General features: G+C 58.6%; 199 protein-coding genes and 1 pseudogene (1 of these 200 running past the window's edge). 116 read left to right on the top strand and 84 right to left on the bottom strand.

Translation table 11 applies throughout. From position 1 onward, the window contains the following. The 3 genes from L0U79_RS03435 to L0U79_RS03425 all read left to right on the top strand — a co-directional run. Nucleotides 1-731, top strand: the final stretch of a protein-coding gene (locus L0U79_RS03435) for a carboxylesterase family protein (protein WP_233840492.1). The gene continues 862 nt to the left of window position 1, outside the view; 731 of the gene's 1,593 nt are visible here — the last part of the coding sequence; the start codon falls outside the window, past its left edge; it ends in the stop codon at nt 729-731. Nucleotides 732-981: 250 nt separating this feature from the next. Further along, nucleotides 982-1,647 (top strand): response regulator transcription factor, encoded by a 666-nt coding sequence (locus L0U79_RS03430; protein WP_233840491.1) that lies wholly within the window; start codon nt 982-984, stop codon nt 1,645-1,647. Nucleotides 1,648-1,649: 2 nt separating this feature from the next. Beyond that, nucleotides 1,650-3,494, top strand: coding sequence for an ATP-binding protein (locus L0U79_RS03425; protein WP_233840490.1), 1,845 nt, complete (start codon nt 1,650-1,652; stop codon nt 3,492-3,494). A gap of 120 nt (nt 3,495-3,614) precedes the next feature. On the opposite strand, the gene L0U79_RS03420 is transcribed toward L0U79_RS03425, so the two are convergent. The 6 genes from L0U79_RS03420 to L0U79_RS03395 all read right to left on the bottom strand — a co-directional run bounded on the left by L0U79_RS03420 (nt 3,615) and on the right by L0U79_RS03395 (nt 14,119). Continuing rightward, the gene (locus tag L0U79_RS03420; protein WP_233840489.1) at nt 3,615-4,439 is read right to left on the bottom strand and encodes an FkbM family methyltransferase; all 825 of its coding nucleotides are present in this window, start codon (nt 4,437-4,439) and stop codon (nt 3,615-3,617) included. Nucleotides 4,440-4,744: 305 nt separating this feature from the next. Continuing rightward, nucleotides 4,745-6,727, bottom strand: coding sequence for a hypothetical protein (locus L0U79_RS03415; RefSeq protein ID WP_233840488.1), 1,983 nt, complete (start codon nt 6,725-6,727; stop codon nt 4,745-4,747). A gap of 678 nt (nt 6,728-7,405) precedes the next feature. Further along, nucleotides 7,406-8,968, bottom strand: a complete 1,563-nt coding sequence (locus tag L0U79_RS03410; protein ID WP_345778412.1) for a sulfotransferase — start codon at nt 8,966-8,968, stop codon at nt 7,406-7,408. Nucleotides 8,969-9,072: 104 nt separating this feature from the next. Then, entirely contained in the window at nt 9,073-12,159 is a 3,087-nt protein-coding gene (locus L0U79_RS03405) for a carboxypeptidase regulatory-like domain-containing protein (protein ID WP_233840487.1), read from the bottom strand. 644 nt (nt 12,160-12,803) lie between these two features. Next, a complete protein-coding gene (locus tag L0U79_RS03400; RefSeq protein ID WP_233840486.1) occupies nt 12,804-13,469 on the bottom strand; it encodes an epimerase in 666 nt (221 codons plus the stop codon). 20 nt (nt 13,470-13,489) lie between these two features. After that, on the bottom strand, nt 13,490-14,119 hold the full coding sequence (locus tag L0U79_RS03395) for a TetR/AcrR family transcriptional regulator (RefSeq protein WP_233840485.1): 630 nt from the start codon (nt 14,117-14,119) through the stop codon (nt 13,490-13,492). Between the two features lie 145 nt (nt 14,120-14,264). On the opposite strand from L0U79_RS03395, the gene L0U79_RS03390 reads away from it, so the two are divergent. Beyond that, a complete protein-coding gene (locus L0U79_RS03390) occupies nt 14,265-15,242 on the top strand; it encodes an SDR family NAD(P)-dependent oxidoreductase (RefSeq protein ID WP_233840484.1) in 978 nt (325 codons plus the stop codon). A gap of 24 nt (nt 15,243-15,266) precedes the next feature. On the opposite strand, the gene L0U79_RS03385 is transcribed toward L0U79_RS03390, so the two are convergent. The 4 genes from L0U79_RS03385 to L0U79_RS03370 all read right to left on the bottom strand — a co-directional run bounded on the left by L0U79_RS03385 (nt 15,267) and on the right by L0U79_RS03370 (nt 24,167). Next, nucleotides 15,267-17,123: a sugar-binding domain-containing protein gene (locus tag L0U79_RS03385; protein ID WP_233840483.1), complete on the bottom strand. Its 1,857-nt coding sequence runs from the start codon at nt 17,121-17,123 to the stop codon at nt 15,267-15,269. A gap of 104 nt (nt 17,124-17,227) precedes the next feature. Then, on the bottom strand, nt 17,228-19,615 hold the full coding sequence (locus tag L0U79_RS03380) for a GH92 family glycosyl hydrolase (protein ID WP_233840482.1): 2,388 nt from the start codon (nt 19,613-19,615) through the stop codon (nt 17,228-17,230). A 75-nt stretch (nt 19,616-19,690) separates the two neighbouring features. Further along, entirely contained in the window at nt 19,691-22,873 is a 3,183-nt protein-coding gene (locus L0U79_RS03375; RefSeq protein ID WP_233840481.1) for a TonB-dependent receptor, read from the bottom strand. A 673-nt stretch (nt 22,874-23,546) separates the two neighbouring features. Then, a complete protein-coding gene (locus L0U79_RS03370) occupies nt 23,547-24,167 on the bottom strand; it encodes a TetR/AcrR family transcriptional regulator (protein WP_233840480.1) in 621 nt (206 codons plus the stop codon). Nucleotides 24,168-24,262: 95 nt separating this feature from the next. Here L0U79_RS03370 and L0U79_RS03365 point away from each other — a divergent pair, with 95 nt between their 5' ends. The 11 genes from L0U79_RS03365 (at nt 24,263) to L0U79_RS03315 (ending at nt 42,527) form a co-directional block, all read left to right on the top strand. Beyond that, nucleotides 24,263-25,348, top strand: a complete 1,086-nt coding sequence (locus L0U79_RS03365; protein ID WP_233840479.1) for an MBL fold metallo-hydrolase — start codon at nt 24,263-24,265, stop codon at nt 25,346-25,348. A gap of 605 nt (nt 25,349-25,953) precedes the next feature. Next, nucleotides 25,954-27,000, top strand: coding sequence for an alpha/beta hydrolase (locus L0U79_RS03360; protein ID WP_233840478.1), 1,047 nt, complete (start codon nt 25,954-25,956; stop codon nt 26,998-27,000). Between the two features lie 219 nt (nt 27,001-27,219). Further along, nucleotides 27,220-28,083 (top strand): DUF3365 domain-containing protein, encoded by an 864-nt coding sequence (locus L0U79_RS03355; RefSeq protein WP_233840477.1) that lies wholly within the window; start codon nt 27,220-27,222, stop codon nt 28,081-28,083. A 3-nt stretch (nt 28,084-28,086) separates the two neighbouring features. Then, a complete protein-coding gene (locus tag L0U79_RS03350) occupies nt 28,087-28,749 on the top strand; it encodes a toll/interleukin-1 receptor domain-containing protein (protein ID WP_233840476.1) in 663 nt (220 codons plus the stop codon). Between the two features lie 171 nt (nt 28,750-28,920). After that, on the top strand, nt 28,921-29,988 hold the full coding sequence (locus tag L0U79_RS03345; protein ID WP_233840475.1) for a sensor domain-containing diguanylate cyclase: 1,068 nt from the start codon (nt 28,921-28,923) through the stop codon (nt 29,986-29,988). 305 nt (nt 29,989-30,293) lie between these two features. Next, nucleotides 30,294-32,051 carry an EAL domain-containing protein gene (locus tag L0U79_RS03340; RefSeq protein WP_233840474.1) on the top strand — a complete coding sequence of 586 codons (1,758 nt, stop codon included), beginning with the start codon at nt 30,294-30,296 and terminating at the stop codon, nt 32,049-32,051. Nucleotides 32,052-32,291: 240 nt separating this feature from the next. Beyond that, complete coding sequence (locus tag L0U79_RS03335; protein WP_233840473.1) at nt 32,292-36,251, top strand: response regulator; 3,960 nt, start codon at nt 32,292-32,294, stop codon at nt 36,249-36,251. A gap of 429 nt (nt 36,252-36,680) precedes the next feature. Next, nucleotides 36,681-37,481: an AIM24 family protein gene (locus L0U79_RS03330; RefSeq protein WP_233840472.1), complete on the top strand. Its 801-nt coding sequence runs from the start codon at nt 36,681-36,683 to the stop codon at nt 37,479-37,481. Nucleotides 37,482-37,767: 286 nt separating this feature from the next. Further along, complete coding sequence (locus L0U79_RS03325) at nt 37,768-38,808, top strand: hypothetical protein (protein WP_233840471.1); 1,041 nt, start codon at nt 37,768-37,770, stop codon at nt 38,806-38,808. Between the two features lie 204 nt (nt 38,809-39,012). Next, the gene (locus L0U79_RS03320; RefSeq protein ID WP_233840470.1) at nt 39,013-41,109 is read left to right on the top strand and encodes a phospholipase C, phosphocholine-specific; all 2,097 of its coding nucleotides are present in this window, start codon (nt 39,013-39,015) and stop codon (nt 41,107-41,109) included. Nucleotides 41,110-41,234: 125 nt separating this feature from the next. Continuing rightward, nucleotides 41,235-42,527 (top strand): DUF5690 family protein, encoded by a 1,293-nt coding sequence (locus L0U79_RS03315; RefSeq protein ID WP_233840469.1) that lies wholly within the window; start codon nt 41,235-41,237, stop codon nt 42,525-42,527. A gap of 202 nt (nt 42,528-42,729) precedes the next feature. Here the strand turns inward: L0U79_RS03315 and phnN are convergent, their stop codons facing one another. The 3 genes from phnN to phnF are packed head-to-tail and all read right to left on the bottom strand — an operon-like array spanning nt 42,730 to nt 44,674. After that, entirely contained in the window at nt 42,730-43,290 is a 561-nt protein-coding gene (gene phnN, locus L0U79_RS03310; protein WP_233840468.1) for a phosphonate metabolism protein/1,5-bisphosphokinase (PRPP-forming) PhnN, read from the bottom strand. Continuing rightward, a complete protein-coding gene (locus tag L0U79_RS03305; protein WP_233840467.1) occupies nt 43,287-43,943 on the bottom strand; it encodes a DUF1045 domain-containing protein in 657 nt (218 codons plus the stop codon). The genes phnN and L0U79_RS03305 overlap by 4 nt, the downstream gene beginning before the upstream one ends. Continuing rightward, nucleotides 43,943-44,674 carry a phosphonate metabolism transcriptional regulator PhnF gene (gene phnF, locus L0U79_RS03300; RefSeq protein ID WP_233840466.1) on the bottom strand — a complete coding sequence of 244 codons (732 nt, stop codon included), beginning with the start codon at nt 44,672-44,674 and terminating at the stop codon, nt 43,943-43,945. The genes L0U79_RS03305 and phnF overlap by 1 nt, the downstream gene beginning before the upstream one ends. 135 nt (nt 44,675-44,809) lie before the next feature. On the opposite strand from phnF, the gene phnG reads away from it, so the two are divergent. The 16 genes from phnG (at nt 44,810) to L0U79_RS03220 (ending at nt 62,628) form a co-directional block, all read left to right on the top strand. After that, nucleotides 44,810-45,256, top strand: coding sequence for a phosphonate C-P lyase system protein PhnG (phnG, locus tag L0U79_RS03295; protein ID WP_233840465.1), 447 nt, complete (start codon nt 44,810-44,812; stop codon nt 45,254-45,256). Beyond that, nucleotides 45,253-45,948 carry a phosphonate C-P lyase system protein PhnH gene (phnH, locus tag L0U79_RS03290; RefSeq protein ID WP_233840464.1) on the top strand — a complete coding sequence of 232 codons (696 nt, stop codon included), beginning with the start codon at nt 45,253-45,255 and terminating at the stop codon, nt 45,946-45,948. Before phnG ends, phnH begins: the two co-directional genes overlap by 4 nt. After that, nucleotides 45,949-47,154, top strand: coding sequence for a carbon-phosphorus lyase complex subunit PhnI (locus tag L0U79_RS03285; RefSeq protein ID WP_304488645.1), 1,206 nt, complete (start codon nt 45,949-45,951; stop codon nt 47,152-47,154). It begins immediately after the preceding gene. Beyond that, nucleotides 47,151-47,984: an alpha-D-ribose 1-methylphosphonate 5-phosphate C-P-lyase PhnJ gene (locus L0U79_RS03280; protein WP_233840463.1), complete on the top strand. Its 834-nt coding sequence runs from the start codon at nt 47,151-47,153 to the stop codon at nt 47,982-47,984. The genes L0U79_RS03285 and L0U79_RS03280 overlap by 4 nt, the downstream gene beginning before the upstream one ends. Beyond that, entirely contained in the window at nt 47,981-48,751 is a 771-nt protein-coding gene (gene phnK, locus L0U79_RS03275) for a phosphonate C-P lyase system protein PhnK (RefSeq protein ID WP_233840462.1), read from the top strand. Before L0U79_RS03280 ends, phnK begins: the two co-directional genes overlap by 4 nt. Then, a complete protein-coding gene (gene phnL / locus L0U79_RS03270) occupies nt 48,748-49,449 on the top strand; it encodes a phosphonate C-P lyase system protein PhnL (protein ID WP_233840461.1) in 702 nt (233 codons plus the stop codon). The genes phnK and phnL overlap by 4 nt, the downstream gene beginning before the upstream one ends. A 37-nt stretch (nt 49,450-49,486) precedes the next feature. Next, nucleotides 49,487-50,629, top strand: coding sequence for an alpha-D-ribose 1-methylphosphonate 5-triphosphate diphosphatase (locus L0U79_RS03265; protein WP_233840460.1), 1,143 nt, complete (start codon nt 49,487-49,489; stop codon nt 50,627-50,629). A 518-nt stretch (nt 50,630-51,147) separates the two neighbouring features. Further along, nucleotides 51,148-53,790, top strand: coding sequence for a TonB-dependent receptor (locus L0U79_RS03260; protein ID WP_233840459.1), 2,643 nt, complete (start codon nt 51,148-51,150; stop codon nt 53,788-53,790). An 87-nt stretch (nt 53,791-53,877) separates the two neighbouring features. Then, nucleotides 53,878-55,896, top strand: a complete 2,019-nt coding sequence (locus L0U79_RS03255; protein ID WP_233840458.1) for a tetratricopeptide repeat-containing sulfotransferase family protein — start codon at nt 53,878-53,880, stop codon at nt 55,894-55,896. Nucleotides 55,897-56,155: 259 nt separating this feature from the next. Further along, a complete protein-coding gene (locus L0U79_RS03250) occupies nt 56,156-56,509 on the top strand; it encodes a DUF1801 domain-containing protein (RefSeq protein ID WP_233843820.1) in 354 nt (117 codons plus the stop codon). Between the two features lie 38 nt (nt 56,510-56,547). Then, nucleotides 56,548-57,048: an STM3941 family protein gene (locus L0U79_RS03245; protein WP_233840457.1), complete on the top strand. Its 501-nt coding sequence runs from the start codon at nt 56,548-56,550 to the stop codon at nt 57,046-57,048. A gap of 44 nt (nt 57,049-57,092) precedes the next feature. Continuing rightward, nucleotides 57,093-57,956 (top strand): type II CAAX endopeptidase family protein, encoded by an 864-nt coding sequence (locus L0U79_RS03240; protein ID WP_233840456.1) that lies wholly within the window; start codon nt 57,093-57,095, stop codon nt 57,954-57,956. A 38-nt stretch (nt 57,957-57,994) separates the two neighbouring features. Beyond that, on the top strand, nt 57,995-59,494 hold the full coding sequence (locus L0U79_RS03235) for a PLP-dependent aminotransferase family protein (protein ID WP_233840455.1): 1,500 nt from the start codon (nt 57,995-57,997) through the stop codon (nt 59,492-59,494). Nucleotides 59,495-59,585: 91 nt separating this feature from the next. Next, nucleotides 59,586-60,137, top strand: a complete 552-nt coding sequence (locus tag L0U79_RS03230; RefSeq protein ID WP_233840454.1) for a hypothetical protein — start codon at nt 59,586-59,588, stop codon at nt 60,135-60,137. Between the two features lie 40 nt (nt 60,138-60,177). Then, a complete protein-coding gene (locus L0U79_RS03225) occupies nt 60,178-60,570 on the top strand; it encodes an SRPBCC family protein (protein ID WP_233840453.1) in 393 nt (130 codons plus the stop codon). A 366-nt stretch (nt 60,571-60,936) separates the two neighbouring features. Continuing rightward, the gene (locus L0U79_RS03220; protein WP_233840452.1) at nt 60,937-62,628 is read left to right on the top strand and encodes a S53 family serine peptidase; all 1,692 of its coding nucleotides are present in this window, start codon (nt 60,937-60,939) and stop codon (nt 62,626-62,628) included. 43 nt (nt 62,629-62,671) lie between these two features. Here the strand turns inward: L0U79_RS03220 and L0U79_RS03215 are convergent, their stop codons facing one another. Then, nucleotides 62,672-63,310, bottom strand: a complete 639-nt coding sequence (locus L0U79_RS03215) for a glutathione S-transferase family protein (RefSeq protein WP_233840451.1) — start codon at nt 63,308-63,310, stop codon at nt 62,672-62,674. Nucleotides 63,311-63,594: 284 nt separating this feature from the next. Here L0U79_RS03215 and L0U79_RS03210 point away from each other — a divergent pair, with 284 nt between their 5' ends. From L0U79_RS03210 to L0U79_RS03195, 4 genes are all read left to right on the top strand, one after another. Continuing rightward, nucleotides 63,595-64,467, top strand: a complete 873-nt coding sequence (locus L0U79_RS03210; protein WP_233840450.1) for an alpha/beta fold hydrolase — start codon at nt 63,595-63,597, stop codon at nt 64,465-64,467. Between the two features lie 685 nt (nt 64,468-65,152). Then, entirely contained in the window at nt 65,153-66,949 is a 1,797-nt protein-coding gene (locus L0U79_RS03205; RefSeq protein WP_233840449.1) for a CHASE3 domain-containing protein, read from the top strand. A gap of 142 nt (nt 66,950-67,091) precedes the next feature. Then, entirely contained in the window at nt 67,092-67,460 is a 369-nt protein-coding gene (locus L0U79_RS03200) for a response regulator (protein WP_233840448.1), read from the top strand. A gap of 170 nt (nt 67,461-67,630) precedes the next feature. Continuing rightward, entirely contained in the window at nt 67,631-68,050 is a 420-nt protein-coding gene (locus L0U79_RS03195) for a GFA family protein (RefSeq protein WP_233840447.1), read from the top strand. Between the two features lie 26 nt (nt 68,051-68,076). Here L0U79_RS03195 and L0U79_RS03190 read toward each other — a convergent pair whose 3' ends face one another. Continuing rightward, complete coding sequence (locus L0U79_RS03190) at nt 68,077-68,835, bottom strand: hypothetical protein (protein ID WP_233840446.1); 759 nt, start codon at nt 68,833-68,835, stop codon at nt 68,077-68,079. Further along, entirely contained in the window at nt 68,832-69,323 is a 492-nt protein-coding gene (locus L0U79_RS03185) for an RNA polymerase sigma factor (protein ID WP_233840445.1), read from the bottom strand. The genes L0U79_RS03190 and L0U79_RS03185 overlap by 4 nt, the downstream gene beginning before the upstream one ends. A 120-nt stretch (nt 69,324-69,443) precedes the next feature. Here L0U79_RS03185 and L0U79_RS03180 point away from each other — a divergent pair, with 120 nt between their 5' ends. The 3 genes from L0U79_RS03180 (at nt 69,444) to L0U79_RS03170 (ending at nt 72,547) form a co-directional block, all read left to right on the top strand. After that, nucleotides 69,444-70,697, top strand: a complete 1,254-nt coding sequence (locus L0U79_RS03180) for a S8 family serine peptidase (protein WP_233840444.1) — start codon at nt 69,444-69,446, stop codon at nt 70,695-70,697. 106 nt (nt 70,698-70,803) lie between these two features. Continuing rightward, nucleotides 70,804-71,571 carry a hypothetical protein gene (locus L0U79_RS03175; RefSeq protein WP_233840443.1) on the top strand — a complete coding sequence of 256 codons (768 nt, stop codon included), beginning with the start codon at nt 70,804-70,806 and terminating at the stop codon, nt 71,569-71,571. A 412-nt stretch (nt 71,572-71,983) separates the two neighbouring features. Next, the gene (locus L0U79_RS03170; RefSeq protein WP_233840442.1) at nt 71,984-72,547 is read left to right on the top strand and encodes a hypothetical protein; all 564 of its coding nucleotides are present in this window, start codon (nt 71,984-71,986) and stop codon (nt 72,545-72,547) included. Nucleotides 72,548-72,700: 153 nt separating this feature from the next. On the opposite strand, the gene L0U79_RS03165 is transcribed toward L0U79_RS03170, so the two are convergent. Further along, nucleotides 72,701-73,195 (bottom strand): hypothetical protein, encoded by a 495-nt coding sequence (locus L0U79_RS03165; RefSeq protein WP_233843819.1) that lies wholly within the window; start codon nt 73,193-73,195, stop codon nt 72,701-72,703. 849 nt (nt 73,196-74,044) lie between these two features. Between L0U79_RS03165 and L0U79_RS03160 the strand changes: the two genes are divergently transcribed. Beyond that, nucleotides 74,045-74,398, top strand: coding sequence for a hypothetical protein (locus L0U79_RS03160; RefSeq protein WP_233840441.1), 354 nt, complete (start codon nt 74,045-74,047; stop codon nt 74,396-74,398). Nucleotides 74,399-74,551: 153 nt separating this feature from the next. Here L0U79_RS03160 and L0U79_RS03155 read toward each other — a convergent pair whose 3' ends face one another. Next, nucleotides 74,552-75,013 carry a GNAT family N-acetyltransferase gene (locus L0U79_RS03155; RefSeq protein ID WP_233840440.1) on the bottom strand — a complete coding sequence of 154 codons (462 nt, stop codon included), beginning with the start codon at nt 75,011-75,013 and terminating at the stop codon, nt 74,552-74,554. A gap of 214 nt (nt 75,014-75,227) precedes the next feature. Here L0U79_RS03155 and L0U79_RS03150 point away from each other — a divergent pair, with 214 nt between their 5' ends. The 9 genes from L0U79_RS03150 to L0U79_RS03110 all read left to right on the top strand — a co-directional run bounded on the left by L0U79_RS03150 (nt 75,228) and on the right by L0U79_RS03110 (nt 81,357). Continuing rightward, nucleotides 75,228-75,635 (top strand): GFA family protein, encoded by a 408-nt coding sequence (locus tag L0U79_RS03150; RefSeq protein WP_233840439.1) that lies wholly within the window; start codon nt 75,228-75,230, stop codon nt 75,633-75,635. A gap of 102 nt (nt 75,636-75,737) precedes the next feature. Next, nucleotides 75,738-76,424, top strand: coding sequence for a DUF4386 domain-containing protein (locus tag L0U79_RS03145; protein ID WP_233840438.1), 687 nt, complete (start codon nt 75,738-75,740; stop codon nt 76,422-76,424). A gap of 42 nt (nt 76,425-76,466) precedes the next feature. Next, a complete protein-coding gene (locus L0U79_RS03140) occupies nt 76,467-77,291 on the top strand; it encodes an oxidoreductase (RefSeq protein ID WP_233840437.1) in 825 nt (274 codons plus the stop codon). 148 nt (nt 77,292-77,439) lie between these two features. Continuing rightward, on the top strand, nt 77,440-77,787 hold the full coding sequence (locus L0U79_RS03135; protein WP_233840436.1) for a hypothetical protein: 348 nt from the start codon (nt 77,440-77,442) through the stop codon (nt 77,785-77,787). A 63-nt stretch (nt 77,788-77,850) separates the two neighbouring features. After that, entirely contained in the window at nt 77,851-78,084 is a 234-nt protein-coding gene (locus L0U79_RS03130; protein WP_233840435.1) for a hypothetical protein, read from the top strand. Between the two features lie 95 nt (nt 78,085-78,179). Next, nucleotides 78,180-78,530: a hypothetical protein gene (locus L0U79_RS03125; protein ID WP_233840434.1), complete on the top strand. Its 351-nt coding sequence runs from the start codon at nt 78,180-78,182 to the stop codon at nt 78,528-78,530. 534 nt (nt 78,531-79,064) lie between these two features. Next, nucleotides 79,065-79,499 carry a hypothetical protein gene (locus tag L0U79_RS03120; protein WP_233840433.1) on the top strand — a complete coding sequence of 145 codons (435 nt, stop codon included), beginning with the start codon at nt 79,065-79,067 and terminating at the stop codon, nt 79,497-79,499. Between the two features lie 106 nt (nt 79,500-79,605). Continuing rightward, nucleotides 79,606-80,517, top strand: a complete 912-nt coding sequence (locus L0U79_RS03115) for a hypothetical protein (protein ID WP_233840432.1) — start codon at nt 79,606-79,608, stop codon at nt 80,515-80,517. Nucleotides 80,518-80,583: 66 nt separating this feature from the next. Further along, complete coding sequence (locus tag L0U79_RS03110; RefSeq protein WP_233840431.1) at nt 80,584-81,357, top strand: hypothetical protein; 774 nt, start codon at nt 80,584-80,586, stop codon at nt 81,355-81,357. Nucleotides 81,358-81,498: 141 nt separating this feature from the next. Here L0U79_RS03110 and L0U79_RS03105 read toward each other — a convergent pair whose 3' ends face one another. Continuing rightward, on the bottom strand, nt 81,499-81,711 hold the full coding sequence (locus L0U79_RS03105; RefSeq protein ID WP_233840430.1) for a cold-shock protein: 213 nt from the start codon (nt 81,709-81,711) through the stop codon (nt 81,499-81,501). Between the two features lie 847 nt (nt 81,712-82,558). On the opposite strand from L0U79_RS03105, the gene L0U79_RS03100 reads away from it, so the two are divergent. The 8 genes from L0U79_RS03100 to L0U79_RS03065 all read left to right on the top strand — a co-directional run bounded on the left by L0U79_RS03100 (nt 82,559) and on the right by L0U79_RS03065 (nt 88,341). Beyond that, nucleotides 82,559-82,927 carry a YkgJ family cysteine cluster protein gene (locus tag L0U79_RS03100; RefSeq protein ID WP_233840429.1) on the top strand — a complete coding sequence of 123 codons (369 nt, stop codon included), beginning with the start codon at nt 82,559-82,561 and terminating at the stop codon, nt 82,925-82,927. Between the two features lie 78 nt (nt 82,928-83,005). Then, the gene (locus L0U79_RS03095) at nt 83,006-83,155 is read left to right on the top strand and encodes a hypothetical protein (RefSeq protein WP_233840428.1); all 150 of its coding nucleotides are present in this window, start codon (nt 83,006-83,008) and stop codon (nt 83,153-83,155) included. A gap of 440 nt (nt 83,156-83,595) precedes the next feature. After that, nucleotides 83,596-84,654 (top strand): alpha/beta hydrolase, encoded by a 1,059-nt coding sequence (locus L0U79_RS03090; protein ID WP_233840427.1) that lies wholly within the window; start codon nt 83,596-83,598, stop codon nt 84,652-84,654. Nucleotides 84,655-84,991: 337 nt separating this feature from the next. Continuing rightward, complete coding sequence (locus L0U79_RS03085) at nt 84,992-85,237, top strand: hypothetical protein (RefSeq protein WP_233840426.1); 246 nt, start codon at nt 84,992-84,994, stop codon at nt 85,235-85,237. Between the two features lie 54 nt (nt 85,238-85,291). After that, entirely contained in the window at nt 85,292-85,690 is a 399-nt protein-coding gene (locus tag L0U79_RS03080; RefSeq protein ID WP_233840425.1) for an SseB family protein, read from the top strand. Between the two features lie 254 nt (nt 85,691-85,944). After that, nucleotides 85,945-86,331 carry a hypothetical protein gene (locus tag L0U79_RS03075; protein WP_233840424.1) on the top strand — a complete coding sequence of 129 codons (387 nt, stop codon included), beginning with the start codon at nt 85,945-85,947 and terminating at the stop codon, nt 86,329-86,331. Between the two features lie 333 nt (nt 86,332-86,664). Further along, a complete protein-coding gene (locus L0U79_RS03070; RefSeq protein ID WP_233843818.1) occupies nt 86,665-87,672 on the top strand; it encodes an alpha/beta hydrolase in 1,008 nt (335 codons plus the stop codon). Nucleotides 87,673-87,894: 222 nt separating this feature from the next. Beyond that, nucleotides 87,895-88,341: a hypothetical protein gene (locus L0U79_RS03065; protein WP_233840423.1), complete on the top strand. Its 447-nt coding sequence runs from the start codon at nt 87,895-87,897 to the stop codon at nt 88,339-88,341. Between the two features lie 137 nt (nt 88,342-88,478). On the opposite strand, the gene L0U79_RS03060 is transcribed toward L0U79_RS03065, so the two are convergent. Then, nucleotides 88,479-90,464 carry a hypothetical protein gene (locus L0U79_RS03060; protein ID WP_233840422.1) on the bottom strand — a complete coding sequence of 662 codons (1,986 nt, stop codon included), beginning with the start codon at nt 90,462-90,464 and terminating at the stop codon, nt 88,479-88,481. A 217-nt stretch (nt 90,465-90,681) separates the two neighbouring features. On the opposite strand from L0U79_RS03060, the gene L0U79_RS03055 reads away from it, so the two are divergent. From L0U79_RS03055 to L0U79_RS03020, 8 genes are all read left to right on the top strand, one after another. Continuing rightward, nucleotides 90,682-90,915, top strand: coding sequence for a hypothetical protein (locus tag L0U79_RS03055; protein ID WP_233840421.1), 234 nt, complete (start codon nt 90,682-90,684; stop codon nt 90,913-90,915). A 194-nt stretch (nt 90,916-91,109) separates the two neighbouring features. Then, a complete protein-coding gene (locus tag L0U79_RS03050) occupies nt 91,110-91,745 on the top strand; it encodes a hypothetical protein (RefSeq protein ID WP_233840420.1) in 636 nt (211 codons plus the stop codon). Between the two features lie 216 nt (nt 91,746-91,961). Next, nucleotides 91,962-92,342, top strand: a complete 381-nt coding sequence (locus L0U79_RS03045) for a hypothetical protein (protein WP_233840419.1) — start codon at nt 91,962-91,964, stop codon at nt 92,340-92,342. A gap of 133 nt (nt 92,343-92,475) precedes the next feature. After that, nucleotides 92,476-92,985 carry a hypothetical protein gene (locus tag L0U79_RS03040; protein ID WP_233840418.1) on the top strand — a complete coding sequence of 170 codons (510 nt, stop codon included), beginning with the start codon at nt 92,476-92,478 and terminating at the stop codon, nt 92,983-92,985. A gap of 767 nt (nt 92,986-93,752) precedes the next feature. After that, a complete protein-coding gene (locus L0U79_RS03035; protein WP_233840417.1) occupies nt 93,753-94,109 on the top strand; it encodes a DUF6869 domain-containing protein in 357 nt (118 codons plus the stop codon). A gap of 1,093 nt (nt 94,110-95,202) precedes the next feature. Beyond that, nucleotides 95,203-95,427: a hypothetical protein gene (locus L0U79_RS03030; RefSeq protein WP_233840416.1), complete on the top strand. Its 225-nt coding sequence runs from the start codon at nt 95,203-95,205 to the stop codon at nt 95,425-95,427. 80 nt (nt 95,428-95,507) lie between these two features. Next, nucleotides 95,508-95,900: a hypothetical protein gene (locus L0U79_RS03025; protein ID WP_233840415.1), complete on the top strand. Its 393-nt coding sequence runs from the start codon at nt 95,508-95,510 to the stop codon at nt 95,898-95,900. Nucleotides 95,901-95,971: 71 nt separating this feature from the next. Beyond that, a complete protein-coding gene (locus L0U79_RS03020) occupies nt 95,972-96,469 on the top strand; it encodes a hypothetical protein (RefSeq protein WP_233840414.1) in 498 nt (165 codons plus the stop codon). Between the two features lie 239 nt (nt 96,470-96,708). Here the strand turns inward: L0U79_RS03020 and L0U79_RS03015 are convergent, their stop codons facing one another. Then, the gene (locus L0U79_RS03015) at nt 96,709-98,133 is read right to left on the bottom strand and encodes a PLP-dependent aminotransferase family protein (protein WP_233840413.1); all 1,425 of its coding nucleotides are present in this window, start codon (nt 98,131-98,133) and stop codon (nt 96,709-96,711) included. A 106-nt stretch (nt 98,134-98,239) separates the two neighbouring features. On the opposite strand from L0U79_RS03015, the gene L0U79_RS03010 reads away from it, so the two are divergent. Both L0U79_RS03010 and L0U79_RS03005 read left to right on the top strand, forming a co-directional pair. After that, the gene (locus L0U79_RS03010; protein ID WP_233840412.1) at nt 98,240-99,142 is read left to right on the top strand and encodes a DMT family transporter; all 903 of its coding nucleotides are present in this window, start codon (nt 98,240-98,242) and stop codon (nt 99,140-99,142) included. After that, nucleotides 99,127-99,825, top strand: a complete 699-nt coding sequence (locus L0U79_RS03005; protein ID WP_233840411.1) for a hypothetical protein — start codon at nt 99,127-99,129, stop codon at nt 99,823-99,825. The genes L0U79_RS03010 and L0U79_RS03005 overlap by 16 nt, the downstream gene beginning before the upstream one ends. A gap of 166 nt (nt 99,826-99,991) precedes the next feature. Here the strand turns inward: L0U79_RS03005 and L0U79_RS03000 are convergent, their stop codons facing one another. Next, nucleotides 99,992-100,351: a helix-turn-helix domain-containing protein gene (locus tag L0U79_RS03000; protein ID WP_233840410.1), complete on the bottom strand. Its 360-nt coding sequence runs from the start codon at nt 100,349-100,351 to the stop codon at nt 99,992-99,994. A 91-nt stretch (nt 100,352-100,442) separates the two neighbouring features. Here L0U79_RS03000 and L0U79_RS02995 point away from each other — a divergent pair, with 91 nt between their 5' ends. The 3 genes from L0U79_RS02995 to L0U79_RS02985 all read left to right on the top strand — a co-directional run bounded on the left by L0U79_RS02995 (nt 100,443) and on the right by L0U79_RS02985 (nt 101,902). After that, nucleotides 100,443-100,754 (top strand): antibiotic biosynthesis monooxygenase family protein, encoded by a 312-nt coding sequence (locus L0U79_RS02995; protein ID WP_233840409.1) that lies wholly within the window; start codon nt 100,443-100,445, stop codon nt 100,752-100,754. Next, nucleotides 100,751-101,221 (top strand): group II truncated hemoglobin, encoded by a 471-nt coding sequence (locus L0U79_RS02990; protein WP_233840408.1) that lies wholly within the window; start codon nt 100,751-100,753, stop codon nt 101,219-101,221. The genes L0U79_RS02995 and L0U79_RS02990 overlap by 4 nt, the downstream gene beginning before the upstream one ends. Before the next feature lie 126 nt (nt 101,222-101,347). Further along, nucleotides 101,348-101,902 carry a dihydrofolate reductase family protein gene (locus tag L0U79_RS02985; RefSeq protein ID WP_233840407.1) on the top strand — a complete coding sequence of 185 codons (555 nt, stop codon included), beginning with the start codon at nt 101,348-101,350 and terminating at the stop codon, nt 101,900-101,902. Nucleotides 101,903-101,972: 70 nt separating this feature from the next. On the opposite strand, the gene L0U79_RS19285 is transcribed toward L0U79_RS02985, so the two are convergent. Beyond that, entirely contained in the window at nt 101,973-103,184 is a 1,212-nt protein-coding gene (locus L0U79_RS19285) for a M23 family metallopeptidase (protein ID WP_233840406.1), read from the bottom strand. A gap of 438 nt (nt 103,185-103,622) precedes the next feature. Between L0U79_RS19285 and L0U79_RS02975 the strand changes: the two genes are divergently transcribed. Next, on the top strand, nt 103,623-105,116 hold the full coding sequence (locus L0U79_RS02975; RefSeq protein WP_233840405.1) for an asparagine synthase-related protein: 1,494 nt from the start codon (nt 103,623-103,625) through the stop codon (nt 105,114-105,116). Nucleotides 105,117-105,312: 196 nt separating this feature from the next. On the opposite strand, the gene L0U79_RS02970 is transcribed toward L0U79_RS02975, so the two are convergent. After that, on the bottom strand, nt 105,313-105,978 hold the full coding sequence (locus L0U79_RS02970) for a glutathione S-transferase family protein (RefSeq protein WP_233840404.1): 666 nt from the start codon (nt 105,976-105,978) through the stop codon (nt 105,313-105,315). A 121-nt stretch (nt 105,979-106,099) separates the two neighbouring features. On the opposite strand from L0U79_RS02970, the gene L0U79_RS02965 reads away from it, so the two are divergent. Next, nucleotides 106,100-106,576, top strand: a complete 477-nt coding sequence (locus tag L0U79_RS02965; RefSeq protein ID WP_233840403.1) for an Lrp/AsnC family transcriptional regulator — start codon at nt 106,100-106,102, stop codon at nt 106,574-106,576. A 21-nt stretch (nt 106,577-106,597) separates the two neighbouring features. On the opposite strand, the gene L0U79_RS02960 is transcribed toward L0U79_RS02965, so the two are convergent. Together L0U79_RS02960 and L0U79_RS02955 are read right to left on the bottom strand one after the other, a co-directional pair. Further along, nucleotides 106,598-107,500: a glycosyltransferase family 2 protein gene (locus L0U79_RS02960; protein ID WP_233840402.1), complete on the bottom strand. Its 903-nt coding sequence runs from the start codon at nt 107,498-107,500 to the stop codon at nt 106,598-106,600. A 615-nt stretch (nt 107,501-108,115) separates the two neighbouring features. Next, nucleotides 108,116-108,385 carry a hypothetical protein gene (locus L0U79_RS02955; RefSeq protein ID WP_233840401.1) on the bottom strand — a complete coding sequence of 90 codons (270 nt, stop codon included), beginning with the start codon at nt 108,383-108,385 and terminating at the stop codon, nt 108,116-108,118. 218 nt (nt 108,386-108,603) lie between these two features. On the opposite strand from L0U79_RS02955, the gene L0U79_RS02950 reads away from it, so the two are divergent. The 3 genes from L0U79_RS02950 to L0U79_RS02940 all read left to right on the top strand — a co-directional run bounded on the left by L0U79_RS02950 (nt 108,604) and on the right by L0U79_RS02940 (nt 111,124). Beyond that, nucleotides 108,604-108,966, top strand: a complete 363-nt coding sequence (locus L0U79_RS02950; protein ID WP_233840400.1) for a hypothetical protein — start codon at nt 108,604-108,606, stop codon at nt 108,964-108,966. A 116-nt stretch (nt 108,967-109,082) separates the two neighbouring features. After that, nucleotides 109,083-110,483 (top strand): MFS transporter, encoded by a 1,401-nt coding sequence (locus L0U79_RS02945; protein ID WP_233840399.1) that lies wholly within the window; start codon nt 109,083-109,085, stop codon nt 110,481-110,483. A 296-nt stretch (nt 110,484-110,779) separates the two neighbouring features. Beyond that, a complete protein-coding gene (locus tag L0U79_RS02940; RefSeq protein ID WP_233840398.1) occupies nt 110,780-111,124 on the top strand; it encodes a hypothetical protein in 345 nt (114 codons plus the stop codon). A 27-nt stretch (nt 111,125-111,151) separates the two neighbouring features. Here L0U79_RS02940 and L0U79_RS02935 read toward each other — a convergent pair whose 3' ends face one another. The 6 genes from L0U79_RS02935 to L0U79_RS02910 all read right to left on the bottom strand — a co-directional run bounded on the left by L0U79_RS02935 (nt 111,152) and on the right by L0U79_RS02910 (nt 114,495). Continuing rightward, a complete protein-coding gene (locus L0U79_RS02935; protein ID WP_233840397.1) occupies nt 111,152-111,523 on the bottom strand; it encodes a YciI family protein in 372 nt (123 codons plus the stop codon). 768 nt (nt 111,524-112,291) lie between these two features. Beyond that, nucleotides 112,292-112,606, bottom strand: coding sequence for a hypothetical protein (locus L0U79_RS02930; protein WP_233840396.1), 315 nt, complete (start codon nt 112,604-112,606; stop codon nt 112,292-112,294). 69 nt (nt 112,607-112,675) lie between these two features. Further along, nucleotides 112,676-113,140, bottom strand: a complete 465-nt coding sequence (locus L0U79_RS02925; RefSeq protein WP_233840395.1) for a hypothetical protein — start codon at nt 113,138-113,140, stop codon at nt 112,676-112,678. Between the two features lie 111 nt (nt 113,141-113,251). Beyond that, nucleotides 113,252-113,497, bottom strand: coding sequence for a hypothetical protein (locus tag L0U79_RS02920; protein WP_233840394.1), 246 nt, complete (start codon nt 113,495-113,497; stop codon nt 113,252-113,254). A 70-nt stretch (nt 113,498-113,567) separates the two neighbouring features. After that, the gene (locus tag L0U79_RS02915; protein ID WP_233840393.1) at nt 113,568-113,990 is read right to left on the bottom strand and encodes a hypothetical protein; all 423 of its coding nucleotides are present in this window, start codon (nt 113,988-113,990) and stop codon (nt 113,568-113,570) included. Nucleotides 113,991-114,108: 118 nt separating this feature from the next. Further along, nucleotides 114,109-114,495 carry an immunity protein YezG family protein gene (locus L0U79_RS02910; protein ID WP_233840392.1) on the bottom strand — a complete coding sequence of 129 codons (387 nt, stop codon included), beginning with the start codon at nt 114,493-114,495 and terminating at the stop codon, nt 114,109-114,111. Nucleotides 114,496-114,831: 336 nt separating this feature from the next. On the opposite strand from L0U79_RS02910, the gene L0U79_RS02905 reads away from it, so the two are divergent. Together L0U79_RS02905 and L0U79_RS02900 are read left to right on the top strand one after the other, a co-directional pair. Further along, nucleotides 114,832-116,520 carry a PAS domain-containing sensor histidine kinase gene (locus L0U79_RS02905; RefSeq protein WP_233840391.1) on the top strand — a complete coding sequence of 563 codons (1,689 nt, stop codon included), beginning with the start codon at nt 114,832-114,834 and terminating at the stop codon, nt 116,518-116,520. Between the two features lie 646 nt (nt 116,521-117,166). Next, on the top strand, nt 117,167-117,319 hold the full coding sequence (locus tag L0U79_RS02900) for a DUF3309 family protein (protein WP_233840390.1): 153 nt from the start codon (nt 117,167-117,169) through the stop codon (nt 117,317-117,319). Nucleotides 117,320-117,345: 26 nt separating this feature from the next. Here L0U79_RS02900 and L0U79_RS02895 read toward each other — a convergent pair whose 3' ends face one another. From L0U79_RS02895 to L0U79_RS02865, 7 genes are all read right to left on the bottom strand, one after another. Continuing rightward, on the bottom strand, nt 117,346-118,551 hold the full coding sequence (locus L0U79_RS02895; RefSeq protein WP_255682356.1) for a DUF2252 family protein: 1,206 nt from the start codon (nt 118,549-118,551) through the stop codon (nt 117,346-117,348). A gap of 140 nt (nt 118,552-118,691) precedes the next feature. Then, entirely contained in the window at nt 118,692-118,958 is a 267-nt protein-coding gene (locus L0U79_RS02890; RefSeq protein ID WP_233840388.1) for a hypothetical protein, read from the bottom strand. Beyond that, nucleotides 118,946-119,257 carry a hypothetical protein gene (locus L0U79_RS02885; RefSeq protein ID WP_233840387.1) on the bottom strand — a complete coding sequence of 104 codons (312 nt, stop codon included), beginning with the start codon at nt 119,255-119,257 and terminating at the stop codon, nt 118,946-118,948. The genes L0U79_RS02890 and L0U79_RS02885 overlap by 13 nt, the downstream gene beginning before the upstream one ends. A 104-nt stretch (nt 119,258-119,361) precedes the next feature. Further along, nucleotides 119,362-119,997: a DoxX family protein gene (locus tag L0U79_RS02880; RefSeq protein WP_233840386.1), complete on the bottom strand. Its 636-nt coding sequence runs from the start codon at nt 119,995-119,997 to the stop codon at nt 119,362-119,364. Nucleotides 119,998-120,028: 31 nt separating this feature from the next. Beyond that, nucleotides 120,029-121,021, bottom strand: a complete 993-nt coding sequence (locus L0U79_RS02875) for a hypothetical protein (RefSeq protein WP_233840385.1) — start codon at nt 121,019-121,021, stop codon at nt 120,029-120,031. A gap of 367 nt (nt 121,022-121,388) precedes the next feature. After that, on the bottom strand, nt 121,389-121,763 hold the full coding sequence (locus tag L0U79_RS02870; RefSeq protein ID WP_233840384.1) for a VOC family protein: 375 nt from the start codon (nt 121,761-121,763) through the stop codon (nt 121,389-121,391). A gap of 60 nt (nt 121,764-121,823) precedes the next feature. Next, nucleotides 121,824-122,192 (bottom strand): VOC family protein, encoded by a 369-nt coding sequence (locus L0U79_RS02865; RefSeq protein WP_233840383.1) that lies wholly within the window; start codon nt 122,190-122,192, stop codon nt 121,824-121,826. A gap of 202 nt (nt 122,193-122,394) precedes the next feature. Between L0U79_RS02865 and L0U79_RS02860 the strand changes: the two genes are divergently transcribed. Then, the gene (locus L0U79_RS02860) at nt 122,395-123,981 is read left to right on the top strand and encodes an MFS transporter (RefSeq protein WP_233840382.1); all 1,587 of its coding nucleotides are present in this window, start codon (nt 122,395-122,397) and stop codon (nt 123,979-123,981) included. Nucleotides 123,982-124,191: 210 nt separating this feature from the next. Continuing rightward, nucleotides 124,192-125,262 (top strand): hypothetical protein, encoded by a 1,071-nt coding sequence (locus tag L0U79_RS02855; RefSeq protein WP_233840381.1) that lies wholly within the window; start codon nt 124,192-124,194, stop codon nt 125,260-125,262. Nucleotides 125,263-125,348: 86 nt separating this feature from the next. Here L0U79_RS02855 and L0U79_RS02850 read toward each other — a convergent pair whose 3' ends face one another. The 5 genes from L0U79_RS02850 to L0U79_RS19280 form a co-directional block, all read right to left on the bottom strand. Beyond that, the gene (locus L0U79_RS02850; RefSeq protein ID WP_233840380.1) at nt 125,349-126,494 is read right to left on the bottom strand and encodes a right-handed parallel beta-helix repeat-containing protein; all 1,146 of its coding nucleotides are present in this window, start codon (nt 126,492-126,494) and stop codon (nt 125,349-125,351) included. 418 nt (nt 126,495-126,912) lie between these two features. Continuing rightward, nucleotides 126,913-127,593, bottom strand: a complete 681-nt coding sequence (locus L0U79_RS02845; RefSeq protein WP_233840379.1) for a YceI family protein — start codon at nt 127,591-127,593, stop codon at nt 126,913-126,915. 161 nt (nt 127,594-127,754) lie between these two features. Next, nucleotides 127,755-128,258: a GNAT family N-acetyltransferase gene (locus tag L0U79_RS02840; protein WP_233840378.1), complete on the bottom strand. Its 504-nt coding sequence runs from the start codon at nt 128,256-128,258 to the stop codon at nt 127,755-127,757. A gap of 87 nt (nt 128,259-128,345) precedes the next feature. Next, entirely contained in the window at nt 128,346-129,821 is a 1,476-nt protein-coding gene (locus L0U79_RS02835) for a multicopper oxidase domain-containing protein (protein ID WP_233840377.1), read from the bottom strand. Between the two features lie 68 nt (nt 129,822-129,889). Next, nucleotides 129,890-130,660, bottom strand: a complete 771-nt coding sequence (locus L0U79_RS19280) for a helix-turn-helix transcriptional regulator (RefSeq protein WP_233840376.1) — start codon at nt 130,658-130,660, stop codon at nt 129,890-129,892. 165 nt (nt 130,661-130,825) lie between these two features. On the opposite strand from L0U79_RS19280, the gene L0U79_RS02825 reads away from it, so the two are divergent. Next, a complete protein-coding gene (locus L0U79_RS02825) occupies nt 130,826-131,866 on the top strand; it encodes a twin-arginine translocation signal domain-containing protein (protein WP_233840375.1) in 1,041 nt (346 codons plus the stop codon). 27 nt (nt 131,867-131,893) lie between these two features. On the opposite strand, the gene L0U79_RS02820 is transcribed toward L0U79_RS02825, so the two are convergent. Then, the gene (locus L0U79_RS02820) at nt 131,894-132,655 is read right to left on the bottom strand and encodes an ABC transporter permease (RefSeq protein ID WP_233840374.1); all 762 of its coding nucleotides are present in this window, start codon (nt 132,653-132,655) and stop codon (nt 131,894-131,896) included. Next, nucleotides 132,652-133,599 (bottom strand): ABC transporter ATP-binding protein, encoded by a 948-nt coding sequence (locus tag L0U79_RS02815; RefSeq protein ID WP_233840373.1) that lies wholly within the window; start codon nt 133,597-133,599, stop codon nt 132,652-132,654. The genes L0U79_RS02820 and L0U79_RS02815 overlap by 4 nt, the downstream gene beginning before the upstream one ends. A gap of 240 nt (nt 133,600-133,839) precedes the next feature. Here L0U79_RS02815 and L0U79_RS02810 point away from each other — a divergent pair, with 240 nt between their 5' ends. Together L0U79_RS02810 and L0U79_RS02805 are read left to right on the top strand one after the other, a co-directional pair. Beyond that, a complete protein-coding gene (locus L0U79_RS02810; protein ID WP_233840372.1) occupies nt 133,840-134,775 on the top strand; it encodes a GlxA family transcriptional regulator in 936 nt (311 codons plus the stop codon). Between the two features lie 132 nt (nt 134,776-134,907). Then, entirely contained in the window at nt 134,908-135,891 is a 984-nt protein-coding gene (locus L0U79_RS02805) for a VOC family protein (protein ID WP_233840371.1), read from the top strand. 46 nt (nt 135,892-135,937) lie between these two features. Here L0U79_RS02805 and L0U79_RS02800 read toward each other — a convergent pair whose 3' ends face one another. Further along, on the bottom strand, nt 135,938-136,387 hold the full coding sequence (locus tag L0U79_RS02800; RefSeq protein WP_233840370.1) for a cupin domain-containing protein: 450 nt from the start codon (nt 136,385-136,387) through the stop codon (nt 135,938-135,940). A gap of 149 nt (nt 136,388-136,536) precedes the next feature. Between L0U79_RS02800 and L0U79_RS02795 the strand changes: the two genes are divergently transcribed. The 3 genes from L0U79_RS02795 to L0U79_RS02785 all read left to right on the top strand — a co-directional run bounded on the left by L0U79_RS02795 (nt 136,537) and on the right by L0U79_RS02785 (nt 139,759). Continuing rightward, nucleotides 136,537-137,382 (top strand): SMP-30/gluconolactonase/LRE family protein, encoded by an 846-nt coding sequence (locus L0U79_RS02795; RefSeq protein WP_233840369.1) that lies wholly within the window; start codon nt 136,537-136,539, stop codon nt 137,380-137,382. 154 nt (nt 137,383-137,536) lie between these two features. Next, nucleotides 137,537-138,421: a threonine/homoserine exporter RhtA gene (gene rhtA, locus L0U79_RS02790; protein WP_233840368.1), complete on the top strand. Its 885-nt coding sequence runs from the start codon at nt 137,537-137,539 to the stop codon at nt 138,419-138,421. Between the two features lie 156 nt (nt 138,422-138,577). Beyond that, entirely contained in the window at nt 138,578-139,759 is a 1,182-nt protein-coding gene (locus L0U79_RS02785; RefSeq protein WP_233840367.1) for a heparan-alpha-glucosaminide N-acetyltransferase domain-containing protein, read from the top strand. Between the two features lie 3 nt (nt 139,760-139,762). Here L0U79_RS02785 and L0U79_RS02780 read toward each other — a convergent pair whose 3' ends face one another. The 8 genes from L0U79_RS02780 to L0U79_RS02745 form a co-directional block, all read right to left on the bottom strand. Beyond that, nucleotides 139,763-140,974, bottom strand: coding sequence for an FtsX-like permease family protein (locus L0U79_RS02780; protein ID WP_233843817.1), 1,212 nt, complete (start codon nt 140,972-140,974; stop codon nt 139,763-139,765). Nucleotides 140,975-140,985: 11 nt separating this feature from the next. Next, nucleotides 140,986-142,314 carry an ABC transporter permease gene (locus L0U79_RS02775; RefSeq protein ID WP_233840366.1) on the bottom strand — a complete coding sequence of 443 codons (1,329 nt, stop codon included), beginning with the start codon at nt 142,312-142,314 and terminating at the stop codon, nt 140,986-140,988. Nucleotides 142,315-142,601: 287 nt separating this feature from the next. Then, nucleotides 142,602-142,985 (bottom strand): cupin domain-containing protein, encoded by a 384-nt coding sequence (locus L0U79_RS02770; RefSeq protein WP_233840365.1) that lies wholly within the window; start codon nt 142,983-142,985, stop codon nt 142,602-142,604. Between the two features lie 28 nt (nt 142,986-143,013). Continuing rightward, nucleotides 143,014-143,196, bottom strand: coding sequence for a hypothetical protein (locus L0U79_RS02765; protein ID WP_233840364.1), 183 nt, complete (start codon nt 143,194-143,196; stop codon nt 143,014-143,016). 121 nt (nt 143,197-143,317) lie between these two features. Then, on the bottom strand, nt 143,318-144,727 hold the full coding sequence (locus L0U79_RS02760; RefSeq protein WP_233840363.1) for an efflux transporter outer membrane subunit: 1,410 nt from the start codon (nt 144,725-144,727) through the stop codon (nt 143,318-143,320). Then, the gene (locus L0U79_RS02755) at nt 144,721-145,617 is read right to left on the bottom strand and encodes an efflux RND transporter periplasmic adaptor subunit (protein WP_233840362.1); all 897 of its coding nucleotides are present in this window, start codon (nt 145,615-145,617) and stop codon (nt 144,721-144,723) included. The genes L0U79_RS02760 and L0U79_RS02755 overlap by 7 nt, the downstream gene beginning before the upstream one ends. 4 nt (nt 145,618-145,621) lie before the next feature. After that, nucleotides 145,622-145,837 (bottom strand): DUF1656 domain-containing protein, encoded by a 216-nt coding sequence (locus L0U79_RS02750; RefSeq protein WP_233840361.1) that lies wholly within the window; start codon nt 145,835-145,837, stop codon nt 145,622-145,624. Then, a complete protein-coding gene (locus tag L0U79_RS02745; RefSeq protein WP_233840360.1) occupies nt 145,830-147,899 on the bottom strand; it encodes an FUSC family protein in 2,070 nt (689 codons plus the stop codon). Before L0U79_RS02745 ends, L0U79_RS02750 begins: the two co-directional genes overlap by 8 nt. A 247-nt stretch (nt 147,900-148,146) precedes the next feature. Here L0U79_RS02745 and L0U79_RS02740 point away from each other — a divergent pair, with 247 nt between their 5' ends. Continuing rightward, complete coding sequence (locus tag L0U79_RS02740) at nt 148,147-149,025, top strand: LysR family transcriptional regulator (protein ID WP_233840359.1); 879 nt, start codon at nt 148,147-148,149, stop codon at nt 149,023-149,025. Nucleotides 149,026-149,040: 15 nt separating this feature from the next. Here the strand turns inward: L0U79_RS02740 and L0U79_RS02735 are convergent, their stop codons facing one another. From L0U79_RS02735 to L0U79_RS02725, 3 genes and pseudogenes are all read right to left on the bottom strand, one after another. Continuing rightward, on the bottom strand, nt 149,041-150,183 hold the full coding sequence (locus L0U79_RS02735; protein ID WP_233840358.1) for a hypothetical protein: 1,143 nt from the start codon (nt 150,181-150,183) through the stop codon (nt 149,041-149,043). Between the two features lie 79 nt (nt 150,184-150,262). After that, nucleotides 150,263-151,117 (bottom strand): alpha/beta hydrolase, encoded by an 855-nt coding sequence (locus L0U79_RS02730; RefSeq protein WP_233843816.1) that lies wholly within the window; start codon nt 151,115-151,117, stop codon nt 150,263-150,265. 75 nt (nt 151,118-151,192) lie between these two features. Then, a pseudogene (locus L0U79_RS02725) lies at nt 151,193-151,834 on the bottom strand (alpha/beta hydrolase); the annotation flags it as partial. Between the two features lie 155 nt (nt 151,835-151,989). Here L0U79_RS02725 and L0U79_RS02720 point away from each other — a divergent pair. The 7 genes from L0U79_RS02720 to L0U79_RS02690 all read left to right on the top strand — a co-directional run bounded on the left by L0U79_RS02720 (nt 151,990) and on the right by L0U79_RS02690 (nt 157,743). Further along, complete coding sequence (locus L0U79_RS02720) at nt 151,990-152,622, top strand: ABATE domain-containing protein (RefSeq protein WP_233840357.1); 633 nt, start codon at nt 151,990-151,992, stop codon at nt 152,620-152,622. A gap of 129 nt (nt 152,623-152,751) precedes the next feature. Then, nucleotides 152,752-153,342, top strand: coding sequence for an RNA polymerase sigma factor (locus tag L0U79_RS02715; protein WP_233840356.1), 591 nt, complete (start codon nt 152,752-152,754; stop codon nt 153,340-153,342). After that, nucleotides 153,339-153,962 (top strand): zf-HC2 domain-containing protein, encoded by a 624-nt coding sequence (locus L0U79_RS02710; RefSeq protein WP_233840355.1) that lies wholly within the window; start codon nt 153,339-153,341, stop codon nt 153,960-153,962. The genes L0U79_RS02715 and L0U79_RS02710 overlap by 4 nt, the downstream gene beginning before the upstream one ends. After that, nucleotides 153,959-155,206 (top strand): S8 family serine peptidase, encoded by a 1,248-nt coding sequence (locus L0U79_RS02705; RefSeq protein WP_233840354.1) that lies wholly within the window; start codon nt 153,959-153,961, stop codon nt 155,204-155,206. Before L0U79_RS02710 ends, L0U79_RS02705 begins: the two co-directional genes overlap by 4 nt. Before the next feature lie 24 nt (nt 155,207-155,230). Further along, nucleotides 155,231-155,908 carry a TorF family putative porin gene (locus L0U79_RS02700; RefSeq protein WP_233840353.1) on the top strand — a complete coding sequence of 226 codons (678 nt, stop codon included), beginning with the start codon at nt 155,231-155,233 and terminating at the stop codon, nt 155,906-155,908. A 131-nt stretch (nt 155,909-156,039) separates the two neighbouring features. Further along, on the top strand, nt 156,040-157,131 hold the full coding sequence (locus tag L0U79_RS02695; protein WP_233840352.1) for a hypothetical protein: 1,092 nt from the start codon (nt 156,040-156,042) through the stop codon (nt 157,129-157,131). A 201-nt stretch (nt 157,132-157,332) separates the two neighbouring features. Further along, nucleotides 157,333-157,743, top strand: coding sequence for an RcnB family protein (locus L0U79_RS02690; protein WP_233840351.1), 411 nt, complete (start codon nt 157,333-157,335; stop codon nt 157,741-157,743). A 63-nt stretch (nt 157,744-157,806) separates the two neighbouring features. Here L0U79_RS02690 and asnB read toward each other — a convergent pair whose 3' ends face one another. The 3 genes from asnB to L0U79_RS02675 form a co-directional block, all read right to left on the bottom strand. Then, the gene (asnB, locus tag L0U79_RS02685) at nt 157,807-159,696 is read right to left on the bottom strand and encodes an asparagine synthase (glutamine-hydrolyzing) (RefSeq protein WP_233840349.1); all 1,890 of its coding nucleotides are present in this window, start codon (nt 159,694-159,696) and stop codon (nt 157,807-157,809) included. A gap of 130 nt (nt 159,697-159,826) precedes the next feature. Next, a complete protein-coding gene (locus L0U79_RS02680; RefSeq protein WP_233840348.1) occupies nt 159,827-161,350 on the bottom strand; it encodes a glycosyltransferase family 39 protein in 1,524 nt (507 codons plus the stop codon). Between the two features lie 129 nt (nt 161,351-161,479). Continuing rightward, nucleotides 161,480-162,550: a glycosyltransferase family 9 protein gene (locus tag L0U79_RS02675; protein WP_233840347.1), complete on the bottom strand. Its 1,071-nt coding sequence runs from the start codon at nt 162,548-162,550 to the stop codon at nt 161,480-161,482. A 344-nt stretch (nt 162,551-162,894) separates the two neighbouring features. On the opposite strand from L0U79_RS02675, the gene L0U79_RS02670 reads away from it, so the two are divergent. Both L0U79_RS02670 and L0U79_RS02665 read left to right on the top strand, forming a co-directional pair. Next, the gene (locus tag L0U79_RS02670; protein WP_233840346.1) at nt 162,895-163,551 is read left to right on the top strand and encodes a response regulator transcription factor; all 657 of its coding nucleotides are present in this window, start codon (nt 162,895-162,897) and stop codon (nt 163,549-163,551) included. A gap of 5 nt (nt 163,552-163,556) precedes the next feature. Continuing rightward, nucleotides 163,557-164,981: a histidine kinase dimerization/phospho-acceptor domain-containing protein gene (locus L0U79_RS02665; RefSeq protein WP_233840345.1), complete on the top strand. Its 1,425-nt coding sequence runs from the start codon at nt 163,557-163,559 to the stop codon at nt 164,979-164,981. On the opposite strand, the gene L0U79_RS02660 is transcribed toward L0U79_RS02665, so the two are convergent. After that, nucleotides 164,978-165,607 (bottom strand): phosphatase PAP2 family protein, encoded by a 630-nt coding sequence (locus L0U79_RS02660; protein ID WP_233840344.1) that lies wholly within the window; start codon nt 165,605-165,607, stop codon nt 164,978-164,980. The genes L0U79_RS02665 and L0U79_RS02660 overlap by 4 nt on opposite strands. Before the next feature lie 267 nt (nt 165,608-165,874). On the opposite strand from L0U79_RS02660, the gene L0U79_RS02655 reads away from it, so the two are divergent. After that, nucleotides 165,875-166,495: a class I SAM-dependent methyltransferase gene (locus L0U79_RS02655; RefSeq protein ID WP_233840343.1), complete on the top strand. Its 621-nt coding sequence runs from the start codon at nt 165,875-165,877 to the stop codon at nt 166,493-166,495. Nucleotides 166,496-167,079: 584 nt separating this feature from the next. On the opposite strand, the gene L0U79_RS02650 is transcribed toward L0U79_RS02655, so the two are convergent. The 6 genes from L0U79_RS02650 to L0U79_RS02625 all read right to left on the bottom strand — a co-directional run bounded on the left by L0U79_RS02650 (nt 167,080) and on the right by L0U79_RS02625 (nt 176,500). After that, complete coding sequence (locus L0U79_RS02650) at nt 167,080-169,257, bottom strand: sensor domain-containing diguanylate cyclase (RefSeq protein ID WP_233840342.1); 2,178 nt, start codon at nt 169,255-169,257, stop codon at nt 167,080-167,082. Nucleotides 169,258-169,438: 181 nt separating this feature from the next. Beyond that, a complete protein-coding gene (locus L0U79_RS02645) occupies nt 169,439-170,986 on the bottom strand; it encodes a CehA/McbA family metallohydrolase (RefSeq protein ID WP_233840341.1) in 1,548 nt (515 codons plus the stop codon). Nucleotides 170,987-171,127: 141 nt separating this feature from the next. After that, entirely contained in the window at nt 171,128-173,929 is a 2,802-nt protein-coding gene (locus L0U79_RS02640; RefSeq protein WP_233840340.1) for a TonB-dependent receptor, read from the bottom strand. A 128-nt stretch (nt 173,930-174,057) separates the two neighbouring features. Beyond that, nucleotides 174,058-175,194 carry a FecR domain-containing protein gene (locus L0U79_RS02635; RefSeq protein ID WP_233840339.1) on the bottom strand — a complete coding sequence of 379 codons (1,137 nt, stop codon included), beginning with the start codon at nt 175,192-175,194 and terminating at the stop codon, nt 174,058-174,060. Next, complete coding sequence (locus tag L0U79_RS02630; protein WP_233840338.1) at nt 175,187-175,702, bottom strand: RNA polymerase sigma factor; 516 nt, start codon at nt 175,700-175,702, stop codon at nt 175,187-175,189. Before L0U79_RS02630 ends, L0U79_RS02635 begins: the two co-directional genes overlap by 8 nt. 156 nt (nt 175,703-175,858) lie before the next feature. Next, entirely contained in the window at nt 175,859-176,500 is a 642-nt protein-coding gene (locus L0U79_RS02625) for a TIGR02466 family protein (protein ID WP_233840337.1), read from the bottom strand. 235 nt (nt 176,501-176,735) lie between these two features. On the opposite strand from L0U79_RS02625, the gene L0U79_RS02620 reads away from it, so the two are divergent. The 3 genes from L0U79_RS02620 (at nt 176,736) to L0U79_RS02610 (ending at nt 181,459) form a co-directional block, all read left to right on the top strand. After that, nucleotides 176,736-179,411, top strand: a complete 2,676-nt coding sequence (locus L0U79_RS02620; protein WP_255682354.1) for a glycoside hydrolase family 2 protein — start codon at nt 176,736-176,738, stop codon at nt 179,409-179,411. Nucleotides 179,412-179,564: 153 nt separating this feature from the next. Then, nucleotides 179,565-181,013, top strand: coding sequence for a glycoside hydrolase family 125 protein (locus L0U79_RS02615; protein ID WP_233840336.1), 1,449 nt, complete (start codon nt 179,565-179,567; stop codon nt 181,011-181,013). Between the two features lie 194 nt (nt 181,014-181,207). Beyond that, the gene (locus L0U79_RS02610; protein WP_233840335.1) at nt 181,208-181,459 is read left to right on the top strand and encodes a hypothetical protein; all 252 of its coding nucleotides are present in this window, start codon (nt 181,208-181,210) and stop codon (nt 181,457-181,459) included. A gap of 117 nt (nt 181,460-181,576) precedes the next feature. Here the strand turns inward: L0U79_RS02610 and L0U79_RS02605 are convergent, their stop codons facing one another. Next, a complete protein-coding gene (locus L0U79_RS02605; protein ID WP_233840334.1) occupies nt 181,577-183,586 on the bottom strand; it encodes a CocE/NonD family hydrolase in 2,010 nt (669 codons plus the stop codon). A gap of 106 nt (nt 183,587-183,692) precedes the next feature. Next, nucleotides 183,693-183,992, bottom strand: coding sequence for a hypothetical protein (locus tag L0U79_RS02600; RefSeq protein ID WP_233840333.1), 300 nt, complete (start codon nt 183,990-183,992; stop codon nt 183,693-183,695). A 516-nt stretch (nt 183,993-184,508) separates the two neighbouring features. Between L0U79_RS02600 and L0U79_RS02595 the strand changes: the two genes are divergently transcribed. Beyond that, the gene (locus L0U79_RS02595) at nt 184,509-187,448 is read left to right on the top strand and encodes a GGDEF domain-containing phosphodiesterase (RefSeq protein ID WP_233840332.1); all 2,940 of its coding nucleotides are present in this window, start codon (nt 184,509-184,511) and stop codon (nt 187,446-187,448) included. Nucleotides 187,449-187,796: 348 nt separating this feature from the next. Continuing rightward, nucleotides 187,797-188,711: a helix-turn-helix domain-containing protein gene (locus L0U79_RS02590; protein WP_233840331.1), complete on the top strand. Its 915-nt coding sequence runs from the start codon at nt 187,797-187,799 to the stop codon at nt 188,709-188,711. A gap of 16 nt (nt 188,712-188,727) precedes the next feature. Here the strand turns inward: L0U79_RS02590 and L0U79_RS02585 are convergent, their stop codons facing one another. Together L0U79_RS02585 and L0U79_RS02580 are read right to left on the bottom strand one after the other, a co-directional pair. Beyond that, entirely contained in the window at nt 188,728-188,868 is a 141-nt protein-coding gene (locus tag L0U79_RS02585; protein WP_233840330.1) for a hypothetical protein, read from the bottom strand. 50 nt (nt 188,869-188,918) lie between these two features. Further along, nucleotides 188,919-189,116: a hypothetical protein gene (locus L0U79_RS02580; RefSeq protein ID WP_233840329.1), complete on the bottom strand. Its 198-nt coding sequence runs from the start codon at nt 189,114-189,116 to the stop codon at nt 188,919-188,921. Between the two features lie 74 nt (nt 189,117-189,190). On the opposite strand from L0U79_RS02580, the gene L0U79_RS02575 reads away from it, so the two are divergent. Next, nucleotides 189,191-189,463, top strand: coding sequence for a hypothetical protein (locus L0U79_RS02575; RefSeq protein ID WP_233840328.1), 273 nt, complete (start codon nt 189,191-189,193; stop codon nt 189,461-189,463). A 13-nt stretch (nt 189,464-189,476) separates the two neighbouring features. On the opposite strand, the gene L0U79_RS02570 is transcribed toward L0U79_RS02575, so the two are convergent. Continuing rightward, a complete protein-coding gene (locus tag L0U79_RS02570; protein ID WP_233840327.1) occupies nt 189,477-190,394 on the bottom strand; it encodes a LysR family transcriptional regulator in 918 nt (305 codons plus the stop codon). A gap of 103 nt (nt 190,395-190,497) precedes the next feature. Here L0U79_RS02570 and L0U79_RS02565 point away from each other — a divergent pair, with 103 nt between their 5' ends. Next, the gene (locus L0U79_RS02565; protein ID WP_233840326.1) at nt 190,498-191,247 is read left to right on the top strand and encodes an SDR family oxidoreductase; all 750 of its coding nucleotides are present in this window, start codon (nt 190,498-190,500) and stop codon (nt 191,245-191,247) included. Nucleotides 191,248-191,725: 478 nt separating this feature from the next. Here the strand turns inward: L0U79_RS02565 and L0U79_RS02560 are convergent, their stop codons facing one another. From L0U79_RS02560 to L0U79_RS02540, 5 genes are all read right to left on the bottom strand, one after another. Further along, nucleotides 191,726-193,654 carry an RHS repeat-associated core domain-containing protein gene (locus L0U79_RS02560; protein ID WP_233840325.1) on the bottom strand — a complete coding sequence of 643 codons (1,929 nt, stop codon included), beginning with the start codon at nt 193,652-193,654 and terminating at the stop codon, nt 191,726-191,728. Nucleotides 193,655-193,943: 289 nt separating this feature from the next. Beyond that, nucleotides 193,944-194,297, bottom strand: coding sequence for a ribonuclease E inhibitor RraB (locus L0U79_RS02555; RefSeq protein WP_233840324.1), 354 nt, complete (start codon nt 194,295-194,297; stop codon nt 193,944-193,946). Between the two features lie 55 nt (nt 194,298-194,352). Further along, a complete protein-coding gene (locus L0U79_RS02550; protein WP_233840323.1) occupies nt 194,353-194,649 on the bottom strand; it encodes a hypothetical protein in 297 nt (98 codons plus the stop codon). Next, entirely contained in the window at nt 194,642-196,831 is a 2,190-nt protein-coding gene (locus L0U79_RS02545) for an RHS repeat-associated core domain-containing protein (RefSeq protein WP_233840322.1), read from the bottom strand. Before L0U79_RS02545 ends, L0U79_RS02550 begins: the two co-directional genes overlap by 8 nt. Nucleotides 196,832-196,940: 109 nt before the next feature. Beyond that, nucleotides 196,941-198,071, bottom strand: a complete 1,131-nt coding sequence (locus L0U79_RS02540) for a hypothetical protein (RefSeq protein WP_233840321.1) — start codon at nt 198,069-198,071, stop codon at nt 196,941-196,943. Between the two features lie 2,020 nt (nt 198,072-200,091). Here L0U79_RS02540 and L0U79_RS02535 point away from each other — a divergent pair. After that, nucleotides 200,092-202,548, top strand: coding sequence for a GH92 family glycosyl hydrolase (locus L0U79_RS02535; RefSeq protein ID WP_233840320.1), 2,457 nt, complete (start codon nt 200,092-200,094; stop codon nt 202,546-202,548). A gap of 567 nt (nt 202,549-203,115) precedes the next feature. Here the strand turns inward: L0U79_RS02535 and L0U79_RS02530 are convergent. Further along, the gene (locus L0U79_RS02530; RefSeq protein WP_233840319.1) at nt 203,116-203,385 is read right to left on the bottom strand and encodes a hypothetical protein; all 270 of its coding nucleotides are present in this window, start codon (nt 203,383-203,385) and stop codon (nt 203,116-203,118) included. Nucleotides 203,386-204,173: 788 nt separating this feature from the next. Between L0U79_RS02530 and L0U79_RS02525 the strand changes: the two genes are divergently transcribed. Next, nucleotides 204,174-207,275, top strand: coding sequence for a TonB-dependent receptor (locus L0U79_RS02525; protein WP_233840318.1), 3,102 nt, complete (start codon nt 204,174-204,176; stop codon nt 207,273-207,275). A gap of 246 nt (nt 207,276-207,521) precedes the next feature. Here the strand turns inward: L0U79_RS02525 and L0U79_RS02520 are convergent, their stop codons facing one another. Then, complete coding sequence (locus L0U79_RS02520) at nt 207,522-208,544, bottom strand: AraC family transcriptional regulator (RefSeq protein WP_233840317.1); 1,023 nt, start codon at nt 208,542-208,544, stop codon at nt 207,522-207,524. Nucleotides 208,545-208,783: 239 nt separating this feature from the next. Here L0U79_RS02520 and baeS point away from each other — a divergent pair, with 239 nt between their 5' ends. The 4 genes from baeS to L0U79_RS02500 are packed head-to-tail and all read left to right on the top strand — an operon-like array spanning nt 208,784 to nt 213,167. Next, entirely contained in the window at nt 208,784-210,295 is a 1,512-nt protein-coding gene (gene baeS / locus L0U79_RS02515) for a sensor histidine kinase efflux regulator BaeS (RefSeq protein WP_255682353.1), read from the top strand. Between the two features lies 1 nt (nt 210,296). After that, nucleotides 210,297-210,986, top strand: a complete 690-nt coding sequence (locus tag L0U79_RS02510; protein WP_233840315.1) for a response regulator — start codon at nt 210,297-210,299, stop codon at nt 210,984-210,986. A 46-nt stretch (nt 210,987-211,032) separates the two neighbouring features. Continuing rightward, entirely contained in the window at nt 211,033-212,613 is a 1,581-nt protein-coding gene (locus tag L0U79_RS02505) for an FAD-dependent monooxygenase (RefSeq protein WP_233840314.1), read from the top strand. Nucleotides 212,614-212,627: 14 nt separating this feature from the next. Beyond that, nucleotides 212,628-213,167, top strand: coding sequence for a hypothetical protein (locus tag L0U79_RS02500; protein WP_233840313.1), 540 nt, complete (start codon nt 212,628-212,630; stop codon nt 213,165-213,167). A 7-nt stretch (nt 213,168-213,174) separates the two neighbouring features. Here L0U79_RS02500 and bla read toward each other — a convergent pair whose 3' ends face one another. After that, complete coding sequence (bla, locus tag L0U79_RS02495) at nt 213,175-214,044, bottom strand: class A beta-lactamase (protein ID WP_233840312.1); 870 nt, start codon at nt 214,042-214,044, stop codon at nt 213,175-213,177. A gap of 197 nt (nt 214,045-214,241) precedes the next feature. Here bla and L0U79_RS02490 point away from each other — a divergent pair, with 197 nt between their 5' ends. Continuing rightward, nucleotides 214,242-215,057 (top strand): DoxX family membrane protein, encoded by an 816-nt coding sequence (locus tag L0U79_RS02490; RefSeq protein ID WP_233840311.1) that lies wholly within the window; start codon nt 214,242-214,244, stop codon nt 215,055-215,057. A gap of 56 nt (nt 215,058-215,113) precedes the next feature. On the opposite strand, the gene L0U79_RS02485 is transcribed toward L0U79_RS02490, so the two are convergent. Beyond that, entirely contained in the window at nt 215,114-215,653 is a 540-nt protein-coding gene (locus L0U79_RS02485; protein ID WP_233840310.1) for a DNA starvation/stationary phase protection protein, read from the bottom strand. A 186-nt stretch (nt 215,654-215,839) separates the two neighbouring features. Between L0U79_RS02485 and L0U79_RS02480 the strand changes: the two genes are divergently transcribed. From L0U79_RS02480 to L0U79_RS02460, 5 genes are all read left to right on the top strand, one after another. Beyond that, the gene (locus tag L0U79_RS02480; RefSeq protein WP_233840309.1) at nt 215,840-217,714 is read left to right on the top strand and encodes a KUP/HAK/KT family potassium transporter; all 1,875 of its coding nucleotides are present in this window, start codon (nt 215,840-215,842) and stop codon (nt 217,712-217,714) included. 396 nt (nt 217,715-218,110) lie between these two features. Further along, nucleotides 218,111-219,280, top strand: a complete 1,170-nt coding sequence (locus tag L0U79_RS02475; RefSeq protein ID WP_233840308.1) for a GGDEF domain-containing protein — start codon at nt 218,111-218,113, stop codon at nt 219,278-219,280. A gap of 292 nt (nt 219,281-219,572) precedes the next feature. Further along, complete coding sequence (locus tag L0U79_RS02470; protein ID WP_233840307.1) at nt 219,573-221,348, top strand: GGDEF domain-containing protein; 1,776 nt, start codon at nt 219,573-219,575, stop codon at nt 221,346-221,348. Between the two features lie 350 nt (nt 221,349-221,698). Further along, nucleotides 221,699-223,996: a protease pro-enzyme activation domain-containing protein gene (locus L0U79_RS02465; protein WP_233840306.1), complete on the top strand. Its 2,298-nt coding sequence runs from the start codon at nt 221,699-221,701 to the stop codon at nt 223,994-223,996. A 156-nt stretch (nt 223,997-224,152) separates the two neighbouring features. Beyond that, on the top strand, nt 224,153-225,529 hold the full coding sequence (locus tag L0U79_RS02460; protein ID WP_233840305.1) for an MFS transporter: 1,377 nt from the start codon (nt 224,153-224,155) through the stop codon (nt 225,527-225,529). Here the strand turns inward: L0U79_RS02460 and L0U79_RS02455 are convergent, their stop codons facing one another. Beyond that, nucleotides 225,530-226,240, bottom strand: coding sequence for a DUF899 family protein (locus L0U79_RS02455; RefSeq protein WP_233840304.1), 711 nt, complete (start codon nt 226,238-226,240; stop codon nt 225,530-225,532). It lies immediately after the preceding gene. Between the two features lie 170 nt (nt 226,241-226,410). Between L0U79_RS02455 and L0U79_RS02450 the strand changes: the two genes are divergently transcribed. Together L0U79_RS02450 and L0U79_RS02445 are read left to right on the top strand one after the other, a co-directional pair. Beyond that, entirely contained in the window at nt 226,411-227,073 is a 663-nt protein-coding gene (locus tag L0U79_RS02450; protein ID WP_233840303.1) for a PadR family transcriptional regulator, read from the top strand. A gap of 86 nt (nt 227,074-227,159) precedes the next feature. After that, nucleotides 227,160-227,957 carry a siderophore-interacting protein gene (locus L0U79_RS02445; protein WP_233840302.1) on the top strand — a complete coding sequence of 266 codons (798 nt, stop codon included), beginning with the start codon at nt 227,160-227,162 and terminating at the stop codon, nt 227,955-227,957. Between the two features lie 157 nt (nt 227,958-228,114). On the opposite strand, the gene L0U79_RS02440 is transcribed toward L0U79_RS02445, so the two are convergent. Next, nucleotides 228,115-230,547: a prolyl oligopeptidase family serine peptidase gene (locus L0U79_RS02440; RefSeq protein ID WP_233840301.1), complete on the bottom strand. Its 2,433-nt coding sequence runs from the start codon at nt 230,545-230,547 to the stop codon at nt 228,115-228,117. Between the last annotated feature and the right edge of the window lie 139 nt (nt 230,548-230,686).

Raw genomic sequence — 230,686 nt, 5'->3', positions numbered from 1 at the left:
CACTGCTCGAAGTGGCCGGCGAAAAAGATGTGCCGGAGTTTATGCCGACCATCGACGGCTACTTTTTTCCCAAGCCGCCCAAGGTGATCTATCAAGCCGGCGAGCAGGCGCATATTCCGTTGCTGGTGGGCTCCAATTCGCAAGAAGGCAAATACACCAACTTACTCAACGATAAAGCGCCGACGCCTGCGAACTATCGCGCCGCGTTGGAAAAGAAGCTGGGCGTGAACGCTCCCGAAGCGTTGAAGTTCTATCCCGGTAAGACCGAAGCGGAGGTCAAAACCTCGGGCACGGATTTCGAGGGCGATGATTTCATCGCCTTATCGACCTGGCAATGGATGAATCTGCATCGTAAAACCGGACAAGCGCCGGTGTATTACTACTATTTCACGCAGGCGCGCCCGGCCAAGCGCGATGGCAGCGCGGGTGCGGACGAAGGTGCGGTGCATAGCGGCGAAATCGAATACGCGCTGGGCAATCTGTCCGGCAACCATGTTTATGCATGGCGCCCGGTCGATGAGCAGGTGTCGCAGATCATGCAAGGCTACTGGGCCAACTTCATCAAGACCGGCAATCCCAACGGCGCAGGCTTGCCGAACTGGCCTGCCGCGACAAGCAAGGACGGCGGCCTTTTACGCCAGGTGATCGGCGCGGACACGCACACGATTGTCGACCACCATGCGGCGCGTTACGAATTTCTGGATCGCGTCGAGGCCAACGTGCATCTGTGATGACATCGCGGTGACACCGCAGAACGATGGTCTTTGCGCGGTGCCACGAGACCATCTTTTTTTTCGCGTCTAAATATCTAAATTTGCGGCCACGCAAGCTTTCTCGAAGCCCAGCAACACGTTAGCTACGCTTGCGTTGGCCTTGCGGTTGTAGCGTTCGCGCGCGTACCCGCTTCGTTTGTCGTTCGAGTTGGGTACCATTAGCCCCAAGCAGTCAGGGGTGGCAGGCGTGGTCGTTGCAGGGGAAACGATGGGATTCGAGCGCGTGTTGATCGTCGAGGACGATCCACACACGCAGCAACGTCTTGTTCAATTGCTGCTTGAACTGGTTGGGTCCGTTGACAACATCGCCATGGCAGGCGGCGTCGCCGATGCGAAAATTGTCGCCGCGCAATTCGCACCGCAGCTTGCGCTGATCGATATCGGGCTGCCCGATGGCAGCGGGCTCGAACTGATCGCCTGGATCGCGCAACATCATGCCGACACCATGACGGTTGCGATCTCCGCGTGGGGTCACGAGGAAGTGGTGTTGACGGCGCTACGCAGTGGCGCGGTCGGTTATTTGATGAAAGAACGCGACGACACGGAGCTGCGGGCCTCGCTGCAGGCTATCCGTCGCGGCGGCGCCTTGATCGATCCGCTGATCGCGCGCCGCATTCTCGCGTTTGTTTCGCTCGCGCCCGCCGCATCGCCTTCCGCTGCGCCCGCGGAAAGGAGCGAGAGTCGGTCGCTATCCGATCGCGAATCGGAAATTTTGCAGTTCGTGGCGCGCGGATTCAGCAATCGCGAAATCGCCGAACTCACAGGGCTTTCGCGCTTCACCATCGAAGGCTATACGAAGAGCATCTATCGCAAGCTGGCGGTCAGCTCGCGCACGGCGGCGGTGTTCGAAGCCAAATCGATGGGATTGCTCTAAGCATGCGCAAATGGTTTGCCCTGTGGCTCGTTTGCGCGTGGTTCGCGTGTCCCGCGTCGGCGCAACAGACGTTGGCGTCGAACACCGCAACCATCGACATTCAAACTGCCGATGCCGCGCCAGCCGATTGGCCATCGCAGACGCCTCCTGTGGACGGCTGGACGCCGGTAACACTGATCGATTTCTGGGATACGCGGTGGCCGCATCACAACGGCGTGGTGTGGTATCGCTTGCGCTGGAATCAGGCCAGCGCCGACAAGCCGGTGGGATTGCTGATCGACTACATCAATAGCGCCTACGCGCTGTACCTCAACGGCAGTCTGGTCTATAGCGATACGCATCTCACCGAGCCGCTTTCGCGCAGCTGGAGTCGTCCGCATTATTTTCTGGCGGATCGACCGCTGCTGCGCGCAGGTCAGAACGAATTGCTGGTGCGTGTGTCGGGCTTTTCCTCCTATCAGCCCGGACTCGGCGTGGTTTCGGTCGGAAACCCGGTACTGATCCAGGAGCGCCAGCGTCGCGGCGAATTCCATCGCTACGACACGAAATGGTTCGATCAATCGGTTGGCCTGGTGTTCGGCGGATTGTTTTTCATACTTTGGCTGATGCGCCGGCAGGACAGCTACTACGGGTGGTATGCGCTGAGCAATCTGTTTTCCGCGCTGTACGGCATCAATGATGTCGTTTCCAGCCCGTGGCCCTTCGATAGCACCGATGCGTGGCAGGCGATCATCGCCGCAACATGGGCCGTGTCGGCGGTGACATTTTCGATTTTTCTGCTGCGCTATGCCGGCAAGCGGTGGAAACGCATCGAGCGGTGCATGCTTCTTTTATGTGTCGCGCTTTTGGGTGTCGCGCTGCTGTTTCCGCATCAAGCCGGCCCTTACCGCAATATCGATTTTCTTATCGGGGCGTGCACGTATTACGTGTCGATTCTCGGCTTTATCGGCTACGCCTTGCGACATCGGCGCGCGGACAACGTCGCGCTCGCGGCAAGTCTGTTGATTCCTATCATTGTTTCTGTGCATGACTTGCTGTTGCTTTTCAACATCTTTCACAGCGATATCTATTTATTGTCGGATACGTCCTCGTTGACCATCATCGGCATGGGTGTCGCACTGGCGTATCGTTTTGCGGCAGCCATGCGTCGCGCTGAAAATTACACCGTGGAACTGCAGCACGAAGTCGACGCCGCCACACAGACGCTGTCCGAAACGCTGAAGCGTGAGCACGATCTGGCCATCAACAATGTGCGCATCGGCGAGCGACTCAATCTGGTGCGCGATTTGCACGACGGCTTCGGCGGCAGTCTGCTATCCGCCATCAGTACGCTCGAAGATCCGCGCCGTCCGCCGGAAGCCGGACAAGTCGTCGCCACGTTGAAGGAACTGCGCGACGATTTACGCCTGATCATCGACACCACCACGCACGAGCAAGATAACGATCTGGCCGCGCTGATCGCGCCGCTTCGGCATCGCTGGAGTCAACGTTTCGAAGCCATCGATATTGAAGACCGTTGGGCGATGGAAGGTGTCGACGGCTTGAATCTCGGCACCGCGCGCGCGTTGGAGTTGCTGCGCTTTCTGCAGGAAGCGCTGACCAATGTGTTCAAGCACAGCCGCGCATCGCAGGTGCTGGTGCGTATTCGCCGCGACGGCGACACGCTGAGCGTGGAAGTGCGCGACGATGGGCAAGGTTTCGACGCGAGCTATACGAAAACGCATGGCGCAGGCTTGCCCAGCCTGCGTGCTCGCGCGACACGGCTCGGCGCAACGTTAAGCGTTACTTCGTCGCCGGGAACGGGGGCCTATCTGAGTTTCGCAGCGCCCTTATCCCCGATCGCTTAGAACTGTTTATGCAGCCCGACCTGGATACCTTGGTCGTGCGCGTGCGGCATCAGCAGATATGGACATTCGGTTGGACACCCCGAAACGGGCATGGCGCGGTAAGCATCCCTCTAAAAAGGGCTATTGCGCTGTCGTCTGCATCCAGTCGGGCAGCGCAATGATGAAGCTGTAAAAATCCGGCGCGATGCGGCTGGTCTGGACGATTCTGGTTTGCTCGCCCTGCACGATGCGCTGCAACGGCGTGACGAGGAATTTCAGCGCCGACGGCAACGGCAGCGGATATCGCCTGACGGTGGCGAAGCTTCTATAGCCGAACTCCTTCAGCAACGACAGGATCTGCGATTCGCCGTTCTTGAAGTCTTCGACGTGCTGCTCGAACAAAATGATCGGCTTGTGTTGCTGAATCACGTTTTTGGCGCCTTGCAGCACTTTGTATTCGTGGCCTTCGACATCAATCTTGATCAGCTTGACGTTGTCGAACTCGCGAAATGTATCGAGCGTCGTCAGCATGATATCGACCGATCGCGCATCTCGCAGCTCGCCGATGGTCGAGCGGCCGAAATTGTTCGCCGGACCCGACAAGATCGCGCTGCCCTCTTGATCGGACAGGCCAACGTTGTGGCACGTCAGGTTGTCGACAAGTTCGGCGTTGAGCGACAGCACTTTGAAGATACGCGGATGGGGCTCGAAGCTCACCACGCGTTTGAAGTGACTGGAGAAATACAGGCTGTGATTGCCGATATTGGCGCCGATATCGATCGCCGTGGCGTCTTTTAAATCGACGCCGCTCGACTCAAGCCATTCGAAAAAGGTATCGAGGTCGTCTTTCTCGTAAACGCCGTTGAGATTGATGTTGTGCGCAATAAAGTCGAACGAAAACACCACCAGTTGCTTTCGGTGCTCAGCAATGTGTTTGTTCGATTGCTGCCGAAGCAGCTGAATCATGCCCCATCGATAACATTCTTTCGCAAATGCCAGTCGGCTGTGCCTTTTCTCGAAAACGAGCGTCGCCGCATCGTGTTGCGTCATGGTCGACATCCTTAAATAACCGGACCCTGTGTCGAACGTTGCCGCGGTACGTTAGCTCACATGCTTTCGAAGCGCACCTAAAAAAAGACCAGCGAAGAAGTCTTCGCTGGTTCACCAATGGGTGATTACCGGGACTTTTCATGAACTTCGCAACGACGGCGCACGGGAAATTCAGCAGCATGCGTCGACATGCTTTTCACTTCCCGTGCACCGATGTTTGACTATTGCACCAGCGTCATCGCCGCGATCTGCACGTTGGCGTTGTTCGGTAGCGTGATGCTCTGAACGGTCTTGGCGTTGTTGAGGCTGAGTTTGTAGTTGTAGAGATAGAACGTGCGGCTGTCGCGACCGCCGCTATACGTATCGCGGTACGGCAATTTCGCCGCCTGCAATTCGCCGGCATAACTTTGCGGCGTGAACCAATCGCTGATGCTTTGCGTAAAGGTCGAGCTGGTGCCGTCGGTGTAAGTCACCTTGAAGGTTTGCGACGTCTGGCTTCCGTTCACCGCAGCCGCGAGCAGTTGCAGGCTGGAGAACTGACCAGCCGGCAACGTGATCGTCTGACCCGTCGCACTGACGTCGTTGGCGGCGTTGGCGGCGCCGAAGCGATACAGCACGTCGTTGAATTCCAGCGACGAACCGAACAGCTGCGCCGAATACGCATCGCCGACATTGTCGACGCCGCCGGTTGACGAGAACGTTGCCCCGTCGTTGTAGATGCCGGTTTTGTTGAACGCCGATGCAAGACTGACCGGCGTCGCGTTGATCGACGGATTGCTCAGCGCATACGACACGACGACCACGTTGCGATTGTTCGGCAAAGTGACGCTCTTGACCGTCTTGGTGCTGTCGATCGGGAACGCATAGCCGTACAGATAGAACGTGCGGTTGTCCTTGGTACCGGTGCTGGTGTTGCGATACGCCATCGTGACGGCCTTCGCCTCATCCGGATAACTCGACGGCGTAAACCAATCGCTGATGCTCTGACTGATCACCGTGCTGGTGCCGTCGGTGTAGTTGACTTGGAAGGTTTGCGCCGTCTGACCGCCATTGATGCCGGTCGCCAGCACGCTCAACTCGCTGTACTGGCCTTGCGTCAGATTGAGGGTGCCACCGCTTTCGACATTGACCGTGTTGGCCGCGCCGATGGTGAAGGTAGCGCCGTTCCACGTCTGCGATGTGCCGAGCAGGTTGGAGGAATACGCGTAACCGTTGCCGTCGAGTCCACCGGTGCTGAACGCCGTTCCGTCGCTGTAGATGCCATAGATGCCGGTGGTCGCGGTGTTGCCGCCAACACCGGTATTGATGGCGCTGGCGTACGCGGCCGTTTCGTTGCCGCCGTTATACGTTTTGCCGACGATGTCGTCGTACAACCATAGGAAGCCACCGGTGATCGAGCATTGCGAATGCCAGCTGCTCATCTGGCTTTGCATCTGCGGCGGCGTGTCGTTGCTGTCCCACAACCCGGGATAGACCGGCACACTGCCGAAACTCCAACCCGAGCACGGACTGTTGCCCGCACCACCGGAATACGCTTGCAGATGCACGCCGTCGACCGTGCCGGCGAGCTGGGTGTTGATCTGCGACACCACCGATGTCCAATACGACGCGTTGGTGTACGGCGAAACCGTCACGTGATAACCGAGATTGCCCAGCATTACCGCAAACGCGACGGTTGAGGCGGAGTCGTAACTGTTTTCGTCGTCGAAATCGATCGCATCGACCGACGGCAGCGCGGCTTTCAGCGCTTGGAAATCTTTGTAGAGAATGCTGCTCGGTCCCGTGCCCTGCGAATTGACCAGGGCCTTGATGTCCTGGAAATCGCCGACGTTCGACGAACCGATGCTGAGCGTGATGCGTTTGGGCGTGCCCTGCTTCATCGTCACCAGATCTGCGGCGAACGATGGATACGTGTTATTGCCGACATAAGTGCCGCCGGACGTAAGCGGAAATTCGCCGTTGAGATTCAGATCGCCCGCGGAGCTCACTTCGACGCTCCACACGATCACTTCGGTGAAACCGGAGTTTTCGATCTCCGAAATATTGGCCGCTACGTGCTTGTACAACGGGCCGCCGCCATAGATGCCGGTATAACCCGTTGTCTGCGCATTCGCGCTACCGCACGCGAACGCCAGCGCCGTAACAGAAAGCAGCGCTAACGACGTGCGACGCAACCGCGAACGACGACTCTTCGTATGCTTCATGGACACGCTCCCCAAACATGGATTGGACGAAAACGCGCGGATTGCCAAACAAGCCCGATACATCAGATGCGCGGCCAAAGGCATTCGGCGCTGCTGAGAAATCACATTGCGAACGGTGCTGCGACACGAGGGGTTTGCCGCAACACCATCCGACTTAGGAATCGAAACGCAAACCGTCGAACATCGACATCGCGCTTGCATCGCATGTCGCCTCCCTCTTTGGCGACACGGTTTGAAAGACGCAAAACCTCCCTGAGCCATGGCTGTCGCCATGACCTTTCGGCACTGCTTTCAGAGATACGCAAACCGACCCAATCACCGGCGTGTGCTGCAGGCGACGCCGCCTTGTCACGCCTTTCCCCAGAGTCCTCCGGATACTGATTTTTCAATCGATCCAAATGCCCGTGACAACGTTGGACTAAAATCACGAGCGAGCTAATGAATAAGGCAGTAAAAAGGCAATGTCAACAAGAATTTATATCGATTCAAATTTAGATTTTCTAAATGCATCTTGTTGAAAGATATGAAAGTTTTGTCAAAACGCTGCTGCACAACAGCACGGTCAATTAGATCGATCTAAGCAATTCATGGATTTACTGGATGCTGCGTCCGCATAATCGGTGAATAAATCCGTTTAAATGCGACGACAGCCAAGTAGGCTGGAATGAAAATTCCAGCCTATAAAGGCGGAAGACCGAGCGCTTCGCGCAATGGATTCAATAGCGCGCCGTAGCGCGGCGCGCGCGCCGTGTCGGTGCGCAACGGTTGCCGCACTTGCATGGCGCTCGGCGTACCGACTGAGCGCTCCGTTTCGTTGAAGCGCAAGCACGCTTCTTCGAATGGCAAACCGCAAAATGCCAACAATGCGCGAATGGAATGCTCGGGATCTTTGAGCAAGTCTTCGTACACGTGTTCACGCACATGCGCGCGTTCTTTCTGCGTCCAATAACGTGCCACGGCATCGAGGCTGCGCCAATACGATGCGAGATCCGCAAACGAACGCGTGTAGTCGTTTCCGGGAAAATACTGCCGGTAACACGAGAAACACGTTTCGAGTGCGTCGCGGCGACTGATGACGATGCGCGCGCCCGGCAACATCGCGCGAATCATGCCGATATGCATCCAGTTGTTCGGCAACTTGTCGGTGAAGATCGGACGCTGTTTGCGCCAACGTGCGGTGCGCTCCAGATACCGCTGTCCTAGCGCGAACCAATCCTCCGAGCCCATATCCGGCAGCCAGTGCGGGTAGGCTTTTTTCCGTTTGTTCGACTCCTCCGCAATCAGCATCGGCAAGTCCGTCAATTCGGCGGCGCCTTCGACGCTGGAGTGCGATGCGAGAATTTGTTCGATCAGCGTCGAGCCCGAGCGCGGCATGCCGACGATAAAGATCACTTCCGCACCGAGATCTTGTCCTGCGTGAGTTGTGCAGGCCGTGGCGCGAATTGAATCGATCGTTGCAGCGACGGCCGCAGCGTTCCATGTTCGATGCTGTCGCGCGATATCGTTCGCCGAAACCAGTGCTTGCAGCGATTCGCCATAGCGGCCTTGATCGTCCATCGCCTTGGCCAAAGCGAAACCTAGGGCGATGCGATCACCGTCGTTCGCACGCGGATGCGCGAGCGCGCGCTGCATGGCGTCGCTGTCGCTGCGATCCAAGCGCAGCGTTTTGATTTCCGCCAAACCCCACCACGCCATCCCGGCCCACGGTTGCTCGGCGATCAGCTTGCGGTATTCGGCGATCGCTTCGTCACGGAAGTTGTCCATGCGCAGCAGGTCGGCGAGTTGCGCGCGTGCCGCAGCGTAGTTCGGCGCCACGTCGACGGCGCGTCGCAGCGCGTCGCGTGCTTCGTCGAAGCGCGCGCTGCGCGTCAAAAACAGGCCGAGGTTGTACCAGGCCATGACAAAGCCCGGTTGAAGTTCGCAGGCGCGACGCAGTTCGTCGATGGCTTGATCGATATCGCCCACGTCCGCCAGCAGGATGGCGTATGCGTTGCGATACATCGCGTCGTGCGGGCATTGTTCCAGCGCGCGTTGCATCGCGCGCAAAGCAGCGCCGCGTTCGCCGCGCATGCTGAGCAAACTCGCATGCAGTCGCAGCACTTCCGGATGGTCCGGATGACTACCCAGCACCGGCGCCAAGTGTGCGGCCGCCTGATCGGGACGATTCGATTCCAACGCTTGCGCCGCAGCCATCACGCGATTCGCCGCTTCGGAATCCAGACTTTGCAGTAGCGAATTCAAATCCGTCTCCGGACGCCAGACGTGGCGTGAGCGCAAAACAAAGATGCCTCCATGCAATAGGGACATGGAGGCATCGATGTTACAGCGAGTACAGCGTCAAACGATCAATGGAACTGCCAGCGGAACACCAATTCGCCGGTGCGCGGCTGCTGGAACGTATTGGGCTGCATAAAGTTCGGATTGAACTGCCCGTTGCCGTTGCTCATGTTGGTGACGTACGAGGTAACGGTGTTGGAGTTGAACAGGTTGAGCACCTTCAAATCCAGCGAGAAGGTGTTGTTGGGGATCTCCCAGTCGTAGCCGATATCCAGATCCACCTGCTTGTACGACGGCAGACGACCGTAGCTGCCACGCGTGTAGTTGATGGTGTTGGAAATCGGCGATTGACCGGCCAGCACGTTGGACAACGTGTTGCAGTAATACGCGTTGTTGTTGCCGAGCTGGTTGCTGCCGATCGCCAAGGTGCCGTTTTGCGGATATTGGGACAAGCAATCGACCGGACCGCCCGCGTAATACGTCAGTGCGCCGCCCACACGCAGACCCTTCAGGAAATTGTCCTGATGAGCGAACTTGTAGTAACCGAACGCCTTGAAGGTGGACGGAATATCATCGCCGAGATTGCCGGCTGCGCCTTGCAGGAAGCCCGGTGCGTTCAAGCCGCCGTCGTAGCCGGTCGCACCGGTGTTGTTACCACCGCCCGCGTAGCTGGTGGTGCCGTCGGTATTGCCGAACTCATGACGCCACGTGTACGACGCGCTGAGGTAGTACGGCTCTTCCTCGGAGTACGCGTGATCCATGGTCAGACTGAGCTGATAGATCTTGCGTCGCAGCGAGGAGAAACCGATGTAGCTGTTCGGGAAGTTGACTTGCGTCAACGGACTGTTCGGACCGTTCAACTGCACCGGAATATTGATGTCCTTGCCCGGCGTGATCAGGTACTGGCCGAGGAACACCGCGTTCGGGTAACCCTTGTTGGTGAGGTACGCCTTCAGCTGATCGATATTGTTGTAGATGTTCGGCAGGCCGGTCAGTTCGCTGGTGAAGAACGTTGCGCCTGCGGTCCAGCTGTCACCGATCTTCTGCTGCGCGTAGATCGAGAACTGCTTCAGCTTGGCGTTTTGCGTGGTGCTCGAAATGAACTGGCCGGGCGTCAGGTAATGCAGACCGCTGCCGGAGCTGCCTTGCACGGGACCAACTTGCGTCAAACCGCTCGGCGTACCGTCGGCGTTGACGCCGGTGTAGGTGTACGTGGTGTTGGTGTGGATGTAACCCTGGCCCGGCGTGCCGCCGTACGCGTTGAAGTAAAGCGGAATGCCTTCGGAGTATTCACCCGCGGTGGCGCCGATCTTCAGCGTCGAATCGCCATGGACGTCCCATGCCACGCCGACGCGCGGCAAGAAGTTGCCCTTGCTGTACATCTTGGTGTTGATGTTGTCGGTCATGGCGTAATTGTCGTAACGCCCGCCGACATACGCCGTCCAGTTCGGCGCGAAATGCCAGCTGTCGCCCAGGTAGAAACCGTAGGTGGGCGAGCTGTTGTAGTAGATGCGGGGCGCGTAGTTCAAACTTACGAACTTCGTGCCCGGCGCCACCGACACGCCGTTGATGTTGCAAGGCTCGGTCGGTCCCAAGGACGTGCTGCAGTAGCTGTACGTCCACGAATTCGCGTTCGGGATGTTCGCCTGCGCCATGGTCGGGCTGTAACGCTCGCCGCCGAAGGTGACTTCGTGGTTGTCGGTCACGTTCCAGGTGAAGTCGACGCGCGCGCCCATCATGCGGTACTTCATGTAGTACAGACTGCTGGCGCCGTTGCCGGCCGGCTGCGTCGTCTGCTTCGTGTCCGGGTTGGTGTATTGCAGATACGGAATGTCGATGCCGTACTGGTTATACGAAGAGAAGTACTGCTGCGACGTACCCGCCATCGCCGAGACGGACAACGTGTCGGTGATCTGGCCGTGGTAGTTGGCCACCGCCATGGTGTCGTGCCACGCGTTGCCGCTCCAGTTGTCCAGTCCGGGGGCCGCACTGGAAGGATCGTACGGCGTCGACAGCGCATACTGCGATTGCGTCTGCAGGTTGCTTTGACGATCGATAAAGAGATTCAACGTATGACCGGCGGCGATGTTCCAAGTGAAGTTGCCGAGGAACTGCTTGTTGCGGTTTTCGTTGAGCGTCTTGGTGTTGGAGTTGTAGGTTTCGGTCGGATTGACGCCCTGCACGCCCTGGCCGTAGTTGTTCGGCTCGATTTCGGCGAGCACGTAGTAGAACAACTTGTCCTTGATGATCGAACCCGACGCCCAGTAATCCTGCAACAGGCTCGGCGACCAATGGTTCAACTGGTTGGCGTTGGTCAGCTGGCCGTTGTAGTTATACGTGTTGCGCGGGTTTTCGTTGAGCGTGCCGGTGGCGGGCGTAAACGCCAGATCCACGCCGGCTTTGAAGTCGTTCGAACCTTGCTTGATCGTGCCGGCGATCACGCCGCCCATGGCGCTGCCGTATTTCGCGTCCATGCCGCCATCGATGGTGGAAACGGTCGCGAGCGCTTCGTTCGGAATTTTGTCCGGCACCGAACCCTGCTGCATGTCGGTGACGTTGAACTCGTTGAGGAAGTAACGGTTCTCGGTGCCCGATGCGCCGTTGAACTGCGGCGCGTTGCCGTGCGAGCTGGTGACGGCGGCGACATTCGCCTGCATCGAGGCGACGGTAAGCAGGTCGGGATTGATCACCGGCAGACGGTTGATGTCTTTCGAATCCCAGGTCTGGATCTGCTGGCTCGTCGTCACGTCGATCGCATTGACCGTCGGCTGCGAGGCGGTCACGGTGACCGAGTTCAACTCTTTCACGTTACCCGGCGCCGCCGCTGCGGTGAAAATCGCAGCGCTGTTGGAACCGGCTTGCACCACCACGTTGCGCTGATCGACCACCTGGCCGCCGCGCAACAATTTCACGACGTAGTTGCCGGGCATCAAGCCGGTCACGTTGTAGTGCCCGTTGGCGTCGGCATGCACGGTGGCGTCGTAGCCCGTCGACGGGCTGGTGACTTCTACGTCCGCGCCTGCCGGCGAATTGCCGTACACGCCGCCGGTAATGCTCTGCGCGAATACCGGAGCGCTGACTAATGCGGCAGCCCATAGGCCAATGCGAATGCTGGCCTGCAAGCTGGTCCCCAAACGAAATTGATTCTTGCTCATTTGCCTCCCCTCACCTTTCGAATTGATTGCTGTGGTGCCCGCATTCGCGATGCTTTTTTTGGGCACAAACCGACCCCTGGGCCATGGCGGTCGCCGTGGCCTTCCGTCATACGTGTTCAGTGATGCGTAACCGACCCAACTACTGGCGCCTGCCGAGGCGAGATAACCGCCTAACCGCGCCGTCCCCTGAGTCCTCCGGATACTGATTGTTTCAATCGATCCAAATGCTGTGACAACGTTGTACCCAGTGTCACGAGCGAGCTAATCATTAGGATAGGAAAAGTACGATGTCAACAAGAATTTGTATCGATTCAAATTTAGAATTTCTAAAGATATCTTATTGATGCACAAGTAATTAGTCGGACAATTGATATTGCATGGCAACACGACAATTAGATCGATCCAAGTTTTTCCGCAAGTTATCGCTTGCTGCACCCGCAAAGAGAAATCTCAAAATTCCGGCATCCACGGTCCGCTGCGAGCCGGTTTGGCGCATGAATCGCGTTGAAACGTGCACGGTATCGCGCCCGTCGCCGAACCCCCTTTCACATGGGTTCGATCGGCGAAACGAAATCAGTTGAAGGCGGCGTTGCCGTGATTGTCGGCCGCGCGCGACATCGTTGGACAAATCAACGCATCGCGCTTCAGGGCGCCGCGCCGCGCCGCCCCAGCGCCACGAGATCGGCGCTCTCTAATACACGCTTCGTGTTGTCGTTGCGTGCGGCCAGGATCATCGCGCGTCCCAATTCTTCGGTGGTGATAACGGCGTTCGGCCACAGTTTTTGGAACAGCGGCCACAGCGGCGACAACAACGTCAGTAACACGCCGCCACCCGGCGCCTTCGAACGTTCGCCGTGCATCGGGCGCAATGCGGCCAGACGAATCATGATCGCGCCGGGCAACAGCGCGAGCAGATCGTTCTCCGTGCGGCCTTTGACTTGCGCCCACATCGATTTGCCGCCCGTGCCCATGCCGGACACGTAGAGAAATCGCATCGCAGGATTATCGCGCGCAAGTACGCGCGCCCAACCGAGCGTGAGATCGTAGGTGAGATGCGTATAGTCCGCTTCGCTCATGCCTACCGACGACACGCCCAAGCAAAAGAAACACGCATCGTAGTCGTGAAATTGGCCGGCATGCGCGTCGGCATCGAACATGTCGGGACACACGAGATCGCGCAATTTCGGATCCGAAACACCGGAAGGCTTGCGGCCGATCGAAAGCACCGCCTCGATCTTGGGATCGAGCAGACACTGACGCAGAACGCCCTTTCCCACCATGCCGGTTGCGCCGAAGAGAATCACTTTCATACACGCACTCTCCTGAAGTTTCAGGCCTTACCGCTCGATGTTGTTTTCTTATTTGCAACCGCTGGCGAATCGCTTGCAAGACCCGCGATCAAAATGTCGATCAGCCGATACGCGCGTGGCGCCCAATCATCGGGATCGTTGCTATTGGAAAAACCGAACACCGCATAGAGAAGATCCATCGGTCGAACGTCTTTGCGCACGTCGCCATGCTCGATGGCGCGTGCGATCAGGCGATCGGCAGCTTCTCGTATCTGCGTGGACGAGTAGGCAAACAACGCGGAGTTGTCGCTGGTCGCCGCATTGAGCGCGGGAAGAATGATTTTTTTCGTGCCGAGATAATCGACGAACAAGCGAAGCCACGCGCGCAACGCATCGAGTGGCGGCTTGGTTTTCAGCAGCGCGTCGACCGCGCCGGCGAGCTGTTCCACTTCGTGCCGATAAACCGCCTGAAGCATGGCGTCGCGCGTGGGGAAGTGCCGGTACAAGGTGCCGATACCCACGCCGGCGCGTTTGGCGATTTCATCCAGCGTGACGTCGCCGCCGCGTTCCGCGAACGCTTTTTTCGCCACATCGGTGAGATGCAGCCGGTTGCGTTCGGCGTCGGCACGCGGTTTGCGCGAGGTGGCGGACTTCTTTTTGGCGGTGGCCACGGGTACCCCTTGAAAAGCGGAGGATGCCTCCATATAAAATATCCGGAGCTAACCTCCGGTTTGTCGCCATCATAGCGAACCCTTGCCCCAAAGGGCATCGGCGACGGCCTTTTCCCCACGATTTTTACGGCAGAACGAGGCGATCATGAACAAATCATTCGGCGCAACATCGACGACGGACGAGGTGCTGGACGGCATCGATCTCAACGGCAAACGCATCCTGGTCACCGGCGTTTCGGCCGGCCTGGGCGTGGAAACGGCGCGCGCGCTGGCGGCCCGCGGCACCTTGGTGGTCGGCACAGCGCGCGATCTCGCCAAAGCAGAAAACGCAACGAAAGGCGTGCGCGCGGACGCACGCGGACAAGGCGGTTTGGAACTGATCGAACTGGATCTGGCCTCGCTCGCCAGCGTGCGCCGTTGCGCCGAACGCTTGCTGGAGCGCGACGAACGTTTCGACGCGATCATCGCCAATGCCGGCGTGATGGCGTGCCCGTACGGCCTGACCGAAGACGGATTCGAAACGCAATTCGGCACCAATCATCTGGGCCATTTCGTGCTGATCAATCGCATCGCATCGCTGATCAAGGACGGCGGTCGCTTGGTGAACTTGTCCTCGACCGGCCATCGCTATGCGGATGTGGACCTGGACGATCCCAATTTCGAACGCACCGAGTACGCGGAATTTATCGCCTATGGCCGCTCGAAAACCGCCAACATTTTATTTGCGGTGGAGTTCGACCGTCGCCACAAGCATCGCGGCGTGCGCGCGACGGCCGTGCATCCGGGCGGCATTCGCACAGAACTGGGACGCCATATCTATCCCGACGAGGCGATGCTTCAACAGCGTATCGACGAGATCAACGAACTGCACAAAGCCGCAGGGAAACCGCCGTTCCGCATGAAGTCGGTGCCGCAAGGCGCGGCGACGTCGGTGTGGGCAGCGGTCGTCGCCGATGCGAACGATGTTGGCGGCAGGTACTGCGAAGACTGCCATGTCGGCGCCGTCGTCACCGATTCGAACCTCGACGCGGTGAGCGAAGGCGTTCGTCCTTATGCGCTCGATGCGGATCGCGCCAAGGCGCTTTGGGCGAAGAGCGAAATAATGGTTAGCGAAAGTTTCTAACTCACCGACGCGAACGCGCAGCCGTTACGGCTGCGCGCCTGCACGGATCGTCGCTTCATTGATTGCGCGCACTTTGGCTTCGTCCACTTTTTCGATCTTGCGGTCGTAGGTGTACAGGCCATTGTGCTCGCCTTCGACATCGGTGATCTGCGTGTAGACGCTGCCCGACATGCCCTTTGGAACGCCTTTGTCGCGCAGCACGGCGGTGTTGGCGACATAACCTGCGTTCAACGCGTCGCGATCTTTCACCGCGCCATACGGATTGATCGGCGTGTTGGGCCACACGTGGCCGGGAATGCCGAGCGTCAAACCGCCGTGCTCGCCGTCGATGGCGGCGCGCGCTGCATCCGGACTGGGCAATCCGGGGCCTTGGTATTCGTGCACGTCGTACACATCGCCCGCGTGCGGATCGCCCTTGGTGTCGCAGCAGTTGGCGCCGCTGCGCGCATCGACCAGGCGCGAGGGATCGAGTTGCTTGATCTGCGCGGCGAGTTCGGCGGCGGCGGGAATACTCCACTGGCCCCAGCCTTCGTTGAACGGAATCCAGCCGATGATCGACGTTTCGCCTTTGAGTTGATTGACGATAGCGGTCACGTCCGCGCGGAAATTGGCTTTATCGGCGTCGCTGAGTTTGTCGTTGCTGCCGGTCGGCAGTGCCGGCATGTCCTGCCACACCATCAAACCGATGCGGTCGGTCCAGTAATACCAGCGCGCCGGCTCGACCTTGATGTGTTTGCGGATGGTGTTGAAACCGAGGTCTTTGGTTTTTTGGATGTCGAACTTGAGCGCGGCGTCGGTGGGTGCGGTGTAGATGCCGTCGGGCCAGTAGCCTTGATCCAAGGTCGCGAGCAGAAATGTCGGCTTGCCGTTCAACACGATGCGATTGCGTCCGCCCACTTTCTCGATGGCGATGGTGCGCAAGCCTGCATAACTGGTCACCTCGTCGTGCTGCTCGCCTTGCGTCAGCGTGGCTTTGAAGGTGTACAAGAACGGATCCTGCGGGCTCCACAGATGCGGATGCGCAATTGCCACGTGCAGCGGTTCACTGGCTGATCCGCTTGCTTCGCCCACTTTCTTTCCGTCTGCATACGCGACGACATGCAAGGTTGCGCCGTCGCTGCGACCTTGCAGTTTTGCGGTGACGTCGAAAGCATCCAAACTGCGCGCCGACGTGAACGTCAGTTGCGACAAGCTGGTCGCCGGCACCGGTTCCAGCCATACCGACTGCCAAATGCCCGACGCGGCGGTGTAGAAGATGCCGTCGGGTTTCAATCGCTGCTTGCCGATCATCACGTTCGCGCCATCGACCGGCGCGTGCACGGCCACGACGATTTCCTGCGGAGCGTGCGTGCGTAGCGCCGACGTGATGTCTGCGCTGAACGACGTGTAGCCGCCAGTATGTTGCGCCACCTGCTTGCCGTTGACGTACACGGTGGCGTCGTTATCCACCGCGCCGAAGTTCAATTGCACGTGCTGACCGTGGGCGGTGAAGGCTGCAGGAATATCCACCAGTCGGCGGTAGAACATAAAGTCCGAATGTTTTTGCACACCCGAGAGCACCGACTCGATCGGATACGGCACCAGCACTTTTTCCTTCAACGTCTGACCGAACGGCGGCGCGCTTTGTCCGTCGCTCGGCGCGAACTGCCATAGTCCGTTCAAACTGATCCATTGCGGATGTTCCAACGACGGGCGCGCCAATTGCGGTCGCGGATAATCGGGCAACGCGTTGCTCGGCGATACGTCGGCGGTCCACGGCGTCGCCAAGGGCGCCATCTTGCCGCTCCACACCGTGGCCTGATCCGTCGCCGCCATCGCGACCAACGCGAACCCCAGCGCCATGCTGATGCACGCGCACCGAACGTAGAACTTGCCCATCATTCGCTTTCCCTCATCGACGTCGCTCGAAGCGGTGTCGCGCACCGCGCACCTAAGCATGACCAATTGTCGGACAAATGTCCAAAGTCAGGAGTTTCCCGCACAAATCACGGCCTGCTAGCCGTCATCGAAGGCGGCGCATCCTGAGGATTGGCGCCCCAGGTTTTGTTGGGCTCCGGCCCCATCGTGAGCACCAAGGTCGCGCCGTTCGCGATGTCGCCCTGACGGAACCACGGTTTGGTCCACGGCTTTCCGTCGAGCGTGGCGGATTGGATGTATTTGTTTTGCGCCGAGTTGTTGCGCGCAACGATCTCGAAAATTTTTCCATTGCCCAAATGCAAGCGCACGCGATCAAAAATGGGACTGCCCAGAATGTAATCGGGGCTCGAAGGATCGACCGGATAAAAACCCATCGCGCTCAGCACATACCACGAGGACGTCGAACCTTGATCGTCCATGCCGGGATACGCGTAGCCACTGGCGTCGCTGCCGTAGAGATCGGCGAGAATGCGGCGCGTCAGCGCTTGCGTCTTCCACGGTTCGCCGCTCCATGCGTACAGATAGGCCGCTTGCTGATCCGGCTGATTGCCCTGCACGTATTCGCCGATCATGCCGGTGCAGTCGCGACAAATGCCTTTCGCCCGATACGGCGTGGAGAAAAACGCGTCGAGCTTTGCGTTGAAGGCATCGCGTCCGCCGAGCAAGTCGATCAACCCCTGCATGTCGTGCGGCACCAGCCACAACGTGGACCAGCCCGACGCTTCCTTCATCATAAAGTTGTAGTACGGCTCGCCGGGATCGAACGGCGAGATCCATTTGCCGTCTTCGGTGCGACCGCGAAAGAAGCCGACGGTCGGATCGAACATGTTGCGGTAGTTCGCCGCGCGACGCTGAAACATCTCGGCGTCGTCGGTTTTTCCGAGTCGGCGCGCGACATCCGCCAGCGCGTGATCGTCCCAGGCGTATTCGAGCGTGGTGGCGACGCCCGCTTTGCCGCCCGCGTAGGGCGGGCTGGGATTTCCCGCTGGAACGATGTCGGAAATCCAGCCGTTCTTCATGTATTCGGCGAGATACCCGCGCGGACCGTTGGGATCGGTCGCGTTCTTGCGCAGATACGCGTAAACGCTCGCATAGTCGAACGGAATGCCGCGCTGCCAAGCGCCGTCGTACATAAACACGGCGTGATCGCCGTGGAATGAGGTGTCCATGTAACCGCGTTCGCGCGCGCGATCCAATTCGGAACGCATGATGTTTTGCACCACGTCCGGCTCGATCAGCATCAACAACGCGATTTGATTGCGTCCGGTGTCCCAGAAAGGCACCGGACTGTAGTGATCGTAGTCGGCGACTTGAACGCGGCCGCTTGCATCGGTAAAGCGCGCACCTTTGCGCGCGATCAAACGCGGACTGGCGAACGAGTGATACAACGTCGAATAAAACAGCATGCGTTGCTTGGGCGTGCCGCCTTCGACTTCGACGCGGTCGAACAGCTTTGCCCACGCGGCGCGCGCTTGCGCATGCACGCGGTCGAAGTCCCAGTTTGAATCGTCGGCGTGCAGCCGTTGTTCGGCTTCCTCGGCGCTGTGACCGTGCGCGACGCGCACCAATACCTGTTCGCCATCCTTCGTGTCGAAGGTGACGTATGCGCCCGCGTAATTGCCGGATACCGTGCGCCGTCCGGCCTGCACGTCTTCGCTGCCGAATCCGTGGTCATTGTCGTTGTGGTCTGCGCGGAACGTGCCGAAGCTGGCGAAGGGGCGCGAGAACTCGGCGACGAAATAGGCACCGTCCGTATCGCGTTCTTTGCGCGTCCCTTCGGCGACGCCGCGAATGATGCGATCGCCGACCACTTCCACGTCACCACCGGCGTGACGCAAATTGACGACGACATTGGCGCGATGGCTTGCCGGAAAGGTGAAGCGCATCAGGCTGGTCCACTGCGCCGCCGTCAGTTCGACGCGCGTGCGGAAGGTGGCGAGATCGACAGCGTAATAGCCGGGCGACGCTTTCTCGCTCGCCTTGTCGTAATACGATGGCGTGTAATCGGGCGGCATCGTCCAGTCGCCCACCACCGGCATGATCATCGGCGCGGCGCGCGCGCCATACGTCGAGCCGCCGCCGGTGAAACCGATCATCGTCGGACGGCCGTAGTTGTAGGACGTGGCGACGCCGGTGGGATAGCTGAGATCGGCGTTGACGTTGACGGGCGCCGCTTCGGTCGTGCTTTGCGGCAAGCTCGCGCCGGGCGACGTCATGCCGGAATACAACATCTCACCGGGCGGCGGCGCGTTGCCGATCAGATCCTGCTGATCCAGCGGTGCGGTGCCCACCAACGGGTTGGCTTCATCGACCGCTGTCTGCGATGCAGCGTGATTCTGCGCACGACTGTTGCCGATGCTTCCGAATGCAAAGACCGCTAACGCGACGATCAGCATCGCGTGTCGTTGACGGACTGTGAGAGCGCGACGACGAAGACGCGCGCGAATTGAATTCATAACCTGCTCCACATCAAACATCCGTGCGAGACCGCGGCGAGGTCAGGCTGCGTGCCTGACCTCGCGCGTCGTTTTTCAACCGCCATCTCCGAACTTGTACGTCACGCCCAGATAGTACTGACGTCCCGCGTATTCGAGCTGGTAGAGGCGGTCCGTGGTATCGCTGCCCAAATACTCGCGCGAAGTGGAGCGCGTGAGATTGATGATCGACGCCGTCACCATAAAGTGTTTGGTGAACTCGTAGTCGCCGTTCAGATCGATCTGGTTGTACGGCTGCATGTACAACGGCAAACCGGACGACAGCCCTTCCATGGTGCGGCCGGTCCAATTGCTGGTGGCGCGCAGCAGAAGTCCGTTCTTCTCGTAGAACAACGAAATGTTCGCCGCGTATTTGGCGCTGCCGATCAGTTCGGATTTGCCCACTGCCGTATCGCCCAGCGTCACCGCGGTTTCGTTGGTTTTGTTGAGCGTGTAGTTAGCGATGTAGCCGATGCCGAACGGGAAGGTGTGCTGCGTGTAGATTTCCACGCCGCGCGACGTACCCGAGCGACCGTTGGCGTTGGTGCTGTACGACATAAAGGGCGTCGGCGTGCCGTTGACGTCGACATTCGTGTTGTTGACCGTCACCGGCACCACGAAGTTCTTCACCGTTTTCTGGAACACGTCCACGCCGACCACCGATTCGGGCGCGTAGTACCACTCGCCCGCCACATCGAACTGCGTCGCGGTGAAAGGCTTGAGGTTGATGTTGGCGCCACTGCCGTACCAGCCCGGCAAGGGCGCGCCGAACTGCTTGCGGTCGTTGTAATACGCCTGCGTGTTATCGGTCAGGCTGCCCAACTGCGCCAGATCGGTGTAGTTGGCGCGCGCCAAGGCTTGCGAGCCGGCGGCGCGCAGCACGATGTCATTCGGAAGCGTCCATGAAAAATTGAAGCTCGGAAGCAGTTTGTTGTACCGCTTGCGCAGCGAGGCGTTCGTAAACGTCTCCACGACGGCCTGTTCCTGCGGCAGATATTCGAAATCGCCTGGCGCGCACGGCCCGCCAGCGATGTTCACGCCGGTGGTCGGGCAGATCAGAATGGCCCCCTGCGGCGAGTGGTAGTACACCGCGTTGTTGGTGGTGATCTGGTCGGCGACGGTGAGATTTTGCAGCGTGCTTACAAAGCGCAAGCCGACATTGCCGCGTACCGGCCCCGTGTCGATGTTCGCCTGAACATACGCGGCCCCGATCTGTTCGCCGATGTAGGAACGGTCTTCGGGATGCGGATAAACCGTGCGGTCGTACGTCGCGTTGAGATAGTTGTAGTACGCCGGGAAATTGATCGCCGGAAAAATGTTGTCGTTGAACGCCAACGTGTGTCCGTTGAGCATGGTGGGCAACAGGAAATTGGCCGGCAGATTTCCCGCATTCGGATCGCAGGTTTGGAATTGCTCCGTGGTGCCTGGGCAATACCAGCGAATCTCGTAGTTCTCCTGCTCCGCGTGGTTGTCGCGGTATTTCAGGCCGAACTGCAGCGATTGCATCCAGCTGGAGTCGAACGCGTACGTGAAGTCGACTTGCGCGAAATTCTGCGACGTCTGCGTATCGATGTAGTTGGAGCCCGTCGAGCCGAGATCCACCTGACCTTCGCCCGCCAGCATGTTCTGCAACTGGTTCGGCGACGCGGTGAGCGTCGGCGTACCGTTCAACGTCCACTGGCTGACCTGGCTGCCGTCCACCCACTGTCCGTTGACGAAGTTGCGCGGCTTCGCCGCCATGCCCAGTTCCACCGACGGACCGCCGGTCGCCCACGTGCGACCGACGTTGAACGTAGCGCTGAGGTTGCCGCCACCGTCCCATTCGCCTTCCAGGTTGATGGTTTGCGAGAGCGCTTTTTCGATGGAGTAATTACCCGTGATCCACGGCGTCTGCGACGAACACACATCCACCGCTTGGCGTTGCGCGCCCGTAACGGGATTGGTCAGCGAATTGCAGCCCTGGCCCGGATTGGGAAGGAGATAGCTCGCGCCCGTCACGATGGTGTGCGACGGATCGAAGGTCAGCCCGTTCGGCGCAAGCAAATTGCCTTGCTGATCCGCATAGCTGCCGGTGGGCAAACCCCATTCGGGAATCTCCACCGTGTTTTCGATCTGATCTTGCTGTCGTTGGAAACGAAAGTAGTTGCCCGTCAGCAGAAAATTCGAGGTCGGTTTGAATTGCAGCGTGACCTGCGCACCTTTGGTTTTCAGGTCCAGATTGTTGCGGCTGGTGCTGAACTGCTGCGGCATCCAATAACCCGAATAACTGTTGTTGGCCTGGTCGGTCACGCCGCCGCCGGGCCACAAGTTGATATTGGGCTCCACCGAACTGCCGAACTGCTGACCGTGAACATTCACCGGCGGCTGCGTGCACGTGGTGAAGTCGGTGCAATTGTTGGACCACCAGTGCCAGTTCGACGCATTGGTAAGTTCATCGGTCGATTGGCGCTCCTGATACGAACCGGCGACCAGCACGCCGAACGTCTGCGCTTTGTTACGCCAGGACCACAACGCCGACACCTGCGGCTTGACCTTGCTGCTGTTGTCGGAGCCCGCGCCATTCACCGAAATAAAGCCGTCGTTGGCGGGCATTTCCAGCGGGCGGCGTGTATGCAGATCGACCACGCCGCCGATGCCGCCTTCGTCCAATCGCGCTTCAAGACTTTTGTAGAGCTTGATGTCGGAAAACATATTGGCCGGCATCAAGGTGTAGTTGAACGAGCGCGAGAGCGAGTCCGACGTATCGGCCGACGCGACGTAGTTGCCGTTCAATTCGGTGAGCGTAAGTTCGGGCGCGAGGCCGCGAATGCTCACCGTTTTTCCCTCGCCGGCGTCGCGGCTGATCACCACGCCGGGCACGTGCGCCAGCGCGTCGGCGATATTTTTGGCCGGAAACTGCGAGATGTTTTGCGCGTTGATGATCTCGACGATCGAATTGGCGTCGCGCTTCTCCTGCATGTTCTGGTCGATCGACTGGCGAAAGCTCGTCACGACGATGGTCTGCAGCGTGGTGGGATTATTGGTGTCCCCGGCTACTTTTTTTCCATCGGTCTTCTTGGGCTTTTTGCTATCGAACGCTTGGACCGTGGGCGGCGGCGTCGATGAGCTTGCGGGAGCCGGCGCGGTTTGCGCGGCAAAGGCAATCGCGGGCATTCCCATGCAACCGCCGAATGACAAGATCGCCAGCGCGAGCGCGGCGTACAGCGGCTTGCGTGTAGACACGTGTGGCAGGTTAGTCATTTCTCTAGATTCCCTTTCTGATTAGCGCCTTTTCTTGAGTTGGCGCGGTGATCCCCCTGTTTGATCACGTGCAGCAAAAACGCGATGAATCGTTAAGACGTACTCCCTCCTCCTCGATTTAGATCGATCCAAAATTTCGGCCGCGAACGGGCGCTCGGCGCCTCGGCGCGCGATGCTTCAACGAACGGGATGCGTTACGACGAAGGCTCCGGCGCCGATGGCGCTCAGACGCGTCCTAGTCAGAAACAGCCATCGTTGCGATGGCCGATCAATGGATGGCGCGCAACATACGAACGCAGACGCGCACGCGATTCGCGCGCCTGTCATGCCGGGAATGCTGACGATTTCTGATTGCATGTGTTGGCGTCCCTCTCGCCTCAACCGTTTCGACGGGAAGCAATACCCAGCGGCCGGCGCATGGCGCGCGTCCGTCGTTCTCCCCACCCCAGTTCAAACCATTCGGATCATTCTTAGCCGCTGCAGGGCGTAAAAGTCCGATAATTTGAATCGATCTAAGTCCCCTAAGACGGAATTAACACCCTGACGGTGCGAGCTGTCACGCTGCGGCGCAAAAACACTGCAACGCATTGATGTAATTTCACAAAGTCTTCATCGCCGCGAAGTGGCGAACGTCGTCGAAGGGATTACTTTTTTTGTCGATCGCGCAGATCGATCAGGACGCGTAGTAACCGAGAAACATGTCCACGGCAGTTTCGGCCACGAGTTTCTGCATCGCTGCATTCAACGGCGGCTGCGCCAGTGTGATTTGCGGCCAGAACGCGAAATTTTTGATCAGTCCCTGCAGTTGATGTGACGCAAAAACCGGATCGTCGATCTTTAAGCGGCCGTCTTTTGCAGCGGCGCGTATCCACACGGTCAAACCTTCTTCGCGCTCGCTCATGCGCGTCACCATGTCGCGCGCGCGCTCCGGCGAATGGATGCCGGCGGCGATGGCGACACGTGCGAGCGATACGAATGCCTCGTCGTTGAGCAGACGAAATTTTTGCGCGATCAATTCCAGCAATTGATCGCGCAACGAACGATCGGCGCGATACGCCAACGCTTCGCCACCCGCAATCGCTTCCCACAAGTGATGCAGGATTTCGGCGAACAGCACTTCCTTGCTGGGGAAGTGGTTGTAGACCGTGCGCTTGGACACTTCGGCGCGCGCGGCGATGCGATCCATGCTGGTGGTTTCGAAACCGGCCGTGCGGAATTCGTCGATGGCCGCCTCGATGATCGCCTTGCGCTTGCGATCGGTCAGGCGCTGGGAAGTGTTGGTGGAGCTGGGCATGGGGACATTTTACACCAAGTAGTTTACTTTTTCTCGACCGTAAACTACACTGTGCAGTACATATTCGCGACATACCCCTTTCGCAGGAATCCACCATGCTTTCCCGCCTCGCCCAATCGTTCCGTCCCAAGGCCGATAAATACGCGGCGTCGCCGCAGCGTCGCGATAGCCATTTCCATAATCCGGTTCCGCGCCCGTCGCAGGCGGCGGGCGCAACCTTGCGCATCATCTGGAACGCGCTCTTCAACAAGCCCACCGGAACGCAGCCGGACGCGCCGCTGCCCGTGCGACCGCTCACGCGCATCGAATTGGACGCCGCGCCCGATCGCAGCCTTTATCGCCTGGGCCATTCCACCATGCTGATGAAATTGCGCGGCGGCTATTGGCTCACCGATCCGGTGTTCGCCGAACGCGCGTCGCCGTTTCAGTGGATGGGACCCAAGCGCTTTCATCAACCGCCGATCGCCTTGCACGATCTGCCGCCGATTCGCGGCGTGATTCTTTCGCACGATCACTACGATCATCTGGATCGCAGCACCGTCCAGTATTTGGCCGCCACCACGGACGTGTTTTTGACGCCGCTTGGCGTCGGCGATCGCTTGATCGAATGGGGCGTGGATGCGGCGAAAGTGCATCAGCTCGATTGGTGGGAAAGCATCGAGATCGACGGCCTGCGCATGACCGCCGCGCCGGCGCAGCATTTTTCCGGACGCACGCCGTTCGACGGCAACACCACGTTGTGGGTGTCGTGGGCGATTTTCGACGACGAATTGCGCGTGTTCTTCAGCGGCGACACCGGTTATTTCGACGGCTTCAAAACCATCGGCGAACGCCTTGGCCCCTTCGATATCACCTTGATGGAAACCGGTGCTTACGACGCGCAGTGGCCCTACGTGCATATGCAGCCGGAACAAACGGTGCAAGCGCATCAAGATCTGCGCGGCCGCTGGATGGTGCCGATCCACAACGGTACGTTCGATTTGGCCATGCATCGCTGGCAGGAACCGTTCGAGCGCGTGGTGTTGCTCGCCATCGAACGCGATATTCCGCTGGCGACGCCACGCATGGGCGAACGCATGGATCTGGCCGCGCCGCGCACCGGCGAACGCTGGTGGCGCAACGTCGATGCGGCATCGGATTTCCATTGGGAAAGCGCGACGTCGCTGCGGAAGATGTATTAGCTAGCAGGGTTTCCAAAACCACATTCGCATCGAATCGATGCCAGGCATTTTCTCCAACGAGATTCCCTTGCCACACCGTAATCGCTGCGACATCCCGTGATGACGACCAGTCATCCCTGCTTCGAAACGTACGACGATGCGAGTCCAGAGCGCGTGAGAATTCGTCTACGCGATGATGTCCCGAGTGGATGAACGCGTTCGTATCGATAACTACATCGGGTTACGCAAAGCCTCCGAATAGGAACAACGCGCAATTCAGTTAATGCGTGGCGTAAAACGAATCCGCCGATCTTTTAGAAATGCACACGAGCTAGGCCGCGCAGCAAGTGCGCGAGGATTTCGAATTTGCCGAACGCGTCCGTTTCGACAGCGGCGCGTAACGATGTTCAGCACCTCTACGTGCGCATGATTCGGTTTTGAAAGGTTGCAACGTCGGGCGCCGCATCGCATCGGCCCATGCGTCGGGGCATCGTGCTCCGACGATTCCAACACGAGCAGCGTGCCTTCATTTCCAATCGTTTTGTAACAACCGACACATTGGTACGATGGGTCACCTTTCTTAAGGGCGTCACTCGATGGAACCGAATATCTCAGGACGTCATGGCATGCGCCGCGAAAAGCGTCCGCGTCGTTGGTTGCGCATCCTCGGTCGCATAGGTCTGGGATTGATCGTTTTAGTCATCGTGACCGGCATCACGGGTTTTAGCTGGAACGAACTGGTGACCAGGCACTACCTCAACGCGTATCCGGTACCCGGCAAGTTTTACTCGGTGGATGGCGGCAAGATGCATATTTATTGCACGGGTACGGGTGCGCCTACGCTGATATTGGATGCAGGCGCCGGCGACGACTGGACGGTATGGACCAAGGTTCAATCGGAGCTTTCCAAGACCACGCAAGTATGTTCCTTCGACCGCTCCGGCCTCGGCAGCAGCGATGTTCTGCTTGGCGGACACGACGCCAATTCGCTTGCCGATCAGCTGCATGCACTGGTAGGGCAAGCCGGAATCAAGACGCCGTTCGTGCTGGCCGGTCATTCCATTGCCGGCATCTACATGCGCGCCTATACGGCAAAATTTCCAAGCGATGTGGCGGGACTGATCTTTATCGACAGCAGCCACCCGGATCAGCTCCAACGCTTTCCCAAGGCATTTACCCAGGCGTCGCCGAATCTGTTTGTCATGAGCTGGATGACGCGCCTGGGCATCGCACGCGCCATGGGCCAGTGCACGGATCTCCCGCCTGGCGTCGATGCGGTGAAAGGGTTTGCTTACGCAAACATATGCCGGCCTTCCGTGGTCGATAGCGGTCTGGAAGAGATCAGAGCGTTTCCCCGCTCCACCGACGAAACGCGCCATACCGGGCCGTTCGGCCGACTGCCGATCCTGATCATTTCGGAAGATCCCGAGGTCCAGCGCAAAGACACCTCGCTTCCGCCGGATGTGATGGCGCAGACATCCATTGCGTGGAACCAGATGCAGGAGGATTTAAAACAGCTTTCTCTCAATAGCCGGCGCGTTATCGCCGCGCGAAGCAGCCACTATGTTCAGTTGGATCGCCCGGATGTAATCGATCGAGAGGTGCCGGAATTTATCGAGCATATCCGCCATGGCACCCCCATGACGGAGGTCGGCACGACTCGGGTGGAATGACCCGGCGCGTCCGTGCAGGCCTGAAGCGTCAACCGAGCTCCGATTCCGCGTAATGCCAGCGCGGGGAGACCAGCAAACGAGACGGCGATCACATTTTAGGTATGATGCCCCGGTGACAACGGATGGCCGTCTCAGCGACCCAATGGGGCGTGAGCGAGTGCCATCGAACACAGCCGGAACCAGGTCCATGGACCTGCGCTTCGACAAGGGGGACCGAGCGTGCTGCTGCGGATCAACCTGATATTGCTTGTCGCGTTCGCGCTCGGAATGGTCGCGATCTCTCTGGTCGTGACGTCGACGCTGCAGGAAAACGCGACGCGCGAAGTACTGGCTCAGGCCGGCTTGATGTTAGATAGCGCCTCTGCGATTCGCTCGTACACCGATACCGAAATCGGCCCTCTGCTCAACGACAAGATGGCCACTGCGTTTCGTCCACAGAGCGTGCCGTTCTACGCCGCCACGCAAAACTTTCTCACGCTGCACCAGGCGCATCCTGATTACTCCTACAAGGAAGCCACGCTTAACCCGACCAATCCGCGCGATCGCGCCACGGATTGGGAAGCGGACATCGTGCAGCGCTTCCGCAACGACAACACCGTAAAAGAAGTCAGCGGCATACGCGACACGCCGATGGGCAAGACGCTTTATCTGGCGCGCCCGATACGCGTCGAATCCGGCTGCATGGGTTGTCACAGCCTGCCTTCGGCAGCGCCCACCACGATGCTCGCGCGTTACGGCAGCGACAACGGCTTTGGCTGGCAAGCCAACGAAGTCGTCGGCGCGCAAGTGGTTTCGGTGCCGTTCGCCAGCGCCGAATCGAGCGCGGTGCGTGTTCGGCGCGATGTGCTCGGCGCTATTGCCGCGATGCTTGTCGTCGTATGGCTCATTATCAATCTCTCGCTCTATGCGCTGGTTATTCGACCGGTGCGACGTATCGCGCAAATCGCCGATCAGATCAGCCTCGGCGATCACTCTGCCGCGGAATTTCCGCGCGGCGGCGGGGCCGAGATGGCGGCCTTGTCGGCCGCGTTCAACCGCATGCGCAAGAGCTTGGACAAAGCGCTGCGGATGCTGGGCGGATAAGCGATGGCGCAGCATCTTTTCATCAGTTATTCGCAGCCGGATCGGGACGCGGCGTTCGCCCTGGTGCAACGTCTGGAAGCGCGCGGCATCCGTGTTTGGATCGCGCCGCGCGATATTTCTCCGTCCGCCGATTGGGCAGCTGAAATCATCGATGCGATCTCTAACGCGCGACTGATGGTTCTGATTTTTTCCGGCAGTAGCAACGACTCGAGCCAAGTGCGTCGCGAGGTCGAACGCGCCGTGCATAAGCAGGTGCCGATTCTGCCGTTTCGAATCGAAAACGTGTTGCCGTCGAAGAGTCTTGAATACTTTCTCAGCGCACAACACTGGATGGATGCGTACCCGCCGCCGCTCGAACCGCATATCGATCGCTTGTGCGATTACCTCGATACGGCGCTCGGCGCACAGGCGTCTTCGGTCGAACATCAACCCACGCACGGCGCCGAGACAACGCCTGCGATCAACGTCGACGCCACGCATTTGCGCCTGCTGGAATTGGAACTCGCCAGGCAGATCGGGCCGCTGGCCGGACATCTCGTACGTCGCGCGGCGCAGGGCGGCGGCGATCTGGATGCGCTTGCCAGACGCCTCGCCTCGGAAATCGAGGGCGAACGGGAACAGCGCATATTCCTTGAAGCCTGTCGGCGCATCGGCCACGGCAAATAACGGGCCATTCGGCTTCCCCGGACCCCGCTTTTCACGGCCTTAACTCGCGCAAACCTTCCCAAGGCTGACGTGCTTCACCGTTATGTGAACAGACAATCGCGCACCCTTGACAGGCTCGTCAGATTGGTCAATTTTTCGTCAAGGATTAGGCGACGGTGCCGTTAAACGCGTATGAACACGATCTTGCGATCTTCCGCTTCCCATGTCGATGTCGTCGGCGCCTTGGCGACGACGGTCACGCATGCGCGCACGCTGGAAGAACTTGTGCGACCGCTGCTCGAATTGCTGGAAGTCGTCACCGGCCTGGAGAGCACCTACCTCACGACCATCGACGAACTCGCCGGCGTGCAACACGTGTTGTTTGCGCGCAACAGTCGTTCGCTTTGCATTCCGGAAGGCTTGTCGGTGCCGTGGGAAGGCACGCTATGCAAGCGCGCGCTCGACCAAGGTCAGTTCTACACCGACGATGTGGCCCATTGCTGGGGCGATAGCGAAGCGGCCAAAGCCTTGGGGATCGCCACCTACGCCAGTACGCCGGTGCGCGGCGATCAGGGCGATTTGCTCGGCACGCTTTGCGCGGCGAGCGACCATCGGAAACCGATGCGCGATGGTTCCGCCCATACGCTGACGTTGTTCGCCAAGCTGATCAGTCAGCAAATGGAACGCGAAAAGTTGTTTGTCGACTTGCAGCGATCCAACTATATGCTGGCGGCGAACGCGCTGATCGATCCGGTGACCCACCTACCGAATCGACGCGCGCTGATGGAAGAGATGAAACGCCGTCTCGAAAACAACCGCACGACCACCGCGTTGATCGTCGCGTTTATCGATTTGGATCATTTCAAAGACATCAACGACCAGTACGGCCACGATGTCGGCGATCGTTTTCTCGAAGCGACCGCCCGCCGCTTGCAAAGCGCATTGCGCAACGGCGATATCGCGGCGCGTTTGGGCGGCGACGAATTCGTGGTGTTGGCCAGTGCGCCCAGCGACACCGCGGAAGCTGCGGCCGTATCGCTGGAACATCGATTGACGTCCGCCACTTGCGGTCGTTTTTCGCTGCAAACGACCGATCTGGAATACAACGGCCCGAGTATCGGCGTGGTGGTCGCGCAGCCTGAGTGCGACGATGCGCAGGCGTTGCTAAAACTGGCCGACGAAGCGATGTATGCGATCAAGCGCATCCGCAAGTCCCAGGGCGAAGAACAGCTGCGACCGGTGAATCCGCGACGCGCGTAATGGCTCGCACAAACATCGATTTTCCTCGTCGCAAACCTGGAAACGCTAAGTGCGCCACGGCCTCGGGCGGCTCGGCTCGTTTGGCTCGACCGCAACTGAAAAAACCAGTCGGCCGCGATTTCACGACGGCTTCATAGGCGTCATGCAAGCTGAGCGAAGCAGGCCCACGTTTTTTGACCTTGAGATGCACAAGGATTCGGCATCCACGACCGCAAGTCGAAGTATGCGCGAAGCCTTACGTTCCACCGATAAATCATCTATCGCCAAGGCTTTGCATGACTCAGGACAATCACGATCTCCCTCCCGTGAGTGAGCAGCAGCGGCTCGCCGATCTCCATGCGCTCAATCTTCTGGATACGCCTAAAGAAGAGCAATTCGAGGTCATCACGCAGCTGGCGGCGAAAAGTCTTGATGTGCCGATTTCGTTGATCTCCCTGCTCGACCTCAATCGTCAATGGTTCAAATCGTGTTTCGGCCTGGATGCGACCGAAACGCCGCGCGATATTTCGATGTGCACAGAGGCGATCAAAGAAGACGACATCATGGTCGTCAACGACGCCACCAAAGACCCGCGTTTTGCGCGTAACCCTCATGTAGTTGGCGATCCGTACGTGCGCTTCTACGCGGGCGCTGTGATTCGCAGTCCCGGCGGAAAACCGTTGGGAACGCTTTGCATCATCGACACCAAGCCCAGGAATCTCAGCGATTCCGACCGCCGGCAACTGCTTCGTCTGGCGCGCTTGGTGGAGTCGGAAATCCGCCAGCGCAACCTGGTCGGCAAACTGCTCAGCGAAATCGAACGGGATTTGCACGTCGGCGCCAACGCACCGATTCCAGGACGGAAAGAAGCGTACGAGCATCTCGCTCAGTTGATCAAAAATCAGACGCCGGTCGTCATCGCGCTAGGCAGGGTCAGGCAGTTCGAACTTGCCGCATCGCTGCATATCGAAGAGAAGGCGATCCAGGCCGAACTCGCGGCGCGGCTTCGAACGCTACCCACCGACGTGAAATACGGACTTTGGCGCAACGACCAATTTATCGTTTATCGCGAAGGTTTGTCGCCGGTCACCACGGCCGCCTTGCTTTCGGATATCGAGAAAGCCTTTCAGTCCGCCTTTGAACTGCCGCATTACGGTCTTTACGCAACGATTTGTCTGGGCGTAAGCAGTTCCCCCACCGACGCGAGTTCGGCGCGGCATCTGCTGCAGCTGGCGAACGACGTGCAGCCCCCGCATACGAGCACCGAAAAGCTTCTGAATGTCAGCATCTATTCGTCCGAAGGGAAAACGCCTAAGCAATACAAAGACGACGTGCTTGCACGCCTGAAGGACGGCATTCTGCACAAGCGGTTTCATCTGGTTTATCAGCCCATCGTTGACGTGAGCTCCGGCCTTGTCGTGCGCGCGGAAGCGCTGCTGCGTTGGACCGATCCGGTCTTGGGCCAGGTGTCGCCGGCCGACTTTATTCCCATCGCCGAAGATTCGGGGTTGATTGTACGGATCGGTGCGTTCGTACTCGAAACTGTCGCGCGCGATTTGAACCGGATGAAGGAAAACAATCAGCGCATCGTTCCGATCTCGATCAATATCTCTGGCAAGCAGCTGCGCGATCCGGAGTTTGTTCCCTTTCTGAAAGCGCTGATGGAAAAAACGCAACTCGATCCAGGCGCGTTGGAACTGGAAATTACCGAAAGCAGCTTGATCGAAGACCTGCAGCGCGCCAGCGTTACTTTGAATGAAATCCGAAAGACTGGCGTCTCCTGCGCCATCGACGATTTCGGCGTCGGCTTCTCATCGTTCAATTACCTGCGCCGGTTGCCCGTCGGCACCCTGAAGATCGATCGCGATTTCATCCTCGGCATCGATTCGAGCCCGCGCGACAAAAGCATCGTCGCCGCCATCATCAATCTCGCGCACGCGCTGGGCATGGTTGTCACGGCCGAGGGCGTCGAACAACAAACGCAGCGCGACCAGCTGGGTGGGCTGGGCTGCGATCTGATGCAGGGCTATTTGATCGGTCGGCCGGAGACGTTCGATCAACTAATGAGCGTGGTCGCGAAGTAGTCCTGTACCCGGGTTCGGACTTGGCTTTCCTGCGATCGCCGAATACGTGAAGACTCCGTTTGCATGACGGATTTGGCGTATTCCGCAAAGAGCCGCACGCATGCCCACCGTGTTGGACCCGCATTCACACCCCCGAAACGCCGATATTGCAACGCTTTCACGGGCAAAACCGCCGCTCGCCGGCGGCCCCCGGGGAAACTCCTTCGTTACGAGAAGGACACGCAACATCGGAACTTCGACATGTCTTTGAATCCTGCCAACCAGGTTATGCCTAGCTTCCTTTCCGGTGGCGGAGAAATGGGCGCGCATATGCGCGCGAAGGATTGGTCGAAGACGCCGCTCGGTCCCGTCGAAACCTGGTCGCCCGCGCTGCGGATGATGACCAGTGTCCTGTTGGCCAACCGTTTCCCGCTGTTGCTCTGGTGGGGACCTCAATATCTGTCGCTGTACAACGATGCGTACCGGCCGATTCTCGGCAACAAACACCCTACGTATCTGGGACGTCCCGTCGCGGAATGCTGGTCGGAAATCTGGCATGTGTTGAAGCCGTTGATCGATCAGCCGTTCAAAGGCGGCCCGTCGACCTGGATGGACGACATCGAACTGGAGATCAACCGTTACGGGTTCATCGAAGAGGCGCACTTTACGGTCGCCTACAGCCCGGTGCCCGACGAAACCGCGCCGAACGGCATCGGCGGCGTACTGGCGACCGTCCACGAAATCACCGAGCAGGTGATCGGCGAACGTCGACTGCAGACGCTGCGCGATCTCGGTTTGCGCGTCGCCGAAGGCAAGACCGCGGAAGCCGCGTGCTCCATCGCCGCGGAAACCTTGGCCAATCACGCGAAAGACATCCCTTTTGCCCTCATCTACCTGTTCGATGACGACGGCTCGCAAGCGCGGCTCGCCGGCGCTGCGGGACTGGATATGGAGCCGCCCGCCAGCCCTCTGTTGATCGATTTGGATGCACCGTTGTTCGGCAATAAAGGATGGCCCGTCGCCAAAGCCATGCGCACCGAAGGCATGGTTGTCGTGAAAGATGTGCAGAAGCGATTTCAAAATCTGCCGTCCGGCCCATGGTCGACTGCGCCGCATACGGCCGTAATCGTTCCGATCCATTCCAACAAAGCGCACAGGCTGACCGGCGTACTTGTGGCCGGCGTCAGCGCGATGCTCGAATTGAGCGAGCAGTATCGGAGTTTCTACGAACTGGTCGCAGCGCAAATCTCCACGGCTGTCGCCAACGCGCGTGCGTACGAAGAAGAGCGCAAGCGTGCGCAGGCGCTGGCGGAGATCGATCGCGCCAAGACCGCTTTCTTCTCCAACGTCAGTCACGAGTTCCGCACACCGCTTACCTTGATGTTGGGGCCGCTGGAAAGCCTGTTGAACGACTCGTCGCCGAATGCGCTGTCGCCGACGCAACGCGAACAGCTCGATCTCGCGCATCGCAACAGTCTGCGTTTGCTTCGCCTGGTGAATGCGCTGCTCGATTTTTCGCGCATCGAGGCCGGCAGCGCGCAGGCGAACTATCAACCGAGCGATCTTTCGGCCTTGACCACCGATATCGCCTGCGGATTTCGCTCCGCCATCGAACGCGCGCGCTTGTTCTTGACCATCGACTGCGCGCCGCTGCCCGAGCAGGTCATGGTCGACCGCGACATGTGGGAGACGGTGGTGCTCAATCTGTTGTCGAACGCCTTGAAATACAGCTTTGAAGGCGGCATCACCGTCAAGCTGCGGGCGGTGAACAACAACGCGGTGTTGAGCATCAAGGATACGGGCGTCGGCGTTCCGGAAGAAGCGCTTCCACGTTTGTTCGAACGTTTCTACCGTATCGAAGGTCAACGCGGTCGCAGCTTCGAAGGCAGCGGCATCGGGCTTGCGCTGGTGTATGAAATACTGCAATTGCACGGCGGCGTCATCAAGGCGCTCAGCACGGTAGGCCAAGGCACCGAATTCGTCGTGTCGATTCCCTTTGGAACTGCGCATTTGCCGAGCGACTACGTGCCGACTGCGCAAATGCAAGGCTCACCATCGACGCGCGTCGACGCCTTCGTGGAAGAGGCATTGCGCTGGCTGCCGCGCCCGGATGCAAACGATCGCCATCTCGCATCCACAGCGTCTTCCGAAAGCGCAAATGTGTCGCGCCCCTTTGTGTTGTTGGCCGAAGACAACGCCGATATGCGCGATTACGTCAGCAACCTGCTGGCCGATCGGTATGCGGTGGAAGCCGTCAGCGACGGTCAGTTCGCGCTGGACGCCGCGCGTCGACGTCGACCCGATTTGGTGCTCACCGATGTCATGATGCCGCGCCTGGATGGCTTCGCATTGCTGAGCGCCATTCGCGAAGACCCCGTGCTGCGCGATGTGCCGGTCATCATGCTGTCCGCACGCGCCGGCGAAGAAGCCAGCACCGACGGCCTGGATGCCGGCGCGGACGACTATTTGATCAAGCCCTTCTCCGCGCGCGAATTGATGGCGCGCGTAAGCGCCAATCTCGAATTGGCGCATATGCGCCGCAACGTCACAGACGAATTGCGCGTGCGCACGGCCGAGCTTGAGACCTTGCTGGAAACGGTGCCGACGGCCGTGTGGTTTACCTACACGGCGCAGGCGCGCCGCGTGTTCGGAAATCGCGCTGCCGCGCGCTTGCTTCGCATGCCGCAAAGCGAAAGCGCAACGCCTTCGGCGGTCGAATTCAAATGCGCGAAGCATTTCCGATTGTTCCGCAACAACGTGGAACTCGCGCCGGAAGACGTTGCGCTGCAGCGCGCGGCGCACGGCGACATCGTCCGGGACGAAGAAGTGGACATTCGCTTCGACGACGGGTCGTCACTGACGTTGCTGTTGACGGCGTTGCCGATACGCGATGCGAATGGCGATATCTCCGGCGCCGTTTGCGCGGCGATCGACGTCACGGAACGCAAGCGCAACGACGAAGCGATGCAAGAATGGAACAAACGCCTGGAAGCACGGGTCGCCGATGAAGTGAAAGCGCGCGAAAAGGCGCAGGTCGGTCTGGCGCAGGCGCAACGCATGGATGCGCTGGGTCAGCTCGCCGGCGGCATCGCGCACGACTTCAACAATATTATTCAAGCCGTACAGGGCGCTGCCGGACTGATCGAAATGCGCCCCGCCGATACGGAACGCGTCAACAGCCTGTCGCGCAGAATTATCGAAGCCTCGGATCGCGGCGCCGCCATCACCCGACGCCTGCTTACGTTCTCCAGGCGCGGGGACCTTCGCGCCGAACCTGTGGATGCCGTCGCGCTATTGGCCGGCGTGCAGGAAATTCTCTCGCACACCCTGGGCACGGGGATCGCGGTGCGCGTGCAAACCGAGCCCGATCTGCCGAAGGTGTTGGTCGACAAACGACAGTTGGAAACGGTGCTGGTGAACCTCGCCACCAATGCGCGCGATGCCATGCAAGGCATGGGAACGTTGACCTTCAGCGCCACGGTCTACGTCGAACCGACCGATGTCGCGGCCATCACCACCGCCGCGCTCAACCCGGGCGCCTATGTTTGCTTGTCTACCGCCGACACCGGCCGCGGCATGACGCCGGATGTACTCGCGCGCGCATCGGAACCGTTCTTTACCACCAAGCCCACGGGCCAAGGCACCGGCCTGGGCCTTGCGATGGCGCGCGGCTTCGCCACGCAAAGCGGCGGCGGCATGTCCATCGACAGTGCGCCGGGAAACGGCACCGTCATCAAACTGTGGCTCCCCGTCGTCGAGCGTCTCGCCATCGCTGACACCGACGAGGACATGCACGGCATCGACGCACCCAGTAGCGAAATGCGCGACCGGCTATTGCTGGTCGACGACGACGACATCGTGCGCGAAACATTGACCCAACTGCTGCAAGGCGAAGGCTATGCCGTACTCGCCGCAGCCTCCGGCGCCGACGCGCTCGCAATGCTCGATGCCGGCGAAACTGTCGCCCTCGTCATCTCCGATTTGTCCATGCCGAACATGGACGGTGTCAGCGTCATTCGAGAAGTGCAACGGCGACTGCCGCATCTGCCCGCCATCTTGCTGACCGGGTTTGCCACGAGCACCGCCGGCATCGAATTGGATGCGCTCGAAAGCGGCGCGCTCACCGTGCTGCGCAAACCGCTACAGGGGAAAAAGCTCGCCGAGCATGTGGCGATGCTGCTGGAAGGCGTGGCGGCCGCGGAGCGCACAAAAACGCGGTAAATCGAACATCGCGACGGCGGGCGTAGCGCGATAACCTCTGCAAAACGAGCGCTCACTTAAAATCGCTCGCTTCCGGCACGCAAGGGATGCACTGATCAATTCCACGTAGGCGTCACCGGCTTGTCCGTTTGCAGGCCACAGGACCATCGGCGCACGCGGGGAGCGGCCATGGATGGCCGCTGCTTTGAGGAGCGAGGAAGGCAGACTGGCTGTCTGTCGAGACGATGAGCCGCACGTGGGGAGGGTACATGGATGTACCCGGATTTGAGGAGCGAGGAAGGCATGCAAACGGACAAACCGGCCCGAAGGGTGATGTCCATAAGGCCGCTTACGTGGAATTGATCAGAGCATCCCTGGTTCGGCAAAATGGCGGCGGATCGGGCCACGAGGACGTGGCCGGCGCATACATACACGTAGGGGAACGATGCTATGAAGACGCGGTTGGTAGGAACGACCATGCCAGTGCTGGAAGTGGGCCTGGAGCAAGGTGACCGAATTATTTCAGAGCCGGGCCGGTTTTCCTGGATGACTCGCAACGTGGTGTTGCAAACCACGGCGCGCACGGCCGGCGCATCCAGCTTTCTTGGTGTGATTGGCCGCGCCCTCACCGGCGGCGGCATTTTCATGAACGAATACGAGACCAACGGTTCGCAAGGCATGGTCGCCTTTGCGGCGAAAGTGCCGGGCTCGATCGTCGACGTGCAGGTCAACGCCGGCCAGACGTATTTCATCCATCGCCACGGTTTTCTGTGCGGCACGCAAGGGGTGGAATTGTCGATCGGTTTTCAGCGTTCGCTCGGCGCCGGCATTTTCGGCGGCGAAGGTTTCGTGCTGCAAAAGCTCAGCGGCAATGCGCACGCGTGGGTGGAACTCGGCGGTGAAATCGTCACGTACACGCTCGCTCCCGGTGAAATGCTGCAAGTGCATCCGGGGCATATCGGCATGTTCGAAGGCACGGTGAATTTCGAAATCAACTTGCTGCCGGGTTTGAAGAATAAAATCTTCGGCGGCGATGGTTTGTTCGTCGCCAATCTCACCGGTCCGGGTCAGGTGTGGTTGCAGACGCTCACCATGCCGAACCTGGCGCATTCGCTGGAGCCGTATCTGGCGCGTGGCGAGAACACCACCACGTCGTCGATCATGGGCGACTCGGGCAATTCGATTGGCGGCGCGATTGCCGGTGGCGTGATTGGTTCGGTGCTTGGCGGGTTGTTCGGCAAGGACGATTGATCGTCGGCCCCCGAATTCGCACGAACCTGCGTCGATATAAAAACGAAGGGCTGAGTGATTCCGCGACGCGGACCAGCACTCAGCCCTTTTTTGATGCCCCGATTCGTGGATATTTCGTGACGATTCGACGTGCGTCACGGCAAGCCAGTATTGGCATAACACTGTGATGTAACCCTGCTAGGGGTTCCCTCGAAGCAATAAGAACCGATGCGCACGGTTGTTGAGGGTATTGCATGGCGGCAACGAGGGTTGCCGTCACCACTCACGATCGAATCGAGGAACTACCATGAATAAGGCAATCTACGGATCAGCGCTGCTGGCGCTGGTGGTGGCAAGTGCTGCCCACGCGCAGGGCTGGAACGACGGGGATCTAGTTGTTACGTCGACCAATGCGGCAAGCAACGCGCTGCTTGTGTACAACACCAACGGCGCGCTGGTGGAGCAGATCAAGACAGGCGGTGCGGGCGGCGTCAGCGGCAATGCGGGCGGCATCGCGCAGAATCATGCGCTGCTTGCAGTAGTCAATTTCGGGTCGGGCAATGTGTCGGTCTTCAAGAAGGTCGGAGGCGATACGCCGCTGCAAGGGGGACAAACAGTGCCGGCGATTACCAACCCGGTGAGCGTCGCATTCGGCCACCATCATCTCTATATTCTTACCGCCACGCATATTGAGTCGCATCGTATCGATCGCTACGGCGTGAGCTCCACGGCGGATGGCGAGGCGCAGTTGCTTCATGCCGACGGCAGCGCGGCGCAAGTGGGCGTACTGGAAGGCCAGCTGGTGATCAGCGAAAAGAGCAACGCCATCGAGACGGTGAATTTGACGCCGCAGGGCTCAGTCACCGGCACGGCGCAATTGGTCGCGAATATTCCGTCGAACGTGAATGCGCCGTTCGGTCTGGCGACGCGCGGCAACGATGCTTACGTCACCATCGCGCACGCTAACGAAATCAGCCTGGTGCGCAACGATACCGTGTTGACGATCACCGGATCGGGTACGCAAATGGCGCCGTGCTGGGTGACGTTGGACGGGCCGTTCCTGTTCTCGGCCAATTCGCCCAGCCACTCCGTGTCGCGTTACGCGGTGTACGGGCAGAAGATCATTCAAGACGCGGCCGTGGTCGCCACCTTCAACGGCAATCCGACCGATATCACGTATCGCGATAGTCTTGCGGCGGTCGTGGATGGCAACGGTTCGATCTCGCACGTATCGATTTTCAATGTGGATGGCGATGGCAACTTCGCATTGAAGAGCAGCGTCACGCTCGGCAGCGCCGCCACGAACGGCATCGCGATCGTGCGCAACGACGACGGCTTTGACGATTGATCGTATTTTCAACGGCGCCGGGGAGTGCGATCGCTCCTCGGCGCCGTTACGCGCGAATTTGCGCAAGCTCACACTTATCCGTTCGCTTTCACCATTCGTTGACGAAATAACTTAGACAGGTCGCGAAGTTGGCTAGGCGCACGTCATAAAAGCAGCACACGGCATCCCTATCTTCGCTTGACCGAACATAGGGAAGGTGCCGAGATGATTGAGCTCAGTCGTCGTAAGTTTCTTGCGCTATCGGTTAAAGCGGCCGCGCTTGGCGTTACTGGCGTTACGGTTGGCGGCGTATTCAAACCGGCGAAGGCGGCGACGCTCGCCAGCACGGGCACCATCACGGACGTGAAGCACGTGGTGATCCTGATGCAAGAAAACCGCAGCTTCGATCATTACTTCGGCACGCTGCAGGGTGTGCGCGGTTTCGCGGATCGCGCCGGCATTACGTTGTCGGGCGGCTATTCTGTGTTCGATCAACCCAACGGAACCACGCGGCAATATCCGTGGGCGTTCGACACCACCTCGCCGACGTTTGGACAGACCAGCGAAGTGCTTACGCAATGCGATGGCAGCCTGGATCATTCGTGGTCCACGCAACATGCGGCGTGGAACAGCGGCAAGATGGATGCGTGGGTATCCGCCAAAGGGAGCGTGCGCACGCTCGGCTATCTCACGCGGCAAGACATTCCCTATCACTACGCGCTTGCGGATGCGTACACCATTTGCGATCACTATTTCTGCTCGACCTTAAGCGCCACCGGTCCCAATCGCACCTATCTCTGGGGCGGCATGATCGATCCCGCCGGCAAAAACGGCGGCCCTGCTTACGACGGCGGCGCGGAATCCGGACTGACGTGGGAAACGTACGCGGAAGAGTTGCAGGCGGCGGGCGTGAGCTGGAAGGTTTATCAAAATGCATCCGACAATTTCGGCGATAACGGTTTGGCGTTTTTCAGCCAATTCGCCAATGCGCCGACATCGAGCGTGCTTTACAGGCAAGGCATGGCGTCGGTGCCTAATCTTTCCAACTCCACGCCGAACGATATCGCCACGGCGATTCAGAGCGATGTGCTCAACGGTACACTGCCGCAAGTCAGTTGGATCGTGGCGAGCCAGGATTATTCGGAACATCCGGATGCGCCGCCGGAGAACGCCGCGTATTTCATCAACCTGATTTTGCAAGCGTTGTCCGCGGATATGGACACGTTCAATTCCACGGTGCTGATTCTCAATTACTACGAAAACGACGGCTTTTTCGATCACGTGCCGCCGCCTGTTCCACCCAGCGGCACCGCCGGCGAATTCATTACGGTGAACGGCGTGACGCAACCGATCGGCATGGGTTTTCGCGTGCCGATGGTGGTGTGTTCGCCTTGGACGCGCGGTGGCGTAGTCGATTCGCAGATTTACGATCACACCTCGGTGATCCAGTTTCTGGAAACGTGGACTTCGGCGCTCGGCAAGCCGGCAATCTGTTCGTCGATCAGCGCATGGCGCCGACAAGTGAGCGGCGACCTTACTGGCGCGTTCGACTTCGCCAATCCGGTGCTCGGCTTGCCGACCAATTTGCCGGCCGCGACATCCACCATCAATCGCGCCGGCACCTGCGATCCGCTGCCGAACCCTACCGACAGCAACGCCCCGAACAGTTTGCCGCAGCAGGAAGCGGGCACGCGCGCCGCGCGCGCACTGCCGTATCAGCCGGACGCGAATATTTCTTCGTTCCAATACGGTTCGAACGGACAGATTCTGCTGTGGATCGAGATGCAGAACGTAGGAACGCAAGCGGCGCGCGCCGTGCCGATGTCGATTTATGCGAACGCGCATCGCAGCGGGGGCCCGTGGCAATACACGGTCAATCCGTACAGCAACGGCACGAACGGCTCGGTCACCGATTACTTCAATATCGGCACGGGCTTCGGCAGCGGGCAATACGATTTGACGGTGATCGGTCCGAATCGCTTTCTGCGCCGTTTCGCCGGCAATGTGAACAATGCCGGCAAGAGCTGCAGCGTGACGTCGTCGTATCAAAACGACCCCACGTCGGGCGAAATGGCGATCTATTTTGCGTTGACGAACACCAGCAGCGCGTCGGTTACGTTCACGATTACCGCTAACAATTACACCAACGAAGGCCCGTGGACATACACGGTGGCCGCCGGCGCCACGGCGAATACCTTCTTTGCGGCAGTTGCGCAGACGCAAGGGTGGTACGACTTCACGATCACGATGAGCGGCGATTCCAGCTGGATTCGCCGCTACACCGGTCATTTGGAGAACGGCGGCGCGTCGGTCACGGGATGATGCTGACGCGGTAAGAAATCGCGATTAGACCAACCGGTGGCGGCGGCTACCCACCGCCACGCCACTGTCATCTGCGCCCGTCACCCTTGCGGCACTGCCGTTTCGGCCGGTTTCGGGTGGTTCTCGTGTCGTTTTTATCGGGTATTCGCCGCCATCCCATGGCGATCAACTTGGTGGCCGGCGGCGCCGCGTTTCTTGCGTATGCGTCGATGTATGCGTTTCGCAAGCCGTTTACGGCGGCCGCGTTCGAAGGCATGCACGTGGCCGGCGTGGATTACAAAGTGTGGCTGGTGATCGCGCAGGTGATGGGCTACATGCTCAGCAAAGTGCGCGGCATTACCTGGATCGCAGAGATTCAACGGCAACGTCGCGCTCGCACGCTGGCGGGGTTGATCGGTTTCTCATGGATCGCCTTGCTCGGTTTCGCGCTGATTCCTGCGCCGTGGAATATCCCGTTTCTGTTTCTCAACGGCTTGCCGCTGGGCATGGTGTGGGGCGTGATCTTCGGCTATCTGGAAGGTCGCCGAGGCACGGAGATGATGGGCGCGCTGATGTGCGCCAGCTTTATCGTCGGCTCGGGCGTGGTGAAGACGGTAGGCATGTGGCTGATGATGCATTGGCACGTCAGCGAGTTCTGGATGCCGTTTACCGTTGGCGCCATGTTTATCCTGCCGCTTTATTTGGCGACGTGGGTGCTGGAGCATTTGCCCGCGCCGGACGCCGCCGATATCGCAGCGCGCAGCGTGCGCATTCCCATGGACGCCAAAACGCGACGCGCGTTCTTGGCGCGCTTTCTGCCGGGTATCGCGATGATCGTGATGGCGTATGTGGCGCTGACGGTCACGCGCGATTTCCGCGACAACTTTGCGGCGGAGATCTGGGCCGACCTGGGCCGCGGCGGCGATGCGTCGGTCTTTACGGAAACCGAGGCGCCGATTGCCGTCGCCGTGCTGATCATCACCGCGCTCACCATGGCCGTGCGCGATAACTTAAAAGCGCTGATGCTTAACCACGTGCTGATTTTCGGCGGGTTTGCGGTGGCGGTGTTATCGACGTGGCTGCATAGCCACGGGATGCTCGATCCGTTGAGCTGGATCGGCTTTAGCGGTTTCGGTCTTTATTTGGCCTATGTGCCGTACAACGCCACGTTTTTCGAACGCATGCTGGCGACATTTCGCGTGACCGGCAATGTGGGTTTCATCATGTATATCGCCGATAGCAGCGGCTATATGGGCAGCGTAGCGGTGATCCTGGTGAAGGAATTCGGCGGCATGCATCTGTCGTGGGCGTCGTTTTATGCCGATACGGTGATGACGCTTTCCGGCGTGGGGATGCTGATTACGCTGGTGTCGGCAGTTTATTTTTATGAGAAGGCGCGTCGGGCGAAGGCGCCGGTTGGGGTGCCTGCGGCGGCTTGATGTCTCGTTTTGAAGTGTTGCTTTGTCTTACCCCACCGTCATTCCGGCGAAGGCCGGAATCCAGTACAGATATCTTGTGCGAAGCACTCAAACTAAGAAATGAAGTGTCCTTCGAACGCATATTTAGACTTGATTCCGGCCTTCGCCGGAATGACGGTGAGGTGAGATTGGATTCTGCAGCGAAAGTTGCGACTTGCGCGCGTTAACCCGCGCGACGCAAATGCGCAGCGCGTATCGCCTGCAACAAACTCGCCCCAGCTTCCGCAAGACACCCATCGTTGTGAATCACGACACTGTCCGGCGGAACCGGATACGCACTCAACCGCGCAATCCGCGCAGCAATCTCCGCCTCCGACTCTCGCCCGCGCGCAGCCAACCGTTTGGCGATCACATCCGGACTCGCCGTAATCAACACCGGCCGCAAGCTCGGAAACCGCTCGCATGCCAGCGCGAACGCACCACGCGATCCGTTCACCAATACATCGGCGCCGCGCGCGAGCCAATGCCCTACTTCGTTGCCGATCCCATAGTGCAAGCCATGCGCTTCCCACGTCAGCGCGAACAATCCGCGTTGTTCGCGCGATTGGAATTCCGCATCGCTCAACGCCACATGATTTTCGCTGCCGGCATGCGCGGGCCGCGTAATGTAACGATGCGCGCACAACACGCCGTGCGGCACGCCGTGCTCGCGCACCCACGCAAGCACGCTGTCCTTGCCCACGCCCGACGGACCCATTACGTAATACAAACAACCTGCGCTCATGTCGCCGTTCCTGTGCCGAGCGGAATCCGTTCGATCACTTCGAAAGGTCGATCGGGGGCTTTTTCGTAGCAAAGTGTGAGCGCCTCGATGCGCGCGGCCAAACCCTTTGCCAGGAATGGCGCAAACCACTCGCGTATCGAGCGCTCTTGCCCATCATCCGCCGGCGCTGCGACAGTCATATGAAAACGGAAACGATCCAGCACGTAGGGGTAGCCGAATTGGCGAAAGAGCGCGAGTTCGACGCCATCCAGATGCGGCGCGCGGCGCCGCCATGCGGCTTCGGTGTTGGGCGCGCGCAGTGCGTTCAATTGGCGCACGCAGCGTTCGGCTAACGCCTTGATCGGCTGCTCTTCGACGGACGGTCGCAGCGCAAGAAAGCCGGCGAGCTTATCCAGCTGCAGAGGAACTTCGATTGTGCGACTACGTTGCGCGATGTCGACGACTTCGCGGCGCAGATCGTCGTAGCGGGCGGATTCGGTCAACGCGAACGGCGCGCAAAGGGTGGCGTGCCAGCCGTAGCGGCGCACATTGATCGTCAATGCGCGCAAACGTTCGACTTCGATAGCGGGCAATTGCTCGATAGACAGCCACTCGCGCCCCAACACATCCAGCGCGCTGCCCTCGGCAGGGCAGAAATACACGGCATAACGCATCAGTGATCCGCCATCAGCACAAGTTGCACCCAATCGCCGGAGAAACGCGTAATGCCGTATTGCACCGGCATGCCGCGCGTATCGGCATTGATCGATTGCACGTAGAGCACAGGGCGATTGGCCGGTTGCTTCATCAGGCGCGCGGTATTCGCATCGGGCAAGCGCGCGGAAACGCGCGTGTGCTTGCGTTCGTAATCGGATACGCCGAATTCCGCCAGCGTGCGCGTCACTGAACGCAGCCGGCGATACACGGCGGGAAATTCGGGGAACCGCGCGGCGGGAAAATACGCGGTGCTGTAGTCGACGATATGGCCGTCGGCGCGATCCAGCGTTTCAATGCGATAGACGTATTCGTGGCGATCCAGACCCAGCGCTTGCGCCACTTTCGGCGGCGGAATTTCACGTGCTTCCTCCAGAAATTCCATGTCGGCTTCGACATTGAGGTTGCGCATGTTCTGTGTAAAACGCGTGCGGCGGCTGATGACGTAATCCATCGTCTGCTCTTGCACGAAGGTGCCGCGGCCTTGTTCGGTGCGCACGAGGTTGCGCTCTTCCAGCGCGGCGATGGCGCGGCGCACGGTGTGACGATTGACGTCGAAGCGCTCCGCCAGCTCCTGCGCGGAAGGCAATTGCTCGCCCTGGCGCGGCTGCCCTTTAATGATTTCCGACGCGAGAATGCCGCTGATCTGGCTCCACAGCGCCACGCCCCGTCCGCGTTCGATTTCGCTCATACCACGTCCTCAACCTGTCTATTGCCCGTCATCGCAGCGGCACGCTGGGCTGCTGCAATGATCCTCACGGGGCCTCCTCAAGGCGGCCCAGCCTGTCTAGATAACTAGACATTTGTGACAAGCCTAGGAACACCGATGGACATTTCCCCTCACTTGGCGCGCGCCGACTGGATGTCGCTGCTGGCGCAGGCCGATCCGGCCGAGCTGGCGCAGGCGATGAACGCCTTTGCGCCGCCGGCCGACACCTCCTGGCTGCGCCCTGCGCAGACGGGTCTATACATGTTGCGCGGCCGGGTCGGCGGCGCCGGTCCGCAGTTCAATTTCGGCGAGATCACCGTGACCCGCTGCAGCGTGCAGGCCGGCGGCCATATCGGCCACGCGTGGGTGCGCGGCAGCAATACCCGCCACGCCGAACTGGCCGCGCTCGCCGATGCGATGCTGCAAGACGACGGCTACTCCACGCAGCTGACCCTGCATGTGATCGAGCCGCTGCGCCGTTCGCTGGATCGTCGTCGCGACGATGCCAGCCGCAAGGCGGCGGCGAGCAAGGTGGAATTTTTCACCGTGGTGCGGGGCGAATGATGCTGGCCGCCTTTGCCCATCCCGTGTTCGATAGCCAACGCACCTTCCGTGAGTTGTTGCAGGCGATGGCGCGTCCCGCCGTGCCGCGTGCGCTGCCAATACTGCCGCCCTCGCCTGCGCCGATTTCATCCGCAGCGATGGCGATTGTGCTGACGCTGTGCGATGCGACGACATCTGTATGGCTACAGCAACCTGAAGACGAAGCCGTTCGCCATGTGCGCTTTCACGCCGGTTTGAAGCTGGTGGAAGCGCACAAGCAGGCGGACTTTGCGTTGATCACCGATCCGATGTCGATGCCGCCGCTGGAAACGTTTGCCTTGGGCGATCCGCGTTATCCGGATCGGTCGGCGAGTTTGATTATTCAAGTCGCCGCGATCAGCTCCTCCCCCTGCTTGCAGAGCCTGCCCCGGACTCGATCCGGGGGGGAGGTTGGGAGGGGGTGCTCTGATGCTGCCTTGTCGCAAGACAGCGCAACCCCACCCCAACCCTCCCCTGCACGCAGGGGAGGGAGCACATTCACAGGTCCCGGCATCCGCGACACCGAGACCGTCGCCATCGACGGATTACCCGCCGATTTCTGGCAACAACGTGCCGCACTCGCCGCGCAGCTTCCGCTCGGCATCGATCTGTATTTCGTCGCCGGGCAGCACGTGCTGGCCTTGCCGCGCACGACGCGCCTGCTGGAGGGTTGAATGTACGTAGCCGTAAAAGGCGGTGAACTAGCGATCGCTCGTTCGCTGGAATTGTTGGCCGAAGCGCGCCGCGGCGATCGCGCCGTGCCGGAGCTGGAGCTTGCGCAGATTCGCGAACAGCTGCGCTTGGGCGTGGCGCGCGTGATGCAGGAAGGCTCGCTATACGACGAAGATCTCGCCGCGCTGGCGATTCGCCAAGCCGCCGGCGATATGCTGGAAGCGATTTTTCTGCTGCGCGCGTATCGCACCACGTTGCCGCGCTTCGGTTACACGCAGCCGCTGGATACCACGGCGATGCGTGTGCGTCGCCGCGTGTCGGGCACGTTCAAGGATATTCCTGGCGGCCAGGTGTTAGGCCCCACCTACGATTACACGCAGCGTTTGCTCGAATTCGATGCGGTGCCGGTGACCAATATTGCGCTGGCTGATGCGCCGCTGCCGCCGAATATGCCGCGCGTGCTCGATCTGCTGGACGCTGAAGCCTTGATCGAACGCATTGATCCCGGCAGCGATCCGGAGCCGATCGATCTCACCCGCGAACCGCTCACCTTCCCCGCCGATCGCGCCACGCGTTTGCAAAATCTCTCGCGCGGCGATGAAGGTTTTCTGCTGAGCATGGCGTATTCCACGCAGCGCGGTTACGCGGAGAGCCATCCGTTCGCCGGCGAAATCCGCATGGGCGAAGTTGATGTGCTGGTGTGTCCGGAAGAACTGGGTTTTGCCATCGAGATCGGTTCGATCGTGCTGACGGAATGCCAGATGATCAATCAATTTCACGGCGGCAATAGCCTGCCGCCGCAATTCACACGCGGCTACGGCTTGTGCATGGGTGAAGGCGAGCGCAAGGCGATGTCGATGGCCTTGGTCGATCGCGCGCTGCGTTGCGATGAGTTGGCGGAGCCGAACTATGCGCCCGCGCAGAATCAGGAATTCGTGCTGTCGCATTCGGACAGCGTGGAAGCCTCGGGCTTTGTGCAGCATTTGAAATTGCCGCATTACGTCGATTTTCAAGCGGAGTTGTCGTTGCTGCGCACACTGGCGGCGAAACACATAGGCGACGCAAACAACACCGCTCCTCCCCCCGTGCAACAGGGGGAGGCTGGGAGGGGGTGCTCCGATGCAACGGCATCGCAAGACACCACAACCCCACCCCAACCCTCCCCTGCTTCACAGGGGAGGGAGTCGCTTGAGGTGCAAAACCCATGACATACAACTTCGCCTTCCTCGACGAAGACACCAAACGCATGCTGCGCCGCGCGTTGCTGAAAGCCGTGGCGATTCCCGGTTACCAGGTACCGTTCGGCAGTCGCGAAATGCCTTTGCCGTACGGCTGGGGCACGGGCGGTATTCAAGTGACTGCCGCCTTGCTTGGACCTGACGATGTTTTGAAAGTGATCGATCAAGGCGCGGACGACACCACCAACGCGGTGAATATCCGCCGCTTTTTCGGCCGCGTCGCGGGAGTGGTCACCACGGAACACACCGCCGACGCCACGCTGATCCAAACGCGTCACCGCATTCCTGAAACATCGCTACGCGAAGATCAGATTCTTGTGTTCCAGGTGCCCGAGCCCGAACCGCTGCGCACCCTGGAACCTCGGGAAGCCGAGACGCGAACCTTGCACGCCCTGGCGGATTACGGATTGATGCATGTGAAGTTGTACGAAGACATCGCCCAGTACGGACACATCGCCACCAGCTACGACTATCCGGTGCTGGTGGATGGACGCTTTCTTACATCGCCCTCGCCGATTCCGAAATTCGACAATCCCAAACTCGATCGTTCGCCGGCCTTGATGCTGTTCGGCGCCGGACGCGAGAAGCGTCTTTACGCCATACCGCCGTACACGCATGTGGAGAGCCTGGCGTTCGACGATCATCCGTTCGAGATCCAGCGTTGGGAACACCACTGCGAACTGTGCGGCTCCGGCGAAAGCTATTTGGACGAAGTGGTGGTGGACGATCGCGGTACGCGCATGTTTGTGTGTTCGGACACCGATTTCTGCAGCGGCCGCCGCCTGGAGGCCCAAGCATGAGCGCACTGTTGCAAGTACGCGGATTGAGTCGCCACTACGGTCAGCGCATCGGTTGCGAGGACGTGAGCTTCGAGCTGCATCCGGGCGAATTGCTGTGCATCGTGGGCGAATCCGGCTCCGGCAAGTCGACTTTGCTCAATACAGTGGCGGCCCAACTGTCGCCCACCGCCGGCTCGGTGCGCTATCGCCAACGCAGCGGTCATTGGCTGGAATTGGGTTCGTTGAGCGAAGCGGATCGCCGCCGCCTGGCGCGTGAGGAATGGGGTTTCGTTACGCAGAATCCGCGCGACGGTTTGCGCCTCAATGTCAGCGCCGGCGCAAATGTCGCCGAACGCTTGATGGCGCTGGGTATGCGCAACTACGCGCAGCTTCGCCACATTGCGCGCGGGTGGTTGGAGCGCGTGGAGATCGATCCCTCGCGTATCGACGATGCGCCGACGAGTTTCTCCGGCGGGATGCAGCAACGTCTGCAAATTGCGCGCACGCTGGTGACGCAACCGCGGCTGGTGTTTATGGACGAACCCACCGCCGGTCTCGATGTCTCGGTACAGGCGCGCATTCTGGATCTGTTGCGCCGATTGGTGAACGAACTGGGCCTGGCCGCCGTGATGGTGACGCACGACCTGGCCGTGGCGCGCCTGCTCGCCGCACGCACGATCGTGATGCAAGGCGGGCGCGTGGTCGAAACCGGACTCACCGATCAAATCCTCGACGACCCCCAACATCCGTACACGCAACTGCTGGTTTCTTCGGTGCTGACGACATGACCGCCGCCTTGATGCTCGAACTGCGCGACCTTAGCAAGTCGTTTGAATTGCACCACCAGCACGGCGCGCGCCTGAACGTGCTGCGCGGCCTTGACCTGCGTTTGCATGCGGGCGAATGCGTGGTGCTGTCCGGCCCTTCCGGCGCGGGCAAAAGTACGTTGCTGCGCGTGATCTACGCCAACTATCGCCCGAGCTTCGGCCTCGTGCATGTGCGCCACGACGAGCGCTGGATCGATCTGGCCAAGGCGACGCCGCACGAAGTGCTGGATGTACGCCGTCGCACGCTCGCTTACGTCAGCCAGTTTCTGCGCGTGATTCCGCGCGTGCCGGCGCTGGATATCGTGGCCGAACCGTTGCTGCAGATGGGCGTGGACGGCGACGAAGCGCGCCAACGCGCCAGCGATCTGCTGCGTCGCTTGAACGTGCCGGAACGTCTATGGGCCTTGCCGCCCAGCACGTTCTCTGGCGGCGAACAGCAGCGCGTGAATATCGCGCGCGGCTTGATCGTGCGGCGCCCGATTCTGCTGCTGGACGAACCCACTGCATCGCTGGATGCCGAGAACCGCAACGTCGTCGCGCAGCTGTTGGCTGAAGCACGTGCGGACGGCTCGGCGGTGCTCGGCATCTTCCACGACGAGGACATGCGCGATCGCGTCGCCACGCGGCTGTTCCCGATGGAAGCGCTCGAAGCGGCCTGAATCTTTTTAAATCATTTTACTTTTCGCCGAGATCACCATGAACGATTTAGCTCTGACCAACGCCCGCATCGTGCTCGACGAAGGCGTTATCCACGGCACTTTGATTGCGCGCAACGGCATGATTCGCCTTGTGGACGAAGGCTCGACGCAAGCGCCGAACGCCATCGACTGCGAAGGCGACTACATCGTTCCGGGCTTGATCGAACTGCATACCGATAACCTGGAAAAACATCTGATGCCGCGCGCCGGCGTGCTGTGGCCGTCGATCCCCGCCGTGCTGACGCACGATGCGCAAGTGGTCGCCGCCGGCATCACCACCGTGTTCGATGCGTTGTCGGTGGGCGACGTGGAAGAGGAAAGCGTACGCATCGATACCTTGCGCAGCACCTACGACGCGATTCTCGAAGGCCAGGCTACCGGCGCATTGCGCGCCGATCACTGGATTCACTTGCGTTGCGAACTGGCCTACCCGCGCTTGCTCGAAACGCTGGAACCCTTGATGGATCACGGCAGCGTGCGCCTGATCTCGCTGATGGATCACACGCCCGGCCAACGCCAGTACCGCGATATCGAGCAATACCGCAAGTACTACAGCAAAAACCATATGACCTGGACGGAAGAAGAATTCGCCGAGGTCGTAAAACGCCGCACCGAACAACAGGCGCATTACAGCGCCAAACACGAAAGCGCTGTGCTGACGATGATCCACGGCCGCAATATGGTGCTGGCCAGCCACGACGACACCGACACGCAGCAGGTGGACCATGCGCGCAGCATCGGCGTGACGATTTCGGAATTCCCGACCACGCAGGTAGCTGCCGACGCTGCGCACAAGCACGGCCTCACCACCGTGATGGGCGCGCCAAATGTGGTGCGCGGCGGTTCGCACTCGGGCAATGTCGCGGCGCTGGAACTGGCGCGTACCGATCGCTTGGATATGCTCTCATCCGACTACGTGCCCGCCAGTTTGTTGCATGGCGCGTTTATTCTGCATAAGCAGGCCGGTTGGACGATGCCCAAGGCGATGGCGACGGTGAGTCGCAATCCGGCGAAGGCGCTGGGCTTTGACGATCGCGGGTCGTTGAAGACGGGGATGCGCGCGGATGTGGTGCGCATGCGCGATGTCGATGGGTTGCCGATCGTGCGGAATGTTTGGGTGAATGGGCAGCGGGCGTTCTAGTCCTCCTGCTCATTGCGATGATTGCATTCCCTCAATGCATCACCGTGCCCCACCGTCATTCCGGCGAAGGCCGGAATCCAGTTCAAATACGAAGTGCGAAGCACTCCCTATTAAAAATTAGGTGTCCTTCGGACGCAAATTTAGACTGGATTCCGGCCTTCGCCGGAATGACATGAGGTGAGTTGGGCCTTGCGCGAAAGCCCACTATTTGCGGCTTTTTCTCCCCTAGCGTTTCAATCGCTTTATGCGATCCACCTGTAAACGTTCCCACCCTCCAACACTCTCACGCACCGCAATTTCGTGCGCGCATGTCATCGCCGCTACGCGCAAATTTCATCGCGCTGCCATATGCACGTTCCGCCATAAACAACGCGAAGCGCAACAGGTATAGACAGCTATCCAACTTGGCTATCCCACGTCATAAGCGTTTCATCGCGGTTGTCTAGCCTTTCAAGGGTCGCAATACAGGCATTCATGCCGGCGCCGCCCGGCGACTACAACCTCTTGGGGATAGCATCTTGAAGATCAATCCAATCACCTGCGCGGTGTTGGCCGCGCTCGCGATGAGTCGCGTGTGCTACGCGGACGACGCCACCCAACCCGCACCGGCTACGCAGCCTGCAGCGGCCACGCAACCGGCTACCGCCGCACAACCGGCCAATGCATCCAACGCGGCTACGCTTGGCACGGTTACCGTGACCGCGCAGCACACCGCGCAGGATATGCAGGACGTGCCGATCACGCTGCAGGCCTTTACCGGCAACACGCTGCAGCAATTGAGCATCACGTCGTTCAACGACTTGATCAAATATTTGCCGAACGTAACCTTCGCCGCTAACGGCCCGGGTCAGGGCAATATTTATATGCGCGGTCTGAGCACCGGCTTCCTGGGCAACCAGTCCAGCGCATCCATCGCACCGTTCCCGAACGTGGCCGTCTATCTGGACGACCAGTCGATGCAGTTCCCCGCGCGCAACCTCGACATCTACATGGCCGACATGGAGCGCGTGGAAGTGCTGGAAGGTCCGCAGGGCACGCTCTTCGGCGGTGGCGCCGAAGCGGGTGCAGTGCGTTACATCACCAATAAGCCGAATCTCGAACGCTTCGGCGGCAGCGCGGAAGCCAGCGTGGGCGTGACCGATGGCGGCGCGCCGAACAATTCGGCCAACGCAGTATTGAACTTGCCGATCATTCCGGGCACGTTCGCCGTGCGCGGCGTGATCTTCAACGATCATCAGGGCGGCTACATCGACAACGTGCCGAGCACGTTTACGCGTCAGCCCACCGACGGCGGCGGCGCGATGGCGCCGTACGTCGCTGCGGGCGCGACGCCCGTCGCCAACAACTACAGCGTGGCGCAGAACGACTGGAATCCGGTTGACTATCAAGGCGCGCGTTTGTCGGCGCTGTGGAAGATCAACGACAACTGGAATTTCCTGATCGCCGAGAGCTATCAGAACCTCGACGCGAAAGGTCAGTCCTCCACCTATCCGGTCGGCGCAGACGGCCAGAAGCTCGGTGTCGATCAGATCACCGCCTTCGTGCCCGGTTATAACAACGACCACTACACCAACACCGCGTGGACGTTGAACGGTCAGATCGGCGACTTGTCGCTGGTTTACACCGGCGGCTACACCAACCGCCATATCAGCGAGCAGCAGGATTACACCAACTACTCGCGCAGCGCCGGCGGCATGTACTACAGCTGCACCGGCACGTCGGCCGGCTTGTCCAGCGCCGGCAAGCCGATTTGCTATTCGCCGATCGGTTATTGGAACGACCACGTCAACAGCACGCATGAAAGCCACGAGCTGCGCTTGAACACGCCGGACGATTATCGCTTCCGCGTGGCCGGCGGTTTGTTCTATGAAGATTTCAACATCAACGACCACATGGATTTCGACTACAAGACGATTCCGTCTTGTACGCCGACCAATCTCACCGCGGCGTTGGCTGGCGGTTATCCGTGCGTGGCCAATGCGATGTCCTCGCCGGGCGTGATGCTGCCCGACAACACCGCATTCGGCGAAGTGGAACAGCGCGGTTACAAGCAGGAAGCGGCGTTCGCTTCGCTGTCTTACGACATCATTCCGGATGTGCTGACCGTGACCGGCGGCACGCGTTACTACCATTACTCCGAATGGCAGACCGGCACGGAGTTCTACACGACCTCCGCGCAGGTGAACGTTCCCAACGGCACGTACGTGGGCAACGACACGGTGATGGATTACCACAAGACGTATCACGGCTTTAAGAGCCGCGCGAACATCCTGTGGCACATCACGCCGAATGCGATGGTGTATTACACCTTCTCGCAGGGCTTCCGTCCGGGCGGCTTCAACCGCACCACATCCGGCGTAGCGAAGCTCGACGGCGTGGCGCAGTACAAAAAGCCGATCAGCTACGCGCCCGATACGCTGACCAACAACGAACTGGGCTTCAAGACCACGTTCTTCGACGACCGCTTGATGTTCAACGGCTCGGTCTACGACATGCGTTGGGACAACGTCCAAATGCAGTTCTTCAACCCGTTGGTGTTGGGCAACACCACCTTCGCGGTGAACGGACCGAACTACAAAGTGGACGGTATCGAGCTGCAGTTCCAGGCGCGCGTAACCGATGGCCTGACCATCATGGGCTCCGGTTCGCTCAATCACGCCAAGCAGACCAACTCGCCGTGCTTGTACAACAACATCGCGGGCTCGCCGAACTTCAACAAGTGCATTATCGAAACCGGCGCGGTGGGCGCGGAAACCTCGTTCGCCAATCCGTTCGGCGAAATCGGCAGCACGCCGGCATTCTCGCCCCGCTCGCAGTACAACATGCGCGCGCGCTACGAGTGGACCTTCAACGGGGGCTTTAAGGCCTTTGCACAGCTCGGCTTCAACCGTACCGGCTCGATGTACAACCAGCCGGCCACGTATCCGAGCGGCGCGGGCGTGACCAATGTCACCACGGTTGAGCTGCGTTACCTGCAAGGCGGCTACACCACCGCCGACGCGTCGATCGGCGTGTCCAAGGACAATTGGGACGTGTCGTTGTTCGGCACCAACCTGACCAACAACCACGCCAGCGTGTTTACGTCCTCCGCGCAGTTTATCGAGTCGGAAGTGCCGATTCGCCCGCGCGTGCTGGGCGTCAAGGTTGGCTTCAAGTTCTAAGCTGCAAAGCGATTTTGAAATATAGACGCACCTAGAATGGGGCGGGCGGATAGCCCGCCCTTTTCTGTATTTGACGGTTTCGTATTTATGAATGCCACGGCAATCGATCCAACCCCCTTGTCGCTGGAACGCGATATCGAGCGCGTCCACCGGCTGCATAACGACGGGCAGCATGCGCAAGCGTTGGCGGCCGCACAGGCGTTACTGGCCGAGGCGCCGGATCGCTACGACATTCTCTACCTGATCGCGCGCACCCAACGCTATCTAGGACAGATCGATGTTGCTTTACAGACGCTGGATCGCGTCGAGGCGCTGCGTCCGCAATACAGCCTTCTGCACGAAGAACGCGGTCACTGCTACGTGGTGATGCGCGATGCGCCGCGCGCGATCGACGCGTTGCTGCGCGCGGTGAATATCAACCCCGCATTGCCATCGAGCTGGAATCTGCTTGAAGGTCTGTATCGCATGACCGGCGACGACGCCAACGCCGCGATGGCCGGCGCACATGTCGCCACGCTTAAGCGCCTGGCGATCGATGTGGTGCAGGCGACCAGCCATTTCTCGGATGGCGAACTCGATCCTGCCGAACGCATCATCCGCGCGCACCTGCTCAAGGTCGGCAACGACGTAGAAGGGATGCGCTTGCTGGCACGCATCGGCCTGGCGCGCGATGTGCTCGATGACGCCGAGCTGCTGCTTGAAGCGGTACTGAAAGTTGCGCCGGGCTATCGCTCGGCGCGCTACGACTATGCCTGCGTATTATTCGAGCGGCATCTTTATCAGCGCGCGTGCGAGGAAATCGAAAAGCTGCTCGCGGCGGAACCCCATCATCTGGACTACCGCACGCTATACGCCAGCGCCAGCGTTGGGCTGGGCGAACACGACCGGGCGATCGCGCTCTATCAGAAATTGATATTGGAAGCACCGAACGCAGCCGATCTGCATCTCTCGCTGGCGCATTCGTTGAAAACGCAAGGGCGCCAAGCCGAAGCCATCGATGCGTATCGCGCGGCGACAACGGCGCGCCCCAACTTTGGCGACGCTTATTGGAGCCTCGCCAATCTCAAGACCTATCGCTTCCAGGGTGACGAGATCGCGCGCATGCGCGCCGAAGAGGCGTCGCCTGCGACATCGCTCATCGACCGCTATCACCTGTGTTTTGCGCTTGGCAAAGCGTTCGAGGATCAGGGCGACTACGCGCAGTCGTGGCAATACTACGCGCAAGGCAATGCGCTCAAGCGTTCCGAAAGCCGCTATCGCCCCGAAATCATCGAGACCAATACGCGTCGACAGATCGAGGTTTGCACGCGCGAATTCCTGACGGCACGCGCAAACGTTGGCGAACCTAGCGCAGAACCGATCTTTATCGTCGGCCTGCCGCGCGCCGGCTCCACGCTCATTGAGCAGATTCTCGCCTCGCACTCGCTGGTGGAAGGCACGCAGGAGCTGGCCGATATCCCGCGCATTGTGCTCGACCTGCAGGGCCGCGACCCCGATTTGGACGATCCTCGCTATCCCGGCGTACTGGCCGAGATGCAGCCGGAAGACTTCCGCAAGCTCGGCGAAAAATATTTGCGCGACACACGCATCTATCGCAGCGGCAAGCCGTATTTTATCGACAAGATGCCCAACAACTTCCGGCATCTTGGGCTGATCCACCTGATGCTGCCCAACGCGAAGATCATCGATGCGCGACGCGAACCCATGGCCTGCTGCTTCAGCAACATCAAGCAATTGTTCGCGACTGGCCAGGAGTTTACCTACAGCATCGAGGATATCGCGCGTTACTACTGCACCTATCTCGACCTGATGCAACACTGGGATCAAGCGCTACCCGGTCGCGTGCTGCGCGTCCACCACGAAGACGTGGTCGACGACCTGGAAGGCAATGTGCGACGCATCCTCGATTTCTGCGACCTGCCGTTCGAGCCGGCCTGCTTGGAATTCCACAAAACCGAGCGCAGCGTGCGCACCGCCAGCTCCGAACAGGTGCGCCGCCCGATCTTCCGCGACGGCCTCGATCAGTGGATGAAATTCGACGCGCAGCTGGCGCCGCTGAGGGAAGCGCTCGGCGATGCGCTCGAGCGTTACCGCCCGCAGGCATGATGCGGAACGCAAGTCCGTAGCGTTGGGGGCCGGACTTCCCGTCTCGAACGATGGCCCATTCCTTTGGAGGCTCAAGCGATTAGAATCGGAGCGGCAAGCGCATCCTCTCTGCATCGTCGCGTCACTGCCCAAGGATCTGCAGTTCATGAAAACGAGCGCACCGGCCAAGAAAGCCGCAACTGTGAAGAAGACTGCCACAGCCAAAAAGACCGCAACGCCCAAGAAGGCCGCGGCCGCCAAGGCCGAATCACCCTCCAAACTGATCGACGCGCGGATCAAGGAACTGGGCGACTGGCGCGGCGATATGCTTGCCCAAGTCCGTGCGTTGATCAAACAGGCCGCTCCCGCCGTAGTGGAAGAATGGAAATGGCGCGGCGTGCCTACGTGGTATTGCGACGGCATGATCTGCACGGGCGAGACGTACAAAAACGCCGTCAAGCTGACCTTCGCCAAAGGCGCCGCGTTGAAAGATCCTGCCAAGTTGTTTAACTCCAGTCTGGACGGCAATGTCAGACGCGCCATCGATATTCACGAAGGCGAAACCTTGAACGCCGATGCGTTCAAGAAGCTTATTCGTGCGGCGGTCACATTGAATAAGCCTTCAGGCAAATAGTCGAGCGCAGTATTCCGACAAGGACGACAGGGGGTCCCATGAAGCAGGTTTTCGAGTTGCGCAATTCGTTGTGGCGCAATGCTGTGCTTTTCGCGATATGTATGGCGTTTACGTTGCCTGTATTGGTTCTGCGGGTGTGGGATATCTGGTACTGCGCCGTCCTTTTCGGTCTCGCCAGCATCCTGTTCGGTTATCGCACCTTCGATCGGCGCGTAAAGGTTTTGATCGACGAACGCGGCATCCAGGATTTTCGATCGAAGCGATACGGCCTGATTGCCTGGCAAGACCTTCGGTCGTTCGAGTTCACCCAGCTCAAGGGCAATTACTTTCTTTATTGCATGCCACGCGACGCGGAGAAGTTTCATCATCCTTCCACCAAACTCGGAAAATGGCTGGAGCAAAAGGCCGGTTTCAAGATCATGGTATCGCTGCAAAACATGGCCTTCGACCTCACGAAGCTAAACGTATTTATGCGCACGATGATTGCGGCGCATGCGCCGGCGGCGACAAGCGTCATTGAACATCGCGAACCCGCTTAGCCAATGAAGTAATCAAACACCGATCAACTGGGGAGACCAGCACCATGGCTATCGAGAAACCGCAAAAGCGGATCGGCATTTACTTGTTGCTGGTGTTGGCGCTGAGTTCGGTGTTTTACGCGCTGATTATCGGCTGCGGTCACCTCGCCGGCGCGCAGGGCATGTATGTGATGGGCCTGATGTGGTCGCCCGCCACGGCCGCGCTGTTGACTTGCCGCATCACCGGCAAACCGTATGCCGAACTGGGCTTTGTCTGGCCGCGTATGCGCTGGGCGTTGATGGCGTATTGGCTACCGATTGTGTATGCCGGCGTGGCATATATTGTGGTGTGGACCGCGGGTTGGGGACACTTCGGCAATCCCCAGTTTTTCGCGATGGTGGCTAAAGATTTCGGCTGGACGAACGCACCGATGTGGCTGCTCGGCTTGGGTTCGCTGCTTGTCTACGCCATTGTGGGCACGATTCAAGGCACGGCTTCCGGCCTCGGCGAAGAAATCGGCTGGCGCGGTTTCCTGACGCCGGAAATCACGCGCGCATACGGTTTTACCGGTGGCACTCTCATCACCGGCGTGATCTGGACGAGCTGGCATTTGCCGATACTGTTGTTCGCCGACTACAACGCCGGCACGCCGTGGTGGTTCGGCATGTCGTGCTTTGCGGTGATGGTGATCGGCATCAGCTTTCCGTTCGCGTGGTTGCGCTTGCGCTCGAGCAGCGTGTGGCCCGCGGCGATTCTGCACGGCAGCCACAACGTGATCATTCAATTGTGGCTGACGCCGATCACCGGCAAACAAGGCCAAATTACGCCGTATGCCATCGACGAATTCGGATTTATGTTGGCGCTGGTCGCGGTTGTGGTAGCGATTGTGTACTGGCGCAAGCGTGCGCAATTGCCAGCGACCGCCTGAACACTTTGCGCACGTAAGTCTCGACGGAGGAATTCGCGGTGGCGCGTGATGCGGGTGCGAACCAGCTGTTCGAAATCGCGTTCGAGCAGCCTTCCAAAGGAAGCCGCCGTTCTGCGGATTCCGTTTACGAGCAATTGCGCGCCGCCATACTCGACGGCCGATTGGTTGCCGGGTCCAAGCTTCCTGCGGAACGGCAGTCGGCGCTTTTTTTCGGCGTATCGAGAAATACCGTCGCCCGCGCTTACACCCGACTGGCAACCGAGGGGCTTGTGCAGTCCCGGCAGGGATCGGGAACCTATGTCGCGCCCAAGAAAAAGCGTTCGCTGCGCGAGCGAGCGCCTTCTCGGCAAGCGCTCGATGCGCGCTTGAATGCGCAATGGCTGCGACCTGAGCTCGCGCAGTCGCTCAACTTTTGGCACGACAGTCAGCCTGCAAAAGCTTCGAAGGAAACCGGCTTTCTGGATTTTCGACCCGCGCTGGTCGACTCGCGCCTGTTTCCCTTCGAAATATTTCGTCGCGTCAGCGCCAAACAGCTGCGGCGCATGGAATTAAAACCGCCGGTCTTCAAAAGTCCGCAAGGCAATCGCGGCCACTATCCCTTGAGGGAAGCCATTGCGACGCACATCGGCATCTCGCGCGCGGTGGTATGCGAGCCGGACGATGTGTTGGTGACTGCTGGCGCGCAGCAAGCGTTCGATATTCTCGCGCGCGTCTTGGCAACGCCGGGCGTCACGACGGTTGCGATCGAAGATCCCGGCTACCCGCCGATGCGCGCCGCGTTTCTGGCAGCGGGCGCCAAGGTCGTGCCGATACCGGTGGATGCGGAAGGTCTGATCGTCGATGCGTTGCCGGCGTCGGTGCAGGTTGTTTGCGTGTGTCCCTCGCATCAGTTTCCGCTCGGCGTTTCGATGTCGGCGCAACGACGAAGCGCCTTGCTCAAAGCCGCGCGCAAACACGGGGCCGTCATTATCGAAGACGACTACGACGGCGAATTTCGCTACGACGGCACGCCGCTGCAGGCACTGCGATCCAACGCAACGGTCGACGATGTCTTCTACGTCGGCACGTTCTCTAAATGCATGTTGCCCGCCTTGCGCCTGGGATTCGTGGTCGCGCCACAGTGGGCGATGTCCGCGCTGACCCTGGCGAAAAACTGCCTCGATTGGCATTGCCCGACCCTGACGCAAATGACGGTGGCCCGCTTTATCGCTGATGGATATCTGACGCAGCACGTACGCAAACTTCGTGACGTGTATCGAAAACGACGCGACCTGATCGAAGAAATCCTCCACTCGGATTTCGCGGACGAACTATCGCCGATGCCATCGCACTACGGCATGCACGTGGCGGCGCTGTCGAATACATCGAAGCGCCTTAAACGCGCCAGCTTGCGGTTGCTCGAATCGAACGTGCATTTGCATTCGTTCGAACGTTACTTTTTCGGCGAACCGACATCGGAAGGCCTGGTATTCGGCTATGGCGCCGTCGATCTCAAAGGCATCGAGCAAGGCCTGAAAGCATTGCGTCGCGCGCTTTAAAAGTGGCCCAGGCCAAATTTCGCCAATTGGCCCATTTAGCGCGGCGGCATTTCCTTAAAGTCTACCCATCACAGGGTATTTGGAGACGGCGATGAAGTGGAAACTGTTCTTGCGCAGTGCGATGTTTATCGGCGCGATGACCTGCGCGGCATTGAATGCAAACGCCCAGGCGCCTCGCGATGGTGCGCACGATTTCGATTTCGCACGCGGCGTTTGGCATACCCACGCGACGCAAATACTCGATCCGTTCGACGGCGGCACGCATACGGAAACCCTGGACGGCACCAAGACCGCACGAGCGGTCTGGAACGGTCGCGCCTGGCTCGAAGAAATCGAAGCCGACGGACCAAGCGGCCACTGGGAGGGCGCAACGCTGTTCGTGTACAACCCCAAGGCCGCGCAGTGGAGCCAAACGTATATCGACGGCGATTCGGGTGAGATGGAGGCGCCGACCATCGGCGCATTCAAGGACGGCCGCGGCGAGTTCTTCGGTACGACGAGCTACAAAGGACGCAACGTGTTAGTGCGCGGCGTATGGTCCGATATCACGGCTAATGGGCATCGCTATGAAATCGACTATTCCCGCGACGGCGGCAAGACGTGGGCTGCCGCATTCAAAGCCGTTTTGACGCGCATCAAGTGATAGCCTTCGCCCGGGCGACGCGCGTCATGAGGGACATGGCATGGCTTCGATTTGCAAGGAAATCCTGCTCGATGCGGATCCCGTCGATGTATGGGCTGCGATCAGCGATGTCGGCGCGGAGCAGCGTCTGTTTCAGGGTGTCGTCGTCGATTCAAAACGCGAAGGCGACACACGCACGGTGATGTTCGCCAACGGTTTGGTGGTTCGCGAGCTAATCGTCACGATCGATCACGCAGCGCGGCGCTTTGTGTATGCATCCGTCGGCGGCAGAGCCACGCATCACAACGCATCGTTCCAGGTTTTTCCGGAGGGAGAACGTCGCGCGCGAGTCCTGTGGATCACCGATGTTTTGCCCGACGAACTCGCCGGGCCCGTAGGCCAGAATGTAGAGATGGGCATCGCCGCGATGAAACGTACGCTGGAAAAGTCTTAGGGCCCGTTCGCGCTATTTGCGTAGCTCACCTTCGGTCTTGCGTCACCCCCCAATACCTCCCGAGCACGCATCGCGCCTATTGCCGTACGATGCGGTGGCGGTCATGCAGGCAAGCGCTTAACGTGATTGCCAACACGTTTTTTTGTCAGGTGATGTCGGCCGAGTCGTTTGCCTCGTGACAAACCGCGTCGGGTTCACCGAAATGTGACGAACGCGACCCTACGCTTCCGCAGCCACTCGGCACCCCTGGGGAGGGGAGTTCATCGTTGTTTCCTCGATTCTTCATTGTCATGACTACTTAAGGAGTAGCTTCCAATGGCTATAACAGATTCGAATGGAACAAGGCTCGCAAAGGGATTTTACGGCTTGACGCGCAAGGCATACGGACTGTCGTTTGCCATCGCGCTCGCATTTGGGGCAACAACCGCGGCGCAGGCCGCGCAAGTTTATACGCATCATGTGCGCGACGTGGTAAGCCATCAAACTGCGCAGCTGACGGGCAGTCTTCCCGCCAGTACGCCGATGCAATTGGACGTGGTGCTGCCGTTACGCGACAAAGCCGGGCTGGATGCGTTTATCGCGGACGTCACCAATCCCGCCAGCGCGAATTACCAGCACTACCTGACGCCGCAAGAATTTACCGCACGGTTCGGTCCCACGCAGAACGATTACGACACGGTGGTGCAATACCTCACGCGCTATGGATTCACGGTGACGGGCGGCAGCCGCGACGGCATGGATATTCAAGTCGCCGGTCCGGTGTCTGCCGTGGAAGCCGCGTTCAATATGAAGATGCGCACGTATAAGCATCCCACCGAAAACCGCACGTTCTACAGTCCGGATCGCGAACCCACGACATCGCTCGCGATTCCGCTATGGCATGTGTCGGGCTTGGACAATTACTCCATTCCCAAGCCGTTGTTCGTCAAGAAGGGCGACTACGCGGCGGCCAAAGGCATCAGTCCCGACGCGGTGGTGACGCATGCGACCACCGGTTCGGGCCCGTCGGCATCGTTCCTGGGCAGCGATATGCGTGCGGCCTATTACGGCGGCACGGCACTTACGGGCGCCGGCGAAAACCTGGGGCTGTTCGAGTATGTCGGCACGAATCTCGCCGATCTCATGACGTATTACAAAAATGTCGGCCAAACCAACAACGTGCCGATCACGCTGTTGTCGACCGACGGCACCAGCACCACCTGCACCAAGCGCCGCCATTGCGACGATACCGAGCAAACGCTGGATATGACGCAAGCGCTCGGCATGGCGCCGGGCTTGGCGAGTTTGACGATGTATATCGGCTCCACCGATACCGCCATCATCAGCGCCATGACGACCCACAGCCCCTTGCCGACGACGGTCGGTTGCTCGTGGGGTTGGACCCCGGCCGATCCGTCCACGCTCGATCCGTACTTTGAAAAGATGGCCGCGCAAGGACAGACGTTCTTTGTCGCGTCGGGCGACAATTCGACGTGGACGGCGAGCGGTAACGCCGAAGCATGGCCTGCCGACGATGCGTACATCATCTCGGTCGGCGGCACCGATCTGATTACCAACGGCGCAGCCGGTTCGTGGAAATCGGAAACGACTTGGGTCGACAGCGGAGGCGGCATTTCGCCCGACAAGATCGCCATTCCGTCGTGGCAGCAGATCTCAGGCGTGATCAATGCGAGCAATAAGGGTTCCACGGTGTATCGCAATGGCCCCGATGTCTCGGCCAATGCGAATTTCACGTTCTACGTGTGCGCCGATCAATCCGCGTGCACGGCTAACAGCTACGGCGGCACCAGCTTCGCGGCGCCGATGTGGGCGGGCTTTATCGCGTTAATCAATCAGCAGCGCGTCGCCAGCGGTAAGGCGCGCATCGGCAACTTCAACGCAACCGTGTATCCCGAGAACGAATCCGGCGGTGCGCTCACCAGCACCTACGCCACGGATTTCCACGATGTCACCAGCGGCACGTCCGGCAGCTATTCAGCGACAACGGGCTTCGATCTGGTGACAGGTTGGGGTAGTCCGACGTCCGGTCTGATTACCACGCTGTCCAATTCGCCCTGATCTACGCGCAACGAAAAAAGGGAGGCCTTCGGGCCTCCTTTTTTTAGTCCGCTGCAGCGAAATGCGCGATCTGATCCGCATGCGCTTTGACGAAGGCCGGGCGGGCGGTGGCGCGCGCGACGTAATCGCGACAACCCGGATACGTCGCTAATCCGTCGAACCGATCGACCAGGCGCAACACATCCGCCATCGCGATATCCGCGACGGAGAAACGCCCGGCGAGCCATTCGCGTTCCGCTAAAATCGGCTCCATATGTTTGAGTCGCGCTTTCAAGAAATCATCAAGCAAGGTGCGCCACGGTGTTTCGCTCGCGTCGCCGAGAGATAAAAGTAGGGCCCAAGGCAAGCTCGCCATTTCCACGGAATTGAGCGCCGCGAACAGCCATTCCGTCGCCGCACTGCATCCGTGTGGATCGGTCGGCATCAAAGCTTTGCTGCGATGACCCAAATGCAGCAGGATCGCACCGCTCTCGAACATCGATAGTTCGCCGTCCGTCAGCCACGGTACCTGCCCGAAGGGTTGTCGTAAAAAATGCTCCGCATTGCGCGCATTGAACGGTACGCTCTCGACGCGATAGGGCAGCCTGCCCTCCTCCAGCGCCCAGCGCACGCGAATGTCGCGCACGTATCCGCGCGGCGTTTCCGGAACCCAATCGAAAGTCGTGAGAATCAGCTCGGCCATGGGTGGTCTCCGTGCGTCTTCGCTATCGCCTGAATAATGCGCTCACGCGTTGTGCGAGTCACCGTGCGCGAGGACAAGGTCTAAAGACTAGAGAAGACGATAATAAATGGGTTGAATGCCATGATTGAGCCGAGACCGGGCTTGAGATGGCCCGTATTAGGTCACTGAAACGATTTACGTTGACGGACACCGATGGCGTTGAGGCCGTAAATCGCGCCGCGTAATGGACGGTAATTAGCGTTGTATATATGCCGGAGCGGGTCTACCCACCAAGGATATGGACGATGCGCAAGAAGCGACTCGCAAAATGGTTATTAGTTCTTGCGGTGGTGATATTTCTAGGACTTATCGGCATATGGGTCGCCGGCTCGTATCTCATAAGCCCCGCAAGAAGCGCAGTTGGAGCGCCACCATCGGATCTTCCCGCGCAAGCGATTGCTTTATCCGACAGCCACGGCAAACCGATCCACGGTTGGTTGGTCGCCGGTACGAAAGGGCAAGGTGCAATTTTATTGCTGCACGGCGTACGCGCCGACCGGCGCGCCATGATCGATCGCGCGCGATTCCTGCACGCAGCGGGTTATTCGGTGTTATTGATCGACTTTCAAGCGGCTGGCGAGAGCCCCGGTGACGCGATTTCCTTTGGTTATCGCGAAGCGGACGACGTAAAAGCGTCCCTGCGATATATCCATCAACGGCTACCCGGCGAGCGTGTCGGGATTATTGGCACGTCCATGGGCGGAGCCGCCACGCTTTTCGCAGAGCCCGAAGTCGATGCCGTCGTGTTGGAGCAAGTCTATCCAACGATCCGTCAAGCGACGGAAGACAGATTAGCGATACACCTGGGGCCTCTTGGACCATGGTTGGCTCCTGTGCTGCTGATGACCCTGCATGCGCATCTGGATATTTACGCCGATCAGTTGCGCCCGATCGATCACATCGGACGTCTGGCGATGCCGAAATTATTGATCGTCGGCGACCGTGATCGCGATACAACGATGGCGGAGTCGTATGCGATGTTTCGCGCAGCGAGTAGTCCGAAAGAGCTTTGGGTGGTACACGGCGCCAGACATGTGGACCTCTACAGCTACGTCGGGGCTGACTATCGAACGCGCGTGCTCACCTTTTTCGATACCAACTTGCGCGGAAAAGAGTGAATGCATTCTGCGCTTTCAACGCAAAGCGATCATAATCGTCGATTCGAGCGGCGCGCTGGTTTTGTGGGTGCGCGTCGCGCTTACTTTTTCCGTTCGAATTGAGACAATTTGTCGGGTTTTCTGCCTGCAATCCGTCGAAACGTCTAACGCGACAGATCAATATCTCGCCAATTGCATATCGCCGAGTTCGTTCGCTTGCTGCGCGCATAACGATCTTTTATCGTTGCCCGCGGAACAGGGCGATGGACGTGTAAAGCCGTCGGCGATCACATCATGCAACCTGGCAGATAACGGCGCGTGTCGCTGCTGACTGCGGATGCATGCGCCACGGTTTTACGCTGCCATCTCGGACGCATGGACAAGCGGTCTTAACGGGCTCCATTCCAATTCGCTTGCCATGCGCTTTTTGGTTTGCGCCACGTGTCGATGCGTGGTCGTCGACCGACGGGCGGCGTGTCGATCGGCCTTCGTTTCTCAAGGGTCCATCCTACTCGTGACGTGACGCACGCATGTGTGTCCGCACGACGGTCGCATCTTTCGATAACGACAGCCCTTCAGTACGCCTTGGCTTTGTCGCACGCCGCACTCGCCCACCCGTCATGTGACGGCCCACTTCCGCTAACCGATCAATCAAGACCAAGCGCGCTGAACTATGGCAGGTGGACCAAAAATCTCGATCGTTCGGATGGAAATCGTGGCGGGTTTTCTGCTGCTGTTGATCGCGAGCGGATTGGCGATTGTTGCCGCGTTCAACAGTTCGCATGTGTACGATCTGGCGAGCGAGTCGCTCAAGGCGCGCCATGACATCGACCGGTTGTTCGGCGAAGTCAAAGACGCGGAGACGGGCCAGCGCGGCTATCTGCTGACCGGTAAATCCGATTACCTCGTCCCCTACCACGACGCGAGCAAGCAGCTGGATCAAACCCGCTCGCAACTGCGCACGTCCGCGGCGTGGTCGGATGTGCAGATGCGGCGGATCGGCCAACTTGATGCCCTGATCGGCCAGAAAATGGCGGAGCTGGAGCACACCATCCAGCTCTATGACACCTCAGGTCCCGCGAGCGCGCTGGCCGTCGTCAATGACGATCAGGGTTTGAGCTTGATGAGTCAGATCCGCACGCTGACGCGTCAATTGGACGGCGATCAAAGCAATCAGGAACAGATGCGCCTGCATCAGTTCCGCATCCAGCAGCAGCTGCTGCTGGTCGCCATTATTGTCGCCACGCTGGTCGCGTTTGTGTTGGCCTTGCTCGTGCTTCGGCAAGGAGAACGGCAACAGACCGAGCTTGCCTTGAAGAACGCCGTACTGCGCGAGCAGATGCGCCAGCAGGCGGCGACCGAAACGCAACTGCGTCATGTGCAGAAGATGGACACCATCGGGCAGCTGACGGGCGGCATCGCGCACGACTTCAACAACATGCTAGCCGTCGTCGTTGGTAATCTGGAAATTGCCCAGCTGCGATTGCAACGCGGCATCGACGATGCCGAAAAATTTATCGCCAATGCCCTGCTCGGCGCCGGCAAAGCGAGCGACCTCACCAAGCGCTTGCTCGCGTTTTCACGCCGGCAAGCGCTGCGCCCTGCGCCCATCGACGTCAATACGTGCGTGCACGAGATGTCGACCATCCTTTCGCGCACGCTAGGCGAAAACATCGTTATTCGGCTTAGCCTCGGCGAATCGCTATGGCCGGCGTATGTCGACCGGGCGCAACTCGAAAGCGCCGTGCTCAATCTGGCAGTGAACAGTCGTGACGCCATGGAAGACGGTGGCCAACTCACCATCCTGACCATCAACGCCAATTTCGACGGACAACACGCCGATCAAAACGAAGGCATGCTGTCGGGCGAATACGTAATGGTGGCGGTGTCCGACACCGGCCACGGCATGACGCCCGAAGTGATACAACGCGCGTTCGAACCGTTCTTTACGACCAAGGCGGTGGGTCGCGGCACCGGTTTGGGGTTGAGCCAGATTCACGGCTTTGTATTGCAGTCCAACGGCTACATAAAAATCGACAGCACGCCGGGTCTTGGCACTACGATTCGGCTGTATTTGCCGCGCGCGCCGCTGGTGAATACGCGCGCCGAGCAACAGCCCACACAGTTGTCCGCGCTGCCGCATGTGGTGCTGGTAGTGGAAGACGACCCCGATGTGCGCGAGTTGGCGCAAGGCGCGCTAGAGGAATTGGGCTACACCGCGCTGCAAGCCGACGGCGCGGAAGCCGCCGAAAGCCTGTTGAGAGATCACCCGGAAGTGTCGATCCTGCTGACCGATGTAGTGATGCCCGGCCCCAGCGGCGTCTCGCTCGCCCGAGAAATGCAGAAGCGCTATCCAGAGCTACGCGTGCTGCTGATGAGCGGCTATCCACGCGACATCATCGATCGCGCGCAGCCGGGCGACGAGCAATCACGCCTGTTGGCCAAGCCGTTCTCGATCCGGGAACTGGCCGAAGCGTTACGAGCCACCTTAAACGACGACTAAGAGGCGTCACAGCGACCAAATTGCGCAAATAACCGTTTTTCCCGCCGAATTTCACTCGGATCAAATGATCGTCGTGCCGTAGTGAGCAGCCCGACACGGCTGTCGTCACGATCGCTATCCCTCTTATTAATTTCGGAATCTCGTGACCAACGAACCTACCCCGTCACTGAAAGCCTTTGTCGTCGAAGACCAGCCGATGGTCGCCTCCGCGCTGATGGATGCGCTGCCCCATTTCGGCATCGACGTCGTCGGGCACGTTTACGATATCCCCGCTGCGCTTGGATGGCTCGAACGCGGACAGATCCCCGACGTCGCGCTGATCGACATGATGCTGCCCAGCGGCCCCGCCTATCCCGTCATTGATCGGTTGAGCGAGTTGCCCACCACGATCCTGCTGATCACCGGCATGGATGGCGATTTTATTCCCGCGGCGTATCAGCATTTTCCGCGCCTGGAAAAACCGTTCGGCATACGCGATCTCGTCAGCGCGATTGAAGCGCTGCGCAAGTAACGTAGTTGCGCGCAACCGCCAGGGGACGAAGCACCGCTTCGTCTTCGGGGGTTTAGTCCGCTCTGTACTGTTGGCACTGTGCGTCGGCGCGGGGCTGGCGATACGATTCGATGTGGAGCCTTCGACAATTCCGTCGAACGCTTCCACATCTGAATCCAAGAGGTGCGAGCGTGAGCCTTCAACCAGCGAGCGGCCATCGGATGCTCTCCGGCGAATGCGTGTGCGGCGATGTGCACTATTGCGTAGAAGACAGCTTTCTCTACGCGCTTAACTGTCACTGCTCGCAATGCCGCAAGGCCACCGGCTCCGCGTTCAAGCCATTAGCGGGTATCGAACGAGACAAGTTTAGCGTCGTCAAAGGCGGCGACGCGCTGTTGATATTCGGCGAAGAAAACGGGCATGACGCGCGCTGCAAGCGATGTGGGTCGCATTTGTATTGCGTGGTGCGCGACGGCGAATACGTGCATGTCTCGTTGGGCAGCCTGGTCGATACGCCATCGATACGACCAACGGCCCATATCTTCGTCGGCTCGAAAGCGCCGTGGTACACGATCACTGACGATCTTCCGCAGCATCAGGAACTCCCCTGATTGTTGTCGCGTGAAACGCTCAGCGATTAACGCCAATCGGCAGCGCGCGCTGCGCGCTCCTGTTTTGCATCGAAGACATTCCCGCGCAAGCGTTGGTCCACCGCTGTCTGCACATCGGGCGGCAATGCGCTGGCGGCTTGGCGCAGCTCGCCGTTTTCGGAGGCCTCCGCCGGTCCGAGCACGGGCAACGCCCATCCCGCATCGCTGCGGCAAGCAAGACCCGCGCGCATGGGTGGCGTGCGTACGACGAAGGTCCGACAGATGTTTCCGTCGGCGCCGCGAAAGGTCAGGCCGATGGCGATCGGGGCTTGCGCATCCGGTTCGCTCGCCAGCGCGCGGTCGAGTGAATGGGCGAGCACGCCGGCTGCGTACTGTTCGCCGTTCTGCATGCGCGTGAGGCTTGCGTTGGCATGCCACCACCACGCAGTAACAGCGGCCAGCAGCAACGATGCCGCCAGCGCGACTCCCGGCAACCAGCGACGGCGCGCCGTACGGCTGCGCGTGGCGTGCGCGTCGCCTTTAGTCGCCGATGGAACGAAAGGAGCAACGGTCGCGCTCGCCTTCGATGTCGATGGTTGCAACAACGCAGACAGATGCGCAGGCACAGTTTCTTCCAGCACCGGATCGAACATGTCCTGCAACTGCTTGCGTACCTCGCGCGCCTGCTGCACGCGTCGGGCAAGCGCTTCGTCGTGCGCAAGCGCGGCATCGATGCGCGCTGCGGCGGGCGCGTCGAGTTCGCCGTCCACATAGGCTTGCAACATCGCGTCGTCGATCGGATTCATGCGTCTGTCCTGAGATGGTCCTGCAAGGTGGCGCGGGCGCGCGCGAGTCGGCTGGTGACGGTTCCTACGGGCACCTCCAGCACGTCGGCAGCCTCGCTATACGACATGCCTTCCACCAAAACCAACGCCACTACTTCCCGATGATCCGGCGGAAGCGCCGCCAACGCCATCGCCAGTTCCAACCGCTGCGCAGGCGGCGCGGCGGCGCCATCGGCCACCAAGCTGCCCGCTTCCTCGGGCGCAAACAGGTGTTGCGATCGGTTGCGCGCGCGCAGCTCGTCGCGCCACGCGTTGCGTGCGATCGCGAACACCCATTTGTCCAGCGCGGCATCCGGCCGCCATTGTTCGGCACGCGCCAGGGCGCGCTCCAACACCACTTGCACCAAATCGTCCGCGTCGGCCGCCTGCCCCGCCAAAGCGCGCGCCAGCCGACGCAGGCGCGGCAGCAACGCAATCAGTCCTTCGCGCATCGTGTCGTTCGAAGTCACGCATCACCTAGCATTACGTTTGAAAGGGCGGATTCCTTCCATGGAGCGGTTCGGCGCAGTTCAAAGGCATAAAGCGGGGCCATGCTAGCATCCGGCCCGATTGCTCCGGAGGCCTTGGCAATGCGCTTGCGCGGTATCTCCTGTTTGTCGATGACAGCGTTGACCATCGTGCTGACCCTGATGCGTGCTGCGCCCGTGCATGCGCAAGCACTTGGGGCCGTCCAGCGTTTGCCAGGTTTGCAGCAGCTCCCCATCAATACGGGCTTGCCGAACGCGGTGTCCGGCGTGAATACACAAAACGTCGACGATCTGCTGCAACAACACCTCGCGCTCACCCGGAAGTTGCAAATCGATACGTTGCTTCGCAACGACCGCCGACGCGTCGACGTCGATCCGCAGGGCGCGCCGATCCTGCGCGGTGAATTTCTCGCCATGAACCTGTCGGGCGCTTCGCTCGATGCCGTGTTGGCGCTGGGTTTCACGAAGGAACAGCAATCCTCGATGGAGGCGTTGCCGGAGCTGGATTTTCTGGTATTGCACGATGCGCGCAACCGCCGTACCGCGCAGGCTATGCATGCACTGGAGCAGGCCGCGCCCAACGCAACGTTCACGTATCAGCACATCTATTTGCCTGCCAGTAGCCTCGATGAAAACCCTGCAACGGCGTCTTCCGTATCCGCGGCGTCGACATCGACACGGCGCGTCGGTTTGATCGATAGCGGCGTCGACCCGACGGATTCCGCTTTGACCCACGCGCATATCGAACAGCACGGTTGCAGCGCACCGAAGCCATCTCGACACGGCACCGCGGTCGCGGCGCGCCTTGTCGGCGGCGATGCGGATACGTTGTACGCGGCCGATCTTTGGTGCGGCGATACCGTCGGCGGCGCGACCTCGCAATTGGTGGAGGCGCTCGCATGGATGGCGCACGAGCATGTCGCCGTGATCAATATCAGCTTGGTTGGGCCCGATAACCCGGTACTCGCGCGCGCCGTGCAAGCGATGCTCGCTCAGGGCTATGTACTCATTAGCGCGGTTGGCAACGATGGTCCCGCCGCACCGCCGTTGTTTCCGGCGGCGTATCCGGGCGTGATCGGCGTCGGTGGCGTCGACGCCCACGATCGCGTGCTGCCGGAATCGGCCAGTGGCGATCAAGTCGCCTTCTGCGCATCCGGCGTCGTCGGCAGCGGTCGCGCGATGCTGCGCGGCACATCGTTTGCGGCGCCGATCGTTGCGCGCATGGCGACCCGCGTGCTGGATGCTCCGACGCCGGGCGCTTCTGCGCAGGTGTTGCAACACTTGATCGGCGAAGCGCATCCGCTTGATGCGTCCAGTCATGACGCGCGTTGCGGCCACGGGCTGCTGTCGCCATAACCTGAACGCGCGACAACCATCGCCGATCAGCGGCGGAAGGATCCGCGCATCGCCGTCGTAGGGACTACTGCAAGCCGGGCATTCGCTCCAGGCAGGAGACCCACTCATGCGTAACATCATCCGCAACAACAAGACGCTTTCCATCGCGCTGCGCGCCGGCGCGCTTGCGTTGGTCACCGTGGCAACGGCGAACGCGCAGGTACTTGGCGGCCGCGCCGGCGGCGGACTGGGCGGCGGCGTTCAATCCACGATGGGCCACGTGGGTGGCCAGATTGGCGGTAGCGCGCAGGGCATGGGCCATGTCGGTTTTCCCGATATCAACACGCAAGCCGCGCAACAACGCGCTGACCGCCTGCGCCAGCGCGCGGCAACGACGACAACGTCGGCGACGCATACCGCAGGTAATGCTGCAGACCAGGCACGTTCGGATGCTTCGACGGCAAAACGCGACGGCGAAAGCGCGATCGATCAGGCGCATAACGCCGGCGCTACCGCGGTGGCAAACGGACGCAACGCAGCCGATGCTGGCGTGAGTGCGACCAAGCAAACAGCTGCGGGTTCGGCATCGGCGATTGCTTCCGGTGCGCAGAACGCGAATGCAGCCGGCAGCGTTGCGGGTTCGGGCGCGGCTTCAGGCGGCACGCAGGCGGGTGAGCAGGCATCGCAGTCATTGAGCGGTGCGGCTATCGGTGGCAACGCCCACGGAAGTGCGAATGCTGCGGGATCGGCCTCGAATCGGAGTGCTTCGGCTACCACCAGCGACCAAGCTGACTCCAACGCACACGTCAGCGCAGTAAACGGTTCGTCCCGTGGCAACGTCTCCACGGCGGCGCAAACGAACGGCAATGCAAACGTCGACGCGAAGTCGCATTAACCGTAATCGGCTAACTACGCGTCAGTATTGTCGATACATCTGCAGAGCGCCCGACAGGGCGCCCTGCTTCGCACAGCATGAGAACGAACGACCTATCGCTCACGCAATGCCGCACCATCACGACGACCGCGGCGCTACTTGAACCCTGGGTTTCGCCAACAAAGCGGTCCCTTCTTTGGCAAAAACGATGGCGGCGACGCCGGCCGTTGGTTCCGCGATACGGGCCAGACCCATCGGCCCGCATTATGCGGATAGCGTGGAAACTAACGATCTCCATATTCCCGCCGCTGAAATCGAAGAATAGGCGCTGGCCATATCGGATCGGGGCTTTCATCATGCACGAACGCATTTTGATTCCCCTATGCGAATCGCTGTTTTCCGAGTAGGAAGACCCACGCATTCCGAGGAAATGATGGATATCGATAAACACGTGGCCGCGTCGCTTGGATTTCATACCACCAAATACATGGCGGTCGAGCGCGAGCGTCGATGGCTATGCAACGCGATACCCGAAGGGCTTGAGCTGCGAACGGAGCGCATCACGGATATCTACGTCACCGGCGCGCGTCTTCGACTCCGGCAAGCGCAGCCATTGTCGGGCGCCCCGGCCATTCTCCGACTGACCCGTAAAGCCGATGTGGATGCCTACACGCGACTTATCACGTCGATTTATTTATCCGATGACGAATTTCGCGTGCTTTCCAACGCACTCCCGGGAAACCGCGTGCAAAAGCTTCGGCATCGTTTACCCGAGGAGTCCGGCGTTGTGGTTGCCATCGACGAATTTGAAGGCGAGCTTTCCGGGCTTATTTTGGCGGAAGCCGAATTCGAATCGGCCGATCAACTCGTGGCTTTTCCAATTCCGCATTTTGCGAGCGTTGAAGTCACTGCTGACCTACGATTTACAGGCGTCGCGTTGGCGAGTTCCGGGCTCCCGCTCAACTTTTCCGAGCTTCTTGGGGCGAATACGGGCTAAGCAATAGTGTCTGCTTTCGACCTAAGCGGACATCTTTGATGGCCAGCGAAGAAGTTAAACCCGTGATCTTGAAGAGGAGATGGCGCGCTATGCAAAAGCATAGCGCGCCAAGTGCTCGCGAGCGCCATTGAAGCGCACCGGTGTGCGTATGCCTTATTTCTGATCAGCCCCGAGCTTTTCGCTCACGCCACCGCTGAACGGCGATGCGTCGCTGGTAACCAGGCAATTAAAAGCCTTGCCCTCGTTGAGAACCAGGATCGAGGACTTGGCGCCCTTGAAATCGGTGCCCATCGAGTACAGCACGTAAGTATCCGGCATTGCCGCAGGACGGAACGCGCCGAACGCGTACTGACCCTGAATGCCAAGCGGCGCCAGCTTGATCGTGAGTATTACCGGCTTGGTGGCTTGCGGAGACGGCAGCATCGACGATGCACTCATGATCATCGATTGTGGATCGACCGAATAACGCGTGCTGACCGTAATGCCCAGATAGCGGGAATTCGGCGAGGACACCTGCTTGCGGCAAGCGGCGATATCCTCCGGCTTCTGGTCAGGCTGCCCGGTCTGCAGCGTCGCGAACACGTGCGTCAGCCGGACTTTTGCCGTTCCGGTGACCGGTGCCGCGAAAGCAGCGTCCGTATAAGACATGGCAGCCAGCGACAACGCACTGCACGCCAGCAGGTAACCTAAACGATAATTTTTAAAGCGCATATGGATTCCTTCCTTGTTGAAGTGATACAGCTGATGGCTTTTATTTCGATGACATTCGAGCAATCAAAAGCACAGCACACTGGCTATCTCATTCATCCCATTAACTAAGGTTTGCACCCTGATCGAATCACCGAAGGCGCTTCACCCGTGCGATTCAAAAAAAGCCAATAGGCCATGCGGCAACAAAACGGGTGCGCAACTCACCGTCGATCGAACTACCGTTCGATTGCTGATAAAAAGCACGATGAAACGCACCAGCACGAAGCCAGAGAGTTAGTAAACCAATAGAAACACCAAAGGGACGCCAGAAAGCCCGACGGCCATGATGTGGCGCAGCGAATTGGCCGTTCCTGGCCGACGCAAATGAATTCCTGAATTCCCCGATACTTTTTCGAAACTATCACGCAACAATGTGGAAATGGCGTGAAGACCGATGAACGATGATTGCGCGCCTACGGTCAGCCGAATAGCCGGGAGTAGCGCCGTAGCGCCCCCTCGACATTGGCGCCGCCAATGTCGAGAGACATTCTAAATTGCAATGTCCGGGTAACTCGGACCAAGTGGGCGGCACTCTCAAACCGATACGCGCGATCGCGAAAGTTCACGACCGCACCAAGTCCTTTCCCGAGGAAGTTATAGCCGTTCCCGCGACGTATGTGGAAATACATTTGACGTATAACGTAATGTCCGCTTTTGACCCAAAGCGATCACTTCAGACCAGTCTAAATCCAACCGAACGCGCATGTTCTCAGGGTACAAAGAAACGTCTACACGAGGGATTGCTACATGACGTCGAGCCTTATCGCCATTTTGCCGTGCAATGATCTTGATCGTACCGAGGCGTTTTTCGTCCGGCTTGGCTTCAAGCGCGAGCAAGAAAGTTTCCAGGACTATCGAATGCTGACCGATGAATTCGGGGCTCAAATCCATCTCAATCAAGCTTCGGAAGGGTGGCTGGTGCCGGGAAGCAATCCATTTGGACTCTACCTCTACCGCAAGGATGTCGATGAGCTTGCGGCTGCATTTCGTGGTGAAATCGACAGCGATCCGAGCGACAAGCCGTGGGGCATGTATGAGTTCGCTCTAAATGCTCCTGACGACACGCTGATCAGAGTTGGGTGGCCGACTCGTCTCCGCTAACCGGAACTTAGCGTGTCATTACGAAAGCTCAGGCCATTCGTTATTCATCTCGATGATGCGGGATATGGTTTTAATTGCTAATGCCGCTTCCGACCCAAAGCTGACGTAGCGGGCACTGTCATTAAAGACGTCGGCCGCTTTGAAGGAACCTGATCATCTCGCGCGCTCTGCGACCTTCATCGTCATGATTTGATAATCGGATGGACCAAAGCCGTTTTTCATATACGCACGAATGGCCGCAGAATTGTCCTTATGAACATAGAGCCGGAGCTCAAGCGCATTGGCGTCTGCAGCTACTCGCCGGACCGTTTCGAGCAGCAATTTGATCAGGCCCTTTCCTCGGTGAGCAGGCTCGATGAACATGCTCTGTATCCACCAGTAGTAACCTGCATTCCAATCGCTCCACTCTTTAACGACGGAGACGCTTCCAACGACGACGCCGTCGTCCTCTAAAACCCAGTAGGTTGCATAAGCGTTGTCCTCCAAAGCCGTGAGCACGCCCACTCGGACATTCGCGCCGATTTCGGCGCCTTCCGCATCCCCGGCCTCGGCGATGGTGAACCGCACTAGCGTCTCAGTGTCGCTGACAGTTGCTAGACGAACGGAATAGCTCATCGATTCCTTCTCCTTGACGTTAGTACTCAAGCATTCTATTGGTTGAGTGCCATAACTTATGGCACGCCTCCGTGCCGGATTACTAGCCGGATTTCGGGCGAAATAATCCATAAAAACACATTATTTTTCGCGCCACCCAGCCAGTGCTCGCGAATGTATAACCAGACACGCACGTTCGTCTGTTCGGTCGTTAGGTAGCAAAGGAAGTTTCAATATGACTATTCCATTTACCGGCGGGTGCGCATGCCGGGCGATTCGTTACACATGCTCGCTCAAGCCCGTCGCGATGCTCAATTGCCATTGTCTGGACTGCCAGCGTTCTAGTGGCGCACCATTCGCATCGGGCTTCATTGTCGCCACCTCGGGTATGGCGATTGCGGGCGCGCCTAAAACTTATTCGGTTTGTGCGAGCAGTGGCGCTGTCGCAACACGCAGCTTTTGCCCTCAATGCGGCTCCCCATTGTTCACGAGCGGCGACGCTAACCCGGATTTCATGTCCGTTCGTTTTACTACGCTGGACAATGCTTCGGAGTTTCAGCCGACGCTGGACATTTGGACAGCCAGCGCGCAGTCGTGGGTTTGCCTTAATCAGGCCAATCCACATTATCTTCAGTTACCTTAATTCAGCGTTTGCGGAAACAAGGCTTGGGTATTGCGTCGCCCCATTGAAACCACAACCCAAACCCGACGCTTTATGGATCCGTTGCGTGGGAGGATCGATCCGATGAATGCATTGCAGGCCCGCCGTCTCGCTGCTTTCGCTGGTGTGTTGGTCGCGATTTCGATTTTTGCCGGCGGCTTCGCTGAAGTTTATGTACCTGGCAAATTGCTTGTCGCGACCGATCCGATGGCGACGGCTAAAAATGTCGCCGCGTCGGCCGCGCTTTTTCGACTCAGCTTTTTGGCTTACTTGATCGAAGCGCTCTGCGACATAACGCTTATTTGGATTTTCTACCTGCTTCTGCGACCGATAAGTTCCGCGTTATCGCTGTTGGCGGCATTTTTCGGAATTGTTTCCACCGCGACGTTCGCCACAAGCGAACTTTTTTACTTTATGGCGTCGGTGCCTGTTCTGGATGGCGCGGTGCAAAAGCACTTTACGTTCGACCAAAGCGCTTTGTTTATTTATTCGGCATTGACGTTATACGGTTATGGCGGAACTGTGTTTATGGTTTTCTACGGCGTAGCGACCGCGTTGCGAGGATACCTGTTCTATCGTTCGCCATGTTTTCCAAAATGGATCGGCGCGTTGCTTCTGCTGGCCGGGGCGTGTTTCATTGTCAAAAATGTCTTGGCCGTCGCTTTGCCGCAATACGATTCGGATTTTCTGCTGGCGCCCACATTCGTAACGATGATTGCCTTGGCCGCTTTGCTGTTGTTCAAGAGCGACTACTCTCGATGGCGTGAGTAATCAGAAATGCTGGATGGCAGTCTAGATACGCGGAGTTTATTCATGACGAAGAAAAACTGGTTTGTTACGGGGGTCTCGCGCGGGTTTGGACGCTCACTTTGCGAAGAACTTCTCCGTCGCGGCCACACGGTGGTTGGCACCAGCAGAAACGGCGCCTCCGGCCCGTCGCATCAAAATCTATTTGAATTGCCGCTGGACGTATCGGATGAGAAGCAAACGCACGATGCGATCGCCAAAGCCATCACCAGGGCGGGTCGTATCGATGTCGTCGTCAATAATGCCGGCTTCGGTCTCGTGGGCGCGGTCGAGGAAGTTTCCACCGACGAAGCCAGACACGTGTTCGAAACCAATTTCTTTGGCACGTGGAATGTCATTCGCGCGGTGCTTCCGCACTTTCGCGCCAATCGAAGCGGACATATTGTCAACTTCTCCTCGATTGGAGGCATCACCGGCTCGATGGGAAACGGTCTCTACAATGCCTCGAAGTTCGCGGTCGAGGGTTTGTCAGAAGCGTTGGAGATCGAGCTGAAGCCCTTTGGCATTGGCGTCACCATCGTCGAGCCCGGCTATTTCCGCACGGATTTCCTGTCCTCATCGTCGATCAAACAAGCTGCGAAAATGATCGATGATTACGCGCAAACCGCAGGGGTCATGCGGCACGCGGTCTCTACTCGGAGTGGCACGCAATCGGGTGACCCCGGTAAGGCGGTCGCGGTGATTATCGATGCGATCGAGTCGAATGCCCCGCCACTTCGGCTCCCCCTGGGGCCGGATGCCTTTTCGCGCATCGAAGACAAAATCGCCCGACTAAAGCAAGAAATAAATACTTGGCGGCAGGCGGCATCGGATACGCAATTCGATTCGTGACGAATATCCGGTAGTTGAGAGCCCGCAGCCAGCTTCACGACTCACGTTGAAGCCATAAACCAATACGTAGACGATGATGTACGCTTTCGATGCGGAGCAGATGCGCAGCATGTAAGACCAACGATCTCGATACGGCGAGGGAACCGATATGACACCCGAGAGCTTTGTTTCAAAACTCAACGCTGCTGTCGTGGAGGAGAACAACGCAACCTATCGCGCCATTTTATTGAACACCGACCCCAGTAAGGCATCCGACCCCTATTGGCAGCGCGTACTAACGGTCTTCAGCGACCTGACCTCCGATCAACGCGAAGTGCTTATTGAGCTGACCCGCCAGGTCGCCATCGATACGACCGCCAATGTGTTGGGCGTTATCGATGGAACGTGTGCATTGGAAGGCGCCGACGGTGAATTCCGATTGACTTATGGCGCGCGAAATCTTGCAGGCGAGTTGCAGAGCCTGTTCTTGGAGCGGGCTGAGCACTTATCTCCATGACGTCCGCTCTCGACCCGAAGCGGACAGTTTTTAAAGGGGGCGTGATGGTTGGTCGAGAGGAATATGGAACAAATTAGTGCCAACTTTTTCAGCGGCGATGCCGGCTGGTTCTGGCTTGTATTCGGCGTCATCGCCTTAGCCGGCGGCGTGAAGGGCGTGGTAAAGCGCGAAGTGCGAACCAGAAGCAAGGGCGGACATGTGACGCACTACTCCGGAAGGGACGCAGTGATTTATGGCTGGGTGGGTATTCTGATTGGCGCCGCTGCGCTGATTTTTGTTGTTGTCAAATTGATCTGAACTAACCGCATCTTGGCTAGTTCATCGGCCAGCTCTCGTCCGCTTTCGACCCGAAGCGGACATGCCACCCGAGTCAACGTATTGAGGAAGCGATCATGTTGGGTAGCGAAGAAGAGAACACAGGTAATTCACCCATTCGCACATGGGTGATCAATATCGCACTTATCGCCGGCTTCATCGCTATTTGCTATGACAAAGCACATCCACATTTTTTTGAGCGACTATTAGGTAAGTCGGGGATTGATATGCTTGGAATTGGCTTTTGTGGCTATCTCGTATTCACAGCCATATCGGGAGTCCGCAACGGCGCTATTTCAGGGACCACCGTTACTCAATGGAAGCGGTCGGAGAACGCCCCTGTTTTTTGGATGTGTGTTGCCTTCAATGGTGGGATGGGTAGCATCTTAGGTGTTGGTCTAATTGGCGATCTCCTGGGTTTGTGGTGATTCCGTTTGTCGCATGTTTGTAAGGACATCGGATTCACCTATCGACCGGCTGAATCCGCAACCCAAAGCGGACATTGCAATGATGAGTTGACTGTATTTAATAATGGTGACGTTTATCACTAGCCGGAGGAAGGATGTCCACGGTATTTCCGGACTTTAAGCGAGACGGATTCTTTCTTGATAACGCTGTGAAGCTTGCTGAAATTTATCCGTCAACCTATCTCATCCCATCCCCTGAACGTCGAAATTCTTTGCGGCAGGGGGACATCGTAAAATTGTCCTTTAGGTTCGGTGAACCGAGCGGATCAGGAGAGGACTACGACACCGAAAGGATGTGGGTGGTAGTCGTAGAGCGGGTGGGTGATCATTGGATTGGCGAGCTAGACAATGACCCAAAATACAGTTCAAAAATCTCTTCGGGTCATCGCCTCCACTTTCACCCGGATCACGTCGTTGACATTTGGCTGGGCTGACTGAGTAGCAAGGATGGTCCGCTTTCGACCCGAAGCGGACATGCGACAGGGTATTTCCGTCATGAACAGCGTTTGGCGTTTTGGGATGATTTTCGCAGTCATTTTTAGTTTTTTGTCTTCAGCCGCATCAATGGCAGCTCCGCATTCACACGCCTATAGGCTCTTTTTTCCGCACCTGGCGCTTAATCAGGATGAGCAGATAGAGGGCTTCAAGGTGGTGATACCTTGCGGGCACATCGAATCAATTGTCGGTATTCCACCTGACTGGAATATCGAGGTTACGAGGGCAATTTCCGAAGTGGAGGAACTTCACGCTTCGGCGGGCCATGGGGCTTCTTATGTTCGACAAATGGATGAGTTTAACGGTGTCATACGTGTTGTCTCGACTTCAGACGACTGCTTCACCGTGTCTAGCGAAATAACAGTAGTTTTTGACAATGAGCGAGTCATTAAGCTTTCTCGGAAGGAACTCACGTTGAAGCAATCAGGCACCTAGTGGTTCGAAAACCGTAGACGAACTCGCCGTTACCGAGATCAATGTTTGATGTCGGCTTTCGACCCAAAGCGGACAAAGAAATGGAAATCAATATCGGGCGTACTCGATGGCAAAGCTAAGCATCGCGATTCGTGCATTTCAGAAATCCATGGCCCACTGGGGTGCTATCGAATACCTACTACTGCTCGCAGTTTGGGCTGGTTTGTCGACGCCGTTTTATCTTCATGGATGGGGCGTCCTTTCTGCTCTGAGTCTGCCTATCTTTCTTGCAGTAATTATCGGGCTAACCTACGTCGCCAGTCGTTTCATGGGACGAAGCGCAATTCCGGAACCGGCGCTAAAAAACCGATCCGCGATTCGGCGATTTCCCGCAAACGACAGTATGGGCATTGAGTCGTACTTCGCTGACGTTGATACCGGTAAATATTCCGGTTTGCTTCAATTCGAGTTGAACCTAATCAAACGGGAAAGCGCCGAAGCCCTCACCGGGACATTTTCTTCCCACCCCATCATTCGTTTACTTGATGGGTTTGTGCTCGACGATCCGGAAACAAGCAATCACCATGTCCTGCTATGCCATCATCCATTCGAAGGGCAAGTTCTGAGCTTGTCCCATGACGGAGATTCACGCGTCGTCTTTTCCAGTCTCTCTGAACTACTCGTAGCTGCAAAGGAAACACAAGCACGCCAAATTTCCCTGTCTGAGCTACATCCAGATGTGTCGCCCTGCGCCAGCGATCAAGGCGCTCTCTCGCACCTAATTGATAGCCTCATCGAAGGAACTGCCGAGGACGCCGATGTCGCCCTGGCCCTCATACCCTCCATGGATTTGTCGGATACCAAGCTCCTCGAAAAGCTTGCGACGCATGAAAACTTCTTCTTTGGTGAAGCCGTAGCCATTGAGATTGCCAAGCGTCCATCTACCAAACTAAGGTCGATAGCACTGATCTGCTCAAATCACTCCCATGTCCAGGCTGCCGAGGCGGGGGAGAAAGCACTTGGCATGATCACCGATTGAATCAACGTGTTCGACAAGACGTCTGCTTTCGACCCAAAGCAGACATAGGAACTAAGGATAGGGATCATGCGAAGGGAGCAAATAGCAAAGAGACTATTTGAGGTGATCTTGGCAGCCATCGTTCTCGCCGGAATTTTCCTCGGGGCTTTGTTCTTAGCCCAAAACAGTTTGATTTACCCTGCGCCACCTGCATCAGCCCCTTGGGGCAAGCTCGTTGTTGAGCGGCCCGACATCACACTTCACGGATGGATTGTCCATCCCGAAGCAGACTCTGCATGGGTAGTGTTTGGGGGTAATGCATTAGCGTTGAATCCCGTTGGGGACGAATGGCGTGACTGCACAACCCGCGCGATATATTTGATGCCATATAGAGGTTATGAGGGACAGGAAGGATCTCCCAGTGAAAAAGCCTTGGTCGCTGATGGCATCGCGCTCGTTAGACAAGTCAGGGAAACGCATCGCACCGTAGGCATCATTGGTATCAGTCTAGGTACTGGAGTTGCGACACAGGTTGCGGCGCAGGCGCAGCCGGACCAGTTGTTGCTGGTGACCCCGTATGATCGTTTGGATCTTGTCGCACGCGATCACTTTCCGTACCTGCCCGTGCGACTGCTAATGAAGGATACGTACAATAGTGCTGCTGCGGTTGCGCAACTCCGCGGAGTGTCGGTGGCGGTTTTGCAGGCGGACCAAGATGAAATTATTTCATCTGCACGCACCCGCGCCTTAGTGGCGGCGCTTCCAAGCGGGCCGACTAGGTGGTTACATGTGCCCACGTCACACAATGGGGTGTGGGAGCGACCTGAGCTCTGTAGCTTCGTAAGGCAGGGGGCTAAGTAGAGTGCGAATGAGCCGGTAAGGTCCGCTTTCGACCCGAAGCGGACCAAACTGAAACAGTCAATTTTGTCGGTTTAACGAAGCAATACGCCCGGCACAGAGCCAGGCGTATTGTTCTGGGAAGGGGCGCGGGGGCGCGCCGCTTCAGATCACGTGGACCTGCGAAGCTTGCAGTCCTTTCTGGCCCTGAGTCACGTTGAAAGAGACCTTCTGACCTTCGGCCAGGCTTTTGAAGCCCTGGGACTGGATCTCACGGAAATGCACGAATAGGTCATCACCGCCTTGGTCGCGGCTGATAAAGCCAAAACCCTTGGCGTCGTTGAACCATTTTACAGTGCCGGTTTCTTGCTGAGACATGTTGTTTCCTAGTAACGAGTAAAGCCGCGCTCGGCGGATAGGCTGGTCGCAAGGAGACTGCGAGTGCACGGTGTAGTGAAACCGCTAACTACCGCATCGGCGGGTAATTCAGGGTAACCCTTGAAACTCAGCACGCGCACAATAAAGGCCGTCGACGCAGATGGCAAATTAAGATCTAGTCGCCAATGGATTTGTACGTTGCGTGCTCTCCTCCTTGAGAGACGCTTATCCACGAAAAAGGGATGCTCAAAGAGTGATTATCTGGGCAAATGCCGAATTTGTTGCGTATAGCCGACTTTCTTTGGCGTCATCACGCACCGGGTCACCAACCGCGTTTAGGAAGTTTGTTGGCGACCTTGGGGTCCGACGGCGCTTTCCCAGAGTGTGATGGTTCGCGCGCAAAACGATTCGTTTTCCCGAACTTATGAGGTTGCGCGGAGTCGAGCGTTACTTTTTGGCCGGAGTAAATGGAGTGAATGGCGGCAGCCGTTAGGGGCTTAGTGGAATCGCTCATGTGGGTGTCCGCAGCGTGGGTAAGTGCATGAACTGTACTCTCTATTTATAGGTTGCATACGTCAAATAGCAGTTCGGGCTATTTCTAGATGGTGCGACTTCACAGTCATTCGTGCGGATTGTCCTTATTAATTTCAATTCCGCGTTGTCGATACGAGGCCCTGCTTGGCGTTCATGGTGTACTATGGATGGCGATATCGCTCTTACCATTCTTTCGCTCCGCGCAAGCATTTGCGATGACAATTTTGCCCGTCATCTCGGGCACCAACCACCTCTGCTAGGAGGGCAGTGTTCGGGAGCATTGATGTGACGCCGCTCCCACCATTGCGCAGGCATGACTTCATCTAATGAGTCCACAAAAGGCAAAGCGCAATGCTCGACATGTGACGCGGTGTGCTGTCGCCTGACGGTTTTTCTGGAGCCTGAAGACAATGTTCCAGCTCACTACATGGCACGAGGTTCGCAAGGACACCTAGTCATGGCTCACGGCGCTGACGGGTGGTGCGTTGCCATGGATCGCGCACAGATGCGTTGTGGAATCTATGAGAATCGTCCGGCCGCTTGCCGTCGATTCGCGATGGGTGGGCCGTATTGCAACGCCGTACGCGCCGACTATGAAAAGCGTCGTGGCAAAGTCGAAGTAGCGGAAATAGCTGCGGATGGGAACCCTGTTTTTGACGAGACCAAAGCAACCCTTGAGTAATAAATAGGGGTCGCCATGCGGTAAAAAAGCATCATTGATCGTCGTTCACAACTTTACTGACTAAACGAGACAACGTACTTGGCAAAGCCAAACTATTCATTTGAAAAGCGCCAGCGCGAACTGGCTAAGAAGAAACAACAAGACGCGAAGCAAGCGAAGAAGAAGGGGGCGCGCGACAACGCAAAGCCAACCGACGCCCGACGAGATCCGCCCGAAGGCTATCTGTGATGGGCTCCATCGCGCGCATCAGCGTCCTGGTAGGGAGATGAAGTGCACCTTGATGTAGGGATGTGTCTTCACAGCCCGATGAAGCGGAAATAGCGCGTGCGTTGGCGACGCTTCGAAGCTCTGGGCCGCACTCCTTTGAGAGTGTTGCTTGATTGGGCGCGACTAGGGAAAGATTTGAGTTTGTTTGCGCCATCGTTACAGCAGCAGAAACCAGCTCGGAGCGAGCTAGTTCTTCGGTTCTTGATTGGGGGGAATTTCCCTCGGTTGAATGTGTATTAAGGCCCTCCATCAACCCAGAGCTGACCCTTTCAGAATTCTCGGCAGCGCCGAGTGCGTCGCCGATGGACTTCAGTAACCCGTAGCGGACACCGCGACGCTAAACGTTTTTCGAGTCATACGCATCAAAGCGCCTGTTGACGCCGGACGACAAGGACTTTCGCATGACGCATTTTCGTTTTCTTCTTGCCGCTCTATCGGTTTTTGGCACGTTAATAGGCTTCACGGCACGCGCAGATCCATCAGATTCGCTTCCGGCATCGGCATACACGCATCCGCAAGAACGTGTCGTCGTCGCACCCGGACGGCGACTCAATCTCTACTGTGTCGGAGAAGGGGCGCCGACCGTGCTCTTTGATTCGGGGATGGGTGACGGCACGTTGGGCTGGCGCACGGTGCAAGGGGAGATTGCAAAAACGACGCGCGCATGCACCTATGACCGCGCGAACTATTTTTTCAGCGACGTCGTCGAGCGGCGCGCGACAGCGCAAGCGGCAGTCGACGATTTGTTGGCGCTGATCGATAACGCCAATCTGGGTGATCGCGTGATCCTAGTTGGACATTCTCGCGGTGGATTGAATGTGCGGCTTTTCACCTACGAACACTCAAGTCGCGTTGCAGGTCTGGTCTTGGTAGACCCAACCGTCACAGAGAAGCTCTCACCAAAAACCACAGCGAATTACGTCCACAAGTACGAAAACTATCTCGCGCGAGGACAGCAATTGGAAAATTGCCGACGCGCAGCGCAGCAGCATGTTTTGAAACCGGATGGCGAGGACCTCTTGAAGTGTCTGGATACCATCGACAACCAACAAGATCCAAACGAACGGCTGCTGGCGCAAACCATCCGAAGCATGGAAGCGCACTCGATCTACCAGGCGACCCTTTTCTCGGAACGACAGAACTTGTTTTACCCCATCGATAGTGACGGGGACTCGACGGACGGTCGAAGTATCGCCCTGGCGGAGCACTCGCTCGGCGACCTGCCTCTGGCCGTGATTTCGGCCGACTGGTTCAAGTCGATCACATTCAAGGGCACGCCAACGCCCGAGCAACGATCGTTCCTGTCGTGGAATAGCGAGCAAATGCGCCATATAGCCGAGGAATCGACGCGAGGTCAGTTCATCCAAGTGCCGAGCCGGCACTACGTCCAGAAGGAACGGCCCGACGTGGTGGTTGCCGCTATCGAGCATGTCATCAACCTGTGCCGTGGACCTACCTAAACTGCGCTGAGAAACGGGCGGGTGGTTCAGCTAATCGAATAGGCTTAATGTCTGCTTTCGACTGCGATTTCAACCGGTCAACGCAACACCTCAACGGTAGCGCGTGTAAGGGGCTAGACGCCAAGCGCTTTTCCCGGCTGCCCATGGAATTGTCACCTTGTCGTATCTCACCTTAAATTTAGCCATTTCCAAGCGTCTGGCTACCTCTTGATGAACTCAGATCTAGGTGCCATCACAAAATGCGGCTGTTTTCTCACTCTTTAGGTGTTGCATTGACCCATTGAGACCGCAACCCAAAGCGGACATTGCAAGCTAGTTGAATGGAATGGAGTGTTTCATGTCCGGTTTTACAGTGGATTTTGTAAGCCCGATGGACTTCGAATACTTGGCCGCAGAAATCTCATACGACGCACAAGTGCTCTGTCGTGTGCGAAATGAGCGCTCGGATAGAGTGCTCGAAGTTGAGCTTTTCGTCGACGTTGTGAGAAAAGATAGGCCAACACAGTTGACTGTCCCGTTGCGCGATTTTATGGCACTTCTCGATGATGTCGGGAAAGAGGTTGCAGACTGTCGGGCTGATTAAGGTCCGCTTCCGACCCGAAGCAGTCATTTAAAAATATCAACGAGTAGTGACCTTATGCAGCCACAAGACTACCTAGTCGATACTTTGCAAAAATTGAGGAGCGACCCTTCTCGCGTTGTCGTTTTATATCAGCAGCTAGCTGAAGCTCAGTTTTGGGTTCTGGTTAAAGCAGGAACCGAGCATAATGTGGCAGCAATGCATTTTCTGAGCTACCCAGCAGATAACAAGGTGCATGAACTACCTTTATTCACTCACCGAGAGTTCGTACTGTCGCTAAATGCCCCTCAAGCAACTCTTGCCTTAGTACCAGGTCATCTGCTTTGGCCAAGACTTTTAGATATCATCAAAACTGGCCAATGCGAAGCCGCTGTTAATCCTGGTCAGACTCATGGAATTCGCCTGACGCGGGAAATGATTCTTGGCATGGTGGGCGGTCACATCGTCAAGTCGTAGTCGCTTCATTGCCGCTCGAATGTCCGCATTCGACCCATAGCAGACCTAATCGCGTTTGGAAAATTGACGGCAATCGACTGAAGATTGGCTATGGCGCCGATGAGGGAACGGCACTTATCAGTGCTTCTGCGTCCAGGCTAGTGATGCTTGATAATGACGGTACGGTTTCTACCTACGCAATCATGCGGCCGTAATGTCCACTGCCGATCCGAAGCGGGCGGAATGCAAATAGTCGGTCTCTAAGCGGATGGAGCATGACTGAGACAACCTTGACCATTGGTGCGATCGCCCTGGAGCTTGGCATTCCAGTCGGGTTGCTTATATTCATGGCGCTAAGGCCCCGAGTTCGACCAAGGGCCATCGTCATACTTGGAGCGCTCTTTCCCGCGCTGTGTTTGTACGGCGCGATAGCGGTTAGCTATCTTATTTCAAGGGAAAAGTCAGACATCTTTGCGTTCTATGCAATGTGGGTGATGACTTTCGCGCCCTATCTGGCGGTTGCATTGGGAGGGCTGGCACTCTCTTTTCTTCGAAGCCCCACGAATTATTGGGCCCGTTTCGGGCTGGGCGTGCTAACCACGCCAGCCGCATACATAGCATTCGTGTTGGTTGCCAAGGTCATCCCTTGGCGCGCAGCGTAATGCCCGCTTTCGACCCAAAGCGGAAACTTTTCCGCTAACAACATCAGGGATGTCCATCGGTCGCCTAAAGAGCGGTTAGGAGTTTGGAGAGGGAAGGATGGCTAGAAAATCCGCCTTCACCCTTGCACCGACAATCATGGCAATAGCTACCATGCCCTACGCTGATCCGATATTCGCGTGACTCCGGTTTCGCGTATCCATTTCATGAAATGAACCGCCCCGTTTTGCTCAAGTGACCCGAACGCCCTGAACTTCTTGCGCCGCTTCAAGTCTATGAAGCGGCCTGCCCGGCGCCCTGCTCGGGCCATCGACGGGAGACACACCTTGAACAGGATGTACCTGAAAGCGGGCGGCGCCTTTCTGTTGGCCGTGATAAATGGGCAGGCCACAGCCACCGACGCCACCACGCCGCAGCGCATGCCGGACAGCTATGCGCACGCGGCGAAGCTGATCGACCTTGGCCATGGCCACTACCTCAATCTGCGCTGTTCGGGCAGCGGGCCGCAGACCGTCATGCTGGAGGCTGGCGCGGTCGCCGATTCCTCCACATGGTTCAAGGTGCAGCCACTCATTGCAGCCCACGCGCGCGTCTGCGCGTACGACCGGGCCGGGTTCGGCTTTAGCAGCGAGGGGGCGATGCCGCGAGATCTCGACGCCGACGTGTCGGATCTGCACGCACTGATTCAGCGCGCCGGCCTTACGACGCCGCTGGTGATGGTGGGGCATTCGCTGGGCAGCAACATCGTTCGGCAATACGCGAGCAGCTATCCGGCGGACGTGAGCGCGATGGTCCTGCTTGATCCGCCCGCGCAGAACATCGGCCAGTTTGCCCCCGGCTGGCAGAAGGATGAGGACACCCTCTCGGTACAGCGGTTCGCGTTTCTTCGGCAGTGCGAGGCTGCCGCCGAAAAGCACGAACTGTCGTCCACCCATAAGGAACTGAGCCAGTGCCTCGGTGAGCCTGATCCGCACGCCAGCGCCAAGCTCAACGCGGCGAACCTGGCGCTCATGTCGAAGCCTGCGTACTGGCACACCGTGATATCGGTTCTGCAAAACAATCCCGTGGTGTTCAAGCCACCTGTGTCAAAGCAGGAGACGCACGGCTCGACGCCCCTGATCGTGCTGTCCGCCGCCAACACCTATGCCGATGCGCTGCCGCGTGACCGCAAAGGGCTGGAAGAAGCCCGGGCCCACACGCAGGCGCAGATCGTCGCCACCTCCTCCCGCGGCACGCTGGCGCACGTTCCAGATACCTCGCATGACATCCAGATCGATCAGCCGAATGCGGTGGCCAAGGCGGTTATGCAAGCCCTGGAAATGGCGCAGCAGTCACCGAGGTAGTACTGCCCAATCGAGGCTATGCACCACTGCCCGCAAATCCAGGGCTGAAAACAAGTAGCGTGTATACCGGGACAGTCCAGCACGCTTCTTGTGGCGATGCCCGGCGCGATCCAAAGCAAATAAAGTCAAACAAAGGCTTGCGTGATGGAAAGTAGCCGCCGCTACGGGACGCTTGGCAAAGGGGAGGAGTCCATATACAGACATTTGGGAAAAGGAATTGATATGACCGAAATTTACATTGACATGCGTACTTATCGGCGAGTGGCTTTCGGCGGATGTGCCTTTTCCGCGATAGGCGTAGTGGGCTCATTCACTTCTGGCAGCCATGCGGCAGCGCTATTTTTTTCAGCTCTTGTCTTGGGTTCTTTATATTTGGCCGCGGCTAGTGGTGCATACACAATTAGCGGCGAGTCTCTTTCCTACTCGTCCAAGCTTGGCAAGTGGCAAATTTCTTGGGGCGATATTTCATCCGCAGAATATTCTGCGATGGGTCCGTTATTGCTAATCGGTAATACCAAGCGGTTTGCGCTAGCCCCACCAGCGTGGTGGCCGCGATCATGCCGTGATGAGGCGGTTCGATATGTGGCACAGCAAATGAGTGCTCGAAGCATTGCTAAGAAAATTAGTCCAACCGCAGACTACAAATGGATGAAGAACACTCGTATTTGATTAATATGAAATGTCTGCTTTCGACCCAAAGCGGACACCTCAGAATCGCAACGACCCCATCCCAACCAGACAAATTCATTCGCTTAACCCGTCGGCGATAGTTTGTTGCTTCATTGCACCTAATGAAATGAGCGGAACTAGAACTTAGAAGGCGAATTTGGCGTCAATGGAAATACGCTTGGCAGGCGACCGCACCACGCAGAATACGATTCATCTTCAGGTGGTTTCGCCGAAGCGAGCAAATCACCGAGCTCAGTATTGTTTGGATAGACCGCTGCTAGGAGGGGCAGCAGTCTCGCCGAGTAACGTCCGGCACGAACCAAATCTCGCATCCGCTGGACAGCTGGGCGCTCAAATTCATCGACGATGGGTGATTTCATGCGACGCCCCTTGGCAAGGGCCGTGAAGTACATGAATTGGGCCGGCTCGTTGTCTGGAATTGACACGGCCAGGGTCTGCAGCCAACCGTAGATATTGCGCTCGCCATAAAGGGAATCTCGCGCGTTGGCGGAACAGGCCAAAGTCATAGCTAAGTACTGCCCTAGTGCACTCAGATATTCGTTCGTGCGCGTAGCGGGAAGCGCATAGATGGGGACCCTGGGCTCAATAGACGTTGAAGCAGCAACACCGATTGCTGCCAATACCTCGCCTGACATGATCATCAAGGAATGTCCGATCTCCTCGTCTTTGAAATGTCGCTCCACTCGTTTCAGGGTCGACAAATCACTTAGTTTTCTCAGTCGGCAGACGATTTTAAAACCGTCTTCAGATTGAGAAACTTCACCTTCGACGACGAGATCGAAGTCCCCCGCCATAAGTTCGAGTTGCTCGTCGTCTACTGCACCCCCGAACATCACCAGTCCATGGCCATCCGCGACTGGCAGGTTCAATGCGGCATTCAAATCGCTGCAAAAGATAAGTTGCTCAAGAATAAACAGAGGAAGCGCGCGCGATAATCTGCCTCGCTCGTCTTCCCGTCCGCTGCGAGCAACGTCTCCAGATAACTCATCGACTGCTGCCAATGGAAGTACAGCTACTCGTGGATGGTCGCGACCTCGAGACGGAGCAGCCCATTCCATTCCTTCCATGCCGAGCAACCAAGGCGGCAACTCCATCTGCAGGATGGAAATTTCAGGCGCCCGATTTAGAACTTTCGGCCCCTGCTTGATCATATCGTCGAATGTCTTCGCGAAGTCCTGTAAGTGGTTTGCAAAGGCCGGCTGTCCAAGGGCGAACAACCGCTCCAACAGCGCAGCCCCAGTCGAAGCGTCACCGAGATCCACATACGCTTGCAGCAAGTTATAGCCGACTCGGATGTCATCACGGTGTTCGTCATAGATTGGAGCGACGCGCTGGACCAAATCGTTGAGCAGACCCTGCCGACCGAGTTCACCGCTCACGACCAGCATTACGTCCGCGCCGTGCGGCGCTTGGTTCAATGCTTGATCGAACCAAACCAATCCGTCTTTTTGTTGACCTGCGTTGATAGCGAGTTGCCCCAACAATAGTTGTGGCCTCCAAGCATCGGGGCGTTGAGCTAAGCCACTCAGGAACGCGCGTGCCGCATCTGCTCCTGAGGCTTCAGTAATTTCGGCCACTCGCCAATTAAGGCCATTGTCTTGATTGGGATCAAGCTCGAGGGAATGATCCAATGTGGACATGGCTAACGCATGATTTCCTTCTGCGCTAATGACCTTGGCTTGATTGGTTACGAGAACCCCCGTTTCACCGACCTTCAATATGGCTTGACGGAGAGTTGCTCCCGCATCTCTGGCTCGCCCAAGCCTTAACTGTACGATAGCCCGCGTAACGAAACCTCGTTCGACGACTGGATCAATTTCCATCAGCCTGGCGCTGGCTTGGTCGACATCGAGAGCCAAATCATCCCTAAGAGCTGAGATGACTAAGGAATAGAGCCCTTCGGGCTCGTTCCACTTGGCTTCGAGGTTAGGTTTCAGGACGTCGCGTCGCCATTGTTCGAGCGGTATTTGAAACGAGCGGCCATAGGCATCGACGACATCCACCAAGCGAGGCGTCGTCGTCGGTTCCATCTCATTTGTCGGTTTGAACGTTGGGGAAGGTGTAACGAGCGCCTTCTTGCGCTTCCTGAAAAAATCAAACATCTCTATCGTCCTGTCCGGATGCTTTGTGGCGGCACCCAAGCAATATAAACCCTTTGACGGCGTACTACCTCATGGTCGACTAAATGGAAACTCTGCGCCTATATACTTCATTATGAAACGATATTAGCTAATGTCTGCTTTCGACCCGAAGCGGACCTTAGAGATAATTGGGTGTAGGCGAGTATTGCGGTCGCGAAATCGGCTAGTGAGATGGTGCGTGGAACATCGTAGTGCTCGAAAAGCTCGCTTGCTCGTAAATATTCCTCCTGAACGAGTAGATGGAACCGTGGGGGAAGGCAAGCAGGCCAAGGCTGGCGATATCGTGGAACTCGATCAAGGATTTACCGGCTCAAATGGGGAGCCTATGGGCCTGGTTGTTTGCCGCAATGTGGACGGAAGCATTCGTTGGGCTGGTGACGTGCTCGACTCGGAGATCGAAGTACTGCAATGACCTTTCTGCGATGGCTAACCATTCCTGACGCAGATGTGCGTGCCTACCGAGGCGCGTCCGCTTCCGACCCAAAGCTGACATTGGCCAACCTAGAAGTAGTCGACCATATGGGATATGTGCGAATTTTGTTGGGTGCGTCGAAGATTAGAGTGCTCTGCCCGCGACTGATACAAGGACTATTGGTAGTGCTTCTCATGTCCGGCTTGGGCTGGAGCAACCCATCACGCGCACAAACTACTGCGGCGCAGGTCTTGCCCGCTGAATCCAAGGCAGTTCGGGTGCGGATAGTTAACTACAAGCAATCGAAGGTGTATGAGGCGATAGTGCCGGACGGTCCCGCAAAATTGTTGGAAGCAAATCCTGTTGACGCGCAACGCGATCCAATTGGAGAGTTGGTTGCACATTTAATGGAGAAGCGCGTTGCCCTCCAGCGCGCGGCAGCGACGCTGCCTAGCCAAGGGAGATGGTTAAGATGGGCGTGCTTCAGTCCAGATCACCAATTCGTATTAGCTGGAATGCAAGATCAGGCAACTACTGCTGTTACCGAGGCCGCCGTGTATAAGGTGTCGGACATGTCGGTAATAATGAGCATCGATTCTGGCCGCATTATTCAAGATTTTAAGTGGTCTGAAGATTCGAAATCTCTAGTGGTCCTTGAGTCGTCCGAGCACATGAGCAAATCGCCCTGGGGTTTACTCGCAGCACTCTCCGGTCACCCGATTGAACTTCAAACCTATTTCTTAAGAACTGTGCTTGTCGAATCGAGAGCAAATTCGAGCTTAGAGATTACCGACAACATTGAGAATGGAGAGGCTGAGTTAGCTCGGTAACAAACTAGGGGAAAAATGGGCGCCATTTCGCCATCGAGCGGTTCCTGGTTTTGCTCGATGCCCTGAAGACATTGGAGAAAGATCCATTGACTGCGGGAAGACGTCCGCTTTCGACCCTAGGTGGACGCTAAATGGTTATGCAAAAACTCAAGCCATTGACACGTTGCAATTCGATAAAATGCCCTGTGACTCGTTTTCCAAGGAATAAGGATCAGCATGAAAATCTCGCACCCCACTCGCATCGTCGTTGCTCTAGCCATGGGCATGACTAGTTACCAATACAGTCCTCTCGCGCTTTCGTCCGAAGGTGGCATCTTTAATGTCGGTCAAACCGTCTATGCGAAACGCGCAACCATTGCATGCAATTCAAAGGAAGAACTACAACGGGCGCAAGATATTGCCAAGAATGGCGATAAGGGTTCGTTTTTCGCCTACCTCAACGGGCACTGTGGCGCTTTCGATAAGGTCGAAGCAATGAAAGTCCTTAAAGTCGAAGCAGGTGCCGATGACCCCATCGTCGTGGTCACGGACCTGGATGATCCATCTGCTCCCGCCAAACTTTGGATGGTTAGTTCGTCGCTTTCATTTAATAGATGAGCTTCTGCTGACGACGGCGTGAGCATGACCTTTGACCAGTGTCGAGCACTACGATAGGAGTGCCTACTTTCGACCCAAAGCTGACATATGAGAGGCCCCTGGCAAGGAAGGCTTTTATCTAGTTGGAGGCGACTTGATCCTTCGGAAGATCATTTTTATATGCGTACTCGCTTTGGTGCCGATGACGTGCCTATCGGCTGATGAGCCTCACGCCATCAGCCCTTCATTTCAGATCTGCATTCGAGATCCATCTCAATACAAGTTCACCTTCGTGGTAGGTATCGACGGAATCATGGGAACCATCCGTAGAAGTAGGCATGTGGTGACCTACGAGATCAGTCGCTACCCGGGACCTGATAGGTTTGAAGGTGATTTCAAACAATGGAAGGCTGTTGAAACAAAGGAATTGCCAGCAACGATGTCGCTTGTTGGCGAATACGTCAACCACGCTCCGCGCGAAGAAAGACTCTATGGCTTCACTGCGGGTACCGTCCACGACGCGGTAACGAGCTATGTCGACAGGATCTACATAAAGCTGTGGGCAGATTCGAGGGAGGACGCGGTCGAACTCCTGCCTCGGGTCGGGGCTGCGCTATATCGCTGCGCAAAAGGCTCTCGCCCCATTCGCGAAGGTATTCCGTAGTGTCCCTTTCGACCCAGGGCGGACAGTCTTAGCAGAAGTGATCTTGGTGCAGTCATCTGCTTCATGAGGCATATAGACAGTGAAAAAGTTGCGGCTCGTCATGGAAGGTTTCTTAGTCACAGGAATTGCGTTTGCGACAACTGCGCTTTTATATAGCGATTGGCTTCAGGCCAATATGACCGAAAGCGTAAGGCTGGTCACGGGGTTGCTCACGGCTCCAGCGGTTATCTTGGGGTATGCATTTGGTGGGGTTCACAGCGCTGGTCGAGGTAGTTTTACCGTCGGACTGATCGTTCAACTTTTAGCTATCTGGTCAATGCTGCGCCTTGTTCTGGGGGCTAGAGCTAAAAGTAAGCAAAGAAATTAAGAAAACTTTAGTGCAGCTTTATAGGGCCGCTAGTTCCCATGCGTGCCCGCTTTCGACCCGAAGCGGGCATTGCCGAGACACCAATTCAGGGGACGTATGCGTTCATTGCTTTTGACCGGAATGCTCTTCGCCAGCGGCGTTACCGCAGCTTCACCATGCGACTTGGTTAGGCGTGACTTCTCGGAATCGCAGAGGATCGAATGGGCCAGTGCAATCGCAAGGCAGCTCAACGTACAGTGTGTAACGATTCTCCAAGCCTTCGAGCTAAGCGGCTGGAAGATTGTTTACGTCGATACTCCAAGCGCTGATCCGCCTTCCTATATCTTCCAAGAGAGGGCTTTGTCGAATGAGGTGCTCCCAGTCCGAACTGGTCTCATCGTGGTTGGCCCTCCAATACACAATGCTTGACTCTACCGAACACGAGCAGCTGTTCTGGGCGTTCGAAGAAGTTGATGAGCTTTGCCGTAGCTCTCCAGATGAGGCTTGGGCTTTTATTGTTGCCGCATGGAACATGGACAAGTCGCAGGCTGTTGCTGAGAACCTATCTGCTGGTCCGCTGGAGGATCTGTTGGCGACGCATGGAGAGTACGTCATCGACCGAGTGGAGGCCCATGCTGCCGCCGATCCAAGTTTTGCCTTCTTGTTAGGTGGAGTTTGGCGAAACGTGATGACCGAAGACGTTTGGTCTCGGGTGGAGAGGGTACGCGATCGCCGTGGTTGGGATGGGTTGCCGTTTCCTGCTAGCCAGGGGCTGTAGAGCTATAGTCAACTTTCGACCCTAAGCTGACACCGCCGAGTAGGAAAAACTACGAGAATAAGGAGGCTGTGGATATGCGCAAAGATACGCAATGTTTGTGTTTTCTATTCTTAGCTCTCGGAACGGCGCTAGATTCATCTTCTATGGACCACGGGTTCATTATGTCGCCGGACCAAGCGGAACTGGTTCTTAAACAATGCTCCCGTTCAACGCCTAGGGATGTTGATGGCGCGTGGACGGTTTCGCCGACTTTAGTGGCGCAATTGGAACTTGATCTCAGCAAGCTATCCGAACTGAAATCACAACAATGCTGCGTATCAGGGGTATCGGTACAAAATCCTGGCTCGTACCTCAGACAATATGTCGGAGTGACGATACGAGGTAGAAAATACGTTTATATAAACGCCTTTCGAGATCAGAGATCGCCTCGAAGTAACGAAAATTGGGATGCGTTAATGCACAAGCCAGTTGTCGTGTGTGACGGCGGCGATTCGTTTTGGGGAGCACTTTATGATCCCAAAACCCGGCAATTCTCCGAGGTGGCTCTCAACGGTGTGGGATAAATGGGATGTCCGCTTCCAACTCAAAGCGACCGTTCCGCGCGAGGAAAGAGCGGAAGGATGATTTAATGGAATTAAGGACGGATGTCTGGGAGCGAGTAATGGGGTTCGCATCCCTCCTTGCGGACGAACACCGGGGCGACCGGTATTGGGTGCACTACAACGCGCTAAGAGACTACTGTGAAGCACAGAGCTTAGATGGGTACGACCACCCGTTTCTGTGGGAGAGTCTCGGGGACTTTACAATTGATGATAACGCGGCGATACCGCTGTATCTCCGGGCTCTCGACGCCGCGACGTCTGAGGATGCTCGGGACTACCGCGTATCGGCGCGATTAGCATTGGCTGAGCGTTATAGGAGCAAAGGTCAGGAAGACTTGGCCCGCCAATACGCCATTGCCGCAGATGATGAAGCCCACGGGCTCAGTGACTTGGAACTCCGGCGAGAGATAAGCAAGTTTCTACTTTCACAAGGTTAGGAAGCCCCTTTTGATTCGAAGTGGACAGTTGGAAGATCACACAGTGGGGCCAACATGAAGTTGTTTGGTTACGAAGAAGGGAAAGATCAGCAAGCGCGGCTTATGGAGCTTTCGGAGGTCAGTATCTTGACTGACTCGGCCGAATTAAGAGCTGTTGCGAGGGTTCTTGAGCAGCTGGCGGCCGAGATGGAGAGCGACAACTTCGATCATGTGCATCTTGAAGATCGGCTTAAGTGCCTAAGCGATGGTCCGCATCTGGTCGTAGTTAAGGCTACATAGATGACACTGGAGTGTCCGCTTTCGACGGCGGCCGCCACCCGAAGCGGACATTTGGAATGTAAGCAACAAGGATTGAGCTAATGAATTTGGTCGTGCTTAGGATTGAGGGATCGTCCGGCTATGTCGATGGAATCCACCAGGTGTTAGGCATCGATCCGACCGGATCGTGGCGTACGGGTGAAACATCTTCACGCGGCGGCGCATACACGACATTCGGACATACTTTTGACCTAGCTGACGTCGAAAGCCCGGTGGAAATGATGGAGATGGTCACCGGATTCCTGACTCACTGCGTGGAACGAAGCGCAAATTTCGCCGCTAGTGATGGCTTCGCGGAACTATCGATAGCTTTCACGGTGGGAACGCAGGAGCAGTTTGCAGCCTCCGTGGACCTGCCAGTGGAAACGCTTGCAACACTGGGGAGATTGGGGATAAGTCTGTCGATCAACAGCTATCCGACGACCGACGACTAAGGTCCGCTCCCGACCCAAAGCAGACATTAAGTCAGTCGCCGGATGGAACATTTGCCGCAAGGAGCTTTACGGTGCGACGCATCACCCGGGCATTTCAACCAGCAGCGATCTTCTTTGTTGGTCTACTTTGTATCCACTTGGCGTCCGATTGCTTCGCTCAAGCCAATTCGTCAGAGCAACGGCATCTGCCGAAAGGAACGTGGATACTTAGGTCTATCTACTGGACACCAAACATTCAAGGTCCAACTCTTTCGCAGCAAAATAAACTGCTAAATACCAGTGTTATCTTGAGTGACGATGAAATAAAGGCTTGCGGAGTATCAACGCCGATCAATTCCATAGAGGTCAATCACATCTCTTCGGACGACTTTCTGGCCAATACACGCGTACGGTTCAACTGGGTTGGGATTGATACTCCGATCGTGACTGAAATCGTCATAAACCACGCGAGTTCGGGCAATTGCTTCGGAGCATTTCCGATCCCCGGCCAGGACGTCTACGTCAAAAGCAGAGACGAGTTGCTTATCGACTTCGAAGGTGTCTTTTATCGTGCAGTGAGAGTGAAATAGGGAAGTCAGCGGGTCTGTGTATGCTTCCGACCCAAAGCGGACCTTAGACTAAAGGTGATTCCTACAAAGAAAGGCAACGCTTTCAAGGGGAACAAAAGCCCACTGCGCCTTTGTAATTTCTAAAGCTATCACTTCGTTCGACGGTCGCTTGTCGTCGCTCAACTCCAGCGTCAGGGAACTCTGAAGATTGCCTCTCGGCGTGAGTTATTAAGTGATTTAATGCCGCGAACCTCAAACTTCTACGGACCGGTACCTGTCGACTGGTTGATCTTTCCCGCCAAATTCCCCAGTTCCTTCATGGCCCGGTCCAGTCGCTCATTCCACACTAATCCGCAGCTAAGCCTCACATAATCGACATAATCGCCTCGGCTGGAAAACAGCACACCCGGCGACGTTCTAATACCCTTCGATAACGCCAGCGTGGACAATGCACGGCTATCGCCGCGCGCGGGCAGTTGCACCCATAGCGACAAACCTCCTTGTGGCTCGCATGCGCGTGTATCGGCGGGCCAGTAGCGTGCGATGGATTCAAAGAGGCGTTGCCCATTGTCCGCCAACGTTCGGCGCAGCCGGCGAAGATGCCGCTCTAGATCGTGGCGTTCCAAATAATCCGACATAGCCAGTTGCGTGAGGCTTGTGCCTCCCACCGTGGAGAAAAATTTGGCGCGCACCAATGCATCTGTCCATTGGTTGGCCGCGAGCCAACCAAGGCGCAAACCGGGCGCTAGGATTTTGGAGAACGAACCACAGCTAATCACCATGCCCCGTTTGTCCCACCGTCGAAGTAGCGATGGGCGCTGCCCAGACCACGCCAGTTCACCATAGATATCGTCTTCGATGACGATGACGCCGTGCCGTGTGCAGCTGTCCACCAAGGCTTGCTTGTCGGCATCGCTCGTTAGGCTACCCAGCGGATTGTTGAAATTGGGTACCAAAACGGCCGCGCGCACCGTGTTCTGTTGCAGCAGTTGGTCGAGGCGAACCACGTCGATACCTTTGCCAGGCACGTTCGGAACTTCCAGCACCTTTAGATGCAAAGCGGCGACTGCCTGAAGAATTCCGTGGTAGGTCGGCGTTTCCACCAGCACGGTGTCACCGGGCGAACAAATGGCACGCAACGCCAGGTTGATGGCTTCCATCGCGCCTGCGGTGATGACGATTTCTTCCGGCGACACCGGCGCACCTACTTGGACAAAACGTTGCGCTATGAGACGTCGCAACGCCAAGTGACCTTGTGCCGGAGCGTATTCGAGCACCGCTGAGGGTGTGCGGCGAAGGCAACGCGACACCGATGCCATGAGTGCTGCTTGAGGCAGCAACTCAAGGGCCGGCGTCGCGCTATGCAATGCAAGCAAGTCGCCGCGCGCACGTATTTCCGTGGCATCAAGCAGTGCGGGGTTGTTGACTTCGCTCGGCACACGCCGTCTTGCAGGTGGGGAGACCGGCTGTTGCGGTGTCGATGCACGCACGAAATAGCCCGAACGCGGCCGAGCTACCACAACGCCTTCGCGCTCCAGTTGCAGGTACGTCTGAACGGCAGTGGCCACGCTAACGCCGTGCCCCTCCGCCAAGCGCCGGATCGATGGCAGGCGCTCGCCGGCGCGCAGCGTACCGCGAGCGATTTGCACACGCAGTGCCTCGGCAACACGTTCGTAGAGAAGCATGGAAGGCGATCCATCTGTACTTGTCTACTTTGATTCTATCTGAATCTGTATCTGTCGAAATCCGGGGCTTACGCTGCCCTTCTTCGCCCTGGAAGCCCAATTCACCATGCTCCCCTCATCCCGGCCCAACGGCACGCGCGATGCCGTCTTGCAACTGGTGCTTGCCGAATGCTTGATCGGCTCGGTGGGCGTATTCGTGCATGAAAGCCACCAAGACGTGATTACGGCAGTGTTCTATCGCTGCCTGTTCGGCGGCCTGTTTTTGCTTGGTTGGGGGTTAGCCAAAGGTTACTTGCGAGGACTGTGGCGCGAGCGCGCGTTACTCCGCGGGGCGGTGCTGAGCGGGGTGTTGCTGGTGCTCAATTGGGTGGCCCTTTTTGCAGGCATGGCGCGATCGTCCATCGGCGTTGCCACGTTGGTTTATCAATGCTTCCCGTTCGTGATGCTGATTTTGGCCACGTTCGTGCAAGGCGAACGCACACATCCAGCGGACCTGGCATGGACGGTTCTTGGTTTTGTTGGAGTGATCTGCACCAGCGATCCTGTTCGCTTGTTTTTGCACGCTGAACAGAGCTATCTCATCGGTGTTGGATTGGCGTTCCTCGCCGCACTGCTTTGCGGCGTGTCGATGTTGATGTCACGCCAAATTGGTAAGGAACGCCCATTCGCCCTGGTCATGATTCAGTGCTGGGTTGGTGTCGCCATGCTCGTCGGGTTCAGCAGCAGTAGCGTGTTTCATCCGGGGTTCCATTGGGTGTGGCTACTGGGTCTTGGCGTGATCCACAGCGGCATTGTGTATGTGTTGTTTTATTCCACTTACTCGCGGCTGCCCGTGGTGACCATCGCGGTGGTGTCGTTTATCTATCCCATGGTGGCGCTGCTATTGGATTACCTGCTGTACGGACATCGCCTGGTCCCGGTTCAGATGGCAGGAATTGCGCTCATCGTGCTTGGCACGCTGGGCGTGAATCTGAAGTGGCGACCGAATTTTGTATGGCGAACGACGTAACCGAATCGGCGTTGCGCTGCTTACACGCCAAATTATCAACATCACGCAAGGACTACCGAATGATTCGCTACACACTTGGCCTCGTTGCGGCCGTGACGCTGCTGTCTGCGACAAGTGTCATGGCGAGCACATTTCCACCAGGCATTCCTCAGCTTGATAGAAATGAAGAAATCACCATGGCGCTTAGCGCGGCTCCTCAGGAACTACGAGCTGATGCTGGTATTTACGTGCTCGAGCGCTCCGGTTTCGTTTTGGCTCGTGCAAGTCATAACGGATTTAATTGCCTCGTCGAGCGCGACATTCAAGTGACTGCTCCCGTCTGTTACGACACCGAGGGCTCGCGCACAAGTCTCTTAGCGAGTCTGGAACGAGCACGAATCATGATGCGTGGCGTTGATGGTGCAAGCATTGACCGCATGATCGACGCAGAGTACCAGGCGGGACGTTTGCGAGCGCCCACAAAGCCCGGCATTGCTTACATGCTCTCCCATGACTTTGTGCGACTCGATCCGAAAACGGGAAAAGCAAAGGCCTTATTTCCGCCGCATGTCATGGTCTACGCGCCGTACTTGCGCAACGAAGATATCGGCGTTTCAAAGGAATTGGTTCGGAGCACCACACATGTATGGGTGGAAGCTCCTGGCAAACCCGACGCATGTCTGGTCTTTACAGCCGCGCATTGAGTCCGCTCGGCATAATCTTGCGCGGCCGGTAAAGGTTAGAGCGCGTTTTCAGGACAGTGCGCTCTGATTGCAAGCACGGCCCTCGAGTTCGGTCGGGGTAAGTCACGAGGAAGCGACATCGTGCGCAGGGCGGGTGTTCGCTTTCGGCCCATAGCAAACCTAGCGATCAATCACCTTCGCCAGAACCGCCATACTCCACCCCCAGCGCACGATGATGCGCCTTGCCCCAGTTCGCCAATGCATTGAGCGCCGGCCTCAGGCTGCGGCCGAACTCGGTAAGTTGGTAATCCATGCGCTGCCCGCGCGCATCGAGTGTTACGCGGCGAATCAATCCGTCTATCTCCAGTTGCCGCAATTGTTGGCTGAGCATCTTGTGCGTCACTTTCGGTATGGCGGCCTGAAAATCGCTGAAGCGTTGGCGGCGGGTCGACAGCAGCCACAGAATCATCGGCTTCCACTTGCCGTGGATCAGGCTCAGCGTCACGTCGACGGGACAAACAAAAGTCTTGCGCTGGGAATGGCTCATGGGTCGGTCGGTAACCTTTTGGTGCGTATCAATCCGGACGGGGGCGTGTGCAGAATTGGACGCTATCACAACGTCTCCGAAAGGGCCGCACATGATCGTCGAGTACATCCGCTACACGATTCCGTCGGCACAGGCCGATCGATTTGAACTGGATTACGCCGAAGCCGCGCGCAGTCTGGATGCCTCCACGCACTGCCTCGGCTACGAGCTGACGCGGTGCCTGAATGAGTCGAGTAGCTACATCTTGCGTATCGAATGGACCTCCGAAGAAGGTCACATGCAGGGATTCCGCCGTAGTGTCGAATTTGGCGCGTTCTTCGCCGCGATAAAGCCCTACGTGGACATGATTGAGGAAATGCGTCACTACCAGTTGACGACCGTGCAGCGCAAGAAAACATCATGAGCGAGAACGCAATTCCAAGTCTTTGTGAGTGGGCCGGCGGTTCGTCTGCGTTCGAGCGCCTTACTGAAATCTTCTACCGGCGTGTGTCGGATGATCCACTGCTGGCGCCTCTGTTTGCGCGCATGGATACGCATCATCCCCATTTCGTTGCGCTGTTTCTCGCCGAAGTATTCGGCGGTCCGGCTCACTACAGCGAACAACGTGGCGGTCATCGCGCGATGCTGGCGAAGCATGTGGGGCGACATTTGAGCGAAGCGCAACGTGCACGCTGGATGGCCCTGCTGCTGGAGTGCGCCGACGCCGCAGGTCTACCTGACGACCCGGAATTCCGCTCCGCCTTCGTCGGCTACGTGGAGTGGGGCACGCGGTTGGCTGTGTTGAACTCACAGCTCGAACAATTGCCTGACGAGCACGCGCCCATGCCTCGTTGGGGCTGGGGCGAAACCGGCGGGCCATACCGAGGTTGAAACTGGACGATCGGATCGCGCTCATTCCACGCACTTTGATCGATTGCTACCTGCTCGCAGCGGCCGGAGATAACGGCATGAAACGGTTTAGATGCACGAGGATTATTTCGCCATGGAGCTCAAAGTATGAAGAAGCTGATTGAATCCACACTCGTCTCCCTCGACGGCATCGTTGACGGCCAGGAGAAATGGACCGCCGGATACTTTGATGAGGAGGCCAAAGCTCACGCGTACGAGACGCTGGCCAACGTCGATGTCTTCCTGCTCGGGCGCGGCACGTTCGAGAAGTTCTCCCCGACATGGCCGAACATCCAGGGCGACCGATATTTCGACCGTATCAACAGTCTGAAGAAGTTCGTTGTTTCCTCGACCTTGGACCCCGCTGGCGCCTGGAACGCAACGGCAATTAAAGGCAATGTTGGTGCAGAAATCGCGCGCCTAAAAAACGAGCCGGGGAAGAACATCATGAAGTACGGCACCACCCGCCTCGATCGCACACTCTTCGATCTTGGGCTGGTGGACGAACTTCATCTCTGGTGCTTCCCGGTCGTCGTCGGACACGGGCGTCGTCTGTTCGAAGACGTCGACACCTCGCGCTTGCACTTGGAGCTGACCGATATCCACCGATTCAAGAGCGGTAGCGTCAAGCACACGTATGCAGTGAGGCCAAAGCAGGATTAGGTTCTGCAAACCGAATGCCCAGTATCGCTGCGTTTTTTATGCAGAAGCGAAACGTGGCATATAACCCGAGTTAGTCACGCCCACCATTCTCAAAATCCACCAACATCCCATCGAGTGGGGTTTCGTTACGGCGAACGCCCGGGGAATGCCCTTCCCCTCCGATCACCTTGAAGTGATCGATCACGTAGGGAATGCCTTCGCCGACGAGTAGTGGAATCGCCGTTGTCACCTCGAAGTGCAAATGCGGCTCGCGTGCGTCGCCGGATGCGCCAACGTGCGCGATAACGTCACCGATGTTGACGCGTTGTCCTTTCTTTACCTGTATGGTGCCGGCTTTTAGATGGTAGTAGTGAGCGAATTGTCCGTCGCCAAGATCCAGGACGATGGTGTTGCCGCCGGCATTGTCGAAGGTTACTGGGCGCGCGGGATGAAAATTGGGGAAGTGGCCGGGTGGGTTGTCGGGCAAGCCGTCGCGCACGTAGACAACGGTAGCGGTTGCTACGGCGAGCACCGGTTTGTCGTAGGCGTAGTAGGAGCGGTCGGCGTGAATGTCGCCGTGATACGGCAGGCCTTGTTCCATTTGTTTCCAATCGATGGCGAAACGACGGGAGATGGTCATGTTTCCGTCGACGACGAAAATACCGCGTCGATGATGATTGTCGGCCGCGTTGCTCGGACCGTCGTCGCCGATCCAGTCGGTCCCTACGACAGGCGCGCCAAGCACTTTCAACGTTGAGCTATGCGTGCCTACGGCTGCGCCTTCCACTACTTCGCCATTGGTAAAGGCCACGCGCTGAACCACGCGCTCTGGCATGGCGGCTTTCGACGGCGCGGTCACGGAAAGAAACAGCACGGCGGTGGCGCCAGCGTTGATGTTGATGGGTTTCGCTACGTTGCCCGTATCCGTCACATCGTCCGCGCCGGCCAATCGCACGATGTTGTTCAACAGGTGTCCGGCAAAGCTCGCCAAGGGCGCCGTGTCGGTATGAATCGCATTGAGAATATCCACGTGATCAAGCGTGATCGGCGTGTTTTCGAAATTGGTGACTTGCAGTTCGTACAGCAGATGTTCGCCGTCTTCGCCAGGGAAAGCCGTTGGCGCGAAGGGAACGTTTAACTGGATTTGTGGTGGAAACGGCGATGCATGGGGTGGCGCGGGATGCGTGGCGGCATCCGATGCAGAGGTCATTTGGCATGCAAGCGAAGCGAGCAGCGCGACCATCATGCTCGCTTTAGCGCGCGATGTGATCGAAGTGACGGCGTCAACGGGCGATTTCTTCACAGCCTTGCACTCCCTTACAAAGCAAATGGCTTCGATGACGACGCGATGAATGGTAGAGCTTGGCTTTGGGGTTTACATGACCGCAGCGCTTCGATCTGCATCATTTGTACTGACACATCGCGGTCACCCGCAATGTGTCGGTCGGCATACGTTGCGTCAGGACGCACAAGCAATCCTTCGTAAATCAGCAAGCTACAGCAAGCGCGCCATCGCTGCGTCACCGGACTTTGCTCTCACGTAAACATTGTGTCGGCTACGCTCCTTCGCGTGACCGGGCGTGCTCGTGCTTCACCAACGCCAACTCTCATGAATTGCGCAAAGCAACATAAGCGCGCAGCGGCGTGACCCTCTCATGCACGACTGAATCGAACGCTGCGTGATTGCAACCTGCCGCGCAGCCACGAAGACAAACGAGAACGCGGTCGAGGGTTTCGAGTCATGAGAGAGTCCAACATCGACGAAAGCGCCACGCCGGCAGCGGGATTTCCGCTGCACTCGGGAGCGTCCGCTCCGTCGAATTTTCAGATCAACACCTCGCCTTATCTGCGCGATATCGATTTCTCGCCGCTCGACCGATTGCGCGGCGGTGATCTCCCGATCGATCCGGTGTCGCTCGCCGACTTGATGCGTCTGTCGTTCGTGTATCCACCGCACTCCATTTTTCAGAACGTGAAGCTGGCGGGCACGGGCTTCGATCCGACGCAGGATATGCATAGCGAACCGCTGTATCACTATGAATTTCAGTCCGCGAAAGCGCCTGCCCGTCCGTTGCCAGGATCGATTAGCGACAAACAATTGCTCGATACGTATCACCGCCTGCTGTGCGACGCAATTTCCCGCGCGACGGCAAACATGCGCGCGCCGTGGCTGTTTCAGAGCGGCGGCAAGGATTCCACCGTGTTGGCGATCGCGTTGGCGGAGACGCGTCCCGATACGGCGTGCTTTACCTATCTTGGCGGTCCTGAAGAAAACGAAGTGCCATCGGCGCAGATAGTTGCGAAGAAATTTGGCTTGCGTCACGAGGCGCTGGTCTGCGATCCGGAGCGCGCCTATGACCGCTATCTCGCGCTTGTTCCGCGCATACCTTTGTTAACCGCCGATTTTGCGACGCTTTCTTATGTCGATCTGGCGACGGAAGTTAGGGCGCGACGTGGCGACGGCATTATCGACGGTCTCGGCGCAGACGAATATTTCGGCGCGCCCTTGCACGCCCGGGAGCGCATGCTTGCGCTGTTGGCGCGTGGCATCCGTTTGCCGAAGGCGCTTTTTACGTCGCCGCTAGCGCGCAACAACTTCAAGTTCTGCTTTGTGCTCTCGACGCTGCAGATGAATGCTTTCGAGCGGTTTTTCCCCGGCTCGCGTTTCAGCGACACCGAAGTGGATGCTTTGTTCGGTTGCAAGATTGCAGATCGTTCGCGCGATCGTCTCAAACCATTTCGATCCGATATCGATGCCGCGCGCTCGCAGGAAGGGGAGCGTCGCATTGCGCTCACCATCGTGGAATCGGGCCAGCTCGCCAAATGCATGTATATCGCCAAGGCGATGTCGCTACGGCTTACGTTTCCTTATTGCGACGAACGGTTGCGGGATTGGATTTTTCATCATGTTCCCGATGCCGATTTGATTGGGCCAGGTAGCGTAAACAAAGTGCTGATGCGCAAATATATCGCGCAGCATTTTGAGGGCTTGCCCTATGTGCAGACGAAAGGATGTTTCCGGTTCGATCTGCGCGGCCTGGCCAGCCGGCGCTATGACCAGGTTTATGCCTTTGCCGAACAGGCGCGCGATGTGATGCCCGGCGCGACGTCTTGGCTGGATGCGCATCACAGATATTTGGACAACAAGTTTTTCGCGTCCAAGTTCTATTTGCTTGCGGTTACCCTGCCCTGGTTGCTTAGTCGCACGCACGGCCCTGCGGCAGTTGCCCGGTAACGGATTCGAACTTTGCAACCGAAGCGCTTATTGCGAACGCACCAACCCATCGCCGATGCCAAGGCACAGTCGTAGGGACGTAGCCACGCGCTTCGCGAGAGTATGAGACGCATCGTCTGCGTGGCGTTTGGTTGGAAGCGTTATCGCTTTGCGCCGTGGCCTTGGGTCGATGATGTAGCCGTGCAAGCGCAGCAGATCAACCCACGGCGACCGCATGCGCAGCTCCCGCGTCAATGGAGGTGGGTTGATCGACGGTATTGCCGAAGAGCGGCGTCGCCATCATCGAAGGTCGTGCGCAAAATCGGCGATACCACGCGGAAAGTCGCGGATGCCCCTCGTGGAAATTGTGGGTGTTGCGAAATTCGATCCAGCTGAGCGCGGTAGCGATCGCGATAGTGCCGATGTCTACCGTGTCGTCGTCGACAATCTGCGTTTCCAAGTAATCGCAGGCGGCGACGACTTTCTGCAGATGGCCGTCAAGCAAAGGCTGCCATCGCGTCGCGGCAGGCCGACGTTCGGATTCCCAACGCGCCGCAATGCCGGCGTCGGCCATTCCCATGGCGACGGCTTGATGCAGTAAGGCGCGGTAGCGAAGTGTGGGCGACGAGGGAATAAGTTTGGGGCCATCGTGCAAGCCGTCGAGGAATTCGCAGATCACGCTGGAATCGAACAACACCGTCTGGTCGTCGGTCACCAGCACGGGAACTTTGCCGAGCGGATTGAGCGCAAACACCACCTCGTTGCGTTGTACGGGGCTGGTCTCTTGATGGATGACCTCGATGCGATCGACGAGTGCGGTTTCGTAGGCGAACACGAGCACTTTGCGCGCGTACGGCGAGTGCGACTGATAAAGCAGCTTCATAAATGGGTTGCGCTGGATTGTTTGGGGTGACGGCTATGCTAGAGTCCGCCCACGCGGCCAGCCCGCGTCTTTGTGTGATGTAACGCTGCTTTTTCCTGTCTTGCGGTGATTTCGCGCGCTTATGGCCGAAGAATTGGACAAAACAGATCGGCGTATTCTGGCCATCCTGCAGAAGGATGCGCGCCGTCCTGCCGAGTTGATTGGCGCGGATGTGGGCTTATCCGCCTCGGCGGTGCAGCGACGCATCGTGCGATTACGCGAGGACGGCATCATCCTTGCCGAAGTTGCGATCGTCGATCCCAAGCTGGTTGGACGACCGTTGACGATGATCGTCGATGTGGAAGTGGAACGAGAGCGTCCGGAATTGCTGGCGAGCCTCAAGCAATGGATCGCCGCCGAGCCTTGCATACAGGAAGCGTGGTACGTCACCGGCGCCGGTGATTATGTGTTGATTGTGGTCGCGCGCGATGTCGACGACTTCGAAGCGCTGATGCAGCGCATGGTGGCGGACAACGCAAACGTGCGTCGTTTTCAGACAAGGGTGGCGTTGAGTACGCTCAAGCGCGGCATGTTGGTGCCGCTGGATACCGCGACCTGAGCGACGTTGGCTGGCGCGAATCTATTTCACGCTTGGCTGCGGTGCTGAAGCTCGAAACGCACGCCCGTTCTTCCGTTTGAATCGCCAAATGCGTTTTATGCGAGCGAAGGCGCCGACGGTGCGTGCGAATAGATATTCGACGGGATTGATAAAACCTTCGCGCATCAGGCGACGACGCATCAGGCATCGCGCGCTGTGAATCGCCGTGAAATTGTCGCTGAGTCCGTGTTGACCCGGCGCGCGCGCATTCCAAATCGCTAGTAGCTGATTGAGTTTGGCGCAGCGATGGCCGGAAAAAAGAATCTGCGACCACAACAGGTAATCTTCCGAATACCAAACGTTCTCGTCAAAGCGAAACGGCAGATCGCGGCGCAACACCACCGACGCCGTAGGGAATGGATTGTGGAACAGCATGCGACTTCGTCCGATTGTTCGCGTATGCGTGGACCCTTGCGGCGCGGGAATCGTTTTGCCCCGCGGGCTAATGACCATGCGATGCGAGATCAGCGCGATGGACGGGTCCACTTCCAACGCCGCCATTTGCAATTCGAGCTTGCGTGGCGCCCAGGTGTCGTCCGAATCGAGAAATGCAACGTAAGGTTGCCTGGCGTGTTGCCACGCGATATTGCGTGCGCGCGATGGGCCGCCGTTGTTCGGCAGCGCAATCACCTTGATCCAACCTTCGGGATAGGAAGCGGCTACGCGGTGCAATGCTTCAAGCGTTCCGTCGTTGCTGCCGTCTTCCACCATCAACACTTCGGCGGGCGGCAAGGTTTGCGCGGCGGCGGAGGCGATGGCCTCATCGATGGTCGCCTTGCATCGGTAGCAAGGTACCAGCACGCTTACGGGGGCTTGTTTTACGGGTTTTTTGTTGTGGGCGGTGTTGGTTATCGATGTTGTGTCGGTTTTGGTTTTGTCATACATGCCTTGGGGGTCCTTGGGCCGCGCCGTCGGCATCCTTGCGTGTAATCTCCATGGTTCGGTCGCGTGGTGGCCCTTGCAAAGTGTTACGCGCTCCCCTGCTGCGCTTAGTGGGCCGTGTTGTTTTTCTACATTGACGCCAGTGATACGAAAATGAAGAGCGTCTACATCAAACGCTTTCGATTTGCTTACGTTGCGCGTTAACTCGCGTTAGAGACGCTTGCGAAGCGATGTGCGCGAATAATTCAACATTATTTTTCATAACACGCATTGGAAATTCGCTTGACCACAACGCGCATTTCGCAGGTTTTGCGTGCATCGATTGATAAATCACGATCACATAACTGAGTGGAATATTGCGGCACGCTTACGGTGGTGTCGTGCGAGCTCTACTTTGAATGTGCGATATGCAACAGCGAATTCACGCACATGCGATGCGCTGATCGAAATCTTTCGCATTACCTCACCGTTATTCCAGCGAAAGCTGGACGTAGCGCGCAGCGCGGAGAACGTCCAAGGGACGGCCCCGAAGGGGTGAGCGAAGCGAATCATCCAGCGTCTTTTTGGCTTGAAGTCACTGGATTCCAGCTTTCGCTGAAATGACGGTCAAGAGCATGTTCAGTGCGGCTGCAAGTGATTCGCAATCGGCGCGATGTGCTCCACAACATTCAACACCTCACGAATCTGACAACTCAAATCCGCAAACAAATGTCCCAAAGGCATGCGGCGAATCATCACAAAGGAACCATCATTCGGGTCCGCCGACGTCACGCCCGCAAACTGCGCCATTAAAAACAATCGATCGCGCACTTCGCACAATTGGTTGTAGTCGCCTTGGGACAGCACATAGCCCCCCTCGGAAGGAAGATCGAGCAAAAAGTTTTTCATCGGCTTTAGTCCATACGCGTAGGTCGCGCCATGCATTGCACATGGCGCGAAGAGCTACAGGAAAAATCCTGCCTATGTAGAGGGGTTTTTCTTACTGAGACCTCTGCAAGCGCTCACTTAGTCCCGACGCCGTCCAGTATGAGCGGCGGTGGAGTAGTACAAAACGCGGCGTGGCGGGGGCTCGCGGGTGCGAGCGTGCCGTATGATCGGGGATAACCATGATCAACTCTCTCTTGTTTAAGTTGGTTGTGGCCAGCGGATCGCTTTGGGTGGCTGCCCAGGCGATCCGCGCTACTCCACCCATGTCGGGTGTGCCGGGATCTGTAGCGCAGCGGCACACCCGACTTACGAACCTTCGCACAAAGGCGAATCGGTTATCTGTAAGCGGACGCGGATTTGATGTCAGCGAATTGGCTGATGTGGTGTTGCAACGCTACACCACGTATTCGCTGAAGGCTTCGGACAAGCATGCGGGAGCTTTCTTAGCCGATCACGATCTTTCAAACTACCTTATCGTCGTCCCGGCCGACATGCTTCCAAGTTACCTTGTCGTCGTCCCGGCGAAAGCCGGGACCCAGTGACGTTGCATTTCTGAATGGCGAAAGACACTGGGTCCCGGCTTTCGCCGGGACGACGAGCAAAGAGCTGCCTGCGACTCATCGAATTAATACCTTTGGCCGATTTATTCAAAACCACCATGTCCGAATTCGAATCCAACAAAATCGCCGCTCGCCTTGACAGACTGCCACCATCGCGCACGATTTGGACGATCATCGTTCTGATCTCGCTCGGCGGCGTATTCGAGTTCTACGATTTGTTCTTCGCCGGTTATGTCGCGCCGGGCATGGTCAAGTCGGGTTTGTTCGCACCCGCATCACTGGGTGTGTTCGCGCATCTCGCGGGTATCGACGTCGCCGGGTTCGGCACGTTTGTATTCAGCACCTTCGCCGGGCTTTGGGTAGGCGTGGTGGTGTTTGGGCAGATTGCGGATCGCTTCGGGCGGCGTCCGGTATTTACCTGGTCGCTGGTGTGGTACGTGATCTGCACCGGCATCATGGCGTTTCAACGCACGGGCGAAATGCTTAATTTTTGGCGTTTCGCCGCCGGCGTCGGATTCGCGGTTCAGCTCGTAACCATCGATGCGTATATCTCCGAACTTACGCCAAGCTCCGAACGCGGTCGCGCGTTTTCGGTCAATCAATTCGTCACGTTTTGCGCGGTTCCCGTGGTGGCGTTGCTCGCATGGCTGTTGGTGCCGTTGAAGCCACTCGGATGGGATGGCTGGCGCTGGGTGATCATGATTGGGTCGGTCAGCGCCGTGGCCGTGTGGTTTGTGATACGACGCATCCCTGAAAGCCCGCGCTGGTTGGCGCTGCATGGGCGTATTGCAGAGGCAGACGCCATTACATCCGCCATCGAAAAGAAAGTGGAAGCCGAAATAGGCGCACCGCTGCCGCTGCCGCGCGTGGAAGCGTTGGCGGAAACAGGCACCGGTCGGTTTCAGGAAATTTTCTCGGCACCGTATCGACGCCGGACCATCATGCTTTCGGTCTTCAATGCGGCGCAGGTTATCGGCTTCTACGGATTCGCCGCATGGGTGCCGAGCTTGCTGATTGCGCGCGGTATAACCGTGACGCATAGCTTGGAATATTCCTTCATTATCGCTATCGCCAACCCTTTCGGCCCGTTGCTCGGCACGCTCTTCGCCGATCGCGTGGAACGAAAAACGCAAATCGTGCTCGGTTTGTTCGTTATGGGCGTGTCGATGCTCGCCTTTGCGAATACCACATGGCCGCCGCTGCTTATCGCATTCGGCGTTGTATTTACGCTCTCGGCGAATGTTATGTCGTACGCGTATCACAGCTACCAATCCGAGCTATATCCCACCCGCATCCGCGCCACCGCCATCGGCTTTGTTTACTCGTGGAGCCGCCTCGCCGCCGCCTTCGCCGGCCTCGCCGTTGCTTACTTTCTAAATGCCGGCGGCGTACTCGGCGTGGCGAGTTTTATCGCCGTGGCGATGGTGGTGGGCATGGCAGCGATTGGATTGTTTGGACCGTCGACAAAGGGAAAAGCGTTGGAGCGTATTAGTCATTGAGTTGGCGCAGACATTATCTAAAGCGCTGAGACGAACTGTCGGGCGAGGCGTATAGCTTGCTGGAAATTGCGTAGGCGCCGTGCGTTCGCCGCTTTCCCCAAAGCCTCAGAGCCGCGAATTTCCAACGCCTTCACGCGAATTGAAGTGTCCTTGATCGACACTGCAAAACACGAGCGTAGCGCTTTCGACAATCGCCGCCACAAGCGTGAGCGCGACTGCTCATTGCTATCTGCCGTCGCAAGAGCGCAGCATGCTCAAGTGTGCCGGTCCGCCATTTAGGCCAGGAGGCAGGCCATATGGTTTCTATTGGGTTATTTGTATTTTTCGTGGTCATGGTGACGGCAACCGTCACCGTTTCGGTGTGCAACTATTTCACTGACGCCATCATGTCGTCTTCGGAATCGTTTATATGGAATTTTGTTTGCGCACTTGCAACGGCGGCGATCTTTATCATAGTTCCGCCACTATCCGCTTCCAACGTCGATCTACCGCCGGGATCGCAGCCTGTTTTTCGTAGCGACGATTTCACCATGTTCATGGTCGTCATCGGCTCCATCGCCGGTTTTGCGCTGGCTTGGATCATAGGCGTCTCGTTTAGGCGACTTGGATGGCGCAATTACGGAAAATGGCGACGCGACTGATCCAACGCGCATGCGCGCAGCTGGCCTTCATTGCGCCAAGTAAAAATCCATGGGGATAAGCTCGACCGCCCAGTCGCATTCTTCGCCGATCATGGCGGCCGGGTGCATGGATGCGATGCGCAACGCCTCCTCATGGCTATCCGCCTCGATGATGAACAGGCCGCCCACCACTTCCTTCGACTCGATGTAAGGCCCATCGCTGACCTGCTTCTTGCCGCCGCGCGTACGCAGCGTCCTCCAGTGGTCCAGATCGCCCAGTGACGCGGAGACCAGCACCTTGCCGGTGGCGCGCATCTTCTCGTCCAATTCCGGGCATTGGCTCACCACCTTCTTGCGCTCTTCCGGCGCCAGCGCGGCGAACTTTTCGGGGGTGAAGTAGGCAAGGCCTAGGTATTTCATGGGAGCACCTTTGGGGTTGTGATACCTAGACGACGAAGCTGATGGTCGGAAATCGACAATGCTCTGGGAGAGTTTTTAGCAGGCCTCGGTCGGCCTGGCCGTCTTGGGTTGAACGCGGGCGTTATTTACTAGGATTAGGAGTCGATCATTCATCTCTCCAATCCCCATGCTTGGTAACAATCACGGATCGCGCGTGAAGAGGAAAGGTATACCTTAGGCAAGTTTGTCTGACGGTAGATATCGCTATACCGTCGACGATTTCCCGGCGTAACCATGGTTATGTAATGGACCATGTTCCATTTCAAACTGTCACTACCGCCTTCCAACGCACCCACCCTATTGTTCTCAACGAGCGTACGCCGCAAGTACCGAAACAGACTCGTCGCCATGGGCACATCCAACAAAATGACGCCCGTCGCGCGTCGAAATCTTTGTGGCATGGATGAGGAGTAGTTTCCCTCCATCACCCATTGCTGCCCCTCAATCGCCGCGTCATGCAAAGCCAGAAACTCCGCAGCAGGTCGCGGCTTCCAATCCGAATGCGGAACGTGATGAAGTTGGTCGAGATGGACCACATCAATGCCGAGCTTTCGACCAACGGCAGACGCAAGCGTCGATTTGCCGCTGTTGGATGGGCCTAGAACGCAGATGCGTGTGCCGAGTTCTGATAGTTCCATATTATCTACTGAGCATCGTAAGGGAAGTTTGCTCTATGGAATCTTCCAGTGTGCGCTTTGGGTCGGAAGCGGACGTTTGATACGTATTCCACTAGCCTGGAATCAGCTCAAAAAGCCCGGAGGTCACGAGTGCGTCAATTGCGGCTTTTAGCACCTTCTCATGCTGAGACTTTGGTACAAGATACAGCTCTCCCCATTCGTCCCAGATAATGAAGGTTCCGCGGTCGCAAGTGCATTCCCAGTGCAAATCATCGGGCGGCATCCACGTACGTGTTCCTCTGAATCCCGGCAGATAAAGCTGAAAAACCGATTCGAGCCGCGGTGCATCTTCTTCACGATGAGAATATAGAAACTCCAAAAAATCGCTATTTCCATCCCGGCCTTTGCGTACCGCGAACTGAATCATTTAGCCCCCGAATTTTCGATTCTCGACCGCCAAGAGCGGCGTTTGCTTTGGGTCGGAAGCACACGCCGGTTACTTTGAAATGGATGCTGAGAGCACCGCATACGCCTTTGGCATAAGCGCGTCGAAGCTTTCACCGCCCGTGGCCAGCAAGTTGGACAATCCCTCGCACATGTCGGGTTTCGCTTCTAAACCCGAAGAAATCGCCTGACGACGATCATTTAGCCGAAGCGTGATACGAGTTGAAAGCGCGGGATTGGTGCGAAGGACCGCAACTTCTTTCGCACTCGCCTGCAGCGCTATAGCGTTGTTTTTTCGCCAAATTGCATAGGCGGTTCGGAATCGATTGGACTGGGCAGGATGCAATTGTCCGCAACGTGTCATTGCGGCATCTTTCATCGCCTCATCTTCAGCGACTAACAGCGCAGCCTCGCCAAGATTGCTGGAGTCAGGGACTTTGACTTGGGCAAAAAGCCGACTGCCAACGGAAAGTAGCCCCAAGCAAATCAGGCTCGTCAGCAAAAAGCGGGAACGCATGTTTTTCCTCCCCTAAAGTTTCATTAAGTTACTTTGAAAGTCACGCTAAACATCTCTGTTGGTCGAAAGCGAATGCGCTGGTTGAACCGACCAGTATTCCAATCATGCGATTCACAATAGTGGCTTAGGCAGCAAGTGCTCACTTCCGGGAAACGCCTCAAGGAACTCGTCACGCCACTCGAATTCGAGACGGTCAGCACTGTCTCTGATGTGCTCGTAAAGGCGGACCGATTGCTCTGGACTAAGCGATCGTGCGGCCTCGGCTAGCTCGCCTTGAGCCAGAAAGAAATCGCCATTCTTTGAGATGCTGCAGACAATCGCGTGTAGATCGTTCTCGGGCAATGGCAGGTCGTCCATAATCTTCCTCTCGAAACACGAATTCTCTGTAACTTCCGCTTTGGGTCGGGCGCAGACATTGACGAATCCTCTACTTCCATCCTTCGAGCAAGACCTTTTCGCCGAAAGTAACGTCTTGAAAAACGGTCAAGCCAACTGCTTCGGCAACTTCGATTGGGAGAGCCATAAGCAATATTGGGGAGACAGGGCGCGTCACCAACTCGTAGCCACCTAGTCGCCGAGATGCGATTCGATGTGCATCGGACCAGTCATATGCGAAGAATCCTCGCTGCGCAAAGGAGAAAAAGTCATCCGACCTCTTGTACGCAGCGTCAACTTCAACTCTCGATATTTCCGGCAGAGACAGGATCAGTTCTTCAGATTTGCCGATGTGAATCATGGCCGAGTCTGGGATGTCGCCCTCTCCCGCAGTAGTGAACGCCGCCACTTGACCAAGCCTATCTACGGCAAGCCAGACGACATCGAGGCCACGATACTCTGCTGAATTTTTCATTTAGGCCCTTAGTTCTGCTTTGGTCCGAAAGCAGAATTGCGAACAAGTATGCTCGGTGCGCCGAACGAGCAACGACATGTAACAGGCTGCACCATTTGTTGCCCGTCTCGTTCTGTCGCTAATGGAGAGATGTAACCAAAGGAAAGTTCCAACTTGGGATAAGCAACTCGCCCCAGTTCACAGGTTCATATCCATATGAGGCGTCGAATTTTCCATCCGCACACAGATGCAACTTACACGACGTGAAAGGCTGCTTACCACCTCGTGCCAGTTCAGCCCGCAGCCTCCTAAGCCAAGTGTCCAGATCATCGGAGACCCGGGCCGGCTTCTCACGGACCACGCCGTCTTGAGATACAAGGTAGGAGTTGACGAAACTGCTACGTCCTCCCTCCACGTGGTACAAGATTATCAGCTCGCTCCAATCCGGCTGGGCACCAGAGATAGCCCTAATCGCGATCTCTTGAATAATCTGGAACTGATCCATTCGTTCCACCTCGTTGATCATGTCCGGCAGTATTCCTTGAAATGATTAGGTCCGCTCTGGGTCGAAAGAAGACATTACTCGCGCACGGCCATCCATTGCTCAAACTTTTCCCTGAAAAGGATTTAGGTTGGCTTGTGCGACCGACCCACCTAAAAACATTAATACTCGATCCAAAGCGGACACCCGCCTGTACGCTGAATATCAGCGCAGATGATCTCTCATCACAAGTGTCCGAAGAAACCCGCATCACGGGTTGAAGACGTTGGCAAACGCAAACTGTTGCGGTCGCTGGACTGCGGGTTGTCTGCGCCGTTTGGAGCGCCAACGGCCTTTCTGACCTGCCTCGTCGAGGAGCGGATGACCGCACCGAAATCGATCGAACACCATGTGCTGGACTACCGTCGACTGTTTGAGGCGACGCCAGAACCGTACATCGTTCTGACGCCCGACTTCACGATCGTCGCCGCGAATGACGCACGTTTACGTGTGACGATGACGACGCGCGAGGCGATCATCGGTAGAAATCTGTTCGAGGCGTTTCCCGATAATCCGGACGATATCGGAGCGACCGGAGTGAGCAATCTCCGTGCTTCGCTCATGCGCGTGTTGGCGCGTGCGCAGCAGGATGCGATGCCCATTCAGAAATACGACATTCCGCACCCCGATGGCGGCTTCGAAGAGCGCTACTGGGCGCCGTTGAATGTTCCGGTATTGGATGACGACGGCAAGGTCGCCTTTATCGTGCATTGCGTACATGACGTCACGGATCTGGTCCGGTCCAGGGAATATGTCGGGATCGTCGAGGCGGAACTTGCGGAGCAGGTTCGCGCAGTGGCGGAATCCAATCGGCGCTTAAAGCTTGCGGACTCGGAACTCGAAGCGCGCGTTGCGTCGCGCACTCAGCGCCTTGAAGCGGAGCGCGAACATTTGCGCTCGTTGCTAATGGCCGTGCCTGTGCCGGTTTCGGTGCTGCTGGGGCCGGCGCACCGTTACTTTATGCGCAACGAGGCGCATAAGCAGCTAATGGGCGGCAACGAGGTGGTTGGGCGCGCGTTTATCGAGACGGCGTCCAATGCGAGCGAACATATGCTGCCGATCCTCGACCGCGTGTACCGCACCGGCGAACCGCATCGCATCGTGCGTCAGCGCGTCGCCTGGGGTCTCGATCACACCGGCATGCCAGAAGAGCGCTATTACAACTTTTACGGGCAGCCGCTGCGCGCGCCGGATGGGCTAGTGGAAGGCGTCATTACCGCGACGGAAGACATCACCGAGCAGATTCGCGCCGAAGAAGTGCTGCGTGCGACCCTGGAGGAGCTTGGCCTTCAGCGAGAATTGCGCGAACAGTTTGTGCTGACGCTCACGCACGATCTGCGTACGCCGCTATCGGCGGCAATGATGGCCGCCGATATGATTATGCGTAAGGCCGACGATCGCGCCTTTGTGAGTTGCGTCTTGCCGCGTCTTTCCGACAGCCTCGGTCGTATCGCGCAAATGATCCAAAACTTACTGGACGCCAATCGCGTCGAGGCTGGCGCGCAGTTGCCGCTTTCGGATCTGGGGCCGTGCGATTTGCGCATGACGGTGTCGGATGCGCTCGACGAGTTGTCCACGGTGCACGGTACGCGCTTCCGCTTGCATAGCGAGCGAGCCGTCGAAGGTGTGTGGAGCAGCACGGGGCTGCGACGCATCGTGGAGAATCTGTGTGTCAACGCGGTGAAGTATGGAAGTGCCGAAGCGCCGGTCGACGTGACGCTAAGCTCGCGAGGAGCCAACGTCGATCTGCTCGTGCATAACGAAGGTCCTGCCATCCCGCTCAAGGAACAGGCTGCGCTGTTCGAACCGTTTCACCGCACGCTTTCCGCCGAGGCGGGCATCGAGAAAGGATGGGGTTTGGGACTGACACTGGTGCGCGGTTTAGCGCAGGCGCACGGTGGAAGCGTGCGCGTCGACAGTGCTCCGGGACGCGGCACCACGTTTATCGTGTCGCTGCCGGTGGATTCGACACCGTTCCAGACACGACACGCGCACGTTGGTGTCATCTGATACGACGTCCCGACCGCCAATCGCCGTACACACGACCTTTAGCCGCCCTGCACGTTTTCTGCCTCTCGGTCGTGCGACGGTTGTAGCACCGTCGTACCGGGAGAACGTTCCATGTCCGAAGTCAGCTACCACTGCGGTCATCCTGGTTGCCAATGCATGCTAAGCAAGGGAGACGGCGAGTTTTGCAGTGAGCATTGCAGGAAGGCCGCTCAGCTTCCCGCTACCGAAGAACCGTGCGCATGCGGCCATGCTGCGTGTCAGCCGAAAGTGCATGCGGCGCCGGAATTGCAATCCGACGGTTGATGGCGCATTTGCAAGTAAGTGTAGTTGGATACTGCAATGCAAATCGCAATTATCGTGTATGGCGTATGTGATCGCAGAGTCGAAAGCGCATGCATTTAGGTTGCGCATCGACAGATAACCACGTGAGCATCACTGATCCCGCTCGTCATCATCACGGCTTCCGTAGCAAGCTGTTTTGGCGCCGCTAAATCGGCGCGACGCAACGACCCTGTCAGCAGTGGATGCGCGCCATCTCATGGCTATCGCATTTCGAATGCATTGGCCTTTACATCGGGATTTGAGTTTTTGCAGCCCAATTGCGCGTACCTGTTGGTACATCCAACCCAGTCAAGGAGCCTAAGCGATGTCACTCATACTCCTCATTGTTTTATTGGTTATCGTACTGGGCGCTTTGCCGGCTTGGCCCTATAGCCGTGGCTGGGGATATTATCCTTCGGGCGGTCTGGGACTGATTCTTCTTATTCTGATTATCTTGCTGCTTCTTGGTTATATTTGAGAACCTCGCCAAGCCGAGCGCAATCTCTACGCCGACTCGTTTGCGAACAGGCGGCAATGCTCCAAATAGCCGCCTTCATGCTCTTGCACCAATTGCACAACGCTGCGCCACAACCATGACGGCGTATCGATGTTCTTGGGCCGGTTGCGTCGAAGCTCACCCAGCCACCGCTTGCGTTCGTCGGCATTCATTTGCGCGCCATGCGCGCGACCGACGATATTCCCCAAATAGCCGGCCACTTCCATGGCTTCGCTTTGGTTGAGGTGGTCGATATCGACTTTCAAGTCTTGCGGAAGAAGTTCGCGCAAGAACACCGACTTGCCCTGTATGCGAGCCGCCAGCATGCGCTCGCCGAGATGCGGCGCCAGGTGACGCGCGCCTTCGACAATGCGATGCGCATTGTTTCTCGGTCCGGCGGTGCGTTGGGTTTTCGGCGCGACGGACTTCGCGGCTTCCTTGATGTCGATCAAGCAAAGGCTGCTGTCGATATCCTTGGATTTGCCGACGCGCAGCAGAACGGCGTAGCGAAGCAACCCTAGCGAGCTGCAACCTTTGACCCAATAGGCGGCATCCAGCATCGTCACTTCGTCTTTGTCGTCACGATGGCTCAACGAGGTGGCGAGCGCCCGGACTTCTTCTGTCGCCATCAGCGCAGCGAGTTCGCGTCGCTCAGCGCTGGAAATCGGCCAGTATTTTTTTGACAAAGGAATATTGGGCTCAATGCCCTCGATGCGCTCCGCCGCCAGATGTTTCCACCTGCGGCGCGCGGCGCGACGCACGACTACTCGGATCGAGTCCGGTCGCTTGCGCGCAGATTTTTGATCGCCCTGCTTGCCTGTCAGCGCCTGCGCGTAGCCTTCAATCAATTCTTCCATCATCTTGGCGGTGATCACGCCCGGCAAATCCGAACCACGCGCGGCCATCGCGAGCGAAAGACCAAGACGGACCAGATCATTGGCCGGGTTGCCCATCACCGCCTGATCCAGATCTCGAATTTGAACTTCCACATTGCCATCCGCATCGGCCACCGGCCCGATGTTGCTGACATGGCAATCGCCGCAAATCCAGATCATGGGACCTTGTGGAAGCATCGCATCGCAGCGTTTCAACCATTCGTAGAAACGGCATGTATTGCCTCGTACGTAAGCATGCGCGGAGCGAGCCATTTTGAGTCGGCGTCGTTCCGTAAGTAGAGGGGCGCGCTGCCTTGGCGTTGGCAGAGGTTTCTTCATACGCTTTGTTGCGCGAACAGACCGATATAGGCGCGACTTGCGCGACGCGGGCCGAATGACGGAAAGAAATGTTCTCCGTGCATCAACGTGAACCGATCAAACCGGCGTCGCGATGGAATCGCCATTCCGTATCCAGGCATTTACAACGAATGACTCGCTGCATGTTCCATCAACGAGTAACTCATGACTTCCATCCCTTTTGAGGTGAGCCCGAAGACATTCGATTCATCGCTTTGCAGGAGTCCCTTCTCGATAAGGCCGATCAGCACATTCGCAACGGATTGCACTTCTCCTTCCGATACGACGCTGAGCTGCGAAAAGCGCAGTCGATGATCGGGCGCGCTTTCTTTTGATTGCAGAGCGAACTGCGAGAGGACGTGCTTTTCGACGGGGGTCAGATATGCCACGCGCATCGTTCAATCCCCACGAATCGGAAGTACACCGTACGCGTACTGTCCTGGTTGATAAGGCCCGCACGTGCACCATGGGCATCGCGCGGATCCTGGCTAGCTACAGAAAGAGTGGCAGCGTCAGCTTGATTTTGGCGCACCCAAATTGAAGCCCCCGTGATGAAAAAGGAGGATTGATGAGCTTTAAGGGGAGACGGTCGATCCGTTTTGCGAAAGTGATCATCACGCCGTTCTGTGACGCCATTGATCGGCAGATTGCTGGCATAGCCGACCCCACGATGACGATCGTAGGCCACGATGTTCCATTCATACGACTACGCCGAGAGGCTGGAGACTTTGACAATGGCGAAATCGTGTCCGTCGCGATTGATGCGCGCGCTATCGTTTCGGCGTTATTGGATCACCGAGAGTTGTTTCGCTTCGCGTTAAGCCATCCATCCAATGAGAACGGACCGGCGCCGCCCATGCACAGCGCAAGCAGTCCCGCCATATACAACAAGTCCGTTTCGTAACCAGGCTGACCAAAGTGCGCGCCCGACGCGTCGTAAGACATCAACTTGATGGAACTGAATCCATAAGGCAGATGCACCGTAAACGTCGCGACCAACAGCACGACGATCATAGGTATCGTGGCGATAGGCACTAACGCGCCGAGCAGAATCATGAGGCCGCCGAGCACTTCGATCGCGATTGTCGCCCATCCCAAAAGCTCGGCAAGGGGCATTCCCATCGCGTGAAGAATGCCGATGAATGCTTCCGGCCCGCGACTGAGCTTGGCAAAACCGTGCTCCATGAATCCGTAACCCACCATCGCGCGTATCGGCAGCGCATACCAGGCATGAGGGACGGGAAGCGGGGAGATACTGTACTTACGGAGTAAATCTGTTGCAGCCATGTCTCTTACTTCGCTGTGGTGAAGGCTTCGCTCAGTAAGTCCATTCGCATGAAGCTCAATGTTGGTTACAGGATAGATACAAAAAAAGTCGGGTTCACTCGTCGGCGCTTTGCCGGCACGTGAACCCGACTCGATTTTCATGAAACGTTGAGCTATTCAGGCGGCAACGTTGTTACTCGTCCTTCTTGACGTTAACCGTGTGCATCGGTCGGCATTCGCCGCCGTTGCAACCGATCATGACACTGTAGGTACCGCACGGCGCGACGAACGTGGAATCGCCGTTCGCTTGAACCGAGCCACAGCCGATCTGCGTTGCAACTTCTTGTGCTGTCGACGTATCGGCGGAACTCGCAAGCGTGGTTGGAGCCGTTGCCTGAGCCGCCGGCGCATCAGCTGCCGCGCTCGTGGCGTCGGGAGTGACTGTAGCGGGGGCGACGGGCTGTTCGCTCGGCACCGTTGCAGGAGTGGGATCGGCTACAGGCGTCGGTGCGGCTTTAACGGGCGCGGGCGCAGACGGCGCGCTTGGCGTTGCTGCGGCGAGCTTGGCGCCGTCGCTGCCTTGCATCCGACTTGCGACTTCCGCGCGGTAGGCATCCAATCCTTTGTCGACAATCTGGATCCACGCATCTTCCGTAGCGACTTGCCGCTTGTCTTCGACATGCGTGCTGATCACGACGGGCGCGGGGGCGCCATTGACGACGAGATCCGTCACGATGTTGTCGTTGAGTGTGATGGCCCAGAAACCTGGATCGAACCATGCCCAAAACTTTTTGATATGGACATCCACTACCAGCGCGGAGGAACCCGCATCGGCTGCGTCTTTGACCTGGTAGCCCGCCTGCTGGAACGCAGCAGCAAGATTTTTGCGAATAACGCTTTCGACGGTATCGCCCTGCTGCAACAACACATCGCCCAACGCCTTGCCGTAGGTGTTGCGTTTGCGGCCGACTGCACGCGCTTTGACGTCACCGGTCGCCTTGTCTGCACCGCCGAAACCTAACGAGGGTGTACTGGGTTCGGTCGGCGAGTCCTCAAAAACGCGCTCGTCGGTGATCTTGCCGATCACCACCACACGTTGTGCGGACGTTGCCGTCGTTGTCGGTGCGACGACTTCTGGGCTGTGCAACTTGATCTCACTGCGCGAGGTGGCGCAACCGGCCAGCATTACGCAGCCACATAACGCAACCAATCTTAAACATCCTTTGCTAAACATCAGATTCCCCTGTTTGATGACTACACCGTGCATGATTGAAGACAAGCATTGATGTTCTTGCGGCACACACGCCCGTTCGCCTCACACGGAAGCGGCATGGCAGACGTGACATGGAAGTACGTGCGTGCGACCTGGAAGCTTGCGCAACGCTGACTATTCGGCTTGCGCCGGCGTGGACGAACCATTGGCGCGCTGACGCGACGCCCCGCGAATATCCCTTTCATGACCGCCCCTGATTCGGTCAATGCCCTACGCAGATCGTGATGGGGGAAGCGATGCAGGTCAAGACGATGAGACTGGTTCTGATGATATACGCGCTTCAGGTCTTGATCGGCGCGCCGAAGCAATGAGAGTGACCGTCATCGTCTGTCACAAAGAATTCTTTTTGACCGTAATCGCGCGCGCTGATGTCCGATACTGAAAATCCCAATCCGGAGAGGCGATCTCTAAGCGCAACGAGGTCGCTCGGCGTCCAATACAGTCGAACGCCTTCGTAATTCTCGGGCTTGGTTGCGGAACCGGCTCGTTGGTTGAGCCAAAAATACAAGTGCTCGTTATGGACCATGCAACCGACTAGGCGTCCATCCCGCCGCATGGCCGTATCCATCGATAGCCCAAGTCCGTCGACCCAGAAGCGCAGGCTTTTTTCGAGATCGGCGCTGGGAATGACGGGGATGCACGATTCGATCGACATGGCGCCTCCTTGGAACAAGGCAGCTGGGATCGTCATCCCAGCCTACGAATTGCCTCGGAACTATCCACGTTGTTGAAAGACAATCGTATTGCCGCTCGGATCGTCGATATAGACCTCACGGGTGCCCCAGGTTTGATCCAGTGGCGCTTCGTGTACAGGCGATTCGGGGCGCGACGGTACCGCAAGACCTCTCGCTCTAAAGGACTTGAAAAGTGCATCCACGTCATCGCAGAGCACCATCGCCGAACCATGACCGTAGCGACGGTCCGGCGGTGCAAGCGCGAGGTGCAATTCGTCCGTGCCACGATTCAATCCGGCGTAAATGGCGCTTTCAACCGGCCATGCGAACGCGACTTGGAAATCCAATATGCCGGTGTAGAACCGGATAGCTTCTGCGATATCCCGAACATTTAAAATCGGAATCAGCATACGTATCTCCCGCACCTTGGTCGGTCAAACCTGCCATGCATTGGCCTGGCAAGAATACGCCTACTTGCTAGGCGATCTTTGATCGAACGTGAAAATACAGATTTCGCGGCACATGAGTCTGGACCATTAAGTTCTCAATCTCGTTACTCGCATGCCGTCACCGAGGAGTAAGCTCCGTCGGATTCCAACGCCGGTGATTCTTATGAGCCAGATTGGAAAACCGCCTTGCGATGAAAGCGTCATCTTTCACGGGGCCGCCGCACGGCCTTGCGCTGCGGCTTCGCGACGCTGGACGCTGGTGGCCGCGATTCTGGGGTCCAGTCTTTCGTTTATCGATGGCACCGTGGTCAATGTGACGCTACCGACCATCCAGCGCGAGCTAGGCGCTACGTCGTCGGACGTGCAATGGGTGATGGAGTCTTATGCGCTGTTTCTTGCATCGCTGCTGTTGGTAGGCGGCGCCCTGGGGGATCGCTTCGGGCGCAAGCGCATTTTTATGATCGGTGCGGGATTATTTACCTTGGCATCGATCGGTTGCTCGTTGTCGTCCACGGTGGAGATGCTTATTTCCGCACGCGCGATTCAAGGCATCGGCGCGGCGTTGCTGGTGCCCGGTAGTTTGGCCTTGATCAGTGCGACGTTTCCGCAATTGGAACGCGGCGCCGCGATTGGAACGTGGTCCGCATTCAGCGGCATCACCGCGGCGTTTGGACCGGTGCTCGGCGGATTTCTGGTGGAGCATTATTCCTGGACGTGGGCGTTTCTGATCAACGCGCCCGTGGGCGTCGTGCTGCTGGCGATCTGCGCGGCAAAAGTGCCGGAGAGCAAAGGAAACGCGAATGCCGGCCCTGTCGATGTGCTGGGCGCGAGTTTGGTGACGATCGGTTTGGCTGGTTTGGTGTTTGCTTTTATCGAAGCGCCAGCGCGCGGCTGGTCGGCGGCGCCGATTTGGATGTCGGCGATGATCGGCGTGTTAGCGTTGTTGCTATTTGTTCGTGTCGAGATGCGCGCAGCATCGCCGATGATGCCTTTGAACCTTTTTCACGAACGCAACTTTGCTGGCGCAAATATATTGACGTTGCTGCTTTACGCAGCGCTAGGCGGCAGTCTGTTCTTTTTGCCGCTTAACCTGATCCAGGTGCAGGGTTATGGCGCGACCGCGGCGGGCGCTGCGTTGCTGCCGTTTATTGCGATTATGTTTTTGCTGTCGCGCTGGACGGGAAGTTTGGTGGATCGATTTGGATCGAAGCTACCGCTGGTGGTCGGGCCGACGATTGCTGCCGCCGGATTTGCCATGTTCGCCCTGCCCTCCAGCGAAAGCACGTATTGGACTGCGTTCTTTCCCGCCATTTGCGTGCTTGGGTTAGGCATGAGCGTTACCGTCGCTCCACTGACCACAACGGTGATGAATGCCGTGCGCGGCGAATTGACAGGCACAGCATCGGGCATCAATAACGCGGTGTCGCGCGCGGCGGCCCTGCTGGCGATTGCGCTGTTCGGGTTTGTGCTGGCGCTCGTTTTCAACGCCACGTTGGATAGCGGGCTTCGCCAACTGCATGCGCCAGCTGCCTTGGTTTCCGCCGTTGTCGCGCAACGCGCGAAGCTCGCCGGCATTGTGATTCCCAGCGGCTACCCGGATGCCACGGTGTCCGCCATCAAGCATGCAGTGAGCAACTCGTTTGTATTGGGCTTTCGATGGGTGATGCTGATTTCTTCGGGCATGGCGCTGCTGAGCGCGATCAGCGCATGGATTTTCATTGAAGGAAAGCCCGCGGCGATGCGTGGATAAGCGCGTTACGCCGTCTTCGTTGATGTCGCGTGCAACATAAATCCTTCATTATGGGTCGCGAAAGCGATTTTGGCGCACCCATTCGATTTGTCGGCCACCCCGCGACACCAAGGCCGCTTTGGGTGTATTGATGACCTTATCCGCATCGGCGCTCCCTTTATGCCTTACGGGCAACCTACTGTTCAGTCGGCTGTTGTGATTGCGATGCATATGATCGATATCGCCGACGCGATCGATCTGCCCAGCGTGGAAGCGCTGTGGGACAGGCAGAAGCGTTCGGCCAGCGTGCGCAGCAAGCTGACCAGCACGCCGCCGAAGGCGGTGGCGTTCGGCGTTCCACCGGTGTTGCTGACGCTCGATCCGTTGGAGTTGTCGCTCTTAGGCCAGTCTTACCGCGCGAATGTCACGGTCCGGCTGTACGACTTCGGGGCCGCGGCGTTTTCGGTACAGGTTCCGGTGACGTCGTGCGAATGGGCGACGTTTTCGCAATTGGTCAACGCTGTGGATGCGCAACTGGGTCCAGGCGCGGACAGCCCGGTGTGGACGCAGTTTCTGGATCAGGTGCGCAACGCGCTGTCGCCGGCTTTGATCAAGCCCAGTCCTGCGTCGCTGCACGAGGATTATCTGTTGGGCATCGTGCAAGCCTTCGGTGAAGCGATACCCGTCAACACTATGCACGAACGCATCGACCTGGTGCCTCTGCTTTCCGGCGAACAACGCGCGTTGTCGGAACAAGCACGCAAGGATTTATTGCAGCAGCGCTTTTCCTATTACGTCGACGATTTGGTGGTACTGACGTGGGATCGCGCGTTTATCTACGAACCGCGCGGCGATTCGGACGTGGTGGATATTCTGGAAGTGGCCAACGCGCAGCTGCTGGAAATGCGCTTCTATGACGAATTGCTCGACGCGGAATTGCCGCGCATGTACGACATGGTGGAAGCCGTTCACCACGCGGGCAATCCGATGGCCGGCCGCCACTTTGCGGATCTGGCGCGCAAGCTTTATATGCTGGTGGCGGAAGTAACGGAAATTACCGAAAAGGTGGATAACGCGTTGCAAGTCACCGAGGACGTTTATCTCGCCCGCGTGTATGCGTCGGCATTGGACCTGTTTCGCGTACGCCACGTCAGCGCCGCGGTGGACCGCAAATTGGCGATTATTCGGGACACGTACGCCGCGCTGTACGAGGAAGCGTCCGGTAAGCGCGCGGAGCTGCTGGAGTTGGCGATTATCGTATTGATCGTGGTGGAAATCGCGATTGCGATTATTCGCCATTAAATCGAAGCGCCCTTCCGCCGCCACCCCTTGAAACGCGAAAGCTCCCCGTTTGGGGAGCCTTCGCGCGATCGATTGCTTTGTTTCGATTACTTCATCGGCGAGATGAGGTTGCTGGTCTGCGTCACGTTGGTCGCCGTGCTGGCGATGGTGATGTCGCGCAGCGCCCAACCGGCCGAGAAGATCGACTGGCTGTGTGCGTAGAACCAGGTGTCGCCATTCCACTCGATGGTGTTGCTGGTCAGCTGGACGTTGTTGGTGTAGCCGGCGATATCCACACCGAACAGGTAGTTTTGGCTGAGGTTGCTCTTGGTGATGACCACACCGTTCGCACCGTTGACGTAAGCGCCAAAGCCTTGGTTGTTCAGGGCGGTAAAGCCGCTAAGCGTCAGGCCCGACACGTAGTCGTGCACTTCCAGACCGTTGCCAACGTTGCCGGACACCGTGGTGTTTTCCAAACGCACGTTCTGCGTCACGCCCTGCGTCTGCGGCTCGATATCGATACCGGACTGCGGCAAGGTGCCGTTGGAATTGGTGAAGCTGCTATTGACCACATATACCTGGTTGGACGGCGCAATCGTCAGACCCTGGCGACGATTGTTGGTGGACTTGACGCGGTTGAGCGTGACGTTCGTCGACACGACAACCGTGCGACCCCAACCGGTGCCACCGACCAGAATGCCGTCGCCCCAGGAGTTCGACAGCGAGGTGTCGTGCACGTAAACGTTGCTCGAACCTTCGATATTGATGAGGTAGCCCCACTCACCGGTGGTGCCTTGATGCTGCGTGCGCTCGCCAACGTAATTGCCGCCGACGATTTCCACGTTGTTGACGTTCCACGCTTTGACGATCCAATAGCGCGTGGCGTTGTTCGGAATGGCCTTGAGATAAGCGGTGCCCCACAGCGACAGGCGCGTGTGCGAGCGCAGGTTGATGCCCGTGAGCGCATTGATCATGTAATTGCCAGTGGGCACCACGATCGTGCCACCGGTGGACGGCAGCGCGTTGACGGCGGCCTGGAAGGCGGCGGTGTCGTCCGTCACGCCATTCCCCATGGCGCCGAAGTTCTTCACATTGAGCACGGTGGTGCCGATCGACACGGTCGGCGTGGCGGTCCACCAGTTGGTTGCGGAAGCCGGCGCGGCCACGGAGGCGAGAGCCAGGGCGGCGGCGGCTATAAAAAAGTTGCGACGATTCTTCAGGCCGGACGCCTGAGTACGGTTTAGGCACTGCATGTTGAAACCCCTGTAACGCTATTGCGTCTAAAAAAATGAAAGGAATGCCGCCTTCTTTTTTTGGGATCAACGGCGTGTGTAAGATCGGTTAGCGCCCCGTGAAACCGCAAATGTGAATTGATGATTCTCATCACAAAAAATGCACGGTTCGAAAGCGACACGCGGCGGTTTGGGAACTGTCTTGTGAAAACGCCACGTTTTGTCAGCTCGTAGCGGCGTTGAGACAAAGTGACGCCTTGCCGGCATGCATAAAAGCGGCAAATAAGGGGTTTCACGCGCGGCGGCGATGACTGCGCGGATCGTTCCGGCTACTTCACGGAAAGCGGCGCTCGCAGGTGCTCAATAGGTTTTGAGGCCCCACCGCGCGTTGCGCGCGATAAGGCCTTGACGAACCATCATGTTTGCGTTGGATCGAACGTTAGTGCGACGAGCCCGCCGCGTTGGCCAGCGCCGGCCCGATAAATTCGGCCTCGATCGTCACATCGATCTTGTCGCCCACGCCCATCGTGGTGCCGGGCTTGGGCACGCCGAACGCCATGCCGAAGTCCGAGCGCTTGAACGCGCCATGCGCGGAAAATCCGATGCGCGCGTTCGGGTCCATATTGGCGATGCCCGGATACCCACCGTTATACGAACCGGTGAGCGTGACGGGGTGCGAAACACCGTGCAGATCGAGCGTACCGACGATTTCAAATGTCTTTGCGCCGGTCATGCGAATTTTTTCCGAGCGGAAAACGATCTTCGGATACTTGGCGGTATCCAGCAGCTGCGGCCCTTTCACGATATCCGTGCACATCTTCGGCGCCGCATCCATTTGCAGCGAGTCCGATTCGATGGTCGCTTCGAGCTTGGACGCGGTGATGTTGCTGGGATTGAAGGTCAGCGTGGCGTCGAATTGGCTGAAGCGCGTGGTGTACGTCGAGAATCCCATATGGCTAACGCGCAGCAGCAGACTCGCGTGTGATTTATCGATGTGATACTCGCCAGCCGGCGGCGCGGAGGCGTCGGCGGCATGCGATAGCGCGCCATGCATGCCGAGCGCAAGGGCGAATGTGCCCACGGCAACCGGCTTGAGAACGGTTCGAATAAGGTTGTTCATGCCAAGTCTTCCATATCAAAGTGAAGTTCCCCGATAAGGCTGCCACCACGGCTACCCGCCCCGTCGGACTCATGTTGTCGCACGCCTCAACCGCGCACGCCTCGTCTATGCAACGAACGACCTACGGGTAAATCGACACGATCCCGCATTTGCCCTGCGAACTATTTCGGCCTGGGCTGGCTGGCATCACTACAAACTTGTACTGCCGACAGTTCCAGCGATTTCGCCATCTCGGTGGTGCCGCTCCAGCCCAAGCCTTGATAGAGCGGCTTCCCCTTCGCTGTCGCGTGGAGCACGGCATAACTGACCCCGCGCCGCACGAATTCCGCATCCGCCAGCTTCATCAGCTCGCGCGCCAAGCCGCGACCCCGATAGTCGGGCTCGACGAATACATTCAACACGTAGCCGCGCTTTTCGTGTATCGGATGCATGGGGTGCGGCGGCCAATCGATCAGCATCAATCCGATGCCCGCAATCGGTGCGCCATCGTCCACCATCACGAAGCCAAAATACGATTCATCCAGCAAACGCGGGTGCAGCCATTTGCGGAAATGCGCCGTCATTGGCAGCAGCACATCGTCCTTTCCGTCCGCGTCGCGAAACATTTCTTCGCGATGTCGGCAAATGAGCTCAAGATCGTTAACGTGCAGCGTTCGAATGTCCATGTCGATTCAGGCGGTGAGGTCGAGTAGAGGTGTCAGCATAGGATCGTAAGCGCATCTAAGCCGTTTGGCTTAGGCCGAATGATTCGTTCATGCGCATTCAAACAATGCCATAAAGCCAAAATCCATGTGCAATTGCATATGGCAGTGGAACAACGAAAGCCCGCGTTGATCGGCGGTGAAATCGAGCTCCATTGATTGGTAGCCGCCCAGCATCGCAACATCCTTGATGACGCCACCAGTCTGCTGTCCGGCGATGCTTGCGATCTCAAAGGCATGTCGATGCAGGTGCATCGGATGAATATCGTCGCTGGCGTTGTGCATGCGCAGCCGATAGCGCTTGCCATACTGCAGCTGCAATTTCGGCTGCATGGTTTTCATATCGAAGGCCGCGTCGTTGATGGTCCAACGATTGAATCCGTTGTCCGCGGCATTCTGTTTGGCGAACGTCATTTCGATGATCTGGTCCGGTTTCGCCGCTTTCGCGTTCGGCAGCGCAAAACGCCGGTAATCCCAGCCGAACGGCGCGGGCTTGATCCACTGCGGCTTACCACGATGGCCGGCGTATTCCACCACGATGCCCATGCCGCGACCGCGATCGTCGTCGTCCAGATCGCCGAGTATCCACGTGCCGGGATGCGTCATCTTGACGATAGCGCTGATGCGCTCGGCGGTGCCGATCCACAACACCGGAACCTCGGTCGGATGTGGCACGGGATTGCCGTCCAGCGCGATCACTTTGAATGAGTGTCCCGGTAACGCAAGACTGCGGATCTCGGTCGCGCTGCCGTTGAGTACGTGCAGCAACACACGTTCGCCTGATTTGACGCGAATGGGTTCGCCCGACCCGAGCATGCGTCCGTTGATCGCGAAGGCTTGATAACCCACTTCATAGCCCTTGGCCTGGCCGCTCGCCAGCGACGCCTTCATCGCCGATTCGCCGCGTTGTTGCAACGAAGGTTCGCGTTCGCTTGGGCGCAGAAAGTCCATCGCCATATCGCCGCCCTTGCTGAAGAACGGATCGAATTCCTTCAACGTGAGAAACACTTCGCGGTCGTAATTGCCTGGTTCGTGGCGAGGTTCGATATAGACCGGCCCGACTTGACCGCTGTATTGACCGACAGAAAGATCGCTGCCCGCCACACGATGCGAATGATAAAAACGAAATCCCGCAGGCCCCGGCACAAAGGAAAGCCGACGCATACCGCGCGCGGGAATGAAAGGCGTGCCTTCTTCAGCTGCGCCGTCCACATCCACTGGAACCGACTGGCCGTGCCAATGCAATTGCTCTGGCGCGTCGGTGTCGTTGTGCACGTCGATCACCACCGGCTGGCCCTCTTTGAGGCGAATCAGTGGGCCGGGAAACTCGCCGTTGTATGTCGTGGTGGAGACGATGTGATCGGGTGCAAGTTCGATCAGGCTTCGCGCGATACGTATGCTGTAGTCAGGCTTGCTCGCTAGCGGTGTCGCAGGCGCTCCGATTGCTGTGCGTAACCAGGACGGGGCGCCGCCGGCAAGCGCTGCGCATCCGCCAAGCTTTAGAAAATCACGACGATCTATCGACATGGGAGATCTCGAACGTTGAACGCGGCCGCAAAGCGCGTCTTGTTGGGGATTTTCCTGCGAACCTTACGTTACATCGGACTCGAAGACGCTGCCGAGGGCTCCGTCGCCTGAGTCATATAGTGGGTAGGGGTAATGCCCAGCACGCGACGAAACATGCTGCTGAAAGCGCTGCAACTTGCATAGCCAGCGTCGCGCGCCACAGCTTTGATGGCGCGGCCTTGGCTTATCTGGCTCAACGCGCGGGCCAATCGGACATGCTGACGCCAGCGCACAAACGACATCTGCAATTCGCTCTCGAACAGCCGCGCTAAGGTTCGGCTGCTTGCGCCAACGTGCGTCGCCAACTGTTCCAGAGACTCGACGCGTGAGGTTCCAGCCAGCAAGCGTTGGCAAACGGTTTTGAGTCGCGGATCTGACGGCACCGGTATGTGCAAAGCCTCTTCTTTGGCTTCTTGCAGTTCATGCAACAACAAATGCGCGAGGACAACCATGCGCTTCCGACGTTTATCTGCATGCGCCTGCACGGCCGCCAGGATCAGTTCGCGCAATAGCGCAGAAACCGACAGCACCTTGCAGTGCGAACCGAACAACGCGCTGTTGGACCGATCCAGATACAGCATGCGCACAGCCACTTGCCCTTCCATTTGAATTTCGTGCTCCATGCCCAGCGGGATCCACAACGCGCGCTGCGGAGGAACGATCCAGATACCTTCGCGCGTCGTCACCTGCATCACGCCTGCTTTGGCGTAGATCAGCTGACCACGACGATGCCGATGTTTGGGCACATGCCATCCGCGCGGGTAATCCTTGGCAAGCGCCGTGATCGGCCATGCTGCCACCCGCACAGGCTGATGTCTGAAATGCGACACAAGATGGCGACCTATCGAAAGACGGACGACCTAGGCTACGTCTGAATCTGGCGCAGAAGCAACAACGCGGCGACTCGCGAGATGCGATCGACGGTCGCCACATGAATGAGGCACGCCAACATGGACTCAACCACGATGACACGACGCAGCTTTCTCAAAGCGAGTGCTGCCTTGACCGGCGCACTGGCCCTCGGCGACTGGAATCTACTGGCGAAGGCAGGTCCTCGTTCTGAACGCCCTACTCTGGTCGTGTGGTGGTTAAACGGCGGCCCCGCCGGCTTGTTCAATAGCGCGGATGCTTTTCTAGCCAATGGCGCATTCGGCGTAACACGAGACAACGTGCGCGGCTTAGGCAACGGGCTTTATGTGGACGCCGGTTCACTGGGGGCGTTGCCCGCCGTGGCTCGGAGCCATATGGCGTCGGTGCATTTTCGGCATGGCCTTTATTCGCACAACGATTCGCGCGTGGCGGTATTGCAATCGGGTTCGCGCAGCCAGCTGCTGCGCTGCGCTGCGGCGATGCCGCACAGCGCGATTCCCTGTGCCGTCGTCAACAACTTGGGCTTTCCGGTGGGTGTCTCCGCAAATCCACCTGTCGAACAAGGTATCGGCGTCGAACGAATCGGAAAACTCGACGACGCGCGTCGCACGCTATCGATCGCGCAATTCAACGATATCCGCGAAGCCTACGGCGCTTTTGGCGCCAACCGCGCGATCGACGATCAACGCTCGACATTCGCTGCAGTGGAAGCGCTCGTGCATGAAGGCGCGAGCGTGATTTACGCACAGCCGGCCTACACCGGCCGCCAGGATCGGCAGTTCGATACGCACCGCGACGATATTGGAAAAATAGCGCGCGAGATCATGGCGCCCATTACCCCCATGCTTGCAACGTTTCTCAGTCGCGTCATGGCGATCCCAGGCCGCAATGTCGTCACGCTGCTGACGGGCGAATTCAGCCGTACGCTACCTGGCGCCGATCACGCCAAAGGCGGTACCGCGACGGTTATCGGCAAGTACGTTAGAACTGGCGCTGTGGGACGCCAGCAAGCCGATGGATCGCCGCCCGCAGATGCGCCTCCGCCCGAAGCGCTCTGGGCATTCGTCGCTTCCGCATTGCGATTGGGAGAAGCCGCGCCATTCGGTATCAATCCACACCCCGGCTTGCTGGTGTAGCGTGCAACTTATTCACCTGCGTGAGGCCTACGAGCGCAGCTTGTAGCCGGTCCGGAATATCCACCCAATGGCCAAGGCGCAAAGCAACAGAAACGCCGCCGTCATGCTCACGCTCAATACGACGTTGACATCGGACTGACCGTAGAAACTCCATCGAAAACCGCTGATCAGATATACCACTGGGTTGAACAACGCGACCTTCTGCCAAAACGGCGGTAGCATGCCGATGGAATAGAACGCACCACCGAGAAACGTCAGCGGCGTCACGATCATCAGCGGGATCACCTGCAGTTTCTGGAAGTCGTCGGCCCACAAACCGATGATGAAACCGAACGAACAGAAGGTGACGGCAGTCAGCAACAAAAAGACGATCATCCATACGGGATGCAAGACGCTGTATGGCACGAAGAAACGCGCGGTAAGCAAGATCAGAAGACCAAGCATCACCGATTTGGTCGACGCGGCGCCGACATAACCCAGCACCGCTTCGAGTGGTGACACCGGCGCGGAAAGCAGCTCGTAAATGGTGCCGGACCACTTCGGCAGGTAAATGCCGAACGACGCGTTGGAGATGCTCTCGTTGAGAATCGACAGCATGATCAAGCCGGGAATGATAAAGGCGCCGTAACTCGTGCCGCCGATATGCCCCATGCGCGAACCGATCGCCGTGCCGAATACGATGAAATACAACGATGTCGACAATACGGGCGAGACGATGCTCTGCGTCAGCGTGCGGAAGGTGCGGGCCATCTCGAAACGATAAATGGCGCGAATCGCGGGAATATTCATGGTGCACCCCGTACCAGACTGACGAAAATATCTTCGAGCGAACTTTCCAAGGTATGCAGGTCCTTGAAGCCGACGCCTAACTCGTCCAGCTTGCGCAATAGCACCGTAATACCGGTGTCCTCGCTTTGGGCGTCGAAGGTGTACGTCAACGTGGAACCGTCGCCGGAAAGTTCCAGCGCGTACGCATTCAACGCGTCGGGTATGGCTTGCATGGGTGATTGAAGCATGATCATCAGTTGCTTCTTGCCGAGCTTGCGCATCAACGCGCGCTTCTCTTCCACCAGGATCAATTCGCCGCGCGTGATGACGCCGACGCGGTCGGCCATTTCTTCCGCTTCTTCGATGTAGTGCGTGGTGAGAATCACCGTGACGCCGGTTTCGCGAAGGCCGCGCACCATGTTCCACATGTCGTGGCGAAGCTCCACATCTACGCCGGCGGTAGGCTCATCCAGAAACAGGATGCTGGGTTCGTGAGCGAGCGCCTTGGCGATCAGCACGCGACGTTTCATGCCGCCGGACAAGGTCATGATCTTCGAGTCTTTCTTCTCCCACAGCGACAAATCGCGCAACACCTTTTCGATGTGCTTGTCGTTGCGCGGACGACCGTACAAGCCGCGGCTGAACCTGACCGACGCCCATACCGTTTCGAACGCATCGGTCGACAGCTCCTGCGGCACCAAACCGATTTTCGAGCGCGTGATTCGATAATCCCGCAACACGTCGTAGCCGTCGGCGGTGACCGTGCCGCCGGTTGGCGTGACGATACCGCAGATGATGCTGATCAACGTGGTCTTGCCCGCACCGTTCGGGCCCAGCAGCGCGAAGATCTCGTCGTGCTTTATATCGAGATCGATCGACTTCAATGCCTGGAAGCCGCCCTTGTAGGTCTTGTTGACGCCACGAACGGAAATGGCGTGCGGTGTCGGAGTGGTCTGCTCGTTCATTGCGTCTCGAATGTGGGTTCGAATTATTTCAGTTTACGCTTTAGCGCGGCCGTAAGGCGTTATGGCTGGAAACGTCGAAATGCAGACACTGTGTTTCTATTTCAATGATGAGGAACGCGGACATTTAGCCGACAACGACAGACAAGTCGATATGGCATTAGCTCATCCGCCCGTAACTTGACGCCCACCCGACAGTTACGCCACTTTCCCGTTACTGCATCCGGTCATGCGATTGCCATCATGCGACGCGAAATCGCCATCGTCGTTTTTCCGGGATTTCAGCTGCTGGATGCCGCCGGCCCGGTGGCCGTCTTCGAGATGGCGGAGCGTTTCCGGCCGGGTAGTTACGCGATTCACGTGCTGGCGCCGGGCGGCGGCGTGGTGCGCAGCTCATCGGGCGTGTGCCTGGCTGCCGCGCCGATTGAACCGCGACATGTCGATACGGTGATCGTGTCGGGCGGTAATCTGGCGCAGGTTGAAGAGGGCCAGGTCGATATCGTGTCCTGGCTCGGCGACGACGCGTGGCGGCGCGCGGCGGGCGTTTGTTCCGGCGCGTTTTTCTTAGCGCAGGCCGGGTTGCTCGATGGACGTCGCGCGACCACTCACTGGGCTGCGGCCGAGCGTTTCCAAACGCTTTATCCGAACGTGCGGCTCGATGCCGACCGGATGTTCGTCCGCGATGGCAACGTCTGGACGTCGGCGGGCATTTCCGCCGGCATCGATCTTGCGCTGGCGCTGGTCGAAGACGATCTGGGTCCCGGCATCGCACGACGCACGGCGCAGCAGCTGGTCGTGCATCAGCGACGACACGGTGGACAGACGCAATACTCCGCACTCGTCGATCAGGGCGGCAAGACCGGTCGCTTCGTCGACTTGATCGGCTGGATGCGCGAACGCATCGCCGAACCGATGACGGTGGAGCGATTGGCCGAACGCGCCGCGATGAGCCCGCGTCATTTTTCGCGCGCGTTTGTGGCGGAAATCGGTGCGACACCCGCGAAGGTCGTGGAAGGCTTGCGATTGGAGGCTGCGCGCGTTGCGGTCGAGACAAGCCATAACCACTTCGATCATATTGCGGCTTCGACAGGTTTCGGCGATGCGACCCGTATGCGTCGCGCGTTTGTGCGCGCCTTTGGCATGTCGCCGCAATCGCTGCGTCGAAGCGCAGGCGTTTGATCGCAATGCGTTGGCTGTTTTTGTCCGGAAATTGTCCTTGTGAGTGTTGGCTCGATCTCGCATAAAAGAGCGCTTCATGACATCCGCGGCGCGCTCGCGTCATCAACGAAAGGATTTCCTGTGAGGCATCGCATGCGCTTGATCTTGTTGGTTTCGGCATGGTTTTTGTGTGCGGGTGCGGCGCAGGCTTCGACATCGACGCCAGAGCCCATCACGCGACTCGACCATATTTTGCTGTGGGGACGCAGCATCGATCAGGTGACGTCGATCATGTCGGTCAAGCTGGGCTTTCAGGTGCGACCCGGGCACGATCCTGCAGGCGTGGCGAATCGTTATATCCGGTTTTCGGATAGCAGCTTTATGGAACTGCTTGGCGTCGCGCAGCCCAACCCCACGTTCGATCCGGGCATGCAGGAAGACCAGCAAGTGTTGAAAGGCGGACCGGGTTCGCGCAGTTTCGGTTTTCGTTCCTCGTCGCTGGATGCCATTCATCGTTCGTTGCAAGCGCTGCACTATGCGGTGACGCCATTTTTCTCCGGTCCCGATAGCGCGAAACCGGGCTGGCGTTTGTTCGCGTTCGACCGTGCACCCTTATCGAGTAATACGTTCTTTATCGACTACGCAGCCAACTACGCACCCGACCAGTTCGATCCAACAAAGGCCGACGACTATCGCGTAACGCGCGAGCATCCCAACGGTGCGCGCGAACTCTCGTCGATATGGTTGGTATCCGGCGACGCCGAGGCGGATCGCGCGCAGCTGGAGAAGATGGGCTTCGGTCACGCGGTGCCGGTGACCTTACCTGAAGTCGGCGCGAAAGGATTTTGCGTACCGGTCGGCCCGACGGCGTTGTTGGCGCTTCAACCCGACGGTGACGGCATGGCGAAGCAAGTCATGACCAGCGGCGGTCCACGCATTCTTGGCGTGAGTCTCGGCGTGGTCGATCTTGGGCGAGCGCAACGCTGGGTCGAGCGTGGTTATGAGCGCAGGCTGGTGACCTATCACGGACTGTTTGGTGAATCGCTCCTTGCGCCCACGCAGGATGATCTCGGTCTTTCCATCGAATTTCATGCGATGCGGAAGAGCGGCTCGCCGTGTTCGACGGTGAGTAAATAGATCATCAAGAGAGGATCGGGCTGGATCAACGACGGACCACTTTAAATCAGAGGTCTGTATAAACCTCTTTGTCGCCCGCGATAAAAAGTCTTACGCCTTTATGCGGGTAATCGCAGACATCGTGTTCCAACCGCTGTCCGACCACGAGCGTGACGAGCGGCTCGTTCCCTGTATTGATAACGACATGCGCTGGCCCATTGCGCGCAAAGCCTAGAAAATCGCCCGCTTCGATGCTGTAGCGTTGATCGTCGATCACGGCTTCGCCATGCCCGGAGAGAATGTAGACGCATTCCTCTTCGTAATGATGGCGATGATATTCGGAGGATTCGTGACCGGGCATCAACGTCACGATCAGCGCGCCGAGCTGCGTTAAGCCCGTTATATCGCCGACGGGCTTTTTAAGTCGAACGCCGTTGGGATTCAGCGTGTGAACGGAGCGCGTGGGGCTCATGGCTTCGATATCAGCTGCTTTCAATAAGGCCGTCGGCTGCTTCACGGTTCATGCTCCGGTTTATCGACAGACCCGCGAGTTTTACACGATCGTCGCGAGCCGCCTATGGCCGAGACGATATGTCTGTTTGCGCCCATGTGAATCGTCTATAGGGCATACACACGAAATTTGACCGTGATGTGGAGGTTGACCGTATGTCTGCGAAACCCTTTCTTCAGCCTGAAGTTCAAGTACTTATGAACGGCATCGCGATGGGCGAGTCACCGCGATGGCATGACGGACGCCTCTGGTTTGCCGATTGGGGCGCGCAACAAATCGTCACCGTGGACCCGTTGGGGAATAGCGAGGTGGTGATCGACACGCAGCTTGAGCTGCCCTGCTCCATCGATTGGCTGCCCGATGGACGTCTCCTGATCGTAGCGGGCGCGGCCAGCTTGCTGCTGCGCCGAGAAACGGACGGTACGATCGCGACGCATGCGGATTTGCGCGTCGTTTCCGATCTTGGCTGGAACGAAATCGTGGTGGATCGACGTGGCTACGCGTACGTCAACGGCGGCCCGGGCGTGATTGCGGTAGTGACGCCAGAAGGCGCCGTACGGCAGGTGGCCGACAACATCGCGTTTCCAAACGGCATGGCGATTACAGCGGACGGTGCGACGTTGATCATTGCCGAATCGCATGGAAAACGACTGACGGCATTCGATATCGACGTAGACGGAAGCCTCACTCGTCGTCGTATTTGGGCAGCGTTGGAAAACGGTTATCCCGACGGCATTTGCATCGATGCTGAAAACGCCGTTTGGTACGGCGATGTGCCGAACAAACGCTGCGTACGCGTGCGTGAAGGCGGTGAAGTGCTGCAAACCGTCGCGCTGGATCGCGGCTGCTTTGCGTGCATGCTGGGTGGCGAGACGGGTAAAACGCTGTTTCTGGTTGCGACCGAGTGGCGTGGCATGGAGAACTATGTCGCGGTGGCCGCGGAACGCACCGGATTGATATTGACCACGGAGGCGCCAGCAGCAGCGGCCGGTCGACCGTGAATATAAAGCGGATTATCCGAGGTTATTTTTAAATCGATTACCATCATTACTGCCATACGTTGTCAGTAATACCGCCAAATAGACGGCCTACGTCATGGGTTTCATCGCTGCTTGCTGGCATGATGAACACACTTATCCCGTTACGCACGCACCCATGTCGTCACGTTCGTCCATTGCTCAGCTTGCACTCGCCATCGGCGCGCTGTTGATCAGCATGGTGTCGTACCAATGCGGCGCATCGCTGGCCAAGCATCTGTTTCCGCTGGTGGGTGCGCAGGGGGCGACGGCGTATCGCTTGGGACTGAGCGCGCTGATTTTGCTGCTATGGCGACGCCCGTGGCGTCGATCCGGCAGCCCTCGCGATTGGCGCGCGTTGTGGGGTTACGGGCTTTCGATGGGCGCGATGAACTTGGTGTTCTACATGTCGTTGCGCACGATTCCGCTGGGTATCGCCGTGGCGCTGGAATTTACCGGGCCGCTCACCCTGGCGATGTTCAGTTCGCGCCGCGTCCTCGATTTCGTGTGGATTGCGTTGGTGATCGTCGGCCTGGCGCTGTTGTTGCCGTTACGCGGACAAATCCATGCGCTCGATCCGATGGGTGTCGCGTATGCATTGGCGGCCGGCGTGGGCTGGGCGCTTTATATCGTGACGGGGAAAAGAGCGGGGGCGAGCCACGGTGCGGATGCGGTGACCTTGGGTACGTCGATTGGCGCGTTGGTGGCGATTCCATTCGGTGTCGCGCATGCCGGCAGCGCGTTGCTGTCGCCAACGTTGCTGCCGTATGCGCTGGGTGTGGCGGTGCTTAGCTCGGCGCTGCCGTATTCGCTGGAAATGATTTCGATGACTCGCCTGCCCGCTCGCACGTTCAGCACCTTGTTGAGCCTGGAACCGGCCGTGGCCGCCTTGGCCGGCGTGATGTTGTTGGGCGAGCAGCTAAGTTCGCTGCAATGGCTGGCGATTATGGCAATTATCGTTGCAGCGGCCGGCACAGCGTTGAGCGTGCAACGGCCGACGTTGACCGAACCTTTGGCGAATTGAGCGCCCTTCAAGGCGCGAATTTCGCCGAGCCAATGCTTCCGATTGGTCATACGATGAAATGACCGGGTGGTATTTGCGCCACGGGTTTTCCCCGATTATTTTTAGGTACTTACAGGGGATATCTCTGTTGCGCATCGCTGCAGCGGGAGAAACGATATGGCGGAAGGTTCGACCCATCGGGCGCGCATCGAATCCATCGATCTGCTGCGTGGCGTCATTATCGTCATCATGGCGCTGGATCATTCGCACGATTTCTTCGGCAGCCTGACGTCGCAGCCGACCGACTTGTCGACGACCACTCCCGCGTTGTTCTTTACGCGTTGGATCACGCATATCTGCGCGCCGGTGTTTTTTCTGCTCGCAGGAACCAGTGCATCGTTGACGTTAAAGCGCATGTCGAAAGCGGCGCTCGCCCGATTTCTGGTGACGCGCGGTGTTTGGCTGCTATTTCTCGATACGGTGGTGATGCGCTTCGCACTGCAATTCAACTTCGATTATCAGATGACGCTGCTGATCGTGCTATGGGCGCTGGGTTGGGCGATGATCGTACTGGCTGCGCTGATCTGGTTGCCGCGATGGCTTATTGCGACGTTCGGTATCGTGCTGATCGCAGGACACAACGCGCTGGATAATATCGATGCGACGCAGTTCGGTGCATGGGCGCCTGTGTGGCGTTTGCTGCATCAGCTTGGCCCGGTGCTCACCGTTGGCGATCACCTCGTCTTTGTGACGTATGTACTGGTGCCGTGGGTTGGCGTAACGGCCATGGGTTACGTATTGGGCTCGGTCTACGAATGGGAAGTTCGCGCCAGGCGCTCGCTGCTGTTTTGGGTCGGCATGGCGCTGGTGATTGGATTTGTGGCGTTGCGTTTTAGTAATGCCTACGGCGACCCGCTTCCATGGAGCGCACAAAAGTCGCCGGTGTTTACGCTTATGTCATTTGTGAATACCAACAAATATCCGCCATCGCTTTTGTTTCTGATGATGACGCTTGGCCCGGCGCTGCTGCTTTTACGTTTGTTCGAGCACGGCGTTCCCGCCTTGCTGCGCCCGGCGCATACTATCGGGCGCGTGCCATTGTTTTTCTATATCGTGCACTTCTATTTGATTCATGCGCTCGCGACTCTCGCGTGCTGGATACGCTATGGCACGGTGGCGAATATGTTTCAGTCCCCGGATCTCGCGCATTTTCCGTTTACCGCGCCGCCCGGTTGGGATTTTGGTTTGCCGGTCGTCTATCTGGTTTGGGCATTTGTCGTGGTGTCGCTTTATCCGCTGTGCAAATGGTTTGCGGATGTGCGGCGACGCCACGACGGGTGGTGGTTGAGTTATCTCTAAGATTTATTCCGTGCGCGTAGCCACAACTGGAGGCACCGCCGCCGCGCGCATTGCAGGCGCCAGCACCGACATCTGACCAAGCAGCCACAGCGCCACCATGCCGAGAGGCAGGTAATACACGGGCAGACTGGGCAGTTCATAGGACAGCATCAGCCAGATATTCAGGCCATACGCAAGCACCATGCCGATCACCACGCCCATGCTGACGATCAGGAAATTCTCCGTCTGAAAGTAACGCAGAATGTCGTGCCGTGTTGCGCCCAGCGCACGGCGCACGCCGATCTGCTTGCGTCGTTGCGCGACCCAGAAGCTGGCGAGTCCGACAATGCCGAGCGCGGTGACCAGCAACAAGGCCGCAATCACGCCCAGCAGAATGCGCGTCATCGCGACATCCTGCTGAAAAAAATCGTTGCGCAGATCGCCGATCGAGCGACTTTGCTGCTGATCGAGCACGGCTTCCGGCGCCGCTTTGACGGCGGCGACGCGCGCATCGCGCAGTACGCGTTGCAACTGATCGGGTTGGGTGCGAATAAGGTAATTGCCGGAAAAGCTTTTGCCTGGAAGGCCCGGCACAAAGACCGACCAATCCCGCGTCGCGACACCACCCTGGCCGCCATTGGGCCGCGCGAGATGCGCGATGACACCAGCAACGCGGAAGTGAAAAGTGTCCGTCCAGAATTCGTGGCCAAGCGGATTTTCGCCAGGCCATAGATGGTCCGCCAACGCGCGCGTCACCCACACTTGCGCATCCGACGGAACCCAACCGTTCACGGCGCGGTAGTCCTCCGCTTTCGGCATCGAACCTTCCGTCAGTTTCAAACCCAAAGCTTCGATGCTGCCCGGTCCGCCGACGTAAAACTCAACGACGCCAGCTCGCTTGCGCCCGGCGGGATCGAGCGCAATGCCAGCGGTCGCGGCGTGCTGTCCAAAAGGCACTTCGTTGATGACGCTTACCGATTGCACGCCGGGAATTCCGCCGAGCGCGGACAACATGCGCGCATTGAGATCGACCTCGTTGCAGTCGATGCAATCGAGCTTGATCTGCCCGAGCGAGGCTTCGTCTACGCCGCTTTGCAGATGCATCTGCTGCACGCGAGTCGCGATAAGGAAGCAGGCGTTGCACAACACCGCGCACGCCAAAGCGATTTCCATGGCGATAAGCAAAGTCGCCAGTCGATGGCGGCGAAGTGCGGAAAGGATCGGCGCGATATCCATCGTCGGCACTCTCATAGCGTTTTCAACTGCAGCGCAGGCGCGACACGACTGGCTCGGAACGCAGGCAGCAATCCTGCAAAAAGCGTTGCCGCGATAGCCGCCGCGAAGGTGAGCAGAAACATCGAAAGGTCCAGATGCACCAGATCCGCGTAGGCCGTCGGTTGTCGACGCACGATCCACAAACCCAACAGGGTGAGCAGCCAACCGCCGAAACCGCCCAGCAATCCGATAACCGCCGCCTCCATCAGACATTGCGCGAACACGGCGGTACGCGAGGCGCCGAGCGCTCGCCGCACGCCGATTTCGCCGCCGCGATGCAGAAACTTGGCGAGCAACAGTCCGACGGTGTTGAACAAGCAGATGACGAGGAAGGCGATCGCCAGCCCCGTTTCCAGCTTTACGTCGCTCGGCACCACATGATTGAAATCCAACCATCCCATCAGATTTCTCATGCGGGTATTTCCCGCATGGTTGAAGCGGCCGAGCGACATTTGCTGAGCGGCGTAATCGGTGACGAAACGACGATAGGCGGCGACTTTGGCGTCGTCATTCAATTGCACCCAGAGCGCGACCCATACACATGGCCACTCTTGCTGATTGCTCTGCGCTTTGATGTCAAAGGCGTGCCAGCACGTAAAGGGCATGAATTGATTACCGACGACGTCTTGCCCAGTCGAGAACGGGATCATGATGTCCTCGGGCCTCATATAGAAATCCGCCGTATCGCCGTCGGCGAACCGTCCACCGCTCACTGAATAAAACAGCGGCGAGGGACGCCAAGGCTTGAGTACGCCAATGATGCGCAGAGCGCTATCTCGAACGCGCAGCATATGGCCGACGCTGTCTGCGCCGCCGAACAGCTTTTTGTTGAGATCGTCGGAGATCACCACGTCTCTGGCGCGCGATTCGTCGTCCGCCGCGCTCCAGGCTTGGCCGTATTGAAACGGAACATCGAACATCGAGAAGAAATCGGCGGTCGTGGCCAGCAGATGCAGTTTTAGCGCTGGGCTATGCGTGTCCGATGCCACCACGTGAATATCGGCATTGGCGATAAGCGTCTGGCGATCGGCGCGATGCGCGGACCAAAGGTCGAATGCCGAGTGGTAATCCATCTCGTCGGGCGGCTCGTTACTGTCCTTGTCGTCGCCAATGGGATCGACCTGCGGATAGAAAATATGCGCGCTGCGCCCCGGCAGCGGATCGCCGGTGAGAATATGCATCACGGTAAGCGTAGTCATGCTCGCGCCGATGCCGACGGCAATCGCCAGTATCATCAATGCGGTAAGCACCTTGTTGCGTTTCAAGCTGTGAAACGCCATGAGCATGTAATAGCCGAACATTCCCTCTCCTTACGCCCCATCCGTCGTGCGTGTTCGCTCGGGAGCCCGCGGAACGACCTTGCGACCGTCCGCACGGCTCACAAGGCAGAACAGCAATCCATGTGCCAAGGCGACGCCGCTTAAAAAGGCGCTTATACATCAATACGATGCATGCCTCGTTCGTGAAAAAAGGAGTGTCCGCGGACATACGGGCGGACAAGCGGACATAAACGGGTTGGTGCGGCTGCTAGCAGCGGTGACATTCGATATGTGCATGGCTCCTCCGCAAGCAATCGTCGACCGGATGATTAGGATTCCGGTTTTTCGAGACTGTGATCGGTGGGTTGCGGCGTGATCGTCATGACCTTCAACCGTTCGGAATTTTCAAAGCGGTGCCAGACGCCTTGAGGCACGACGACAAGTTCGTTTTCGGTGAGAAAGACGCGTTCTTCCTTGTCGTGGATCAGCAGGATCGCGGTCGTGCTTCCTTCGAGCACCATCACCAGTTCGTCGCCGTTCGGATGGCGCTCCCATTCGCTGGAGCCGGAGTAGTAGCTCACGAACATGCCGCCGTCGCGATACGGCGCGACTTCGGCGAACCAGTCGGCGGGTTGATCGCCAAACGCCATCGCCGGCGTTCGGCCAGGCAAATGCCTGACGCTGGACAACACTTCGGTGAGTGACTTTTTCATGGGTAACGCACGCCGCTCTTCAACACGGTTATCGGCTGTCTTCGCGCTTTGCTTTGCGCAACAGCGTAGCGCCCAGTGTTACAAACACGACTGCCACACCCATAAATCCATACGACGACGGGTGTTGGCCAAAGATGGCGAGCAGAAAAAAGATGCTGCCGCTGGCGATATAGAGATAGCCGCTGCGCCTTGTGGTTTGAGCGTTGGACATGATTCTTCCGTGTTTGTGGATTTCTAAAGCCATGAGGGGTCATGGCCCACAAATACGGTATTCGCGTTGGTTCGAATTTGAAAGTGGATTTTCGGATCGGGCTCCGCGCGGAGCGGTCGACTTATTGCCAGCCTCCGCCTAGCGCCAGAAGGACCTCGATTTGGTCACGATTGAGTGTGGTTTGCCCGTCGGCGACCGCTTGTTCGGCTAACCATCGGTCGCGCTCCGCCGCCAGGAAAGTAAGGCTATCGATGCGTCCGCCCTTTTTCAGTTCTTCGGTCTGTGTGGCGCGCAATAGTGCGCTGTCGCGCGCTTCGCGCAGCGAGTCTTGTCGTTGCAAATCGGCGGCATAGTTGTCGAGCGATACTTCGACTTCGCGCAACGCATTCAAGACCGTGCCATCGAATGCCGCAAGGCTTGTATGGCTTTGCGCGTTAGCCTCGTCGATGCGTGCGCGCACCGCATTTCGATTCACGTTCCAGCTGATGCTGGGACCAAGGGCGAAGCGGTTGGTGTATCCGGTTAGCGCATCGTCCGCCTTGCCGGTGGAACCCACCGACGCGCCGAGTTTGATGTCGGGATACAGCGCCGCCGTGGCGATGCCAATGCGTGCCGTCGCGGCAGCGAGGCGACGCTCGGCCGCGCGTACATCGGGGCGTCGCTTGAGCAAGGCTTGTCCGTTGCCGATGGGAAGCGGTTGGTTCAAGCGAAGTGGCGAGCTGCATGTAAGAAGCGCGCGATCGTATTCCTCGGGCGGCCGTCCTGCGAGCGTCGCCAGGCGGAATGCGGCGTTGCGCTGCACGGCTTCGAGTTTCGGCAGCTGCGCCTGCGCCGTCGCCACTACATCGTGCTGCCGTTGATTTTCGATGGGCGATACGCGTCCGCGCGCCACCGACACTGCAGTCAATTGCGCGTAGCGCTGTTCGACCGCGATCCGCTGTTTGGCGAGCGTCAGTTCGTGTCCCGCGTTGCACATGTCGGCATACGCTAGCGCCGTATCGGCCACCACGTTGACGCGCACCAAGTCGCGCGCCGCCGCAGCGGCTTCGTCATCCGCGCTGGCGGCTTCTTCGCCGCGACGGATGGCGCCGAAGAGATCGAGGTCGTAGCTGATCGATAGGCCCCCGTTGTAATTTTGATACGGCTCGACGCCGACGCGTTTCAACACCGATTCCTCGGAAGGATGCGTCCAGGCCGTGGCCGCGTCCACGCTGCCCGCGAATTGCTGCGCGTTCGCCTCGTCTTGCATGGCGTGGCTGCGTTGGAGATTCGCCTCCGCCACGCGAAGCTGCGTATTGGCGGCCAGCGTTTGCGCGATCAAGCGGTCAAGCACGGGATCGTCGTAGAGTTTCCACCATTGGCCCGGCAACACCGACGCGGTAGTCGCCGTCGAGCTGGAGACAAAGTCGCCTTGCGCAGCCGGTGCGTTGAACGATGCATTCGCCGGAAGACGGTAGTTCGGACCGACCGCCGCACAACCGGCGACAACCACGCATCCACACAACACGAATAAACGTTTCGCGCTCACCATGACCGCCAACCTTTCGGCGCACTGGGCGAATGCACGACGACGGTGGCCGTCTGTCCGGGTACCAGCCGAATGCCCGACGGCACGTTGTCGATGGCGATACGCACCGGGATGCGTTGCGCCAGACGCACCCATGTAAACGCGGGATTGACGTCGGCGAGCTTGGCGATGTCGCCGCTGCGTTCGCGGTCTTCGATGGCCGAGGCGATGCTTTCGACATGGCCACGAATTTCGCCGGACACGCCCATCAGGTGAATGCTCACAGCGTCATTGAGATGGATGCGCTGCAGCTTGGTTTCTTCGAAATAGCCTTCCACGCGCAAGGACGACGTATCGACCAGCGCAAGCGCCGGCTTGCCCACCGTGAGATAGATGCCAGGTTGCAGCGTCATATTGGCGACCTGCCCGCTGACCGGCGCGCGGATCACGGTGCGGTCGAGATTGAGTTGCGCCAAGTCGCGCGCGGCGACGGCCTGATCCACGGCCATGCGCAGTTGCTCGACCTTGGTTTGGCCTTGTTCGATGACCTCGCTCGCCACCACGTTCGACATCGCGCGATTGCGCCGATCTTCGCGAATGGCTTGCGCAAGCGATGCGCGCAGGTTGCCGAGACTCGCTTGCGCCTGTTGCAGCGCCAGCGTGTAGCGCAAGGGATCGACCACCAGGAGCACCTGGCCTTTTTGCACAGTTTGGTTGTCGTGCACGCAAACGTGCGTAATCAAACCGGCGACATCGGTGGCGACGGGCACGATATCGGCTAGCACTTTGCCGTCGCGTGTCACGGGTTCGACTTGATAGCGCAGCCACAACGCGCGTACGGCGAGCAGCAACGCAGCGATCGCCAGCAGCGTAAAGAGCACGCGTACGATCTTCATGATCCAGCGATTGGTCACGACTTTATCCATAGTTGAAAAACGTATCGGCGCCCACGGTCAGGCCCCACCACAACAGCGCGAATAGCGCGATTTCCAGCACGCCCGCGTGGCCGAACACGCGGGTCCACGTCCAGCGCTGAAACAGGCCGCGCAGCAGATGCGCGCAGACGCCCGCGATAACGGCCCATACCAAAGCGGCGGGCACGTACACGCCCAACACATGCAGTTCTTCAAGCATGGCTATGCATCCTCGGCGGCGGCGCCGCGGGGAACAGGTTGCAGCGCATGCCCACCAGGGCGAGCAATGCCGGGTGGGTCGGCGGCGTGGAATCCGACGCACTCATGGCTGCAATGGCCAGATCGATGCGATCGAGCAATTCGAATGGCGGCGGCAGCAGCGCGCCTTTTCGTGCGCGTCGCTGAAACAACAACGCGATGCCGTCCAACACATCGTCGAGCGATGCTAGGAGCGATGCCGGCACGGTCGACAGCGAACTGCGAATCGCGATGACGTTGCGGCCGATGCGCAAATCCGCCAAACCGTCGGCCGCATGCAACATATCGTCGCCTTCCGCGACCGCCATGCGCGCCGCGATTTGGCCCAGACGGTCGACCGCCATGCCGGTCCAATGCGCAGCGCGAAACGGGCGCGCTAGCGTGGCCATCTGACCGATCTCGATCCAGTTGAGGCGCACCATGCGCTTCGCCGTCCAGCGCACATTGACCGAACGGAACATCTTCGCCACCACGATGGTGGCGACAATGCCACCCATTTGCGCGAGACCGACATTGATAAAGGTCGCGAAGTCCGCCACGAAGCGATCCAGAAAACCCAATGCTACGATCAAGCAGGAAAACATCGGCAACGCGCGCGCCGACAATGACGGGCTTGCTTGAACGTAACCGATCGCCAACAACGCCGGCGCCAGCGTAACGATCAACATTAGGTAGCCATCGACGCGGGGCAGCACCGCGAACAGATAGAACGCTGCGAGCGGAAATGTCAGCAAGGTGGCGCCGAGATAACGACCCAGCACGGGCGCAGGATCGTCTTGCGCGGCGAACGAACAGGTAATCAGCGCCGCGAAGGCGGCGGTGGCGGAGCCCGCGGGCCACGCAAGCAAAATCCACACGGCGCAATACAACACAATGGCGGTGGCGGTCGCCAACCCCGCCAGCATGGCCAGGCCGTGATCACGCGCGAGCGGAAAGCGCTTCTCGCGCGTTTTGCTTTTCTTTTTTTCCGGCTCGGCGACAGGCTTGTCCATATGGTGCGCAAGCCGGCACGCCTCGGCATAGGCGTCGACGAATTCGGCCACGCGCGTACACAAGCTCGCGGTCAGCAGGTCGCGCCATGTTGGCGGCGTATTGCGCTGGTTTGCCATATCGCGGCAGCGGATCGCCAATGCGCGGCCGGCGGCGTGATCGTCGTGCGCCGGCTCGGCCAGCCATGTGCGAATGTCGTCGATCAACGTATTCAGCGCGGAATCCAATGGCGCCATCGCGCTGAGCATATCGAGTCGATTGGCGCCGGCCGACGCGAGCGGCAGGATCGTCGACAGTTGTTTCTGCAAGCCCAGCACGATGCGCCGACCCGCGCTGGCCGGCCGCTGATCGAACGGCAGATGGATGGCGATCATGCCGAGTTCGGCGATATCCGTCGCCAGCTTACGGCGATGTTCGTATTCCAGCTGCGTGTGACGTTGGCCCAAGGCATCGCGCGTCCAGCGTGCGGCGTCAGCCAAGAATGCGCGCGCGCGGTTGCGAATGACCGGCGTCACGCTCCATGGCTGCAACAAGCCATGCACCATGCTGACGCTGACGATCGCCACGGTCATTTCCTCCACGCGCGAGATCGTGGTGGTAAAGACGTCGGCCGGATCGTCCAGATACGGAAAGCTGATAACGGACGTACTGAACGCGGCCATCTGGAACAGAAAAGCGCGCGGCGTGCGATCCAGCACCGCGAGGTAAATGCAAAAGCCCGTCCACGCGGCCATGCAGAGCACCAGCAACTCGGGCGCGTGCTGAAGATTGGGCACCAGCACGATGGATACCGTCGCGCCCGTCAGAATGCCGCCCAGGCGATAGAGAATTTTCGGTCGAAACGCGCCCGCCATTGGCTGCGCGGTCACGTAGACGGTGAGCAACGCCCACCATGGGCGCGGCAGGCTGGCCTCGAACGCGATGCCGAGCGTGATGGCCGCAGCGATAAAGCTGCTCACGGTAAACAGCAGTTTTTGCGGATCGAACAGAAACAGCGAGCGCGGCGAGAACGCCGCCCGGGCGGTGGCGGACATAACGAGTGAAAGTTGGAAGCGGGTGGGGTCGACGACAGGGCCGCAGAACGGCGGGCGATAGTGTGCCCGAAGAAAGCGATTTCGCTCAGATCAAAATATTGCTTGTTATCAGCAATAAAACTGCGGCTAAAGCGGGCATATGCACGCGCGCCGCATGCTTATGCTCGCGCGTTCAGCAACTAGACGTTCAGCAAATACAAGAAAAATAATAGAATTGAACGTGCATTCAAGAATAAAAGTTTGATAGATGGACATCAGCGCCGCGCGCACGTTTCTGGAAATCGTCAAGACCGGCAGCTTTGTCAGCGCCGCCGCCAACCTCAACCTGACGCAGACGGCGGTGAGCGCGCGCATTCGCGTGCTGGAAGAACAACTCGATTGTCCGCTGTTCGTGCGCAACAAAGCGGGCGCGCGACTGACTGCTTCTGGCGAGCAGTTTCTGCGTTTCGCCTCCACGATGGTGCAAGTGTGGGAGCACGCGCGTAAATCGGTGGCGCTGCCGCCCGGTCGCGAAATGGTGGTGTCGATCGGGGCCGAGTTGAGTTTGTGGGATCCGTTTTTGCGCGATTGGCTGGTGTGGATGCGGCATGCGTGCCCGGAGTTCGCGGTCAGCGCGGAAATCGACGAGGCCGAGCGCTTGGTGGACCGCGTTCAGGAAGGATTGCTCGACGTCGCCATCGTCTACGCCGCCCCGCAACGCCCGGGCGTGATCGCCGAATTGTTGTTCGAAGAAAAACTGGTGATGGTCAGCACCACGCCGGTGAGTCGCAAACGTCCATTACGGCCGGAAGATCACGTGCGCATCGATTGGGGCGATGCGTTTGCGGCGAGTTATCAGGCGGCGTTTCCGGATCACCCCAACCCCGTAGTGTCCATCAGCTATGGGCCGTTGGCGCTCGATTACATTCTGGCGATGGGCGGCAGCGGCTATTTTCGACAGGGTTTTGTGCGTCCTTATCTGGACGACGGACGCCTTGTGCCGGTGCCCGACAGTCCGGAGTTCTCCTACTCGGCGTATGCGGTGCATTCGGCGAAGGCGGACAAAGGCGTGATGGAACGCATCCGCACCGGCTTGCGCGCCGTGGCGCCGAAGGCGGCGGAGGAACGTGTTCGCCCACGCCATTGATGCGCGCGCGGCGCTTTAGTTCGGCGTCGGCACGAATTGCACGTGTTGTGCGTCGAACAGTGTCGCGACGAGCGTTCGGCCGTCCGACAGAAAAACGAGTTCACGCGGAAAGCCGGCAGCGGACACGCTGATCAACTTGGTTTTCGCAGGGCCGTCGATATCGCTCAAGCCGGCCAGCGCGCCGGCAGTGTCGTCGCCGAAGCGGCTGGATAGCGCCACCCAAACTTGTTTGCCATCCGGACGAGCAACGACACCGACCGGACTGGCGCCGATGGGAAAACTGCCGACGCCAGTTTCTTTGTTTCCCTTCAACCAAGCGTCCGCGTCGATTCTCAGCAGCGCGTTGCCGCCGCGCGCGGTGATCCAAAGATCTTTTCCGTTCGGCGATACCGCCACGCGTACCGGATTGCATCCGGCGGCCAGCGCGGCCACGACGGCATGCGCCGGATCGTTGCTGGCCTTGCCCAGGTCGATGCGGAAAACCAACCCTTGTGGATGCATTTTCCCGCGCGGCTGTTCCGGTTTGCAGATCGCCGGCATGCTGTCCGGGCCGCGTTGCGCGGTGGCATAGAGCCAGCGTCCATCCGGCGAAAACGCCAGACCCACCGGGGCTGTTGCCGTGGGAATACGGCCGATCAAGACATCGCCGTCGACCGTCCCTTGGCGCGCTTTGGCAAAGTCGAACACGCTGAGCCGCATGGCGTATTCGTCGGAAACGAACAGCGTTTTGTCATCCGGGCTGATCGCCGCGTAGACGGCGCCGGCCTTGCTGCCATCCGACACCACGCCGAGCACTGCGTTGCTATCGCCTTGCTCCAGGCGCAATACATCCAGCAACGACGTGTTGTCGTCGCCGGAGACAACCAAGGTGCGTCCGTCGTGCGAAAGCGCCGCGCCCAACGCCGGATGCTTAAGCGCAACGGTATGATCGACGGCGAAGCTTCCATTCTTGTTGCGCAAGACGGCCACCGAGCCGTGGCCTTTGCCGTCGACGACAGACACGAACAGCCAGCAGCTGTCTGCCGTCGGTATCGCCGAAAACGGATGCCCCGGCACCGCGACGCTGGTCGCTTGATTCGGAGCGGCGCATGCCGATGCATCCGCTTTCGCCATCGCCAACAAGCCCAAGAGACCGATCAGAAGACAAACGGCTTTCATCGCCTTGCACGTCCTGTGTGGATGGTTGGAGCTGCACTCTACCCAATACGCGATGAAGGTAATAAGTCGGCTTTACGTGTCACGCCGCAAAGAAGTCGCGAATGGCCTCGGCAATATCTTTCGCGTGCGTCTCCAGCGCGAAGTGTCCGGTGTCGAAGAAGCGAACCTGCGCATCGGCGATATCGCGCTTGAACGCCTCCGCGCCGGGCGGCAGAAAGAATGGATCGTTTTTGCCCCATACCGCGAGGAAACGTGGGAGATTCGCACGAAAGTAAGCCTGGAATTCGGGATAAAGCGCGACGTTGCTTTGGTAGTCGAGGAACAAATCCAACTGGATGTCGTGGGCGCCCTGGCGTGCGAGGTAGAACGTATCGAGCGCAATGCCGTCGGGTGAAACGAGCGATTCGTCCGCCACGCCGTGCGTGTATTGCCAACGCGTCGCTTCCGGTGCGAGAAAACCGCGCAAGGCTTCGCGATTCGCATCCGACGGATTTTTCCAATACGCCTGAATCGGATTCCATCCCTCGCTCAAGCCTTCTACGTACGCATTGCCGTTTTGCGAAATGATGCCAGCGATGCGTTCCGGATGTTTCACCGCGATGCGAAATCCGGTCGGTGCGCCGTAATCGAAGACATAAACGATAAAGCGATCGAAGCCCACGACTTCGGTAAAGCGATCGATCACCTTGGCGATATTGTCGAAGGTGTACGCAAATTGTTCGCGCGGCGGCATATCGGATTGACCGAAGCCCGGCAGATCCGGCGCAACGATATGGAAGTGTTCGCTGAGCTGCGGAATCAGATCGCGGAACATATGGCCCGCGCTCGGGAATCCGTGCAGCAATAGCAGTTTCGGTTTATCCGGCGAGCCGGCTTCGCGATAGAAGACGTTGAATCCGTCGACGTTGGCGCGGCGATAGCGAATGGCGTTCATGGTGTTTGCTCCAGGGGATAGGGGGTTCGCGGCGATGTGTTGCAGGGCGTCGTCGATGACTTTTTCGACGAGATCGGGCGCGGTGACGCTGGGGACGTGATCGACGGGAAATGCGCTGATGCGCGCGTTGATGCGTTCGGCGACGAAGCGCTGGGTTTGCGCGGGGATCATCAGATCCTGCTCCGCCAGCAGGTACCACGCGGGCACGTCTTTCCAGCGCGGACGACCGACCGGCACCGTGATGCTGGACGGCGAAATGGGTGGCTGCGTCATCGCCAGCGCGTGTTGTTCTTGCGGCGTGGCGTGTTGCGCGAAGACGGTGGCGAAGGCGTCGTCGGGAAGGCGAATCATCCCGTCGCTACCTGGTGCGAGTGGCGGGACTTTGTCGTCATGCCCATAACGATTGAAGACCTCGCCAACCGTTTCGCCTTCGTCCGGCGCAATGCCGGCGATGTAGACCAGCGCCTGCACCTTGGGCGATTGCGTCGCCGAGATCACGGCGCCCGCATAGGCGTGTCCAACGAGAACAACCGGCCCGTCGATGCGGGCGAGCACGCCATCGAGCGCCGCGACATCATCGGCGAGGCTCGACAAGGGCGACTTGAAAGTAACTGCCTTGATACCTTTTGAGTGGAGTCGTTCGACGACCTTACTCCAACTCGATTCGCCTGCCCAGGCGCCGTGGGCCAGGACCACCGTGGGTTTATTGTTAGCCATATCAGCCGCTCCTTTCGCGTGATGGTTCGGAAGGCGGGCGGCCTTAACGCTTGAAATGACTGTAACCGCCTCAATGTGTGTTTGAAGGTTATTCTCGACAAAGTAACTTGTCAAGCGCCAATTTGGCGGTTACTTTGGCCGCCAGGAGACATGCCATGACCCAGTCCGTTCCCGCCCTCTTCATCGCCGACTCGCCCGGACTGGATTTCCTCAATTCGGTCGCCACACCCGTGGACACGCCGGTCGACTGGCTGGACGACGGCGAAGGCCTGCTGATCTGGCTGCAGCAGGCGCAGCTGGTGCCCGAGGACACGCTTGCTGCGATGAAGTCGCGCGCGTTGCCGGGCGAGATCGACCGGCTGGCGGACCAGGCGCGCGACTTGCGCGAGTGGTTCCGCAGCTTTGTGCGGGAACACAAAGGGCAACCGCTGACACCTTCCGATGTACTGGCGCTGGAGCCGCTCAATCGATTGCTGAAGCGCAACGAAGGTTTCGACGAAGTGATCGCCGAGTCAGGCGACGCGTCGAACGCGTTTCGCTTGATTCGCTCGCGCCGTTGGAATTCGCCGGAAACGCTGCTGTTGCCGATCGCCGAAGCGATGGCGCGGCTGGTGTGCGAGGAAGACTTCACACACGTGAAAGCCTGCGAAGGCCCGACCTGCACCTTGTTGTTCGCCGATCACACGCGCGGACATGCGCGCCGCTGGTGCAGCATGTCGATGTGCGGCAATCGCGCGAAGCAGGCGGCGCACCGGCGCCGGCTGAAATCGACATCGCCCGAGGCGTGATGTTTTCGCGCATGCACGAACACGGCTAAACGCGTATTTCGCCAGCTGTTTTCGACGCCAAACCGATTGAACCGGAATGCCGTTGGGGGGTATGAACTAGCATCAGAAACGGTGCTTTGAGGACGGCCCATGCGTAGATCGCGGGTGGATCCGACCGGGCGGGGAGACGACGTCCGCGCCGACGACGAAGCCGCGCTGCTGGGTCGCGTGGCGGCGGAGTCGCGCGACGCGTTCGAAAAACTCTATCGCCTATACATTCCCCGCCTGCAGCGCTTTGTGCGCGGCGTGACCAAGCAACCAGCGCTGACGGATGAAATCATCGACGACACCATGATGGTGGTGTGGCGCAAAGCCTATACGTTCAATCACGCCTCGAAGGTGTCGACGTGGATACTCGCCATTGCGTATCGCCAATCGTTGAAAGCGCTCAAGCGACTTGGCCAATGGGAAAACCCTGAAACTTACGAAGCGACCGATATCGCCGCGCCCGGCCCCGACGACACGCTGCAACAGCAGGAACTTCGCCAGCATCTGGATGCGGCGCTCGGCACGCTGTCGCCGGAGCAACGCGCGGTGATGGAACTGACGTATTACTTCGGTTACGCCTGCCGTGAAATCGCCGAGATCATGGGTTGCCCGGTCGACACGGTCAAAACACGCATGTTCTACGCGCGACGCAAACTCAAGCTGTCGTTGGCGTCGCAACGGGAGGCCATATGAATGGTCGAGTGATCAAGTTTGAAGGATCGGTGCATGCGGAAGCCGATCGCCTCCTGCCCTGGTACGTCAACGGAACGCTGGCCGACGACCAACGCCTGCACGTGGAGCAGCACCTGGTCGAATGCGCGCAATGCCAACGCGAAGCGGCGTGGTTGCGTACCGTGCAGGAGGAACTCGCAGGCGATGAAGTCGACAACGAAGCACCGTCGAAAACGCAACATCTGCATCGCCGCATGGGTACGCGACGCCATACGTGGCCCGCGCCTTCGGCGTGGCGACGTCGCGGCAAGCAACTGGCGTGGCTGGCGGCCGTGCAAGCCGTGGCGATCGTTGCGCTGGGCGTCACGGTGTTTCATCAACAACACACGAACTACCACACGCTGAGCGCGCCGAACGACAAAGGTTCGTTGCTGGTGGTGGTGTTCGATTCCCACATTACCGAAGCGCAGATGCGCCAGCTGGTGCGCGTGAACGATGCGCGCATCGTCGGCGGTCCCACGGAAAGCGGCGCCTACATCGTTCGCGTGCCCGATGCGCGCGAAGCCGCAGCGAGAAAGATGTTGCAGGATTCGGGACAAGTGACCTTGGTCGAAGATCTTGGATCGGGCGGCATTCCATGAAGCGCGTTTTGCCCGTGCTGATTGCCTTGTGCGCGTTCGCGCTCTGCACGACCGTGCGCGCGGAAACGCAACCGCCGTCGCAAGTGTTGGTGATGCTGCGCATGGCGCCGCCGCATCTGCATGCGATGGATGACTACGCAGCCACCTATACCGCCTCGCCCGACGAAACGGCGCGTCGTCGCATCGCGCGCGAACTCGCGCGCCAGTACGGCCTTGAATTGGTCGACAGTTGGCCGATGCCCGATCTTGGTGTCGATTGCTTCGTCATGCGCGTCGGCGCCGGCATGTCGGCGGACGATATCGCCAAAGCGCTGACGAAAGATGTGCGTGTGGAATCGGCCGAACCACGCGTGGCGTTTCACACGCTCGCGAAAGGCGATCCGCTGTTTTCGCTGCAGCCTACCGCGATGCAATGGCATCTGGCCGAATTGCATGCGTTGACCACAGGCAAGGACATTGCCGTGGCGGAAGTGGATAGTGGCGTCGACACCTCCAATCCCGATCTCACCGGTCAGGTGGTGGAGCAAAAGAATTTCGTGGATGACGGCGCGTATCGCGCGGATCTGCACGGCACCGAAGTGGCCGGCATCATCGTTGCGCGCGAAGGCAACGGCGTCGGCATCGCCGGTGTTGCGCCAGAAGCCAGGCTGCTTGCGCTGCGCGCGTGCTGGCAAACATCCAACGACGATGCGGCGTCGACCTGCGACAGCTTCACGTTAGCAAAGGCCTTGCAGTACGCATTGGAAAAGCATGCGCAGATCATCAATTTAAGCTTGGCCGGGCCGGATGATCGACTGTTGCAACGATTGCTGGATGTAGCGTTTTCGCGCCATGTCACCGTCGTGAGCGCGGTGGACGACGCGGTGACGGATGGCGGATTTCCCTCTTCTTATCCCGGCGTGGTGGCGGTTGCCGGCGAAGGAAGCATGGGTCCAAATGCCGACGTCTTGCACGCGCCCAGCGAAGATATCCCCACGACCCAACCCGGGGAACGCTGGGACTTCGTCAAGGGATCGTCGTTCGCAGCGGCCGAAGTCAGTGGATTGGTCGCCTTGATCCGCCAGCTCTCACCGAGTATCACCGCTGCGCAGTTGCATGACGCACTGCATGCGAGAACTGCGTTAGGCTTGGCCTCAATGCGGCCAGTCACGATCGATGCATGCGCGGCCGTGGCGCAAGTGAGCCATCGTTGCACTTGCGACTGCGCCATCGCGCATGCCTCCGAAGGGGTGCCGCGCCGATGAGTACGCCTCGTGTTACGAACGGTCGTGGCAGTTCTTGTCGCCGTGTGTGCGCTGCAGTCTCAGGCGCAGGTCACGGGCAGCGCCACCTTCGTTTCCGATTATCGTTTTCGCGGCGTATCGCTCAGCGACGATCGGCCAGCGGCACAACTTGCGATCGACTACGACTTGCCGGCGAGCGGCTGGTATGCGGGCGGCATGCTTTCCAGCGCGCGACTCGATGCGACGCACACCGTACAACTGCTTGCCTACGGCGGGCATGCGTGGCGCATTTCTCCCAACCTCAGTTGGGAAACCGGCGTGCGCTATACGCGATTCACGGGACACGACAGCTACGCGTATGGGGAAGCCTACGTCGGCGTGGCGTTCAAACAACTTGTCGGCCGCGTGTATTACGCGCCGAACTATTTCAACGCGAATTATCCGGTGTGGTACGCGGAACTCAACGACAGCCATGCGTTGTTCGGAAATTGGTATGCGTTCGCGCATGCCGGTTATCTGCGGCGCAACGGCAGCGTGGAGGAGTATCACACCAGCCGTTTTCGTTCCGACGTACGGGCCGGCATCGGTTACGCGCTCGATCCGTGGAACTTCCAGCTGAGCTGGGCCACGGCGCGCGGCGCGCCCGATGTCGTGTTTGGTTATCCAGAAGCGATGAATGTCACTCGCGACGCCTGGATGCTTAGCGTGTCGTATGCGTGGTGATGCTATGGGCAACGACGCTTAATTAAATCGATTTCATCGTAACGACTAATAGCTCTTCTCACACGTGCAGTGAGAAGCGGGGGCGCTTGCGCCTTCGACTTCAAACTTCATCCCACAAGGAGGGATTTGACATGGTACGCACTGTGTTGCAAACGAAGCTCGTTCATTCCATTGTCACGGCCTTGGTCGTCTTGGGGGTGGCGACGGGCGTCCTGTATTCACGAGCCGCCGCCGCACAGGACGACAATGGCCATATCCTGATCGCCGATCAATTCAACAATCGCGTGATCGAGGTGGATCGCAAGACGCATCAAGTCGTCTGGCATTTCGGCAACGGTTCCGATCTGCCCGGTCCGCATAGCGTGGTGGGCGTCAACGATGCGGAACGCTTCGGTCCGCTCACGCTGATTTCCGGCACCGGCACGCCGCCGGGTGGTTTGCCGGGATGTTCGGATCCGGTCAACGGTTGTCCGGACAATCGCGTGTTTATCGTCGATCCGAACGGCAACATTCTTTGGCAGTACGGCCAAGCCGGCGTCGGCGGATCAGGGCCCAATCAATTGAATACGCCAGTGCAGGCGCTTTTCACGATCGGGTTTCCGCATCATCTGGGCGCGCACGTGCTGATTGCGGATCAAGCCAACGAACGCATCATTCTGGTTGGCCTGAATCATCATATCGATTGGCAGTACGGCACGACCGGCGTGGCGGGCAACGGTCCGAATCAACTCAACAACCCCAATAGCGGAGAAGTGCTGGAGAACGGGCATATTCTGATTGCCGACGAAAGCAACAATCGCGTGATCGAAGTGACGGTAGGCGGAAATATCGTCAAGACGTTCACGGCAGGCGGCAGCGTCAGCGGCGCGGCGTTTGCGAGCCGGCTGCCCAATGGCGATACCTTGATCAGCGATTCGAACAACAACCGCATCGTGGAAGTAAACGGCAACGATCAAGTGGTGTGGCAGTACTTCACCAACACGCAAGCGGGCAGCAATCCGTCACCGGCGCCGACGCGCGCGGTACGCTTGCACAACGGCGATACGCTTATCAGCGATCAGTTCAATAACCGCGTGATCGAAGTCAACCATGCGGGACAAATCGTCTTCCAACAAGGCGAACTCAATGTCATGGGTGACGGTTTCAATCAGCTCAATGGACCGTACGACGCGAAGCAGATCGGCGACTTCACCGGACTGACGCCACCCTTTGATATTTTCTGACCAGTGCATGAATGTTTCACATGAAAGCCCCACTCTGTTGAGTGGGGCTTTGCTTATCTGAAAATTGAGAAAATGCTCACATTGATGTCAACGAATAGACGGATGCCATTCAGGCGATTCCGATAGTCTCACCATCGCGGACCAACCACCGCAACATCCCGCCCGGTTTAAAATCGGGTGTCCACGGGGAGATACCTACTTATGAAACGACATCTGCTTGCGCTGGCCCTGCTTTCTTCCATTCCGTTGGTGATGACCGCCACGGCTGCCATGGCACAAGACCAAGATCATGGCTGGCAGCAAGACGATCATGGATACGATCACGACCACGGTCATGACCACGACCACGATCGCGATCGTCACGACGACCACGGTTGGCGCGACGACGATCACCACGATCACGGCCGCCACGTCGGTTGGGATCGTCACTATCGTCGCGGCGAGTATCTGCCGGAGCGTTATCGCGGCCCGGACTACTACGTCGTCGACTATCCGCGCTATCGCCTGTACGCGCCGCCGCAAGGTTATCGCTGGGTTCGCAGCGACGACGGCGGATTCGTGCTTGTCGCCGTCGCGACGGGACTGATCATCAACGAAATCTTGAATCCCTGATTCTGCGTTAGATTCGTTGCGTCGATCTTCGAGGCCCCTCCCTTGTGGAGGGGCTTCGTTTTTTCAGGACGACTGCGCCAGCACGCTTTCGTGTTCCACCGAACGCGTCGCGCGTTCGCCATGAAACCATTGCAGCCATTCGCTCAATACGATCAAGGTCCAGATCGCGCGCGCATGATCGGCGACGCGCGTTTGGTGCTCGTTGAACAGCGCCATCGCGGCGGCCGAGTCGATGCCGACCGAGGCGAGTTCGCCGCCGGACAGATGCGCCAGCGCCCAATCGCGCAACGGGCCGCGCAACCAGCTCGCCAACGGCACGGACAAACCGCGCTTGCGTCGCGTCACGACTTCTTTGGGCAGATAGTCCAACGCGTAGCGCTTGAGAAATACCTTGGTGGTGAGACCGCGCACGCGCGCTTCCAGCGGTAGCGTGGCGGCGAATTCGATCACGCTTTGATCCAGGAACGGCGCGCGAATTTCCACGCCGTGCAGCATCGCGCCGCGGTCGGCTTTCGCCATCAGCGCATCCGGCAGGGAATGCTCGAAGTCGTAGCGTTGAATGGTGTCGATCAATCGCGATGCGTCGTGCTGCGTGTTATCCGTGGGCGGATCGATACCGAGCCGGCGCTGCCAGATCGGCGGCACACTGGCGACCCACAACAGGTGACGCGCAAGACCATCGAGATCTTGCCCGCGAATAAATCGCTTCAACAAAAACGACAGCGTGACTTTCTTGTCGCTGGTCGGCAGCGCTTCGATGGTCCGTTGCGCCAGCGCTTTCACCGGTCCTGGCAAGTTGGCGTAATAACCGGCCCAGCGCGCGCCAAGATAGGTGGGATAGCCGCCGAACAATTCGTCCGCGCCTTCGCCGGCCAACAACAAACGCACATCTTGCGAGGCGCGCTGCGTGATCAGCGACAGCGGTATCCACGCCGGATCGGCGAGCGGTTCGCCGGTGGAACGCACCAGTTCGCGCAGCATGCGCGGCACGTCTTGCGCGGAAACGCTGACGTCGATGAAATCGCAGCCCATATCGTGGGCTAGCTGCTTGGCGAACGCGCCTTCGTCGAATGAGGATTCGTCGAAACGAATGCAATACGCCGAGATTTTTTTCTCTGGACGAACACTGCGCGCCACCGCCGTCATCAAGGCCGAATCGATGCCGCCGCTCAGCAGCACGCCGTAATCGACGTCGATATCGCTCTGGCGACGCACCGCTTCGCGGAAAATCGGATCGAACGATTGCGTCGTCGGCGCGACGGTCGGCTTAGCGCTGGGGAAATCCCAGTAACGCATATGACGAATGCCGGTGGGTTCGATCACCACCATCTCGCCCGGACTGACTTTGCGCACGTGCTTGAGCGGACTCATCGGCGACGGGCAATAACCCGAGCGCAGATAGTGCGCGATGCTGGCGGGATCGATCTGCATATCCGGCTTGCACGCTTTCACCAGCGCGGCCAGTTCCGAGGCGAAGTACACCGTCTGATCGATCACCGCGTAATACAAGTGACGTTCGCCGGCGCGATCGCGGGCGAGAATCAAACGTTGATGGCGGCCGTCCCATAGCGCGAGCGCGAACACGCCCTGCACGTGCTCCAGGAACGACAAGCCTTTTTCCAGATACAACGGCGCGAGCACGGCGATGTCCGTGCTCTGCGGCATGTCGTGCCCGGCGTCGGCCAGCTCACGACGCAGTTCGCGGTGATTGTCGATTTCGCCGTTGCAGGCGACGATCACGCCGGCTTCGTATTCCAGCAGCGGCGGCTGATGCTGATCCACGCCGCGAATCGCGAGGCGGTTGGTGGCCATAGCCAGGTTGGCACGCGAAATATAGGCATCGCCGTGCGGGCCGCGGTGCGCCAGGGCCTCGAGCATCGTTTTGGCTTTCTGCTCAAGGTGCGGAAGCGGATGTCCTCCATCCCGACTCAAGAGACCGCAAATTCCACACATGTCAAAAATGCTCTGATCGAAGCGGCGGGCGTCGTCGGCCCTCGTCTGGCGATTGTAATGGATGGGGGTTATTGGGACCCGAACGAAGGCCGACATTAGCCCCTCCCCCTCCGGGACGCGGGAGAGGGAGTTAGAGCGCGATCAGCTTGAGCGGGCTCTTCCGCCAGGCGCCCAGATCCTCGACATGGCCCGGACACCGCGTCAGCGCGGGCGCGATGGCCTCCGAGCCCAGGTCGGGATCGATCACCACCAGCGCCGTACCCGCATTGTGCAAGGCGTGGCAGAGCGCTTCCGGGCCCTGCGGCGCCAGCAAGGGAATGCCATACACCGGCTTGCCCAGGTACATGCGTAGCCCCCAGGGGGTGGCTTCTTCGATGGTGTAATCCAGCGGAGTGTTTTCGACAAAGATGATCGCCTGGTAGCGCTCTGGATGCGTGGCCGCCGCCAGCTCCTGCGCCGCGATGCGGTTGTCGTTGAGCGAATGCACGCCGTACGCGGCGCCCGCTTTCACCGCCAGCAACACCACCATCCATACGCCCAGCAACACTTTCTGCTTGGTCTGACGCAGATCGACCCGATGACGCAGCTCGAACGCCAACAGCAAGGCCAGCGGAAGGAACAGCGGCAGCATGTACAGCGGCAGGCGCGACTGCACCAAACAGAAGAGCACGAACGGAATCAGAAACCACAGCACCAGAAACGATTCGACGGCATGGTTGTTCTTCCATTCGCTCCATTGCGCCGAAGAAGCGCAACGGCGAATCATGCGACCCACGGCCGGCCACCACGGCAGCAACCCCAGACCCAACACCGGTACGTAAATCTTGATCCAACCGAACCATCCGGCGTTGCGGTGATGCGACGCGGTGAAGATGCGGTTGTAGACCTCCTGATGCAGAAAGTAGTGCAGCAACCCTGCGTAACGCACCACCACCACCAGATACCAGGACAGCCCGATCAACAGGAACAGCACGATGCCGCTCCACGGGAAAAAGCGCCCCAAGCCGCGCCAGCCGTCGCGATGCGCGATAAACGGAATGATCGCCAGCAGCGGAATCAAACCCGGCGGCCCTTTGGTGAGAAACGCCAGGCCCCAGCCGATCCACATCAGCAGTACGTAACGCTTGCGCCCTTGTTCGCGCTCGTCGAACGCCGCGCGCAAAAAGCCCAGCATCGCCAACGCTTCGCACACGGTGAGAAACGCATCCGTGCTGACCGCATTGCTGGCCACGAACGGCGCCAGCGCACAGCCGTAGATCAGCGCGGGCAGCCACGGTTTTTCAGGAATCAGTCGACGGCCGATGGCGTAGGCAATCAGCAACATCAGCACGTACGCCAGCGCATACGGCGCGCGCACCGCCCAGCTGTTGCGACCGAACACTTTGATCGACGCGGCGATCACCCAATAGGTGGTCGGCGGCTTGGAGAAATTCACTTCGTCCGGGCTGTACGCCGGCGCGAGATAGTTGCCGGTGTCGAGCATCTGCAGCGCGGCGACGGTGTAGCGACCTTCGTCGGGACTCCACAGACCGCGCGTACCCTGAAACGCGAAACCGAGCAGCAGGCCGAAGCAGATCAAAGCGATCAGCGGCCAGCGTGTGGCGTGCTCGGTGTTGGGCCACAAGCGGTTTTCCATGATGCGGTCGTTCGGCATGTGGGGGTTCCAAAAAAGCGCCACAGGCCGTCGATGCGCGTCGGCAGGCGGGGCGGTCGATGGTTTCGCAGGCGTGAGCGCCTGCGCCGTGCTTATCGGGCAAGCCCAAGCCCGCGATTGTAAGCGACCCTAAGGGTGCGCGTGCTGCGGCTCCGCCGACGTCTCCTCGGAGGCCTGCACCCCGAACAGATCGGGAAACGCCTGCACGACACGACGCGCTGCGTCTTGGGGCGAGATATCGCTGGTGATCAACGCGCTGCTGCGGCTGCCGTACGGGCCGTAGACCTTGGCGTCGGTCACCTGGAACATGCCCACCGTCGGCACGCGCGATGCGGCCGCTAGATGCATCACGCCGCAGTCGGCGCTGATCATCAGATCCACCGCCGCCATCACCGCGCCCATGCGCCGGATGCTGCTGGAGTAATAACTGGGCAAGCGCGAACCGAGCATCGAGCGGCCATGCGCCGGGACGATCTCGACGAGGTCGCTGCGGGGCGACAACTCTTGCAAGGTCGCGATGAAATCGTTCCACCATTCGGTGGGATAACGCTTGCGGCCGGTGGCGTCGGCAAAGATGCCGATGGTGCCGGTGGCGCGACGCGGCGGAAGCTCCGACAGCAGCTCGCGCAGCACCGCCTTGCCGTTCGCGCGCTCGCCTTCGGTAAGGCGGATATCCATCGCCGGGAAACCCAGCGATTCGCTCTGCGCCGACGGCGAAAACCAACGCGCCAGCGCCACGGGGCGCTTGGCCATATGGTTGGGCGCCATCGCCTCCGGCACCACGTGGGTCAGATTCGGCGCCTTGCCGGGCTCGCCGAAACCGAGCTTGTACGTGCCGCGGAAAATGCGCGCAAGCGTGCGACTGAAACCGGAGCCGATGCACGGGTCAATGATCAGGTCGTAGTTCGTCTTGCGAATCCGAGAAATCAGCGAGAGGAAACTTACCGGATGCTTGAACCCGCGCCGCGGCAGGCAATACACGTTTTTGACGCTGAAATAGGTGGCGAACACATCCGCGGCCAGCGGACCTTCCGCCACGATGTCGATCTCCGCGCCTTTATACAAACGCTCCAGTTCGGCGATCAGCGGCGTCATCAGCAGCATGTTGCCCAGCCGATGATTCGGCCGGCAAACGAGGATGCGATAGACACCTTGCCTGGGAATGGCGCCGGCGCGCGAGTCGGTAGCGGTAGCGTTCAAATAACACCTGACGAAAGGGTGGCTGCACAGTGGCGTCTGACCATCGTGACCGATCGACACTTCGGGTGTCTTTCGTGGTCACGTGGCGGCGCGTCCCTGGCAGTACGGCTAAGGAGTGTGGATCGGCAAACTTAGTGCAAACTTATCGATTCGTTATCGGACCGTGCACGTCCAAGCGTAGCCGAATAGCGGCGCAAATTCGGCCCCGGCGAAAGCCTCGCGTCAGTCAGGCGAAAGATTTTGCTCCCTTGCTATAGTTCGGAAAAAACGGTCATGGCGCGCCAGCCGCACGACCATGCACCTGCATCAAGCTTGCGGAGGGGGTCGTTCTGAACGTTCTGATCGTGGAAGACTCCGCGCGACTGCGCGACTCGCTGGGGCGCGGACTCACCGCCTCGGGATTCACCGTGGATGTCGCGGCCAACGGCACGGCCGCCTGCCAGCATCTGGATACCTACGAATACGAGCTGATCGTGCTGGACTTGGGCCTGCCCGGCGTCGACGGTTTTGGCGTGCTGCGCCATATCCAGGGACGTGCATCGCGCCCGCGCGTGTTGGTGCTGTCGGCGCGCGACCAGACCGCCGATCGCGTGGACGCGCTGAATCGCGGCGCGGACGATTACCTCGTCAAACCCTTTTCCTTCGACGAACTGGTGGCGCGTCTGCATGCTTTGGGTCGTCGCTCGAAGGATGCGCAAACGCCGCAATTGACGGTCGGCTCGCTGAACCTCGATCCGGTCGCGCGCGTTGTGCAGGTGAACGACACATCGCTTTCGCTGACGCCGCGCGAGTTTTCGTTGCTGGAATTGTTGCTGCGGCATCGCGGGCGCGCCTTTTCACGCAGCGAAATTCTGGAGCGCCTGGCGGGCAACGAATCGAACGCATCGGACCGCAGCGTGGAAGTACTCGTCTTCGGTCTGCGGCGCAAACTTGAGCCGGTCGGCATGAGCGATCTGGTGCATACGCGGCGCGGCTTCGGTTACGTGATACCGAAAGGCTGATCGTCATGACGATCCGGTCATCACTGTTCGCACGCACGCTGTCGCTGCGGTTCCGCATCACGCTGCTGGTGATTTTGGCGATTGTCGTGATCCTCGGCACGGCCACGCTGGTGATCGACTACCGGGTGGACAACGAAGTCGCGCAGCGCGCGGACGCCAATCTGCTGGAACGCGCGCAAGCGCTGGCGGATATTTTCAACACGCAAAACAAAGCGTCGTCGTCGCGCTTTCCCTCTTACCGCATTCCCACCTTTTTGGCGGACAGCGGCACGGTGTTGTTTCATATCGATTGCCACGATCAGCACGTGGTGTCGTCCGACGACGCGGCGTCGCTGGCGTGGCCGGCGCTGTCGCAGGGGCAATCGGTCGCCTTCGCGGATATCGTGCAGCCGCACGATATGGACTTGCGCGCGATTACCTTGCGCTTCTCGCCCGAATCGCATTTCACGCGCGGTCTTGCGCCCGATGGCAGCGTAAAACTCGCCAGCACCGCCGACGCGGCATCGGGCTGCCTGCTTGGATTGGCGGTCGATCGCAGTGAAGTGCTGGATTTCCAGGAATCGATGGATCGCATCGAACTGGGCTGCGTGGTGTTGGGATTCCTGGCCGTCGCGATCCTGGCGCCGCTCTTGGTGATGCGCGGGCTGCGCCCGTTGTCCGGCTTGGCCAAAGCCATGGAACGCATCGGCCCCGAGACGCCAAGCGTGCGCCTGGCGGACATGCGCATCACGGAACTGTCGCCGTTGACCGCACGCTTCAACGAGGTGTTGTCGCGCATGGAAGAAGGGTTGTTGCGCGAACGTCAATTCGCCAGCGGCGTGGCGCACGAATTGCGTACGCCCTTGGCCGAGCTTCGCACCGCCATCGAAGTGGAATTGCGCTATCCCAGCGGCCGCGACACGCATGCGATCCTTACCGATCTGGGCGAGGTCGGTACGAAGATGGAGCGCATCGTCACCGCGCTTTTGATGCTGACGCGTATCGAGGCGGGCATCGAAAAGCTCAGCGTGCAGCAGGTCGATGTTTCCGCGTTGACGCAGGCGTTGATCGAACGGCACGGAGATCGCGTACGCCAACATGCGCTGACGTTACGTACGGATATTGCGTCTGCCATCGTTTGGAATGCCGACCCAACTTTGCTTGATGTCGTGCTTGGCAATCTGTTGAGCAATGCGCTGACATACGCGTCCACGGGCAGCACCGTGGTCGTGCAATGCTCGCTGCTCGGTTGGTCGGTGATGAACGCCGCGCCGGATCTCAGCGCCGAAGATGTGCTGCGCATGAAGCAGCGCTTTTGGCGCAAAGGGAAAGATGCCGGCGTGCACACTGGGCTTGGCCTGGTGTTGGCCGCATCCGCCGCACATGCGCAATCGCTGCGCCTCACGCTTTCGCTAAACGAAGGGCACTTACTCGCGAGCGTGACGCCCTAAGGCTTGAAATGGTGAATAAACCCGACCTGGAAACCGCCCGGCAACCAGCTCAGGATCAACGGCGAATGGCGGCGCGATGCGTATATACCGAAACCCACGCCCATCGCCGCACCGACCACCACATCGCTTTGCCAATGCGCGCGCGCTTTGACGCGTGCGACCGCATCGTAGGCAGGCAATAGCGCAAGCGCGTACACCGCAGGATGATCCTGGCCATAGGTCGCCATAAACGGCGTTACTGCGGCGGAGATCGCCGAGACTTCGCCGCTTGGAAAACTTTGCGCGTGCGTTCCTTTAAAAAACAGATCGGGGTTGGAGGTCTGCGACGGACGTTCGCGCTGGAACGAATATTTCATCGCCTCGGTGGTGACGCCGGTGAACACCATCGCATCCACCGAACGCCATAAGGTATCGCCGAACGTATCCTGATCGCCGAACGCCAACGCGCCAACGCCGACGCCGGCCACCGTGCCGTAGAGCAAACCCAGTTGCGCGTTGCGATTCCAAATGCCGGAATTATCGTAGGCGACGCGATGATCGATGCCGAGAAATCCCCCGCCCGCAAAGGCGTTTTCCGAGATCAAACTGGCCGCCGACAGCGCGGCCAGAAACGGCAAGGCGCGCACGATGCAACTCCCGAGGCCTCCATCGAGGAAACCTCGCTAACCTATCGACCATAGGCGTTCGTTCTTTCGATTCGCTTAGGCGTCGGTGAAAATTGCGATGCACGCGCACGGCAACGATGTGCGTTGCAGTCAACGTTCATGAACCTCATCGCGTTGTCATCTGCGCCACGCATGCTTCAAGCGAACGTCGTCTGGCGCATTCCTCGGCGCGAGAGGACAATAACGGCGATACGCCAACCGAAAACCTGCCATTCGGGCGATAAAAACATGGCCGATATCCAGCATCACTGGGACGACGTTTATCAAAACAAGGCCGCCGACACGGTGAGCTGGTATCAGGCACGCCCTGATACATCGTTGATGTTTATCGCGGACAGCCGGCTTCCGCTGGATGCACCTTTGATCGATGTCGGCGGCGGCGCGTCCACGCTGGTCGATCATCTGCTCAATCAGGGTTACGCGGATATCACCGTGCTCGACATTTCCACGCACGCGCTGGCGCAAGCGCAAGCGCGTTTGGGCGCGCACGCGCAACAGGTGCGCTGGATCGTCAACGACGTGTCGCGCTTCGAACCCGCACGCACGTACGCACTATGGCACGATCGCGCCGTGTTTCATTTTCTGACGGACGACTTGGCGAGAGCGGCTTATGTAGCGGCGCTCCGTCGCAGCCTTGCGCCCGATGGTGTCGCGATTCTGGCGACCTTCGCCGCCGACGGCCCTACGCGTTGCAGCGGCCTGGATGTCGCACGCTACGACGCCGATGCGCTGTATGCGTGGTTCGCGGACGATTTCGAGCGTATGGCGATCGGCCGCGATGCGCACATGACGCCGTGGGGCGCGACGCAAGCGTTTACTTACTTGCGTATGCGACGCCGAGCAACATAGCGCCATGTCGCTCCCTCCCCTACTACACGTAGAGGAGGGAGAGGTCATCGCGCGTCCACACGACCCTGGCAAATGGATGGGTCCGCGACGCATAAAAAAGAGGGCGCCATATGCGCCCTCTTTCGGCTTCCTTGGTAAGACAACACAACCTTCGTTGCTCCCATAGGTCCTGCAGCCCACTTACATATCAACGATGTTGTCGTTCCCGCGCTTCATTGTCCTTACCAAGCCTTGCTACCCTCGCCGGCACCCGCTTCACTCTGTCCGAACCGGCCATCCAGCGCGCGATGGCCGGTTCACCCACCGGCTTTTTACTGTGCTCTCGATCTCGTGCTTTACGTGTACTTCGATGCGATACCTGTCCAGACTCTTCTCGACCGTTTCGGCGGTCGGAGTGGATCGTGCGCGCGTCGACGCCACGGCGCGGTGCACGACCGGTGAAAAACATCGCGATCTTGCTGAGCCCCAGATAAAGCGGCAGTGCAGCCGCTAGTCTGTGCGTTCGCTCGTCACAGCGCGTGCACACGCGCTGCATGCATGAGTTACGGAATTTGCGCTCGACCGCGCGATGCGGCCGTCAACGGCTAGGCAGTGACCTTTGCTTCTTCGCTGTCGCCCACGCCGCGAAGCAGTACGCGATAGGTATCCCTGCCCGCTTCCTTTGCCATGTACATCGCATCGTCGGCGAGCTTCATCATGGCGTCGGCCGATATTTCGTCTTTGCAGATCGCTGCGCCGATGCTCATTTTGACGTTGACGCTGGTATCGCCCACCTGCACCGTCATATGCAGCCGTTCCCACAACGAGTGGATGAAGGCTCGGGCTTGTTGCAAGTTGTCCATGTCGTCGCACAACACCACGAATTCATCGCCGCCGATGCGCGCGACCACTTCGCCCTCGCGCACCAACCGTTGCAGGCAGCGACCGACTTCCGACAACACCGCGTCGCCGATAGCGTGACCGTAGGTATCGTTGATCGACTTGAAATTGTCGATATCCGCCAGCGCCAACAGCACCGGCGTTTTGCGCCGCTGCGCTTGTTTGAGCGTGGCCGATACGCGTTCGCTGAAGAAGCGCCGGTTGGCCAGACCCGTCAGCGAATCCTGATGCGCCAGCCGCAGCAATTCGCGCTCGACATTCTTGATGTGCGTGATTTCGGTGGTGAGCACGTAGACGCCGCGAATCGCGCCGTCGGCGTCCCGATCCGGCACGTAGTGCGCCTGGAAATGCAGGAACTTGCCCTGATGCGGCGCTTCGTATTCGAACATCACCGATTCGCCCGCGTACGCGCGCGCCAGCGGGCCTTTCAGTCGCTCATACAACGCTTCGCCGCGCACTTCGCGCACCGTTTTGCCAATGATCTGCGCGGGCGTATCGTCGGAAACCTGTTCGACGAAGCGGTTGATATAGGTATAGCGCTGCGACATGTCCACGCGCGCGATCACGGCCGGAATATTGTCGGTAATCGTGCGCAGTTGCACCTGGCTTTCGAGCAGCGCCTGCTCGACGCGCACGCGCCGAGACACGTCGCGACCGGTGTAGATGATGTCCATCGTGCTGTCGTTGTCCGGGCTCTGCACCAGACGCGCGAACGCTTCGATCCACACGTACTGACCGTTTTTATGCTGCAGACGATAGGTGGACGTGATGGTGCCGCCCTCGCTGCGCAGCCTCGCCACATCGGCGGCGACGCGCTCGCGATCCTCGGGATGGATCAGATCGGGGCGCGGCTTGAGGAAATCCTCCACCTCCCAGCCGAGCAAATCCTTGATCGACGGCGACACATACATGCGATCGCCGTTGAAGCGGATGCGCATCACCAGATCGCCGGTGTGTTCGGCCAGCAGGCGATAGCGCAGCTCGCTCTCGCGCATGCGGTGTTGCAGGCGATCCTGCTCGGACAGCGCCAACGCGACCGGCAACGCGACAAAGCACGATACGCCGATAAACACCTGCGCCATCACCACGCGCAACGCTGGCGTAACGCCCGCAACGAGGTTGAACGGACCGATGTTCAACGTGGTGACGATGGTGATGACCAGGGCGATGATCGCCATACCGATCACCATGCCCACGAACCGATGGCGGAACACCAGCAGCAACAGCGGCGGGTAGATCATGAACGCCATCGGGATATGCGATTCCAGAAACACGCCCACGGTGATGGCGGTGAGCAGGAGCAGATCGCGTATCAGGATAAGGATCTTGCCTTTCTCCACGCGGCTCCATTGACGCGTGACCATCACCAGCGACGTGCTGCCGGCGATCACCATGCCCACGAAGTGCGCGCGGATCAGCGTATTGATGCGAATGCCCAGATCCGGCGACGACCACAAGTGCAGAATCGTCACCGTTACCGGCGCGCACACCGCGGCGGCGACCAATGCGCCGATCACACCCACGCGGGCGAGATCAAGAAACCGTGTCCGCTCGGTGATCTGCGGAAAGCGATGGCGAATATAGGCGCCGACCATCAGCGTTTCAGCGGCATTGCACAAACAGATCGCCACCGACGTCATCGCCGGATCGCCCAGATAGAGCTTGGCGGCCAGCGTGCCGATAAATCCGGCCAGCAGGAACGACCACGTCTGCGAAAGCGGCTTGCGTACCAGCCAACCGATCAAGGCGCCGTTGGACAGCCACAACGCGACCGGACTTTGGTTCGCGCGCGCCAAACCCAGGGCGTACACCGCCAGCCCGCCCGTCACGAGGACGGCGGCTAGCAGCGACCATAGGTTTTGCGGAAGGCGCCTGGCGAACACGAACGGAGGTCCTATACGGGAGGGCAAAGCCCACGTATTGGGACCGAAGCAAAACTCCTGCCAAACCGTGACAAGGGTTTAACAGTGCGTCGTGAGGGGCGCTAGAGGGCCCTAGGCCTACGCGCGATGCGTCAGATGTGCGCCTGACGGGTCAGCCGCACGGGGGGCGTTTCGGCCGGGGTTACCCGTTTGAGGCGGATATGTCGGCGTTGATGTAGATCGGATTGCCCACCAGCAACAGCTCCCCATTGGCGCCGCGCACATTGGCGCGTATCCAGTGGCGTTTGTCGTCGCTGGGCCAATCGAACGACTGGTTCAGCGAACCATGCACGACCGGCTCGATCTTCGGCTGCCACGTCTTGCCGTCCAGCAGGATTTCGACGCGAGAGTCCTGCGGCGCCGTGGCAGTTACGGTAAAGCGGACGCTTTCGCCGGCGTTGGCGGTTATCGCATCGCCCATTTCGGCCGTTTGATGTCCGACTTGCGCGGTGAGATTAAGCAGTCGATCGCGCGTGCCTTGCGTGTCGATAAACACATGCCCCGCGCGAATGCCGGCAAGAATCGCCGGCATCGACAGTTCATTTGCGTGCACTACCGTAGTAGGCGTGCCGATCAAACCGCCGCCGGGCAGCGTAAGGGACTGCTTGGCGTTGTGATTGTCGCTACCGCCGACCGCGGTGAGGCGATAACCCTGATCGAGCAGATGCTGCCAGAACGGAATGCCCGAATCGGGGAGCATCGCATCCATGCCGTTTACCGCTTCGATCGCTTGCACGAGATGCCAATCGACCGGTTGCGCCGGTTTCGAACCGCAGCCCATGCAGGTTTCGTCGTCGGGACGAACGGGATGATTGATGGATATCAAGCCGTGCAACGTGGCGACGTTCTGCAATAGCGCATTCCAGCTTGGGACATCTGCGCTGCCAACACGAAAATCCACCGGATCGTCGGTGCCGAACAGATTCGCGTGCCCCGTAAACGTGGTGATCTCGCGCGCCGGTATGAGCAGCAGGCGATCGAAGTACGGCTGCAATTCGCGCATGTCGTTCATTTGCGAAACGGTGTTGTGATCGCTCAACGCGATGAAATCGAGCCCGCGTTGCACCGCTGCGTCGACGGTGAGGAACAACGGACACGGCACGCGCTGAGCGCCGCTTTGGTTCTCGCAACTGCCGTCGCTATGCGCGCCGTGCATATGCAGATCGCCGCGATACCACGCCGCGCCTTGCCGCAACGGCGGATTCAACACCTCGGGCAACCAGGCGGGATCGCCTGGATGCCCAAACCAGACTTTTGCGGTGTAAGTGGCGCTGACCGCGGGTCGGATATTGGGAATGCCAAGCAACAACGCCCAGCGCCCGGCGCGAATCGGCCCGGGTAGAAACGACGGCGTCGCGTCGGTGGCGCTGATCGTGAAAAGTTTTTTGCTGCCGCCGGTCCATCCGCGAAAGCCGTCTTGTCCGTGAAAACCGTCCGGACCGAGGATGCCCAGATCGATGGTGGTGCGCTGATCGCGTCCGTCGTACTCGAATTGCACGGTGATGCGCGTGACGTTCGCCGGCACCGTAAACGGTACGGTGCGGTAGGTTTGGTTGTCGTTGCCGTGGATCTCGCCCTTCAGCACCAGATCGGGCGCGTTGTCGCTCGCATGCACGAAGGCAGCGAGGCATAACAGCAGAACCATCAAGGCCAAAAGGGGAATCGTGCTGACTGGAAGCGATGCTTTCATGGCGATGAACTCACGCGCCCTTTTGAGGGCAGCGTTGCGGTAATAAGTCGACCTTGCCGTGCGAATACGTAAGCCGAGTGCTCGGGAAAGCGCGGCCATCCCTGGCCAAAACACCTCCTGGGGAGACAACTGATTCGTCGGTCAAAACCGATACATCACCGACGCGCGGAACGAACGACCCAGCAATGGACGCGCGATAAACACCGTCGCGCCGGCATCGCTGCTCTTCAATTCGCCCGAACGCGGATTGCCTTCGGTCAGACCCAGCGAGTTGTTGAGATTGTCCGCATACAGGAACAACGAAAGATCCGGCGTCACTTGATAGCGCGCGCTGAAGTTGATGGTGTGGTACTGCGGCAATTCGACCGAGTTGGCGGTGTCGGAATAACGCTTGCCTTCGTATTCGTAACTCATCTGCAATCGCAGCTTGTTGTCGAGCAAGTTAAAGCCCGGCACGATGCGCAGACTCTTTCTCGGCACGCGTATCAGCTGGTTGTCGTCGTAGTCGAGCAGCACCGGCTCGCCCGCCGTGATGGTGGTGTAGCGCAGGCCTTTGTAGCGTGGATCTTGCAGCGTGGCGCTGTATTGCACGTCGAACAGTTTGGACGGAAAGATCGTGCCTTCCAGTTCCAAACCGTAGGTTTCGGTGTCTGCGTAACCCGTTTCCGCGGTCGATGCGCCGGTGTTGGGATTGAACACGTAGTTGCTGAAACCGACGTTGTTGTATCGCGTGTAAAACAACGTCTCGTACGCTTCGATGTAGCGATTGGCGAACTTATAGCCAATTTCCGGCAGGATCATCGTCTGCGTTACCGGCACGGCGGTCGGCGAGGTGATGTACGTGCTCAGGTTCGGCAGGCGGAAGGTGGAGGTATAGCGCGCGAACACGCCTTGGTGATCGGTGAACTGATAATTCGCGCCGAGCGTCCAGCCCAGTTTGTGGAAGGCGTGATCGTAGCTGGCGTACTGCCCGTTGCCGGTAAGGATGCCCGAGCTCCACGGCGTACCCAGATTCGCCGTGGTGGACAATTCGGTCCAACCGCGCGTTTCCACGCGTTCCCAACGCGCGCCGCCGTCGATGCGCAGTTTGTCGGTCGCCTGCCATTCGTCGGAGAAGTAGAACGCATCGGTGTCGGACGTACCGTGCGCATGCGCCCACTCGTAACCGTTGTTGTAGATGCCGTCATCGGTGAGCGCGCCGATCGGCTGACCGGCTGCGTTTACCGCTTCAAGGTTCAGCAACTTGGCGTTGTTTTCCGTATCCAACAGCACGGTGGACGAGAAGCGGTCGAAGCTTTGATTGAAGTGCGCGTGGTAATAGCCCAGCGTCACGTCGTGTGTCTGATCGCCGAATTCGAACTTGCGCATCAGGCGCGTGTTCGACGTCAGTTCGTCCATCGGCATCGTGATGCCGCGCAGGCCGCCGAGTATCACCAGACCGTTGCCGTTCTGGCTGGTGTTGTTGAACGCCGCGCCCGAATCCGCGTAGTACAACTGCATGCCGGCGGCGCCCGGGTAGTACTGCTTCAGTCGCGACGCCGCGGATGCGTAAAACGCCGATGACGTTTCGATCGCATTCGGATACACACCGTTGCGTTGCGTATTGGTGTCGCTATAACGCAGGTCTTCCGCCAGCTTCCAGTCGTCCCACAGGTTGTAGTCGAACTTCACCGTGAGCTGCGTGCGCTGCACATCCGTGCCGAGCGAGTTGTCGAAGTTGTAGTAGCTGCCGTTGCCCTGCTGCAGCTGCATATGCTCGGTTTCGGGACCGGCCACGGTGCCGTAGTTGCCGTTGAAACCGGGCACGGACACCAGATCGCCGCTGGTGTTGCGGTACATCGGGATGCCCAGATCGAAATACACGCGATCGTCCAGTCGCTTCACATCGATGCTGACATCGCCGTTATCGAATTGCTTGGACAAGGTGGCGCGCAATTGCCCGCCGTTGTCGCCGTTGTAACCGGGATCGCGAATATTGTGATCGACGCGAAAGAAGCCACCAGTACTGAATTTCCAGCCGTCGCCGAGCGGCGCGCCGAACCAGAAATCCATGCGGCCGAGGCCGTAATTGCCGGCGGTGTACTTGATCAAACCTTCAGCCGAATCGCCGACCTGACGCGGAATAAAGTTGATCGCGCCGGCCGGCGCGTTGGAATAGAAGATCGACGACGGACCGCCGCGCACCACTTCCACGCGATCGATCGTTTCGTCCAGACGAAACGCCTGGTCGGCATTCAAATAACCCAGCGCCGGATCGTGCTGCACCGGAATGCCGTCTTCCAGCAGTTGCACCGAACCGAAACCGTCGACCGGAATACCGCGCGCACGAATATTGCCGCTGGCTTCGCCGCCGGACGATTCCACCCAGAAGCCCGGCACGGATTTCACCGCTTCGGTCACGCTGGTGGGATTCTGCATGCGCAGACGGTCTTCATCGATGGTGGTGATCGAGTAGCTCGTTTGCGCGCGCGTGCGCACATCCACACCGGAGCGCGCCGTGACCACGACGCTGTCGAGATCTTTGATGCTTTTGCTGGACGGCGTGTTGGCGTTGCTTTGTGGATCGGAACCTGCGCTACCGGCCGTCGCTACCGCAGCGGAGGCCGGATTGCCCGCATTGGTTGCCACGTTTCCCGGGACGATCGTCACCGTGTTCGGCGTTACGAAACGATACGTTAGACCCGTGCCCGTCAACAGCTGACGCAACTGCTGCTCCGGCGGCAAACCCGCGTCGGCGCCGGGGCTACGAATGCTGTCGGGAATGTCGGAACCGTAAACGATCTGCAGCCCGGCTTCATGCGAGAAATTTTCCAACGCCTTGGCGAGCGGCATCGGTGCGATGGCCAGGGTGTGCGGCGCGGGCGCGGGAGCTTGTGCGAACGCCGTCAACGGCGCGGTGGTGCCAAGAACAAGGGCGATATGAAGAGCTAAGCGATTACGCATGGTGGAGGCGACCTTGAGAGGGTTGTCGTGCCGCAGGCGATCGGCGCATCGCGCGTTTCTCGCCTGCCTATACCTTTCAAGAGTCCCCCGCAGCGCAATCGGGTACCGCTAGTTCGGTGAATTTTTTCTTACAAGTGCCCGGATTTGGTTTCGGTTTGATGCAAAGCCGCCACCACGCGGATGCGATCGGCGTCGTCGATGATGCGCACATCCGGCAAAGTCGACAGATACGCGACGAACGCTTGCGGATTGTTCGCATGGAACACGCCGCTGATGCGTTGATCGGCGAGGTGTTCGTTTTCGATCACCAGCGGCTTGCTGGTATACGCGTTGAAACGGCGCGCCACATCGCCGATGGTTTCGTGCTGGAAGCGAATCTCGGCCGGCAGCCATGCGGTGGTCTGCGCAATTTGCGCAGGGCGCACGTCGCTGGCGCTCGCCGTATCCAACTGAATCTGTTGTCCGGCCGTAAGATCGGCGACCGCAGGGCTGCCGAGCGACGCGGGGTCCCAGGTTTTGGTCGACGCCTTCGGTACGTTTAAGACACGCACGCGACCGCTGATCACGGTGAGCGTATCGCCGCTGGCATCGCGTCGTACGTCGAAAACCGTGCCGATGTCTTGCAGCATATGACCGCCGACGTTTACCAGCATCGGCCGCGCCGCGTCCTTGCCGACGTCGAACAGGGCATGGCCGCGCACGACTTCGATGCGGCGATAGTGTTCGTCGAAATGCACGTCGATGGCGCTGTTGCGATCCAGTTGAACCAGGGTGCCGTCGACGAGTTTCAACGAATGCACGGTGTTGGTGTCGTCGCTATAACTCTGTGCAAAGCGCAAATCGGCGGGCGCGTGCAATGGGCGCCATTGCGTTACACCCAACCACACGACGGCGACGGCGGCCACGGCGGCGAGCATGCCGGCGAGCGCGCGTCGCGTGCGGGCGCCGCGCGCAACCGGCGCGTGCTGCGGAGGCATCACATTGCCCACCAGTGGAAACAGCACGACGGGGTTTTCGCGCACCGCGTTATCGACCAGTTCCGTCGCCGTAAGCTTTTCGAGCGCGGCGGCGGCTTTCATATCGCCGTGCATGCGCACGATGGCGAAATATTCGGCCACATGCAGGGGCGAGGCGCGCAGCCATGCCAAAAACGCCAAGCGCTGGCGTTCGCTGAGCGGTTCCTGGTTCTCGATGTACCAGGTCACCGCCTGTTCGGTGACGCGTCGCGCCTGCCGCGCCGCGTCGAAGGGGGTTGATTCACTCATACTCGGCCATCCTCTGCCGGCACGCCGCTAGGCCTTTCACAATGTACTTCTTCACCATGTTTGTCGAGATGGACATGCGTTCGGCGATTTCGCGGTACGACATGTCGTCGCGGTAATGCATGATCAGCACGGCTTTGCATTTGGGCGAAAGACGGTCGATCAGCGCGCCCAGATGCTGGCGGCGCGCCTCGCTGTCCATCTCCGCTTCCAGATTGGTGGGCGCCACCAGCTGCTCCACGACCTGATCCAGCTCATCGCTGCCCAACGGCTGCTGCTGGCGGAGCACCGCGTGCTCCTTCACCAGGTTGGCGGCCACCGTAAACAGATACGCCTCGGGGCTGCGGATATTGGCTACGTCCGCCGGCTCGATGCGCAACAGGCGCACGTACACTTCCTGCACGAGATCTTGCGCGTCCCAGCGATGCGCCACACGCCGCAAAAAATAATTGCTTAGCGTCGCGCTTTTTTCCGCGAACAGCGCAGACCATGTCGCATGCTTTTCGCGCACCGAGCCTCCCTCGACCGTGTCAGCCGGAGCAGGCTACGGTTCCCAGAAAGGTCCAGAGCCTATGGCTCGGCGGTGACGTTTTCGTGAAAACGCGCCGTAAATCGTTGCACCCTCTCGCGTCCGTACGAAGCCGCATGGACGTCGTTCATCGCGAACTTACGTGCGCAGCGCATTGAATGGAATACAGATTCGCGGCGCATCGTTGTCGTGCGGCTCGACGAAATGTTCCAGCCAATGCGGAAACAACACCAGCAGTCCCGCTGACGGGCGCAGCTGGATGTCCTTATATGCATTCGCGCCGTTGCCCTTGGCATAGGAGTTGTGCACGCCGGGGCGCGGGTCCTTGAACACCAGCGCGCCGGAGCCTTCTGGCGCTTGCAGATAGAACGTGCCGCACAGCAGCGCGCCTTCATGCATATGCTGGAAATTGAAGCCGCTGCGATCGTGGATATTCACCCACGACTGGACCTCGAACGCAGGCTCGCCCACGCCCGTTTCCGCGAACGCCTGCATGCAGTAATGCCTTATATCGCGATGCAAGCCGGCGAAGATCGGCTGCTGCAGCACCGCGTTGTCCACGCTGTTCCAGCCGCCGCGATTGGTGCGCCCCGCCGGCTCCGGCGCCGCGGCGCGCATCGCGAGGATGGCCCGCGTCCACGTGGCGAATTGCGGAGACAAATGGCTGAGCGAGATCTGCCAGATACGCGTGGGGAACAACTCGAAAGGCCGCGCGGGAGGTCGATCTGTTTGCGAAGGCGCTGCGCTATCGCCCATCGTCACGCTGTAATTCCAATTCATCGGTGGTGCCGGATGCGTTCGAAGGACATCCGTATACACCATCCAGATGGCCGCCGATGGTTCGCGCGTTGCCCTTCACTGCGACCGGATCGAGCTAGCGCGCTATTGCGCTGCGGCATGCGCAGACCTCTAGCCAACTGGTAGGGTGGACTGATATAGATCGATTGAAATAGGGGATCTGCTGCAATTTTCAGCAGTACGATCGGGCCTCATCCTCTTATCGAAAGCGCGCACCATGCTTGAACGAATCCGCCTGTCCAACACCGGCGCCACCCGGCATCTGTCGAAAATCGCCATCGCCTCGCTGCTGTTGCTGCCGCTCGCCACCTATCAGGTGTCGGCGCAAACCGTACAAACCTTGGATGGCGGCTGGCGCTTCCGCCTGATGCAAGGCGACGCGCAAAGCAAGGCGCATCACGATGCCGCCACATGGCACACCGCGGCGGTGCCGGGCACGGTGCAGACGGATTTGATGGGGGCCAAGTTGCTGCCCGATCCGTACTACCGCGACAACGAAGCGCGCGTGCAGTGGGTGGGCCTTGCCGATTGGCAATACGAAACCACGTTTACGGTGAACAAGGCCACGCTGGCGCGCGATCACGTCGATTTGGTATTCGACGGCTTGGATACGTTTGCCGACGTCTATCTCAACGGCAAGAAATTGGTCTCCGCGGACAATATGTTCCGCGCCTGGCGCGTACCGGTGAAGTCCGCCTTGCACGCGGGCAACAACACGCTGGAAGTGCATTTGTATTCGCCGATCAAACGTTTGCTGCCGTGGCTGCTCAAGCAACCGTACGCGTTGCCGGGCGAATTCGATTCTGCCTTCGGCGACGAACCCAAGGGCAAACAAACAGCCAACTATGTGCGCAAGGCGGCCTACCAGTACGGCTGGGATTGGGGCCCGCGCATCGTCACCGAAGGCATCTGGCAGCCGGTGCATCTGGATAGCTGGAACGCGTTGCGCGTCGACGATTTCCATATCGAGCAGAAAACCGTCAGCGCCGAATCGGCTCAAGTCGCCGCGCAATTCGACATCGATGCCGACGCAAGCAAGCCGCTGCATGTAAGCGTGGATGCGATCGGTCCGGATGGCCAGACGGCGGCGCATGTCGAGCAGGACGTGACTGTCGACCCCGGTACCAATGCGATCAGCCTGCCGTTGCGTATCGCGCATCCCAAGCGCTGGTATCCCGCCGGTTACGGCGCGCAGGACATGTATACGTTCAAGGCCAGCATCCGCGATGCCAACGGCGAGCTATATAGCGCACAGCACGCCACTGGCTTGCGCACTATCGAATTGCGCCGCGAGAAAGATGCCTGGGGCCAGAGTTTCGGATTCGTCGTCAACGGCATTCCGGTGTTCGGCAAAGGCGCCGACATGATTCCGTTCGACAGCTTCCCCACCCGCGCCACCGATGCGCAGATGGAACGCGTGCTGCAATCGGCACGCGACGCCAACATGAATATGGTGCGCATCTGGGGCGGCGGCTATTACATGCCCGACCGCTTCTACGAACTCACCGATCGTCTCGGCCTGCTGGTGTGGCAAGACTTTATGTTCGGTGGCGCGATTCCACCGCGCGATCAGGCCTTTGTAGACAACACGCGCGAAGAAGCCATCGAGCAGGTGAAGCGTCTGCGCGACCATCCCAGCATCGCCTTGTGGTGCGGCAACAACGAAGTACAAACCGGCTGGGATTCGTGGTCCGATCGCGTGGCGCTCAAAAAGGCGATTTCGCCCGAGGAACGCGAACGCATCGTGATCGGCATGGTGAATCTTTTCAGCAATACGCTGCGTAATGTGGTGACGCAGTACGACAACACCGTGCCGTATTGGTCGAGCACGCCGAGCACCGATTACGAGGGCGACGCGAACGTACTGGACGCGGGCGACTATCACTACTGGAACGTGTGGTCGGGCGAAGCGAAGCCTGTCACCGAATACCTGAATATCACGCCGCGCTTCCAGTCGGAGTACGGACTGCAGTCGTTCCCGGACATGCGCACCATTCGCGCGTTTGCGCAGACCGGCGACATGCAGCCGGAATCGACGGTGATGCGCGCGCATCAGAAGTTCGACAGCGGCAACGGCAACAAGCGCCTGATGTTGTACATCACGCGCAGCTACGGCGATCCCAAGGATTTCCCGTCGTTCGTCTATTTGAGTCAGGTGATGCAGGCCGAAGGCATCCAGCTGGCTGCCGAGCATTTGCGTGCGTCGCGTCCGCAATCGATGGGCTCGATGTATTGGCAGCTCAACGACGTATGGCCAGGCGCCTCGTGGGCCAGCATCGATTATTTCGGCCGGTGGAAAGCGCTGCAGTACCACGCGCGCCGCTTCTACGCGCCGTTGATGATTGCGGCCTTGCGCAACAACGGTACGACGACGGTGTCGCTGGTGTCCGATCTCACCGCGCCCAAGCCGCTTTCGTGGCGCATGCGCGTGATGGATTTCGCCGGCCATGTGCTGCATGAAGACACCCAGGCCGCCACGGTTGCCGCGCTGGCGAGCACCAAGGCGGGAAGCTACACGGACGCCGATCTGCTGAAAGGCGCCGATCCCCATGCCACGTTTGTGGTGTTCCAATTGATGGATGGCGATCAGGTCGTGTCGCAGAATCTCGTGTACTTCGACGAAGCCAAAGCGCTCGCGTTGCCGCTGCCGCAAATTCGCACCACGATCGATGCGGGTACTGACGGGTACACGTTGACGTTGAGCACCGACAAACTCGCGCGCAACGTGTGGATCTCGTTCGGCGATCTCGATGCGGATGTTTCGGACAACGCGTTCGATTTGTTGCCGGGCCAGAGTAAGACGGTGACGGTGCATAGCAAGCTTGCGTTGGAGAAGTTGAAGCAGGCTTTACAAGTTCAGGATCTGGCAGGCGTGATGCACAAGTCGCCGTAAATTTTCGCTCGTCATTCCGGCGAAAGCCGGAATCCAGTTCAAATATGGGTCCGAAGGACACCAATTAAGTTTTGAGTGCTTCGCACAACGTATTGAAACTGGATTCCGGCCTTCGCCGGAATGACGGCGTTACTAAAGAAGAGGATTTGCTTGATGTCGACACGCCGCGATTTTCTAAAACTGATGGGCGCCGCCGCCGCAACCGGCGTCGCCGGCTTGGCGATATCGGGACCGGCTTTCAGTCAGTCGTCGACAACGTATGTCAGCAAGCGCCCGCCACTCGCTAAACGCAAATTTGTAAGCCAAGCCGTAGAGCGCCAGCTCGCCACGGTCAAAGCATCCATCGCCGATCCCAAACTCGCGTGGATGTTCGAGAACTGCTATCCGAACACGCTCGATACGACGGTGGAGCTTGGCACGCTCGATGGCAAGGCCGATACGTTTGTGATCACCGGCGATATCGATGCGATGTGGCTGCGCGATTCGTCGGCGCAGGTGGTGCCGTATATTCCGCTCGCGAAAGGCGATAAGTCGCTGCAGCGGCTCTTTCGCGGCTTGATTCGTCGGCAGGCGCGCTGCATCCGCATCGACCCTTATGCAAACGCGTTTCTGCCCGATCCGCACGCGGCGCCGCTCGATTGGGCGCGCCACGATCACACGGATATGAAACCGGGCGTCGGCGAGCGCAAATGGGAAATCGATTCGCTGTGTTACCCCATTCGATTGGCGCATAGCTATTGGCAGGCGACCGGCGATACGGAACCGTTCGACGACGACTGGCGCCAATCCATGCATCTCGTGCTCAAAACCTTTCGCGAGCAGCAGCGCAAAGGCGGCCCCGGTCCGTATCATTTCCAACGCTTGTCCGTCGTTCCGACCGAATCCTTGATGTTGGACGGTTACGGCAATCCGACGCGCCCCAACGGCATGATCCATTCGATGTTCCGCCCGTCGGACGATGCGTGCCTGTATCCGCTGTCTATTCCTTCCAATCTGTTTGCGGTATTGGCGCTGCGGCAGCTCGCGACGATGAGCCGCGCGATTCATCACGACACGGCGTTCGCTGACGATTGCATCGCGCTGGCGGATGAAGTGGAGCGCGCCACGCAAAAAGACGGCCGCATGCACGATGCGGAAGGCCGTGAATTTTGGGCCTACGAAATCGACGGATTCGGCAACCAGCTGTTTATGGACGACACCAACGTGCCGAGTCTGCTGGCTCTGCCGTATCTCGGTTGCTGCGATCGCAACGATTCGGTTTATCGCCGCACGCGCGATTATGTGTGGAGCACGCGCAACCCGTATTTCTTCCGCGGCAAAGCCGCCGAAGGCATCGGCGGACCGCACGAAGGTCTGCGCATGATCTGGCCGATGTCGATCATGATGTACGCGCAAACCAGCAACGACGTTGCGCAGATTCGTCAATGCTTGACCTGGTTGCGCGACACCGACGCGGGCGCGGGCTTTATGCACGAATCGTTCGACCAAGACGATCCTTCGCATTTCACGCGGTCCTGGTTTGCGTGGGCGAATACGCTGTTCGGCGAACTGATTATCGACGTGCAGCGTCAGTATCCCGCGCTGCTACGTGGTGGCCGATAAGCCGTCTAAACGACGTTGTTGCTGTACCAAAATCTTTCACCGGACTGACGGTATAGAACAGCGCGCTGAACGCATTTCACGTTTTCGCGTTGCGTATTCGATCCGTTCATCGCAAGCGCATTGCGTTGTGCCACTGTGAGCTCCCCGTGCCACCCGCCGAGCTGTGGCGCCTATCCACGTGCAGGAGTTCTGTCATGCGTAAACTCATTCCAGTCGCACTCGTTGCGTCGCTTTTTGCCATGCCGCTGATGGCCGCTCCGCAGTCGCATGGTCACGGTGGTGGCGGTATGTCGTCGATGAATCACGATGCGCACGGCGACGCCGTGTCCGCTGAAGCGAAATCCGCCAAAGCCGCCGGCGGCAAAGTGGGGCCGTCCGTGCGTAGCGTTTCGCGCGACAAATCGCACGGCAAAGGTCTCAGCAAAACCAACGGCAAAGGCCACTAAGTTTGCTTCGCGTCATCGAACGCGATAATCCGAGTCCGCGTTCGTTGACTGGGCCGCACGAGCATCAGCGTGCTCGTGCGGTCTTTTCATATCCATCGTTGCGATAGACGATTCGACTCAGTCGGACTTGCCAGATTTGTCATCCGCAACCGTATCGCTATTCGGCACCACCGTAATGGTGATCTTGGACGGATGTTGGCTGTCGTGGTGAATCGCGTTATGCGCGATCACGCCATGATCTTCGTCGACGTTGTTGCCGCCGGTGTTGAGGTTGCGATCGAAGCGCGGGAAGTTGCTGCTGGAAACATCCACGCGCAGCTTGTGCCCGGCTTTGAAGTAGTAGCTGGTATCGATCGGCTGGAAGGTAACTTTGTACGTCTGCCCGGGCGACATCCACGCCAGCGGCTTGTCGTAGCCGTTGCGGTAACGCATACGCTGAATGTTTTCGGTGATGTTGAACGCCCGACCGTCGGGATACACGTCGATAATCTTGAAGGTGAAGTCGGTGTCCTTGGCGCTCGACGACACGTACAGCGTCACGGTGATCGGTCCGCTCACTTCGGTGCCTTGCTTGAAGGGTTCTGAGTCGTAGACCAGGATGTCGTTGCGCGTTTCCTGCGGACGCTGATCGTAAGAGCCGAATTTCACCGCCGTGCCCTGGCAACAACCGCCGCCGCCAAATGTCGGCACCGGATTGGCTGGGTCGTAGACGAACTGATCGGGATGATCCACATCCGGCGCGGCAGCGACGAGCTTGCCGTTGCCGTAGAGCGTATTGGCCTGCCCTTCGCTCGTGAAATACAGATCCTGCGTCGTCGCGCCAGCAGGCGGCCAAGTCTCGGCATTCTTCCAACGATTGGCGCCCATCAGGTAGTACATCACCTTCGGTTGCTTATCGAGCACGGGGCTGTCTTCGCCCTTGAGGAAGTGATCGAACCAACCGAAGACGAGGTCGTTGTAGCGGAAGCGCGCATCGCCCATGTCGAGATCGCCGACCATGGTGTGCTCGGTGGCGCGCGTGTAACCGCAATGCAGCACCGGCGCGATGATCGCGTATTGCTGATCGGCGACGGCTTTGGACGCCGTGCGGCGCACTTCGTTATACGCGGCGAGATTGGGCGACACGGACACGTCGAACCAGCTCATAAACCACAAGCCGGGCTTGTTGATCTTCATGTTCTCGTGCCACAGACCGCCCTTGTACCAAGCGGGATCGTTCGGCGCGCGCGCAATCATGTCGCCGCCGGTCGCCACCGGCATATGCGTTTCGAAAATGCCCGGCGGTCCGCCCACGGCCTTGATCATGTCTTTCTCGGGCAAATGCCAGAACGCCTTGTCCCAGTCGACCGTCGGCATCTGCGGCGCCAGATCGAAGAAATGCGAGGCGTTGATCAATTCTTCTTGCGTGGTGTTCGACGGGAACATTGGCCGCACCTGGTTCTGGATGCCGTAGTCGTAGATCCAGGAAATAAACAGCATCTGCACCGCGCCGCCGCGATACCAGTTGCCTTGCTCGTAGTACGGGCCGACATGACCGACGCCAGCGCCGAAACCTTGCACATTGAAGGTCGCGAGCGACGGATCGTTCTGCGCCACCACAGCCATTTGCCATTCCGCCGTCGATGAACAACCGGTGGTGCCGACTTTGCCGTTGGACCACGGCTGCGAGGACATCCATTTCAACTCATCGGTACCGTCGCTTAGCGGCATGCCGAGAATGTCGTAGTTGCCTTGCGAGAAGAAATGCCCGCGCTCCTGCACTTCGACATACGCGTAACCGTGCTTGACCGCATCGAGCTCGCGCGTCATATCGCGCGGCGCGCCCAGCTTCACGTCCCAGAAATTGAAGTTGTACGGCGTGCGCGAAAAGATGATCGGCACCTTGTCGCTGCCTTTGGGACGATAGATGTCGGCCGCCATCAATTTGCCGTCGCGCATCTTGATCATCACCTTGCGGTCGATGATCGCGACTTTTTCGAGTTCCGCCTCGGTGGCGTTGCGCTTGGCGATCATTTCCGCCTGCGGATCGAGTCGTTGCTGCGCGGCGACGGGTTGCGCGGCGATCAGCGACAGTCCAAACGAAGCCAACGCTCCGGCGAAGGCGGTAGCCATGTGAGTACGGCGCATGTTGTATCCCCTACGAGTCGTTCCCCGAGTGTCCGCCAGACGACAGCTTCGAGAAACCATGACTAAGGGCATAGAGCCGCCGAATGTTCGGCGACTTGGCATCAAGTCAGTCGAGAAAACACTCCGCGATCGGCGCGCCTTCCATCACCAGACGAAAAGTCGGCGAGGCGAGTTGCGCGCCCAGCATATGCAACATCGCCAGAATCTGCGCGCCGGTCGCGCGCGGATGCAACAACAGAAAGCGATTGCTCTCCGACCCAGCATGGCGGCACGCGGCGGTGATGCAGACTTCGCCGTCGCCCGACGCCATCACCGGCGGAGCTGGATATTGCGGGTCCCACAGCTGGCGGCGCACCAATCCGTGCTGCGGCCCTCCGGCTATGAGACATTCAACAACCTGTTCCATTTTCGCGATCCTCAAAAGCTGTGACCTTTTCGGGTTCTGTGAACAGGTATGCATGCGGCGCGCCACGGTGATTTTCGAAATGTGCGGTGCGTCACGCTTTCCATGACACGCCTTCGCAGGGCTCCACAGGCGGCCGAATGCCGGGCATCGTCTGCGTCACGTCGTCGCCAAACATTGCAAAAACGGCCCGCGCCCAGCGGCGTGAAGAGCGATCAGCGACCGCGAGAACAACGTGGCATTTCACGGCGAGTACACGGCGCGTCATCTTGATCACGGCGAGTGACGCATTACGGCACACGATGTATGTCCGTATTCATGCCGGAACGCGCAAACATCGTCGTTCGATCATCAGGGCCTCGATTTCTTCGGCATTCGAGCGTTACTCTGCCAGCAAGCCCAACCTGGTCCACATCATTCATTCATCACATACGTTGACTTGATGCGCGCAACCATCCACCGCTGCCAGATTGGTCTACCCACGCGACCCTACGCTCGGGAGCCGCGCGGGCGATGCCTATGAACAATCCTCCCAAAGTCCCGTCACAGTCCGCCATTCTTGTGTTCGGCGGCTTGACCGCCCTATTGCTGCTGGTCGTATTGATGAACGGGCTGAGATCCAATCTCCGCTCGCAATTGGACGACAGCGCTCATCAGGTCAGCGACGTGGCGCGCAGCGTTTCGCGCGCGGTACGCATCCCGTTGCGCGGAAGCGCGAACTCGATAACCTTTGTGGCGGAAGAATCGAGCCGTCTTCAACGCACCGCGCCCGAGCAGAGCGACACGCTATTGAGGGGCCTCATTGCCGAGATCCTTCGTCGGCAACCGCAGATCGTAAGCATCGACTTCAAAGACTCGGCGGCGCCGAGCGACGCGTCGGCCACGCCGGTGTCAGCCGCCAGCGTATGGGTGACGTGCGATGCGCACCTTCCTCCTTCGAACGGCGCCCCATGCTTTGGCGCAGTCGCGCCAGCGCCAGGCGGCGCGGTGTTGTCGCTGGCGACGCCGCTCGAATCGCACGGATGGATCACGGGAAATGTACGGGTCGCGGAAGTCGCGCGTTCCGTGACGAACTTAGGCCACACGGAAGATGTCTTCTTCGACGTCGTCGATGCGCAGGGGAACGTGATCGCGCAAGGCGGCAGCCAAGATGCCGCCGCCACCGTAGTACATGCGCCGACCGAACCGTGGTGGATAAGCGCGCTATTCCGATTGCATGATCCGTTCGCGTTGCAGGCGGAGGTGGCGGTTGAACCCTACCCGTTCAAAGTCGTCGCCGGCATGGAGTACGACAAGGCGCTGGCGCCGTGGCGCCAAGAAGTTTTCACGGCTGGCGCCTTCTACGTGTTCTATTTGCTCGGGTTCGCGTGCCTGCTGGGCGTGATGTACCGCGCTACGACCATGCAGCGCTATTACATCAAAAGCCTGCGCGCCAAAACGCAGGATCTGCAAACCGCACAACGCGTCGGACGAACCGCGATCTGGACCCTGGACGCGAAGCGTTTCGAATGCACCGACGAAGCGGGCGAGATCTTCGGTTTGCCAGACGGCAAGAGCACTGCCAGCATGATGGAATTTCTGGCGCGGGTATGTCCGCCGGATCGACGACCGCTGGTGCAACATGTGAAGGCCGCCTGGGAAAACCGCGAGCCGCTGCATGCGGATTTTCGCATCGAGAAGCCCGACGGCACCGTACGGCGTCTATCGGCCGGTGGCCAGGTTGTGATCGACAAATCGGGCGCGACGCGCATGACCGGCACCGTGGTCGACGTGACGGAACAGTGGGAGGCTCGCCAACAGCAAGCCGAAAGCGAGCACCGTTTCCAATTGTTGTTCGAACATAACCCGCTTCCGTTCTGGGTGTTCGACATATCGACGTTGCGGTTTCTGGAAGTCAACGCGGCAGCCGTCAGAGCCTATGGCTATACGCGCGAAGAATTCCTGACCATGAGCATCTTGGATCTGCGCGATGCCAGCGACCACGCCAAAGTAATGGCGGACGTGCACGCATCACGCCACGCCAGCGACGCGCCCAAAGTCTGGGTGCACCGAACCCGGCAAGGCAAAACCATCGAAGTGCGTGTTCACAGCGTCGACATCGTGTTCAACGGCCGCAAGGGGCGCCTGGTGCTGGCCGAAGACATCACTGCGCATATGGCCGGCGAACGCGAACTGGCGTATCTCGCGTCGCACGATCTGGTGACCAAGCTCCCCAATCAGCACGCGCTGTTCGGTCGTATGGATGCACTGATTACCGAGGGCGCCCGATTCGACGTCGCCTACCTGCAGTTGCTGGGCATGGACGCCATTGCAGATACGTTCGGCATCCATGTCGCGACCGGCATCCTGCAGGGCGTGGCGACACGCTTGCTTCACCGTCTGGGCGACAACGAATTTCTGGCGTCGGTGACGCAAGAAGCGTTCGTATGGGTGGCGCCGATCGGGCGTCTGACATATGCGAGGCTGCAGGAAGAAATCGTCCATTGCTTCAACGAGCCGGTGTACTACGAGGACACTCAGCATCAGGTCGATGTCGTGATCGGCGTCGCCAGTCATCCGCGCGACGGCATCCAGAGCAGCGTGCTGGTCGGACGCGCCGCGCTCGCGGCGCATGCGCATCTTCGCAGCGATCAATCCATTCACTATTTCGAGCCGGCGCTGGCGCAGCAGTCCAAAGAGAAATTGCATTTCGCCGCGCACCTGCGTCGCGCCGTGCGCCGCCACGAATTCGAAATGCATTTCCAACCGATCACGAGTCTTCCCGACAAACGGTTGATCGCCCTGGAAGCGTTGATCCGTTGGCCGCAGGCGGACGGCACGTTGATTTCGCCGTCGACGTTTATCCCAGTCTGCGAAGAATCCGGCCTAATCGTGCCGCTGGGACAATGGGTGCTCAACCAGGTCGCCAAAGCCTGCCTCGAATTGAAAGAAGCGGGTTTCGAAAATCTGCCGATCGGCATGAACATTTCACCGGCCGAGTTGCGCAACAGCGATCTGGTCGCGAACCTTCGTGCGATTCGCAGCGCCTATTCGCTATCGGGCAACGCCATCAATATCGAGCTGACCGAAAGCTGCCTGATCGAGCATCGAGACAAAGCGGTAGCGATCATGCGGGAGTTGAGATCGGACGGCGTGGTCGTTGCGCTCGACGATTTCGGCACTGGATTTTCCAGCCTCTCCTATTTGCGCGATCTGCCGATCGATATCTTGAAGATCGATCAAGCGTTTATTCGCAACGTCGATTGGGACGCGCGGTCGGCGACGATTTGCGACGCCATCATCGCGCTCGGCAAAAGTCTCAAGGTTCGCGTGATCGCCGAAGGCATCGAGCGATCCTCGCAATATCGCTGGCTCCATCAACACGGCTGCGATGGCGCGCAAGGTTTTTATCTGGGCAAGCCGCAACGGCTGCCAGAACTGTTGGCGCAATGGTCGTCGCTGGATACGCGTTCGCAATGATCCGCTCGCCCGATGTTCGCGTCGGTTCGTTCTTATCGTGCCTTATGAACGCATAGCGAGCGACGTCAACAAGTGGACGTAGAGTTGCCATCGCGCTCGCGCTGAAGCGACGTTTCGTCTCGTTACGTACGACGTTTCGTCTCAAGAAACGTCACCACATCCCACGCTCGATACACCTGCTATCGACGTTAGGCCTCTGATACTTGGTTTACGTTGACAGCGGCGATGAGAACGCCCGCTGGCACGCTTTGTGCCATTTCTGGAGCTTCAGCAAGAGAGGCACGGATGGAGAAGGCTAGGCAGAGGTTTCCCGATGCAGTGTTCGCTACGTCCCTGATCCAACCCGGGATGCGGACCACCGCCTACCGCCGCTGGCTTCGTCCTTTCGCATTGATCGAACCGCGTAACGACGAACCCGTAGATGCTTCGGTCATCACTTATCGTCTCGGCCAGATGACGGTGGCGCAATCGACTTCAGGCGTGGCGCACTACGTGCGCGACGAGCACATCATTGCGCGCAGCCGATTCAACGACTGTCTGTTCTTGCGCCTGTTGGTGCAGGGCAAAGTACGCGCGCGATTCGGCGACGGCGAAGTGGAAATCAACACCGGCGATATCTATCTCACCGACCTGTCGCAAGCATCGGAGCTGTGGGTGATGGAAGACAGCCAGCACATCAATGTGATGCTGCCGCGCTCCGACGTCGACGACATGCTGGTACACGGACGTGTGTTGCATGCCGAATGGCTGCCCTGCCGCATGTTGCGTGAGCACTTGCTCAACTTCATCGACATTTTGCGTCATTGCAACGCCAACAACGTCAAGGAAATGATCAACGCTACGTTGGAGTTGCTGCGCTTTTGCCTGCGCACGGACGACCTACGCGGCAACGAACGCGGTTCCTTCAGCGATGCTCGGGAACGCATCGTGCAGTACATCGATCAACATTTGACCGAGCGAACGCTGGGCGCGGCGCAATTGCAGAAAGCGTTCGGTATTTCGCGCGCGCAACTTTATCGGCAGTTTGCGGAACTGGGCGGCATCAAGCACTACATCCGCAACAAGCGCTTGCAGTCGGTGCTGCACGACTTGTGCAACGAGCGGCAACGCAGCATCACCGACATTCTCGAACTTTACGGCTTTTCCAACGAACGCCAGTTTCAGCGCGCGTTTCGCGCCCGTTTCGGCATGACCGCCAGCCAGGTGCGCGCCGGTTGGAAATCCCAGTCTGTCACCAAACCGTTCGACGACGAAGACGAATAGAGCGGCTATCGCAGCGCTACATCAAAGAACGGATAAAGTTGATAAACGACGTTTCCTGAAAGCGCTCGGCAATCAGCAGCACCACGCCGATAGCGGCCAGCACAAACAAAATGGCCTTGCCAACCCAACTCACTATTTTCCCTACAGTGATCTTCATGTTCGATGCCGTTTGATGGGTGGGCGGCGAGCTGCGAGGAAATCGGTACTTCATGATCGTTTGGCGGCGCTTAGAGTAGCCGGTTTGCAGCAGGCCCGCTCAAACAGAAAGCGGGCGATGGGGCGCACCGGCAGTGAAATATGCCATTGCGCCTTGATCAAATCATCACGTCGGGAATTCAATGGGTTACCGCGACCCGAGCGCGTTTTCAAAGTCGAAGCGGAAAAATGCCGCGCAAATTCACCCATGCGCTCCCCCGTTTCGGCGCTAGCCAGCTTCGCGCGACTATCCTGTAAAACCGGATAAGACTTGAGATGCCGCCATGTCCGAGCATACGAAGACTCCGTTCGAACACGTTAACGACGTTCTCGCGCAACTCAAAGAAATGCGCCACTACGCGAAGAACAACGTCGAAGCCCTGACCGCGCAGTGGCTGCTTTTCGACGGCGAGTTGAAGAAACTCAAGCAAAGCGGGCCGATCGAAACCCTGATGACGCGCCAAAGCGAATTGCACGATGCGTTGAACGAGCAGATCGCCACGCTGGAAGAATTAGTGGTGACGTTGCAGCCGCCGCCGGAAGAAGCGGCGACGTAGGGTTCGAAGCGCGTCAGAGCGACACATCGATACCTTGCACCAACCGCTGCGCCAGCCGCGGTTGCTGCAGTTGCGACAACCACCATTCCATCGCACGCCCAACGCCGTCGCTACGCCATGCGACATAGAGCACATTGGGTTCGCGTGCATCGGCGACACGCTTTTCCATCAGCTCGCCACGCTTAAGCAACGACTGGATGCGCTTGCGGGGAAGCCAGCCGACGCCAAGGCCATCGCGTTGCAGAAGTATTTTCGCGCGCATGCTGGGTGCGGCCAGCGTTTGCTGGCCTGCAAGCCATCCGTATCCGCGGCGATCGATAGTGCGCGATGAATCGGCGACTACCACCGCGCGATAAGGCAACAATTGTTCTTGTTGCAGCGGCTCGCGAACTTTCGCCAGCGGATGGCGCGGCGACACCGCAAACACCCATTCCATCACACCCAATTCGTGCCAGCGTAATTTGGGAATCGCCGGTGGCTCGTTAGTCGCGCCGACGACGATATCGGCGCGCCCATCGCGCAAGGCTTCCCACGTGCCATTCAACACTTCATGTGTGATGCGCAACGACACACCTGATTGCAACGCATCGAAGGCGCGTATCACTGGTACGAACGTTTCGAATTCCAGAATTTCATCCGTCACGATCCAAAGCCGTTCCTCCCAACCACCAGCCACTTGTTTGACGCGATGGGTAAGTCGCGACACATCCTGCGCCAGCCGCTGGGCTTCCTGCGCCAGAAGCTGGCCGGCCGGGGTGAGTTGCAAGCGGTAGCGCCGACGATCGAACAGCAGCGCATCGAAGCGCGTTTCCAACTGCCGCGCCGCGTGCGAAACGGTCGAAGGCGCTTTGCCCAGCGCGGCGGCCGCGCGGGTCAGGCTTCCCGTGTCGTGAATGGCTTGAATCAAGGCCAATTCGTCGTCGGACAACATGTTCGATACCTTCGAACGAGTACGTCGAAATCATGGTACGGCAAATGGCGAGCGGGCGCGCAGCATACGTCCATCCCAACCACTTCCTTCACGGAGACACACCATGAACCGCTTCAACGAAAAAACCGTACTGGTCACTGGCGGCAACAGCGGCATCGGCCTCGCAGCCGCTAAGGCTTATGCCGCCGAAGGCGCGCGCGTCGTCATCACCGGACGCGATGCCGCCACGCTGGAACAAGCCAGCCGCGAGATTGGCAATGGCGCAATCGCGCTGCGCAGCGATGCCGCATCGCTAAAAGACGCCAAGCAGTTGACTCAAACGCTAAAAGAACAAGGCATCCGTCTCGACGCCGTCTTTATCAACGCCGGCATCGCCAAGTTCGCCGCCTTCGCCGATATGGACGAAGCGCTGTGGGACCAGACGTTCGATATCAACGTCAAAGGCGCGTATTTCCAGATCCAGGCGCTGTTGCCAATCCTCAACAAAGGCGCAGCCATCGTGATCAACGGCTCCATCAATGCGCACATCGGCATGCCGGGTTCCAGCCTTTACGCAGCAAGCAAAGCGGCAGTGATTTCGTTTGCCAAGACGCTCTCGGCCGAGTTGTTGCCGCAAGGCATTCGCGTCAACGTGGTAAGCCCCGGCCCGATCATCACACCGCTTCACAGCAAGCTGGGTTTCGACGCCGCGACGCTTGATGCCACCGCGAAACAGATTCAGGCGCAGATTCCGCTCGGTCGTTTTGGCACCGCCGAAGAGTTGGCAAGCACGGTGTTGCATCTGACTGCGCCGGAATCAGCGTTCATCGTCGGCACCGAAGTGATTGTCGATGGCGGGATGAGTCAGCTTTAAAGCGAAGGTGCTGTCAGTGTTGCCTTACCTTGTCGCGCTGATCAATCGCTTAATTCGAAAGGGAAAATATTCCAAAGAGTGTTCCAACCTATCAATCTGCGACAAAGTTAGGTGGGTTTGTTCGCTCTGCGACAAGGACAGATAGCAAGAAAGTATATGTGCTGGCAGCTCATTGACCGGAAGCTTGTTTATGCAAAATCCCTAGCGACATCACGAAAGAATTGTTCAATCTCTCCCGCAGATTACTTAACGACCGAGTCGTACCAGGAGCATAACTCTCGGAATGTTTCCGCTAGCGCACAGGCCTCTTCTTTAAGCTCCTCACTTCCGCTTGCTGAAAGCTTGTGAACTCGGTCGGCCATTTCCGCGAGGTTTTTGAGCGAGTCTCCTTGTAAAAGTAAGCCCGGATATCGCCTTTGAGGGAGGCGCAATATCGCGCCATTTCCTTGATCTGAAAGAAGTTCCACTTCAATTTTGTTCATTGCTTCGTCTCTGGGGTAAATTGAACATACGGTGCGCCTGAGTTCACCTGCCCATTGAACACATCTAGGTTGGGCCTAACTCCTTCGCTGAGATTACCCGCACCAGGTAGCGACCGAGAGACGCTATTTCTAGTTGGTGCATTGGCATCAACTACATAGTCCCAGTCTGAATTTGGACCAGCCGTGCCTGTAGCACGACTACCAACTAAATTTATCGGCCTTCCAATACGATTTGCAGCGTTTTGGATGCGTGCAATTTCTCCAGGCGTTAAAAAGTCCGGAGATCCTCCGTTACCGCCGATCGGCCCAACTCGAGCTGTCGAAGGGGGTGTAGCCGGACATTGTCCAAGTTCTCCATATTCAGAGGCGGGCCTTGGAGCAAGAAAAGGAGTTGTATCGCGAGCACGCGCAGCCTCTTCCCTCTCTCGCTCTAGGCGTTCAACTTCTGCATTCGTTTCTGGCGTGTTTAGTGCTTCCGCTTCCTTGGGGTCGATTTCGCCTGTTCGCTGCAAACCAAGCGGATCGACATAACCTATCGGGTTATCTCCAACATATACATAGAGGCCGATGCCACCGGCTTGCCCCATCGGGTCGGCCTGATCAAAGCCACCTTTCGCTGCATCGAAGTAACGGGGGCCATTTGCATATAGTCCTGTTTCAACGTCGTAGTACTGACCCGCGAAACGCAGGTTGTACGTATACCCATTGCTGGCCGGTGACTGTTCCCCCCACGCATTACCTTGATACGCCCAGCTCCATTCCGTGTTGCCGTTGTTGTCGCTGATTGCGCGCGGTGTCCCAAGTTGATCCGCCGTGACATACGCGATCGAGCTGGTCGTCCCTTGCGTGTCCAGGTTCGCGACGGGGATGCCGTCGAGATACACGTACTCTCGGTTGGTGGCGCCGTATTCGCTGAGCAGCTGACTGCTTGGCCCGTAGTTGTAACGCTCAGTGTTGCCATTGGCTGTTTTGGCAACGCGCTCGCCCTCGGCGTTGTACGTGTAGTTAGCGACGGTGCTCTGGTTGAGCTGCGCGAGTGTCATGCGATTGCGCGCGTTGTACCCAAAGCCGTACGTGCTGCCCGCTTGCGAGATCGCCGTCGTGTTGCCATCGGCATCGACCGTGCGTGCGGCATTGCCTGTCGCCACCAGCTGATGCGTGTTCGGGTTGTAGCTGTAGGTGCCCGTGGCCAGACCGCTGCCAGTTTTGGTGAGTCGATCACCGGTGGGGTTATAGGTGACATTCTCCAGCGTGCTGCCGTCGGCTTCGGTGATTTGGGTCAACCGATACAGCGGATCGTAGCTGTAGGTTTCGGTGGCCGGATTGGCGCCGGCGCTGTTGCCGATGGCGGTGATATCGCCCATCGCATCGCGGGCCATGTGCAGCGTGAAGGCCGGACTGACCAGATCGGTGAGGTTATAGTTGGCGTCGTAAGTGCGGGTGATCGCTTGCCCGTTGCCTAAGGTGTAACCGCTGACCGGTCCGAACGGTTGATACGACACGTTGCTCACCAGGGTGCTGGTGCCGCTGGCGGTGGTGGCGGTGACGCCGCTGATACGACCGTCGGTGTCGTAGCTATAGGTCACCTGATCCCCACTGGGATGGGTGATGCTGAGGATCTTGCCGCCGGGACTGCGGGTGTAGGTGGTGACGTCGGTGGTGCCGTTGATCGTTTGGCTGACCTGGGTGACGTAGCCTTGGGCGTTGTAGCAGAACGCGGTGGTGACGGTGTTCTCGACGATGTGGGTCAAGTGACCGATCGGATAGGACGTGCTGCAACCTGTCGCGGTGTTGGGTTCGTCGTAGGTGTAGGTGATGTTTTGGGTGCTGTCGGTGTAGCTGGCACTTAGACGACGGTTTTGCGCGTCGTAGGGCGACGTGCTGGGCCAGCCAAGATCGGCAGGCCCAGAAGAGCTAAATTCCACGAGGAAAGTGCACTCTGACCCCTGTTTCCTCCCTGTTTCTGGACCCCTGTTTCTGACAAGGTTATATAACAGGAAAGTGCGAGGCCCCCCCGAGAGTTATGCGCTGCCAGCGAAGATCGACAAGCACAGAACTGCAAATCGCGAGACACGGAACTACTGAATATGGGTCTGCATGAAGGCTTTCATCGCCCTTACCCCTCGGCAAGGTACGCGGCGGCCTTTTTTTAAAATGTCGCGCTCCTCTTCCACGCGACACAGCTCAGCGCGAATGGGCTCAATTTCACGGGGCTTACTGTGTTTTGCCAGGACGATTTACTGGACAACCCCATCCATCGTATTCAACATCAAACAGAATCCCCAGGCAGACCATAAAAGCAGAAATTGAAAGTATGACGGGTTGATTTATAGACATGTTTATTTTTACCAATACACGAAAATCAACGTCCGACGAATCGAGCCGTGCCACACCATAGTGATTGTTGTTAATGAACTGCTGAAATTCTTCCGCTTTTTTCAGGTTTTTTGCAAGAAAAACAAAGTCCACATCTCTTGCAATAGAAAAGTCATCACCATGGCTATTCAATGCATCGAGAACACTTGCATCTGCCTTGGCTCCTGACATCAAGCTTTCAACAATGGACATCAACTACTCCAAACTGCTCATCTTGTCGATTCAAAACCACGATCTGCTACATACGTTAGTAGTCGATGCCGATAATCGAATCAATTTCATCAATCACATCACTTTTAGCATCTAGAAAAACCAACATCCACTGCACACCGATTCCTTGGAGGCGGTTCGTCACCTCGTTGTAGATTAAAGTGCGCAACACCTTGTCAGATACCGGAATAACCGTCTCTGGCGCCCGAAATAATAGAAATTTGCCCCCATCCTGAATTTCATAATCTGCAGCAGCACTTATTCCTCCAAGCGTTGAGGAAATCCACTTAGCAACTGCTTGGGCTTTATCGTCAAGGTTAGAAGTGTTAGTCATAACTACTTACCGGCCATGCTGGAGCGGGGCTATTTGCCATCTGATAAGCCTTGGGAGGCACTGTGCATCCTTTCGCTTCGGCTCTCGCAATCATCGCCTGCAGGCCCTTTCGGAGACCCTCATATCGATCGACGTGTCCTACCCACGTTCCCCAATATGCCGCATCTCCGGGCAGTTTTGTGTTGAAAGCTTTGCGATACAAGTCGTGTTCGTCTATGAGCATGTCGTCATATACCTCTTCCATTAGTGCTACATGGGCATTGATTTGAGCTATTAGTGCGGCGCAGTCGTCTGACGGGCACTGCTTGGAATCACCGGAAAGCCCGGCTGCCGCCGCACCTAGAGCCGCTCCACCTAACGCAGCAGCACCATTTGAACCGGCTGAAGAGGAGGCTTGTCCACCGCTCACTGCTTCTGCGCACGCTTCCGCACCATACCGAGCACAATAGGCGTCGACAGTCGTTTGCCCAGTTTCCTGTAAGCCCAATGAATCCACGTGATCCAATGAATTACCACCCACATAGGCATAGGTACTAGAACCTGCGCGAAGGCCCATTGGGTCGCTCTCGATATACCTTCCGGTGCCCGAGTCGTAGTCACGATTGACGTTGTAATTGAGTCCCGTTTCGGCATCTGCGTATTGCCCGGGGAATCGTGGGTTGTAGGTGTACCCATTGCTCGTCGGTGACTGTTCACCCCACGCATTGCCTTGATACGCCCAACTCCATTCCGTGTTGCCGTTGTTATCGGCAATCGCTCTTGGCGTTCCAAGTTGGTCAGCGGTGACATACGCAATCGAGCTCGTCGTGCCTTGAGTGTCCAAGTTCGCGACTGGGATGTCATCGAGATACACATACTCTCGGTTGGTGGCGCCGTATTCGCTCAGTAGCTGACTGCTTGGCCCGTAGTTGTAACGCTCAGTGTTGCCATTGGCTGTTTTGGCAACGCGCTCGCCCTCGGCGTTGTACGTGTAGTTAGCGACGGTGCTCTGGTTGAGCTGCGCGAGTGTCATCCGATTGCGCGCGTTATACCCAAAGCCGTACGTGCTGCCCGCTTGAGCTATCGCTGTGGTGTTGCCATCGGCATCGACCGTGCGTGCGGCATTGCCGGTCGCCACGAGCTGATGCGTGTTCGGGTTGTAGCTGTAGGCGCCCGTGGCCAGACCACTGCCAGTTTTGGTGAGTCGATCACCGGTGGGGTTATAGGTGACATTCTCCAGCGTGCTGCCATCGGCTTCGGTGATTTGGGTTAGTCGATACAGCGGATCGTAGCTGTAGGTTTCGGTCGCCGGATTGGCACCGGTGTTGTTGCCGATGGCGGTGATATCGCCCATCGCATCGCGGGCCACGTGCAGTGTGAAGGCCGGGCTGACCAGGTCGGTGAGACGGTAGTTGGCGTCGTAGGTGCGGGTGATGGCTTGGCCGTTACCTAAGGTGTAACCGCTGATGGGGCCGAACGGCTGATAGGACACGTTGCTCACCAGTGTGCTGGTGCCGCTGGCGGTGGTGGCGGTGACGCCGCTGATACGACCGTCGGTGTCGTAGCTATAGGTCACCTGATCCCCACTGGGATGGGTGATGCTGAGGATCTTGCCGCCGGGACTGCGGGTGTAGGTGGTGACGTCGGTGGTGCCGTTGATCGTTTGGCTGACCTGGGTGACGTAGCCTTGGGCGTTGTAGCAGAACGCGGTGGTGACGGTGTTCTCGACGATGTGGGTCAAGTGACCGATCGGATAGGACGTGCTGCAACCTGTCGCGGTGTTGGGTTCGTCGTAGGTGTAGGTGATGTTTTGGGTGCTGTCGGTGTAGCTGGCACTTAGACGACGGTTTTGCGCGTCGTAGGTGTAGGTGACGGTGTTTTGGTTGGCGTCGGTGCCGGTGAGGACGTTGCCGGCGGCGTCAAAGGTGCGGGCGGTGACGCCGGTGTCGGGGCTGGTGAGGGTGATGGGATCGGACAGGCCGTCGTATTGATAGGTGGTGTTGAGGCCACTGGGGTCGGTCACTTGGGTGAGGCGATCCAACGCATCGTAGGTGTACGTCGTCTTCGTATTGGCCGTTTGCGCCATCACCGGCGAAACACAGGCAGCCATCGCTGCCGTCACGGCCAACGTCGTCAACAGGCTCATGCGGCTTCGATGCACCGATGTCATCACCGAATCGCGCGGATCTCTCTCACCCTTCATAGACACCACTCCTTGTTCTGCCCCTGTTCCCGGTTCTGTCGATGTGTTTGCGTGCGACGGGACCGAATCGATCATCAATGGTTGTGCGTGATCCATGGCCGCGTCCCTGTCAGTTCGTGCCGTTGTAGTTATCGAGCGTCTGCACCAGGCGATTGAGGGCGTCGTAGCCCTGCTGGCGTTGGATGCCTAAGCCGTCCGTGCTTTGCACGAGATTGCCGTTCGCGTCGTAGCTGCCGCTTGCGCTGGCGTTGAACACCGTGTGGTTCAAGCCATCCACCACTTGGGTCAACTGACCTAAGGTGTTGAAGGTGCGGCTTAAGCTCTTATGCAACGTGCCGGTGGTGTCGTAGACCTGTTCGGCGGTTTTATCGCCGGCGGCATCGAGCGTGTATTGCACGGTGTTGCCTTGCGCATCGGTGATCTTGGTCAGACGGTGCGCGGGGTCGTAGCCGTAGGTGGTCACCACACCATCGGCATCGGTCACCGAGGACACCGCACCATACGGCGTGTAGCCCAGAACGGTCTGGGCGCCACCCACGGTACGCGTAGATAACCAACCACGCGGCGTGTACGTGAGATCGGTGTTGATGCCGTTGGCATCGGTCAGGCGTGTGACGCGACCGTCGGCGTCATAGGAAGCAATCGTGGTGACGTGACCGGCGGGATCGGTGACGGTGTGCAGGTCACCGGCTTGATAACACGCCGCACCGGGCGTGCCGCAGCTCGTTGCGCTGCTGGCCATGTAATAGCTGTAGGTCGTCGTTTGCGTGGTATCGGTACGCGGACCGGTGGACGTCAGCAACAAGCCGACGATGGGGCATTGAACACCGTCCACGGTTGTGCAGTAGGTGTAGGTCCAACGACGCACGCCCGCGGGCACCGTACCCGAACTACTGCAGCTGTAACCGGTCGCAGCGCTATTCGTGGGATCGATCTCGCAGCGAGCCAGCGTTTGACCCGCGCTGTTGTAGACCCACTGCGTGTTGCTGACCGTATTACCTGAAGCATCCAAGACCACACGCGTCAGCGGAACGCGTAGCGTCGTGTTCCAGGTGAAGTTGGTCGTGCGCTGGCTAGTCGAACCGGAGGCATCGATTTGTTGATCGAGCAAACCGTTCACGTCATACGTGGTCTTGGTGACGTTGCCGTTGAAGTCCGTGGCCACCGCCGGATAGCCGTTGGCATCCAATGTCTGCGATTGATACTGCTGGTCGCAATGCACGCCACAACGAGCGCTCATACTGCTAAGTACCGGAGTACCCTGCGGCGCGATGAAGGTAGCGGTCGCCTGCTGACCAAGCGAATAGGTCACCGTGACAGCCGTACCACTACTCGCATAGCTCACCGTATTAGGGTCAGCCCCATTTCCTTGCACACTCGAAGTCGCGCGCCCATCGGCTTGATAGGTATAGCTGGCGTACCGGGCACCGCTTTCGTCAATAATTCCGGTTAGCTTTCCTTGACCATTACCCGCGTGACTATATGCCGATTCGTCGTAGTTATATTGAAGAGCGGAGTTGTCAGGATACGTCACTCTGCTTAACGCGTCGTTCGCGCTGTAACCATATGCAATGGTTGATCCGTCTGGCAGGGCAATCGAAGTTACACGGCTTAGGCTGTCATAGTTGTAAGTCAGCTTACGTCCGTTAGCATCTGTAACGGTCCATAACACACCTGCTGGCAACGTGACTCCTTGAGGGGAGAGTTGTGAGCCGTTGGTATAGGTGAGCGTTGCAAGCACATGGCTGCCGTCGCTGATTGAAATTAGCTGTCCCTCAGGCGAATACGCTTCGTATTGCCTCGTCTCCGCCACAAACAAACGCCAGGACGCGATGGAACCGTTTGCGTTGTCGCTCTCGGTCAAAACATCATCGACGTCGCTATCTCCGACCCACGCTCCGTTTATCTTGTTGAAGATGAACTCGCGCCCATCGGGTCTTGCGACATCTACGGACGTTGGCGGAGCAATGCCCGCACCACCATAAGTGCTAGTCGGCGCAAAGATGATGCTCCGATCGTAGCTACTGAGCCAACCTTGGCCAAAATTGGATGCTCGGGCATTGGGGTCGCTGTTGTAATACCGCACCAACGTCAACGCACCCGACGCGAAATCTGTCTCCGAATCATAAAGTTCACCGGTCGCAAGATTGATCGGTTCCTTCGTGAGTACTGAATTTGCAGTGTGAGTGCAGCCACATCCGAGACCCTTGCCAGGGTTGTAAAACACACACGACGCACCGGCAGGCTTGGATGCGTCACTGCACATGTACGTGATGGGATATACGAGATCTAGAACGTTATAATTTGAGTAGCCTGCATTTTGCGCCCAGTTGGGCACAAAATAGTATGTACTGACCAAACTAATTTGCTTATAGAGATCTGTGTAAGGAAAGTCAGGGCAAGCTTGGGAAACGAGTATGTATCCAGAGTCAGGATGCGGAGGCGGCATGTTCCAATACTGAACTGCCCATGGCTTATCCGCATTGCAGGCAGCGATGGCAGCCGAACGACTGGGATACGTTGTTGACGGATAGGGTGGCTGGCCCTGAGCTTTCGCAACCGTGACGCACGCGATGAAAAAAATTGTCGCGCTTGCAATTAGAGAGGCACCTCTAACGAAACCGAGCAAACACCGTTTTATATCGTGAGTTCGGCGAAACCGTGTTCTTGCGGTGCTGGTTGAACGATTTACAAATTTCGTCCGCTTGAGTTGTCCCAAAGCTGATGACCAGCCGTCTGCTACCGACAAAACGATGTCGCGATTGCGGTCCATGCGTTGACCCCTTTCCCTGTAAATGCGCCAGCTCAGCTGTGAAGCTTTGGCGGGTGCAGAAAATCGATAATCCCTACGCCAATGTGCGAGCAATACATCGATGACGTGCACATAACGTTCACAACCGGCGCAAGGTTGCACACAGATTCGTGATGGCTTTGTGACGATCCTGGCGCTGCTTGTGGAAGTGCGACGCAGTTAGCCAATAGAGGCGATGGGCGCAACAAATAGCGGCACGCATACGAATTGCGCAACGCAGCAATAGTTGAAATAAATGTATTTAAATCAATATTTTACACGTGACGCAGAAAAATTTGGATCGAGACAAATTTTTCGTTTACAGTCGCATCACGGACGATGGCCCCCACACGGTTGTTCGCTCCGCTGGGTTGAGTGCGTGTTGTAACGGCCGAATCGTTTTCCCTTGGGCTTGCTGCAAGCGCTCTCCGTTATCGACTTTAGAAGAGCATTCCCGGGAGAGAACAACATGGTGTCACGTCGACGGTTCCTGCAAGGTTTGGGAACGATGGCTGCGCTTGGCAGTCCCTTGCCTGCGTTGGCGAAGTTGGCCGAAGGTACTGGCGCTGCGAAACGCGCGGTGGGCGTTGCTGGTAAAGCGGGCGGTGTGTCGCGCTATGTGGATGTGTTTGTCGGCACGGGCGGTCACGGTCATATGTATCCGGGTGCGTCGATGCCGTTCGGCATGATGCAGTTGAGTCCGGATACGAACGATGCCGGTTGGGATGCGTCGTCCGGTTATCACCAGGCCGACGGTTCGATCATGGGTTTCTCGCACACGCATTTGAGCGGCACGGGCGCGGCCGACATGTTGGATGTGTTGGTGATGCCGGCGCAGGGCGAGGTGTTGTTGCAGCCGGGCGATCGCGGTTTGCCGGATGTGAATTATCGCTCGCGCTTTGATGGCGCGGCCGGTCCCGGCCCGCATCTTACCGAACACAATCATGCGACGCCGGGTCACGGTTATCGTTCGCGCTATTCGCAGGAGCATGCGCGTCCCGGTTATTACAACGTGCATCTCACCGATCACAATATTCGCGCGGAACTTACCGCGACGTTGCGCGCGGGTTTGCATCGCTACACGTTCCACGGCACCGGCAGCGGACATTTGCTGGTCGATTTCGCGCACGGTTTCCACGACGATTACAAAACGCCGTGCAAAGTGACCGATGCGCAGTTGAAGCTGGTCGGTAACGATACGTTGGTCGGCACGCGCCGCGTGCATCAATGGGCGAATGGACGTTACATCTATTTCGCGATGAAGGTATCGCGTCCGTTCTCGCAGGCGACGTTGTATTCCGAAGACGTTGCAGCGCCCAGCGGCACGGGCGAGATCAAGGGCACGCATTTGAAGGCCGCACTGCATATCGACGATGTCGCGCATCAGCCGGTGTTGGTGAAGGTCGGTATTTCCGGCGTGGATATCGAAGGCGCGCTACGCAATCTGGAAACGGAAATCCCCGATTGGGATTTCGAAAAAGTGCAGCAGGATGCCGCCGATGCGTGGGAGCACGAGCTCAGCCGCATTCGCGTGAATACCGCGTCGGAACGCACACTGCGCGTGTTCTACAGCTCGCTGTATCACACCATGCTCGCGCCGACGTTGTTTAGTGATGTGGATGGTCGTTATCGCGGCATGGATCTGGGCATTCATCAATTGCCAGACGGCCAGCACAACTACAGCACGTATTCATTGTGGGACACGTACCGCGCGCTGCATCCGCTGTTTACGCTGTATCAGGCCGATCGCGTGCCGGATCTGGTGAACGGCCTGGTGCGCATGGCCGAAGAAAGCCCGCAAGGCCCGCCGATTTGGCCGCTGCAAGGCGTGGAGACCGGTTGCATGATCGGTTACCACTCCGCCGTGGTGTTGGCCGAAGCGCAGGCCAAAGGATTTACCGGCATCGATTTTGCGCGCGCGTGGCCGATCTATCGCAAGCGCGCGATGGAAGACGATTTCCTCGGCCTGCCCTATTACCGCAAGATGGGTTACATCCCCAGCGACAAAGAACCGGAGGCCACCAGCAAAACGCTGGAATACGCCTACGACGATTGGGCCGTATCGCATATGGCCGACGCCGCGGGCGACAAGGCGCTGGCCGACACATTGCGCAAGCGCTCGCGCAACTATCGCAATGTGTTCGATACGAAGATGAACTTCGTGCGTCCGCGCGGCGAAAATGGTCAGTGGCTAGAGCCGTTCGATCCGCGCGGCATGGGTCACTCCAAAGAGTGGCGCGATTTCACCGAGTCCAATTCGTGGCAGGCGACGTTCCTTAATCAGCACGATCTGTACGCGTACATGGGTTTGTTCGGCAGCCAGGATGTCTTCGAGCGCAAACTCGACGAGTTGTTCACCACCGATCCCAAGCTGCCGTCGGATGCGCCGCCGGATATCGCCGGCATGGTGGGCCAGTACGCGCACGGTAACGAGCCGAGCCATCACGTGGCGTATCTCTACGCGTACACCGGCGCGCATTACAAAACGCAGTCGCGCGTGCGCATGTTGATGGACACGATGTATCCACCGGAACCGGATGGTTTGGCCGGCAACGAAGATTGCGGCCAGATGAGCGCGTGGTATGTGATGAGCGCGCTGGGCTTGTACGCGGTCGATCCGGTCAGCACGAATTATGTGTTCGGCAGTCCGATTTTGGATCACGCGGAGATCGCGCTGGGCGGCGATCGCAAGCTCGCCATTCGCACCGTCAACAACGGCGCGAATCGTCCGTACATTCAATCGGTAACGTGGAACGGCAAGCCGTGGACGCGCAGCTGGATCAGCCACGCGGATCTCGCGGCCGGCGGCACGCTGGAATTCCATATGTCCGAAACCCCGAATATGGCCTTCGGCGCCTCAGCGAACGATCGACCGCCCTCTTTCGGTCAATCGGCGAGCGATGTCGTGTCGCTCGCCGCAAGCTAATAAAAACGCAAAACACGATGTGACATGACTTCAGCCCGGTGCGATTCGCGGTCGCACCGGGTTTCTTCATTTTTTCTCCACGATTGCGCCGTTGCGCCATACGAATGGACGTCCAAATTGTCGACGCGGGCCAGTTGCTTGGTAATTGAGGCCAGAGCGTCGTTTTTACATTTTTGGGAGCGAACTTAGTCGCACACTGTGTGCACTAAGTCTTGCATCGCTGTGGGGCGGTGCAAGGTGACGCGAACCCAGCGCGTCATCATTGGGTCTGTTTCCTGCCATCCCTCCCAATGGGAAATGACCCTTCGAAGCCCCGACAACCTGTCCCCGGTTGTCGGGGCTTCATTCTTTTTTGTGGCCTGCCTTTTTTGCGCCGACGTCCGCGCTAGCTGCGATATCTCAAACCACCTCACCGTCGTCCCGGCGAAAGCCGGACGTAGCGCGAAGCGCGGAGAACGCCCGAAGGACGGCCCCGAAGGGGTGAGCGAAGCGAATCACCCAGTGTCTTTTGCTTTTCAGAAATGCAAAGTCGCTGGGTCCCGGCTTTCGCCGGGACGACGAGCAAGATCAGTGCGGTTGCAAGTGACTCGTCAGCGGCGTGATGTGCTCCGCAACATTCAACACCTCACGAATCTGACAACTCAAATCCGCAAACAAATGTCCCAAGGTCACGCGGCGAATCGTCACTAAGGAATCGTCATCCGGATCAATGGGCGCGACGTTGCAAAACTGCGCCAGCAAAAACATCCGGTCTCGAGCCTCGCACAGTTGGTCGTAATCGCCTTGGGACAGCACATAGCCTCCCTCGGAGGGAAGATCGATCAAGAAGTTTTTCATCGGCTTTAGTCCAAACGCGTAGGTCGCGCCACACATTGCGCGTGGCGCGAAGGGCTACAGGAAAAATCCTGCCTATGTAGAGGGGTTTTCTTACTGAGACTCTACTAGTGCCCACTTAGGCCCGACGCCGTCCAGTAGGAGCGGCGATGAAGCAGGGTGGTAATCGGCAAGGCGGGAACGTGCCAAGGCACGCGTGCCGTATGATCGGAAATAACCATGATCAACTCTCTGTAAGTTGGTGGTGGCCAGCGGATCGTTTGGGTTGCTGCCCAGGCGATCCGCGCTGCTTCATTCATGTCGGGCGTGTCTGCGTCATCTAAGCCGGATGGGCACGCCCGACTTTTGAACCTTCGCATAAGTGCGGCGTGGGTTTCTGTCAGTGCATGCGGACAAAGTGGTGTCGGTAATGCCGACGTTTGGTTGTGCCCGCTCTTCGCTCGTCATTCCAGCGAATGCTGGAATCCAGCGCCTTTGACGCATTTAAAGTCACTGGATTCCAGCTTTCGCTGGAATAACGGTGAGGCGGTTGGAACAATCAGGATGCGTTGTGTCGCTCTTACACTTTTGAGTTCGTCAAAGACGAAAACGTCGAAGACTCCCCCACAACTTGTCGCACAAGGCCAACAACTTGTGCCCACAGGCCAAACGCATCGCAGCACGCATCACGTATCGCTGCACGCGCGCTAATGTGAAAAAAACATTCGCGTAACAGGAACGTTTTTTCAGAACTTCCCGCTGGGTCATGCCCGGCGCGGCTCACTACGGCTCTTTGTTGGGGAGAATTTTCGATGCATCGTCATGACAATAAAAACCTTCGCTATAAGAAGGTGGCGTGGGCGATTACGCTCGCATTTGCAATGGGAACCGGTGGCGCGTTCGCACAGAACACGGCGGGTTCGATTTACGGCACGGCCGATCCGGGTGCGCAGGTGTCGGTGGTCAACGAAGGCAACGGTTCTACGCGCACGGCGAGCGTGGGTAACGACGGTCGCTTTCAATTCAATTCGTTGCTGCCGGGCAAGTATCAAGTGAACCTGGTGGAAAGCGGCAAGAACGCGAGCCAGGAAGTCACCGTGCTGGCCGGCGAAGGCGCCAGCGTGAATCTGGCGACCGCAGCGACCGCTGCAAAGAACCTCAGCACGATCAGCGTGACGGCGAATTCGATGACCACCATCGATGTGTCGTCCGCGCAAACCAATACGGTGCTGACGGCGGAGCAAATCAAGGAACTGCCGATCGCCAAGAATGTGTCGGCGGTGGCGTTGCTTACGCCGGGCGCGGTGAAAGGCGATGCGGCGTTCGGTAATTTGATCTCGTTCGGCGGCGCGTCGGTGGCCGAGAACGCGTACTACGTGAACGGATTCAACGTCACCAATCAATTCGATTCGCTGAGCTTTTCGCAGGTGCCGTTCGAAGCGATCGATCAGGAATCGGTGCAAGACGGCGGCTACGGCGCCGAATATGGCAACGCGACCGGCGGCGTGGTGTCAGTCACCACCAAGCGCGGCACCAACGAATGGAAAGGCGGCGTGGATATCACGTGGAACCCCGCCGAAACCATGGCGAGCGAGCCGGATGTGTATTTGAACAACGGCAATATGTCGTATTCCGCGCGCGGCAACAAAAACGCCAGCATCGGCAATAGCGGTTCGTGGAATCCCGTCGACTTCACCTCGCGCTGGAACGCGTGGGTGGGCGGTCCGCTGATCAAAGACAAGTTGTTCGTGTTTGCGTTGGTGAGCCAGACGAAGACCGATTCGGATTACTACAACCCCGTCACGCAGGCCGGCAGCGGCGGCTATCAACAGCAGACGGAGAAAGATCCGTACTGGATGTTGAAGATGGATTGGAACATCAACGACAGCAACATCCTCGAATACACCGGCTTCAACGATACGCGTCACTACAGCACCGACGTGTATTACTCAGGTTTCACCGCCGACGACACGCCGTATCACTACGGTTACCAAGGCGTGGTGAAGACCAAGTACGGCGGCCAGAACAATATTCTGAAATACACCAGCTACATCACGGACGATTTGACGCTTACCGCGCAGTACGGCGAGAACAAGAACAAGCGCTACAACACCGCGACGTCGGCGGATGGCACGGTGGAAAACTACGACGGCCTGATCACCAACGAAGCGTCCGGTTGTCCGGTGATCGTCGACGATCGCAACCCGGTGCTGGCCGGCACCACGTCGCCCTACTCGCATTGCAACTTTGTGCCGGGCAGTTTCCTTACCGCGTCGGACAGCGAAGACAGCCGCAAATCGTTCCGTCTCGATCTGGAGTGGAAAATCGGCGATCACGACATCACCGGTGGCTGGTCGCGCGATGTGACCACCTCGCAATACGGTCAGGCGTATGAAGGCGGCGCGCTGTGGGAATACTTGCCGTACAGCTCGACATCCAACGGCAACGCCGACGAGAACTATGTCGAGAAGGTGGTGTTCAACACTGGCGCCAAGGTCAGCGTGACGCAGCGTGCGGAATATCTGCAGGACAATTGGCACATCACCGACAATTTCCTTGCGCGCATCGGCGTGCGCAACGATCAATTCAATAACAAAAACGCGACTGGCGAAACGTTTGTGCGCCAGGATCACAACTTGCAACCGCGCATGGGTTTTGCGTGGGACGTGCACGGCGATTCCACGCTGAAGATCTACGGCAGCGCCGGCGATTATTCGTTGCCGATCGATGCGGGCGTGGCGGTGCGCGGCGCGGCGGCGTCGATCTACAGCTATCAGGCTTTCAGCTATACCAGCGTCGACCCGTCCACCGGCGCACCGTTGGGATTGACGGCGCTGGGGCCGGTCGCTTACGCGAACGCCGAAGGCGGCGTGGCGCCGGCCGCATCGTCGTATGCGCCGTCGGGATTGAAGCCGTTCAAGCAGCGCGAATTTATTCTCGGTGCGCAACAGCAGTGGAACGATTGGACGCTTGGCGTGAAGGGCATCGTGCGTCATGTGTTGACGGGTTTGGATGACGAGTGCGATTTCCGCCCGATCGCCAAGTACGCCGATGATGTCTACGGTTTTGATTACTCCACCACCTCGCTGAGCCCCGCGCTCAACAACGGCGGCGCTGTGGCGTCCACGCTCAACGGCTGCTTTATCAACAACCCCGGCAGCGGCGCGGTGTTGTATCTGCCGCTCGATCCGAACAATCCGAGCAAGCTGTACAAGGTGGCGTTGAGCAGCGCGGATATCGGCGAGCCGGCGTACAAGCGCAACTACTACGCGTTGGAATTCACCGCCGCACGTAACTTCGGTAATAAGTTCTACCTCAATATGTCGTACACGCTGGCGCGCTCCTACGGCAATACCGAGGGCTTGGTGGATTCCAATATCGGTCAGGCCGATACCGGCACGTCCGAACTGTTCGACTACCCCGAGATCATGCTCGGCAACAACGGCAACCAGACCAACGACCATCGCCATACGCTGAAGGCTTACGGTGCGTGGCGCGTTACGGATGAGTGGCAGGTCGGCGCAAACTTGGTTGGCCAGACCGGACGTCCGAAGAACTGCTACGGCGATGCGCCGATCGATTCGGAAATCGGCGGTTACGGTTCCACTGGCGGTTCGCCGTATATGTATTGCTATATCGACGGGGTAGGCACTTACGTGGCGCGCGGTTCGGCGGGCATCACGCCGACGCTGTGGCAGCTCGATCTGAGCGGTTCGTATCACCCGCACTGGATGAAGGGTTTGACGTTGCGCGCCACGGTGTTCAACGTGTTCAACAAGCACACGGTGCTGACGGTCAACGAGAACGAGAACGCCAACAACGGTGCGTCGTTGTATCTCAACACCACGTATCTCACGGCTACGGGTTATCAGGCGCCGCGGTATTTGCAGTTGAATGCTGAGTACGACTTCTGATGATGGGGATCGGCCCCTCTCGTTGTGAGAGGGGCTGGTCTATAAGAGGTGGTTGATCGCAAACGATTCATGGCAAAAAAGGCCGCAGGATGCGGCCTTCTTTTTTTGAGTCGAGTGTTAGATAGAGATGTTGAACACCGCCGATTCGTCGCCCCGGCGAAAGCCGGGGCCCAGCGACTTTAGATCGCCAAAGACACTGGGCCCCGGCTTTCGCCGGGGCGACGGACATTTGGGTACTTGTGGCAATTAAGTGCCCGTGGAGAGCAACCGCGCCCGATACCGACTCGGCGATTCCCCCATCCACCGACGAAACGCCCGCGTCAAATTTGCCGGATCGGCATAACCCATGCGCACCGCAATCTCATCCATGCGAAGCACCGGATTGAGCACATCGCGCAACACGGCATCCTTGCGCGCATCGTCCACCAGTCCACGAAAGTTCAAATCCAGGCGCTGCAATTTGCGCTTGAGCGTTCGGCTGGACATGCAAAGCATCTTGCTGGTTTGTTCGATGCTCGGATAGCCCGTGCGTTCGTGACTTTGCAACAAATCCATCACGCGGATCACCAGGTCGTCGCTGCGACGCAAGCGCACGCGTTCGCGTTCGCATTGCGTGGTGATGTGGCGGAGCGTGGATGCGTTGGCGTTGCCGAGCGGAAGATTCAGGTCTTCCGCCGGAAAACGGATTTGGCACAAACCGGTTTCGAAGCGCGAGGCGACGATGCGTTTGCGGTAGCGCGCGTGGTGCAGCGGTTCCACGCCGCGATGCCAGATTTCCATGCCGGGAAGCAGGCGTTGCGACAGTTGCTCGCACAAGCGTGTGGTCATGGTGACGAGGCGATCCACTGCGCAGAAGCGCATCGGCGCGCGTGGGGCCAGATCGTGTACGAGCACTTCCGCAAAGCCGTCGCGTTCGCCGAGACGGAGATTGAACGTGGTGGTGCGCAGGTCCAGAAAGTCGCACCAAAGCTGCAAGGCGTCGCGCAACGTGGCGCAACTCATCAATCCGTAACCGAGCATGCCGTGCCAGGTGAGCGTGCTGTGCAGGCCGATCTGATAGCCGATGCCCGGATCGTTGGTCAGACGTACGGCGTTGGTGAGCAGAAGCGCGTCTTGCTGCGTGGTCAATCGTCCGTTGTCCAGCAGTTGCTCGGCGTGGATGCCGGTGCCGGCAAGCGCCTGTTCGCGCGAGATGCCCTGTTGTTCCAAGAGGTGAATCAGGGCGATGGCGTATTCGATATGTACGTCGTCTTTATATAGCTTGTGCATGCGGCTGCCCTACGAAGTGCATCGGGGTGGATGTGTCGTGATGTCGGCACGGCGTGAGCCCACACGCCTTGCGTTGCTACCGACTCGGCGGACGCCGGGGGATGGCGCCGCACAAGGCCACCTTGGACGAGAACTGTGCAGGAAATTTGGAGATTCCATGGATTCGCCGCCTATCGCTTGAAACCTGAGCGCAGACCGGCGCTAATGACCATTGGGACCCCACAACACCCACCTATTTCATGCGACCTGGGCTTACTGCCAAGCTTTTTCTTGCCATGCTCGCTGTGGCCGTTTTCGCCGTGCTGGCGATGGGCGTGGCTGCGCGCATCAGTTTCAATCACGGCTTTCTGGGCTATCTGTCCGAGCAGGAAAGCGAGCGCATGGAGAGCGTGGCCACTTCGCTGGCGAGCGCGTATCGCGAGCATGGCAATTGGGATTTTCTGCGCGACAACCCGCGCGCGTGGTTTGAGATCATGCGGCCCGGTCATTTCGCCGGCATGCCGCCGCCGCGCGGCGTCGCCGATGGCGGACCGTTCGGTCAGCCGCCGCCGAACGATGCCGGAGGGCCTCCGGATCAGGGCAATGGTCCGCCGCCCGATGGTCACGGACCGCCGGCGCCGGGTGGAATGATGGGTCCGACGTCGCTAACCGAACTCACCGGCACCGATTTTCGCTTCGCATTGCTGGATGCGCAGAATCAGTTGCTGTTCGGCAGCCCGACGGTGGTATCGGGCGCGCATTCGCTCAAGCATGCCATTCAAGTCAACGGACAAACCGTCGGTTGGCTGATGATGTTGCCGCTTCGCGATGTCACTGAAGTAGGCGATGTGCGTTTTCAGCACGGGCAATACAGCGCCACCTGGATCATCGGCATCGCAGCCTTGTTGCTGGCGGCGCTGATTGCAAGCTGGTTGGCGCGCACGTTGCTGACGCCGGTGCATCGCATCGCCAAGGCGACGCATGCGTTGGCCAAGGGCGATTACGGTTCGCGCGTGGAGACGCAGTCGCACGATGAGCTTGGCCAGTTAGCGCGCGATTTCAATCAACTGGCGGTGGTGCTGGAAACGAACGAGCGGGCGCGGCGGCAATTCGTGGCGGATATCTCGCACGAATTGCGCACGCCACTGTCGATTATTCGCGGCGAACTCGAAGCGCTGGAAGACGGCGTGCGCCGCTTCGATCGCGATGCCATCGTATCGTTGCAGAGCGAAGTGAAGCTGCTCAGCAAACTGATCGACGATTTGTATCAGCTATCGCTCGCCGATGTTGGCAGCATGATCTACCGCAAAGTGGACGTGGATCTGCGCAAGTTGTTGGAGAGCGTGGCCGATACGTATCGCGAACGGCTGCGTCGCGCGGATATCGATCTGCAAGTAAATCTGCCCGCGCTGCCGGTGCTGGTGCAGGCGGACGAAGCGCGTTTGCATCAGTTGTTCGTCAACCTGTTCGAAAACAGCGCGCGCTATACGGATGCAGGCGGCATGCTGCGCGTGGTGTGTAGATCGATGTCCGACAGCGTGATCGTGGACCTGATGGATTCCGCACCGGGCGTGGAGCCGTCGACGTTGTCGCGCCTGTTCGAGCGTTTCTATCGCGCGGAAGGCTCGCGCAATCGCGCCAGTGGCGGCACGGGCCTGGGGTTGGCGATCTGTCGCACCATTGTGGAAACGCATGGCGGCACCATCGAAGCGCATCCTTCGCCTTTGGGTGGGTTGTGGGTGATGATCCGTTTGCCCATCGAGAACGCGTGACATGGAAACGACGACGCCGTTGGCGCGCATCCTGATCGTGGAAGACGAACCCAAGCTGGCCGCGTTGGTGGGCGATTATCTGCGTGCGGGCGGCTACGAATCGGAGTGGGTCTCCGACGGGCGCGAGGCGATTGCCAAGATCAAAACGTATGCGCCCGACCTCGTGTTGCTGGATTTGATGCTGCCGGGGCGCGACGGTTTGGATATCTGCCGCGAGCTGCGCAGCTTCAGCGACATACCGATCATCATGTTGACCGCGCGCGTGGAAGAAATCGATCGTTTGCTTGGGCTGGAACTTGGCGCGGACGACTACATCTGCAAGCCCTTTAGTCCGCGCGAAGTGGTGGCGCGGGTGAAGGCGATTTTGCGTCGCGCACGCAGCAACGCCATCGATACCGTCAACGCATCGCTGCGCATCGACGAGGCCACGCACAATGCCGTGTTCCATGGCATTTCGCTCGAACTGACGCCGGTGGAATTTCGTCTGCTCAAGACATTGGCGGCCAATCCGGGTCGAGTTTTTTCGCGCGACCGGCTGCTGGACAACCTTTATCTGGATCACCGCGTTGTCACAGACCGCACGGTCGACAGCCATATCAAGAACTTGCGTCGCAAATTGGAGCAGGCGTCGCCGGGACAAGATCCGATCCGCTCGATCTATGGAGTAGGCTACAAGCTGGAAATCGAGTGACGATAGCGGCGCCGCCGGCGCCGCCTGTCATCGCGAGGTACAGGACATGCGTAGCGACGTTCTGATCGCAGGAGCGGGGCCTACTGGCCTGGTGCTGGCATTGTGGTTGACCAAGCTTGGCATCCACGTTCACCTCTTCGACAAAACCTCCGAGCCGGGCACCACATCGCGCGCGTTGGCGGTGCAAGCGCGTACGCTAGAACTGTATCGACAACTCGATCTGGCTGACGCCGTGGTGGCGAACGCGCATCGCGTTCCCGCCGTCAATTTGTGGGTGAAGGGCGAGCGCAAAGCACGCGTGGAATTCGAGTCGCTCGGTTCGGATCTCACGCCGTTTCCCTTCTTGACCATCTTTCCGCAGGATCAGCACGAGCGGTTGCTGATCGCGCGGTTGCAAGAGCTAGGCGTAACCGTGCATCGGCAAACCGAGTTGTTGCGCTTTACCGACGAGGGCGAGCGCGTGGTCGCGACATTGCGCGGCCCCGATGGCAAAGAGCAAACGTGGGAAGCGGCTTATCTGGCCGGTTGCGACGGCGCGCGTTCGTTGGTGCGCGAAACGATCGGCACGGGTTTTCCGGGCGGCACGTACAAGCAGGTGTTTTATGTGGCCGACGTGGACGCATCCGGCCCGGCGCTGGATGGCGAGTTTCAAATGGATTTGGACGAGGCTGATTTTCTCGGCGTTTTTCCGCTGTCCGGCGAAGGTCGCGCGCGCTTGATCGGCACGGTGCGCGACGAACGCGCCGAACATGCCGAGACGCTGAAGTTCGAAGACGTGAGCGCGCGCGCGATCGAGCATTTGAAAGTGACGGTGCATAAGGTGAACTGGTTTTCCACCTATCGCGTGCACCATCGCGTGACTGAACATTTCCGCAAGGGACGCGTGTTTCTACTCGGCGATGCGGCGCATATTCACAGCCCGGCCGGCGGTCAAGGCATGAATACCGGCATTGGCGATGCGATCAATCTCGCCTGGAAGCTGGCCGCCGTGGTGACGGGGCAAGCGCCCGATCGCCTGCTCGACAGTTACGAAGCCGAACGCATCGTTTTTGCGCGCCGGCTGGTCGCCACCACCGATCGCGTGTTTACGTTTGTCACATCCGATGGTCCGATTGCCGAAATCGTGCGCACGCGCATGGCGCCATTCGTGTTTCCGGCCGTGATGCGTATTGAGCGCGCGCGCGAGTTTCTGTTTCGCACCGTGTCGCAAATCACGCTCAATTATCGCGAGGGTCCGCTGAGCTCGGGCTCGGCCGGCGTCGTGCACGGCGGCGACCGTCTGCCCTGGGTGAGAACCGCAACCGGCGATAACTTTTCCAGCCTGGCATCGATGACATGGCAGGTGCACGTATATGGCGAAGCGAACGCGACCTTGCGTGACTGGTGCGCCGAACGCGACATTTCGTTGCAGGTATTCGATTGGCGTGCGGACTACGAAGCGGCCGGTTTTGCGCGCAACGCGCTGTACCTGATTCGGCCCGATACCTATGTCGCACTGGCGGAAACCTCGGGTTTTCCTGACGCCGTAGACAACTATTTTACTTCCCGAGGCATTAAGCTTCGCGCATCGCGCGCGATGTCTTCTCCACGATCCGATGCCGTGGCGCGTACAGGGGAAAATCGGTGAATCCAGAAGAATCCATGCGCACCAAACGGTCCGCGTCGGCACGCGACGATGCCATCGGCACGACGATGAAAGCGGCGAGCGTCGCCGCCGCCATCGGCGGCTGGGCGGTGGGCATGTATACCGGTGTGATTTTGCTATGGCCGTTGATCGCGACGGCGGCGGTGTGGGCCGCGGGCAAAATGCTTTTCGGCGAGGCGCGACAGGCCATCTTGCCGTCGTTCTGCGTGCAAGCCGGACACTTTGCGTGGTTTGTAATTGGCATGCTGTTGACCGGCCAGTACCTTTCGCCCGCGTTGTTCGACGCGACGTGGCTAGCGATCGGCCTGGTGTGGTTGTGGATGAAACCCGGCAAAGCGGCGCTGTGTTTTCTCGGCGTCTATCAGTTGATCTCTCTGCCCTACGATGCGTTGCGGTTTTCCGAGGCGGCCTGGGGCACCGCGGCCAACAAGGCCTTGCTGGTGCACATCATCTGGCACGTGCTGGCGGTGTTTTACATGGCGTGGCTGTATTACCGGATGACCAAGCCGCCGTCGGAAAACGATTCGTACGTGTGAACCATCGTTAGAGCGTAGCGACGATGCGACCGACTTCCGCCAGCACCGCGCTGCGGCCGTCGCTGTCTTTTTCAGTGTTTTCGTAATACGCCGCGATCAGCAGCGGTTTGCGTGCCGGCGGCCACATGATGGCGACATCGTTGTTCTGCGTTACGCCGCTACCGGTTTTTTCGCCGACGCGCCAATCCGCGGGAACGCCCGCGCGCACCAATTTCTTGCCGGTGCTGGTGGCGAGCATCCATGCGGTCAATTGCTGGCGGGACGCGTCGGAAAGCCCATGATTGAGCATCAAGGTTTGCAGATTCGACAGCATGGCGCGCGGCGTGGTGGTGTCGCTGACGCCACCGGGCGTGGGTCGGTTGAGTTCCGGCTCGATGCGATCCAGGCGCGTGATCGTGTCGCCCAGTTGTCGGGCGAAATTCGTCACCACCGATGGACCGCCCAGATGCGCCATCAACACATTGGCGGCCGTGTTGTCGCTAAGCGACACCGCCGCGCTGCAGAGTTCGGCGATCGTCATGCCGGGCGGACCGACATGCTGGCTGGTGATGGGCGCGTATTCGAGTACGGTGTTCTGGTCGAAGACAAGGCGACGGTCGAGCTGCTCTTGTCCGTGGTCCACGCGCGATAGCACCGCCGCCGCAAGCAGCATCTTGAACGTGCTGCATAAGAGAAAGCGTTCGTCCGCGCGGTGACCCGCGTGTTGTCCGGTGCCCGTGTCCAGAATCGCGACGCCGAGTCGGCCGCCGTAACGACGTTCCAGCGCCGCCAATTGCACATCGGCCTTTGTCGCACCGGCCGCGAACAATAACGATGGGCGAAGACTCAGCGCCGCCGCGCCTGCCGCCATGCCTTTGAGTACATCCCGACGATCCATGCTGAAGTCACCTTGCTTACGTGTGCACATCGTGCGCGAGCTTTCGATCCTAACAACGATGCGAGGCCTTAAAACGGGAGAGTTGAGGCGAATTGCGGGCACCCTCGCCAATGGCCTGCTCCCGAATGTCCAAATTGGCTCTTGAACGGCGCTAAGCGGCCGCTTGAATGAGCTATTCGTCACTGCAGGAGGATTGCATGCTTATCGCTGGCGCCGGTCGCGTGGTGTTTGCCTTGGCGTTTGTCGTGCTGGGGTTGCTGAGTATTTTTTCCGGAGACTTCGCCCTTTTATGGCAACCGGTTCCGCCGGATGTTCCGGCGCGCGCCGTGCTCGCCGTGATTTCCGGCGTCATCATGTTCGCGGGCGGTGTCGGCATGCTGATCCCGCGCACGCGCGTACCTGCATCCTTCGTGATGGCGATTTACACCGCGATGTGGTTGTTGCTGTTGCATGTTCCGCACGTGATCGTGGCGCCGTCGCAGGAGGTCAATTGGGGCGCATGCGGTGAAATCGTTACGTTGGTCGCGGCGTGCTGGGTGTTGTACGCACAGAGCGCTACGCCAAACGACAAGCCGTATATCGCCGCGCTTACTGGCCCCAAAGCGATACGTATCGCACGCCTTGCTTTCGGTGTAGCAGTGCCGTTGGTCGGCCTGGAACATCTCATCTATGTCAAAGAAACCGCGGCCATGGTGCCGGCGTGGCTGCCCGATCACACAGGTTGGGCGTATTTCACGGGGATCGCGCATATCGTTGCCGGTTTGGCGATTGCGTTCGATCTGCTGCCGCGTCTGGCCGCTACGTTGGAAGCATTGATGATGGGCGGCTTTACCGTATTCGTGTGGATTCCGATGGTGATGGCGGCGCCTTCGCAACGGTTTACCTGGACGGGCATCATGATCTCGACCGTGTTTACGGCCGCGGGATGGGTCATCGCATCGTCGTATCGCCAGACGCCTTGGCTTTCCTTCAATCGTTCGCGAAATCGCACCGTCGCGCTCGCGACACACTAAGTTGCACGACAGTGAGAGCCGCATTGTGCGGCTCTCTTTTTTTTTGCACGCCGTAGTTAGCCGCCAGAACGACCGGTTTCGAACAAGAACCACACGCGGCGTTCCGCTTCGTCGATCCAATTTTCCAACAAGCTCGCAGTCGCCACGTCGTTATATTCATCGCACAGGTCGTGCGTCCGACGCATGTATTCGGCGAGGCGCGCATTGTCTTCGCGCAATTCGGCCAGCATGTCGGCAGGCGTGACGAAATCGGCGTCGTTGTCGGAAAGCCGTTGATGACGTGCGATATCGCCGATGGAGCGCAAGGTGGTGCCCCCGAGTTTGCGCACGCGTTCGGCGACGGGATCGGTGACGGCGTAGATTTCGTCGGATTGCTCGTCGAGCATCAAGTGATAGTCGCGAAAATGCGGACCGGTCATATGCCAGTGGAAATTCTTGGTTTTCAGATACAGCGCGAACACATCGGCCAGCAAGCTGTTGAGTTCTGCGGAGATGTCGCGACGTGCGTTGTCGCCGAGCGCGCTGGGCGTTTTCAGTGGCGCCTTGCGCAATTGCTTGGCTTTGTCGGCTTTGCCGGCCTTGTTGGCTTTGGCCATGGTGGTGTCTCTCCTTGCGATGGGGTGGTTGAACGAGAGAGGGGCTACAAGCGGGTCTGTCGACCTTAGGCCAGCGCGCCAGCGCAGGCAACTGCTGTCTTGGAAGTATTTCAATGATGCTTCACGATGCTCGTGTCATTTTTCACGGCTAGACTCCCGTGGAACGTAGAGAGGTCAGGACGCGCCATGACGGAAGCTGCCTCGCACTCGTACCAAAAACCCGCGTTGCTGGTAGCGGGCGTGGGCGCCCTTGGCGTGGTGTTCGGCGATATCGGCACCAGCCCGCTGTACACGTTCAAGACCGTGCTGGACATGACGGGCGGACATAACCCCCAGACCATCTATGGCGTGATTTCGCTGCTGATCTGGACGCTGATCGTCGTCACGTCGGTGAAATATGCGGGCTTCGCCATGCGCATCGACAACGATGGCGAAGGCGGCATCCTTGCGTTGATGGCGTTGCTCGGCGTGAAGCGTCGCAAGCGACCGGTGATCGTGGCTGCCGGTTTGTTCGGCGCAGCGCTGATTTACGGTGATGGCGCAATTACACCAGCGATTTCGGTGTTGTCCGCACTAGAAGGTTTGAATATCGCGGCGCCTTCGCTGCAGCATTACGTGTTGCCGTTGACGGTAGCGATACTGCTGGCGTTGTTTGCGTTTCAGCCGATGGGCACCGCCCGTATCGGGCGCATGTTCGGGCCGATTATGGCGCTGTGGTTTATCACCATGGCGTTGTTGGGTGTGTGGGGCATCGCCAAGCATTCGGCAATTTTGTGGGCGCTCAATCCGTATTACGCCTTGCACTATTTGCTCAACAGCGGCGGCGGCGGATTTATGGTGTTGGGCGGCGTGTTTTTGTGCGTCACCGGCGCAGAAGCGCTGTACGCGGATATGGGACATTTCGGTGCGGGCCCGATCAAGCTTGCGTGGTCGACTTTGGTGTTTCCGAGTTTGGTGCTCAACTACGCGGGTCAAGGTGCGATCACGCTGGCGGGCGATGTGACGACCGGAAATATTTTCTATCGGTTGTGTCCGCCTGTGTTGACGTTGCCGCTGATTATTTTGTCAACGATCGCGACCATCATCGCCAGTCAGTCGATCATCACCGGCGCGTTTTCGATGACGCGACAAGCGATACAACTAGGCTGGATGCCGCGCCTGAAAATCTCGCAAACCTCGCAAGAGGGCTACGGGCAGATTTATGTCGGCGCGGTGAATTGGCTGCTGATGCTAGTGACCATCGGTTTGGCCGTGGGCTTTCGCAAGTCCGACAATCTCGCCGCCGCTTACGGCATTGCGGTATCGGCCACGATGTTGATGACCACCGCATTGTTGTTTATCGCGATGCGCGAAATCTGGAAGTGGCATATCGCCGCGAGCGCGGCGGTGGCAGGCACCTTCTTTATCGTGGATGCATCGTTCTTCGCGTCGAACATGATGAAGTTGTTCGACGGCGGCTACGTGCCGTTGCTGCTTGCCGCACTGGTGTATCTGGTGATGTACATCTGGCATCGCGGCGTGGTGGCGATCGCGTTGCGTTCCGGTGAAGATCCGATTCCCGTGGATGTGTTTCTCGACGATCTTGTGCGCCTAGGTGTTGCGCGCGTGCCCGGCACGGCTGTGTTTCTCACGCGCGCCAAAGCGACCACGCCGCCGGTGATGCAGTGGTATGTCAAACACAGCAAGGCGCTGCATAAGCGCGTGCTAGCGGTAACATTGGAAATCGCCTCAACCCCCTGGATTCCAGCCAAAAACCGCTTGGCCCTGTCCGAGATAGGACCCAACTTTTGGTCGGTGACGGCGACGTACGGCTTTATGGAGCGGCCGGATATGCCGGCCTTGATGGCGCAAATCGCCATGCACGGGTGCCCCATTCATCCTAACGAACTGACCTATTTTGTCGGCTTGGAAAAAATTGTCGCGCGCGACGACGGTCGCGGCCTTCCGCGCTGGATACGCACCGTGTTCATGATGCTGCTGCGCAACTGCGCTCGCGTAACCGACTACTTGCGCATCCCGGCGAACCAAGTGGTGGATATCGGTCGCTTGATTTCAATCTGAACGGACGCGTCGCACGGCTTGATTCCATAGCGAATTCGCGCATGCGACCTCGTATTTCGGCCGCTTTTTCAGCCGAAAAGCTACGCTCCGCATACTGGCGCAAGCACACGCACATGCGCTAGTCATTCATTCACAAACCTAAACGACGCGCGTCGCGCTTCGTCTCATTCGCATTGCCGCGACTCCCGATTCGCGAGCTTATATGCCGCGTACGGGGTGGCACGGTCTTTGCCTCGTCCTTAACTCCAAGGGCGGCCGAACATACGCGTTTATTTAGCGCGGATATGCGCGTGCCGATGATGTAAACCATCGTTTGTTAAGAGGCAGCAGTTATGTGGGCGGGCATCAAACGCTGATGTATACCGGATCGATCCCGTTCTACGCGGAGGTCTCCCGGTGCAGTTGAACACCGAGACACTCGCACTGATCAACGGCGGCCAGGCTTTGGTACTGGCGCTGATGCTTTGGTTCGGCACCAGCAATGGCAGCAATCAGGCGGTCAAAGGCCTGCGCCTGCGCGCTGGGGCGTTGCTGTTGGAGGCCGGCGGCGATTTTCTGCTGGCGTTTGGCACGCAGCTTTCGCCGCTCCTCGTCGTGTTGTTCGGAAACACGCTCAATCTTACTGCGCAGGCGTTGACGATCGTGGCGTTGCGCATGGTGTTGAATCGTCGGCTGCGTTGGCGAGAGGCGATCGCGCTTGGCGCCGCGGCATGGATCGGCGTGACCTACTTGAGCATCGGACACCCAGATTACACGCTACGCGTGTTGTGGGGTTCTTCCATTCTGGTCTGCAACTCGCTGCTCAACATCGCCGCGTTGTGGGGCGGATGCGGCAAGCGCGACACGCGCGCGCAGTGCCTGTTGCTGTGGACGTATTGGTTGGCGATCGCCTTGCTGGTGTGGCGCAACATGTCGTTGCTGATGTTGAGCACGCCGCTGCAAAGCATCCTGGCGCCGTCGTATGTGAATGTTATTTACCTGTTTTTGGTGGGTTTGCAGCCGCTGCTGGCGAGCGTGGGCTTTCTGCTGCTGTACAACGAAATCCTGCAGCGCGAGCTGTTCGATCTGGCGCGCATCGATCCGCTGACCGGCGTGATCAATCGCTTAGGTCTGGTGGAAGCTTCCGCCGTGATGCTTGCCAAAGCGCGTTTGAAAAAGGAATCGATCGGCGTGCTGTTGATCGACGCGGATCATTTCAAAAGCATCAACGACCGTTTCGGCCATGACGACGGCGACCGCGTATTGCTGGAACTGGTCGCTAATATCCGGCGCATGCTTCGCGCCAGCGATCTGGTGGGGCGCGTGGGTGGCGAAGAGTTTTTGGTGCTGTCGCCTTCCGTCAAAGAGGCCGACTTGCTGGCGCTGGCCGAACGCATCCGCTCCGCGATCGAACGCGCGCCGTTCCGTATCGCCAACGAATCTTATTCGCTGACCGTGTCCATCGGCGCGGCCCTTGCCGATACGGACGAACTGGACATGATGGCGGTGCGCCGCCGGGCCGATGCCGCGCTTTACGAAGCCAAGCACGCGGGCCGCAATTGCGTAAGGATCTCCAGCGGCAGCTGACCGATGGTGGACGGCGCGCCAACCACGTTCGAAGGGAGCGGCGTCCTGGCGCGGCTGTGTTCATGGTGCGCAAAGGACGCCGATTTATCATGGCGGGGCAGCGACGGCCTTCAGTTTTTACCCGGGCTGCCGATACCTATGGCCGGGCGTCCATCCGCTATGTCGCGACGGCCTGATTCAATGATTTCTCAGCCAACGTTCCACCACGATTCCAGAGCGCCGCGTTGCATGCGCCGCGATACCGGGATTGTCGTCGGAGCCGCCTAGCGGCTGTTGGCAGGACTGGATACCGATGCAACTTCAAGCACAGCTAAGAGTAGGCGCAGCCTTGCTGCTGGCTGTTGCTGCCGGTATTTCGACGTATGTGTTCGTGGGATACGCGCAAGCCTATGAGCAGAGCTCCAGCAATCTACGCGTGCTTACCTCGTTCGATCAGGTGTTGAAGGCAGGCAATGCGCTGTCCGCCGAACGCGCGCCGACAAATATTCTGCTCAGCCTGGATCGCAGCGACGGACAAACCTACGCCATCACACGGTCGCAAGTGATCGCCGCGCGCCAACGCACCGATGCGGCGCTCGATCAACTCGACCGGCTGGCCCGTGAAAGCATGCCTGCCGGCGCCGAGAGCACGCAAATCGCGCAGACGCAGGCGAGCCTGGCGCAGGCGCGCAGCAAGGTCGACGCGTTGAGCCAGCATGCGCCGTTCGAACGCTCGCCGCAGGATCTGCAATCTGCGATCGACACGATGATCGCCGCGCGCACGGAACTCGATCCGGTGATCAACGATCTTTATCGCGAAGCCATCCAGCGCGCGCCCGACCAGGTCGGCATCATGCAGATGGCGCGCATCTTGAGCGATCTGCGCGAGTACGGCGGCCGTATCGGTTCGATGTTGGTCGTTCCATTGTCCACGCCGGAACCGATCAGCCCCGAGCGACGTCTAGCGATTGCGACGCTGCGCGGGCGCATCATCGAATTGCACGGCTTGATGCCCGATCGTGTGGAGGCGGGCGAACGGCAGTCGAGTTCGATCGAGCAGTTGCGTACGCACGTCGAACAGCAGTTCTTCGGCCATACGCTTGGATTGATCGATACGCTGGTCGACCGCTCCGGCACGGATTACGGCATGCGCGCCGCCGCGTTCACCAGCCAGGTGCTGCCCGACTTGATGAGCTTGGAAAAGCTCGAAGCGTTGTTTATGCAGCGCGCCATGCTGCAAGTGAGCCAGGTGAAGCACGAAGACGGCCGGCAGATGGTGATAGTCGCTGCCTGTCTGCTGCTGTTCTTTCTATTCCTTGCGTTTATGTTGCGCACTACGGAAAACCTGATCGTTCGTCCGTTGCTGCTAGCGAAGAACGAAATCGTGAAACTCGCCAACGGCGACCTTCGCCGTGCGCAACGCGCAGGCAACAGCGTAGAGGCCCGCGCGCTGCACGACGCCATCGACGCGTTGCGACGCCAGCATGTGCACAGCATGCATCTCGCTATCGAGCGCGACGAATTGAGCAAGGCGCTGCGTACGCAAGCGCATACCGACGCGCTGACCGGCTTGTTGAATCGTCACGCACTGGAAGAGATTACGGGCGATCTGGCGGCCGAGCCGGTGCGCCTGTCCAAAGGCCGGGGCTTGATCCTGATCGACGTGGATTTTTTCAAGCCCATCAACGATGCGTACGGACACGTCATTGGTGACCTGGTGTTGCGCGAAGTGGCAAGCCGCATCAAGCGTTTGGTGGAAGACCCGCATATGGCGTTTCGCTATGGCGGCGAAGAATTCGCCGTGCTGACGAACGGTCTGACGCGCATCGAACTGTGGAAGCTTGCGGAAAACATACGACAAGCCATTTCCGGCGAAGAAATTACGGCGCCGGACGTCACCGCATTGACGGTCACGGCAAGCTTCGGCATCGCCAAAGGAGACGCCGCGGTGCTTACATGGCTGGATCTGCTGAACACGGCGGATGCCGCGCTGTATCAGGCCAAAGCGCGAGGACGAAACCAACTCGTCGCCGCGCCGAGCGCGGACGATGAGACGTCGCGAACGCGCCATAGTCCAATTGGAACTTAAGCATTTTCTTATCTTTAGTTGCGCCTAGTTGAACCGCCAAATGTGAATCCGCGCAGCGCAACAAGGAAAGTGTAAATCAGGTGTAACACCTAATTTTCGCAGAGCACTGGACGTGCCCATCGGTCAGGCGCACCATCGAAAACCCGCGAATTATCAGGGGATGTTCGTGTGGTTAAAGCCAAGTCAACGCGACCGCAGCCTTCGTGGCTGTGTCGGGCCCACTCGGCGGTCCGATGACTTTTCGTTCGCACGTTTTCCAGGGAGGTAATTTCGACGAATGCATGGTGTGGCTGATCGTTCCATCACAGGGGGACTCGCTTTTTTCATCTAGCCTTTAGGGAGAAAAAGACGTGAAAACCGAGCATGTGATGATTGCGTTGTCGATTGCGCTCGCATTCGCAACGCTACCTTCGATTACCCAAGCTTCCTCATCCAATCCGGCGCTTGCCGGACTCAATACAGCCGAAGCGCCGCGCGTTAACCAAGCCGTAGATAACCGCGTTGTTTCGTCGCTGAGCAATACCCACCTAGCCTTTCTTTCCCATGCAACGGCCGCGGGCAACGTGGACGATGCAATGCCCATGAACCATATGCAATTGATTCTGCGCCGCAGCGACCAGCGCGCGTCGGCGGCAGAATCGTTGATCGCGCAGCAGCACGATCCGTCGTCCGCCAAATTCCATCAGTGGCTGTCGCCCGAAGAAGTGGGCAGCACGTTCGGCGTGCACGATGCCGATATCGCCGCGGTGAAATCGTGGTTGACCTCGCAAGGGTTCACGGTCAACGGCGTGTATCCGAACAAGATGCAGATCGACTTCAGCGGCACAGCAGGCCAGGTGCGCCAGGCCTTTCACACGCAAGAAAGCCGCTTTGTCGTCAATCATGTAACGCATGTCGCCAATGCGGGCGACATCAGCGTTCCGACAGCATTGCGCGAAGTCATCGTCGGTGTTGCCGGCCTCAACGACTTCCATCCGCAGCCGTTGAACAAGACGCCGCAGGTGACGCAGTTCGATCGCAGCAAGGGCAAGTTTATGCTCAAGCAGACCACCGCAACGACACCGGGTCATCCAGCGGCGGTGAATTTCGTCGGCGGCGCACGCGGTTTGGTGCCGTATGACATGCAGACGATCTACAACACCAGCAGCTTGTACGCCAGCGGCCTGACGGGTGCGGGCATCAATATCGCGGTGGTTGAAGATCAAGATATGGATGTGAGCGATTGGCCCAACTTCGTCGCTCAGTTTGGACTTGGCGGTTACGGCGGAACGTTTACGCAATTCCAGCCACAACTGACGCCGTCGACGGGCAACTGCACCGACCCAGGTGGCAACGATCCATTCTCGGAAAGCATCGAGACGGTGCTGGATTCGGAATACTCCACCGCAATGGCGCCCGGCGCGAACATCTGGGTGGCGACGTGTTCGGATTCCAACTCCACCAACTTCTTCGGTGGCGTGTTTGCCGCGGCGGACAATCTGATCAACAACACGAACGCCGCCGGCCGTCCGAACATCATCAGCGCGAGTTACGGCTACGGTGAAGGATTCACCGACGCGGCCAGCAAGACCGCGATCGACCTGATGTGGGCGCAGGCGGATCTGGAAGGCATTTCGGTGTTTATTTCCAGCGGCGATTCCGGCTCGAACCCGAGCTATAACGGCAGCATCATCAATGGCGTGGGCGTGGATGCGAATTCGTTTGCCACCTCCTCCAACGATACGGCGGTCGGCGGCACGGATACGGCCGATGTGCTCGATGGCACGACCAGCAAGTACTTCAGCAGCACGCTCAACAGCGTGTACGGTTCGGCGTTGTCGTATGTGCCGGAATTAACGTGGAATCAATCGTGCGGCAATACGCTTGCAGCAACCAAGCTGGTGCACACGACGGCCTTGCAGTTCTGCAAGAACGCGTTGATCTACGATCCGTACGGCTACTACGTCACCTCCGAAAGCGGTAGCGGCGGTCCGTCGTCGGTGGATGCCAAACCCTCATGGCAACGTATCGTGCACGGAGCGGCGAAGGATCAGTCGCGCGATCTGCCGGACGTCTCGCTGTTTGCCGGTTCGTATGGCGGTTATTCGTGGGTGATTCTGTGCACCGGCTACTATCCGTGCGCACCGAACTTCACGACGCCGACCGTATTGGAAGGCGGCACGTCGTTGTCGTCGCCGATGATGGCGGGTATTCAGGCTTTGATCGATCAGGGCTTGGCCAGCGATGGCTTGTCCGCCAATCAAGGCAATGCTGCGCCGACGTTCTATGAGTTGGCCAGAAACGAATACGGCGGCGCAACCGGTAACCCACCGGGCTCATTGGCCGCATGCAATTCCAACAACGGTCCAACCGGCAACAGCAAGTGTGTGTTCCGCAACATCACCGAGGGCGGCAATTCCACACAGTGCATCCAGATCGCCGCGTTCTCGCAAGTCACGCCTGATTGCTACTTCTACGGCACCATTCAGAACTTCGAACAGTTCTACGGTCCGACGCTGGTTGGTCTGACGGCCACCAGTACGACGAAGTACAACAGCACCACGGCCGCGTATGCCGCACAAGCCGGTTGGAGTTTCGCCAACGGCCTCGGCTCGGTAAACGCCGGCAATCTGCTTACCGCATGGAAAAAGTTCGTGAACGCACCGTAATTGTCGCGATTCACTTTACCACTGGCCCCTGGCGACTCGTTCGCCGGGGGCTTTTTTCGGCTTGTGTTTGCAAAAAGCGGATAGTTCGCCCGCCAGCGAAACGTTCATGCTGCGCATATCATAAGGTTTCGATACCGCCCGCCTTTATCGCATCGCATGGATCAACGTACCGTTCGACAACGTATTTCGCGCGTCACCATCGCTGCCAGTTTCGGTTTTGCGTTGGTGCAACTGGACGTCAGCATCGTCAATATCGCGCTGCCGCGCATCGCCACGGATTTGCATGCGGGCGTCGCCGGCCTGCAATGGGTGGTGGATGCGTACACGCTCGCGTTCGCGGTGCTGTTGTTGAGCATGGGTTTTCTTGGCGATCGATTGGGCGCGCGCAAGGTGTATCTGGCGGGCATGCTGTTGTTTGCGCTGTCGTCGATCCTTTGCGGTTTTTCGGTGGATGCCGTCATGTTGATCGTCGGGCGCATGCTGCAAGGCGTTGGCGCGGCGGCGATGCTGCCCTGCTCGCTGGCTTTGCTTAGTCACGCAACAGCGCACGAACATGCGTTACGCGCACGCGCTATCGGTTGGTGGACCGCCGCCGGCAGCATCACGATTGCCGCGGGCCCGCTGATCGGCGGCTTGTTGATGAGCGTCACGACCTGGCGCAGCATTTTTTTCGTCAACGTGCCAATCTGCATCCTGGGTGCATGGCTGACGTTGCGCGTTCCGGAAACGGAGCGCGAGGTTCGCGGTAAGCATTTCGATCTGCGCGGACAGATTCTCGCCGTGCTTGCGCTGACCGCATTAACCATAACCGTGATCGAAGCGAAGCCCTTGGGATGGACACATCCTTGGGTGTTGGCGTGCATCGCGACGACGTTGCTGGCCGTGCCGTTGTTTATATGGCAGGAGTCGCGTTGCCCGTCGCCGATGTTGCCGCTGCGATTTTTTAGAGCGCCAGGTTTCAGCGCAGCGGTGATTTACGGCGTGATTGTGAATCTCACGTATTACGGCATCGTGTTCTTGCTTAGCCTTTATCTGCAGCGCGTGCATGGTTACACCGCGTTGCAGACCGGATTGGCGTATTTGCCTTTGACCGCGACGTTTTTCGGCGTGAACATTTTTAGCGGTTGGCTGGTGGGCCGCGCCGGTGCGAAGTTGCCGATGGTGTTGGGTGCGTTGATCGACGCATTCGGTTTTTCGTTGTTTCTGTTGCTGGGCGCGCAAAGTCCTTATTTGTTGATGCTGCCTGCGTTTGCCTTGCTTCCCTGCGGCATGGGGCTTGGCGTACCGGCGATGACCACCACGGTGCTTTCCGCCGTGGAAAAACAAGCATCGGGGACCGCATCGGGCGTGCTCAACGCGGCGCGGCAGGCGGCTGGCGCAATCGGTGTTGCGTTGTTCGGTGCGCTGGCCGGCGACAGCAATGCGTGGATCGTGCGCGGCTTGCACGATTCCGCTTGGATCTCGGTGATCTTGTTGCTGATCGCGGCAGCCGTGGCCTTCCGTGGCGCGGCTGCGCGAAAGCAAACGCGATAATTACGCGGGATATTCCAGCTTCGGATACCAATTCGTTCCGCGGCCTTCCGGCGTCAAATCCAGGACCGTCCAGATCGGCATCGGGTCGGGCGCGCCGCGCGGGTCCTGGCCGGGGTCCGCCGTGGCAGTACCCATTTCACCGCTCCAGAACAGGCGAATTTTTCCGTCGCGACGCGTGAAAACGTTGATCTCGGGGATGTCGCTGCCGTCGTCGGCGATGGCGTGGTAGTCGCGGCTGAAGTTGCCGTTGAGGTCGCTATACAACTTGAGATAGCGCCAGTGGCGTTCGCGCTTGAACGCAACGAGGCGCTCGATCGGCGAGCGTGCGATCACGGCGAGCGCGATGCGCTGCTGCATGTCGTTCGCTTCGCCTTCCCACGCGCTGAGCATCGAGGTGCACATCGGACAGGGGCGTTCGCGTTGCGGGCCGAACATATAGCTGTAGACGACCAGCGTCTGCTTGTCGCCGAACAGACCGGCGAAATCGGTCGGGCCGTGTTCGCCTTCGAAACGGTAGTCGCCGATCACCTCGCCACCGGGCGGTAGTGCGCGGCGCAGTTCGGCGACGCGTTCGATATGGCGGCGCAGTTCGATTTCCTCGCGCAGCAGTTCATCGCGCGCTCGGCGGTATTCCGGGCTTTCGTTGATTTGGCTGGCGCCGTTGCGCTTCACCAGCTCGGCGGCGGGGACGAGGGTGGGGGCTTGCGTCATGGTTGAGCTCCTGTGGAAAGGCTTGCCGTACCCTAATGACGAACCGGCGGGCGGCGAATCGACATATCCGCGGCCCGCCTGGAAACCGCGTCTTGCCTGGAGCCTGTTGCAATTCGATAGAGTTTAGATATATCGTTTCTTTCAGGATTTCGATATATCGGAGTTATATCATGCACAGGCATTTCCTGTTCCATCGCTTTATGCAGCGCCATCACGGCGGCTGCGGAGGCTGGGGCGACGTCGGCGGGTTCGACGACGAGGTTTACGTTTTTCACGGCCGGCGCGGCCGGCACGGATCGTTCGGCGGCGGCGATTTCGGCGACTGGGACAGCATGCAAGGCGGCGGTCGACGCGGCGGCGGGCGCATCCTCGGCCACGGCGATCTGAAGCTGTTGCTGCTGGCGCTGATCGAACAGCAGCCGCGTCACGGTTACGAATTGATCCGCACGATCGAAGAGATGTTCCACGGTCACTACTCGCCGAGCCCCGGCGCCGTGTACCCCACGCTCACTATGCTGGAAGAACTCGGCCACGCATCGGTGCAAAGCGAAGAAGGCGGACGCAAGTTGTACGCGATCACCGACCAAGGCCGCGAATTTCTCAACGCCAATCGCGTCGCCGTGGATGCAATGACCGAACGCACGCGCCACAGCGCGCGTTTAATCGCCAAGCTTTCGTTGCCGATGGGCGTACGCAAGGCGATGCACGCGCTCAAGCATGCCGTGCTGATGCGCGGCGCGGACTGGAACAAGGTCGAAGCGCAACGCGTTGCGGCAATTCTCGAACGCGCCGCCGCCGAGATCGCCACCGGCCGCCAGGACGAAACTCAGTAAGGCTTGCAAGACCACGCTGCGTGCAAAGAACGCAACGCCGGATTCGCCGGCGTTGCGAGTCCCTTTCTCTTTGACAAAAAGCGCCCATGACTCGACACGAACACCGTATGGCTCGGCACCAGCTCGCATTGCGTACGCTGGAAGTACTCAACGCCAGACGCATGACGCCGCATATGCAGCGGATCACCTTGAAAGGTGAACAACTGCGCGGATTTGTCAGCGGATCGCCCGACGATCACGTGAAGTTGCTGTTCCCTAACTCGCAAGGCGATTTGGTGTTTCCCACCTTGGGACCCAACGGCCCCGAATTTCCGGCCGACGCCGAACCTTCGCCCATGCGCGACTACACGCCGCGCGAGCACGATGCCGAACGCAACGAACTGGTGATCGATTTCGTATTGCATGGCGACGGACCAGCATCGACCTGGGCGGAGCAAGCGACGCCCGGACAACGTATCGGCGTAGGCGGCCCGCGCGGTTCGTTTATCGTCGCCAACGATTTCGATCACTACGTGCTGATCGGCGACGAAACCGCCCTGCCGGCGATCGCGCGGCGGCTGGATGAAATGCATGCCGAGGCGCATGTCATAGCGCTGGTTGAGATTCCGGAAAAAGCCGACCGTTTGCCGCTGGGTTCGCAATCGGACTTCGATGTGACATGGCTGGAACGCGACGGCGCTGATGCGAGCCGCAGCGAGTTATTGGAAACCGCGCTGCGCGAATTGCCTGCGTTGCCGGGCGATACGTTTTATTGGATCGCGGCCGAATCGCGGCGCGCGCGCATGATGCGTCGTTATTTGGTGGAAGAGCGCGGCATTTCGAAGGATTGGGTTCGCGCCACTGGTTATTGGAAAGCCAATGGCAGCAGCGACGACGAGGATTAATGACCTCCGTTAGCCCCTACGAAGCCGAACGTCATTCCGGCGAAGGCCGGAATCCAGTGAAATACGTCGTGCGCAGCACACGGCATAAAAAAGAGTGCTTCGCACGGGTTACTTAACTGGATTCCGGCCTTCGCCGGAATGACGAGCGCATTACGGGTTATTGTGAATTCGACGGCTTCACCCACGTCTCAAACAATTCATCGATACGACGATATTCGTCGTACCACGAATCGGCATGCTCGAATTCGTGGCGCTCCAGCGGATACAACGAGATCCAGAAATTCTTTTTGTGCAGTTCGATAAAGCGCTGATACAAACGGATCGAATCGCTGGCCAGCACGTTGTCGTCGATCAGGCCGTGATTAATCTGCAACGGATCGCGCAGATTTTCGGCGTAGGTGATCGGCGAGCTGATCTTGTACGCCTCCGGATCGATCTGCGGATCGTTGAGGATGCCGGCGGTATACGAGTCGTTGTACGTCACCCAATCGGCCGGCGGACGCTGCGCCGAGCCGGCCGCGAATTCGCCTGGCGCGCGTAACAGCGCCATCTCGGTCATAAAGCCGCCGTAACTGCCGCCGTAGATGCCCACGCGTTTCGCATCGACGCCGTGGTTTTTCACCAGCCACGCTTTGCCGTCGAGCAAGTCTTCCAATTCCGGATGACCCATCTGGCGGTAGATCGCCGTGCGCCACGCTGCGCCATAACCTTGCGATGCGCGGTAATCCATATCGAGCACGACGTAGCCTTGCTGCACCAGCAAGTTGTTGAACAGCTGCTCGTGCTGGTAATACGTGGCCGATTCCGACACATCTTGCAGATAGCCGGCGCCATGGACGAACAACACAGCGGGGCGCGATGCAGGCGCATCGGTTTCATTCGCAGGGCCGTAGTATTTGGCGTAGATCACGCCCGCACCGTGCGACGAAGGTACTTGCACGATCTTGGGCGCAATCCATTTATAGGCGGTGAAAGCCGGCTTCATGGTGTGGGTGAGTTCGCGCGGCGTACCACCGCCAGCGTTTTGCACGGCGAGTTGCGGCAGCACGTAAGCCGATGAATGAAGCACGGCGAGTTGTTTGTCGTCCGGCGACAACACGAATTGGTCCATGCCGCCGTATTGGGTGATGCGCGCCAGTTCGCCGCCGGTGGCGGATACGCGATAGACGTCATAGCTGTACGGCGCGACTTGGTTCGCGCGCACATAGAACGACTTGCCGTCGTTGGAGAGCTGCGGATTGCTGACCTCGAACTTGCCGGACGTCAACGCTTTCTGACTGCCATCCAAGGGTTTTACATATAAATGCGAGTAACCGCTTTCTTCGCTGAGATAAAACAGCGTGCGGTTGTCTTTGAGCCAGCCGAAATCGTTGTAGGCCCAATTGACCCATGCATCGTTGTGCAAGCGGTTCTGCGCGACCAGCGCGTGATGCGCGAAGTCGACGGTGGCGATCCACCGGTCTTTGTTATCGACCGATAAGAATTCCAACGCGGCATTTCGGCCGTCTTCGCTCCACACGACACCGGCGGTGCCGCTATCCATGGTGTAAAGCGTTACGGGACGCACATCCGGCGCTTTCAAGGCTTTCGCTTCGTCGTCATTGCCGGCTTTCTGCAGGGCGGCGATGGTCTTTGCGCGAATGCTTTTGAGCGGATCGTCTTTGATGCCCGGCAAGTTGTCGGTAGCAAGCGAATACGATTTGTGTGCATCAAGATCGAGCAGCTTCACCGATTGCGGCGCGGCGCTGTTGCGACCGACATACGTGCGCGCCGGCTCGTCTTCGGTGTAGCCGGAGTCGGTAACGAAATGGATAACGTTGGGCGCTTTGCCGTCGTCGTGATGCGCTTCCTGCGTGACGACCAGCATCCATCGGCCGTCGGGCGACAGCTCGGTATCGACGAGCTGCGTTTTGTCGCCGAGATAGAACGGTTGCGGCGCGCGCGAAGGATCGGCGGCGGCCAGCGCTTGATCGTTGGCGTGAACGGCGTCTTTGTCTTCTTTGTTTTCACGCAGCGCTTTGAACAGGTCCAGTTGCTGCTGGCCGAGCGTATCGGGTTTCTTGGCTTGCGGATCGTCAGAGAATTTCAATATCGCGGCGGGCGAGGTGACGCCGCTGTCAATGTCGTAGACGAACCAATTGTTGGTTTCGCGAAATTGCAGCGAACGACCGTCGGCAGAAAAGCGCGGCGAGGATTCCGGCTGCGCGCTACGCGTTACTTGCGTGCGACGCCCGTTGCTCAGGTCTTGCAGAAAGACATCGCCGTGGAAGATGTAGGCGGCATGGCGATGCGCGCGATCGAACACGGCGGGCCCTTCCGCGTGCGTCATAGCAGTTGGATCGAGCTTGGTGCTTTTTCCGCTCGCCGGGTCGACGCGATACAGATCCCGCACCGGGCTGCCATCGCGTTTGAGCTGGTAGTAGAGGCTGCTGCCGTCGGCGCTCCAATACGGGTTCTCCACCGCCTGGCCCATCCAGTCCGGGTTGGCCATGATGGTTTCCAGATCGAGCTTCGGCGCCCCCGAGTCGGTCTGCGCGGCCACGGGCAGCACGGTGAGGGCGATGAGGCCGGCGAGCAGCAGTCGGCGCATGGGCGAAGCTCCGTGATCGAAAGCCGATCAGGATAGCCAAGTGCGCGACGCTGACAAGCGCCAAGGGTCCCGTTTTATTTGAGGTGTGTGGACGCTAGGCTCGTCGGCTTGCTATGACGGCGACGTCGGGTAAGTGGCG

This window comes from Dyella sp. 2HG41-7 (assembly GCF_021390675.1).
Classification (GTDB): domain Bacteria; phylum Pseudomonadota; class Gammaproteobacteria; order Xanthomonadales; family Rhodanobacteraceae; genus Dyella_B.
This window is presented reverse-complemented; position numbering and strand designations above follow the sequence as displayed.

Coding starts and splice junctions, on each gene's coding strand:
- L0U79_RS03285 (WP_304488645.1), top strand. CDS start 45,949: ATGTACGTAGCCGTAAAAGGCGGTGAACTAGCGATCGCTCGTTCGCTG.
- L0U79_RS02520 (WP_233840317.1), bottom strand. CDS start 208,544: ATGCACAAGCTATATAAAGACGACGTACATATCGAATACGCCATCGCC.
- L0U79_RS02585 (WP_233840330.1), bottom strand. CDS start 188,868: ATGAAGATCACTGTAGGGAAAATAGTGAGTTGGGTTGGCAAGGCCATT.
- L0U79_RS03165 (WP_233843819.1), bottom strand. CDS start 73,195: ATGTCTTATACGGACGCTGCTTTCGCGGCACCGGTCACCGGAACGGCA.
- L0U79_RS02615 (WP_233840336.1), top strand. CDS start 179,565: ATGTCGACACGCCGCGATTTTCTAAAACTGATGGGCGCCGCCGCCGCA.
- L0U79_RS02915 (WP_233840393.1), bottom strand. CDS start 113,990: ATGAAAAATTCAGCAGAGTATCGTGGCCTCGATGTCGTCTGGCTTGCC.
- L0U79_RS02530 (WP_233840319.1), bottom strand. CDS start 203,385: ATGAAAAACTTCTTGATCGATCTTCCCTCCGAGGGAGGCTATGTGCTG.
- L0U79_RS02905 (WP_233840391.1), top strand. CDS start 114,832: ATGACCGCACCGAAATCGATCGAACACCATGTGCTGGACTACCGTCGA.
- L0U79_RS03385 (WP_233840483.1), bottom strand. CDS start 17,123: ATGATGGGCAAGTTCTACGTTCGGTGCGCGTGCATCAGCATGGCGCTG.
- L0U79_RS02760 (WP_233840363.1), bottom strand. CDS start 144,727: ATGGTGAGCGCGAAACGTTTATTCGTGTTGTGTGGATGCGTGGTTGTC.
- L0U79_RS03370 (WP_233840480.1), bottom strand. CDS start 24,167: ATGCCCAGCTCCACCAACACTTCCCAGCGCCTGACCGATCGCAAGCGC.
- L0U79_RS02625 (WP_233840337.1), bottom strand. CDS start 176,500: ATGAATTGGAATTACAGCGTGACGATGGGCGATAGCGCAGCGCCTTCG.
- L0U79_RS03425 (WP_233840490.1), top strand. CDS start 1,650: ATGCGCAAATGGTTTGCCCTGTGGCTCGTTTGCGCGTGGTTCGCGTGT.
- L0U79_RS02925 (WP_233840395.1), bottom strand. CDS start 113,140: ATGCGTTCCCGCTTTTTGCTGACGAGCCTGATTTGCTTGGGGCTACTT.
- L0U79_RS02740 (WP_233840359.1), top strand. CDS start 148,147: ATGGACATCAGCGCCGCGCGCACGTTTCTGGAAATCGTCAAGACCGGC.
- L0U79_RS02450 (WP_233840303.1), top strand. CDS start 226,411: ATGCACAGGCATTTCCTGTTCCATCGCTTTATGCAGCGCCATCACGGC.
- L0U79_RS02825 (WP_233840375.1), top strand. CDS start 130,826: ATGACACGACGCAGCTTTCTCAAAGCGAGTGCTGCCTTGACCGGCGCA.
- L0U79_RS02965 (WP_233840403.1), top strand. CDS start 106,100: ATGGCCGAAGAATTGGACAAAACAGATCGGCGTATTCTGGCCATCCTG.
- L0U79_RS03090 (WP_233840427.1), top strand. CDS start 83,596: ATGACGCATTTTCGTTTTCTTCTTGCCGCTCTATCGGTTTTTGGCACG.
- phnG (WP_233840465.1), top strand. CDS start 44,810: ATGGACATTTCCCCTCACTTGGCGCGCGCCGACTGGATGTCGCTGCTG.
- L0U79_RS02655 (WP_233840343.1), top strand. CDS start 165,875: ATGGCCGATATCCAGCATCACTGGGACGACGTTTATCAAAACAAGGCC.
- L0U79_RS02445 (WP_233840302.1), top strand. CDS start 227,160: ATGACTCGACACGAACACCGTATGGCTCGGCACCAGCTCGCATTGCGT.
- L0U79_RS02945 (WP_233840399.1), top strand. CDS start 109,083: ATGTCCGAATTCGAATCCAACAAAATCGCCGCTCGCCTTGACAGACTG.
- L0U79_RS02710 (WP_233840355.1), top strand. CDS start 153,339: ATGAATGGTCGAGTGATCAAGTTTGAAGGATCGGTGCATGCGGAAGCC.
- L0U79_RS02575 (WP_233840328.1), top strand. CDS start 189,191: ATGTCCGAGCATACGAAGACTCCGTTCGAACACGTTAACGACGTTCTC.
- L0U79_RS03160 (WP_233840441.1), top strand. CDS start 74,045: ATGACGTCGAGCCTTATCGCCATTTTGCCGTGCAATGATCTTGATCGT.
- L0U79_RS03330 (WP_233840472.1), top strand. CDS start 36,681: ATGAAGACGCGGTTGGTAGGAACGACCATGCCAGTGCTGGAAGTGGGC.
- L0U79_RS02960 (WP_233840402.1), bottom strand. CDS start 107,500: ATGTATGACAAAACCAAAACCGACACAACATCGATAACCAACACCGCC.
- L0U79_RS02875 (WP_233840385.1), bottom strand. CDS start 121,021: ATGCTGGCCGGTTGCGCCACCTCGCGCAGTGAGATCAAGTTGCACAGC.
- L0U79_RS03205 (WP_233840449.1), top strand. CDS start 65,153: ATGGAAATCGTGGCGGGTTTTCTGCTGCTGTTGATCGCGAGCGGATTG.
- L0U79_RS02835 (WP_233840377.1), bottom strand. CDS start 129,821: ATGTCGATAGATCGTCGTGATTTTCTAAAGCTTGGCGGATGCGCAGCG.
- L0U79_RS02880 (WP_233840386.1), bottom strand. CDS start 119,997: ATGAAAATCGAGTCGGGTTCACGTGCCGGCAAAGCGCCGACGAGTGAA.
- L0U79_RS03255 (WP_233840458.1), top strand. CDS start 53,878: ATGAATGCCACGGCAATCGATCCAACCCCCTTGTCGCTGGAACGCGAT.
- L0U79_RS02910 (WP_233840392.1), bottom strand. CDS start 114,495: ATGATCAACGAGGTGGAACGAATGGATCAGTTCCAGATTATTCAAGAG.
- L0U79_RS02455 (WP_233840304.1), bottom strand. CDS start 226,240: ATGACGCAAGCCCCCACCCTCGTCCCCGCCGCCGAGCTGGTGAAGCGC.
- L0U79_RS03050 (WP_233840420.1), top strand. CDS start 91,110: ATGTCCGGCTTGGGCTGGAGCAACCCATCACGCGCACAAACTACTGCG.
- L0U79_RS03190 (WP_233840446.1), bottom strand. CDS start 68,835: ATGAATCCGATCGACGACGCGATGTTGCAAGCCTATGTGGACGGCGAA.
- L0U79_RS02990 (WP_233840408.1), top strand. CDS start 100,751: ATGAGCGAGAACGCAATTCCAAGTCTTTGTGAGTGGGCCGGCGGTTCG.
- L0U79_RS03420 (WP_233840489.1), bottom strand. CDS start 4,439: ATGATTCAGCTGCTTCGGCAGCAATCGAACAAACACATTGCTGAGCAC.
- L0U79_RS03390 (WP_233840484.1), top strand. CDS start 14,265: ATGAACAAATCATTCGGCGCAACATCGACGACGGACGAGGTGCTGGAC.
- L0U79_RS02850 (WP_233840380.1), bottom strand. CDS start 126,494: ATGCAGTGCCTAAACCGTACTCAGGCGTCCGGCCTGAAGAATCGTCGC.
- L0U79_RS02460 (WP_233840305.1), top strand. CDS start 224,153: ATGGATCAACGTACCGTTCGACAACGTATTTCGCGCGTCACCATCGCT.
- L0U79_RS03005 (WP_233840411.1), top strand. CDS start 99,127: ATGGCGAACGACGTAACCGAATCGGCGTTGCGCTGCTTACACGCCAAA.
- L0U79_RS03210 (WP_233840450.1), top strand. CDS start 63,595: ATGCGCAAGAAGCGACTCGCAAAATGGTTATTAGTTCTTGCGGTGGTG.
- L0U79_RS03430 (WP_233840491.1), top strand. CDS start 982: ATGGGATTCGAGCGCGTGTTGATCGTCGAGGACGATCCACACACGCAG.
- L0U79_RS03365 (WP_233840479.1), top strand. CDS start 24,263: ATGCTTTCCCGCCTCGCCCAATCGTTCCGTCCCAAGGCCGATAAATAC.
- L0U79_RS02820 (WP_233840374.1), bottom strand. CDS start 132,655: ATGAATATTCCCGCGATTCGCGCCATTTATCGTTTCGAGATGGCCCGC.
- L0U79_RS02765 (WP_233840364.1), bottom strand. CDS start 143,196: ATGTCCAACGCTCAAACCACAAGGCGCAGCGGCTATCTCTATATCGCC.
- L0U79_RS03015 (WP_233840413.1), bottom strand. CDS start 98,133: ATGCTTCTCTACGAACGTGTTGCCGAGGCACTGCGTGTGCAAATCGCT.
- L0U79_RS02920 (WP_233840394.1), bottom strand. CDS start 113,497: ATGGACGACCTGCCATTGCCCGAGAACGATCTACACGCGATTGTCTGC.
- L0U79_RS03225 (WP_233840453.1), top strand. CDS start 60,178: ATGGCTTCGATTTGCAAGGAAATCCTGCTCGATGCGGATCCCGTCGAT.
- L0U79_RS03380 (WP_233840482.1), bottom strand. CDS start 19,615: ATGAATTCAATTCGCGCGCGTCTTCGTCGTCGCGCTCTCACAGTCCGT.
- L0U79_RS03130 (WP_233840435.1), top strand. CDS start 77,851: ATGGAACAAATTAGTGCCAACTTTTTCAGCGGCGATGCCGGCTGGTTC.
- L0U79_RS02715 (WP_233840356.1), top strand. CDS start 152,752: ATGCGTAGATCGCGGGTGGATCCGACCGGGCGGGGAGACGACGTCCGC.
- L0U79_RS03000 (WP_233840410.1), bottom strand. CDS start 100,351: ATGAGCCATTCCCAGCGCAAGACTTTTGTTTGTCCCGTCGACGTGACG.
- L0U79_RS02540 (WP_233840321.1), bottom strand. CDS start 198,071: ATGAGCGCTCGTTGTGGCGTGCATTGCGACCAGCAGTATCAATCGCAG.
- L0U79_RS02480 (WP_233840309.1), top strand. CDS start 215,840: ATGACGGAAGCTGCCTCGCACTCGTACCAAAAACCCGCGTTGCTGGTA.
- L0U79_RS03060 (WP_233840422.1), bottom strand. CDS start 90,464: ATGTTTGATTTTTTCAGGAAGCGCAAGAAGGCGCTCGTTACACCTTCC.
- L0U79_RS03265 (WP_233840460.1), top strand. CDS start 49,487: ATGAACGATTTAGCTCTGACCAACGCCCGCATCGTGCTCGACGAAGGC.
- phnL (WP_233840461.1), top strand. CDS start 48,748: ATGACCGCCGCCTTGATGCTCGAACTGCGCGACCTTAGCAAGTCGTTT.
- L0U79_RS03335 (WP_233840473.1), top strand. CDS start 32,292: ATGTCTTTGAATCCTGCCAACCAGGTTATGCCTAGCTTCCTTTCCGGT.
- L0U79_RS03030 (WP_233840416.1), top strand. CDS start 95,203: ATGAAGTTGTTTGGTTACGAAGAAGGGAAAGATCAGCAAGCGCGGCTT.
- L0U79_RS02620 (WP_255682354.1), top strand. CDS start 176,736: ATGCTTGAACGAATCCGCCTGTCCAACACCGGCGCCACCCGGCATCTG.
- L0U79_RS02985 (WP_233840407.1), top strand. CDS start 101,348: ATGAAGAAGCTGATTGAATCCACACTCGTCTCCCTCGACGGCATCGTT.
- L0U79_RS02550 (WP_233840323.1), bottom strand. CDS start 194,649: ATGACTAACACTTCTAACCTTGACGATAAAGCCCAAGCAGTTGCTAAG.
- L0U79_RS03045 (WP_233840419.1), top strand. CDS start 91,962: ATGAAAATCTCGCACCCCACTCGCATCGTCGTTGCTCTAGCCATGGGC.
- L0U79_RS02775 (WP_233840366.1), bottom strand. CDS start 142,314: ATGTTCGGCTATTACATGCTCATGGCGTTTCACAGCTTGAAACGCAAC.
- L0U79_RS03135 (WP_233840436.1), top strand. CDS start 77,440: ATGACACCCGAGAGCTTTGTTTCAAAACTCAACGCTGCTGTCGTGGAG.
- L0U79_RS02640 (WP_233840340.1), bottom strand. CDS start 173,929: ATGCGTAATCGCTTAGCTCTTCATATCGCCCTTGTTCTTGGCACCACC.
- L0U79_RS03155 (WP_233840440.1), bottom strand. CDS start 75,013: ATGAGCTATTCCGTTCGTCTAGCAACTGTCAGCGACACTGAGACGCTA.
- L0U79_RS03350 (WP_233840476.1), top strand. CDS start 28,087: ATGGCGCAGCATCTTTTCATCAGTTATTCGCAGCCGGATCGGGACGCG.
- L0U79_RS03325 (WP_233840471.1), top strand. CDS start 37,768: ATGAATAAGGCAATCTACGGATCAGCGCTGCTGGCGCTGGTGGTGGCA.
- L0U79_RS03375 (WP_233840481.1), bottom strand. CDS start 22,873: ATGACTAACCTGCCACACGTGTCTACACGCAAGCCGCTGTACGCCGCG.
- L0U79_RS03305 (WP_233840467.1), bottom strand. CDS start 43,943: ATGCGTTATGCCGTGTATTTCTGCCCTGCCGAGGGCAGCGCGCTGGAT.
- L0U79_RS02635 (WP_233840339.1), bottom strand. CDS start 175,194: ATGAGTGAATCAACCCCCTTCGACGCGGCGCGGCAGGCGCGACGCGTC.
- L0U79_RS02505 (WP_233840314.1), top strand. CDS start 211,033: ATGCGTAGCGACGTTCTGATCGCAGGAGCGGGGCCTACTGGCCTGGTG.
- L0U79_RS03400 (WP_233840486.1), bottom strand. CDS start 13,469: ATGAAAGTGATTCTCTTCGGCGCAACCGGCATGGTGGGAAAGGGCGTT.
- L0U79_RS02865 (WP_233840383.1), bottom strand. CDS start 122,192: ATGCTGATTCCGATTTTAAATGTTCGGGATATCGCAGAAGCTATCCGG.
- baeS (WP_255682353.1), top strand. CDS start 208,784: ATGCGACCTGGGCTTACTGCCAAGCTTTTTCTTGCCATGCTCGCTGTG.
- L0U79_RS03345 (WP_233840475.1), top strand. CDS start 28,921: ATGAACACGATCTTGCGATCTTCCGCTTCCCATGTCGATGTCGTCGGC.
- L0U79_RS02605 (WP_233840334.1), bottom strand. CDS start 183,586: ATGCGCCGTACTCACATGGCTACCGCCTTCGCCGGAGCGTTGGCTTCG.
- L0U79_RS03180 (WP_233840444.1), top strand. CDS start 69,444: ATGCGCTTGCGCGGTATCTCCTGTTTGTCGATGACAGCGTTGACCATC.
- phnN (WP_233840468.1), bottom strand. CDS start 43,290: ATGAGCGCAGGTTGTTTGTATTACGTAATGGGTCCGTCGGGCGTGGGC.
- L0U79_RS02535 (WP_233840320.1), top strand. CDS start 200,092: ATGGTGTCACGTCGACGGTTCCTGCAAGGTTTGGGAACGATGGCTGCG.
- L0U79_RS03245 (WP_233840457.1), top strand. CDS start 56,548: ATGAAGCAGGTTTTCGAGTTGCGCAATTCGTTGTGGCGCAATGCTGTG.
- L0U79_RS02780 (WP_233843817.1), bottom strand. CDS start 140,974: ATGGATATCGCGCCGATCCTTTCCGCACTTCGCCGCCATCGACTGGCG.
- L0U79_RS02665 (WP_233840345.1), top strand. CDS start 163,557: ATGACGATCCGGTCATCACTGTTCGCACGCACGCTGTCGCTGCGGTTC.
- L0U79_RS03175 (WP_233840443.1), top strand. CDS start 70,804: ATGCGTAACATCATCCGCAACAACAAGACGCTTTCCATCGCGCTGCGC.
- L0U79_RS02680 (WP_233840348.1), bottom strand. CDS start 161,350: ATGCCGAACGACCGCATCATGGAAAACCGCTTGTGGCCCAACACCGAG.
- phnH (WP_233840464.1), top strand. CDS start 45,253: ATGATGCTGGCCGCCTTTGCCCATCCCGTGTTCGATAGCCAACGCACC.
- L0U79_RS03115 (WP_233840432.1), top strand. CDS start 79,606: ATGGCAAAGCTAAGCATCGCGATTCGTGCATTTCAGAAATCCATGGCC.
- L0U79_RS02545 (WP_233840322.1), bottom strand. CDS start 196,831: ATGAAGGGTGAGAGAGATCCGCGCGATTCGGTGATGACATCGGTGCAT.
- phnK (WP_233840462.1), top strand. CDS start 47,981: ATGAGCGCACTGTTGCAAGTACGCGGATTGAGTCGCCACTACGGTCAG.
- L0U79_RS02860 (WP_233840382.1), top strand. CDS start 122,395: ATGAGCCAGATTGGAAAACCGCCTTGCGATGAAAGCGTCATCTTTCAC.
- L0U79_RS03070 (WP_233843818.1), top strand. CDS start 86,665: ATGTACCTGAAAGCGGGCGGCGCCTTTCTGTTGGCCGTGATAAATGGG.
- L0U79_RS02590 (WP_233840331.1), top strand. CDS start 187,797: ATGCGGACCACCGCCTACCGCCGCTGGCTTCGTCCTTTCGCATTGATC.
- L0U79_RS02510 (WP_233840315.1), top strand. CDS start 210,297: ATGGAAACGACGACGCCGTTGGCGCGCATCCTGATCGTGGAAGACGAA.
- L0U79_RS02805 (WP_233840371.1), top strand. CDS start 134,908: ATGCGCTTGATCTTGTTGGTTTCGGCATGGTTTTTGTGTGCGGGTGCG.
- L0U79_RS02730 (WP_233843816.1), bottom strand. CDS start 151,117: ATGAACGCCATTCGCTATCGCCGCGCCAACGTCGACGGATTCAACGTC.
- L0U79_RS02695 (WP_233840352.1), top strand. CDS start 156,040: ATGGTACGCACTGTGTTGCAAACGAAGCTCGTTCATTCCATTGTCACG.
- L0U79_RS02500 (WP_233840313.1), top strand. CDS start 212,628: ATGCGCACCAAACGGTCCGCGTCGGCACGCGACGATGCCATCGGCACG.
- L0U79_RS02930 (WP_233840396.1), bottom strand. CDS start 112,606: ATGATTCAGTTCGCGGTACGCAAAGGCCGGGATGGAAATAGCGATTTT.
- L0U79_RS03320 (WP_233840470.1), top strand. CDS start 39,013: ATGATTGAGCTCAGTCGTCGTAAGTTTCTTGCGCTATCGGTTAAAGCG.
- L0U79_RS02815 (WP_233840373.1), bottom strand. CDS start 133,599: ATGAACGAGCAGACCACTCCGACACCGCACGCCATTTCCGTTCGTGGC.
- L0U79_RS02490 (WP_233840311.1), top strand. CDS start 214,242: ATGCTTATCGCTGGCGCCGGTCGCGTGGTGTTTGCCTTGGCGTTTGTC.
- L0U79_RS02720 (WP_233840357.1), top strand. CDS start 151,990: ATGACCCAGTCCGTTCCCGCCCTCTTCATCGCCGACTCGCCCGGACTG.
- L0U79_RS02745 (WP_233840360.1), bottom strand. CDS start 147,899: ATGTCCGCCACCGCCCGGGCGGCGTTCTCGCCGCGCTCGCTGTTTCTG.
- L0U79_RS02935 (WP_233840397.1), bottom strand. CDS start 111,523: ATGAAATACCTAGGCCTTGCCTACTTCACCCCCGAAAAGTTCGCCGCG.
- bla (WP_233840312.1), bottom strand. CDS start 214,044: ATGGATCGTCGGGATGTACTCAAAGGCATGGCGGCAGGCGCGGCGGCG.
- L0U79_RS02470 (WP_233840307.1), top strand. CDS start 219,573: ATGCAACTTCAAGCACAGCTAAGAGTAGGCGCAGCCTTGCTGCTGGCT.
- L0U79_RS03025 (WP_233840415.1), top strand. CDS start 95,508: ATGAATTTGGTCGTGCTTAGGATTGAGGGATCGTCCGGCTATGTCGAT.
- L0U79_RS03150 (WP_233840439.1), top strand. CDS start 75,228: ATGACTATTCCATTTACCGGCGGGTGCGCATGCCGGGCGATTCGTTAC.
- L0U79_RS02580 (WP_233840329.1), bottom strand. CDS start 189,116: ATGGGTGAATTTGCGCGGCATTTTTCCGCTTCGACTTTGAAAACGCGC.
- L0U79_RS02750 (WP_233840361.1), bottom strand. CDS start 145,837: ATGCTTGAAGAACTGCATGTGTTGGGCGTGTACGTGCCCGCCGCTTTG.
- L0U79_RS02950 (WP_233840400.1), top strand. CDS start 108,604: ATGATCAACTCTCTCTTGTTTAAGTTGGTTGTGGCCAGCGGATCGCTT.
- L0U79_RS03415 (WP_233840488.1), bottom strand. CDS start 6,727: ATGAAGCATACGAAGAGTCGTCGTTCGCGGTTGCGTCGCACGTCGTTA.
- L0U79_RS03230 (WP_233840454.1), top strand. CDS start 59,586: ATGAAGTGGAAACTGTTCTTGCGCAGTGCGATGTTTATCGGCGCGATG.
- L0U79_RS03065 (WP_233840423.1), top strand. CDS start 87,895: ATGACCGAAATTTACATTGACATGCGTACTTATCGGCGAGTGGCTTTC.
- L0U79_RS02995 (WP_233840409.1), top strand. CDS start 100,443: ATGATCGTCGAGTACATCCGCTACACGATTCCGTCGGCACAGGCCGAT.
- L0U79_RS02565 (WP_233840326.1), top strand. CDS start 190,498: ATGAACCGCTTCAACGAAAAAACCGTACTGGTCACTGGCGGCAACAGC.
- L0U79_RS02870 (WP_233840384.1), bottom strand. CDS start 121,763: ATGTCGATCGAATCGTGCATCCCCGTCATTCCCAGCGCCGATCTCGAA.
- L0U79_RS03110 (WP_233840431.1), top strand. CDS start 80,584: ATGCGAAGGGAGCAAATAGCAAAGAGACTATTTGAGGTGATCTTGGCA.
- L0U79_RS03405 (WP_233840487.1), bottom strand. CDS start 12,159: ATGAGCAAGAATCAATTTCGTTTGGGGACCAGCTTGCAGGCCAGCATT.
- phnF (WP_233840466.1), bottom strand. CDS start 44,674: ATGAGCGAAATCGAACGCGGACGGGGCGTGGCGCTGTGGAGCCAGATC.
- L0U79_RS02970 (WP_233840404.1), bottom strand. CDS start 105,978: ATGAAGCTGCTTTATCAGTCGCACTCGCCGTACGCGCGCAAAGTGCTC.
- L0U79_RS02975 (WP_233840405.1), top strand. CDS start 103,623: ATGAGAGAGTCCAACATCGACGAAAGCGCCACGCCGGCAGCGGGATTT.
- L0U79_RS03100 (WP_233840429.1), top strand. CDS start 82,559: ATGACTTCATCTAATGAGTCCACAAAAGGCAAAGCGCAATGCTCGACA.
- L0U79_RS02525 (WP_233840318.1), top strand. CDS start 204,174: ATGCATCGTCATGACAATAAAAACCTTCGCTATAAGAAGGTGGCGTGG.
- L0U79_RS03120 (WP_233840433.1), top strand. CDS start 79,065: ATGAACAGCGTTTGGCGTTTTGGGATGATTTTCGCAGTCATTTTTAGT.
- L0U79_RS02940 (WP_233840398.1), top strand. CDS start 110,780: ATGGTTTCTATTGGGTTATTTGTATTTTTCGTGGTCATGGTGACGGCA.
- L0U79_RS03085 (WP_233840426.1), top strand. CDS start 84,992: ATGTCCGGTTTTACAGTGGATTTTGTAAGCCCGATGGACTTCGAATAC.
- L0U79_RS02855 (WP_233840381.1), top strand. CDS start 124,192: ATGATCGATATCGCCGACGCGATCGATCTGCCCAGCGTGGAAGCGCTG.
- L0U79_RS02900 (WP_233840390.1), top strand. CDS start 117,167: ATGTCACTCATACTCCTCATTGTTTTATTGGTTATCGTACTGGGCGCT.
- L0U79_RS03280 (WP_233840463.1), top strand. CDS start 47,151: ATGACATACAACTTCGCCTTCCTCGACGAAGACACCAAACGCATGCTG.
- L0U79_RS02645 (WP_233840341.1), bottom strand. CDS start 170,986: ATGAAAGCATCGCTTCCAGTCAGCACGATTCCCCTTTTGGCCTTGATG.
- rhtA (WP_233840368.1), top strand. CDS start 137,537: ATGTCGTCACGTTCGTCCATTGCTCAGCTTGCACTCGCCATCGGCGCG.
- L0U79_RS02690 (WP_233840351.1), top strand. CDS start 157,333: ATGAAACGACATCTGCTTGCGCTGGCCCTGCTTTCTTCCATTCCGTTG.
- asnB (WP_233840349.1), bottom strand. CDS start 159,696: ATGTGTGGAATTTGCGGTCTCTTGAGTCGGGATGGAGGACATCCGCTT.
- L0U79_RS02785 (WP_233840367.1), top strand. CDS start 138,578: ATGGCGGAAGGTTCGACCCATCGGGCGCGCATCGAATCCATCGATCTG.
- L0U79_RS02735 (WP_233840358.1), bottom strand. CDS start 150,183: ATGAAAGCCGTTTGTCTTCTGATCGGTCTCTTGGGCTTGTTGGCGATG.
- L0U79_RS02610 (WP_233840335.1), top strand. CDS start 181,208: ATGCGTAAACTCATTCCAGTCGCACTCGTTGCGTCGCTTTTTGCCATG.
- L0U79_RS02895 (WP_255682356.1), bottom strand. CDS start 118,551: ATGAAGAAACCTCTGCCAACGCCAAGGCAGCGCGCCCCTCTACTTACG.
- L0U79_RS02485 (WP_233840310.1), bottom strand. CDS start 215,653: ATGGCCAAAGCCAACAAGGCCGGCAAAGCCGACAAAGCCAAGCAATTG.
- L0U79_RS02555 (WP_233840324.1), bottom strand. CDS start 194,297: ATGTCCATTGTTGAAAGCTTGATGTCAGGAGCCAAGGCAGATGCAAGT.
- L0U79_RS02705 (WP_233840354.1), top strand. CDS start 153,959: ATGAAGCGCGTTTTGCCCGTGCTGATTGCCTTGTGCGCGTTCGCGCTC.
- L0U79_RS03035 (WP_233840417.1), top strand. CDS start 93,753: ATGCTTGACTCTACCGAACACGAGCAGCTGTTCTGGGCGTTCGAAGAA.
- L0U79_RS02570 (WP_233840327.1), bottom strand. CDS start 190,394: ATGTTGTCCGACGACGAATTGGCCTTGATTCAAGCCATTCACGACACG.
- L0U79_RS02810 (WP_233840372.1), top strand. CDS start 133,840: ATGCGACGCGAAATCGCCATCGTCGTTTTTCCGGGATTTCAGCTGCTG.
- L0U79_RS02595 (WP_233840332.1), top strand. CDS start 184,509: ATGAACAATCCTCCCAAAGTCCCGTCACAGTCCGCCATTCTTGTGTTC.
- L0U79_RS03215 (WP_233840451.1), bottom strand. CDS start 63,310: ATGGCCGAGCTGATTCTCACGACTTTCGATTGGGTTCCGGAAACGCCG.
- L0U79_RS03010 (WP_233840412.1), top strand. CDS start 98,240: ATGCTCCCCTCATCCCGGCCCAACGGCACGCGCGATGCCGTCTTGCAA.
- L0U79_RS03145 (WP_233840438.1), top strand. CDS start 75,738: ATGAATGCATTGCAGGCCCGCCGTCTCGCTGCTTTCGCTGGTGTGTTG.
- L0U79_RS02440 (WP_233840301.1), bottom strand. CDS start 230,547: ATGCGCCGACTGCTGCTCGCCGGCCTCATCGCCCTCACCGTGCTGCCC.
- L0U79_RS02770 (WP_233840365.1), bottom strand. CDS start 142,985: ATGAAAAAGTCACTCACCGAAGTGTTGTCCAGCGTCAGGCATTTGCCT.
- L0U79_RS03140 (WP_233840437.1), top strand. CDS start 76,467: ATGACGAAGAAAAACTGGTTTGTTACGGGGGTCTCGCGCGGGTTTGGA.
- L0U79_RS02845 (WP_233840379.1), bottom strand. CDS start 127,593: ATGAACAACCTTATTCGAACCGTTCTCAAGCCGGTTGCCGTGGGCACA.
- L0U79_RS03240 (WP_233840456.1), top strand. CDS start 57,093: ATGGCTATCGAGAAACCGCAAAAGCGGATCGGCATTTACTTGTTGCTG.
- L0U79_RS03170 (WP_233840442.1), top strand. CDS start 71,984: ATGGATATCGATAAACACGTGGCCGCGTCGCTTGGATTTCATACCACC.
- L0U79_RS03360 (WP_233840478.1), top strand. CDS start 25,954: ATGCGCCGCGAAAAGCGTCCGCGTCGTTGGTTGCGCATCCTCGGTCGC.
- L0U79_RS03080 (WP_233840425.1), top strand. CDS start 85,292: ATGCAGCCACAAGACTACCTAGTCGATACTTTGCAAAAATTGAGGAGC.
- L0U79_RS02600 (WP_233840333.1), bottom strand. CDS start 183,992: ATGGAACAGGTTGTTGAATGTCTCATAGCCGGAGGGCCGCAGCACGGA.
- L0U79_RS02955 (WP_233840401.1), bottom strand. CDS start 108,385: ATGAAAAACTTTTTGCTCGATCTTCCTTCCGAGGGGGGCTATGTGCTG.
- L0U79_RS02795 (WP_233840369.1), top strand. CDS start 136,537: ATGTCTGCGAAACCCTTTCTTCAGCCTGAAGTTCAAGTACTTATGAAC.
- L0U79_RS03105 (WP_233840430.1), bottom strand. CDS start 81,711: ATGTCTCAGCAAGAAACCGGCACTGTAAAATGGTTCAACGACGCCAAG.
- L0U79_RS03125 (WP_233840434.1), top strand. CDS start 78,180: ATGTTGGGTAGCGAAGAAGAGAACACAGGTAATTCACCCATTCGCACA.
- L0U79_RS02840 (WP_233840378.1), bottom strand. CDS start 128,258: ATGGACATTCGAACGCTGCACGTTAACGATCTTGAGCTCATTTGCCGA.
- L0U79_RS03075 (WP_233840424.1), top strand. CDS start 85,945: ATGACTGAGACAACCTTGACCATTGGTGCGATCGCCCTGGAGCTTGGC.